Annotated in this window: 160 protein-coding genes, 10 pseudogenes and 1 other annotated feature (2 of these 171 only partly in view); of the genes and pseudogenes, 93 read left to right on the forward strand and 77 right to left on the reverse strand. The window is 69.4% G+C overall.

The annotated features are described in order from the left end of the window. Positions 1 to 1,472 carry the 5' portion of a HAMP domain-containing protein gene (locus ACQPYE_RS25815; RefSeq protein ID WP_498714982.1) on the reverse strand. Its footprint begins 718 nt before the window's first position, so 1,472 of the gene's 2,190 nt are visible here — the first part of the coding sequence; the start codon lies at positions 1,470 to 1,472; its stop codon lies off the left edge, out of view. A 265-nt stretch (positions 1,473 to 1,737) separates the two neighbouring features. Between ACQPYE_RS25815 and ACQPYE_RS25820 the strand changes: the two genes are divergently transcribed. The 3 genes from ACQPYE_RS25820 to wrbA all read left to right on the forward strand — a co-directional run bounded on the left by ACQPYE_RS25820 (position 1,738) and on the right by wrbA (position 5,996). Beyond that, positions 1,738 to 2,580: a hypothetical protein gene (locus tag ACQPYE_RS25820; RefSeq protein WP_498714984.1), complete on the forward strand. Its 843-nt coding sequence runs from the start codon at positions 1,738 to 1,740 to the stop codon at positions 2,578 to 2,580. 132 nt (positions 2,581 to 2,712) lie between these two features. Further along, positions 2,713 to 5,160 carry a CapA family protein gene (locus tag ACQPYE_RS25825; protein ID WP_498714986.1) on the forward strand — a complete coding sequence of 816 codons (2,448 nt, stop codon included), beginning with the start codon at positions 2,713 to 2,715 and terminating at the stop codon, positions 5,158 to 5,160. 221 nt (positions 5,161 to 5,381) lie between these two features. Further along, positions 5,382 to 5,996, forward strand: a complete 615-nt coding sequence (wrbA, locus tag ACQPYE_RS25830) for an NAD(P)H:quinone oxidoreductase (RefSeq protein ID WP_498714988.1) — start codon at positions 5,382 to 5,384, stop codon at positions 5,994 to 5,996. Positions 5,997 to 6,067: 71 nt separating this feature from the next. Here wrbA and ACQPYE_RS25835 read toward each other — a convergent pair whose 3' ends face one another. The 6 genes from ACQPYE_RS25835 to ACQPYE_RS25860 form a co-directional block, all read right to left on the reverse strand. After that, positions 6,068 to 7,999 (reverse strand): DUF6541 family protein, encoded by a 1,932-nt coding sequence (locus tag ACQPYE_RS25835; protein WP_498714990.1) that lies wholly within the window; start codon positions 7,997 to 7,999, stop codon positions 6,068 to 6,070. Positions 8,000 to 8,223: 224 nt separating this feature from the next. Next, entirely contained in the window at positions 8,224 to 9,492 is a 1,269-nt protein-coding gene (locus tag ACQPYE_RS25840; protein WP_498714992.1) for a lysyl oxidase family protein, read from the reverse strand. A gap of 255 nt (positions 9,493 to 9,747) precedes the next feature. Continuing rightward, the gene (locus ACQPYE_RS25845; RefSeq protein ID WP_498714995.1) at positions 9,748 to 10,365 is read right to left on the reverse strand and encodes a hypothetical protein; all 618 of its coding nucleotides are present in this window, start codon (positions 10,363 to 10,365) and stop codon (positions 9,748 to 9,750) included. 26 nt (positions 10,366 to 10,391) lie between these two features. Further along, positions 10,392 to 17,258 (reverse strand): RHS repeat-associated core domain-containing protein, encoded by a 6,867-nt coding sequence (locus tag ACQPYE_RS25850; RefSeq protein ID WP_498714997.1) that lies wholly within the window; start codon positions 17,256 to 17,258, stop codon positions 10,392 to 10,394. 61 nt (positions 17,259 to 17,319) lie between these two features. Then, a complete protein-coding gene (locus ACQPYE_RS25855) occupies positions 17,320 to 20,559 on the reverse strand; it encodes a LamG domain-containing protein (RefSeq protein WP_498714999.1) in 3,240 nt (1,079 codons plus the stop codon). Continuing rightward, complete coding sequence (locus ACQPYE_RS25860) at positions 20,556 to 20,801, reverse strand: hypothetical protein (RefSeq protein ID WP_498715001.1); 246 nt, start codon at positions 20,799 to 20,801, stop codon at positions 20,556 to 20,558. Before ACQPYE_RS25860 ends, ACQPYE_RS25855 begins: the two co-directional genes overlap by 4 nt. 268 nt (positions 20,802 to 21,069) lie before the next feature. Between ACQPYE_RS25860 and ACQPYE_RS25865 the strand changes: the two genes are divergently transcribed. Continuing rightward, positions 21,070 to 21,378 (forward strand): hypothetical protein, encoded by a 309-nt coding sequence (locus tag ACQPYE_RS25865; protein WP_498715003.1) that lies wholly within the window; start codon positions 21,070 to 21,072, stop codon positions 21,376 to 21,378. 86 nt (positions 21,379 to 21,464) lie between these two features. Here the strand turns inward: ACQPYE_RS25865 and ACQPYE_RS25870 are convergent, their stop codons facing one another. Further along, positions 21,465 to 21,995 carry a choice-of-anchor K domain-containing protein gene (locus ACQPYE_RS25870; RefSeq protein WP_498715005.1) on the reverse strand — a complete coding sequence of 177 codons (531 nt, stop codon included), beginning with the start codon at positions 21,993 to 21,995 and terminating at the stop codon, positions 21,465 to 21,467. A 96-nt stretch (positions 21,996 to 22,091) separates the two neighbouring features. After that, positions 22,092 to 22,625, reverse strand: coding sequence for a choice-of-anchor K domain-containing protein (locus ACQPYE_RS25875; RefSeq protein ID WP_498715007.1), 534 nt, complete (start codon positions 22,623 to 22,625; stop codon positions 22,092 to 22,094). 434 nt (positions 22,626 to 23,059) lie between these two features. On the opposite strand from ACQPYE_RS25875, the pseudogene ACQPYE_RS25880 reads away from it, so the two are divergent. Next, positions 23,060 to 23,856: pseudogene (locus ACQPYE_RS25880) on the forward strand (lantibiotic dehydratase); the annotation flags it as partial. A gap of 207 nt (positions 23,857 to 24,063) precedes the next feature. Here the strand turns inward: ACQPYE_RS25880 and ACQPYE_RS25885 are convergent. After that, positions 24,064 to 24,844 (reverse strand): annotated as a pseudogene (locus ACQPYE_RS25885) (transposase family protein). A gap of 492 nt (positions 24,845 to 25,336) precedes the next feature. Here ACQPYE_RS25885 and ACQPYE_RS25890 point away from each other — a divergent pair. The 9 genes from ACQPYE_RS25890 to ACQPYE_RS25930 all read left to right on the forward strand — a co-directional run bounded on the left by ACQPYE_RS25890 (position 25,337) and on the right by ACQPYE_RS25930 (position 42,717). Next, a complete protein-coding gene (locus ACQPYE_RS25890) occupies positions 25,337 to 26,044 on the forward strand; it encodes a hypothetical protein (RefSeq protein WP_498715008.1) in 708 nt (235 codons plus the stop codon). Positions 26,045 to 26,092: 48 nt separating this feature from the next. Continuing rightward, entirely contained in the window at positions 26,093 to 29,986 is a 3,894-nt protein-coding gene (locus ACQPYE_RS25895; protein ID WP_498715009.1) for an AfsR/SARP family transcriptional regulator, read from the forward strand. Positions 29,987 to 30,304: 318 nt separating this feature from the next. Then, positions 30,305 to 31,939 carry a protein kinase domain-containing protein gene (locus ACQPYE_RS25900; RefSeq protein ID WP_498715011.1) on the forward strand — a complete coding sequence of 545 codons (1,635 nt, stop codon included), beginning with the start codon at positions 30,305 to 30,307 and terminating at the stop codon, positions 31,937 to 31,939. Continuing rightward, positions 31,932 to 33,746, forward strand: coding sequence for an SPFH domain-containing protein (locus ACQPYE_RS25905; RefSeq protein ID WP_498715013.1), 1,815 nt, complete (start codon positions 31,932 to 31,934; stop codon positions 33,744 to 33,746). Before ACQPYE_RS25900 ends, ACQPYE_RS25905 begins: the two co-directional genes overlap by 8 nt. 10 nt (positions 33,747 to 33,756) lie before the next feature. Further along, positions 33,757 to 35,256, forward strand: coding sequence for an Hsp70 family protein (locus ACQPYE_RS25910; RefSeq protein ID WP_498715014.1), 1,500 nt, complete (start codon positions 33,757 to 33,759; stop codon positions 35,254 to 35,256). Position 35,257: 1 nt separating this feature from the next. After that, positions 35,258 to 37,807 (forward strand): hypothetical protein, encoded by a 2,550-nt coding sequence (locus tag ACQPYE_RS25915; protein ID WP_498715015.1) that lies wholly within the window; start codon positions 35,258 to 35,260, stop codon positions 37,805 to 37,807. A 365-nt stretch (positions 37,808 to 38,172) separates the two neighbouring features. Beyond that, the gene (locus ACQPYE_RS25920; RefSeq protein ID WP_498715016.1) at positions 38,173 to 38,832 is read left to right on the forward strand and encodes a hypothetical protein; all 660 of its coding nucleotides are present in this window, start codon (positions 38,173 to 38,175) and stop codon (positions 38,830 to 38,832) included. Beyond that, on the forward strand, positions 38,832 to 40,322 hold the full coding sequence (locus ACQPYE_RS25925; RefSeq protein WP_498715017.1) for a TRAFAC clade GTPase domain-containing protein: 1,491 nt from the start codon (positions 38,832 to 38,834) through the stop codon (positions 40,320 to 40,322). The genes ACQPYE_RS25920 and ACQPYE_RS25925 overlap by 1 nt, the downstream gene beginning before the upstream one ends. A 253-nt stretch (positions 40,323 to 40,575) precedes the next feature. Next, on the forward strand, positions 40,576 to 42,717 hold the full coding sequence (locus tag ACQPYE_RS25930) for an ATP-binding protein (RefSeq protein WP_498715019.1): 2,142 nt from the start codon (positions 40,576 to 40,578) through the stop codon (positions 42,715 to 42,717). A gap of 15 nt (positions 42,718 to 42,732) precedes the next feature. On the opposite strand, the gene ACQPYE_RS25935 is transcribed toward ACQPYE_RS25930, so the two are convergent. Both ACQPYE_RS25935 and ACQPYE_RS25940 read right to left on the reverse strand, forming a co-directional pair. Beyond that, a protein-coding gene (locus ACQPYE_RS25935; RefSeq protein WP_498715020.1) for an IS5 family transposase occupies positions 42,733 to 43,616 on the reverse strand; the annotation gives its coding sequence in 2 pieces (ribosomal slippage) (positions 42,733 to 43,266 and positions 43,269 to 43,616; 882 coding nt in all). A 47-nt stretch (positions 43,617 to 43,663) separates the two neighbouring features. After that, complete coding sequence (locus ACQPYE_RS25940) at positions 43,664 to 44,770, reverse strand: HesA/MoeB/ThiF family protein (RefSeq protein ID WP_498715021.1); 1,107 nt, start codon at positions 44,768 to 44,770, stop codon at positions 43,664 to 43,666. A 658-nt stretch (positions 44,771 to 45,428) separates the two neighbouring features. On the opposite strand from ACQPYE_RS25940, the gene ACQPYE_RS25945 reads away from it, so the two are divergent. After that, on the forward strand, positions 45,429 to 47,519 hold the full coding sequence (locus tag ACQPYE_RS25945; protein ID WP_498715022.1) for a tetratricopeptide repeat protein: 2,091 nt from the start codon (positions 45,429 to 45,431) through the stop codon (positions 47,517 to 47,519). Positions 47,520 to 47,916: 397 nt separating this feature from the next. After that, entirely contained in the window at positions 47,917 to 48,480 is a 564-nt protein-coding gene (locus tag ACQPYE_RS25950) for a dihydrofolate reductase family protein (RefSeq protein ID WP_498715024.1), read from the forward strand. Between the two features lie 338 nt (positions 48,481 to 48,818). Here ACQPYE_RS25950 and ACQPYE_RS25955 read toward each other — a convergent pair whose 3' ends face one another. Then, the gene (locus ACQPYE_RS25955) at positions 48,819 to 49,676 is read right to left on the reverse strand and encodes a type II toxin-antitoxin system PemK/MazF family toxin (RefSeq protein WP_498715025.1); all 858 of its coding nucleotides are present in this window, start codon (positions 49,674 to 49,676) and stop codon (positions 48,819 to 48,821) included. 645 nt (positions 49,677 to 50,321) lie between these two features. On the opposite strand from ACQPYE_RS25955, the gene ACQPYE_RS25960 reads away from it, so the two are divergent. The 8 genes from ACQPYE_RS25960 to ACQPYE_RS25995 all read left to right on the forward strand — a co-directional run bounded on the left by ACQPYE_RS25960 (position 50,322) and on the right by ACQPYE_RS25995 (position 57,570). Then, a complete protein-coding gene (locus ACQPYE_RS25960) occupies positions 50,322 to 51,071 on the forward strand; it encodes a YqcI/YcgG family protein (protein ID WP_498722987.1) in 750 nt (249 codons plus the stop codon). A 68-nt stretch (positions 51,072 to 51,139) separates the two neighbouring features. Then, complete coding sequence (locus ACQPYE_RS25965; RefSeq protein ID WP_498715027.1) at positions 51,140 to 51,931, forward strand: arginase family protein; 792 nt, start codon at positions 51,140 to 51,142, stop codon at positions 51,929 to 51,931. After that, positions 51,928 to 52,770, forward strand: a complete 843-nt coding sequence (dapF, locus tag ACQPYE_RS25970; protein WP_498715029.1) for a diaminopimelate epimerase — start codon at positions 51,928 to 51,930, stop codon at positions 52,768 to 52,770. The genes ACQPYE_RS25965 and dapF overlap by 4 nt, the downstream gene beginning before the upstream one ends. After that, a complete protein-coding gene (gene cysK / locus ACQPYE_RS25975; protein WP_498715030.1) occupies positions 52,757 to 53,734 on the forward strand; it encodes a cysteine synthase A in 978 nt (325 codons plus the stop codon). The genes dapF and cysK overlap by 14 nt, the downstream gene beginning before the upstream one ends. A 49-nt stretch (positions 53,735 to 53,783) precedes the next feature. Beyond that, positions 53,784 to 54,920: a homoserine O-acetyltransferase MetX gene (gene metX, locus ACQPYE_RS25980; protein WP_498715032.1), complete on the forward strand. Its 1,137-nt coding sequence runs from the start codon at positions 53,784 to 53,786 to the stop codon at positions 54,918 to 54,920. Beyond that, complete coding sequence (locus tag ACQPYE_RS25985) at positions 54,917 to 55,693, forward strand: SDR family oxidoreductase (RefSeq protein WP_498715034.1); 777 nt, start codon at positions 54,917 to 54,919, stop codon at positions 55,691 to 55,693. The genes metX and ACQPYE_RS25985 overlap by 4 nt, the downstream gene beginning before the upstream one ends. After that, a complete protein-coding gene (gene dcsG, locus ACQPYE_RS25990) occupies positions 55,690 to 56,589 on the forward strand; it encodes a D-cycloserine synthetase (RefSeq protein WP_498715036.1) in 900 nt (299 codons plus the stop codon). The genes ACQPYE_RS25985 and dcsG overlap by 4 nt, the downstream gene beginning before the upstream one ends. Positions 56,590 to 56,661: 72 nt before the next feature. Next, a complete protein-coding gene (locus tag ACQPYE_RS25995) occupies positions 56,662 to 57,570 on the forward strand; it encodes a DMT family transporter (protein WP_498715037.1) in 909 nt (302 codons plus the stop codon). Between the two features lie 224 nt (positions 57,571 to 57,794). Here ACQPYE_RS25995 and ACQPYE_RS26000 read toward each other — a convergent pair whose 3' ends face one another. Next, positions 57,795 to 58,100: a hypothetical protein gene (locus ACQPYE_RS26000; protein ID WP_498715039.1), complete on the reverse strand. Its 306-nt coding sequence runs from the start codon at positions 58,098 to 58,100 to the stop codon at positions 57,795 to 57,797. Between the two features lie 421 nt (positions 58,101 to 58,521). On the opposite strand from ACQPYE_RS26000, the gene ACQPYE_RS26005 reads away from it, so the two are divergent. Further along, a complete protein-coding gene (locus ACQPYE_RS26005; protein ID WP_498715040.1) occupies positions 58,522 to 58,935 on the forward strand; it encodes a sigma-70 family RNA polymerase sigma factor in 414 nt (137 codons plus the stop codon). Between the two features lie 161 nt (positions 58,936 to 59,096). Further along, on the forward strand, positions 59,097 to 60,101 hold the full coding sequence (locus ACQPYE_RS26010) for a TIGR02679 domain-containing protein (RefSeq protein ID WP_498715042.1): 1,005 nt from the start codon (positions 59,097 to 59,099) through the stop codon (positions 60,099 to 60,101). Positions 60,102 to 60,746: 645 nt separating this feature from the next. Here ACQPYE_RS26010 and ACQPYE_RS26015 read toward each other — a convergent pair. From ACQPYE_RS26015 to ACQPYE_RS26040, 6 genes are all read right to left on the reverse strand, one after another. Beyond that, positions 60,747 to 64,439, reverse strand: a complete 3,693-nt coding sequence (locus tag ACQPYE_RS26015; protein WP_498715043.1) for an nSTAND1 domain-containing NTPase — start codon at positions 64,437 to 64,439, stop codon at positions 60,747 to 60,749. A gap of 144 nt (positions 64,440 to 64,583) precedes the next feature. After that, positions 64,584 to 64,988, reverse strand: a complete 405-nt coding sequence (locus ACQPYE_RS26020; RefSeq protein ID WP_498715044.1) for a hypothetical protein — start codon at positions 64,986 to 64,988, stop codon at positions 64,584 to 64,586. A gap of 27 nt (positions 64,989 to 65,015) precedes the next feature. After that, entirely contained in the window at positions 65,016 to 65,483 is a 468-nt protein-coding gene (locus tag ACQPYE_RS26025; protein WP_498715046.1) for a hypothetical protein, read from the reverse strand. Next, positions 65,483 to 73,984 (reverse strand): DNRLRE domain-containing protein, encoded by an 8,502-nt coding sequence (locus tag ACQPYE_RS26030; protein ID WP_498715047.1) that lies wholly within the window; start codon positions 73,982 to 73,984, stop codon positions 65,483 to 65,485. The genes ACQPYE_RS26025 and ACQPYE_RS26030 overlap by 1 nt, the downstream gene beginning before the upstream one ends. 492 nt (positions 73,985 to 74,476) lie before the next feature. Continuing rightward, positions 74,477 to 74,833, reverse strand: a complete 357-nt coding sequence (locus tag ACQPYE_RS26035) for an SH3 domain-containing protein (protein ID WP_498715049.1) — start codon at positions 74,831 to 74,833, stop codon at positions 74,477 to 74,479. A gap of 320 nt (positions 74,834 to 75,153) precedes the next feature. Continuing rightward, positions 75,154 to 78,336, reverse strand: a complete 3,183-nt coding sequence (locus ACQPYE_RS26040; RefSeq protein WP_498715050.1) for a CHAT domain-containing protein — start codon at positions 78,334 to 78,336, stop codon at positions 75,154 to 75,156. Positions 78,337 to 78,457: 121 nt separating this feature from the next. Between ACQPYE_RS26040 and ACQPYE_RS26045 the strand changes: the two genes are divergently transcribed. Together ACQPYE_RS26045 and ACQPYE_RS26050 are read left to right on the forward strand one after the other, a co-directional pair. Further along, positions 78,458 to 78,739, forward strand: coding sequence for a CATRA system-associated protein (locus ACQPYE_RS26045; RefSeq protein ID WP_498715052.1), 282 nt, complete (start codon positions 78,458 to 78,460; stop codon positions 78,737 to 78,739). 7 nt (positions 78,740 to 78,746) lie between these two features. Further along, positions 78,747 to 80,366: a CATRA conflict system CASPASE/TPR repeat-associated protein gene (locus ACQPYE_RS26050; RefSeq protein WP_498715054.1), complete on the forward strand. Its 1,620-nt coding sequence runs from the start codon at positions 78,747 to 78,749 to the stop codon at positions 80,364 to 80,366. Positions 80,367 to 80,665: 299 nt separating this feature from the next. On the opposite strand, the gene ACQPYE_RS26055 is transcribed toward ACQPYE_RS26050, so the two are convergent. After that, a complete protein-coding gene (locus ACQPYE_RS26055; RefSeq protein ID WP_498715056.1) occupies positions 80,666 to 81,301 on the reverse strand; it encodes a TetR/AcrR family transcriptional regulator in 636 nt (211 codons plus the stop codon). A gap of 113 nt (positions 81,302 to 81,414) precedes the next feature. On the opposite strand from ACQPYE_RS26055, the gene ACQPYE_RS26060 reads away from it, so the two are divergent. The 8 genes from ACQPYE_RS26060 (at position 81,415) to ACQPYE_RS26095 (ending at position 88,176) form a co-directional block, all read left to right on the forward strand. Beyond that, positions 81,415 to 82,197: an SDR family NAD(P)-dependent oxidoreductase gene (locus ACQPYE_RS26060; RefSeq protein ID WP_498715057.1), complete on the forward strand. Its 783-nt coding sequence runs from the start codon at positions 81,415 to 81,417 to the stop codon at positions 82,195 to 82,197. 333 nt (positions 82,198 to 82,530) lie between these two features. Continuing rightward, positions 82,531 to 84,090, forward strand: coding sequence for an ABC transporter substrate-binding protein (locus ACQPYE_RS26065; RefSeq protein ID WP_498715059.1), 1,560 nt, complete (start codon positions 82,531 to 82,533; stop codon positions 84,088 to 84,090). Between the two features lie 6 nt (positions 84,091 to 84,096). Continuing rightward, entirely contained in the window at positions 84,097 to 85,041 is a 945-nt protein-coding gene (locus ACQPYE_RS26070) for an ABC transporter permease (protein WP_498715060.1), read from the forward strand. Continuing rightward, positions 85,038 to 85,901 (forward strand): ABC transporter permease, encoded by an 864-nt coding sequence (locus ACQPYE_RS26075; RefSeq protein ID WP_498715062.1) that lies wholly within the window; start codon positions 85,038 to 85,040, stop codon positions 85,899 to 85,901. The genes ACQPYE_RS26070 and ACQPYE_RS26075 overlap by 4 nt, the downstream gene beginning before the upstream one ends. Beyond that, a complete protein-coding gene (locus ACQPYE_RS26080) occupies positions 85,898 to 86,107 on the forward strand; it encodes a hypothetical protein (protein WP_498715064.1) in 210 nt (69 codons plus the stop codon). The genes ACQPYE_RS26075 and ACQPYE_RS26080 overlap by 4 nt, the downstream gene beginning before the upstream one ends. Positions 86,108 to 86,127: 20 nt before the next feature. Continuing rightward, on the forward strand, positions 86,128 to 86,850 hold the full coding sequence (locus ACQPYE_RS26085) for an ABC transporter ATP-binding protein (protein WP_498722988.1): 723 nt from the start codon (positions 86,128 to 86,130) through the stop codon (positions 86,848 to 86,850). Further along, on the forward strand, positions 86,847 to 87,641 hold the full coding sequence (locus ACQPYE_RS26090; protein ID WP_498715067.1) for an ATP-binding cassette domain-containing protein: 795 nt from the start codon (positions 86,847 to 86,849) through the stop codon (positions 87,639 to 87,641). The genes ACQPYE_RS26085 and ACQPYE_RS26090 overlap by 4 nt, the downstream gene beginning before the upstream one ends. Before the next feature lie 133 nt (positions 87,642 to 87,774). Then, a complete protein-coding gene (locus tag ACQPYE_RS26095; RefSeq protein WP_498715071.1) occupies positions 87,775 to 88,176 on the forward strand; it encodes a hypothetical protein in 402 nt (133 codons plus the stop codon). A 76-nt stretch (positions 88,177 to 88,252) separates the two neighbouring features. Here ACQPYE_RS26095 and ACQPYE_RS26100 read toward each other — a convergent pair whose 3' ends face one another. Then, complete coding sequence (locus tag ACQPYE_RS26100; protein ID WP_498715074.1) at positions 88,253 to 89,569, reverse strand: hypothetical protein; 1,317 nt, start codon at positions 89,567 to 89,569, stop codon at positions 88,253 to 88,255. Positions 89,570 to 89,719: 150 nt separating this feature from the next. Here ACQPYE_RS26100 and ACQPYE_RS26105 point away from each other — a divergent pair, with 150 nt between their 5' ends. Next, positions 89,720 to 92,164, forward strand: coding sequence for an AAA family ATPase (locus tag ACQPYE_RS26105; protein WP_498715075.1), 2,445 nt, complete (start codon positions 89,720 to 89,722; stop codon positions 92,162 to 92,164). 334 nt (positions 92,165 to 92,498) lie between these two features. Here ACQPYE_RS26105 and ACQPYE_RS26110 read toward each other — a convergent pair whose 3' ends face one another. Beyond that, complete coding sequence (locus ACQPYE_RS26110; protein WP_498715077.1) at positions 92,499 to 93,266, reverse strand: alpha/beta fold hydrolase; 768 nt, start codon at positions 93,264 to 93,266, stop codon at positions 92,499 to 92,501. A gap of 356 nt (positions 93,267 to 93,622) precedes the next feature. Here ACQPYE_RS26110 and ACQPYE_RS26115 point away from each other — a divergent pair, with 356 nt between their 5' ends. After that, the gene (locus ACQPYE_RS26115; RefSeq protein ID WP_498715078.1) at positions 93,623 to 94,282 is read left to right on the forward strand and encodes a hypothetical protein; all 660 of its coding nucleotides are present in this window, start codon (positions 93,623 to 93,625) and stop codon (positions 94,280 to 94,282) included. A gap of 506 nt (positions 94,283 to 94,788) precedes the next feature. Here the strand turns inward: ACQPYE_RS26115 and ACQPYE_RS26120 are convergent. Then, entirely contained in the window at positions 94,789 to 95,391 is a 603-nt protein-coding gene (locus ACQPYE_RS26120) for a TetR/AcrR family transcriptional regulator (protein WP_498715080.1), read from the reverse strand. Positions 95,392 to 95,558: 167 nt separating this feature from the next. Between ACQPYE_RS26120 and ACQPYE_RS26125 the strand changes: the two are divergent. From ACQPYE_RS26125 to ACQPYE_RS26140, 4 genes and pseudogenes are all read left to right on the forward strand, one after another. Next, positions 95,559 to 96,410, forward strand: a pseudogene (locus ACQPYE_RS26125) (NtaA/DmoA family FMN-dependent monooxygenase); the annotation flags it as partial. A 128-nt stretch (positions 96,411 to 96,538) separates the two neighbouring features. Continuing rightward, complete coding sequence (locus ACQPYE_RS26130) at positions 96,539 to 96,832, forward strand: hypothetical protein (RefSeq protein ID WP_498715082.1); 294 nt, start codon at positions 96,539 to 96,541, stop codon at positions 96,830 to 96,832. A gap of 38 nt (positions 96,833 to 96,870) precedes the next feature. After that, positions 96,871 to 98,376 (forward strand): DHA2 family efflux MFS transporter permease subunit, encoded by a 1,506-nt coding sequence (locus ACQPYE_RS26135; protein WP_498715083.1) that lies wholly within the window; start codon positions 96,871 to 96,873, stop codon positions 98,374 to 98,376. 1 nt (position 98,377) lies between these two features. Next, positions 98,378 to 99,151 (forward strand): NADPH-dependent F420 reductase, encoded by a 774-nt coding sequence (locus ACQPYE_RS26140; protein ID WP_498722989.1) that lies wholly within the window; start codon positions 98,378 to 98,380, stop codon positions 99,149 to 99,151. Here ACQPYE_RS26140 and ACQPYE_RS26145 read toward each other — a convergent pair. Next, positions 99,152 to 99,274 (reverse strand): annotated as a pseudogene (locus ACQPYE_RS26145) (IS5/IS1182 family transposase); the annotation flags it as partial. Between the two features lie 139 nt (positions 99,275 to 99,413). Between ACQPYE_RS26145 and ACQPYE_RS26150 the strand changes: the two are divergent. After that, a complete protein-coding gene (locus tag ACQPYE_RS26150; protein WP_498715085.1) occupies positions 99,414 to 100,541 on the forward strand; it encodes a hypothetical protein in 1,128 nt (375 codons plus the stop codon). 634 nt (positions 100,542 to 101,175) lie between these two features. Further along, positions 101,176 to 102,468 (forward strand): FAD-dependent oxidoreductase, encoded by a 1,293-nt coding sequence (locus ACQPYE_RS26155; protein WP_498715087.1) that lies wholly within the window; start codon positions 101,176 to 101,178, stop codon positions 102,466 to 102,468. Positions 102,469 to 102,729: 261 nt separating this feature from the next. Here ACQPYE_RS26155 and ACQPYE_RS26160 read toward each other — a convergent pair whose 3' ends face one another. Then, complete coding sequence (locus tag ACQPYE_RS26160) at positions 102,730 to 103,011, reverse strand: hypothetical protein (RefSeq protein ID WP_498723099.1); 282 nt, start codon at positions 103,009 to 103,011, stop codon at positions 102,730 to 102,732. On the opposite strand from ACQPYE_RS26160, the gene ACQPYE_RS26165 reads away from it, so the two are divergent. After that, a complete protein-coding gene (locus tag ACQPYE_RS26165) occupies positions 102,964 to 103,278 on the forward strand; it encodes a hypothetical protein (RefSeq protein ID WP_498722990.1) in 315 nt (104 codons plus the stop codon). The two genes, ACQPYE_RS26160 and ACQPYE_RS26165, sit on opposite strands and share 48 nt — an antisense overlap. 134 nt (positions 103,279 to 103,412) lie before the next feature. Here the strand turns inward: ACQPYE_RS26165 and ACQPYE_RS26170 are convergent, their stop codons facing one another. Continuing rightward, on the reverse strand, positions 103,413 to 104,468 hold the full coding sequence (locus ACQPYE_RS26170) for a hypothetical protein (RefSeq protein ID WP_498715089.1): 1,056 nt from the start codon (positions 104,466 to 104,468) through the stop codon (positions 103,413 to 103,415). 194 nt (positions 104,469 to 104,662) lie between these two features. Between ACQPYE_RS26170 and ACQPYE_RS26175 the strand changes: the two genes are divergently transcribed. Further along, the gene (locus ACQPYE_RS26175; protein ID WP_498715090.1) at positions 104,663 to 104,824 is read left to right on the forward strand and encodes a hypothetical protein; all 162 of its coding nucleotides are present in this window, start codon (positions 104,663 to 104,665) and stop codon (positions 104,822 to 104,824) included. A gap of 99 nt (positions 104,825 to 104,923) precedes the next feature. On the opposite strand, the gene ACQPYE_RS26180 is transcribed toward ACQPYE_RS26175, so the two are convergent. The 7 genes from ACQPYE_RS26180 to ACQPYE_RS26210 form a co-directional block, all read right to left on the reverse strand. After that, entirely contained in the window at positions 104,924 to 105,928 is a 1,005-nt protein-coding gene (locus tag ACQPYE_RS26180; RefSeq protein ID WP_498715091.1) for an XdhC family protein, read from the reverse strand. A gap of 5 nt (positions 105,929 to 105,933) precedes the next feature. Next, complete coding sequence (locus ACQPYE_RS26185; RefSeq protein WP_498715092.1) at positions 105,934 to 108,081, reverse strand: xanthine dehydrogenase family protein molybdopterin-binding subunit; 2,148 nt, start codon at positions 108,079 to 108,081, stop codon at positions 105,934 to 105,936. A 4-nt stretch (positions 108,082 to 108,085) separates the two neighbouring features. Then, a complete protein-coding gene (locus ACQPYE_RS26190; RefSeq protein WP_498715094.1) occupies positions 108,086 to 109,066 on the reverse strand; it encodes an FAD binding domain-containing protein in 981 nt (326 codons plus the stop codon). Then, positions 109,063 to 109,605, reverse strand: a complete 543-nt coding sequence (locus ACQPYE_RS26195) for a (2Fe-2S)-binding protein (RefSeq protein ID WP_498722991.1) — start codon at positions 109,603 to 109,605, stop codon at positions 109,063 to 109,065. Before ACQPYE_RS26195 ends, ACQPYE_RS26190 begins: the two co-directional genes overlap by 4 nt. A 498-nt stretch (positions 109,606 to 110,103) precedes the next feature. After that, positions 110,104 to 111,018 (reverse strand): AraC family transcriptional regulator, encoded by a 915-nt coding sequence (locus ACQPYE_RS26200; RefSeq protein WP_498715095.1) that lies wholly within the window; start codon positions 111,016 to 111,018, stop codon positions 110,104 to 110,106. 456 nt (positions 111,019 to 111,474) lie between these two features. Then, positions 111,475 to 112,434: a hypothetical protein gene (locus tag ACQPYE_RS26205; protein ID WP_498715097.1), complete on the reverse strand. Its 960-nt coding sequence runs from the start codon at positions 112,432 to 112,434 to the stop codon at positions 111,475 to 111,477. After that, complete coding sequence (locus tag ACQPYE_RS26210; RefSeq protein ID WP_498715098.1) at positions 112,431 to 112,937, reverse strand: SigE family RNA polymerase sigma factor; 507 nt, start codon at positions 112,935 to 112,937, stop codon at positions 112,431 to 112,433. Before ACQPYE_RS26210 ends, ACQPYE_RS26205 begins: the two co-directional genes overlap by 4 nt. A gap of 387 nt (positions 112,938 to 113,324) precedes the next feature. On the opposite strand from ACQPYE_RS26210, the gene ACQPYE_RS26215 reads away from it, so the two are divergent. Next, on the forward strand, positions 113,325 to 114,008 hold the full coding sequence (locus ACQPYE_RS26215; RefSeq protein WP_498715100.1) for a response regulator transcription factor: 684 nt from the start codon (positions 113,325 to 113,327) through the stop codon (positions 114,006 to 114,008). After that, positions 114,005 to 115,444: a HAMP domain-containing sensor histidine kinase gene (locus ACQPYE_RS26220; RefSeq protein ID WP_498715102.1), complete on the forward strand. Its 1,440-nt coding sequence runs from the start codon at positions 114,005 to 114,007 to the stop codon at positions 115,442 to 115,444. Before ACQPYE_RS26215 ends, ACQPYE_RS26220 begins: the two co-directional genes overlap by 4 nt. Before the next feature lie 121 nt (positions 115,445 to 115,565). On the opposite strand, the gene ACQPYE_RS26225 is transcribed toward ACQPYE_RS26220, so the two are convergent. The 3 genes from ACQPYE_RS26225 to ACQPYE_RS26235 form a co-directional block, all read right to left on the reverse strand. Further along, positions 115,566 to 117,713, reverse strand: coding sequence for an MMPL family transporter (locus ACQPYE_RS26225; RefSeq protein WP_498715103.1), 2,148 nt, complete (start codon positions 117,711 to 117,713; stop codon positions 115,566 to 115,568). 445 nt (positions 117,714 to 118,158) lie between these two features. Then, positions 118,159 to 119,163: a DUF2399 domain-containing protein gene (locus tag ACQPYE_RS26230; protein WP_498715104.1), complete on the reverse strand. Its 1,005-nt coding sequence runs from the start codon at positions 119,161 to 119,163 to the stop codon at positions 118,159 to 118,161. Between the two features lie 251 nt (positions 119,164 to 119,414). Beyond that, on the reverse strand, positions 119,415 to 119,570 hold the full coding sequence (locus ACQPYE_RS26235) for a hypothetical protein (RefSeq protein WP_498715106.1): 156 nt from the start codon (positions 119,568 to 119,570) through the stop codon (positions 119,415 to 119,417). Positions 119,571 to 119,674: 104 nt separating this feature from the next. On the opposite strand from ACQPYE_RS26235, the gene ACQPYE_RS26240 reads away from it, so the two are divergent. After that, entirely contained in the window at positions 119,675 to 119,911 is a 237-nt protein-coding gene (locus ACQPYE_RS26240) for a hypothetical protein (protein ID WP_498715108.1), read from the forward strand. A 617-nt stretch (positions 119,912 to 120,528) separates the two neighbouring features. Here the strand turns inward: ACQPYE_RS26240 and ACQPYE_RS26245 are convergent. The 5 genes from ACQPYE_RS26245 to ACQPYE_RS26265 form a co-directional block, all read right to left on the reverse strand. Then, positions 120,529 to 122,316: a condensation domain-containing protein gene (locus ACQPYE_RS26245; protein ID WP_498715109.1), complete on the reverse strand. Its 1,788-nt coding sequence runs from the start codon at positions 122,314 to 122,316 to the stop codon at positions 120,529 to 120,531. 5 nt (positions 122,317 to 122,321) lie between these two features. Then, positions 122,322 to 122,468 (reverse strand): hypothetical protein, encoded by a 147-nt coding sequence (locus tag ACQPYE_RS26250; protein WP_230571483.1) that lies wholly within the window; start codon positions 122,466 to 122,468, stop codon positions 122,322 to 122,324. Positions 122,469 to 122,812: 344 nt separating this feature from the next. Next, the gene (locus ACQPYE_RS26255) at positions 122,813 to 125,203 is read right to left on the reverse strand and encodes a VIT domain-containing protein (RefSeq protein ID WP_498715111.1); all 2,391 of its coding nucleotides are present in this window, start codon (positions 125,201 to 125,203) and stop codon (positions 122,813 to 122,815) included. Then, positions 125,200 to 125,874, reverse strand: coding sequence for a MerR family transcriptional regulator (locus ACQPYE_RS26260; RefSeq protein WP_498715113.1), 675 nt, complete (start codon positions 125,872 to 125,874; stop codon positions 125,200 to 125,202). Before ACQPYE_RS26260 ends, ACQPYE_RS26255 begins: the two co-directional genes overlap by 4 nt. Before the next feature lie 22 nt (positions 125,875 to 125,896). Beyond that, positions 125,897 to 126,214, reverse strand: a complete 318-nt coding sequence (locus ACQPYE_RS26265) for an IS3 family transposase (protein ID WP_498715115.1) — start codon at positions 126,212 to 126,214, stop codon at positions 125,897 to 125,899. An 83-nt stretch (positions 126,215 to 126,297) separates the two neighbouring features. Further along, positions 126,298 to 126,426 (reverse strand) — a sequence feature (AL1L pseudoknot). Positions 126,427 to 127,273: 847 nt separating this feature from the next. Between ACQPYE_RS26265 and ACQPYE_RS26270 the strand changes: the two genes are divergently transcribed. Next, positions 127,274 to 127,825: a hypothetical protein gene (locus ACQPYE_RS26270; protein ID WP_498715116.1), complete on the forward strand. Its 552-nt coding sequence runs from the start codon at positions 127,274 to 127,276 to the stop codon at positions 127,823 to 127,825. A gap of 205 nt (positions 127,826 to 128,030) precedes the next feature. Here the strand turns inward: ACQPYE_RS26270 and ACQPYE_RS26275 are convergent, their stop codons facing one another. Beyond that, a complete protein-coding gene (locus tag ACQPYE_RS26275; protein ID WP_498715117.1) occupies positions 128,031 to 128,516 on the reverse strand; it encodes a peptidoglycan-binding domain-containing protein in 486 nt (161 codons plus the stop codon). Between the two features lie 454 nt (positions 128,517 to 128,970). Here ACQPYE_RS26275 and ACQPYE_RS26280 point away from each other — a divergent pair, with 454 nt between their 5' ends. The 3 genes and pseudogenes from ACQPYE_RS26280 to ACQPYE_RS26290 all read left to right on the forward strand — a co-directional run. After that, on the forward strand, positions 128,971 to 130,431 hold the full coding sequence (locus ACQPYE_RS26280) for a helix-turn-helix domain-containing protein (RefSeq protein WP_498715118.1): 1,461 nt from the start codon (positions 128,971 to 128,973) through the stop codon (positions 130,429 to 130,431). Between the two features lie 114 nt (positions 130,432 to 130,545). Next, on the forward strand, positions 130,546 to 131,757 hold the full coding sequence (locus tag ACQPYE_RS26285; protein WP_498715120.1) for an ISAs1 family transposase: 1,212 nt from the start codon (positions 130,546 to 130,548) through the stop codon (positions 131,755 to 131,757). An 8-nt stretch (positions 131,758 to 131,765) separates the two neighbouring features. Continuing rightward, positions 131,766 to 131,912, forward strand: a pseudogene (locus tag ACQPYE_RS26290) (IS30 family transposase); the annotation flags it as partial. Positions 131,913 to 132,277: 365 nt separating this feature from the next. On the opposite strand, the gene ACQPYE_RS26295 reads toward ACQPYE_RS26290, so the two are convergent. The 3 genes from ACQPYE_RS26295 to ACQPYE_RS26305 all read right to left on the reverse strand — a co-directional run bounded on the left by ACQPYE_RS26295 (position 132,278) and on the right by ACQPYE_RS26305 (position 143,151). Continuing rightward, positions 132,278 to 132,805 carry a hypothetical protein gene (locus ACQPYE_RS26295; protein ID WP_498715121.1) on the reverse strand — a complete coding sequence of 176 codons (528 nt, stop codon included), beginning with the start codon at positions 132,803 to 132,805 and terminating at the stop codon, positions 132,278 to 132,280. Between the two features lie 137 nt (positions 132,806 to 132,942). Further along, entirely contained in the window at positions 132,943 to 139,812 is a 6,870-nt protein-coding gene (locus tag ACQPYE_RS26300) for an RHS repeat-associated core domain-containing protein (RefSeq protein ID WP_498715123.1), read from the reverse strand. Positions 139,813 to 139,863: 51 nt separating this feature from the next. Beyond that, positions 139,864 to 143,151, reverse strand: a complete 3,288-nt coding sequence (locus tag ACQPYE_RS26305) for a LamG-like jellyroll fold domain-containing protein (RefSeq protein WP_498715124.1) — start codon at positions 143,149 to 143,151, stop codon at positions 139,864 to 139,866. Between the two features lie 928 nt (positions 143,152 to 144,079). Here ACQPYE_RS26305 and ACQPYE_RS26310 point away from each other — a divergent pair. Further along, positions 144,080 to 144,616, forward strand: a complete 537-nt coding sequence (locus ACQPYE_RS26310; protein WP_498715125.1) for an integrase core domain-containing protein — start codon at positions 144,080 to 144,082, stop codon at positions 144,614 to 144,616. A gap of 57 nt (positions 144,617 to 144,673) precedes the next feature. Here ACQPYE_RS26310 and ACQPYE_RS26315 read toward each other — a convergent pair whose 3' ends face one another. From ACQPYE_RS26315 to ACQPYE_RS26330, 4 genes are all read right to left on the reverse strand, one after another. Continuing rightward, on the reverse strand, positions 144,674 to 145,012 hold the full coding sequence (locus tag ACQPYE_RS26315) for a tetratricopeptide repeat protein (protein ID WP_498715126.1): 339 nt from the start codon (positions 145,010 to 145,012) through the stop codon (positions 144,674 to 144,676). Between the two features lie 6 nt (positions 145,013 to 145,018). Then, positions 145,019 to 145,351 carry a DUF6247 family protein gene (locus ACQPYE_RS26320; RefSeq protein ID WP_498715127.1) on the reverse strand — a complete coding sequence of 111 codons (333 nt, stop codon included), beginning with the start codon at positions 145,349 to 145,351 and terminating at the stop codon, positions 145,019 to 145,021. Between the two features lie 450 nt (positions 145,352 to 145,801). After that, on the reverse strand, positions 145,802 to 146,539 hold the full coding sequence (locus ACQPYE_RS26325; RefSeq protein ID WP_498715128.1) for an SDR family NAD(P)-dependent oxidoreductase: 738 nt from the start codon (positions 146,537 to 146,539) through the stop codon (positions 145,802 to 145,804). 145 nt (positions 146,540 to 146,684) lie between these two features. After that, complete coding sequence (locus tag ACQPYE_RS26330) at positions 146,685 to 147,839, reverse strand: IS630 family transposase (RefSeq protein WP_498715129.1); 1,155 nt, start codon at positions 147,837 to 147,839, stop codon at positions 146,685 to 146,687. 61 nt (positions 147,840 to 147,900) lie between these two features. Between ACQPYE_RS26330 and ACQPYE_RS26335 the strand changes: the two genes are divergently transcribed. The 4 genes from ACQPYE_RS26335 (at position 147,901) to ACQPYE_RS26350 (ending at position 152,837) form a co-directional block, all read left to right on the forward strand. Further along, complete coding sequence (locus ACQPYE_RS26335; RefSeq protein ID WP_498715130.1) at positions 147,901 to 148,248, forward strand: hypothetical protein; 348 nt, start codon at positions 147,901 to 147,903, stop codon at positions 148,246 to 148,248. A gap of 103 nt (positions 148,249 to 148,351) precedes the next feature. After that, the gene (locus ACQPYE_RS26340) at positions 148,352 to 148,822 is read left to right on the forward strand and encodes a helix-turn-helix domain-containing protein (RefSeq protein WP_498715132.1); all 471 of its coding nucleotides are present in this window, start codon (positions 148,352 to 148,354) and stop codon (positions 148,820 to 148,822) included. After that, positions 148,711 to 149,493 (forward strand): IS630 family transposase, encoded by a 783-nt coding sequence (locus tag ACQPYE_RS26345; protein WP_498715133.1) that lies wholly within the window; start codon positions 148,711 to 148,713, stop codon positions 149,491 to 149,493. Before ACQPYE_RS26340 ends, ACQPYE_RS26345 begins: the two co-directional genes overlap by 112 nt. 134 nt (positions 149,494 to 149,627) lie before the next feature. Next, positions 149,628 to 152,837, forward strand: coding sequence for a P-loop domain-containing protein (locus ACQPYE_RS26350; protein WP_498715134.1), 3,210 nt, complete (start codon positions 149,628 to 149,630; stop codon positions 152,835 to 152,837). Positions 152,838 to 153,267: 430 nt separating this feature from the next. On the opposite strand, the gene ACQPYE_RS26355 is transcribed toward ACQPYE_RS26350, so the two are convergent. Beyond that, complete coding sequence (locus tag ACQPYE_RS26355) at positions 153,268 to 153,555, reverse strand: hypothetical protein (protein WP_498715136.1); 288 nt, start codon at positions 153,553 to 153,555, stop codon at positions 153,268 to 153,270. A 217-nt stretch (positions 153,556 to 153,772) separates the two neighbouring features. On the opposite strand from ACQPYE_RS26355, the gene ACQPYE_RS26360 reads away from it, so the two are divergent. From ACQPYE_RS26360 to ACQPYE_RS26380, 5 genes are all read left to right on the forward strand, one after another. Continuing rightward, complete coding sequence (locus tag ACQPYE_RS26360) at positions 153,773 to 154,459, forward strand: response regulator transcription factor (protein ID WP_498715137.1); 687 nt, start codon at positions 153,773 to 153,775, stop codon at positions 154,457 to 154,459. Then, positions 154,456 to 155,892, forward strand: a complete 1,437-nt coding sequence (locus tag ACQPYE_RS26365; RefSeq protein ID WP_498715139.1) for a sensor histidine kinase — start codon at positions 154,456 to 154,458, stop codon at positions 155,890 to 155,892. The genes ACQPYE_RS26360 and ACQPYE_RS26365 overlap by 4 nt, the downstream gene beginning before the upstream one ends. A 70-nt stretch (positions 155,893 to 155,962) precedes the next feature. Next, positions 155,963 to 156,265, forward strand: a complete 303-nt coding sequence (locus ACQPYE_RS26370) for a transposase (protein ID WP_498715140.1) — start codon at positions 155,963 to 155,965, stop codon at positions 156,263 to 156,265. A gap of 238 nt (positions 156,266 to 156,503) precedes the next feature. Next, positions 156,504 to 156,827, forward strand: a complete 324-nt coding sequence (locus ACQPYE_RS26375) for a DDE-type integrase/transposase/recombinase (RefSeq protein ID WP_498715141.1) — start codon at positions 156,504 to 156,506, stop codon at positions 156,825 to 156,827. A gap of 133 nt (positions 156,828 to 156,960) precedes the next feature. Next, the gene (locus ACQPYE_RS26380; RefSeq protein WP_498715143.1) at positions 156,961 to 158,211 is read left to right on the forward strand and encodes an IS4 family transposase; all 1,251 of its coding nucleotides are present in this window, start codon (positions 156,961 to 156,963) and stop codon (positions 158,209 to 158,211) included. A gap of 309 nt (positions 158,212 to 158,520) precedes the next feature. Here ACQPYE_RS26380 and ACQPYE_RS26385 read toward each other — a convergent pair whose 3' ends face one another. Further along, positions 158,521 to 159,219 (reverse strand): hypothetical protein, encoded by a 699-nt coding sequence (locus tag ACQPYE_RS26385; protein WP_498715144.1) that lies wholly within the window; start codon positions 159,217 to 159,219, stop codon positions 158,521 to 158,523. 934 nt (positions 159,220 to 160,153) lie between these two features. Between ACQPYE_RS26385 and ACQPYE_RS26390 the strand changes: the two genes are divergently transcribed. The 5 genes from ACQPYE_RS26390 (at position 160,154) to ACQPYE_RS26410 (ending at position 163,818) form a co-directional block, all read left to right on the forward strand. Then, on the forward strand, positions 160,154 to 160,840 hold the full coding sequence (locus tag ACQPYE_RS26390) for a response regulator transcription factor (protein ID WP_498715146.1): 687 nt from the start codon (positions 160,154 to 160,156) through the stop codon (positions 160,838 to 160,840). A gap of 422 nt (positions 160,841 to 161,262) precedes the next feature. Further along, positions 161,263 to 162,297, forward strand: coding sequence for a sensor histidine kinase (locus ACQPYE_RS26395; RefSeq protein WP_498715148.1), 1,035 nt, complete (start codon positions 161,263 to 161,265; stop codon positions 162,295 to 162,297). Between the two features lie 84 nt (positions 162,298 to 162,381). After that, on the forward strand, positions 162,382 to 162,600 hold the full coding sequence (locus ACQPYE_RS26400) for a hypothetical protein (protein WP_498715149.1): 219 nt from the start codon (positions 162,382 to 162,384) through the stop codon (positions 162,598 to 162,600). 24 nt (positions 162,601 to 162,624) lie between these two features. Then, on the forward strand, positions 162,625 to 162,936 hold the full coding sequence (locus ACQPYE_RS26405; RefSeq protein WP_498722992.1) for an amidase domain-containing protein: 312 nt from the start codon (positions 162,625 to 162,627) through the stop codon (positions 162,934 to 162,936). Positions 162,937 to 162,985: 49 nt separating this feature from the next. After that, a protein-coding gene (locus ACQPYE_RS26410; protein ID WP_498715151.1) for an IS5 family transposase occupies positions 162,986 to 163,818 on the forward strand; the annotation gives its coding sequence in 2 pieces (ribosomal slippage) (positions 162,986 to 163,334 and positions 163,334 to 163,818; 834 coding nt in all). Here ACQPYE_RS26410 and ACQPYE_RS26415 read toward each other — a convergent pair. After that, positions 163,767 to 164,851, reverse strand: a pseudogene (locus ACQPYE_RS26415) (IS630 family transposase). The gene ACQPYE_RS26410 and the pseudogene ACQPYE_RS26415 sit on opposite strands and share 52 nt — an antisense overlap. 258 nt (positions 164,852 to 165,109) lie before the next feature. Here ACQPYE_RS26415 and ACQPYE_RS26420 point away from each other — a divergent pair. Further along, positions 165,110 to 166,432 (forward strand): helix-turn-helix transcriptional regulator, encoded by a 1,323-nt coding sequence (locus ACQPYE_RS26420; RefSeq protein WP_498715154.1) that lies wholly within the window; start codon positions 165,110 to 165,112, stop codon positions 166,430 to 166,432. On the opposite strand, the gene cutA is transcribed toward ACQPYE_RS26420, so the two are convergent. Next, on the reverse strand, positions 166,429 to 166,755 hold the full coding sequence (gene cutA, locus ACQPYE_RS26425) for a divalent-cation tolerance protein CutA (RefSeq protein ID WP_498715156.1): 327 nt from the start codon (positions 166,753 to 166,755) through the stop codon (positions 166,429 to 166,431). The genes ACQPYE_RS26420 and cutA overlap by 4 nt on opposite strands. A gap of 243 nt (positions 166,756 to 166,998) precedes the next feature. On the opposite strand from cutA, the gene ACQPYE_RS26430 reads away from it, so the two are divergent. Together ACQPYE_RS26430 and ltrA are read left to right on the forward strand one after the other, a co-directional pair. Continuing rightward, on the forward strand, positions 166,999 to 167,304 hold the full coding sequence (locus ACQPYE_RS26430; RefSeq protein ID WP_498715158.1) for a transposase: 306 nt from the start codon (positions 166,999 to 167,001) through the stop codon (positions 167,302 to 167,304). 557 nt (positions 167,305 to 167,861) lie between these two features. Beyond that, complete coding sequence (gene ltrA, locus ACQPYE_RS26435) at positions 167,862 to 169,127, forward strand: group II intron reverse transcriptase/maturase (protein ID WP_498715160.1); 1,266 nt, start codon at positions 167,862 to 167,864, stop codon at positions 169,125 to 169,127. Between the two features lie 980 nt (positions 169,128 to 170,107). Here the strand turns inward: ltrA and ACQPYE_RS26440 are convergent. Further along, the gene (locus tag ACQPYE_RS26440) at positions 170,108 to 170,980 is read right to left on the reverse strand and encodes an IS5 family transposase (protein WP_498715164.1); all 873 of its coding nucleotides are present in this window, start codon (positions 170,978 to 170,980) and stop codon (positions 170,108 to 170,110) included. Positions 170,981 to 171,265: 285 nt separating this feature from the next. Here ACQPYE_RS26440 and ACQPYE_RS26445 point away from each other — a divergent pair, with 285 nt between their 5' ends. Then, a complete protein-coding gene (locus tag ACQPYE_RS26445; RefSeq protein WP_498715166.1) occupies positions 171,266 to 171,670 on the forward strand; it encodes an integrase core domain-containing protein in 405 nt (134 codons plus the stop codon). Here the strand turns inward: ACQPYE_RS26445 and ACQPYE_RS26450 are convergent. From ACQPYE_RS26450 to ACQPYE_RS26460, 3 genes are all read right to left on the reverse strand, one after another. Next, a complete protein-coding gene (locus tag ACQPYE_RS26450) occupies positions 171,655 to 172,854 on the reverse strand; it encodes a hypothetical protein (RefSeq protein WP_498715169.1) in 1,200 nt (399 codons plus the stop codon). The genes ACQPYE_RS26445 and ACQPYE_RS26450 overlap by 16 nt on opposite strands. Before the next feature lie 17 nt (positions 172,855 to 172,871). Then, positions 172,872 to 173,195 carry a hypothetical protein gene (locus ACQPYE_RS26455; RefSeq protein ID WP_498715172.1) on the reverse strand — a complete coding sequence of 108 codons (324 nt, stop codon included), beginning with the start codon at positions 173,193 to 173,195 and terminating at the stop codon, positions 172,872 to 172,874. A 479-nt stretch (positions 173,196 to 173,674) separates the two neighbouring features. Beyond that, positions 173,675 to 174,757 carry an integrase core domain-containing protein gene (locus tag ACQPYE_RS26460; protein ID WP_498715174.1) on the reverse strand — a complete coding sequence of 361 codons (1,083 nt, stop codon included), beginning with the start codon at positions 174,755 to 174,757 and terminating at the stop codon, positions 173,675 to 173,677. Positions 174,758 to 174,853: 96 nt separating this feature from the next. On the opposite strand from ACQPYE_RS26460, the gene ACQPYE_RS26465 reads away from it, so the two are divergent. Beyond that, positions 174,854 to 175,126 (forward strand): hypothetical protein, encoded by a 273-nt coding sequence (locus ACQPYE_RS26465; protein ID WP_498715176.1) that lies wholly within the window; start codon positions 174,854 to 174,856, stop codon positions 175,124 to 175,126. Between the two features lie 76 nt (positions 175,127 to 175,202). On the opposite strand, the gene ACQPYE_RS26470 is transcribed toward ACQPYE_RS26465, so the two are convergent. Together ACQPYE_RS26470 and ACQPYE_RS26475 are read right to left on the reverse strand one after the other, a co-directional pair. After that, complete coding sequence (locus tag ACQPYE_RS26470) at positions 175,203 to 175,478, reverse strand: hypothetical protein (RefSeq protein ID WP_498715178.1); 276 nt, start codon at positions 175,476 to 175,478, stop codon at positions 175,203 to 175,205. A gap of 34 nt (positions 175,479 to 175,512) precedes the next feature. Continuing rightward, the gene (locus tag ACQPYE_RS26475) at positions 175,513 to 175,908 is read right to left on the reverse strand and encodes a DUF6247 family protein (RefSeq protein WP_498715180.1); all 396 of its coding nucleotides are present in this window, start codon (positions 175,906 to 175,908) and stop codon (positions 175,513 to 175,515) included. 141 nt (positions 175,909 to 176,049) lie between these two features. On the opposite strand from ACQPYE_RS26475, the pseudogene ACQPYE_RS26480 reads away from it, so the two are divergent. From ACQPYE_RS26480 to ACQPYE_RS26490, 3 genes and pseudogenes are all read left to right on the forward strand, one after another. After that, positions 176,050 to 176,784 (forward strand): annotated as a pseudogene (locus ACQPYE_RS26480) (transposase); the annotation flags it as partial. Between the two features lie 145 nt (positions 176,785 to 176,929). Continuing rightward, positions 176,930 to 177,709, forward strand: coding sequence for a transposase family protein (locus ACQPYE_RS26485; protein WP_498722940.1), 780 nt, complete (start codon positions 176,930 to 176,932; stop codon positions 177,707 to 177,709). A gap of 10 nt (positions 177,710 to 177,719) precedes the next feature. Beyond that, positions 177,720 to 178,266 (forward strand): annotated as a pseudogene (locus ACQPYE_RS26490) (transposase); the annotation flags it as partial. A gap of 369 nt (positions 178,267 to 178,635) precedes the next feature. On the opposite strand, the gene ACQPYE_RS26495 reads toward ACQPYE_RS26490, so the two are convergent. Beyond that, entirely contained in the window at positions 178,636 to 179,778 is a 1,143-nt protein-coding gene (locus ACQPYE_RS26495; RefSeq protein ID WP_498715182.1) for a sigma factor, read from the reverse strand. Between the two features lie 508 nt (positions 179,779 to 180,286). On the opposite strand from ACQPYE_RS26495, the gene ACQPYE_RS26500 reads away from it, so the two are divergent. Continuing rightward, complete coding sequence (locus tag ACQPYE_RS26500; RefSeq protein ID WP_498715183.1) at positions 180,287 to 182,062, forward strand: GNAT family N-acetyltransferase; 1,776 nt, start codon at positions 180,287 to 180,289, stop codon at positions 182,060 to 182,062. Here the strand turns inward: ACQPYE_RS26500 and ACQPYE_RS26505 are convergent. Together ACQPYE_RS26505 and ACQPYE_RS26510 are read right to left on the reverse strand one after the other, a co-directional pair. Then, positions 181,998 to 182,729, reverse strand: coding sequence for an AMP-binding enzyme (locus tag ACQPYE_RS26505; protein WP_498715185.1), 732 nt, complete (start codon positions 182,727 to 182,729; stop codon positions 181,998 to 182,000). The genes ACQPYE_RS26500 and ACQPYE_RS26505 overlap by 65 nt on opposite strands. A 222-nt stretch (positions 182,730 to 182,951) precedes the next feature. Beyond that, on the reverse strand, positions 182,952 to 183,209 hold the full coding sequence (locus ACQPYE_RS26510; RefSeq protein ID WP_498715186.1) for a hypothetical protein: 258 nt from the start codon (positions 183,207 to 183,209) through the stop codon (positions 182,952 to 182,954). A gap of 416 nt (positions 183,210 to 183,625) precedes the next feature. Between ACQPYE_RS26510 and ACQPYE_RS26515 the strand changes: the two are divergent. The 3 genes and pseudogenes from ACQPYE_RS26515 to ACQPYE_RS26525 form a co-directional block, all read left to right on the forward strand. Further along, positions 183,626 to 184,281, forward strand: a pseudogene (locus ACQPYE_RS26515) (winged helix-turn-helix domain-containing protein); the annotation flags it as partial. A 180-nt stretch (positions 184,282 to 184,461) separates the two neighbouring features. Continuing rightward, positions 184,462 to 185,529 carry a transposase family protein gene (locus ACQPYE_RS26520; protein ID WP_498715187.1) on the forward strand — a complete coding sequence of 356 codons (1,068 nt, stop codon included), beginning with the start codon at positions 184,462 to 184,464 and terminating at the stop codon, positions 185,527 to 185,529. 183 nt (positions 185,530 to 185,712) lie between these two features. Beyond that, on the forward strand, positions 185,713 to 187,401 hold the full coding sequence (locus tag ACQPYE_RS26525; protein WP_498715188.1) for an ISAzo13 family transposase: 1,689 nt from the start codon (positions 185,713 to 185,715) through the stop codon (positions 187,399 to 187,401). Here ACQPYE_RS26525 and ACQPYE_RS26530 read toward each other — a convergent pair. After that, positions 187,398 to 188,315, reverse strand: coding sequence for an IS630 family transposase (locus tag ACQPYE_RS26530; RefSeq protein WP_498715190.1), 918 nt, complete (start codon positions 188,313 to 188,315; stop codon positions 187,398 to 187,400). The genes ACQPYE_RS26525 and ACQPYE_RS26530 overlap by 4 nt on opposite strands. Before the next feature lie 21 nt (positions 188,316 to 188,336). Here ACQPYE_RS26530 and ACQPYE_RS26535 point away from each other — a divergent pair, with 21 nt between their 5' ends. Next, positions 188,337 to 188,522 (forward strand): hypothetical protein, encoded by a 186-nt coding sequence (locus tag ACQPYE_RS26535; RefSeq protein ID WP_498715192.1) that lies wholly within the window; start codon positions 188,337 to 188,339, stop codon positions 188,520 to 188,522. A gap of 81 nt (positions 188,523 to 188,603) precedes the next feature. Here the strand turns inward: ACQPYE_RS26535 and ACQPYE_RS26540 are convergent, their stop codons facing one another. Next, the gene (locus ACQPYE_RS26540; protein ID WP_498715193.1) at positions 188,604 to 192,824 is read right to left on the reverse strand and encodes a tetratricopeptide repeat protein; all 4,221 of its coding nucleotides are present in this window, start codon (positions 192,822 to 192,824) and stop codon (positions 188,604 to 188,606) included. Between ACQPYE_RS26540 and ACQPYE_RS26545 the strand changes: the two genes are divergently transcribed. Further along, positions 192,823 to 193,011 carry a hypothetical protein gene (locus tag ACQPYE_RS26545; protein ID WP_498715195.1) on the forward strand — a complete coding sequence of 63 codons (189 nt, stop codon included), beginning with the start codon at positions 192,823 to 192,825 and terminating at the stop codon, positions 193,009 to 193,011. The two genes, ACQPYE_RS26540 and ACQPYE_RS26545, sit on opposite strands and share 2 nt — an antisense overlap. Before the next feature lie 595 nt (positions 193,012 to 193,606). On the opposite strand, the gene ACQPYE_RS26550 is transcribed toward ACQPYE_RS26545, so the two are convergent. Both ACQPYE_RS26550 and ACQPYE_RS26555 read right to left on the reverse strand, forming a co-directional pair. Beyond that, positions 193,607 to 197,065 carry a protein kinase domain-containing protein gene (locus tag ACQPYE_RS26550; protein ID WP_498715197.1) on the reverse strand — a complete coding sequence of 1,153 codons (3,459 nt, stop codon included), beginning with the start codon at positions 197,063 to 197,065 and terminating at the stop codon, positions 193,607 to 193,609. 603 nt (positions 197,066 to 197,668) lie between these two features. Then, entirely contained in the window at positions 197,669 to 198,415 is a 747-nt protein-coding gene (locus ACQPYE_RS26555; protein WP_498715198.1) for a transposase family protein, read from the reverse strand. A gap of 217 nt (positions 198,416 to 198,632) precedes the next feature. Between ACQPYE_RS26555 and ACQPYE_RS26560 the strand changes: the two genes are divergently transcribed. From ACQPYE_RS26560 to ACQPYE_RS26570, 3 genes are all read left to right on the forward strand, one after another. Next, positions 198,633 to 199,907, forward strand: coding sequence for an IS256 family transposase (locus tag ACQPYE_RS26560; protein ID WP_498715199.1), 1,275 nt, complete (start codon positions 198,633 to 198,635; stop codon positions 199,905 to 199,907). 272 nt (positions 199,908 to 200,179) lie between these two features. Continuing rightward, the gene (locus tag ACQPYE_RS26565; protein WP_498715201.1) at positions 200,180 to 200,428 is read left to right on the forward strand and encodes a hypothetical protein; all 249 of its coding nucleotides are present in this window, start codon (positions 200,180 to 200,182) and stop codon (positions 200,426 to 200,428) included. Positions 200,429 to 200,735: 307 nt separating this feature from the next. After that, the gene (locus tag ACQPYE_RS26570) at positions 200,736 to 202,367 is read left to right on the forward strand and encodes a hypothetical protein (protein ID WP_498715202.1); all 1,632 of its coding nucleotides are present in this window, start codon (positions 200,736 to 200,738) and stop codon (positions 202,365 to 202,367) included. A 36-nt stretch (positions 202,368 to 202,403) separates the two neighbouring features. Here the strand turns inward: ACQPYE_RS26570 and ACQPYE_RS26575 are convergent, their stop codons facing one another. After that, complete coding sequence (locus ACQPYE_RS26575; RefSeq protein ID WP_498715204.1) at positions 202,404 to 205,106, reverse strand: AfsR/SARP family transcriptional regulator; 2,703 nt, start codon at positions 205,104 to 205,106, stop codon at positions 202,404 to 202,406. A 584-nt stretch (positions 205,107 to 205,690) separates the two neighbouring features. Between ACQPYE_RS26575 and ACQPYE_RS26580 the strand changes: the two genes are divergently transcribed. The 3 genes from ACQPYE_RS26580 to ACQPYE_RS26590 all read left to right on the forward strand — a co-directional run bounded on the left by ACQPYE_RS26580 (position 205,691) and on the right by ACQPYE_RS26590 (position 209,757). After that, on the forward strand, positions 205,691 to 206,056 hold the full coding sequence (locus tag ACQPYE_RS26580; protein WP_498715205.1) for a hypothetical protein: 366 nt from the start codon (positions 205,691 to 205,693) through the stop codon (positions 206,054 to 206,056). Positions 206,057 to 206,602: 546 nt separating this feature from the next. After that, the gene (locus ACQPYE_RS26585) at positions 206,603 to 208,366 is read left to right on the forward strand and encodes a hypothetical protein (protein ID WP_498715206.1); all 1,764 of its coding nucleotides are present in this window, start codon (positions 206,603 to 206,605) and stop codon (positions 208,364 to 208,366) included. 320 nt (positions 208,367 to 208,686) lie between these two features. After that, positions 208,687 to 209,757, forward strand: coding sequence for an integrase core domain-containing protein (locus ACQPYE_RS26590; protein ID WP_498715208.1), 1,071 nt, complete (start codon positions 208,687 to 208,689; stop codon positions 209,755 to 209,757). A 44-nt stretch (positions 209,758 to 209,801) separates the two neighbouring features. On the opposite strand, the pseudogene ACQPYE_RS26595 reads toward ACQPYE_RS26590, so the two are convergent. From ACQPYE_RS26595 to ACQPYE_RS26615, 5 genes and pseudogenes are all read right to left on the reverse strand, one after another. Then, positions 209,802 to 210,632, reverse strand: a pseudogene (locus ACQPYE_RS26595) (IS701 family transposase); the annotation flags it as partial. A 69-nt stretch (positions 210,633 to 210,701) separates the two neighbouring features. Then, positions 210,702 to 211,534, reverse strand: a protein-coding gene (locus tag ACQPYE_RS26600) for an IS5 family transposase (RefSeq protein WP_498715210.1) whose coding sequence is annotated in 2 segments (ribosomal slippage) — positions 210,702 to 211,213 and positions 211,213 to 211,534 — 834 coding nt in all. Because the reading frame shifts where the segments join, the coding sequence is not laid out codon by codon here. A gap of 6 nt (positions 211,535 to 211,540) precedes the next feature. Next, entirely contained in the window at positions 211,541 to 212,602 is a 1,062-nt protein-coding gene (locus ACQPYE_RS26605; protein ID WP_498715211.1) for a hypothetical protein, read from the reverse strand. Positions 212,603 to 212,688: 86 nt separating this feature from the next. Continuing rightward, on the reverse strand, positions 212,689 to 213,963 hold the full coding sequence (locus ACQPYE_RS26610; protein WP_498715199.1) for an IS256 family transposase: 1,275 nt from the start codon (positions 213,961 to 213,963) through the stop codon (positions 212,689 to 212,691). Between the two features lie 229 nt (positions 213,964 to 214,192). After that, a complete protein-coding gene (locus tag ACQPYE_RS26615; protein ID WP_498715214.1) occupies positions 214,193 to 215,083 on the reverse strand; it encodes an IS5 family transposase in 891 nt (296 codons plus the stop codon). A 230-nt stretch (positions 215,084 to 215,313) separates the two neighbouring features. Here ACQPYE_RS26615 and ACQPYE_RS26620 point away from each other — a divergent pair, with 230 nt between their 5' ends. Both ACQPYE_RS26620 and ACQPYE_RS26625 read left to right on the forward strand, forming a co-directional pair. After that, on the forward strand, positions 215,314 to 216,729 hold the full coding sequence (locus ACQPYE_RS26620; RefSeq protein WP_498715215.1) for a lipase/acyltransferase domain-containing protein: 1,416 nt from the start codon (positions 215,314 to 215,316) through the stop codon (positions 216,727 to 216,729). Between the two features lie 830 nt (positions 216,730 to 217,559). Then, entirely contained in the window at positions 217,560 to 220,856 is a 3,297-nt protein-coding gene (locus ACQPYE_RS26625) for a hypothetical protein (RefSeq protein ID WP_498715219.1), read from the forward strand. Here ACQPYE_RS26625 and ACQPYE_RS26630 read toward each other — a convergent pair. The 3 genes from ACQPYE_RS26630 to ACQPYE_RS26640 form a co-directional block, all read right to left on the reverse strand. Next, positions 220,760 to 223,954, reverse strand: a complete 3,195-nt coding sequence (locus ACQPYE_RS26630) for a hypothetical protein (RefSeq protein WP_498715220.1) — start codon at positions 223,952 to 223,954, stop codon at positions 220,760 to 220,762. The genes ACQPYE_RS26625 and ACQPYE_RS26630 overlap by 97 nt on opposite strands. Positions 223,955 to 224,959: 1,005 nt before the next feature. Beyond that, complete coding sequence (locus ACQPYE_RS26635) at positions 224,960 to 225,184, reverse strand: hypothetical protein (protein ID WP_498715222.1); 225 nt, start codon at positions 225,182 to 225,184, stop codon at positions 224,960 to 224,962. A 50-nt stretch (positions 225,185 to 225,234) separates the two neighbouring features. Further along, entirely contained in the window at positions 225,235 to 226,761 is a 1,527-nt protein-coding gene (locus tag ACQPYE_RS26640) for a serine/threonine-protein kinase (RefSeq protein WP_498715224.1), read from the reverse strand. Between the two features lie 109 nt (positions 226,762 to 226,870). Between ACQPYE_RS26640 and ACQPYE_RS26645 the strand changes: the two genes are divergently transcribed. Both ACQPYE_RS26645 and ACQPYE_RS26650 read left to right on the forward strand, forming a co-directional pair. Beyond that, positions 226,871 to 227,872, forward strand: coding sequence for a hypothetical protein (locus tag ACQPYE_RS26645; protein WP_498715225.1), 1,002 nt, complete (start codon positions 226,871 to 226,873; stop codon positions 227,870 to 227,872). Positions 227,873 to 227,925: 53 nt separating this feature from the next. Next, a complete protein-coding gene (locus tag ACQPYE_RS26650) occupies positions 227,926 to 228,678 on the forward strand; it encodes a hypothetical protein (RefSeq protein WP_498715226.1) in 753 nt (250 codons plus the stop codon). A 625-nt stretch (positions 228,679 to 229,303) separates the two neighbouring features. On the opposite strand, the gene ACQPYE_RS26655 is transcribed toward ACQPYE_RS26650, so the two are convergent. Then, positions 229,304 to 229,909: a hypothetical protein gene (locus ACQPYE_RS26655; RefSeq protein ID WP_498715228.1), complete on the reverse strand. Its 606-nt coding sequence runs from the start codon at positions 229,907 to 229,909 to the stop codon at positions 229,304 to 229,306. 170 nt (positions 229,910 to 230,079) lie between these two features. On the opposite strand from ACQPYE_RS26655, the gene ACQPYE_RS26660 reads away from it, so the two are divergent. Continuing rightward, positions 230,080 to 230,686, forward strand: partial view of a hypothetical protein gene (locus ACQPYE_RS26660; RefSeq protein WP_498715230.1) — the 5' portion only. 263 nt of this gene lie beyond the right edge of the window; only the first 607 of its 870 coding nucleotides appear in the window; it begins with the start codon at positions 230,080 to 230,082; the stop codon falls past the right edge of the window.

Consider the following 230,686-nt stretch of genomic DNA (forward strand, 5'->3'; position numbering starts at 1 on the left):
CCCCCGGCCACGGGGACCTCGGCGAAGATCACCGGGACGCGGCCCTCCTGGTTCTGCTGGCGCAGGCCCGCCGCTGCCGCCGGGGGTTCGCCGATGCGCAGCGGGGGGCGGCCGACGGGCTCGCCGGCCCGACCGGAGCGGTCCACCACGTAGAGGCTGCGGTACCGGGTCTGGTCGACCATCATCTGCTCCAGCGCGGACCGCAGGGCGTCGGGCGACCCCGTGCCGGTGGCGACGGCGGAGAGGTCGGCCAGGCCGTCGTTCACGCTGCGGCGCAGGGCGTCCGTCGCCCTGGCGGTCTGGGCGCGGACCCCGGCGACGACGCCGGCGGGGATGTCGACCTCGGCCGGGCGGAAGGCCACGAGCACGCCCGCCGACCAGGCGAAGACCGAGAGCGCGAGGACGCAGCAGGTGGCGCGCGCGGTGACGCGGCGGCCGGTGACCGGCTCGACGTCGTCGCTCCCGCCGGTCAGGCGGTCCAGGCACAGCCGGGCCGCGGCGATGACGCGGGCCACCTCGGCGGTCCCGGCGGGGCGGACGGTGGTGTCCAGGTCCCCGGAGGCGAGGGAGAGCAGGTCGGCGCGGGCGGTGAGGACGGGACCGGTGACGACGCGGCGCACGACCACGAACCCGACGACGGCCAGCAGCGCCAGGAGCGCGGCGGGAACGATGCCCGAGGTGCCGGACGAGCCGCTGTGCAGCGGACCCGCGGCGACCGCGACCACGGCGAGGTCGAGGCCGGCGGGGCTGCCCGACGGCACGACCCGCACGTGGGCGTAGGTGCGCTGGACGCGGTCGGCCGGCGTCCCGAGCAGCACACCGGGGCCGGTGACGGCGGCGCGGGCGGCCTCGGTGAGGAAGCGCTCGACGTCGGGGGCGCGGTCGCGGGCCAGCGGCCCGGTGGCGGCGACGACCTGGCCGGACAGGGTGGTGAGCAGGTAGGACTGGTCGAGCACGTCGTCCGCGTCCGGCTCGGGCAGTCGCACGGCCGTCGTCGCGGTGAGCAGTCGGCCGTCGGGCAGCCTGGCGGTGACGAGCAGCACCGGTTCGCCGCCGGCGGCGACCGCCGAGGTGACCGCGGCGTCGGCGACGGCCGCCGGGATCGCCTCGATCGGGACCTGCTCACCGCGGGCGGCGAGCAGGGAGCGACCGGGTTCGGCGAGCACCGCGGCTCCGCGCCACTTGCGGTTGCGCGCCAGGTCGTCCAGCAGCCGGTCCGGTTCGCCGGTGGCGCCGGTGGAGGCGTTGCGCAACTCGCTCAAGCCCTGGTTCGCCGTCGCGCCGATGGAGCGGGCCACTCCGAGCGCGATCTCCTGCTGGGACTCGCGGAAGGCGGCGGGCACCTCTTCACCACCGCCGGCGCTCAGCAGCAAGCCCGTGGTCACGGCCAGGGTCAGGAGCAGCACGAGCAGTGCCGTGGGCAGTAGGCGCACCGTGGCCGGGAACGATGTTTCCGGTAATTGGTCCTGCAAGCGTCTCAGCCTGACGTCACGGACTGTAGCCGTTTTGTGGCGCACGAAATTTCTCCGACCCCGTCACCCATAAGGAGAGGGGCGCGCCCCCGAACGCGCTACCCCGGTTGATGCAACCCGTAGATTGTGCACCACAAAGTCGCCAACACCTAGCCAGAAGAGGACTACCGATGTGCCGAACGAGTGAATCCGATTTACATCGGTGACCTATATTCGTTTCCGGCGGACTTTTGCGTTGTTCCTCGCCGTGATCAGCATCTCATTCGTGGGGTGTTACGGAAAGGGCCCTTCCGACGATCCGCCACCGTCCTCCGACCCGGCGGCGGCCCTCGCGGAGCGGGTCGCCGCTTTCGTGGCGGCGCTGCGCGAGGACGCGCCCTACCGGCCGCCGACCGCCCAACAGCGCCGGGCGTTCACCGAGGCGTTCACCGCGCTGGGCCCCACCCCGGCGACGGGGGACGACGCGCTGCGCTCCCTCGGCTTCGCCGTGCGGCGCACCGTGGACGAGGAGACCGGCCGCCCCTACGCGCTCGCGGTCGCGGAGGCCGGCACCGAGCGCAGCTGGGGTCTGTACGTGGTGGACCTGTCCCGACCGGTGCGCGTCGCGGTGCAGGTCCCGCACCCCGCCAACGACCTGCGCACCGCGGAGATCGGGCTCGCCCTGTTCCGCCGGCTGCCCGGCGCCGTGCTCTCCGTGGCGGGCACGCACCGCCGCGTGGCCGCCGGCGCGGGTGACGCCGCGCACCGCACGGACTCGCTGTTCCACGCGGCGGCCGAGAGGCACTCGCGCGACCGCGTGCCGCAGGTCCAGCTGCACGGCTTCGACGACGACAGCCTCCCGGCCGCCGACCTGGTGCTCTCCCCCGGCGCGGTGCCGGAGGACCCCTCGATCACCCGGGTCGCCGACGAACTCGAAGGGTTGCTGCGCGTGTGCCGGGCGTGGGCGCGCGACTGCGGCGATCTGGAGGGCAGGCGGAATCGGCAGGGAGTCGTCGCGGCGGAACACGGCGCCTTCTTCGCGCACGTGGAACTCAACCGCACCACGCGGGATTCTCCCGAGGAGTGGGAACCCGTCGTCCGCGCGCTGGAAAAGGCGCTGGACGACTGAGCCGGCGGGCGGCTGGACCGGCGGGCGACCGGTCCGGCGGGCGACCGGTCCGGCGGGCGCCGGAAAACGGTCCCGGCACGTGAAGCGTCACCATCACCACGAAAGGGTTTTGTTGTGGGCATCATCAGCACGTTGAGACACCGGTGGCCGTGGGTAGCCATTCCCCTGGTCGTGGTGCTGGCGGTGGGAGCGGTGGTCTACGCGGTCGGCGGCGGCGACTGCGACAGCTGCCTGCGGCCGGCCGGCGGCGACAGCATCGCGGTGCGGCTCAAGGTCGCCGGCGAGTCCGGTGAACCGCTGGAGGGCGCCACCGTCACCGTGCACTCGCCGCTGGGCAGCCCGGTCCCGCTGACCTCCGACGACGACGGCGTGGTCGAGGTGCCCGAACTGCCCGGCCCGGCCATGACCGTCGTGACCGCGGACGGGTACCTCGCCGAACCCGTCCCGCTGGGCTGGTCGGACTCCGGCAAGCAGGTCGACGTGACGCTGTTCGCCCGCGGGGACGGCAGGTTCGCCGTCCACTCGGCGGGTGACGTGATGTTCGGCAGGCGCTACGCGACGCCCACCCAGGAGGAGTCCAGCGGGCGCTCGGAGCCCCTGATCCCCGCCGACGGCGCCGCGGCGGGCGCGCAGGACGTGGTGGCCGCCATCGCACCCGCGTTCGCCGCCGCCGACTTCCGCACCGTCAACGTGGAGACGGTCATCAGCGACAAGCCCGCGGACGCCGCCTACCCCGGCAAGCGCTACATCCTCCAGTCCGCCGGACCGACCGTGGCCGGCCTCCGCGCGCTGTCCGCGGACCTCGCGGTGCTCGCCAACAACCACTCCCGCGACCTCCTCGACGCCGGAGTGGCCGACACGCGCGCCGCGCTGTCCGGCGCGGGCATCGCGACCGTGGGAGCCGGCGCGAACGCCGCCGAGGCCTCGGAGCCGCACCTGCGCGAGGTCTCCGGCACGGGCGTCGGCGTGCTCGCGTACACCAGCGTGGACGGTTCGTTCGTCAACGAGAGCTTCCCCCCGGCGACCGCGCGGCAACCCGGCGACGTCGCCGAGCCCGACCGGTGGCAGTACGAGAACAGGACCTGGGGCTACCCGGCGGCGGGCGTGCCGTCCGCGCCGCGCCGCATCCGCGAGGCGTGGGAACGGTTCAGCGCCGCCGAGGAGAAGTCCTCCGACGACCAGGTGGCGGGCATGTGGGCGTCGCTGGCGGCCGTCTACCCGGAGGTGCAGGACTGGGTGGCACGACGCGGTCACGGCGGCGCGGCCCGGTGGGACGGCGAGACGTCCACCGCCCAGATCGAGCAGGTCGCGAAGTCGTCGCCGCTGGTGATGGTCCAGGTGCACGCCGGCTTCCAGTTCCAGGAGGCGGCGTCGGACAACATCCGCGACATCGCCCGCAAGGCGATCGACGCGGGCGCGGACATCGTGGTCGCCCACCACCCGCACGTGCTGCAAGGACTGGAGTGGTACAAGGGCAAGCTGATCGCCTACAGCCTGGGCAACTTCGTGTTCGAGCAGAACTTCCTGGCCACCTTCGCCAGCGCGTTCCTGCGCACCGTGTGGGAGGGCGACACCCTGCTGGAGGCCAGGCTCTACCCGCTGGAACTGGTGGACTACAAGCCCGTGCCCGTCACCGACACGGCGGCCGAGCGCGTCCTGGCGCGCGTGTGGGAGCGCAGCACGCTGCCGCTGGAGTCCTACCGGGACGACGAGGGCGACGTCCGCACCCGTCCCCGCGAGAAGGGAACGCCGGCGCACGTGGTCCTGGAGCGGCACACCGCCCGCCTGGTGCCCGAGCCCATCACCGGCCGCGCCCAGGACCAGGCGGTGGGGCCCGGCGCGGTGGTCGACCTCCCGGTGGCCGCGTCGGCGCTCGTCAAGCCGACCGGCGGCGACGGCGTGGACATCGGGCGCGACCTGTACGGCTGGGGGCACTTCGAGGACGAGACCGCCGACGCGTCGATCAGCGAGGCCGTGCACTGGAGCGTGAACAGCAGACGTGAGGGCGTCCGCTCCGGCGACGCCGCACAGGGCCTGCGCGCTCTCCGCCTGGAGGTGCGCGACGGCGACTCGGTGCAGAGCAGGCCGATCGCCCGCATCCCCCTGCCGCGCCACCGGGCCTACCGGGACGAGGACGGCCGAGCCGTCCCCACCGACCCCGCCCCGTCCTACTCGCTGGTCGCCCGGGTCCGCCGCTCCTCCACCGCCGCCGCGGAGGCCCGCTTCGACGTCTACCACTTCGACGACAGCAACCCGGCCGAGGACCCGACCTCGGAGGTCGTGGCGACCTACACCAAGCCGGTGGACGTCCCCGCGGACGGGCAGTGGCACCAGGTGGTCGTCGACCTGGCGGTGTCCGAACTGGACACCGGTCCGACGACGGGCAACATGGTGATGCCGTACCTCAAGGTCTCGGGCTCCTCCGCACAACCCGCGTGGGTGGACGTGGACGAGTTGCGCTTCGTCGAGTGGCGCGACGCGCGGGGCACGAACTCCCCCGGAGCCTTCACCCTGGCCCGCAACCGCGGCGGAACGGCCGTGACCCTGCCCTACGAAGTCCTGCTCCCGTCCTCTCCCTGACCCGGACCGGCGAGCGGGCCACCCGACCGGACCGCCCGCTCGCCGCCCCACCGCCGTCGGCGAACCCGCCGCTACCCGACGCGCGGGTCAGACCATGTGACCGACTTCTGGCACCCCACCCGCTCGGGCGGTGTCGCACCACCAAGGGGTGATGTCGCCGCACACACCGATGCCGGCTGGGTACACCACGGCGATAGTCGTCGACAGCACAGGAGAGCTCGATGTCCGACCTCAAGATCGCCGTCATCTACTACTCCGCCACCGGCAGCGTGCACGCGATGGCCCGAGCCGCGGCCGAGGCGGCAGAGGCGGCCGAGGGGGAAGTGCGGCTGCGGAAGGTGCGCGAGCTGGCGCCGGACGAGGCCATCGCCGGCAACGAGGGCTGGGCTGCCCACGTCAGGCAGACCCAGGACGTCCCCGAGGCGACCCTGGACGACCTGGAGTGGGCCGACCTGCTCATCTTCGGCACGCCCACCCGGTACGGCCTGCCGACGGCGCAGCTGAAGCAGTTCATCGACACCACGGGCCCGCTCTGGGCGCAGGGCAAGCTGGTCGACAAGGTGGCGACCTCGTTCACCTCGGCGGGCACCGCGCACGGCGGCCAGGAAACCACCATCACCGCGCTGAACAACACCTTCTACCACTGGGGCTGCGTCATCGTGCCCCCCGGCTACGCCGATCCCATCCAGTTCCAGGCCGGCAACCCCTACGGCACGAGCCACGTCTCCAACAACGGCCAAACCCCACCCGGCCAGGTGGAGCTGGACGCGGTGGCCTTCCAAACCCGCCGCGCCGTGCACATCGCCCGCGCCCTCAAGAAGGGCCTGACCGCCTAGCGCCGGCAGGAGCAGCGCCGCCCGGTTCCCGATCCGCGACCGGGACCTGCGCCCGTGACCGCCCGGGTGCTTCAGCCGCACGCCGTGATCCGGTAGAGCCTGGTCGACCCGGCCCGGTCGACCAGTTCGAACCCCCGCGCCCCGGGCACGCCCGCGACGCCTTCGTAGGGTTCGATCGCGGTGATCTCCGGATCGTCCCCGCCGATGAGCACGTACTCCGCCCGGTAACGCGTCAGGGCCGCGCAGACCCGCGGGTTGGTGCCGGCCTCGTCCAGGTGGCGTGCCAGGTATTCCTGCTCGGCGCTCTTCGGCTTGAGCAGGTGCGAGTACAGCACCTCGCGGTCGGCGAGCGCCCACAGGTAGACGCTGCCGTCGAACGGGTTGCCGAGCACCACCGAGTCCTCCGGGATCCTCGTGGCGATCCGCGTGTAGAAGTCCCGCATCCCGTCGGTGACGAGCTTGTGCTCCTCCGCCTTCGGGTAGGTCACGGCCACCCGCACCTCGCGGTCCGTCGAGTACAGGCCGACCGTCGCGACGGCGAGCACCGCGGTCAGCCCGATCGCCACGACCGGCAGGGACAGCTCGCGCGCACGGGGCAGGAGCTTCCGGGACAGGAGCAGGACGCCCGCGACCGCGAGCGGCACGCCGGTGATCGGCAGCATCGCGGCCAGGCGGTGGGAGTCGCTGTACCAGTAGCCGGTGAGCAGGTCGGTGTCCGGCCGGTTGAGGGCGGCGGCCAGCACGTACAGCAGCCCGGAGGCCAGGTGCCCGGCGAGCACCCAGCGGATCGCGGGCGTGCGGCGGGCGGTGACCATGCCGACGATCACCAACGCCGACAGCAGCCACAACGCCTCCCGCAGGTTGGTCGCGTTGAGCAGCACCTCGCCGGCCGCGGCGGCCGGTGTCTCGAACGACTTCCACGCGTTCCAGTTGCGCACGTCGGCGAGCATCGGCGTGGTGGCCGACCACAGCCAACCGCCGAAGACCACCGCGACGAACACGGCGCACTCGACGACACCGCGCCGCGCACGCCCCTCGACGTGCAGTCGCCGTGCCCGCACGAACACCGCCGCCCCGGCCGGGAAGATCGACAGCACGATCAGCGAGAACACCACGTTCGGGTGAGCGAACCCGGCGGCCACGAGCGTGATCGCCAGCAGCAACCACGCCCGACCCCGGCCGAGGCAGTCGTCCTTCACCCACCCGGTGATGGTCAGCACCACCGCGAAACCGGCCGGCGCCAAGGACATGGCCAGCAGGTTCGGCCACAGCACGCCCCACCCGAAGAAGTCCCACGGGAACGCGGGGAACGCGATCGACAGCACACCGGCGATCGACAACGCCGCCACGTCGCGGCCGAACAGCTGCCGCACCAGCAGGAGGCAGCCCACGGGCCACACCATGACCGTGATCACCGCGCAGACCACGTTGGCGGCGACCGGGATCGACGCCCCGGTCGACATCACCACCAGCGAGGTGAGGTCGTGCCACGCCGCCGGGTAGAAGCCACCGGGCGTCTCCGGGTCACCCAGCGCGTAGAGGGTCAGCGACGACGCGTCCCCGCTGTCGCCGATGTGCGCCAGCGCGTTGTAGTGGAACGGCGTGTCGAAGACCTGCGACACGCCGTCCGGGGCGCCCACCGCCCGCACGACGGCGAGCGCGGCGAGCGCGAACGCGGGCAGCAACCCGGCCGCCACGGCCAGCGTGACCTGCCTCGGGTCGGCCGTCGCGGACAGCAACTGCCTGCGCCGCAACAGGAAAGCGAGCAGTGCGGCCAACCCGGCGGCCACGAGCACCGCCGCCAACCCGACGGGCACCGACCACGCGAAGCCGGCCAACCCCGCCACCACCGCCGCCGTCGCGATCACCACGACGCCGATCACCGGTGCCATCGCGACCGCCGCGATCCCTCGTAACCCCAACAAGTAGACGACCGGCAACCCCGGCCCCCACAGCCACCCGACCGCGACGAGTGCCACGGGCACGACGCTGAACCACGACATGTGTCCCCCCACGAGACGCCTTCGACAGTGCGAGCCCGTCCCCGACTCGCCTTCATAAGGGCGCGCGGAACACCTGTCGGTTGCGCGCCGATCCCGCTCTGTCGAAGTCGCCCTGACGACGAATTCCCCGCGGTGGCCGGAGTCGGCGCGCCAGTGCGGCCAAGTCGCTCTGGTTCGCCTGCACCGCGCCCGCGTAACGTCGCCCGCTGTCCCGTCGACGCGGGTCAGGCGCAGGGCTCGGCCGGGCTGCCCAGTGCCGCCGTCGGGGCGCCGGTGGTGAGACCGGTCAGCCTGATCGGCACGCGCACGCAGTTGTCGTCCTCGTCCAACTCGTGCAGCCTGTTCCGGGGATCGACCTGGGTGACCAGTGCGTACGTGCCGTCCTCCAGCCCGCTGACTTCGATCATCTGGTCGGGTAGCGCCCACCAGTACTCGTCCGCCCAGCCCCTGGCGATGCCGTTCTTGAACGCGTCGACCCCGGGCGGCGAGTCCGGTTCGGGGTCGAGGCAGCGTGGCGCCGGGTAGCTCTGCGGCGCGTTGCCCTTCCGGTCCCACCACGCCAGCTCGGTGTCGGCCATGCAGAAGCCGTTCTTCTCGCCGGTGGCGACGGGTTCGGCCCCCGTCGGCCGTCCGGCGGCGTCCACCGCCCACAGCTCGGAGACGGAGAAGTCCTCGAAGTGGTAGTGGGAGTGGATCGGGTGGTAGTGCATCGCGCCCACGGACGGGACGTCGGTGAACGTCCCGTCGGAGCGGTGGATGCGCTGGGCGCCGGGCACCTCGTGCGGTCGCTCGCCGGCGGGCGTGCGGTAGCGGACGTCCACCGGGCCGTCACCGGTGTTGACCATCGCCTGGCCGAACCGCAGGCACAGCCGCGCGTCCCGCTCGTCGACCTCGCTGCGGAAGCACGACGAGCCCGGCTCGGCCGAGTCGCCGAAGAACGGTGGCGGCGTGCCGAAGGTCGCGAAGCGCTGCGGCAGCGCCTCCAGGTCGGGCAGCAGGTCGCGTGGCACGGGCTCGACCCGCGCGTCCTCGTTCTCCACCGTGCCCTCGTACCGGACGGTGGACGACGCCAGCTCTGGCACGAACGGGTTCTGGAAGACGTAGACCGTGTAGTGGGCGGTGAGCTTCGGCAGCCACACCGAGCGGGACGTGCCGATCTGCGCGTCGGCGAGACCGACCCGACGACCGGCCCGGTAGACGGCGAAGCCTAGGCTGTCGTCGGGAGTCGCGCCGACCGTGCGGATCGCCAGCTCGACCCCGCCGGCCCGGTCCCGCAGCCGCGCGGGCAGCCGCACCGCCACCTCGACCCGGTCGCACCCCGCCGACCGGCACTCGGGCACGTCCCGCACCCGAGGGTCGTCCCGGACCACCGAACCGCGCCAGGTCGCCGACCGGTCCGAGTCGACCACCACGCCACGGCCGCGCGCAACGGCCGGGGCCGCGGCGGTCAACAGCAGGACCAGCACCGGCACGACCACACCCGCAGTCCTCATGCCGACCAGCCTCCGCCGCGGCCACGCGGCTGTCAGCCCATGAGCCCCGATCGGGTGTGCCGCCGAACGGGGACACCCATCCGATCGACCACCGCAAGCACCGCGCTTCGGGTTCGCTGTTCACCGACTGCTGCCGCTGTCCGGCGCAACGGCCACGGCCGCAGCCACCGCCACGCAGCACATGGCGATGAACGTGCTGCGTGAAGCCTCCGATGCTGCCCTCGACCACTTCAGCGCGTCCTTGGCCAGGTCGCACTACTTCCCAAGCAGTCCTTCCGCTCGTTCCAAGTACGGCATCGCCTCCCTGCCGGCACGACCGTTGACCAGCTTGTAGACGGCGGTCGCGTTCTCCGATCGAGCTTCGGCGAGTTCTCGCAAGTCCCTGATCAGGTGCTGGAAGTGATCCTCCAACCCAGTCCACACGACGACTGGATCATCACGGTTCTCGGCCCAGACGGAGTCCACTTCCAGCACGCTGTTGGCTACCTGGAGACACAGCTCGCCGTCGATTTGCCTCCAGTTCTCGAACACGAGCAGGAGCGCCTCCAGCACTACTTGGAGCATCTCCTCAGCCACGCCGGACTCAGTGCGCCTTTCCAGCCAATCGACGTCCTTCAACAGAGAGGACAGCGCATAAGCGATCTTCTGCTCCGCCTTCTCCGGCGTGGCTCCCCGGCGCCCGAGAGGAATCGCCACCATCCCGCTCAGCGCGTCCCAAGCCGCCCCGTGACCCTGAACGCCCCGGTACCGCTCGTCGTAGACCTGGTATATCGGCAGAACACGATTCAACGCCGCCACGACGAACACCACGCGTCGCTCCACCGGAAGCGCTGCGCACAACTCCTTGACGACATCGCTTTCTTCAACCGACACCAATTGAAACTCCTGTCGCCTGCACGTCATGACGGCCACTCAGCCGTGTTGGGCGAGGTAATAGTCGCACCCCGTCCCGTCAGGAACGCACGACAGGCCGGGCAGAAAGGCCTGCTCGCAGCAACCCCACGCGGTGTGAGCCCCAGGTGGTCGGCTGCCAGCACGGCCTTGACCTCGGCGTGCACACCGCCGGCCATCGACACCGCGAGGTTGCCGTCATCCATCACAGCCGCACGCTGCACCCGGGTGAGGTTGCTCCTCGCGCCGCCCGTGACGATGTTCGTCACGCCGCCGGCGCCCTCCGCGTCAAGGACACTCGTCGTGCGGAATCTCTGCGCCACGGGGTGCAGCATGTCGTGGTACCCCGCTGCGCTATCGGACAACTCGTCCGTGTCCACGGCTCCGGGTCGGCCGCAGTTGTGGACCAAGAAGTCCAGCCCGCCGGCCACCACGTAGTAGGTGTGGACACCATCGACGGTCAGGTCGTAGACCGGCTCGGAATCCGCGTAACGGTCGACGTCGGTGACCTGCGGGGAGGTGCCGTCGGCAGAGGTGAGGCGTTGGCCGGGTTCGAGGTCGCCGATGTTGACGAAGCGGCCTTCGGCGTCGACCCAGACCGGGTGCCAGGAGGTGGCGTCCACGCTGCCGGTGGTGCCGTCCGTGTTGGTGACGGTGAGGCGGGTCATGTCGTCTTCGTCGGTGTGGACGATGGTGGCGACGACGGCGCGGTCGGTGGTGTGGCCGGTGGTGGGGTCGGTGGCTTTGACCTTGTCGCCGAGCTCGATGTCGGAGATCGGTTTGGTCGAGCCGTCGGCCATCAGGACCAGAGTGGCACCGACGAAGCTGTGCAGGGCACAACTCCCGCCGCTCTTGGAGGTCAGCTTCTGGAACTGTTCGGTGGCGGAGCGGGTGACGTTGTCGGCGATGGTCTGGACTCGGCGCAGGACACCCTTGGCCTTGTCGATGATGCCGCCGAGGCGGTTGACCGCTTTGACGGCGTTGTAGCCCGCTTCGAGGATCTTGCCGACCTTGCCCCACGGCACCAGACCGGCGACCAGGCCGCCGCAGGCCCAGATGTCGCCCTTGGAGAAGCAGTCGACGATGTCGTTCCAGCCCGAGATCTCCTTCAGGACCTCCCAGGCGACCTCCTTGATCACGTCCCACTTCGTCTTGTGCGCGTCGGCGAGCGCCTTCTGGTAGTCCTCCCAGCTGATGCCCTCGGAGGCCAGACCGTTCTTCAGCGCGTTCTGGTTGTTCCTGTTCGCCTGCTGCCACGCCCGCTCACGGCCGAGGTAGGTCTGCCGCTCCTGCTCGTAGCTCTCCCTGTTCTGGTGGAGGCTGGAGTTGTACCCGCACAGCACGCCGTCGGGGCCGCAGTCGCGGAGCAGGCCGGTCGGGTCGCTGAAGGTGACCGGGCTGTTGTTGGCGTAGGCGTAACCGTTGAGCTGCTGCGGGTCGTTGTTGTCGATCACCGGGTCGGCGGTGAGGAAACGGCCCGAGGACTGGTCGTAGAGACGGGCACCCACCTGGGTCAGACCCGACTCGTCGTTACGACCACCCACGAAACCCAGGCGGTCCGGCCACGCCGGGGGCGCGGTGCCGCGGGTGGCGCCGTAGGGGGTTTGGCGGCGTTGGGTTGCGGTCAGGGCATTGTCGTTGGCGATGGAGAGCTGGTTGGTGCCCTGATGATCCGGGACCAGCCACTTCAGGCCCGTGACGCTGTTGCGCACCGCCACGATCTGCCCGCCGTGGCCGTACCACCGGGTCCACGACGGGGTGGTGGTGCCTTTCTCCAGGCGGATCTCCTGACCGAACACGTGCAGCGTGGTGGCCGAGGGCTCACGACTGATCAGACGCTGACCGTCCGCGTCGTAGAGGTAGGTCGACTCGGTCTCGTCGGGCATGCCGTCGCGGTTGACGATGCGGGACACCCGACCCTCGACGTCGTACTCCAGGGTTTGGGTGTCACCTCCGACCACCCGGCTGGTGGTGCGGCCCGTGGCGTCGTAGGCGAAGGTGTCCTCCGCCTGACCGTTCGGGCCCACGGTGAGGACCGACGTCGCGGTATGCGGCTGAGGGTCGCCAAGGTTTGGGTAACGCGTGGTGCGGGTGGTGTCACCGGCGGCCGAGTGCTGGGTCTCGGTGCGACGGTTGCCGGTCTTGTCGAACTCCCACGAGTGCCAGTACGGCGCCGCGCCACCGAGAGCCGTGGCGGACTTGGTCGCGCCGCAGTCACCACTGGACGGGGTCCAGGCCTCGGTCATCCGACGCAGGTGGTCGTAGCCGAAGCACTGGGTGTCGGCGACACGGCCTTCCGGTGTGTCGGCGACCTTGGTGACGTTGCCCGCCGGGTCGTAGGTGTACGTGCGGTCGGCGAGCTCGGGTTCCGTCGTGGTCTCGCGTTCCACGACGGTGCGGTCCGGGCGTCGGGTGCCGACCTCGTAGAAGTTCGTGATCGCGACGTTCTTCGCGGTGTCCGCGCCGCTGCCGTACTGCAGTCGCAGCACCTCGCCGAAGCTGGAGTAGCCGGTGGCGGAGACGTAGACCTCTTGGCCGGACTGCGTGGACTGGAGCTCGCCGGTGGAGGTGTTGTAGTACGACCCGATCGACTCGGAGGGAACGATCACCTTCCCACCGGAGCTGACGGCGGAGTAGGTGGTGGACTTCGGCTTGCCGTTGAACGTGTAGTCCTGCTTCAGCTCGTACGTCGCCGGCAGCACGCCGGGGGAAGCGGGCACGACGAACTTCTGGCCGGTCGGACGTCCGGCGGCGTCGTAGCCGGTGATGTACTTGTGGTAGACGAGGTTGCCGTCGTACCGGCGTGACGACTTGAGCATGCCGAGCCCGCCCGCGACGGTGTCGTACTCCCACGAGGCGAGCTTGGTCCCGCTCAGCGAGCCCTGGTGCTTGGCGATCAGCCTGCCGAGCTTGTCGTAGGCGTTGGCGATGGTGCGGTCCTGCGCGTCGGTGGACGTGAGGACCTGGCCCGCGGTGTCGTAGGTGACGGTGCTGTGGCCGGTGTCGGGGTCGTCGGTGGCGACCAGGCGTCCGCGCAGGTCGTAGCCGTAGCCCCAGGTGTTGCCCACGGGGTCGGTGAGGGTGGTGAGCAGGCCGGCCGCGTTGTAGTCGTACGTGGTCGAGTCGTACTCGCTGTCCGGACCGGCCTTGTGCTGCCGCTTCTCGACGGTGCGGCCCTGGGCGTCGTTGATCAGCGTCGTCGTGGTGCCGCCGAGGGGCGGGGTGGTGGAGACGCGGTCGCCGCCGTAGGTCGTCGTGGTGTGCCACTGCGCCTGGGAGAACTTGCGGTAGGTCGCCTTGGTGGGCCGTCCCATGCCGTCGTACTCGGTGACGGTCTGGTTGGGCACGTCGTTGTCGTAGACACCCGCGAGCGTGGCGCCGGCCGGGGCGGTGTTGTTCCAGTAGACGCCGTTGGTCTTGTAGGGCAGGCCGCGGGAGTTGTAGAAGGTGTCGGTGAGCTGACGTCCACCGTCCGGGCCGGGCGCCTGCACCTGGGTCTGGCGCTCGCGCAGCAGCCCGTCGTAGAGGGAGTAGGCGGACAGGTACTTGCCGTCGTCCTGCAGCTGCTTGGACACCACGACGCTGGGCTTGTCGGTGTGGTACTGGTACTCGAACATCGCGTTGGCCTTGGCCGTCACCTTGCTGTGACCCGGTGTCCAGGCGGCGATCAGGCGGCCGAGCGCGTCGTAGGACAGGTCCGCGCGGCGGTTGTTGGCGTCGACCGAGGCCACGGACAGGCCACGGGCGGGGTCCAGGTACTCGTGGCTGACGTGGCCGAGCGGGTTGGTGCTCGTCAGCTGGGTCAACGGGCCCGTGGACGGGGTGTAGGCGGTGGTGGTCTTCTCACCGCGGGCGTCGTAGACGTCCAGCGGTCGGCCGTAGGCGTCGTAGGTGGCCCGCGAGGCGGTCACCCAGGTCTGGCCGGAGGCGTCCCACTTGTCGAGCACCTCGACCTCGGTGATCAGGCCGCGGGTGGGCGCCGCGCCGTGCGCCTGGCCGTCGTAGTGGGAACGGGCCAGCGACTGGATGGTGCTCGATGAGGCCGTCACCGCGCACGTGCCCACCACGGTCTCCACCTGGGAGGCGAGGCTGAGCAGCCACGCGTCCTCGTTGCGGGCGAACGTGCTGCGGGTGCAGGTCTCGTCACCGGTGACAGCCTCGTCACCGTGGTCTTCGGTGGCCTTGACGACACCTTCCGGGGTGAACTCCAGTTTGTCGACCCTCGTGCGCCGCCAGGACCCGTCCGCCAGCAGGGTGCGACCGCGCACCGAGGAGGTGCCGGTGACGAACGCCTTGTTGCCCGCCGAGTCGGTGGCGGTGGCGGTCTCGGGCAGGTACGGGTCGTTGGCCGACGCCGCGACCAGCACGCCGTCGTTGTACTGGCGCGTCTCGCGGACGAAACCGCGCAGCCGCTTCACGTCCCGGATCGGTTGACCCTCGGCGGCGGATATCCACGCTTCGCGGACGCCGTCCGGCACCCCGTCGCCGTTGGTGTCACCGGGCTGCTTGTCGCCGTCCATGCCGCGGCCGTAGACGACCTCGGTCACCGACCGCTTCTCCTGCGGGTTGCCCTTGGTGGTCCGCACCGTGGCGTAACCGCGCCACTGCGACCACGTCCGGCGGGCCGGCTCGGCGAACTCGGCCTCGTCGAAGTGCCACGCGGCCTCGTCGCCGTCTCTGTCGCCGTAGTGGTAGCTCGTCTGGACCGGAGGGGAGGCGCCGGTGCGGTCGTGGTCGAGGACGCTGACGACCACGTACTTGTGGAACCAGTGCAGTTGCGGCTCCACCGCGCCCTCGGGCGACCACCACGAGGGGTAGCAGCGCAGTGTGTTCGCCTCGGGCGAGACCGGCATCCGGGAGCCGAGTGCGCAGTCCTCACGGCTGTACGCGACGGACGTGTAGCCGCCCGCCTCGTTGGTGATCAGCGTGAGCCGGAACCGGGTGATCGGCGGCTGGTTGTCGGTGCCGGTGTTGACCCGGTTGGCCATCGCGGTGTGCCCGAACACCGTCGGCGGCAACGTCACGCTGCCGCCCACCAGACCGGTGCGGGTCACGGAGTTCAGGTTCAGCGCGGGAGCCAGACCGTCACCGGTCTTGAGGAACTGGTGCTCCAACGCCCACGAGTCGACGTCCTGGAACGTGGACGCGCCGTTCGCGACCCGGGTGACGACCTTCGTCAACCGCTTGCGCGTGAAGAACGACGGGGTCAGGCGATGCGTGCACTGCTCCCCCGCGTTGCAGATCTGGTCGAACGGCACGTCCGGCCAGTTCGCGGCGGTGGACGCGTTGAGCTGCGACGGGTCGCACGTCACCGCGCCGTTGGGCAGGCAGCGCTCGGCGGTCTCGAAACTCACCTTCGCACCAGGGTGCGCGAACACGTTGTCACTGCGCAAGCCGTACTCGACCCGGTCCAACCAGCCGCCCCGCACGTACTCCGTGCCCTTGGCGGCGTCGGCGTTGCGGCCGTAGCGGTTGAACTCCCGGTTGTAGTAGTAGGTAGTGACGTTGCCGTGCGGATCGACCGAGTAGTCCAGGTTCCACCGGTACGCCTGCTGACACCACGACGCGTCGAACGTCGCCTGGTTGCAGTCCTCACCGGTGTGATTGCCGAACACCGGCGTCGTCCACGCCGACTGCGTCTCCGGCTTCCCCTCCGTCCACCCCGGCAGACGGTTCATACCCAGGAAGTACCGCGTGCCATCCGGTGTGGTGACCTTCCAGTGCTCACCGTTGTTATCGCCGTTGGTCGCACCCGTCAACCGCTCGATCCGCGCGCCGTCATCGGACTCCGCCCGCCACAGACCCGACGCCTGATCCTTGATCAACTTCCCGGACACACCGACCAGGCTGATCGTCGCGTTGTCCGTGGACCAGCACTGATCACCCGTCTTCGTCTGACCGTTGTTGCCACCCAGATCCAGACCACACGGCTTGTACTGCCGCTCGATGAACCCCGCCGGCACCAAATCCCACCCGTCACCCGCCCACGACGCCTGGTTGTTCGTCGACGACGTCCGCCCGTCCAAGCTCTGCGACGAATACCCCAACGACACCTTCGGCGCCGCACCACCGACCGCCGGCGGCACCCGCATCGGATAGCCGTAGGTGAAGTCACCCGACGCACCACCCGCGGTCCACGAACCCGCCGGAGCCAACGACGTCGCCCCGTACGTACCCGCCGGGCTCGCGGTGGCGGCGACCGCCGCGAACACCGCGGGTTCGGACGACGTCAACGTCGTCGTGCCGGACAGCACGCCGGCCGACGTGTCGTTGGCCGCGCCGGCCACCGGCGAAGCCGTCTGGCACCCCGCCTTCGCCGGCGTCACCACGGCGCAGGCGGGTAGGCTGACCAGCCGCAACCGGGCCGCGTGGTCACCGCCGAACGCCGCCGCGAACGACGAGTAGTCGAACGTCACCGCCAGCGGCTTGTCCTTCGCCCCACCCGCGTCGGCGAGGGTGAACACCACCGCGCTCGACCCGGGCTCCCGGTCGCGCACCTGGACGCGCACCTTGCCGACGGAGGCCTGGCGCGCGTTCGCCTGCTGAGCCAGGCCGACGGCGACGGGGGTGTTCGCGGCGCGGATCGGCCTACCCGTGACTCGTGCGGCGGCCTGCGCCGGCGTGCCACCCTCGCCGGCGAAGTCCACCTCGCCACCGGCCGCGGTCGGCCACGAAGACCGCCCCGGTGCGGTCACGACCGAGCCCGCCGCCGGATCGGGCGGCAGCGGTGCGACGGCGACCTCACCGGTCGGGACGGACCTCTCCCGCTGCAACGCGATCACGTTCCACTGGAAGTCCGCGGCTGCCGCCACGGCCTGCCCGCTCGACGCGGTCAACACCAGCACGACACCGAACGCGACGGCCTTCCTGGCCAACTTCCGCACGGCAGCACTCACAACAGGGCCTCTCGTGACGTCTTCGGATCGAACCGGTGGCTCAGAAGTGCCTGGTGGACTCGTACACGCTGCGGATCTGCTCGGTCGTGAGCACGCCGGAGTAGACGCGGGCGTCATCCACACCGCCGTGCCACTCGTCCGCCTTCTGGGCACCCCACAGGCCGCGGCCGAGCCAGAGCGCTCCGGAGCCGTTCCACCCGGTCACGCCGCCACCGCCCGCCGTGGTGCCGCTGAAGTTGTGGAGTTGCCGGTCCCCGTTGACGTACAGGGCGATCCGACCGCTCACCGCGTCGTACGTGCCGGTCAGGTGCACCCACTGGCCGGGGCTCTCGACCGGGTTGTCCGAGAGCGCGACCCACCACTCCGAGGTCGCCGGGCCGCGGGTCATCGTGAAGGCCCACTGCCGGTTCGCCGGCCGGTACTGGAGCATGAACGGCGAGTACTGCGAGTCGCCGAGGCTGACGGCCGTTCGCGAGTAACCCCGGCTGTCCACGCGGACCCACGCCGACACCGTGTACGAGCGGTCCGTGCGCAGGTTCACCGGCCGGGGAGCGGTGACCTCGCCCGTGCCGGAGACGCTGAAGTCCAGCCACTCGTCCTCGCCGGTGCGCACCCGGTCCGGGTCGTCCGGATCCACCGGAGTGCCCGCCCACGTCGCGCCACCGGAGATGACGGCCGACTGGCCGGACACCGACTCCACGGTCGTCGTCCCCGTCCGCTCGTCCAACGCGAGCCGGGCCCGCAGCACCGCCTGGTTCGCCTGGTCCGCCGCGTCCTCGGCCGTCAGCACCCGGTCCCACACCCGCACGGCGTCGACCGCGCCGGGAAAGTGGTTCGACGCTTGCCCCCCGGACTTGGCCCGACCCACCACGAAGCTGCCGCCGCGGTCCCACACCACTGCCGTCGCCGTGCCCTGCGCCTTGCCGTCGACGTACAGCGTCAACGCCTGGCTGTTGGGTTCGTAGCTCGCGAGCAGGTGCGTCCACACGCCCTGCTGCGGCGCGGCGGTCGACAACACCCTCGCGTACGACTGCGGCGAATCGTCGTCGTGGCTCGGCGTGGTGATCGCCCACCGGTCGGCGTCGACGGCGTACTGGAGGTAGAACGAGCTGGCCCGGTTGCCGTCCGCGCTGACCAGCGTGGCGTAGCCGGCCTTGCTGTCCAGCTTCGCCCAGGCCGAGACGGAGAAGGCCCTCGACGTGTCCACCACCGGCGACGCCGACGCGGCGAACCCGCCGTTGAGCGTCAGGGCGTTGCCGTCGTAGCCGGGCGCGAACGAGGCGGCGCCGGACAACGTGAGCGGGCGGTTGCCGCCGCTGCTGTCGGCGGCGACGGCGCCCGACGTCTCGTCGAACGACCACGCGGCCTTGGGCGGGGCCTTCGCCGCGACGTGGAACGTGTAGGTCGCGTCCGGCGACGACGGGTTGTTCGCCCGGTCGAACGCGCGGACGTGCAGCACGTTGGTCCCGACCAGGGTCGGCGTGATCGGCACCGTCACCGACCCGTCGGCCGACGTCACGTCGACCGTGTGGGTGGTGGCGGTGTCGTTGTTCAACGACCACTTGTACCGGCGGACGTCCATCCTGTTGTCCGACCGGAGGGTGGGCGCGAAGGTGAACGTCCCGGTCCGGCCCACGCTGCCGTGGTTGAAGCCCGCGGTCGGGTAGTCGACGGACGACACCCGGGGCGTCAGCGGCGGGACGGTGTCCACCTCGAACTCGCAGTCCGCCGACAGCGAGCGGCTGGTCAGCTCACCGTCGTGCCCCAGCAGGTGCCACGTGTACAAGCCGTTCTCGGCGGTGAGGCCCTCCGGAACGGTCCACTCGCTGTAGGCGCCCGAGGCGATCTCCGTGCCGCCGAACAGCTGCCCCTCCCACACCGCGTGCGGCGCCACGCCCTTGAGCAACCGGAACTCGCCGTACACCCTGCTGTTGTCCGGGTCGGTCACCCGTGCCCGCAGGCGGGGCGTCCTGGTGGCCACCGACGGCCGATCGGCGCCCGTGCGGCACGGCAACGCGTACGACGCGTCCGGCCCCGACCCCTCCATGCCCATCCCGGTGGGCGTGTCCGGGTAGCTGTTGTACCTGACCTCCAGGTACGGGTTGAGGTCGAACCGGCGCCACGACGTGTCGAGGTCGTTCTCGTTCACCGCCTTGAGCACGAACGTCGTCCAGGACCACGAGCCCGACGCCGCGGCCCGGATGGCGCTGGTCGCCGCGAAGTCCGCGCCACCGTCGGTCGGGCAGTTCCCCGGGTTGTTCCGGACGTTGGTGCTCGACTGGTGCTCGCCCCAGCTGGTCTGGTTGTTCCAGGTCGTGTTGGCGTCGATCCACCCGGCCAACCGCAGCTCGGTCGCCGAGGGCGAGCACGAGTAGGTGCCGATCACCTTCATGCGCAGGGTGGCTTCGTGGATGAACTTGCCGATGATCGGCTCGGTGTTCAGCTGCAGGTACGAACGGGACCTCGCGTTGTGGGTGGCGCCGCCGCCCAGGGCCGCGGCGTTGAGGAAACCGGCCTTCAGATCGCCCAACCTGCCGCCGGTGACGTCGAAGTTCCTGGCGTCCGGCCACTCCTCCTGCACCACGGCGTGGTGCACCTTGCCGCAGTTCCCGCAGTAGTAGTTGGGGTCGAGCACCACGGGGAAGGTGGTCGTCGGATCGTCGAGGAACGCCTGGTCGGGCTTGATCTCCAGGGCGTCGGGCGTGATCTCGACGTCCATCGCGGCCTGCCGGTCGCCGGGGGCCGGCTCGCCCTCGCGGTCGCGGGGTCCCCTGCCCGACGAGTCCCACATCTGCGAGGCGTCACCGACGAACACCGGGGTGCCGGCGGCGTCCTTGACCACCAGGTCGCCGCCGCCGGCCGGCGAACCGCGCTCGACCCGCACCTGTTCGGCGTGGGTCGGGAACGTGAGGGTGTCCAGAGCCGGGTTCCGCGCCGCCTCGGGGGTCTTGACCACCAACTGCTCGCTGAAACCCTCGAAGTGGGCCTCGACCCGCAGGTCCACGTCGGGCAGCACGTCCGGGTAGGTCAACGTCGCGCCGTCCACGACCGGCTCGGGCAGCTCGCCGTCCCACCGCAGGCCCACCTCGTGGCCACCCTGGGCGACCTTGGCCAGCGGCCGGTCCGCGGCGGTCGAGCCGCCGGGCGAGAACGCGACCTCCACCGTGGACGCCTTCGGGGCGAACGAGCCGTCCGGCTTGCGCTCCAGCGTCAGGTCGACCGGCACCCAGCCGTCGCCGCGCCGCACCCGCACCGGCTGCACGTGCTGGGTGAACGTCATCGTGCCGTCGGGTTCGCCCGCACCTCGTCGGTCTCCGTGGTCGCCGACTCCACGACCACCGACGTCCCGCTCCGCGCCGCGTAGCGGGCAGCCGTCGCCTCGTCCGGCGCCGACCCCGGCACTTCCGGTTGTGCCACACCCGGCTGGGCCACCGCACCAGGCGGCACCACGACGACACCGGCCAGGACTGCGGCGACGAGCGCCACGGCGAAAGCGCGCAGGGACGAACCCCGCGCGTGCACGCGCGAACCCATTGAAAGAAAGCCCCCCGGCTCGCGCAGACCACGCGATTCGTGCTGAGTCCCCCGACCTGACGAGGAATCATCACCTTTCGGCCGACCCGGCACAGCGGCCGAACGGCCTAATGACCACCGCCTGGCCCTGTGATCAGCACCTCACCCGACCAGGCCGGCTACCAGCCACAACCGTCACCGCGATCCCGGGTGTAACAGGCGGTGGGGCAAGACCGAACACCACGACACGTACCGCCACCGTCCGTCGGAGTACCCCATGACCGAACAGCCGTCCGCGCCCGAAGCATGGGCCGTCGCCACCACGACCGAGACCTACGTGACCGGCCCCTCGTGGTCCCACGACGCTGCCGCCAACTCGTTGAAGCGCATCAAAGCCGCGGGAACGCCGGAGCAGGCAACCGCACAGGCCGCGGTGGAGGCGGTGATGGTGCTGCACTCCATCCGCCGCATCCTCATCTGGACCGCGGTGATCGTGCCGCTCGTCGTGGGCGCCCTGTGGGTGACGATGATCGTGGTGGCCGGCAACTCCGAGCCCGAGCGGTGCGTCTCGCTCTACTCCTGCTGATCCCGGACGCCGCGAAAGCCCTCCCGTGCACGACCTCCCCGCGGGCGGCGGAACCGACCTTCCGCGGCCCGTGCCTGACCGAGGCGTCAGCCCCCTCGCCGGCCCGTCGCCTCCATCCGGGCGAAGATCCCGGCACTGGCGGACTCGCCCTCAGGGCAGTCGAAGGCGTCCACCTTCTGCTTGTTCCACCAGAAACCGCTGATCGACATCCGGTACTCGACGTTCTCGACGTACAGGAGGTCGTGGTCCGCGACCGTCGGCAGGCCGACCAGGTCGTTCGGGTGCGGACCGGCGTTGGACGTCTCGTCGTGGTGGAACGCCAGCAGGGGAAGGGGGTGCTGGATGTTGCCGTCGTCGAAGTTCAGGATCACCGACAGGTACAGCGAGAACTGCGTGATCCCCATGGTGATCACCTGGTTGTGGTGCGTGAACGTGCCCAGCAGGAAATCGGAGCCGTCCAGTTTCAACTGGGTGACGTGCCCCTCGAAGGAGTAGCCGCTCTTTCCTCCCCCCACCGGGGTTCCCCAGCTGACCTCTCCGGTCCCCAGGCCGCTGAAGTGCGACACCTCGTCCGGGTCGACGCGCGTCCACGCGCCACTGGTGAGAACTTTCGCCATGACGGCAATACCCCTTTCGAGGCTTTCGGGTGGGCGATCCCCAGGCGTCCACGCCGGGCACCGGTGCTCTGGCCGACACGAGTGCAGCGCCGGCCCTCAGGCCCCTCGCCGGCCCGTCGGGTCCATCCGGGCGAAGATCCCGGCGCTGTTGGAGTCGTTCTCCTCGCTGTCGAACCGGGGCACCTTCCGCCCGTTCCACAGGAAGCCGGTGATCGACATCTTGTACTCGACGTTGTCGACGAACAGGACGTCGTAGTCGCTGACTTTCGGCATCTCCACCACGTCGTTCGAGTTCAGGGGCTCGTTGAGCGTCTCGTCGTGGTGGAAGGTCAGCACGGGAAGGGGGTGCTGGAGGTTGCCTTCCTCGAAGTTCAGGATGACCGCGAGATCCACCGCGAACAGCAGGTCGGCACTCAACGGGATCACCCTGTTGTGGTGCGTGAACGTGCCCAGCAGGAAATCGGAGCCGTCCAGTTTCAGATCGGTGACCTCACCCTGGAAGGAGTAACCGCTCTTTCGTTCGTAGGGAACGTCACCCCACCTGATCTCACCGGTCCCCAGGCCGGTCAACTGGATCACGTCGATCGGATCGACACGCGTCCACGAGCCATTGGTGACAACTCTTCCCATGGCAGCCATACCCCTTCCAGGGAAGTATCGAGTCAACCAGGCTACCGGGCCGCAACTTTATGTCACAATACTCTGTTCCGGTACGAAGAGGTCACCCGACGGAATTTCGTGAACAACTCTCGACAATGACGCTGCGTAAGGCCGGCCACGGCAAACGAACGAATCATCACCTGATCGCCTTATTGCCGCAACTCCCTGGGATCAGGCGAAGCCCACCGGCAATGGCCGCCGACGATGTGCGACCGGGACAAGGACACGGAAATCCGCGCGCCGCGGCACCAGATCACGGTCCTGGACGCCAACCGGGCAACGCCCGTCCACCGGTACCGGACCGCGCGGCGACCGCCGCCCTGATCACCACGTGGCTGCTCGGTTTCTTCTACGCGGCCCTGCCGGTGCTGCACCGGGACGCGGTGGCCGACCTGGCCGAGCTGCGCGGTGAGTTCGGCTTGGTGCTGGGCGAGCTGCACGTGGCCATGAACACCCTGGGCGCGTCGCTGTACCTCGACCAGCACCCGGACCGCTCGGAGCTCGTCGAGCTGACCACCCGTGACGTCCCGGGCCCGCGCCTGCTGCCCCTGCTGCCCAAGGAGCACAGGTCCCGACTGTCGACGCGGGTGCGCCAGAGCCTGGTGCGCCCCGAGGACTACTACGTGGCGCTGGTCGACGACACCGCGGACCCGCACCGCCCGCGCAGCCTGCGCAGCGCCGACGTCCGGGTGGAGCTGCGCGACGACGAGCTGGTGGCGGTGCTGCCCGACGGCGCGGTCTTCCCGGTGGCCGACGTGTTCGGCCACGTGCTCACGACGCTGGTGGTCGACGGGTTCCGGGTGCTCCCCGAGGCCGACCACACGCCCAGGGTGAGCGTGGGCAGGCTGGTGGTGTCGCGGGAGACGTGGCGGTTCCCGGTGGCGGAGCTGGGGTTCGCCGACGCCAAGACCGAGGCGCGGCGCTTCGTGGGCGCCAGGGCGTGGCGGGCGCGGCACGACCTGCCCCGGTTCGTGTTCTTCACCTCCCCCGCCGAGCCGCGCCCGGTGTTCGTCGACTTCGACAGCCCGGCCTCGGTGACGCTGCTGGCCAAGGCCGCGCGTCGGCTGGCCCGCGCCGACACCTCCGCCAGGCTCACCGTGACGGAGATGCTGCCACCCCGGAGCAGACCTGGCTGACCGACGACAAGGGGGAGGTCTACACGTCGGAGCTGCGCTTCGTCCTGCACGACACGACCACCTGACACCGTCCACCGGACCACACGGCCCCGCCTCCGGGCGGGGCCGCAGGTGCTCCGAGCGTGACAGCGGACCCGATCGTGCCAAGGACGTGGAGCTGCCGGTGCTACGACACGACGTCGCCGCGTCAGTACGCCGATAATGCCGAACCACCGCACGAACAGCGGTCGAGGACACCGGGGACATCCCGTGATCGAACAAGTGAGCCTTTTTCATCCTGTGGTGGTTTCGTGGTTTTGGAGGACGTGGATGGCTTTGGCCAGGCGTTCGGCGCGGTAGGGGGCAGCTGCGTAGTTTGCGCAGGACGCGCCAGGTCTTGAGTTGGGCGTTGGCGCGCTCGCCCGGTCCGCGGAGTCGGGCGTGGGCACTGTTGGCATCCTTCTGCGACTGTGGCTTGTTGCGGCCCTTGTACGGGGTGATCACGTGCTGGCCGGTCTGGTCGTAGCCGTGGTAGCCCTTGTCGCCCAGGGCGATGAGCCCGGCGTCGCGCAGCTTGGCCAGGATGTTCCATATCCGGGCGGCGGCGGTGTCGTGGATGCCGCCGGGCAGTTGGCCGGACACCCACAGGATCGTGCCGTCCGGCGAGGCGACGACCTGCAGGTTCACCCCGTGCATCCGGTGCTTGCCCGAATAGAAGGGCCGGTCGGCGGCGACGCGGTCGATCGGGATCAGCGTGCCGTCGACGATCACGTAGGCCAGGCCCCGACGTTTCGCCCTGCGCAGCGCCTGCCGCAGTTTCGGGGCTCGTCGGGCGAGCAGTTCGACGGTCTCGTTGACGTAGCGCCAGGCCGTCGTGGTGGAGACGCCGAACCCGGCGCCGATCTCGGCGAAGGTCTCACCCTTGCGCAGGTACACCAGCACGAGAAGGGCCTGCTGCCCCGGATTGAGCCTGCGCCACATCGAACCCGACCGTCGGCGGTGGGCGCGGACCAGGCCGGAGACGAAGGTCAGGGTCCGATGTGACAACGGCAGCGCGGCACGGTAAAACAGCACGTGAAGCCCCTGGGCAAGCTGGACGATCTTGGTCGAGAGTTCTGCTACCAGGGGCTTCGCCATGTCCGGACACCGACACGCCGACCATCGCTGGCTTGTGATCGACATCCCTTGCGCACCAACACATCCAGATCAGGATGAAAAAGGCTCAGTGCTTCGTCGCAGAGAAGTGGAGCTACCCGAGCTTTATCGGCCCTCTCGATCAACAACACCGTCGTGGGCACTGGCCGCACGGATCAAAGACGATGTCGGGCAGGCCGGCGACTGGTGGGCCACCTGCTGATCATGCTCGCACGGGCGTCTGCGAGGACGGGGTGTACCGACCGTCGACCAATCGGGTGGGCCGAGCGGCTGAACGGGCGACTTGTGCGTCATATGACTCGAAACGTGCGTGAGTTGATCCGTACAACTGCGTTCACCGGCTCTCACCGTGGGGTGAACGATCGCAGCAGGTAGCCGGATCTGGGTGCGGTTCGGCGGTGAGGAGTCGCGATGCAGGAGCGACCGGTCGGCGATGTGAGCGTGAAGATCGGTGGGGACGCCCACGGTCCGGTGGCGGCCGGTGTCGGCCATGTGATCCACGTGAATGCCTCGGAGCGCGACGCGGTGGTGGGGGCCGGATCGGGTCGGCGGCCCGATCTGCTGGCGGCGCATCGGGTTGTGGTGACCACGGACGTGCAGAGGTCGAGCTCGCGGAACAACGACGGGCAGCGACGCATGCGCCGGGCGCTGGAGGAGTGCGTCCACGCGGGGGCCGCGGCGATCGGAGTGGTCGGGGGCGGTTTCGAGGTGGTCGACCGCGGTGACGGTGCGCAGGTCGTGATGCCGGAGGCGGTCACGCTGATCGACGTCCTCGACACGTTCGTCGAAGCGGTCGCGAAGGCGTTGCGGGAGCACAACGCGGCAGCCAGTGACGCCTACCGGATCGACCTGCGGGCCGCGGTGCACGTGGGCAGCGTCGATCGGGTAGGTGGTGAGTGGTCGGGCACCCCGTTGGTGCACGCCGCACGCCTGGTGGACGCGCCCGAGGTGAAGCGCTCGCTCGAAGAGACCGGTGACGCGTGCCTCGCGCTGGTGGTGTCGGACGCGGTGAAGCACGTGGTGGACGAGGGCTACTGCCGGGTCGGGTCCGCCGGTTATCGCCATGTGGCGGTGGCCGTCAAGGAGACCTCGTGCGATGCCTGGTGGCGGTTGCTGTGACGGGACCTCCGACGCCGGGTTTCCCACGTCACGAGGAGGAAGCGGGCAGTGAGCCGGGCACAGGACGACCTCGGACGGCCAGACGAGCACGAAGGCGGCAGTCGCCACGCGGAAGTCGGCGGCAGCACCGACGGGCCGGTGGTCGCGGGCGACTACAACCTGGTGATCAACGCGCGTGACGGGTCCTCCGTCACGGTCGGCATGGTAGAGCGGGAACGACCCGAGCCGGCGCGCCGGGATCGGATCCCGGCGCTTCCCCGGCGCACGCGCCGGCCGCCGACCGACCGCCTGTCGCACTCCGGACAGGTCGGGCCCTCCAGTAGGACGTGGGTGGAGATCCGGCTTTTGGACGGTGTGGGGATTCGCAGTGACCAGGGCGAGCACAAGCTGACAACAAGAACGCAGGAGTGCATGCTGGCCGTGCTGGCCCTGTCCCCGAACGAACCGGTCAGCGTCGGGGCGCTGATCGAGTGCCTGTGGTCGCCGGACAACCCGGAACGCAGACAGGCCGAGAATCCCGAGTCCACCATCCGGAGGTATGCCAAGCGCATCCGGAGTGCCCTCACCCGCGCAGGTGGCAGTGGCTCCTGGCTGGACGGGAGTTCACGTCCCGGGTTCTTCGTGCTCGCGATCGACCCGATGCTGGTGGACTACCACCGGTTCCGGTTCTTGGCCGACGCTGCTCACCAGGCCCGTGACCCGGACAGGTTCGAGGAGGCGTTCGCCCTGTGGCGGGGCGCCCCGCTGGCCGGACTTGGCGGCGGCTGGGCCGACCGCCGCCGCGAGGACATGGTCACCCGGCACCGAACGGTCAAAGAGCACCACCTGCGAGCCTTGCTGGACAGCGGCCACGCCGACCGGGTGCTGCAGGAGTTGCACGTCCTGGTCGAGCACCACCCGACCGACGAGTTCTTGCTCCTCGGCGTCCACGCCCTGTCCGCGCTCGGACGCCACATCGATGTTCGCGCCTGGATCGACCGCCTCACCGCCCTGATGCGCCAGGTCTACGGCGCCGAGCCCTCCGCGGGCACGCTTGACCAAGCCCGCCACACGACCGCCGCAACCAGCCGGCTCTCACCACCCGCGCCCACCGTGCCGTCGGCGCCCACCAGCCTGCCCGGGCCGGCGGGCCCCGCCGCGGTGTCGGTGGAGAACGCGGTCCGGGAGCACCGGCAGGTGACGGACCGGGTGTTGAGCGAGGGGTTCACCGGGCGGACGTGGGTGCTCGCGGAGATCGACGAACGCCTGGCCGAGATGTCCGGCGGCTACGTCTGGGTCGAGGGGGACGCCGGGGTGGGGAAGACGGCGTTGGCGGCGTTCCTGGTGCTGGAGCGGGGATGGGTGGGGCACTTCGCCGGGGTGAGCAGGGGTGCGACGGTGCGGGTCGGGTTGCAGAACTTGGTCGGCCAGTTGGTGCGGCGGTGGACCCTGGCGGACATCGCGCCGAGCGCGATGGTGCCGGAGTGGGCGTTCACCCCGGAAGGGTTCGACGTGGTGCTCCACGCGGCGGCCAAGCGGGCGCGGGTCGCGGGTAGCCCGCTGGTGTTGGTCGTCGACGGGGCGGACGAGGCGGAGAGCTGCGGGCAGCCGTGGGGGCTGCCGTTCGTGCTGCCGGACGGGGTGTTCGTGGTGGGCACCTATCGGACCGGCCACCCGCCGCCGCGCACGGGCGGTGACCAGGCCGTGGTGCGATTGGCGGCCGATGATGCGCGTAACCGGCTCGACGTCGAGGCGCACCTGCGTGCGGTGCTGCCGCCGGAGCTCGCCGACGAGGACGTCATCGCCGCGCTGTCGGACCGGTGCCAGGGCGTCTGGGTGTACTTGCGTTACGCCGTCGAGGAACTGAGGAACGGGGTTCGCGACGTGCGAGACCTCGCCACCCTGCCCTCGGGTCTGTCCCGCTACTACACCGACACCGTGGACCGCTGGAGCCGGAGCCCGGACTGGGAAGTCGGGCTGCTCCGGCTCTTGGGCGTGGTCGCCGTCATCGGGGAGCCGCTCGGCGCCGCCGACCTCGCGTTGGCGGCCGACGCCGACGAGACCGCGGTCCGTCGCTGGTGCCACAGCACCCTTCGGCCCTTCCTCGCCGTGGAGCGCGCGGGGCCGACGGTCCGCAGGTTCGGCGTCCACCACACCAGCCTGCGGGAGTTCCTGAACGGCCGTCCTCTGGACGACCTCGGCTCCGAGGAGGACTGGCGCTGGAGTGAGACCCTGGGTGCCGCGGCGGCCGCCGCACGTCACCGGATCGTCGACCACCACCTCGGCAGGTTCGGTGGACTCGACGCCGGGTTGCCGCGACTGGCCGCCGACCCCGATCTGCTGACAGCGGGGTCGGGGTACGCGGTGCGGCACCTGGCGGGGCACCTGCTCGACGCCGGGCGGGCCGAGGACCTCCGCCGACTTCTCGTCACCGGGGGCCGGACGGACAACCTGTGGTTCGCCGCCCACGAGCACGCCGACGCCGTCGACGACTACCTCGCCGACGTCGCCGCCCTGTGGGCGCACCTCGCGCGCCGGACCGATGAGGCGCTGGCCGAGGGCAAGTCCGTGCCGACGCTGGTGGAGGAGGCACGGTGCGCGCTCGTGGTCTCCTCGATCACCAGCCTCACCGCGAACATCCCGGCGGACCTGGTGGTCGCCTTGGTGAAGGCCGGGATGTGGACGCCGTCGCGGGCCGTCGCGCACGCCCGCAGGCTGAACGCCCCGCCGGCCAGGGCCCTGGTGCTCGCCGCGCTGGTCCCGCTCCTGCCCGATGGTCTTCGCCCTCCGGCGGTCACGTGGGCGCTGGCCGCTGCCCGTGATCCCGTCACCCACATCACCGGCGACGTGCTGACCCGGATCGCGCCGTACCTGACGGACGTGACCGACGCGGTGTCGATCGCGTCCCGGGTACGGCACGGGGGGTGGCGTGCCGCCGCGCAGGCGGCGATCGCGCGACGCCTGGACGGGCAGCCCAGGCGGGGCCTGCTCCGGGACGCGCTGGACTCGGCGATGTCCGTCGCCGGTGAGCACGATCGCGCGGAGGCCGTCCGGCGGATCCTGCCGGAACTGCCCGATGACTTCGTCGATGACGCGGTGTCCGCCGCAGTCGGGACCGTCCCGCCGCGCGGGATTCCCCGGCCGCGGATCGGTGCGCCGCTGAAGCACGCGACAGCGGGAGGCGACGAACCCGCGCGGATCGACGAGCTCGCCGCCTTCATCCCGACCAGTTCCGACGGCGGGCTCACCGAGGTGCTCACCGCCGCGGCCGGGATCTCCGACCTCGACGCCCGGGCCGTCATGCTGACGGCGGTCGCCGCCCGGTTGCCCATCGGCGATCGGCCGCCGGTGCTCACCGCCGCGCTGACCGCGGCCCGCACCATCACCGCCGACCCCGACACCGCCGACGAGGCCGACGCCGACGAGGCGGTCAACCGCCGGACCCGCGCCGGGGTGCTGGCCGGGTACGCGGTGCCCGACGAGCGCACCACCGCTGTGGGGCACAGCCATCCTCCGCCCCCCACCCGCACGCTCCCCGAGATCCTGGCGATGGGCGACCCGTTCCGCAGAGCTCGTGCGCTGGCCTTGGCCGCGCCCGGCTTGGCCGTCGCCGAGGTGGACGTGGCGCTCTCCGCCGTGGAACTCCTTCCCGAGGAGGCCCGGACGCGGGCGCTCACCGGCCTGGTGCCCGTCCTCGGTTCCGCTGCTCACCTCGCACGGGCCGCGGCGGCGGCACCGAGCCGGGACCGCGGGCTGCTGGTCGCGGTGGTGACCCGCGCCGCTGTGGTCCTGCAAGGCCCGGACCTGGTCGTCCTGCTCCGCCGCACGGTGCGGTCGGTCAGTCGGACGACTTCTCTCGCGCTCTTGGACAGTGCCGCCCCGAGGCTGTCGGAGCTCGCCGGTCCCGGTTTTCCCGACAGTCTCGCTGCGGCGATCGACGACGTGCGGCGCTGGTGGCCGTGAGGGGAGTCGGGCCTCCTCGCGCTACGGGCGGCAAACAGGTGATCGAGCGCATTTCAAGATCGTTCCGTCAGGGATTCTAAATCCGCAGAATTGCGGCAGGGTAGCCGGTTTCAAGCCCGCGGACGCTTGAACAGAGAAAGTGATCTTGAGGGATTCGTTACCGGGGAAGGCAACGAACCGACTGCCGTAGAGCAAAAGCGTGATAACCAGACGATTTTGTTCCAACCCGGGCTAGAATCATCGTTGCGACGCACGGCGGGCAAACAGGGCTCGCGCGTGGCACGCGTCGGGGGACGTTCGTGTGCCGGAAGGTGACGAATGGTCATTGCACAGGTTTGGGGATTGAGGCCCGGCGATCCAGGACGCCTGGGGCCCTACCGGGTTCTGGGCAGACTGGGCTCGGGCGGCATGGGAACGGTGTACCTGGCGGAGTCGTCCGGAGAACACGTTGCCGTGAAGGTAATCCATTCATCGCACGCGTCGGATCCCGTGTACCGCATGCGGTTCACCCAAGAGATCGCGGCGGCGCGGGCCGTGCGTTCGGACTACACCGCCACGGTGGTCGACTCGCAAGTGGTGGGCGACCCGCTCTACGTGGCCACGGAAGTGGTCCAGGGACATGCGCTCGACCGTTTGACGGAACCCGGAAAGGGGCTACCCGCAGAACGCGTCGTCTCACTCGCCCGCGACACCGCGCGGGCGCTGCGCGACATCCACCGGGAAGGGCTGGTCCACCGCGATCTCAAGCCCTCCAACGTGATGGTCGGCGTGGACCGGGCCGTGCTGATCGATTTCGGCATCGCGACCACCGTCGCCGACATCGGCCGCCTGACGAGCACCGGAAAGGTGATGGGAACCCTGCCCTACCAGGCTCCGGAACTGGTCAGGGGAGGCAGTACCGCGTCGGTGAAGTCCGACATCTTCGCGTGGGGCTGTGTGGTCTTCTACGCCGCGACCGGGCGGGGGCCGTTCGGCGACGGCGCGGCGGGCGAGGTCATCCCGGCCATCCTCGGCGCGGATCCGGACCTGCGCGCGGTTCCGGGCGAGGTGCGCGAGATGGTGGGGCTGGCGCTGTCGAAGCGGGCACAGGACCGGCCGGACGCCGATGGGGTGGTCGCCGAACTGGAATCGGTGGCCGCGTTCGTGGTGATCTGCGGTGCGCGGCAGAACGGTTACGAGGTCCGACTTCGGAACCTCCTGATCGAGAACGGCTTCGCCGTACGGATCTCCTCCGTTCCGGAGACCCTCAACGGGGCGGGCGTGCTGCTGATCGTGGTCACCGATCGACCCGCTCCGGAGACCGTCGACATGCGACTCGCCGCGGAACGGCTCGACATCCCCGTTCGGCGGATCGCCCTGTCCGGTCTGCGGCAACCGGACGAATTCCTCGACGCGCGTGCCAGCGCGCTGCCCGGCCCTGCCCACCTCGCGCAGTTGCGCGCCCTGGTGCGCACGGAGCAGCGGCCGCACCACGCCACCAGCCCGGTGGACCGCACGGCCGCGCTCGTCGCGGCGGTGCGCACCGCGTTGCGGGCGGGCGATCTCGTCACGGCCGACCGGCTGACCACCGACATGCTGCTGGCGGCGGCCGGGAGGGCGGAAGAGGGCTGGATGATCCGGTCTCACGTCAACCTCATCGGCACGGCGTTCCTGCGCGAATTCACCGAGGTGTGGCATGAGGAAACCGGTGGCCGGCACGGTTTTCGCGCCCAGCGAGCACTGGTGCCGGAGAACTCGCGCAACAGGATGTTCGCCCTGGCCCGTGCCTTCGGGTGGAGTCGTGAGGGCCCCGTGCCGGACGACTACGAGACCTGGGTGGCCGACCGCGGGGACGTCCCCGGGTTCTTCCCGACGCTGCGCTCGCCCAAGCGGTCATACGGCTGGTACGACAGCTGGAGCATGACGGTCACCGCGGTGCACGACCGGATCAGCGAGGAGCGGCACAATGGATGACATCATCGGGTTCGTGCTGCCGTGGCTCGCCGTCCTGGCCGGGCTGGGTTTCCTCGTGCTGGTCGTGCAGCAGATCAAGCTGTCCATTGTCGACGTTCCGCTGGGCCGGTTCGTCATCGTGACCCGCAAGTACAGCTCGTTCCGGCACGCCGGTTCGCTCGCCAAGGCGGTGAACCGGCAGAGCAAGCTGCTGACCGGCGGTCGCATCTACTTCCGCCCACCCTGGCTCTACCAGAAGCACGTCCAGGACATGATCAGCATTCCGGTGGACTCGATCGGGATCGTGCACGCCAAGATGGGCAGCTCGCTCGAGCGCGGACAGCCCATCGCCCGGCACGTTCCGTGTGACCACTTCCAGGACTTCAGGACGTTCCTCGACAAGGACGGACAGCAAGGACCGCAGATCGAGGTCCTGAACAGCGGCGGCCAGTACGCCATCCATCCCACCGTCTTCGACGTGAAGATCGTCAAACGCACCTACGTCCCGCTGCGGACCATCGGTGTCGTGGTGGCCAAGGTGGGCGAGATCATGCCGTACGGCCACACCCTCGCCCGGCACGTCGAGTGCAACTACTTCCAGGACGGGGTGAAGTTCCTCGACGACGGCGGGCAGCAAGGCCCGCAGCAGGCGCTGCTCCCCGGCGGGGGCAACTACGCCATCAACACCGACATGTTCAACGTCCTCACCGAGAACCACTTGGACCTGGAGACGGTCCCGCTGTCCCACCACTACCTGGAGCCGGAGGACCTGCGACTGGTGTCGGTGGAGAGCGAGGAGACCGGGGTCGTCATCGTCACCGAAGGAGCGCACCCGGTCGACGCCGCTGAACCCGCGCCGAAGATCGAGGGCCACGAGAGCTTCCAGTTCCCCTGGATCTTCCTGGCCAACGAGGGGCAGTTCGGTCCGCAGTCGGAGGTGCTCCCGGGCGGTTCCACCTACGCGATCAACCCGTTCTTCGCGCGCGTGGTGCGGATCCCCTCGCGGGAGCTGATCCTCTCCTGGGGCCGCAAGGACGTCAGCGCCGACCGCTACGACTCCGAACTGGACCTGATCGAGGTGACCCTGGACGGGTTCCACGTCTCGGTCGAGCTGACCCAGACCTTCGCCATCCCGCCGGAGACCGCGCCGCACCTGGTCAAGCGGTTCGGCGAGGACGACGAGGAGCACGGCACCGCGGGCGTGCGCAAGTCGGCCGCGGTGCAGCGGCTGGTCACCCGCCTGCTCGGCGTGGTCGTCAAGGGCTACTTCAACGAGGTGTCCAACAGCCACCTCATCGAGGAGTTCATCAGCGACCAGAACCAGGTCCGCGCCGAGCTGAAGACCCTGGTCGAACAGGCGCTGCGGGAGCAGAACGTCTCGCCCCGGCTGACCACCATCGGCGCGATCAAGTTCCAGTCCGACGAGATGAACGAGGAGTTCCGGCACTTCGCGAAGCTGCGGCAGCAGAGCAAGCAGCTCGGCCAGCAGTTGACCAACGCGGCGGTGGAGACGGACCTGAAGAGGGAGAGCATCAAGCAGGAGAAGCTGAAGCGGTCGGCGGAGCTCGAGGAGGACGTCCGCATCCTGGGCCGTGACCAGGTCGCCGCGGAGCGGTTGGCCAAGATCGACGCGAGCCGCCCGGTTCCCCAGGTCTTCATCGCGCCGGGCGACCCCGGGGTGCTCGACCTCCCCAGACGGGTCCGTGGCGTCTCCCGGCGCGGCGAGCAGCCCCTGTGGGTGCTGGACACGGCGGACGTGCAGCCGCAGCCGGCGCAGATCACCGAGGCCTACGACCGGAAGGAGCAGGAGCATGACGACCAGCGCTGACCGTCCCCGCTTGGGAATCGATCTCGGCACGACCGCCACGTGCGTCTGCGTGGTGGACGGCAGCGGGGAGGCCAGGGTGCTGGCCAACCGGGAGGGCGGCGCGACCACTCCGTCGGCGGTGTACCTCGGTGAGGACGGCACAGCGGTGGTGGGTGCTCTCGCGCTCGACCAGCGCGCGTACGAGCCGGGGCGGGTGATCACGGAGATCAAGCGCGAGATCGGCAGCGACTACACCGTCGCGGTCCCCGGCGGGCACCTGCGGCCCGAACAGATCTCGGCCCTCATCCTGCGGCAGGCCGTCGAGGACGCGCTCGAAGTGCTCGGCGTCGCGGTGCCGGACACCGGTCCGTTGGCCGGTGCCGTCGTCACGGTTCCCGCGTACTTCGGGACGGCGGAGCGGGCGAGCACCCGCGAGGCGGCCCGCATCGCCGGGCTGGAGGTGCTCGACCTGGTCAACGAACCGACCGCGGCGGCGCTGGCCAGCGGTCTGCGCGGCACCCCGGCCGGTCGGGCGGTCCTCGTCTACGACCTCGGCGGTGGGACCTTCGACGTCACCGTCGTGCTCATGTTCCCCGACGAGGTCCGTGTCGTGGCGACCGGCGGGGACGCCCGTCTCGGCGGCGCCGACTGGGACCGGGTGCTCGTCGACCTCGTCCTCGACCAGATGGGTGACATCTCCGACGAGGAGAACCCTCGGACGTCTCCGCGCCTGATGGCGGGACTGCTCGGGCAGGCCCAGGTGGCGAAGGTCGCGCTGTCGACCTCTACCGAGCAGATGCTGACCATGCGGACCGCGCAAGGCCATGTGCATCGCATGGTCATCTCCCGCAGCGACTACGAGAAGGCCACATCCGACCTGCTCGACCGCACCATCGACTTCACCGGCGACCTCATCGAGCAGGCCCGCGCCGCCGGGGTGTCGACGATCGACGACGTCCTCCTGGTCGGCGGGATGTCGCGGACGCCCGCCGTGACGAGGAGGCTCTACGAGGCGTTCCCGCACCTGCCCGTGCCGCAGCTCGCGGCCGACGCGGAACTGGTGGTCGCCAAGGGCGCGGCCCAGGTCGCCGCCGGCGAGTCCCGGAAGGTCGTGGACGTGACGTCCAAGGGCTACGGCGTGCTGATCACGCGCGACGCCGATCGCCCCTCCCTCGGCAGCGCGGTGCACTGGATCATCGCTCCGAACACCCCGTTGCCCACCAGCGGGCAGCATACTTTGTGCATCGTGCGCGACGGTCAGACCACGATGCGGGTGGCCGTGTACGAGTCCATGACGGACGTGCTGTCCGACGACGAGGCCGACCACGTCCAGCTCGACGAGCGCACCATGGAAGGACTTCCTCGGGACAGCAGACGCGGTGACCCGGTCGAGCTCGACTTCTCCCTCGGCGTCGACGGGGTGCTGCGGATCGAAGCCCGCGCGGCCAACGGCGCGCAGCTGCGGATCGAGACCCAGGTCCGCGGCCGCGACACCGACGCCGTCGCGCCGCTGCCCGGCCTGCGGCGGTGACATGGCCGAGACCGACCTTCCCGGGCTCCGCGAGGCCGACGTCCACGCCTACCTCGACGTCGTCATCACGCCGGTCGAGACGGGGTGGTCGCCCCACCGGAACCTGTTCCGGGTGTACCGACTGCCCATCGACTGCACCGCCGACGAGATCGACTCGGCGCTGACCTCCACTCCGGAGCTGTGGGGCATCCCCGAGCTGCGCGAGCACAACTGGGCCGTGGAACGGTTGCGGCATGGGCACCCGACCGCCGCGCGGGTGCTGAGAGACCCCCGCGAGCGCTCGGTGCACCGGACCGCCGTAGCGGCGGAACGCACCGCCCTCGCCAATATGGTCAAGCAGTTCCTGCGATCCGCGCCAGGCATGCCCGCCGCCGCCGTCGCAGCCCTCGTCCGGCAGTCCGCGGGCCGCTGGAGCCGCCCGGACGTCCTGGCCGCGCTCGAACAGCACCGGGCGGTCGAGCGCGAGCCCGCCGGCCTCGACATCCCGCCGGATACGTCCCGGTCGCACCGGATCACCGCCGCGCTGGCCGACCTCGGGATCCCCAGCCTGTGGGAGTACCTGACCAGAAACCTGTCCTCCAGCGGCGCGAACGTCCACGTCGACGCACTTCGGCGCAGGCGCACACAGCTGCGGACCGGCCGAGGAGTCGGTGTCGCGGTTGAGGAGACGGTGCTCAGGGCCGTCGAAAGTGCGTTGGGCGAACCCGACGGACTGAGCTCTCTGCTGCGCCACGAGTTCCTCACCGAGCTGTCGGTGGCCGTGCTGCTGGGCTACCAGGAGGTCAGTTTCCTCGCGGCGGCCGACCCGCAGCGGAGCGTCGCGAGCGGTCTCCCCCGCGACCCCGACACGCTTGCCTACGCCGTTTGGTGCCGACGCACGCACCGATCCGATTGGGAGTCCGACTACAGGCAGGCAGTCGCCGACGGCAGGCTGCACGACGCGCTCAGGGTGCTGTCGAGAAGGCGGCTGACCGAGGACTGGGAGCGCGTCCGCGACGCGCTGGCCGCGACCGTGGACCGGTTGGCCGCCGATCTCGCCCTCGCCCGCGAGTTGGAGGGCACCGCGCCGGAGGACGCGGCTGCCCGCTACCTGGCGGCGGGCCGGGAGCTGACGGACCCCGAGATCACGTCGGGCCTGCGCCGCTGTCCGGCCGTGGCACCCGCCGAGGTGTCCGCGCGGGCGCACCACGACGCCATCGTCGTCACGTGGCAGGAGTCGACGTCGACCGCGGGTCGTCTGACCTACCGAGTCAGCCGGAGCGGGACGGTGATCGCCGACGACACCGACGCCTTGGCGTTGTCGGACGTGCCGCCCGCCGGTGTGCCGACGTCGTACGCGGTGCAGACCCTGCGCAACGGCGTCCCCGGCGGGATCGCGCACAGCAGGGAGGTCGTGCCGGCACCCGAGGTGCTCGACCTGGCGGTCGAGTCGACGATGCTGTCGGTGCGCGGCCGCTGGCGGTTGCCGCCCGGAGCGGTCGGGGCGTCGGTGACCAGGATCGCGCCGTCGGGCGACACCGCGGAGATCGCCACGCCCGACGGGACCGGGTTCGACGACACCGCTGTGGTCCCCGGTGTGCAGTACCGCTACCTCGTGCGCGCCCGCTATCCCGGCCGGGCCGGCAAGCCCGAGGACAGCGCGGGCTTGGCGGTCTGCGGCGAGTGCCCGGGGAACCCGCGCCAGGTCGACGACCTGCGGGCCAACCTCTCGGGCGACACCGTGGAGTTGACCTGGAGCAGGCAGAGCGGCACTCCGCTGGTCATCCGCGTCCCACACGACGGGGTCGCTCCCGCACCGCAGGTTCTCCGGGCCGCCGACGCGGTGGTCGCGGGTCGGGTGGTCGCGGTCAGCGACACGGGCCGGGCGTCGGTCCCGCTGGCGGACCTGGCCGGGCAGCGGGTGCTCGTGCCGGTCTCGGTGTCCGGGCCGCTCGCCGCCATCGGCCCGGCGACGCGGGTGGCTCCGCCACTGGAACCGGTCAGCGGCCTGCACGCCAGGCGATTCGGCCCGCAGGTGGTGCTGTCGTGGCAGTGGCCGATGTGGGCCACCGACGTGCGGGTGGTCTGGCGGGTGGACGGGCCGCCGACCGGACCGCTGGACCCGCAGGCCACCGTGGTCGAGTTCAGCAGGTCCGCGTACGCGGGCCGCGGCGCGAGGATCACCGCGACCCTGCCCGGCGAGCACTGGTTCGGGGTGTCGGTCGTGGATTCCGGCCGGTTCGGACCGATGGTCACGGTGTGCTCCATCCGGCTGCGCGAGGTGCGCTACAGCGTCCGGCGCGCGGCTTGGTGGCGCCGGGGCGAACTGCTGGTGGCCGTGCACGGTCCGGAGCCCGCCCCCGACATCGCGGTTGTCGCCAAGTCCGGGTCGCGTCCGCTGGCTCCCGAGGACGGCGTCGAGATCCTGCGGCTGCCCGCCCCCGGCCCGCCCGGGCCCGCCCGAATTCGGTTACCGCGCCAACTACGGCGGCCGGTCTTCCTCCGCGCGTTCTCCCTGGACGAGACCGTCGCGCTCGCCCACCCCGCTCCTCACCTCCTGGTCGTGCCCTGACCCGAGAGGAGACCACTGTGCCTGCTCCGATCTGGAGCGTCCCGACCCGGCGTGTCCCGGCCTGCCCCTACTGCCACACCCGGACACCGGGGAAGACGTATCTGAGGCAGTGCGCCTCGCGCTGCGGCGAGACCGCGACCCGATTCCCCGCCTCCGACGCGCGCAAGGGCAAGTGCCCGCACGGGCGTGCTCCGAATGCCCGCCGGGTCTGCCCGGTCTGTGAGCAGGCCGTGCCGCGCGAGTACGTCGAAGGCCGTCCCAGGGTGGTCGCCGTGGTCGGGGCGGCGGGGTCCGGTAAGAGCACCTGGTTGGCATCGGTCATCCGGCGGGTCGCGAAAGGGCATTTGGACGATCGCTTCCCCGGCATGTCCCTCGACGTGCTCGGCGAGAAGAGCAGGCTGCGGCACGAGCAGGACCGCGTGCTGGTCGCCGAAACCGTCCTGCGCCACGCCACGAGGACTGAGCCGCTGCTGGTCAGCCTGCGCGTCCGGCCGCGGGCACGGGCCGTGGTGATCGCGTTCTACGACAGCTCCGACGCGACCGCGGCGAACCTGGCGCACGCCGACGGCCTCGTCCTGGCCGTCGAGCCCGGAACCGCGCCCGGCGACGCGGGGATCGCCCGACTCGCCGAAGCCGTGCGCGCGGCGCGCGGCCTTCGACCTGACAGCAGGATCAGCCTTCCCCTGGCTGTCATCCTGACCAAATTGGACACTGTGTGGGACATGGTCGACCCCAGGTCGCCGCTGCTTCGACCCGTGCCCCGGACAGGCGGCTACGCGGTGTCCGACGGTATGGACGTCCACCACGAGACCACCGCCTGGCTCGGCCGCTGGGACAGGACCGACCTCATCCGAGGCGTCCACGCCACCTTCCGCCGCCACCGGTACTTCGCCGCGACCGCGCTCGGCGACCGCGCGGACGGCAGACGGGAACCGGTGCCCTACCGGGTGGAGGACCCGCTGCTCTGGCTGCTCGCCGGATTCGGCGCGATACCGGTCTTCCGGAGTGGGGAGAGGACGACCTGATGATCGTCCAACTCTTCCTCTACCTGCTGCTGGCCGTGTCTGTGCTCGTGATCACCGGGCCGGTCCTCGTCGCCGCGATCGCGCTCAGCCTGACGTTGGCGCTGGTCGCCGTCATCCGGGAGGCGCTCGTCTGCCTCGCCGCCCGGGCGGACACCGAGCACCTGGCGCTGGACACCTCGTCCGATCCCGCCGACCGGCGGTACCTGTCCGGCCCGGCGCTGCGGGATCACCGACGCCTCGGCGTGGCCTGCTTCGTGGCGCTGCACCAGCGCGGGTTGACCCAGTTCGACGAGGGCTTCGCGAGCAACGGCCTGCGGCGGGTGCGCCCGATCCGGGGATCCCACGTCATCACGAGGTCACCCGCGGTGCCGTTCCTCGCGTTCACCGCACGCATCGGGTTCGCCATCGGTTACACCGCCGCGCTCATCCTGCTGGCCGCCACCTGGGTGGTGCAGCTGGTGCTCCTCACCGCCGTGGTAGCGGGCTTCCGGCTCCTCGCCGGCACGCTGTGGTTGTTCGAGACGCTTTCCCTGACGCTGAGGGGAATCACGGCAGAGTGCCCCCGCTGCCACACCCGACTCGCCCGCCCGGTCTTCGTCTGCCCCTGCGGTCGCGAGCACCACGCGCTCATCCCGGGCCCGCAAGGCGTGTTCCTCCGCACCTGCCGCTGCGGTCAAGACCTGCCCGCACTGCTGCTCACCGGAAAACGCGGTCTCTCCCCGCGCTGCGGCGGCTGCCACGCCTCCCTTCCCTCCTCGACCCAGATGATGCCCACGCGGCACGTCCCGGTGGTCGGCGGCACCGGCGCCGGGAAGTCGGTGTTCCTGCACACCGCGGTCACCCGCCTGAGGTCCGATCACGACGCCGTCCCCGCGGACCCGTTCACCGACGACAGACTCGCCGAGACCGGCTCTCTCCTCGCCGACGGGCTGTTCCCGCCGCGCACGCCGGTGAGCCAACCGGTCTCGCACACCCTTCAGGTGCGCAACCGACTCCTGCACCTGTACGACGCGGCAGGAGAGATCGTCCAGGACGCCGACCGCATCGCCGACTCCGCCTTCCTGGCCCTCAGCGACGGCGTGGTCCTCGTCGTCGACCCGCTCGCCCTTCCCGCCGTCCGCGCCCGCGCCGACCCCGACGTCCTCGCCACCTCCCGCTCGTCCGGCACCGATCCCAAGACCGTCCTCGACCTGCTCACCGAAACCCTCACCGAGCACGACACCCCCGCACCCCGCCGTATCGCCGTCGTCGTCACCAAGGGTGACACCCTCCTCGGCCCCACCCATCCCTACGCCACTCGCCCACCAGACCGCACCGCCGCGGTCCGCGCGTGGCTCATCGCCCACGGCCATGCCGACCTCGTCCACTCCGCCGAACACCACTTCCCCCACGTCCGCTACTTCGTGGTCACCTACCTCACCGCCTCCGCCGACCCCCACGACGACCCGGCCGCCCCCATCCACTGGCTGCTGACAGGAACCACCCCATGACCTCGTCGACCGACCGCGGCCGCGTTGTGGCCCGCGTCCTCCTGCTCCTGTCCGCCCTTGTCGTGATCGGCTTGCTGGTCCTCGCCGGCGCGGCTTTCTTCTGACATCAAGGCCGTCGTCCGGGCATCGCTCGCCTCCTCACCGTAAGCATCTGTTCAAGAGGCTCGCCCATAGGGGGCGAGCTATCGCTGATTAGGGTGATAGATCGGATCACGGGCGCTCCTTGGCGGCATCACAGCCATACTCGGAACCCATGGCCGATGGTGGTGTCAGCAATGACATAGGCGGCACGGTCCAGGGCGTGGTGGTGCAGGCCGGCCGGATCGATCAGGTGGTGCTGCCTGCTCCGGAAACCGTGGTGGCGCCGCGACAGCTACCGGCTGCGGTCCCCGATTTTTGCGGACGTCTCGCCCACGTCGCCGCTCTCGACGCCCTGCTGGCGGAATCGGAGCGCAATGCCGTTGGCGGGTCGACGGTTGTGGCGTTGGACGGCTCGGCGGGAGCCGGGAAGTCGACGTTGGCGGTGTGGTGGGCGCACCGTGTTCAAGACAGTTTCCCGGGTGGCACGTTGTTCGTGAACCTGCGCGGCTACGGCCCGAGCGCCCCGTTGACCCCGCACGTGGTGCTGACGGACTTCCTCACCGCGCTCGGTGTCGCGGAGCGACGGGTTCCCGAGGGAGTGGAGGCGCAGGGCGCGTTGTTCCGGTCGCTGATGGCGGCGCGGCGGGTGTTGGTGGTGTTGGACAACGCCGGGTCCGCCGAGCAGGTGCGCCCGCTGTTGCCCGGTGCGGCGGGGTCGCTGGCGTTGGTGACCAGTCGGGGCGCCCTGTCGGAGTTGGTGGTGTCGGAGGCGGTCCGGCGAGTGGCGGTGGACGTGTTCGACGCCGTGGACGCCGTGCGTCTGGTGGAGGGGGTCGTGGGTGGGGTCAGGACCGCCGCGGAGCCCGATGCGGTCGAGGAGTTGGTGGAGGTGTGCGCGCGGTTGCCGTTGGCGGTGCGGATAGCGGCGACGCGCGTGGCGTCGCGGCCGTTCCTGTCGGTGGCCGACGTGGTGGAGGAGATCCGGGAGGAGCAGCGGGGCCTGATCGGGATGGACGGGTCGTGGCGGGGGTCGGGTGGGGTGCGGGCGGTGTTCGACTGGTCCTACGCCCGGCTCGACCCGGAGCACGCGCGGGTGTTCAGGTTGGTGGGGTTGCACCCGGTGCCGGAGTTCGAGGTGCACGCCGTCGCCGCCCTTGCCGCGCTCGACCTCCGTTCCACGGCGCGTGTGCTGGAGGAGTTGGCGGAGCAGCACCTGGTCGAGCCGGTGGCCCGTCGGCGGTATCGGATGCACGACCTGTTGCACGACTACGCCGCATACCGCGCAGATCTTGACGAGACATCTGCGGCTCGGGAGGAGGCGGTGGGACGCCTACTGGGTTGGTACGCCGCGGTGGCGGACTCGGCAGATCGTCTCGTCTACCCGGTGTCGGCCCGGCTACCCGTGGATCTTCCCGTCGTGCAGGCGCCGGTGCGGGACAGGGAGGAGGCGTTGGGCTGGTTGCGTTCGGAGCGGGCGGTGTTGTCGGCCGCACAACGCATGGCCGCGGATCACGACATGCACGCGGTGGTGATCGCGTTGGCGCTGTCGTCGCGTCACCTGGGGTTGGGACCGCGCGCGTGGTGGCGAGAGGAGTTGGAGGCGAAGTCGCGCGGGATCGAGGCGGCTCGGGTGTCGGAAGACCGGGCGGCCGAAGCGTTCCTGCGGGTTCTGCGTGGTCACAGTCACCGGAGTTCGGGTGACCAAGTGGCGGCGGAGGCCGATTTCCAGCACGTGGTGGAGTCGGCGGCACGGTCCGGCGATCAGGTCCTGCGGCGGCGGGCGTTGGCCGGGCTGGCGAGCCTGCGCGAGGCACAGGGGCGTTACGACGAAGCGGCGGAGTACCACCTGGCGATGTGGGAGGCGACGAAGCAGGAGGGCAACTCCGCGGCCGAGGCCATCGCATTGGGGAACCTGTGCCTGGTGAACGTGAAGCGGGGGCGGTTCGAGGAGGCGTTGGACTACGCGCAGCGGGCGTGGGAGTTGCGCAGCCGCACCGGCGATCCGTTGATCACCGCCTACGCCGAGGACGACTTGGCGCTCGTCCGGCAGGGGCTGGGTGAGCACGACACCGCGATCGGGTTGTGGGAGAAGGTCGTGGACGTCTACGCGCGGCACAGCGGCGCGGAATCGCACTTGGCCGCGGCGCTGGAAGCGATGGCCGTCTCGCTGGTCGCCACCGGCCGGGACGACCGGGCCGGGCACGACCTGCGGCGGGCCGCGGGGATCCTGACGGACCTGGAGGACCCGCGTGCCGAACTGGTTCAGCGGCGTGCCGAGGATCTCGCCTCGGCACGCGCCGACGGGTCGGGTTAGGGCGTGTCCGCCGGGTCATGATCGGGGTTTGTCTGGGGCGGCTCGGATCCAGTCGATGGTTTCGACGATGTCGTTGGTGGCCTGCCAGTGCAGGGCGAGCTTGTCGTAGCGGGTCGCGAGGGCGCGGAACTGCTTGCGGCGGTTGAATCCCCGTTCGACCTGGTTGCGCCGCTTGTAGGCATCGGCATCGAAGGACGGGGGCCGTCCGCCGGCCGATCCCTTGCGCAGCCGGTTGGCGACCTGATCCCGCCGCTGGGGAATCACCGCCTTGATCTTCCGGCGCCGCAGCGAGGCCCGGTTCGCCCTGCTGCCGTAGGCCTTGTCCGCGGTCAGCGAGTCCGGACGCTTGCGCGGCCTGCCCACGCCACCGGGCCGGGGCACGGAGATGCCCTCCAACAGCGCCTCCAACCGCTTCGTGTCCGCCGCCTGACCGGGAGTGACATGGGTCGACAGCGAGCGGCCCCGACCGTCCGCGATAGTGTGGATCTTGGACGTGAGCCCGCCCCGGGACCGGCCCAGCCCCTGGGCTGCCCGCGATTCCTCCGGACTCAGCCCCCTTTACGGGCACCGGCCGCGTGCTGGTGGGCGCGCACGATCGTGGAGTCGGCCTGCGCGTCCCAGTCGATGTCGCCCCCGGCCTCGGCACGACCCTGGACCTGCCGCTTCAACCTCGCCCACGTCCCGTCGACCGCCCACCGGCGATAACGCTCGTAACAGGTCTTCCACGGCCCGTACCGCTCCGGCACGTCCCGCCACGGCGCGCCCGTCCGCATCCGCCACAGGATCCCGTCGACCACCCGACGGCGGTCACCCCACCGGCCACCCCGCCCAGGCTTCGGACCGGGAAGCAACGGCTCCAAAATCGCCCACTCCGCATCCGTCAGATCACCACGCGCCACACGGCAATTTGATCAAACCCCACGATCAACGTTCCGGCGGACACGCCCTAGGCGGCGGACGGTCCGCAGGCGGGGCAGTCCGGCTCCGGTTCCGGCGATTCGTAGAACGTGCTGTGCTGCAACGTGATGAGGTTGTACCCGATCTGGCGGTTCGCCCGCAGCCGGGGGATCCCGGTGATCAGGCTCATCACGGCGTGACCGGCCAGGTGTCCCGCGATTCCGGCTGACACGGCGTTGACCGCGTGCGTCCCGGTCGTTCCGCTGGTGTCCGGCCACGGGGTCGGCGGTGGTGCTGCGAGCTGTTCGCGTGCGGCGGCGGTACGCGCGCAGTCGTAGCAGGGTCCATTGCCGGGCACGAACAGCCCGACGCTCGCCCTGGGCCCGTGATAACCGCCGTGGACCCAGGCGGTGCCGGTGTCCAGGCACGCCCGGTTGGCCCACGACCGGATCTCGTGCGGGGTGTCGGCGGCCATCAGCAGCACGTCGCACCGCGTTGCCAACCGCCGCAACATTCCCACGCCGTCAACGGTGCTCCGCTCGCCGGTGACCTCGACCTCGCCGTTGTGCCGGCGCAGCGCCTCGACCGCGACGTCGACCTTGGGGCGCCCGAGGTCGTGGTCGGTGTAGAGGACCTGCCGGTTGAGGTTGGACAGCTCCACCAGGTCCGGTTCGACCAGGTGCAACCGCCCCACCCCGGACTGGACCAGCGCGAGGGCCGCGGTGCTGCCGATCCCGCCGGCACCGACGACCGTGACCCGTGCCTGTCGCAGCGCCAACTGCGCGTGCCAACCGGTGGTGCGCGGGGCGGTGTCCATCCACTGCCACAACGCCCGACCACGCGCGAACCGCTCCCGCTGAGCCGCGGAGAGCGCCTCCGGCGGCGGTTCGTCGGCGTCCTCCAGATAGCCGGCGGCGGCCAGCGTGCCGATCGCGGTGCGGACCGTGTCGGGCGGCTCGTCGGGGTGGCGGTGGACCAGGTCGGCGACCACCTGGTCCACCGTGCGCGTCCCGTCGAGCAGTGTGAGCAGCGTCCACACCGTGCCGTTCGGGTCCGGGATCGTCGCGGCGACACCCGGCAGGGAGCCACCGATCCGCACCAGGGTTTCGCCGTGGCGGACGGGCAGGTGCTCGTACTTGATACGTGGGCGGTGCATCACACTTCTCCTGTCCACATCATGTCACGCCTCGTCCGACGTCTTCGGGTCACACGGGATCCGATCCACCGTGACCGCGATGAACGTGATGATCATGTCCTCACCCCCTCCCCCGCAGATCGAGGCGGAACAGGGTGGGGAAGGGCAGGCACGGACACGGTGACTGCGCCTCGTCCGGCTGTGGAACGTGGAACCTGAGCGGGCTCATCCCTGGTCCTCCTCTCCGGTAGCGGCCGGTGGGTGACCGGCTGAGAAGAGGATGCAGCGCACCCCGGGACAGGAGCGGGGACAGCTGGCGGGACAACTACTCACCCGAACGAGTGGTTTCGTGTCCCCCGTGCCTCAGACCGCTCCGGCACAGCGGGCATCATCCTCCGGCCAGACCGGGTCGACCTCGAACAGGCGATGACCGCTGCTCGGGTGCCGCAGCAAGCCTGCCCAACGCGTGCGGCACGACTTATGATCAGACGGGTGCCAGTCGTAGAGGCCGGTTCGCTCAGACCCGAGAAAGAGCAGGCCGAAAGCGTCGCCTTTACACGATTCTCGCCTACGAGTGAAAGCAAGACCTTCGGTTGACCGAAGTGCGACTTCGAATCCTTGCGATCGACGGAGGCCCTCGTTCCACCGGTTCGCGCAAGCGCACGAAGGGGGGTCGTGGATGACAACGGAGAACACGGCGAATGCCCAGTCGATAGCGGCGATGGTCCAAGCCGGGGTCATCAACGGCGGGGTCACCCTGCACACCGACCGCGCGCCCTCCTCGATCCCCTACAACCTGCCCTCCGGCACGCGCCGCTTCGTCGGCCGCGCGGCCGAGATCCGACGGCTGAACGAGCTGGTGGCGTCGTCGTCCGGCAGCCGGGTCTGCGTGCTCGACGGACCGCCCGGAATAGGCAAGACCGCCTTGGCCGTTCGCTGGGCGGACGTTCAACGCGAGTTGTTCCCGGACGGCCAGGTTCACGTCGACCTGCGCGGTTTCGACGAGACGCGAGCCGCGCTCGACTCCGGCACCGCGGCCTGGTTGGTCCTCAACGCGTTGCACGTGCCGCTGGCGTCCATCCCGCCCGACCCGGACGCCCGGACGGGGTTGCTGCGCGGCATGCTCCACCAGCGGCGGTTGCTGTTGATCCTGGACAACGTGCGCGACAGCGCGCAGGTCCGACCGCTGCTGCCCACCTCGTCCGAGTGCTTCACGCTGGTGACCGCGCGGCACCGTCTCGACGGCTTGGACGTGCACCACGACGCCGAACGCATCCCGTTGGGGCCGCTGACCACCGAGGAATCCGTCCAGTTGCTGGCGAGGCGGTTGGGCACCTCCCGCGTCGAGTCGGAGAGCAAGGCCGTGGCGCGCATCGTGGCGGCCTGCGGTGGGCACCCCTTGGCGCTGAACATCGTCGCCGCACGCGCCGCGGACGAACCGACCAGCCTGCTGACCCCCGTCGTCAACGCCCTGGAGAGCAAGGACGACGCCCTGGACACCCTCCAGATGCCGGACGTGGCCGACATGCGGACGGTCTTCGCCCTGTCCTACGACAACCTGGCACCCGCGGTGGCAGAGGGGTTCCGGACGTTGGCGCTGCACCCCGGCTCGGAGTTCAACGCCTCGGCGGCGGCGGCGATGACCGACGGCGACCTGTTCAGGGCTCGCGAGATCATCAGCGAACTGATCCGGTGCCACCTGCTGGACCGCACGTCGGCCGGCCGGTACGCGTTCCACGCGTTGACCCACGCCTTCGGCGCGGACACGGCGAAGCGGTACGACTCCGCGCAACGGCGCGCGTCGGTGCTCGTCGCGCTGCTCAACCACCAGTTGCACGCGGCGAGTCGCGCCGACCGGCTCATCAACGCCCACCGACGGCCCGTGCCGATGGAGCCCTGCCTGCGCCCGGACCTCCTGCCGAGCCTCGCGAACCGCACCGACGCGCTGGCGTGGTTCGACGCGGAGTACGACAACGTCCTCGCCGCGATCGGCGTCGCCGCCGAGAACGAGTTCCACCCGTACGTCTGGCAGCTCGCGTGGACCACGTCGAACTTCGCGTACCTGACCGCGCGCCGACAGGAGTGGATCGACACCCACGCGACCGCTCTGGCCGCGATCCGGCACCTCGGCGACGCCCAGATCGAGGTCCGGTTGCAGCAGCAGCTCGCCCGGGCACATCGGGAGAACGGCGACCACGAGCGATCCGCGGAGCTGTACCTGGCTGCGCTCGACAACCTGGACCGGCTCGGCGACGTGCCGGGACGTGCGAACGCCCTCAACGGCCTTGCCGCGGCACACCTGCACGCCCGCTCGTTCGGTCGAGCCCTCGACGCCGGGTTGCAAGCCCTCGAACTGTACGAACTCCTCGGCGACGACACCGGGACCGCCAGCACCGCCGGCCTGCTCGGCCAGGCGTACCGAGCCCTGCGCGAGCCGGTCGAGGCCAAGCGCCACCACCAGCGCGCCGAAGAGCTGTACACCCGGTCGGGCAACCTCTACGGGCTGGCGCACGTCGCCGACTCGATGGCGGACCTGGAGTCGGACGCCGGCCGAGCCGGTCCGGCCGGGACGCACCTCAAGCGGGCGATCGAACTGCACCACGAGGTGGGCAACCTGAACTACGCGGCCAAGTCGTGCCGGCGACTGCGCGCACTGCTGCCCGACTCGGACCCGCTGGCGCACCTGCTGTCCGCAGCGATCGCCGCGCTGGAGGACAACCGCACGACGGCCGCATCCGCGCTGGTGCACGCGATCGCACGGCCGGGTTGACCGACTCGGACACCGGATTTGCGCTACCAAGGAGTCATCGTCGCCGATACGGCGTGGGCTCAGCACGCCGCAGGCACCTCGGATCAACAGCCACCGTGCACGACCTCGACATCCACAGACCCCACCACACTCGCATCCCCGGCGGCCTCGTCAACGAGTGCAGACACGTCGCTTGACCAGCAGCGATGACTTTCGAGCGGACGAAGTCGCGCACGGCGTCGCGCGCACGCCTTTCGACGACGGTCCAGCCGACCCGGTCCGCTGAGCAGGCCGTCGACTGTCCGCGCGTTTCGGTGCGCGACTCGAAATCGAACATGACCAAGCGATCAGTAGGGTTGACAACGCCGGTACACCCGACTCCGCGCCGGCCCGGCGCGGACAACAACAGAAGGACCTCATGAGCAACCTGATCGTCGTCGAGTTCATCACGCTGGACGGCGTTGTCGAGGACCCGGACGGGTCCGAGGGGACGCCCAACGGCGGCTGGGCGTTCCGCCACGGCCCCGAACCGATCACCGGCGACAAGTTCGAACTCGGGTCGCTGCTCGACACCGGTGTCCTGCTGCTCGGCCGCACGACCTGGGAGCTGTTCGCGAAGCTCTGGCCGAGCCGGACCGACCCGTACTCGACCAAGATGAACAACATCCCCAAGCTCGTCGCGTCGCGCTCGCTGACCAGCACCGAGCAGTGGCAGAACTCGTCCTTAGTCGAGGACGACCTGGTCACGAGCGTGCGGCGGCACAAGGCCGAGCAGGACGTCATCGTCACCGGCAGCGTCAGCGTCGTGCAGACGCTGGCCCAGCACGACCTCATCGACGAGTACCGCCTCATGGTGCTCCCGACGGTGGTCGGCAAGGGGCTGCGGCTGTTCAGCGAAGACACCCCGCCCGTGGACCTGCGGCGCACCTCCATCCTGGAGAAGGGGGCTGCCGCACTCACGTACTACACCAAGGCAGGGTGACCTGACGCGGTCAACCCGCACCTGACCGAATGCCGGGGCACCGATCGTCGACGTACTTGTCGACGGCGTGCCACGGCATGAGGTGGTGCAGCTCCTGCCTGCTGGTGAACCACCCATGATCGGCTGGGGGCGTGGTCGGGTTCTTGTAGTCCACAATGGACCGATCACGGGATCGCCCGTCGACACGGGTGCGTCGGTCGCCGAACCCGGCACAGCCACCACGTCCAGTCGTCCCAGACCCGGACGCGGGTGCCGGGGTTCGGCGTCCGGTAGTGCTCGGTGCAGAGCTCCACGGCGAACAGGTCGCCGTGCGCGCCGACCGACGAGGCCGCACCGGCTCAGGTCCGGGTACCCCGCCGGGGGCGGGAGGTCTGCCGGGGCGCACGGCGCTTCACGGTCGGCGTGTGCCGTTGCGGCCTGGCGTCCGGTGGGTACCGCTCTTCGATCGCGGTCCACGCCCGGGCAGGCGCGTCGCAGACGTTCTGCCGGAAGTCCAGGTAGGAGACCTTGAGCAGCGGGTCGAGCTTGATCCAGCTCGCCTTGTCCGACCACGGGTGCCAGCCGGCGGGCAGCGCCAGGTAGCCGGGTCGGTCGCCCTGGTCGACGCTGGTGATCTTGAGGACGTAGGCGTGCCGGGCGAACGTGCTGATCACCACGCACGGCCGGTCCTTGGCCCGTTGCCCGCCTTCGTCGCGGCCCCCCTCCTCGAACGGCACCAGGGCGGACCACACCTCGCCGCGCGCCGGCCGGGCGGGTTCGCCCTGCCAGAGGACCCCGCCACCGCGCCGAACCGGGGCCTGTGCGCCCAGTGCCCGGTCCAGCAGCCGCGAGCCGGCGATCCACAGCCACAGCAGCACCACCACTGCGGCGATGCGGAGCGGGTCCACCTCGCGGACGCCCACGTGCAAGGGGTCCATCGCGAACCACGTCACCACGCCCGACAGCGCCAACAGCACGACCACCCGCGCGGCGGCCCACCAGAATCCCAGCCGGGCCCGCCGGTGCCGCAGCACCACCCACACCGCCGCTACCGGCGCGACGCACGCGTTGACCAGCAGGAAGGCGTTGTCCGCCAACCGCTCCGGGTCGTTCTGCCGCACCCACAGGTACACCGCCGGGAACGACAGGAACCCGGCGGCGAGCCACTGGGCGAGGAACTTCCCGATCAACCGCACCACGCGCTCCTCCTGCAGCAACCGTAGAACTCCACCCGTGCAGGTTGAAGCCGTGCGTAGCGTAAGGGGTCGAGCCGCTGCCAGGTGCGGCCGCAGATCCGCAGCACCCTCGGCTGACGCGGCATGACGACCGGCCGAGCCACCCCGAGTGGTCTACCTCGGTGTGACCAGACCTCCACGTCGTGTGGCGCTACGACCGGTTCCTCATCCGTGACCGGGACGGCCAGTTCACCGCCTCGTTCGACGTGGTCTTTTCGGCGCCGGCCTCAAGCCAGGTCGCCACCCACGCGAAAGGTCTGGTGTCAACCCAACCGCAGTAGCCCGGAACAGACATCAGAACGATAGTTGCATATCCGGATTCTAATAGTCCTGGAATTCGATCGCGTGCCATGAATCATACTCAATGATCTTGACTTGGGCAACACCGTTGACATCGCGCGGTAACCGGACGTAACTTCAAGGCGCTGTAGCGCAGGGTTTGCATCTCAAATGCCGGGGACCCCCAGCTGCGCGAATGCGTTCTGATCTGCCGACCGTGATCGTCTGATACATCTCGCCCGGGTGGCGCCAACCCTGTTCGTGCTGCGCATACCCGTTCTCTTTCATTGTCAGCTTTCTCGGAGGTAGTCCGCTCCGTGTCGATGGATGGATGTCGCGGTGATCAAGATGAGTGGGCACACCGGGTTGATCTCCCAGGCGCGTGTCGGCGACGACGCGGACGGCTGGTGCCGCACCGCTTTCAACGAGATCGCGGACAGGCTCGCCGACCCCGATTTTCCCTGTGTCTTCTCGAAGAACGCCTTCCGCAAGCAGATCATCCAGTTCTTGTTCGTGGAGGACGCCGGCGGCGACGGGGTCCGCCACCTGGCGGAAGGGCTGGCGGGATACGTCGAGCTGTCCCGGCGGTGGGACGGTCGGCTCGACACAGCCAGTCCGCTGGTCGTGGTGTTCTCGTCGAACGCGGTGGACGCGGTGGACGCGCGGTCCGTGGAGGGCTACCAGGCATTCGGCTGGAAGGTGCTCACCGCCCTGCACGAGGTCGACCCGGCCCCCTGGTCGGAGGGGGTCGGCACGGACCCCGACGTCGAGGGCTGGTCGATGTGCTTCAACGGCATGCCGTTGTTCTTCAACATGAGCAACCCCGCCCACCGGGTTCGCCGCAGCCGCAACCTCGGCGGGCACTTCGCCCTGGTGGTCAACCCGCGTGAGCGGTTCGACGTCTTCGCCGGCGACACGCCCAGCGGTCGGCGGGTGCGGGCGAACATCCGCAAGCGGATCGAGCGCTACGACGGCACGCCGCACTCGTGGCAGTTGGGCTCCTACGGGAACGGCGCGCTGGAGTGGCGGCAGTACGGGCTGATCGAGGAGAACGCCGAGCGCGCCGACAGGTGCCCGTTCGCGTTCCGCCAGGCCTGAAGTCGACTCGTCGGTGACACAGAGACGGAGTTTGGTCGATGATTGATCTCGTTGTTTCCCAAGGACGAGTGGCGGACCGGGCAGCGCGGATGATCGAGGGCGCGGCGCGCACCGCGCGGGCGCTGGAGGACCGCTACGGCGTCAAGGGCGACTTCATCGGGGAGCCCGCGCCCGCGGTCGTGGACGACTGGACCGAGAGCCTTCCCCAGGCAGAAACCACACTGGTCGGGTTGCGGCGGGCGGTGGAGGCCAGCTTCCGGGCGGGCAACGTGCCGGTGATGGTCGCCAACACCTGCTCCGCGAGCCTCGCCACGCTGCCGGTCGTGGCCCGGGAGCACCCGGAGGCCGTGGTGCTCTACATCGACGCGCACGGCGACTTCAACACCCCTCAGACGACGGACTCGGGCTACCTGGGCGGCATGGTGCTGTCGGCCGCGTGCGGGCTCTGGGACAGCGGGCACGGCTCCGGACTCCGACCCGAGCAGGCCGTCCTGGTCGGGACGCGCGACATCGACGCCCCCGAGCGCGAACTGCTGGACCGGGCCGGCGTCCGGGTCATCCCGCCCGCGGAGGCGACCGCGGAGAACGTGCTGGCGGCCGTCGGCGGCGCGCGGGTGTGGGTGCACATCGACTGGGACGTGCTCGACCCGGCGTACCTGCCCGCCGACTACGTCGTCCCGGACGGGATGTCGCCCGCCCAGATCCGGGCGATCTTCGAGGCCATCCCGGCGGAGCGGCTCCTCGGCGTCGAGGTCGCGGAGTTCAACGCGCCGCTGGACGACGAGGCCACCGCCGAAGGCGTCGCCACGATCCTCGGCATGCTCGCGCCCGTCTTCGAGGCCCGCGCGGGCGATCGGTGAACACCCTGCCGTTCACCAAGATGCACGGCGCCGGCAACGACTTCGTCGTGCTCGACCTGCGCGACGCGGCCGACCCCTCGCCGGAGTTGTGCCGCGCGCTGGCGGACCGGCACACCGGGGTCGGCTGCGACCTGGTCCTCGGCGTCGCGGCGCCCCGCACCGCCGGGGCCGTCGCGTCATACCGGATCTGGACCGCCGACGGTTCCCCCTCGCCGCAGTGCGGCAACGGGGCGCGCTGCGTCGCGGCGTGGGTCGTCCGCGCCGGGCCGGCCCCGGGGAACCGCTTCCTGCTCGACAGCCCGTCCGGCACCCACCAGGTCGACGTGCTGGCGGGAGGTCTCTTCCGCGTCGCGCTGGCGGTGCCGCGGTTCTCGCCCGAACACGTCCCGCTGTTCGGCTTCGACGACGAGCGGGACCTGTACGAGGCAGAGGTGGACGGGACGAAGCTGCGCTTCGCCGCCGTCTCGGTCGGCAACCCGCACGCGGTGATCGAGGTGGACGACGTCGACGCCGCGCCGGTCGCCGAGGTCGGCCCGGTCCTCCAAGGCTCGGGCATCTTCCCGCCGACCGTCAACGTCGGTTTCGTCGAGGTCGTCTCCCCCGAGCGCATCCGCCTGCGCGTGTTCGAGTACGGCGCGGGCGAGACCCTGTCCTGTGCCAGCGGCGCCTGCGCCGCGGCCGCCGTGCTGATGCGGCGGGGCCACGTCGGGCACGACCTGGCCGTCTCCGTCCTCGGCGGCGAACTGCACGTCGAGTGGCCTGACCCCTCCGCACCGATCGCCGTGGCCGGCCCGGCCGTCTTCTCGTTCGAAGGACAGTTCCCCCATGCCGCTCTATGACAGCATCCTCGACACCATCGGCCGCACGCCCATCGTCAGGCTCAACCGGCTGGCCCCCGAGCACACCACGATCTACGTCAAGGTCGAGTCGTTCAACCCGGGCGGCTCGGTGAAGGACCGGCTCGCGCTCGCCGTCATCCTCGACGCCGAGGAGAAGGGGCTGCTCAAGCCCGGCGACACGATCGCCGAGTGCACGTCCGGCAACGTCGGCATCGCGCTGGCGATGGTCGCCGCGGCCCGCGGCTACAACTTCGTGGCGCTCATGGGCGACACGTACTCGGTGGAGCGGCGCAAGCTGATCCGCGCCTACGGCGGCAAGGTCATCCTCTTCCCCGGCGCGGAGGGCAGCGCGGGCGGCAACCGCCGAGCGGACGAGCTGGCCGAGAAGTACGGCTGGTTCCGCGCCAACCAGTTCGACAACCAGGCGAACCCCGCCTACCACCGGGAGACCACCGCGGCGGAGATCCTCGCCGACTTCGCGGGCAAGCGGCTGGACTACTTCGTCACCGGCTTCGGCACCACCGGCACGCTCACCGGCGTCGGCCAGATGCTGAAGCTCGCGCGGCCCGGGGTGCGCGTCATCGCCACCGAACCGGAGAACGCCGCAGTGCTGTCCGGCAAGGAGTGGAGCGTCCACAAGGTCCAGGGCTGGTCGCCCAACTTCGTGCCCAGCCTGCTGGACCGGACCGTCATCGACGAGCTCCGGACCGTCAACGAGGACGAGGGGCGCGACGTCGCGCGCCGGCTCGCCGCCGAGGAGGGCATCTTCGCGGGCATCTCCGCCGGCGCCACGCTCGCCACGGCGCTGCGCGTCGCGGAGACGGCGCCGCAGGGATCGGTGCTGCTGGCGATGCTGCCGGACACCGGCGAGCGCTACCTGTCCACGTTCCTGTTCGACGGGGTGAGCGAGGGGTCCGACGACGAGTGGCTGGCGTCGCTGGAACCCGCCCCGCGCGAGACCTGACCGGAAACACCGATCCCAACCGGGTCCCGAGCGGAACAGGAGCGGGTGCGTGGCAGAGTTCGTCCCCCCGGCAACGCGCTTCGTCGACCTGCCGGCCGAGTTCCCGATGAGGCTCGGCGGCGTGCTGCACGGCGCGCGCGTCGGCTACGAGACCGTCGGCGAGCTGACCCCGGCCCGCGACAACGTCGTCCTGCTCCTCACCGGGCTGTCACCCAGCGCGCACGTCGCCACGCACCCGGACGACCCCACCCCCGGCTGGTGGGAGGCGATGGTGGGACCGGGCAAGCCGATCGACACCAACCGGTGGCACGTGGTCTGCGTCAACTCGCTGGGCAGCTGCATGGGCTCGACCGGGCCGCCGTCGCCGGACCCGGCCACGGGCGAACCCTACCGGCTGCGGTTTCCCGAGCTGTCCATCGAGGACATCGCGGACGCCGCGGCGTGGGTGGTGCACGCGCTGGGGTACGAGCACCTGGCCTGCGTCGTCGGCACGTCCATGGGCGGCATGAGCGCGCTGGCGCTGCTGAGCAGGCACCCCGACCTGGCGCGCAACCACGTCAACATCTCCTCGGCGGTCCACTCGCTGCCCTTCTCCATCGCCGTCCGCTCCCTCCAGCGGGAGGCGATCCGCACCGACCCGCGGTGGGACCTGGGCCGCTACCACGAGAAGAGCTACCCGGACCGGGGCATGCGCATGGCGCGCAAGCTGGGCATGATGACCTACCGGTCGGCGGAGGAGTGGAACGTCCGGTTCGGGCGGTCGCGCGTGGTCGCGGAGCCGGGCGCCACCGCCGCGCCGTTCGGCGTCGAGTTCGAGGTCGAGCGCTACCTGGAGCTCCACGCCCAGCGCTTCGCCCGCCGGTTCGACCCGAACAGCTACCTCTACCTCAGCCGCGGCATGGACTGGTTCGACCTCGGCAAGTCCTGCGAATGCGCTGCCAGGTCCTGCGAATGCACTGCGGAGGACGCGCTCGCCTCCCTGTGCCTGGACAACGCCCTGGTGATCGGCGTGCGGAGCGACCTGCTGTTCCCGCTGCGGCAGCAGCGGCAGATCGCCGAGGGCCTGAGCGCCGGCAGCGCCGACGTGGAGTTCCTGGCGCTGGAGTCCCCGCTGGGGCACGACGCCTTCCTGGTCGACACCACGCGCTTCGGACCGCCGGTGTCGAAGTTCCTGTCCGAGCTGTGACCACCTCCGAAGCGGAAGAGCCCGAATTGACCCCACACCAGCCGAGAACAGCACTCGTCACCGGCGCCAACCGCGGGATCGGCCGTGAGATCACGCGTCAGCTCGCCCAGCACGGGACCCACGTCCTGCTCTCCGGACGCGACCGCGAGGCCGTCGTCGCGGCGGCGGCGGCCCTGCGCGACGAAGGTCTCGACGTCGAGCCGCTCGTGCTCGACGTGACGAGCACCGAGAGCATCCGCGCCGCCGTCGAGGAGGTCGGGCTGCGGCACGACAGCCTGGACGTCCTCGTCAACAACGCCGCCGTCCGAGTGGAGCGGTACGGCAGGACGCCGTCCCAGCAGACCCTGCGGGAGTGGCGGGAGACCTTCGACACCAACCTGTTCGGCCTGGTCGAGGTGACCCTCGCCCTCCTACCGCTGATCCGCCGGTCGCCGGCCGGTCGCATCGTCAACGTCTCCAGCATGCTCGCTTCGCTGACCAGGCACAGCGACACCGAGTCGTACACCTACAGCGACACGTTCAAGGCGCTGCCCGCCTACAGCGCGTCCAAGAGCGGGGTCAACTCCTGGACCGTGCACCTCGCCTACGAGCTGCGCGACACGACCATCAAGGTGAACTCGGTGCACCCCGGCTACACCAAGACCGACATGAACGAGGGCGGGGGCGACCTCGACGTCGACGCCGGCGCCCGAACCGGCGTCGCCATGGCCCTGCTCGACGACGACGGGCCGACCGGCAGCTACGTGCACCTGGGTGAGGTGCTGCCCTGGTGAAGACCGTCGCGCTCGTCACCGACCAGGTCAGCCTGCCCATCGACCACGACATGCCCCCGCTGCTGGCCGCGTGCCGGGCGGCGGGCCTCGCGCCCGAGGTGTGCGACTGGTACGACACCTCGGTCGACTGGGCGAGGTTCGACGCCGTCGTGCCGCGGTCGCCGTGGACCTACGTGGACCGGCTGCCGGACTTCCTCGCCTGGTGCGAGGTCGTCGACGCCGCCTCGCTCCTGCTCAACCCCCTGGTCGTCGCCCGGTGGGTGCTCGACAAGCACTACGTCGCCGACCTCGCCGCCCGCGGCGTGCCGGTCGTGCCGACCAGGTTCGTCGAACCAGGCGCCGACCCGCTCCAGGCGGTGCGCGAGGTCCTCGCCGAGCACCCCGGGGTGAAGGGGCTCGTGGTCAAGCCGACCGTCGGCGCCTACTCCAAGGACGTCCAGCGGTTCGCCCGGACGCCGGCGGAGGAGACCGCCCGGTACGCGGGCAAGCTCCTGGACGCCGGCGCCCACGTGATGATCCAGCCGTACTTCGAGTCGGTCGACCGCCACGGGGAGACCGACCTGGTCTTCTTCGAGGAGGAGTTCAGCCACTCCATCCGCAAGGACGCGATGCTCAGCCCGGACGGCACGGTGGACGTGCCGACGCTGGACGCCCGCGCGCCGCGCGAGGCCGACGACGAGGAGCGGGCGGTCGCGCTGGCCGCCCTCGACGCCGCGGCGTCGCACCTGGGTGTCGAGCGGCCCCTGCTCTACGGGCGCGTGGACCTGATCCGCGACGACGACGGCCGGCCGGTGGTGCTGGAGCTCGACCTCTGCGAGCCGTCGCTCAACCTGTCCTTCACCGACACCGGGGCGACGTGGTTCGCCGAGGCGCTGGCGAGACGACTGGGCGCGTAGTGCGGTCGGTTCCCGCGATCGGACTACCCGAGCGAGGAACCGACCGCTCCCTCCTGACTGCTACGGTGGACCATGAACACGGATAGTGACACTGCTGCTCCTGTCGGTGTGCGGACGCCGTCGAGCCGCCACGGCACCCTCTACGCCGTGCTCGCCGTGTTCACCTTCTCCTTCAGCTTCCCCGGGACGGTGTGGGCGCTCGACGGCTTCGGCCCGTGGAGCGCCGCCGGCGTGCGCGGCGTGCTGGCCGCGATCATCGCGGTCACCGCGCTGCTGGCGACCCGGGCCCCGCTCCCGGCGCGGTCGGACTGGCCCGCGCTCGCCGTGGTGGCCGGTGGCTGCGTGATCGGCTTCCCGCTGCTGACGACGCTGGCCCTCCAGACGTCGTCCACGGCGCACTCCGCGGTGGTCATCGGCGCGCTGCCGATGGCCACCGCGGTGATCTCCGCACTGCTGACCAAGCGCTACCCGTCCGCGCTGTTCTGGGGGGCGGCGGGCACCGGGGCGGCGGCCGTCATCGGGTTCACCCTGGCGCAGAACCACGGCGTGCCCACGGTCGCCGACCTCTACCTGTTCGCCGCGCTGGTGGTCTGCGCGGCGGGCTACGCCGAGGGCGGCAGGCTGTCCGCGCACATGCCGGGGTGGCGGGTCATCGCGTGGGGCGTCGTGCTCGCGGCGCCGGTGAACCTCGCCGTGTCGGCCGTCGCGCTGGCGCACGAACCGGTGCACCTGACCGCGAAGGCCGTCGCCGGGATGGCCTACATCGCCGCGATCTCGCAGTTCGGCTCATTCGTGCTGTGGTACAAGGGGATGGGGACCATCGGGGTGGCCCGGGCGAGCCAGCTCCAGCTCGCCCAGCCACTGCTGACGCTGGTGTGGTCCGTCCTGCTGCTGGGCGAGCACCTGAGCCCAGCCGTCCCGCTCACCGCTGTCGTCGTGCTCGCGTGCATCGTGGTCACGCAGCGGGCCAGGGCGTCCTGACCGGGCTGCGCACCGACACACCCCAGGGCCCGCGGTCGCTTTCGGGCGCCGTGCCTGCCGGCAACCTCATCCATGCAGGTAGAAGCTCCTCGAACGCGCGGTCAGTTCCCGCCGACCCGGCCCCGTTCGTGGTTCGGGCTGCCGGCGACGCGTTCGCCGAAAACCCGACGTCGGGGCCGTCCGGTACGGCGACCCCGACGCCCGCGACGCAGGAGTCGGTCTCCTCAGCAGAGGTTGACGAGCACGCCACGGCTCGGCGGGACCCAGACCGTCTTGGTGCCGAATCGCGAACTCACGTACCAGGTGGCCGACTGGAGGTTCCAGTACTGGATGTCGCCGGCGAACGCGTAGCCCGTGCCGCCTCCGTTGTGGGGGTGAACCCGGTATTCGAGCTCTACGCCGCAGTTGTTGCGGACTGCCAGTTGGCCGTCCGCCGCCACCGCGCTGGTGGCGGACACGATCGCCATTCCGATGGTCAGAGCAGTGACGGCCAGACCGCCGAGGAGAGACCTGCGGGAGGGCTTGGTCATGAGCGTCCTTTCGGTTCGATGCTTCGACCTTAAGGACTTCTCACGCCGGGTCAACGATCGCCGCGCCACGGCTTCGTGCGCGATGGCGTTCTCAGATCACGATCCGTCACCGGAGCGCGGGGTAGGCGGCCGGGTGGTGAAAGCACCGGCCGCTCGATCGACCAACGCGTCGAGGGCCTCCTCGATGGCGGGTGGACCTCGATGGCGGGAACGGAAGCCCCGTCACCGACGCACCGGGCCTGAGACGCGTCTACTTCCGGGTGGAGCACGACCACCGGCCGGTCGTTCCCGGCATGAGCGCCGCCCAGACGCGTGCACGAGGGATACTGCCGGGCATCGCGTGGCCCAAAAATTTCGAGCGGGCGTGCAACCTTCCGCGTCTCTGCACGGCTATTGAGTGGCGAGAGGAAGGTGCTACCAAGTGGATCGTCGAGGTTTCTCGCCCGTCGTGCGTGAGCGCACGGTGCGCTGGCGTCGTGTGGCGTTCCTGATCTGCGGGGACTGGGCGCTGGCGGAGGATGTGGTGCAGACGGCGTTGCTGCGCTTGTACAAGCAGTGGCACCGCATCGACGAGGATGGCCTGGAGGCGTACGCGCGGACGGTGATCGCCAGACTGGCCGTGAGCGAGGCCAAGCGCCATCGTCGTCGTTCCGAGGTGCTCGGCGGGCCACCGGATCGGCCGATGCCCGGTTCGGTGACCGAGGACGTCCTCGACGTGCGTGCGGCGTTGAGCCGGGTTCCGGCCAGGCAGCGTGCGGTCCTGGTGCTGCGGTTCTACTGCGACATGACGGTGGAACAGACGGCGGGGTCCTGCGCGTCAGCGAGGGCACCGTGAAGTCGCAGAGTTCCCGAGGACTGGACGCACTGCGTTCGCTGGGAATGAACTGACCGGACTGCACTTCCGGAAGCCGCATAATCGCAGGTCAGGCCATGCGGCCGACTATCGACACCTCACAGGTGTGCGCGTGGTCCAAGTGGTGAAACTAAACTCAGGTAGTGCACTTGGACCAACCTGAACTTGCCGAGTTGTGGCGGTTGGCTCGCGAGACCCTGGAGGGTGGCGGCCGGTCTGCGTTCAGCATTCGCGTCGTGGACGAGAGGACCGCTGCGGCGCTCACCGAGCTGTTGCGCAAGCCGGTCGCGCACCCGGCCCGCCGGCAGATCTCCCTGGCGCGTCTGGACGAGCACGTCCGTGCGCACGGCAGCACGCTGACCGAGGTGCTGGAAGCGTTGCACGGCAGGCCGATCGGCATGTCCGCGACAGCGGAAGCGTCGACGGCGGAGGCCGTGCTGAAGTTCGCACTGCGTCAGCACAACCTGCTGCACGAACCGTGGGCCGCACCGTGGATCGCGCACGTGCGCCGGTACGGCAAGATCCCACAACCGGCGTTGCCGATGCTCGCCAACCAGGCCGCCGAGGTGCTGAGCAAGCTCGGGTCGACGACGACCCGGTACGCCCTGGCCGGCAACGACCTCGACGACGGACGGCCGCTCGCCCGCATCGTGGGCAAGGCGCTCGAACTCATGGGCACGACCTGGGAGCGGGCTGGAATCCTCACGGACGCCTACAGCGACCCGGTGCTGACCTCCCAGGGCTACTTGACGTTGAACGACACCCTCGAAAGCTCGGAGATCACCGTCGTCCGCAACCCGCGCCTGCTCGAGTCCGGCGTGCCCGGCCCGTTGATGGTGCTCCCGAACGGCCTCACCGCACAGGCCAAGCACCACCTCGTCGGCAAGGTGGTCCGCTGCCACAACGACTTCACACCGGACGGCATTCGCGCGACCAACGACATCCTCGCCTGGACCGGCGGCACGGCGTGGCGCATGTCGGCGAACGACTACCGCGAGGCCGTCACCACCCTGATCGCCCGCGGCGTCGAACTGCCGACGTTGAACAACGGCCCCGCTGAGGCCACCTGGGATCCCGACCTGGCCAAGACCATGACCACCACGGGCCTGATGGTCACCGAGGAGCACGTGCTGCCGTCACTGCTCTGACGGCGCGAACCGCTTGACCGGGACCGTTCTGGGGGATGGGTGGGACGGAGTGCTCGACAGCGAACGCTGAGACAGGTGACCGTGCCCCGCGGGTGGCGCGAGCGAAGACTGGTCGATGTCCGCCGAACCTCGGCGCGGAAGGGCGAGCCGGTTCGACCCCCTGGAACGAACCGGCTCGCCTGGCTGGATCAGGCGCGGTACTGCGTCGGGCTGGTCCAGCGGGAGGTCCCGTGCTGTCCACCCCAGTAGGCGCAGCGCACCTGCTGCTTCACCGGGCCCGCGCAATAGCGGTGGTCACCGTCGTCGATCCCCGATCCCAGGTACGCGGCCGGGTAGGTCGCCGTGCCGACGGACGCCGTCTTGGTGGTGACGGACGCACTTCCGGTTGCTCGACGCCTTCATCAGGTAGGTGGTCGCGCCGGAAGCCCGGCGTGGCGAGGACGGCGCCAGCCATCGCCAACGCGGCGCCGAGCACGGCCACACCACTGGACTTCACAAGTTTCCGCATGTACTGGAATCCTTCTCGTGACTGACGCGAACCGGTGTTCGCTGAGTCATGTCTACGAGGGGCGAGGTTGTCCCGGAGCTACCCAAACGTCCGGACAACCCGTGCCGGGACAACCGGGGCCTCGGACAAACCCGAGGTCAGGCGGGCGGGCACGGTGGCGCATAGGGGATATCGGGCAGGTAGGTGCGCCATTCCCGCTCGGTGATCGGGTCGCCTGCGCCGGCGCAGATCGCGGAGATCACCGCGTCCTCGTCAGTGCGCCACGAGCGCAGTCTCCCGTCGCTGCCACCGCTGACGAGGAGGTCGCCGGTCGGGCGGAACACGGCGGTGTTGAGCGGCGAGGTGGCGGCGGACAGCACCGCGGTGCGGACGGGGTGCGCGGGGTCCGACACGTCCCACAGCCAGGTCGAGCCGTCGATGACGCCAGCCGCCAGCAGGTCTCTCGTCGGGTGGAAGCCGAGATCGAGGATCCGTCCCGCCGGGCCGCTGACGGGTTGCCCGATCCGCAGTGGCGCGGCCGGGTCCGTGACGTCCCAGAGGATCACGACGCCATCGACGCCGGCGACGGCGAGCACCTTCCCCGACGGGCTGAACTCGGCGCTGTAGACGTAGCTGTCCAGGCCTTCGAGACGGGCGCGCCGGCTCGGTGTGCCGGCGACGTCGAACAGGTACACGTCGCTGTCGGCGCTCGCCGCGGCCAGCAGCGTGCCGGCGGGGCTCCAGTCGAGGTCGAGCACCACTTCGCGCGGGGCGTCGAACACGGTGATCAGCTGTGGCTCCTTGCCGGTCACGTCCCAGATCCGGACCGAGGAGTCCCTTCCCGCCGCCGCGAGCTTCGATCGGTCGGGGCTGAACGCCACCGCAGCCACCTCCTCCTGAGATCCGCCGAGCCGGGCGCGCAACCGGGGACGGCGCGGATCGGACACGTCGAGCAGGTGGACCTCACCTCCCGCGGTTCCCGCCGCGACCAGGTTGCCCGACAGGTCTCCCGAGCCGCTGAACACGGCATCCGTGCCGGTGATCGTGCTCGTCAGCGGTGCGGGGCGATCCGGGTCCGAGGTGTCCCACAAGGTGAAGCCGCCCTCGGCGAAGACGGCGAGCTGCGTGCCGCTCTCGTTGAACCGCGTGTCGAAGATCGGTGCGTCGGCGCGCGGGGGAAGCGCGGCCGCCAGCTTCCAGACGCGAGCGGCGCCGTCGGTCGTCACGGACACGATCGACTCACCGTTGTCGGTGAACACCGCCCAGGTGACGACGTCGGGGTGGTTGAGGACCTCCACCGTCGTCCAGGTGACGGCGTCCAGCACGCGCAGCGTGGAGTCGGCGCTGCCGACGATCAGGTGAGCGCCGTCCGGGCTGAACGCGGTCGTCGTGATCTTGTGGCCGAACGGGTCGGCGAGCGACCTGACCGTTCTGGGTTCGTGCGGTGCGGAGATGTCCCACGACCGCAGCGCGCGGTCGAGTGAACCCGCCACGAGCACCTTCCCGTCCGGGGAGAACGAGACCGCGGGAACGCCGCGGTCTCCGGCCTCCAGCACGGCCAGCTCCACGGGGTTCCCGTCGTCCTGCCACAGGTGCACGCGGCCTGCCTCGGTACCGAACGCCAGCAGGCCGGCACTGCCGTAGACGACGGTCTTGGTCTTCGCAGGGGCGGGCAACGGTGTGAGTGCCCGCAGGTTCGCGGGGTCCTCGATGTTCCACCGCAGAATCCCGTCGCCGCCCGCCGCGGCGAGCTGCCTGCCGCTCGGGTCGATGTCGAGCCGTTCGATCGGGCCCGCCCCCGCGTCGATCGGCACGGCCAGCCGCTGCGGGTCGGACGGGTCGGTGATGTCCCACATCGTGATGGCGGACTCCATGTCACCGATCACGAGCGTGCGTGAGTCGGGTGACAACGCCAGCGCGTAGATCATGGCGCCCTTCGCATCGCCGCCGTCCCGTTGCCGGGGCTTGATCACGCCCGCACGAGCAAGGCCGGCGCCGGTCCTGGTGAGCAGGCGAACCGAGCCGTCCGTCGCGTCGCTCACCACGACCAGGTTCCCGTCGGGGGAGGCGTCCAGGGCCGTCGGACCGGCGCCACCGAGATACCTGGCCGGCGCGGATGCGCTCGACCGTTCGAGCAGTTCCGATCGTGCCTCGCCGGTCCGCGCGATCCGGTAGCCCGCGATCGCCAGCTGTGCGGCGAGGCCCGGATCGGTGGCCCGCAGTTTCGCCGCGGTCAACGCGGTCTGGCGGGACAGGGCGTTGTCACGGGCGATCAACGCCTCGGTCCTGGCGTTGCCGGCGACGACGGCGAGCACGCCTGCGACCAGTGCGCACACGACCGCCACGGCGGTCACCACGCGCAGCCTGCCGGTCCGCCGCCTGGCCGCCGCCTCGGCACGCCGGGTCTGCGCGACGCTCTCCTCGATGAAGGCGCGTTCCACCTGGCTCAGGCGGAACGGCGCCGACCCCGAGACGGCGTACGAGCACATCGACCCCAACCTGGTGCCGGTCGCCAGTGCCGCGGGATCCCGTCCGCCGCCGGCCCAGGTCCTGGCCGCTTCGGTGATCGTCCGGTGTGCCCGCAGCGCGTCGTGGTGCTCGTCGATCCACGAGCGTATCCGCGGCCAGCCCGTGAGCACACAATCGTGCGCGATCTCGGCGGTGTCCTGATCGACGACGACGAGCCGTGCGCCGGCGAGACGGTCGATCACCTCCCCCACCTCGGGATCGACCTCGCGCAGCTCGGCCAGATCCAGGCGGCGACGGGTGACGGCCCCGGTCTTCTCGTCGACGGCGAGCAGCCTCAGCAGCAGCCCGGCGGCCAGCCGTTGCGACGTGGGGCCGAGCTCGCCGTAGGTCGCTTCCGCGGTCTGCTCCACCGCCGCGCCGATACCGCCCACCGCGGTGAAACCGGCCAGTGTCAGCACATCGCCACGACGCCGCCGCCATGTCTCCAGCAAGGCGTTCGACAGCAACGGCAGCGCACCGACCTGTCCGTCAGCCTCGTTCACCACCGTCACCAGCAGCGCCCGCTCGACCGACAGCCCCACCGCCAGCGCGGGTTTGGTCACCGCCGCGCTCAACTCCTGCTCGTCCATCGGGCCGACGAGCACCTGGTTGTCCCGCAACGCCTCGGACAACCCGGGGTGCTCGGCCAGCCGCGCGGAGAAGTCGGCGCGCACGCTCAGCAGCAGGCGGAATCGGCCGTCCGCGAGGATTCCGTCGATGAACTCCTCGCGTTCACCCGCATCGCACCGGGTGTACAGCTCCTCGAACTGGTCGACGATGAGAAGCGCGGCCGTGTCTGCGGGCGGAAGCCCGCCGAGCAGGTCACCAGGCGTTACGACGACCGGTCGCAGATTCTCGCGCAGCGCGGGCACGACGCCCGCCGCCAGCAACGAACTCTTCCCCACCCCGGACGGGCCGCACACAACCGTGACGGGATGAGCCCGCACCCGCTCGACGATGTCGGCCACCAGCCGTTCGCGGCCGAAGAAGAGGTCCTCGTCCTCGGTTCGAAAACCGTGCAATCCTCGATACGGCGACCTGCCCTTCCTTTGTGAGTATCGCTCATATCGTGACTCGGCGGTGGCGACCGCGGCGGCACGCCACTTCGCCGTCCACTCCTGCTCGTCACCACCACAAGCCATGGCATACGCGAGTGCGACGTCCAGCGTGGGCAGTCTTCGTCCGCCCGCCGCCTCGGAAAGTGTCGTCACCGCATAGCCGCTGCGATCCGCCAGCTGCCGGTAGGTCAGCCGGCCCGCCTTGCTCCTGAGCTCGCGCAACTCGGCGGCGAAGCGCTGCACGGCTCCGCCGTCCGGATCCAGTGGCCGTTCCGGTCGAGGCATGGTCATCCCCCCGCACACGAATCTGCTCCCCCTGCCGCGGACTCAATTCGTCCGCGGCACCCCAACCCGTCGGCCACCGTAGCCAATTGATCGACTCGACCACTACCCCTTGCGATTCCGAAAATTTGCCGTGCGGGGTGGAATTCACGGCCGGCGGAAGATCGTGATAGAACGACCGACCTCGTCGATCGGCGTGCTGCCGGCGATCAACGCCTCCAGCCGGTCGTCGGCCTTGGCGATGGCGGTGTCCGGCACGACGAGCAACCCGCGCACCTGATCCGGCGTGTGCCGCTCGAAAAGTCGTCTTTGCTGGTCAGCGGCATGTCTGCACTCGTTGACGAGGCCGCCGAGGATGCGGGTGCGGTGCAGTCTGCGGGTGTCGAGGGCTTCGCGTCGGAGGGTGCCGATGACCCGTTCGCAGCGGGCGTTCATCCGCGGTGCCTGTGGCGCGCTCTTGATCACGTGGAGATCGTCGGAGTGGAAGACGGCGTCGAACGCCTGGCCGTACTGGCCGTCGCGGTCGCGGAGCAGGAAGCGCAAGGACTCCATCCGGCGTCCGACACCCGCAGACCGCAACTACACGTCTTCCTCCTCATCCGGGACCGAAGCTCCGGTGATCCGCCCGTCGGGCAGACATTCCACCAGGTAGCGCTCGGCCGGCAGGTACAGCCAGAACTGCGGTCCCACTTCTACGATGTCCACCAGGTAGCGGTCCAGCGCAGCGACGGGCATCTTGACCGTGGGCATCCCCGAGGAGCCCCACAGGACCACCACTTCGGCGCTGTCGGATGCCCGTCGGGCGACGAGTTCACGCAGCCGGCGCACAGCGTCGGCCTCGTCGGTGTAGACAGCTGAGTCGAGGACCGGAACACCCCCCCAGTCCAGCACGTCACCTGAGAGGTGCCCGAACCGGTTGAGGCTCTTCGCGTCCACTTCCCGGCTCTGCGCACGGGTCAGCGTCCGGACACCCATGCTCTCGGCTTCTTGGCCGGCCAGGGCGGACGGCAGCGGTTGGAGCGGGACGACGTGGTCCTCTGGTCCCATCAAGAGTTCCTCTTCAGCAATCGCCCGAATTGCGCCTCAGTTCCCCGCCAGGAGTAGAACAGCTTCCGGGCCGACGCACCCTTGCCGATCATAATGTTGATGTGAGGTCCCTTCTCCGGGTCGAAGTCCATCCGGAATTGCTTGTAGACACCGTCCACGCGGGTTGTGAACCCGATCTTGCGGCCGAACGTGGTGGTGGCGGCTTCCAGTCTGCCGAACATCGACTTCCTTGTCGATTGGTCGATCGACCCCAGGTCGCGCAACGCGGCGTTGCGGGCCTGCTCGAAGGTCTCGAAGCTCCCGCCGGACACCTCCTTGCCGACCTTGCAGTTGTGGACCAACAACTGGGAGTCGGCGACGTAGTAGTTGTGGTCGCCCTCGACCTCGAAGTTGTGGACGGTGACCCGCTCGGCTCGGACGCTGAGCCCTTCGATCGACAGCCAGCGGCCATCACGGGTGAGCAGCTGCTCTCCGACCCTCAGGGCTCCGGCGTCCACCCATCCGCGCCCGACCACCCAGAAGGGGTGCTCCGGCGTGACCTCAACCGACTCGCCGCCGACCTCGACGGTTACCAGCCGCTCACTTTGCTTCTCGAACAGGGCGACTACGGTCCGCAGGTGGGACACGCCAGTGGTCAGGTCACGAGCCCAGACCCGATCCCCGACCTCCACGTCCTCGATCGGCTTCTCACCGTCTTCGGTAGCCACCTCGGTACCTGTCGGGAAGCAGTTGCAGGCCCGACCCGCCTGTGCGGCTGAAGGATCGGCCTTCGACGGTGCGACCTTTGCGGGTGCCGGTACAGGCTTGGGCGTGGGCCGTGGGTTAGCTGCCGCCGGGTCGCTCGTGCGGGTGCCGCCGGATGGTGTGGCACCGGTGCCCGTCTTGGCCCCGGCTCCGGATGCGTCGGCGCCGGTCTTGGCGGCTGCGGCAGCTACGTCATCGGAGGCCTTCACCGCGCCGGAGACTGCGTCGGCTCCCTTGATGGCGAGTTTGGCGCCGGTGGCGGCGTAACCGGCGAAGGGGATGGCGGAGGCTGCGGAGAGGGCGGCGTTGAGGTAGTCGCCTTCCGCGGCGTACCAGGCGGCGTTGGCCAGGTCCGCGACCTCGCCGACGACCGGGACCAAGCCCACCACGTCGAGCGCCAGGTGGCCGATGTCGGAGAAGCTCATGCCGAACAGGTGGCCGTCGATCTCGATGCCGGAGATCGGGTTGCCGCCCGCGAAGGCGTAGCGGTTCATGGTGAACGCGTCGGTGCCCAGTGAGAGGTCGGCCAGGGCGCCGTTGTACATGTCGCGGGTGAGGAAGCGGTTGAGTTGGGGGTCGTAGTCGCGGGCGCCCATGTCGTAGTCGCCGGTGGCGGCGTCCATGCGCTTGGCGTTGAAGCGGTAGGTGTTGTAGGGCTTCTTGTCGGGGTTGGCGGGGTCGGGCTTGTCGACGCCGGTGTAGAGCTGGGTGTCGTCCTTGCCGTAGGCGGTGTAGCCGTAGGTGGCCCTGGCCTTGCCGTCCTGCTTGGTGAGGACTTCGACGTCGGTGTGGGCGTTGTAGGAGTAGTAGGAGTACTCCTTGGTCGCATCGTGCTTGACCATGCCCAGCCGCTCGTTCCACGGGCCGAACGTGTAGGTCTTCTTCAGCGCCCCGTTGATCTCCTCGGCGGCCACCTCGTCGGACAGGCCGAGGAAGGAGAAGACGGTGGTCTCCTCGCCCGAGCCGCCCGCCTTCTCGGTGCGTGAGGTGGTGCGGTCGTAGGGGTCGTAGGTGAACTTGGTCGTCTCGGTGGAGTTGTCCGGCTTGAGCTGCCGGTGCGAAGCGACGCGGTCGAAGCCGTCGTAGGTGTACTTCTCCAGGGCCTTCCCGGCCGAGGTGACGGTGTCCAGGCGGCCCAGTGGGTCGTAGTTGTACGTCGACGTCGACCCGCCGCTGGTGCTGGAGGTCAGCCGGTTGCGGTCGTAGGTGGAGTCGGTGGTCTTGCCCTCGATCGTCTCCTGGGTGACGTTGCCGTTGGCGTCGTGGACGTAGGTCTCGGTTTCCTGGACCCCGCCGCCGGCCGCGGAGCGGGTGAGCTTGGCGATCCGGTCGCGCGGGTCGTAGGTGAAGTCGTAGACGTGGTCGAGGTAGCCGGAGTTGTCGTCGGCGTTCATCCGCTTCGCGGCGTCACGCGTGCGATGGCCGTTGGCGCTGTACTCCAAGTGGTGCTCGGCGACCAGGGTGCCGGCGGCGGTCTTTTCGACCTGGTCCTTGATCGCGCCGTCGAGGTAGTAGGTGTGGTCGACGACGTTGCCGTTGCCGCGGGTCTCCTTCAGGATCTCGCCGCGCTTGGTGTAGTCGAACGCGGTGACCTTGGGGGTGTCGCCGGACTCGGTGTTGGTGACCTTGCTGACCAGGTCGCGCGGGTCGTAGTCGAACGTGGCGTTCTGCCGGTCGTGGGTGCGGGTCAGCGGGTTGCCGATGAGGTCGTAGGTGAAGCCGGTGGTGCCGCGCACGGTTCCCGCCAGCTTCTCCTCCACCTTGGCCAGCCGGTCGAGGCCGTCGTAGGCCATCGCGTAGGTGTCGACCCGGGCCCCCGAGCCGCTGTCGGTCAGCGACGAGAGATTGCCGTTGGCGTCGTAGGCGTAGGCGAAGGTCTTCTGCTCGGTGTCGGTGTCGCCGCTGTTGTCGCGCACGAGTCGCACGGCGTCCGCGACCACGGTGCCGTTGGCGGCGTTGGTGAGCACGACCTTGTGGCTGCTGCCCTCGGTGAACGCGTAGCTGCCCAGGCTCACCCACTCGCCGACACGCGTCTTCTGGTCCACGGTGACGGTCGTGGTGCCGCCCGCGTGGTGCACGGTGTAGGGGGCGTTGGTGGCGGTGCCCCCGGCGTAGCGGACCGACACCTCGTAGGTGCCGTTCGCGGCGACGACCGGGGTCCAGGTGAACGCCGACGTGCCGGTGCCCGCTGTGGCGGTGCGGTAGTCGTAACCCTGGTAGCCGGTGCCAGAGCCGGTGGTGGCCCAGATGCCCGCGGTCGTGGTGTTGGCGGTGTCGGAGTTGTCCACCAGCGCGACGTGCTTGCCGACCGGCACGCCGTCGTCGGATTTGGTGCGCTGCTTGCCGTCCGGGAAGTAGGTGTTGACGATCGTACGGCTCACCGAGTCGCCCGCGCTGCTGAGCGTGGCCTTGGTCTGGCCGCCCAGCGCGTCGTACTCGTAGCGGGTGGTGATGTCCCAGGCGTCGGTGGAGGTTCGGATCAGGCCGTTGTCGTAGTGGGTGTACTTGGAGATGTTGCGGACCGTCTGCGTGCCCGACGGCGGGGCGCTGGTCTCCACCAGGTTGCCGACCGCGTCGTAGCTGCTGATGATCTTGTCGGGTGTGTTGTGCCGGGAGTCGTCCCGGTCGTAGGGGAGGATTTCCTCCTTCACCCGGTTGAGCTGGTCGTAGGTGGTCTGGCGGACGAAGTCGTCGGGGTCGTCGGCGGTCTCGACGCCGCGCGGGGTGATCTCGCGGGTGCGGTTGCCGACCTCGTCGTACTCGTAGCGGGTGATCCGGCTGATCAGGGTGGTGCCGTCGAGCTTGTGCGGCGCCTTGATCTCGACGGGCTTGGCCCGTTCGTCGAACCGGATCTCGACGCGGTTGCCGTCCTGGTCGGTGTTGGCCACGGCGTTGCCGTCGCGGTCGTATGCGTTGCGCAGGACGTGCCCGGCCGCGTCGGTTTCGGTGAGGACCTTGCCGTTGAGGTCGTAGGTGTACTTCGTGGTGAAGTCGGCGGGGTCCGCGGTCGCGTTCTTGCGCGGGTCCGTCACCGTGAGAGGGTTGCCGACGTTGTCGTAGGTGACGGTGGCGCGTCCACCAAGAGCGTCTACCGCCGCGACGACCTGGTAGATGTCGTCGACCTCGTACCTGGTGACGTAGTCGTCGGGGTTGGTCGGCGTCAGGTTGCCCAGCGGCGAGGTCTCGCTGAGGACGTTGCCGACCTTGTCGTAGGTGAACGAGGCGGTGCGGGCGGGCCCGGCCGGGTCGTCCTTGGGCATGGACGCGCTGGTCACCTGGTCGAGCGCGTCGTAGACGGCCGTGGTCACCGCGCCGTTGGGCGCGGTTTCGGTGGTCACGTTGTCGTTGGCGTCGTAGACCGGGGCCGGGGTGACGACGAAGTCCCCGACCGCGGCGTCCTTGGGCACGCGTGACTCCAGCGGTCTGCCGAAGACGTCGTAGGTCTGGGTGGTGGTCTTCCCGCGCGCGTCGGTGACCGAGGTGACGTTGCCCCGGACGTCGTACACGGTGGTGGTGATGTTGTTCAGCGCGTCCTTGGCCGTGCGGGGATAGCCGACGGGGTCGTAGTCGGAGTACGTCGTCGGGTTGCCGTTGGCGTCGGTGGCGACGAGCAGTTGCCCGTGCTGGTCGTAGGTGTACGTGGTCTCGTAGTCGCCCGCCGTCGTCGTCGACGTGCCCTTGGGGTCGGTGACCGAGGTCAGGTTGCCCTTGGCGTCGTAGCCGAAGCTCCATCGACGCCCCTCGGGGCTGGCCTTCGAAGTGAGGTCGGCGGTGTGGCCGTTCAGGCCGAACTGGTACCCGAGAGTGCCGGCCGGGGTGTTGTTCTTGTTCGCCTCCGGGTCGCGGACCGAGGTGGGGACGCCCGTCTTCTGGTCGTAGGTCCACGTCGTCAGTGCCCCGTTGGGCGCTTTGGCGGCCACGACGTTGTTGTCGGCGTCCCAGGTCAGTTCGGTGGTCTCGTTCTTGGCGTTGACGACCTTCGTCGGGCGGCCGTAGCCGTCCATCGTGTACTTGGTCGTCTTGTTCTGGGCGTCGACCGTGGTGGCCTCGATGGTCGAACCTGCCGTGCCGTCGGGGTCGGTGTAGGAGAAGGTGGACACGCCGCGGCCGCGGTCGGTGATCGTCCGGACCTTCCACTTGTCCTTGGGGTCGACCGGGGCGGTGTAGTAGGACAGGTCCGTGGCGTTGCCGCGCGGGTCGGTGACCTTGACGAGCTTGACGTTCTTGTTGCCCTGGGTGGCGTCGTAGGTGAAGCGGAAGGTCTTGGCCTTGGCATCGCCCGCGCCGTCGACCAGCTCCTCCAGCAAGCCCTTGTCGCTGTAGGTCAGCGCGAGGGTGCGGCCGGAGAGGTCCTTGATGGTCTCGACCTGGTCGATGATCTTCGGGTTGGTCAGGTTGGTCCCGGTCTTGCGGACGCCGTTCTCGTAGTAGGCGTAGGTCTGGCCCTTCTCGTAGTAGTCCAGGGCCAGGGTGCGTCGCGCGGCCGGGTCGGTGATGTAGGTCAGGAACTTGCGCGGCTGGTTGTTGGACTTGCGCTCGGTGTAGGTGAACTGGAGCTCGTTGGCGTTCTTGTCGCGGATGGCGGTGAGCCAGCCGCCCTCGTCGAACAGGAACTCGGTGCGGTCGGGGCGGGTCATCTTCCAGCGGCGCGACGGGTCGGCCGCGCCGTCGCGTTGCAGGAACAGGTGCACGCCGGCCGGGCGGTCGTAGGTCCAGCGCGTCGGGTCGGTGCTCCCGTTCTTGTTCAGCTCGAACGTGTGACTGGTGCCGTCACCGTCGGTGAGGGTCGTGGTGGTCGGGTAGTCCTGCCCCTTCGGGTGCAGGTCCAACGGTGTGCCCAGGCGCATGATGCTGGACGCCGCCAGCGACCACCCCTGACCCATCGACGTCGACGCGGTGTCGACGCTGTTGTAGGTCATCCGCACGAACGTCGCCAGGCCGCGGCCGGGGTTGCTGAACGGGTCGTGGTTCCACACCACGTTGCCCACGTACGGGTTGACCTTCAGCCCGGAGCCGTTGCCCGTGCCGGTGCCGATGTACTGGTAGAACTTCTCCAGGCCCAGCTGGTCGGAGGTCGGGTCCTCCACCGTCACGTTCTGCGGCATGGCGGGCAGGTTCCCGGTCTGGGACAGCCACTGGCCGGTGGTGCGGTCGAGCAGGTCCCAGTGCAGGACGTACTGCTCGCGCTTGTTGCCCGAGTCGCTCTGGATCGGTGTCTTCACCTTGGCCTGCACGGTGACCGACGCGCCGGGGGCGACGTCGGCGGGTAGTGCGGTCTCCAGGCGGTTGCCGCCGGTGGTGACGTCGGTGCCGTCGGGCAGGGTCCAGCGGTAGGACAGCACCTGGTCGGCCGCTCGCCACGGTGTGGTCGTGGTGTTGGCCAGGGTGACCGGGAACGCGTACTCGTCGCCGGGCACCATCCGCGTGGACGGGGTGTCGGCGGTGTAGTAGGTCAGCTCGGGCGTCGGCGCGGTGTAGGTGACCACCAGCTTGGGCCGCAACTGCGGTTCGACGGCTTCACCGGACAGGAAGATCGCGCGCTGCGTCGGGCCGGTCGACGTCTCGTTGCGCAGCTTGACGAGCACACCGTTGTTCGACGCCCGGTTGCCGATCCAGCCCTGCACGGTGCCGGTGGCGTCCCAGATGTGCCACTTCGGGTCGTTGGTGATCGTGGGGACGTTGTCGAACGCGGCTCCGATGTCACCGCCGGGTGTGGTCCAGGCGGTCGCGGTGGACGCGCGTTGCCACGTCGCCTGGCCCTCGACGAACGGTTTGGCCAACGGGTGCGCGTCGAAGACGGCGCTGGTGCCCACCGTGGTGGTGGTCCACATCTCGACCTCGGCGTCCAGGATCCTGGCCGTGTCCGGGATGTCGGTCAGGTCACCGAAGTCCATGACGGACCGGGTGGTGCCGAAGCTGCTGCTCTCCTTGCCCACGAGCTGCCACGCCTGCCCGTTGGGGCTGTTGAGGTTCGTGGTCGGCTGCGCGCTGGACAACGTGGTGTCCGGGTGGGCGTCGGCGGTGAGGTTCTGGTAGAGCTTGACGATCCGGCCCGCCTTGGGCAGCCGCACCAGCTCGGTGGTGGACGGCACGAGCTGCCCGTCCCGCGTCTTCACCACGATCATGTAGTAGTAGGCCGCGCCGAACGGGTCGGCCGAGTCCGCGGCCGTGGGTTTGGCCGTGGTGTCGGCGAACCTCGTCGTGCCCGGCGCCAGCGGGGCCACCAGCGTCGACGGTGACGGCGTGAACGTCTGGAACACGGTGCGGTGGACCTGGTACTCGACCAGGTCGTCCGCCGGGTTGGCCGGATCGGGGTCCACGTACGGGGACCAGGACAGCTCCGCGCCGGTGGCGTGGATCGTGGTCGGCGCGTCGAGGATCGCGCTCGGCCGACCGTAGACCAGCACGAGCTTCGGCGAGTTGGCGTTCTCGCCGTTGTAGGCGTACTCGGCGGCCTCGTAGCGCAGCCCGCCCAACTGCGGGGCCTCGGTCTTCGCCTTGAGCATGAAGCCGTGGTTGGTGGTGGCGCCGGTCAGCCACGACTGCACGATGTTGCGCACGTCGAACGAGTGCCAGGCGCTGGACACGGTCGCGGGCTTGGTCTGCGTTCCGGTCGCCGCCTCCGCGAAGGCGGTGTTCGTCGAGTTCCACGTAGCGGTGGCCTCGTTCCACGCAGCGGTGACCCGCCGAGCCTCGATCTCCACCGCCTTGCCGGTGGGGTCGAAGTCCTGGTCGTAGTACATCTTCAGCTGCGCCGAGCTGAGCGTCGCGCCGGACGGGACGCTGCCGAGCCCGAACCGGACCAGGCTGCGGTACGCGGTCGTCGTGGCGGCGTTGGTCGTACCGGTGGACAGCCGCCAGTTGCCGTCGAAGTTCGACGTCGGCAGGTCCTGGGCGATCATCACGTCCTGCGACTGCGTGACGGTCGGCTGGATCGTGATCGTCGGGTCGATGACCACCGGGTACTCGCGCTCCGGCGCGGCCAGCCAGTCGCGATCCGCGCGCACGGTGATGGTCGTCTTGGCGCCCTGCTGCTCCACGGTCTGGGTGACCTTGTCACTCCACGCCTTGCCGTACGGCGACGCGCCGTCGTCCCGGTTGTCGTGCATGAACGGCCTGGGCATCACGAACAGCGGCGTGCCCTCGGCGTCCGGACCGGGGTAGAAACCGATCGACCCGTCCGACTCGGCCTTCGCCGTGACGCCGCCCGCCTGGAGGGTGAAGCGGTAGACCGCCTCGGCCGGGGCCTGGTGCAGGACGATCTTCTCCTTCAGCGAGTCGCCGACCTGGTAGACCAGGTCCGCGCCGTCGAAGGCGTCCGGGTAGACAACGGTGTTGCGCCCCACCCTCGGCGTCAACGACTTCTGGTCGGCGTCAACGCCCAATGCGATGTGCTTGCCACCGTGCTCGAAGCGCACCAGCTTGTCGGACTTGTCACCGAAGGAGCTGCGGAAGGCGTTGCGGTCGTTGCCGAACCGGAAGCCGTCACGGGTGTCCGGACGAACCGCGGTGTCGACCGGCTGCCACCGTCCTTCGGCGTCGCGGTAGTGCTCCGGACGCGCGGACACCTCGGCCTCGAACTGGCCGTCCACCCGCTGGAAGACCTTTGCGGTCTCCGACCGCAACTCCGGGACCTCCCGGACGCGCTCGGCCGGATCACGTGGCGGCGCGGCCTCGACCTGGGGCTCCGACGCCTTCGCCTCGGCCGACGCCGACGGTGTGAACAGATCGTCGAGCCAGGCCAGCGCCGAACTCACCCCTGGCCACTCCCCCGGGAAATGCGGTGGACCGACCGGAAGCCCCACGAACACCAACGCAATCAGAACGATCACGATGGACAGTCGTCCGGGCATGCCAAAACGCCGCGATCCACGCATGTTCCCCCCACGGTTATCACGACCCGGTGTGGACCGCTCCCCCGATCAACACAAGCTCACCGGAGTCAACCTGAGTGATCTTGTGCCAACAACCTGCCGAACAGGTGACGCGATCCAATCAAGATCGACCGATACCCACTCACAGTTGACCGGTCGTGCACGGACAACATCAAAAGCGTCGTTATCGACATCCCGCGGCAGTCGGTTATTACAGGCAACAAAGAATAGATGAGCTCCGATCACCCCTGCCTGCGGCGAGCCCACCTGCGAACGGATTCCCCCGCGGACGTGCAGTGCCATCTCCGGCCGGGGGCGGTGGGCCGGCTCCGCGACAGACGCGACGCGGAGCCGACCCCTCGGGAACGTCCTTGGTCAGCAGGGCACGCCGCTGCCGTAGTCCTCCAGCAGATCGTCGCGGACCCAGCCGGCCACGCCGGTGCGGTCATTGCGCAGGTAGGTCCACGTGTAGCCGTCGTTGCCCACCGTGTAGCAGTGGTAGTCCAGCCGGTCGGAAGTCTGAGCGGTGCCCAGCGCGGTGCATGACGTGGACGACCCGCTGCGCTGCCTGGCCGCGGTTTCGGCAGTGGCCAGCCACGAGCTGTCGTCCTTGTCGGGTTTCGTGGTCCCGCACGCCGCATGCGCCGCGCCGACCTCGCCGCCGGGCTTGGCCGGAGCGGCCCCGGCCGGAAGCGCGAACACCGAGGCCAAGGCGATGGCGGTGCCGGTCACGGCAAACAAGCGTGTTCGAGTAGACATAGTTGTGCCCCCTTGATCACAGGCACCAGAAGCCGGTACAGCGACAGATGCGCACGCCAAAACAGGCGCTACATGGACTCCCCCGAGTCCCCCCTGGTGACAGGAGAAGATCTCCCGCACCGCAAGCATTACATGAAGACCTTTTACCGGTCGACCGATCCGGCCGAGCAAGAGCAGATACAGTCCGTTCAGGCTGTTCATCTTCGTATGTCCGGCGGCATTTCACCAAGCCCGCAACCTACTCACACCACCACGACCGGACCACCCGACCGCAGAGCCGGGCTGCACAGGGGTCAGGGCCCGCTGTGGATCAGCGGGGCCCAGGCGGCAGGTGCGTCGGGGTAGCGGTCCCGCAGCCCCAGGGTCACTTCGCGCAGCACCTGGGCGGCGGTGTCGGCCCGGTCGCCGATCGAGTGGTGGAACTGCCTGGCCGCTCTCTTGGCCACGCTGTGGTTGAGCGGCCACATGCCCGCCACCACGTGCCGGAACCCCGCGAGCTGGAACGCCGAGGCCGGGTTGATCGACTCGTTCACGTGCCGCACGCCGCGGTGACCGGTGGAGCACGCGGACAGGTAGGCCAACTCGGCGTGCTCCAGGTCGAGCTCGTGGATCGCCGACACGGGCAGGTCCGCCTCGTGCAGGTGCAGCGCGCTCAACGATGGCGCGCGCAGGTCCACGTCCGCGTGGCAGGCGAAGTAGGCCCAGGTGAACCGGGGCAGCTCGGCCAGCACCCGTTCCGGCACCGCCTCAGACGCGACCAGCGGCAAATCCGCGACCGCCCGTACCTCTGCGGCGGCGGGCAGCCCCGCGCCCACCGCGACCCCGAGCGTGCGGCGCTGCGGCGCGTGGCGGCGGTGGCGGGCCCACGCCAGGGTGCGCAGGGTCGACGCGTAGGAGGACACCACGGTGTCCAGCGCACCCGGCTGTCCCGGGACACCGGCCGCGTGCAGGGGGAACAAACCCAGCACGCCGACCGGGAGCCACCACACCCGGTGCAGCGGGACGGCCGCGAGCACCGGCCCGACCACCGCGTGCCACAGCCACTCCAGAACCTCCGCGACCACCGTGCCCGACCCGCCGCCCAGCTCACCCCGGTCGTAGGTCGCCCCCAGGAGCGCCTCCGCACGTTGGTCCGCGGCGGCCCGTCGCAACAGCGGCAGCTCCACCAGCAGCGGTGGTGCGTCGGCGGTCACGACGACCGCGTGACCGCCGTGCCACCCGGCGTTCACCAGGACGGCCGCACCACCCGCTACAGCCGCGCGCAGGTCCGCGAACCGAGGGCGGGCGGGGAACCCGGCCTCGCGGGCACGATCGAGCAAGTCGTCGTGCTCGGCGCGCAGCCGGGCCCGCTCCGCCCGGTCCCGGACGTGCCGCAGGAGGCTTCCGACCTCCCGCAACCGCGCCGCCGACGCCGGGTCGAGCTTTGTCGGCCCGGCGCGCGTGTCCAGTGCGGCGCTCAGCAGCACGCCGCGGCCCGCCTCGGCGATCTCGACCGCTCCCGCCGCGTCGCCCACCGCGCAGTGCGCCGCCACGGCGTCTCCGGGCAGGTCGCGGTGCTCGCCCAACCAGTACTCCTGGTCCACCCGCCGGGCACCGCCGACGACCAGTGAGGAGAGGAGGTCCACTGCCTCGTCCAGCAGTCGCACCGCCGGGCGGTCCTGCCCGGCCGCCAGCGCGAGCGCCCCCGCCCGGTGCCCGAGTCGTACCAGGTCGGTGGGTGGGCAGGTGTCCCGGACCCGGTCGACCCGGGCCAGTACTTCCGCCGCGTCCCAGGCCAAGTCCCGGACCGCGTGCCGCGTCGAACCCCGGGACGGCTCCTGCGCGGTCGCTCCGGCAGCAGGCGGTGTGGTGTCGTCCGCCGCTTCCCGCGCCTCACCCCGCCCACCGGTCGACCGGTGCCGCCTGAGCAGGGTGTTGGCCAGGTTCGCCAGCCGCACCGCGGCCCGCGGGTGCTCGTCCGGTGTCAGTTCGACCGCCCGCCACGCGTGGGACACCGCCTCGTCCACGTCGGCGGGCAGCCGCACCAGCGCGTTGCCCAGGTTCGACAGGTAGGTGGGCAGATCCGGGTGCCCCTCCGCGGTGTTCGACACGGCATCGCGGGCGAGGTGCACGGCGCGCTGCAGGTCCGTCTCGGACCCGGTGTCGTCGGCCCGGCTCACCAGCGCGAGCCCGAGGTTGGTCCGCATCGCCACCAGGTCGGAGTCGCCCGGGTCCGCGGTGGACACCGCCTGCTCCCCGGCCTCGACCGCACGATCCAGGTCGGCTCGGTCCTCCTCCCGCCGGTACCGCTGCCACCGGGCGAGCGCGACGTTCGACAGCGCCCTCGCCTCCCCCGCCGTCGCGGCCCGCTCACCCAGGTCGATGGCCAGGTTCAGGTCGGCCACCGCGCCGTCGCGGTCGTGGCGCAGGTGGTGGGCGGCTGCGAGGTCGGACAACCTGCGGGGCAGGGACGGGTCGTCGTCGGACGCCTCGACCGCGCGCCGGCCCCACGCCACCGCCTCGTCGAGGTCGGCGGATTGCCCTGTCCGCTCGTAGCGCTCCTGGTGGGCCACCCCCAGGTTGGCCGCGCGGGCGGCGAAGTGTGGCTGCCCTCCTCCGGTGCCCTCGATCGCGGCCCGCCCGGCGCCGATCGCCCGGTCGAGGTCCACCGGGTCGCCGTCACGCCGGAACCGGTGCACGTAGGAGACGCACAATGTGCCGGCGAGGGCCGGGACCCAGCTCCGGGGGCCCTCCGCGAAGACCTTTGCCGCAGCCTCCTCGTCCCGCGCCACGGCCTCGTCCAGATCGGTCGCCCGCCCGCCCAGGCGGTGGCGCTCGAAGTGCGCGTCGGCCAACCGGTGCAGGTACATCGCCAGTTCGGGGTCCTCGGCCCCGGCGGCGACCGCGGCGGCGGCGTGCTCGACGGCCCGCTCCGCGTCGGCCCGCCGGCCGGTCTGCCGCGCCGTGGCGGTACACGCCGAGGCCAGGTTGGACAGGTACCGCGCCCGGTACGGGTGCTGCCCGGGCAGCGCGGTCAACGCCTCCTGGGCGACCTCGACCGCGCGCGCCAGGTCCTCCGGCCGGTGCAGGCGGTCGTGGCGGGCGCGCAAGGCGATGCCGAGGTTCGCCAGCAGCACGGGGCGGTCCGGGTGGTCGACGACCTCCACCGCGCGCTCGCCCGCCGCCACCGCGTGGTCCAGGTCCGCCCGGTCACCGCCGCACCGGTGGGCCTCGTGGTGGGCGAGGCACAGGTTGGTCAGTTGGGCCGCGCGCTCCCACCGGTCCCCGGTCAGCTCCACCAGCCTGGCCAACAACACCGCCGCGGCCCGCGCGAAGACCGGGTCGTCCTCGTCCATGCCCAGCTCCAGCAGCGCCACGCCGCAGTGGTCGAGCACTCCGGGGTCGGGGGACGGGCCGAGCAGGGTGCTCAGCCCGTCTGGCACCCGACCGCACTCGGCGGCCTGGACGACGGCACGCGCGAACTCTGCGTCAATCACCACGCTTCCTGTGTCCTCGTCGGGGGAGCGCGGGTCAGCGACCGTTCGGGTGAAATCGTGATCAGCGAGCCGGGGATCGGTTCACCCGCGGCTCTACGGTGGTGGCGCGACGAAGGAGGGGGTGCCCGTGCTCGACCCGGCGAGGAACGACGCGCTGGAGGTGCTCGGCGACCTGGCGGGGTGGGAGTTGCCGCCCGACCGCTGGCCTGAGGTGTCGGCGCGCCTGACCGCGCTGGCCGCCGCCGTGCTCGCGGAAGACGACGCCGCGGTCGTCGCGGCCACCGCGGCGCTGGAGCTGCTGTCACCGCTCATGGGACCGGGCATGGGCAAGGAGCCGACCACACCTCCGCCCGACGAGGTCCTGGAGAAGCGGGTCGAGATCGTCGACAGCCTGCGCGACTAGGGCGGCGATGGCCACGCCCGGCACGACCGCGCCCGAACCGGTCGAGCAGGAACTGGTCCTGCACGTGTTCGCCCCGCTGCGCGGCGAGCACGCGGGCGCGGCCCGGGACGGCGTGCTCGCGATCTGGGACCGGTGTCGGGACCTGCTCGGCGCCACCGAAGCCGTCCCCAGGGTCGGACTGCCCACAGCGCCGGCCGCCGACCCGGCCGACGCGCCCGAAGGGCCGCTGGCCGCCGCGCAGAACGCGGAGGTGAGCACGCAGGTCGTCATCCGCCGTAGCGGCACCGTGCTCAACCTGTCGCTGATCCTCACGGCGCCGGCGGCGCCGGGTCTCGGCGCGGTGGCTCCGCCGGGATGGATCGAGTTCGACCGCTGGTGCGACGAGGTCGAGGGCGCCGACACCGCACCGGCCTACGGCGTGGTCCGGATCCACCAGGCCAAGCAGCCCGCCGACCGGGTGCGCGACCGGCTGCCCGAGCGCCTGCGCGACGTGGTGCGGTGGCAGCGGCGCGGACGGTTCCTGGTGTGGGAACCTCCGGCGGGTTCGCGCGTGGCCCGCGATCTGGTGGTGATCGCGCCCGAGGGGCGCGACGCCGAGCTGACCGCGTGGACCTGGAGCCGTGGTGGGGCGGAGATGCCGCCGCTGGGCCGCTACCTGCTCCACGCGTCCTTGCTGCGCCACCACGTCCGGGTGTGGCACCGTGACGAGCCGTGGCTGACCGACCTGCGCGACCGGGTGGAGGACGTGGTGCTGCGCCTGCGCGACGACCCCGGTGAGAGCGCGGCGGAGCTTCGCCGCGACGAGGTGGGATTGCGCGTCGCGGTCGAGCGGGTCGAGCGGATGCGCGCGTCGGTCGAGGCGACCAGGGCGAACATGGCGTCGTTGGAACCCCAGCCGCTGCCCGCCGACCGGGGGTTGGCCGACTGGTTCCTGGCCGAGCTCGCGGACCTGCGGCTCGGCCTGGACCGGGGGCGAGCCCTGGCCGGCGAGGCACGCGAGATGATCGTCCGCGCCGAGCCTCCCGCGTCGCGCGACCCCGCGCCTCCGGGCAAGCAGCTGCGGATGGGCTTCATGCTCGACGTCGTCGACTACAGCAGCCGCGACACGCCCGACCAGGAGCGGGTCCAACGGCGAGTGGTGGAACTGGTGAGGGAACTGCTGGCCGACCTCGGCGTGCGGCTGACCGATGCCGACCACCAGGGCACCGGCGACGGGCTGATGGTGTTCCTGCCCGCACGGGTCGACGTGCAGCGAGCCCTTCCGGCCCTGCTGGGTGGTGCGGCGGCGGGACTGGCCCGCGACAACGCCGCGCACCGCGACCGCGTCCGGCTGCGCATGGCGGTCGACGTCGGCCCGGTCGGTCTCGCGGCACTGGGATTCGGCGGGAAGGTCGCGACCAGCGTGGGCCGCCTGCTCGACAGCGCGCCGCTGCGGCAGGCGTTGACCGACCACCCGGCCGTGGACCTGGCCGCGCTGGTGTCCGACCGGCTGCACGGCTTCGTCGTCGCCGAGGGCGTGCCCGGCACCGATCCCGCTCGGTTCACCCCCACGGACGTGGCGGTGAAGACCTTCCGAGACCGCGCCTGGCTCTGGGTGGGCGAGCCTGGTGCGCCTGACCGGCGGTGATCGCCGGTCCGGGCTCGTCGGGTGACGCGCTGCGCTGCTCCAACAGCCGCGACCAGGACGGAAACCTGGCGTCACGGCACCAGCTCACCATCCTGAACGCCAACCGGGCAATGCCCGTCCACGGTTCTCCCCCGGCGGCCGAGCGTTCCTCGCGGCACTGCCGGTGCGCCCGACGACAGCGCTTCGGTGGCACCAGGACTCCATCACACGTGGCCACGCGATCGGATCCCGCCCCAAACCTCACGACCCGCAGTACGTGCCGGCCCGCTGACCGACCTTCACGCACGACGCCTGCCGCTTCAGGAGGTGGTGTTCGCGACGCCGTACCTGGCTTCCATCATCAGTACGGCCTCGTCCACGACGTGTGCCGTCGATGCGTCGTCGGGGGACCAGTCCAGGAGCAGCATCCGGGGCCAGAAGACGTAGTTGGAGATCATCCCGAGGAACTGGGTCGCTGCCAGCTCCGTGTCGTCGAGCTTGGCCGTTCCCAGGGCGTTCTCGGCGTCGAGGTAGCGGCGCACCGAGTCGAAGTAGGGCATCTTGCCGCGCTCGAAGTGGGCCTCACCCAGCTCGGGGAAGCGCGGCAGTTCGGCGATGACGATGCGGAAGAGGGCTGCCATGCCGGGGCGGGCGAGCAGGGCGACGTACCGGCGGCCGATCACCGTCAGGCCCGCCCGGAGATCGCCCGTCGGCGGGCGGAGGTCGCCTTCGTCCTCGACCTTCCAGGACTCCGTCACGATCGCGTCGAACAGCGCCGCCTTGGTCGGGAACTGCTTGAACAGGGTCGCCTTCGACACCCCGGCCGCCTCGGCGACCTTGGCCAGTGACGTGCCGGCGTACCCGGCGTCGAGGAACAGTCGGGTGGCCGCCTCGATGATGGCCGCCCGCTTCTGCTCGGCGACGCGCCGGTGGTAGGTCGAGGGCTCCGCCGTCATGGACGTCATCCTACGCGAGTGGCGAGTCACTTGACTCACCACCTGTCGCGGACGTAGCTTGACGGCGAGGTGAGTCACTCGACTCACCAATGTTCCGCAGGGAGGACCCCATCATGGGACGCTTCGACAGGCAGACCGTTCTCGTCACCGGCGGCACCGGTGGGCAGGGCGCCAGCCACGTCCGGGCCTACCACCACGAGGGGGCGAACGTCGTCATCGCCGCGCTCTCCGAAGGGCCGGGCGAGGAACTCGCCGCCGAACTCGGCGAGCGGGCTCTGTTCGTCCGCCTGGACGTCACCGATGAGGACGCCTGGGCCGAGACCGTCGCCGAGACCGAACGTCATTTCGGGCCGATCGCGGTGCTGGTGAACAACGCCGGCGTCCAGAACCCCGCGGTGCCGATCGAGGCCGTCGAACGGCGGGTCTGGGACCGCGTTCTCGACGTCAACCTCACCGGCACGTTCCTCGGCATCAAGGTCGTGACCCCGTCACTGCGCCGCAACGGCGGCGGAGTGATCGTCAACATCGCCTCCACGATGGCCCACGTCGGCACGTCGTTCTACGCGCCCTACGCCGCCAGCAAATGGGCGCTGCGCGGGCTCACCAGGACCGCGGCGCTGGAACTGGGCCGGGACGGCATCCGGGTCAACTCCATCCACCCCGGCGTCATCTCCACGCCGTTGATCAACGAGCCGATCGCGGGCCGGCCGCCCATCGCGGACTTCTACTCGCCCGAGCCGTACGCCATCCCGCGAATGGGCACCCCGGCCGACATCACCGCTCTGCTCCTCTACGTCACCTCGGCCGACGCCTCGTTCATCACGGGCTCGGAGTTCGTCGCGGACGGCGGACTCCTGCTCGGCCCCGCCCTGCGGCCCGACACGGCGGCGGCGTGACCGAACCGTCGGGGCTGATCTCGACCGAGATCCGGTCGACCTCGACGCTCACGTAGGTCGACCACGGGTCGGCCGTCGCCGCGACGGGCGCCGACGTGATCAGGCCGCGGTCGGCAGGACACCGATCACGGCTGATCCCCAGGTGGTTCCCCGGGTCGGCCCTGCATGGCGCACTATCCCCGTCCGTGGACGGACCGGGCCTGGCGACGCCGCCGCCTGCCGTCCGCCCAGGGGCACCGGCCGTCGACATCCGGTCCTGCCGACACCGGCTACGCTGACGCACGCCGCATGACCCCATGTCCGCCATTCGGGGAGTTCCGAGGGAGGTCGAGGGTGCGAGTGCTGCTCTGGGCCGCTGTCCTGGCAGCTGCGGCGTGCGCGCCACCGCAGGCACCTGGTGTGGTGGTCACCTATGCGGCCACCGCCAAACCGGTCCACCTCAGCCCCCTTGCGCCGTACCGGGCAGGCGACACCACCGTGCTCACCCTGCTGCAGGACACCTTGCTGGTGGCCGACCAGTCTGGCGGGTACCTCCCCCGGCTCGCCGAGTCGTGGGCCGTGTCGGACGACGGCACGACGTACACGTTCGCCCTGCGGCGGGGGCAGCGGTGGTCGGACGGCGAGCCGTTCACGGCCCAGGACGTGGTGTTCACGTTCAACCTGTTCGCCGACCCGGTCGTCCGCAGCCCACAGGCCTCCCGGTTGTCGGGCGTGCTGGGTTACCAGGAGTTCCGGCGCGGTACGGCCGACGCGCTGGCCGGGGTCACCGCCGTCGGCGCGGACCGGGTCGTGGTCGTGCTCGCCGAGCCCGACGCGGGTTTCCTCGCCGTCATCGGGGCGAGCATGCTCCTGTTCATCCTGCCGGAGCACGTCCTGGAGCGGATCGACCCGTCCGCCGTCGCGCACGACCCGTGGTGGCTGCGCCAGGACGTGGGCATGGGCCCGTTCGTCCTGGCGGAGTTCAAGGCCGACCAGCGGCTGGTGGCGCGGCGCAACCCGCACTTCCGGACCCCGGTGTCCTTCGACCGGATGCACCTCGCCTTCGTCACCCCCGAGGTCGCGGCCGGTCAGCTCGGCACCGGCGAGGTGGACATCGCCCCGCTGAGCCCGTTGGACGCCCGTTACGCCGAAGAGCTTCCGGGGGTCCGGGTGGAGCGGGCGGACGCGCCGGGGTTCAACCGGATCGCGGTGAACCTGCGCAAGCCCTACCTGACCGACGTCCGGGTGCGCCGCGCGATGATCCACGCCATGGACCGCGCGGGGATGCTCAAGGCGGCGCTCGACGGGCACGGGAGCGTCCGGAACAGCGCGTTCATGACCGACTGGGCCGTCCCCGACGGCTTGAACGCCTACCCTCACGACCCCGCCGAGGCACGGCGGCTGCTCGCGGAGGCGGGCTGGGACCCTTCCCGGGAACTGCTGGTCCCGTACGACCCCGCGCAGGCCGAACGCGTCGTCGTGCTCGACATCCTCGGCGAGAACCTCCGGCAGGTCGGGATCAGGACCAAGCGGGTGCCCGACCCGAAACCCGATGCGCTGCGCACCGGCGAGTGGGACCTGTTCCTCTTCGGCGGCGGCGCGTACTCGATCGACCCGGCGACCGCGGGCCCGATCCTGACCTGCGACCAGAGCTACCCCCGGGGCGGCAACATCGCGGGCTTCTGCGACCCGCGGTTCGACGCGTTGATGCGGCAGGGCGCCGCGACCGACGTGCGGGAGGAGCGGGCGGGGGCGTACCGGGCCGCCGCGCTGATCGAGAACGCCGAGGTGCCCTACCTGTGGACGGCGCGCCCGCGCGTCCTGGTGGGTGTGGGCGAACGCGTCCGCGGCTTCGTGCCGCGGGGCGATCCCTCGCTCAGCCTGCTCGACGTCGCCCAGTGGAACGTGTCCTGATCGGCGATGGTCGGCTACCTCGCGACCAGGCTCGGGTCGATGCTGCTCACCCTGGTGGCCGCAAGCATCGGCCTGTTCGCACTGATCCACGCCGCGCCGGGAGATCCGGTCACCGCCATGCTCTCGCCCGACGAGCTGGGCAACTCCGAGGCCTACGTCCGCGCCCGCGAGCGCGAACTCGGCCTCGACCGGTCGGTGGTCGACCAGTACTTGCTCTGGGCCGGTCGCGCGGTGCGCGGTGACCTGGGCACGTCGTTCCGCAACGGCACGCCGGTGGCGGACCTGCTCCTGGCCCGCCTCGGGCCGACGGTCGCCCTCGTGGGCACGGTCGTCGTCGGCAGTGCGGTGTTCGCGCTGGTGCTCGGTTTCCTCGCCGCGCCGCGCAAGGGCACCGCGGTCGACCACGTGATCGGCACGGCGTCGCTGGTGGTCATGAGCGTGCCCGCGTTCTTCGTGGGGATGCTCGCCATGCACGTGTTCGCGTTCGGGCTGCGCTGGCTGCCGTCGACCGGCACCGGCGACGACGGCGCGGTCGACCTGGTGCGCCACCTCATCATGCCCGCCGCCGTGCTCGGCCTCGCCGAGACCGCCCGGCTGACCAGGTTCGTCCGGGCGGGCCTGCTGGAGGAACTGGGCGCGGACTACGTGCGCACGGCGTTGGCCAAGGGCGCGTCGCCGACCAGGGCGCGGGTGCACGCGTTGCGCAACAGCCTGCTGCCCCTGATCACCCTGCTGGTGGTCGGTGTGCCGGAGCTGTTGGGCAGCACCGTGGTGGTCGAGATCCTCTTCTCCTGGCCGGGAGTGGGGCAGCTGACCGTCGACGCGATCACCTACCGCGACTACCCGGTGATCATCGGGTTCGGCGTGGTCGTCACCGTGGTCGTTCTGCTGGGCAACTTCCTGGGCGACTTCCTCTACCGGCTGGCCGACCCGCGGGTGCGGGTCCGGTGAGGGAGGCGGTCCGACGGGGCACGGGCGCGACGGCCTGGAGGCGGTTCCGGGGCAACGTCGGCGCGGTGGTCGGCCTGGTGCTGTTGGGCATCGTGGTGGCCGTCGTGCTGCTCGGCCCGCTGGTCCTCCCGCACGGGCCCACCGCCATCGACCTGGACCGCGTCCGCGAGCCACCGTCCGCCACGCACTGGCTCGGCACCGACGACACGGGCCGTGACCTGCTCGCCCGCCTGCTCTCCGGGGGCCGGGTGTCGCTGCTCGTCGGGTTCTCGGCCGCGTCCTCCGCGCTGCTGCTCGGCACCGTGCTCGGCGTCCTGTCGGGCTGGGCGGGCGGTCCGGTCGACCTGGCCGTCACCCGGGTCACCGAGCTGTTCATGGCCGTTCCCAGCGTGCTCGTGGTCATCGTGCTGGCGGGGGTGCTCGGTCCGAGCGTCGGCCTGCTGATCACGCTCATCGCGCTGCTCTCGTGGCCCCAGTGCTGCCGGATCGCCCGCAGCGTGGTGCTCAAGGTCCGCGAGCTGGAGTTCGTCCACGCGGCCCGCGCCTCGGGCGCCAGGTCGTGGCGGATCCTGCTCAGGCACGTGCTGCCCAACGTGCTGCCGCAGGTCGGGGTCGCCGGCACCACGCTGGTCGCGGTCTCGATCCTGTCCGAGGCGAGCCTGTCGTTCCTCGGTCTCGGTGTGACGCCACCACAGGCGAGCTGGGGGACTTTGCTGCTGGAGGTGCGATCGTTCGCCAAGCTGGCGGGCATGCCGTGGCTGTGGGTGCCGCCGGGCCTGGCGATCTCGCTGACCGGGCTGTCGGTCGTGCTCGTCGGTGACGGGTTGCGTGACGCCCTCGACCCGGAGGCTACCGGGTGAGCTTGTTGTCGGTCCGCGACCTCACGGTGTCGTTCGGCGCGGTGGACGCCGTCGCGGGCATCTCCTTCGACCTCGATCGGGGTCGCGTCCTGTGCGTCGTCGGGGAGAGCGGGTCGGGCAAGACGGTCGCGGCGTTGGCCGTGCCGCGGCTGCTGCCGGCGTCGGCGCGGATCACCGGCGGGTCCTGTTCGACGGCGAGGACCTGACCGCCGCGGCGGAACGGCGGCTGCGCGACCTCCGGGGCAGGCGGATCGGCGTGGTGTTCCAGGACCCCGCGTCCGCGCTGAACCCGGTGTTGCGGATCGGCGACCAGGTCGACGAGGCACTGCGGCTGCACCACCGCGGGACGACCCGGCGGCAGGCCCGGAGCCGGACGCTCGCGCTGCTGGAACTGGTGGGCGTGACGGATCCCCAGCGCCGTGCCGAGCAGTACCCGCACCAGTGGTCCGGCGGCATGCGGCAGCGCGCCCTGATCGCCATCGCGCTGGCCAACGACCCGGACCTGGTCATCGCGGACGAGCCGACGACGGCGCTGGACGCGACCGTGCAGGCGCAGGTGCTGCGGGTGCTCGCCGACGCCCGGGCCGACCGGGGCTGCGCCGTCCTGCTGATCACGCACGACCTGGGCGTCGTCGCGGACCTGGCCGACGACGTCGTGGTGATGTACGCGGGGCGGGTCGTCGAGGCGCGTCCGGCGAGCGCGCTGTTCACCGACCGGCAACACCCGTACACGCGCGCGTTGCTGGACAGCGGGCCGGTGTGGGCGGAGCGGGTCGAACGGCTGCGCTCCACCCCGGGCAGCCTCCCGGATCCGCGATACCCGCCGGCGGGGTGCGCGTTCCACCCGCGGTGCGTCGAGGCGGACGCCCGGTGCGCGGCCGAACGGCCCGTGCTGCTCGAAGTGGCCGCCGGGCACCGCACCGCCTGCCACCGCCGGGGTGACCGGTGACGCCGCTGCTGTCCGTGCGGGACCTCGTGGTGCGCTACCCGGTCCGGACGGGGTGGCGCACCGGGTGGACCCGCGCGGTGGACGGCGTGTCGTTCGACGTCGCCCGCGGCGAGATTCTCGGCTTGGTCGGCAGGTCCGGTTGCGGCAAGACCAGCACCGCGCGGGCCGTGACGCGCCTGCTCGAACCGGCTGCCGGCAGCGTGCGCCTCGACGGCGAGGACGTCACGCGCGCCAAGGGCCGCCGGCTGCGGGAGTTCCGCGCCAGGGTGCAGGTCGTGTTCCAGGACCCGTACGGGTCGCTCAACCCGCGGCTGACCGTCACCGAGATCATCGCCGAGCCGCTGATCGCGCACGGTCGGTGGCGGCACGGCGGACGTGCGCGGGTGACGGAACTGCTGGAGCTGGTCGGGCTGCGGGCCCGTGACGCCGACGCCCACCCGCACGAGTTCTCCGGTGGCCAGCGCCAGCGCATCGCGACCGCGCGGGCGCTGGCGCTGGACCCGGCGCTGCTGGTGCTGGACGAACCCCTGTCCGCGCTGGATGTCTCGGTGCGGGCGCAGATCGTCAACCTCTTCACCGACCTGCGGTCCACTTCGGGCATGAGCATGCTGTTCATCAGCCACGACCTACCGGTGGTCCGGCACATCAGCGACCGCGTGCTGGTGATGGACCGCGGCCGGATCGTCGAGCACGGCCCGACGGGCGCGGTGCTCGACTCGCCCGCGCACCCCACCACCCGCGCGCTGGTGTCCGCCGTGCCGGGACGCCGCAGTGCGCCGACCTCCAACTGACCTCCAGCTCACCTCCGGCGCGGCTCCGGACTACTGGCCCACCGCGCTCCCCGCGGACAAGCTGATGAGGCCGCGGCAGGAACGCGGCGGATCACCGACAAGGGGAGAAGACGTGCTACGGAAGAAAGCCGCGATGCTCGTCGCAGTTCTGGGGGTCATGGGTTCGCTGATGGTCGGCGGATCCGCGACGGCCGCGCCGGCCGATGGGACGACCAAGATCATCAGTTCGTGGCCCGACCTCGTGCACCAGCTGGGCACCACGGGGAACGCGCCGCCCGAGAACTGCCGTGAGCTGACGTCGACGGGTGGTGCCCGGATGTCCTTGTGCTCGGCGTTCTCACCTGATTGGACCGGCCCCACCGTGTCGGGCTACTACCGGGGCACGGTCTATGGGGAGACCTTCGCCCAGATCCGGGTGAACGGCGGAACCGGCCAGAACGTCACGACCAGGCCCGACACCCGAGGGGTCTTCGCCGGGGTCACGAGCGTGCAGTTCCGGGCGTGCAACAGCGTCAACTGCGGCGCGTGGGGCTGAGTCCGTCGCGGGGGTAGCGACGCGGTTCGGGTGGGGACCGTCGATCCGGTCCCCGCCCGACCACCCGCGGGTGTCCTCAAGCGAGCGTGACGATCCTGATCCAGAGCTTGCTCTCGGTGCCTCGGGGGTAGCTGTACCGGGTCGGGCCGTCCACACCCTCCCACTCGTCGCAGCCCCAGTTCGTGTGGCAGTTGTCCCCCATGACGTAGGCGGACGTCGGACTGGTCACGGCCACGCCCATGTAGCCGCTGGACCCGAACGACGAGCACGGCATGTGGTACTCGGAGGGGCACCCGTCGGTCGGGAGGTTGTCATAGGCGTTGAAGGACGTGGCCCAGGTCTTGCCGCCGTCGTGGCTGAACGTGATCTTGTTGCGCGGCCTGCCGAAGTTGAGCATGAGCACGCCCTGGTCCATCGTGTGCAGGACCGGCCCGACGCCCTGCACCGGGTTCGGGTAGTCGGCGGCGCCCGGCACGACGACGTCCGTCCAGGCGCCCCACGTGGTGCCCCTCAGGTCGGCGGCCGTGGCGACCGGGAGGTCGGTCGTCCGAGAAGCGAGCTTGGCGTAGCGCAGACCGCCGCTGGTGTAGTCGTACCTCGCGATCATGAACAGCCGGCCGTCGGCCAATCGGGTCACGGTGGCCTCGGTGTAGGAGTTGCGGTCGGACTTGAACGGTGTGGCCACGCGCTTCCACTGCGCCCCCTCCTGCGCGGTGGACCCGGCCGGCGGCTTCTCGCTGACCAGCAGGTGCGACGCCCACCGGTAGACGTTCTCCGTGCCCTCGACCTTCTGGTGCGCCGCGTAGAACGGCATCACCAGCGCCCCGTCGCCGGGCAGCCGGATCACGCCCTGGAAGGCCCGCGCGTTCGGGCTGACGACGGCGCCGCCCGCCATGTCGACGGTCGCCGGTGTCGACTGCCAGGTGACGCCGCCGTCGGCGGACTCCCGCCTGGTGAACCCGAGGTCGGTGACCCTCTCGTCCAGCACGACGGTGGCGCCGCCGGTTTCCCGGAAGACGTTGTTGACCTTGGCCGACCCGGTGGTCTCGCGCAGCTCCCGGTCCGAGCCCGCGACCTTCGCCTGCCGCCAGTTCGCGGTGTCGACGAGGCTCGCGCCGTCACCGACGTGGTACTGGATCTGCGTCAGCAGGCTGCCGTTGTCACCGCTGACCTGGTAGCTGCGGATGAACCGCTGCCTGGTCTGCCCGCCCTCGGTCCAGGTGACGCGGTGCAACGCGGGCATCGCCCGGTACTGGAAGTTCAGGTCCTCCGGCTCCTCCAACAAGGCGCTGTACTGCGGTGTGAGCGCCGCGGTGCCCGCACTCGCGGGTACCGCGGTCGCCGTGAAGGCGATCACCACGGCGGCCATCGCCATCGACTTCTTGCTCGACATCTGCTCCCCCTGAAGACTCGCCCACATCGACGCGGGCCCGCCCAGCTTCGGGCCTGGCGCCGCCCGCGGGCCAATAGGTCGGAGCTGAGCTGGAGCTGAGCTGGAACGGATTACCAGCCGCTGACGCAGGAGCAGGTGGAGGGGTGGCCGGTGCACGGGGACAGGGACGCACGCGAGCGCTTCGCACAGGTGTTCAACGAGCTGCTGGACCGGTCGTCGCTGTCATCCGGTGAGATCACCGCCGCGGCCAAGCGGCACCGGATCGGCTACTCCACCGTCCAGAGCTGGCGGACCGGCGAGCACCTGCCCAGGGTCCCCGACGACAACCCCGGCTTCACCGCGTTCCTGCGCGAGGTGGCAGGGTCCGGCACCGACCTGGCGGCTGCCGGGGCGGCGGCGAACGAGGCGTGGCGCGAGTCCGTCAAGGCGAAGAAGCACAGGTCCGGTCGGCCGGAGTTCGTCGGTCGCACCGGCCACCTGGCCGTGCTCGCCACCCACGTCAGGTCACCCGACAAGCTGGTCGTGATCTCCGGGCCCGCGGGCATGGGCAAGACGGCGCTCGCACACCGGCTCGTGCGGGAAGCGGGCGGCCGGGCGGCGGACAACGTCCTCTCGGTCAACCTGCGCGGCTCCGACGCCGAACCGCTCACCGTCGACCAGGCGCTCACCCACCTGCTCGCGTCGATCGCGTCCGGGATCAGCGGAAGCGCCGACGTGCTGCGGACCACCTACCACCACCTGCTGTCGTCTCGACGGATGTTCCTCGTGCTCGACGACGCCGTGGACGTCGACCAGGTGGTGCCGCTGCTGCCCGTGTCACGCGACTGCGTCGCGGTCGTCACCAGCCGGGCGCCGCTGGAGCGGTTGGAGACCCGGCATCGCGCGTTGCGGCTCCGCCTCGGCCCGCTGCGCCCGGAGGAGTCGGTGGAACTGCTCGGCCGCGCGGTGCGAGCGGATGCCGACCGGCTGGCCGAACTGGCCGAGTTGTGCGGGCACGTGCCGCTCGCGCTGCGCGTCGCGGTGGGACAGCTCACCACGCCCGGCGCACCCACGCTCGACGGTTACCTCGCCACCGTGCGCGAGCAACGACGCGGGCTCGACGCCCAGGTCGGCCTGGCCTACCGGGAACTGGCCCCGGACGCGCGGGAGCTGTTCCGCCGGATCGGGCAGAGCCCTTGCCAGGACGTCACCGCCGACGCCGCGCGCGCGTTGCTCGGCAAGCCGCACGCGGACTGCGCCGCACTGCTCGAAGGCTTGGCGGACGCGAACCTCGTGGAACGGCGGGCGCCGGGCCGGTTCGGGCTGCACGACACGTTGCGGCTGCTCGCCACCGACCACGCCGCGGCGGAGGACACCGAATCGGTCCGCACGAACGCGGTGCTCCAGCTGGCCCGGTTCTACGGCGCGGGCACGAACGCCGCGGCCCGCTGGATCTTCCCCGAGGCGCCCCGGCTGGTGGACCCGCCCGACGCGCCACCGGTGGAGTTCACCTCCGACCACCAGGCGTCCGCCTGGCTGTCCGCCGAGCAGTTCGACATCATCGCCTCGGTGTCGGCCGTGGCCGGCCGCGACCCGGTCCTGGACTGGGCGTTGGCGGACGCGTTGCGCACCTACCAGCAGGTGCGGCCACACGGCATGGACTGGACGCCGGTCGCCGAGAGCGCGTTGCGGTCCGCCGAGCACGAGGGCGACCGGAAGGCCACGGCCGCCATGCACCTGGCGGTGGGCATGGCGAACTGGGGCATCGGCAAGCTCGACGTCACCACCACCCACCTCACCTCCGCGGTGCTGCTGTTCCGCGAGCTGAGGATGCCGCGGGAACGGGCGTTCGCGTTGAACGCGCTGGGCGCCGCCGAGCACGCGCTCGGCCGGCTGCAGGACGCACAGGCGCACTGCGCGGAGTCGCTGCGGCTGCGACGCCGGTTCGACGAGCGACGCGGCCAGTCGAGCACGCTCATCGTGCTCAGCGGGATCTGCGCCGACCTCGGCCTGCTCCCCAGGTCGGCGAAGTACGCGTCCGAAGCGCTCGCGCTGGCCACCGACACCGGTTACGCGGCGGGCGTCGTCGGCGCGCTCGGCACGTTGGGACACGTCTCGGTCCAGCTCGGGCAGCACGACGAGGCCCGCGGCCACTTCGAGCGCCAGCTGACCATGACCGAGGACCTGGCCTTCCGGTCCCGCAAGGCGATCGCACTCGTCGGCCTCGCCACGGTCGCCCTCGCCAACCGCTGGTACGAGGAGGCCATCGACACCGCGAACCGCGCCGCGACCACCGCCCGCGACGGCGGCAACCTGACCGCGGAGGTCGACGCGCTGACCGTCGCCGGGTCAGCCCACCTGGGTCGCGACCGGTTCACCGAAGCGTTCTCGCACTTCCGCCAGGCCCACGAGACAGCGGCCCTGGCGGGCTACCTGCGAGGCCGGGTGCAGGCGCTCATCGGCCTGTCCGCCGCCACCCGCGAACACGCGCCCGACCAGTCCCGGACCCACGCCCGGCACGCCGTCGACCTCGCCCGGCAGTCGGACCTCCGCCTCGTCCGAGCCTCGGCCGAGCAGGCCCTGCACAGCCTCGGTGATGCCGTCCCGGGTCCGTGATCGACGAGGCCATCACCGCCTGCGGCACGCCCTGACGGCCCTCTCCCGGGGGCGAACACCTGCGACTCGTGCACGCGGGCCATTGCGCAACCGGATTCGGCGAGTGCGACCAACGGCGTGTCCCTTCGCAGGTCACCGCTCGTCTGACCCCAGTTCCGCCTTGCGACTGCTGTACCTGATCTTCGTCCGACTCGGTGACCGGCTGGTCCTGCTCGGCCGGTCCTCCAGCCAAGGACGTGGAGTTGCCGATACCGCGGCACGAGATCGCCGTGCCGCACCGGACCAACCCCCGCCCTCGGTTGGACTGGGCCGACCGCGTTGTGCTCGTCGCCGGTCATCGCCCCCCTGGCTCGGAGAGGAACTCCTCGACCGTCGAGACGAGCGCGATCGGGGTCTCGTCGACCGCGTAGTGGCCCGCCTGCTCGAACACCACCACCTCGCAGTTCGGGTAGCACTTGCCGAAGGTCGCACGCACGGTGTCCGGGCCGAGCGCCGGGTCGTGCGCGCCGGCCACGACCCGGATCGGCACGAGGTTGCCGTCCACCTCGGCTTGGAAGTCGGTTCGCGCCCACGCCCGGAGGTACGCCCCGAAGGCGACCGGGTCGGCCGTCTCCACCGAGTGCCGGACCATCGCGTCGAGCCAGGTGCCGCTGAGCCGGTTGCCGGTGGTGAAGTCGATGATCGCGCGGCGGTTGCCCGCCTCCCGCTCGGCGCCGGCGAACAGCTCCCAGGTCTGCTCGTCGAACGGGACGCCGCTCGCCGGCACCGGGGAGATCCCGACCAGCGCGCGCACCCGCGAGGGCGCGTCGGCCAACACGCGCTGCATCACGCTGCCGCCCATCGAGTGGCCGATCAACGAGAACGCCTCAAGTCCCAGGTCGTCGGCGAGGGCCAGGACGTCCGCGGCGGCCTCGGCGATCGAGTACTCCCCCGGCACGTCCTTGCGCGCGCCGTATCCGCGGTAGTCGGGGAAGAAGTAGCTGAACGCAGCGCCGTCCAGGTAGGGGGTGATCGGCTGCCACGCGGTCGCCGACCCGAACCAGCCGTGCAGTGCGATGACCGCGTGGTCACCCTCACCGACCTTGTAGACGTCGTTGTCCATGTCTTCTCCAGGCGCCGAACTCGCTCGTGCGTGCGGGAGTCGCACGTCGCCACATGGTACAAGCGGGGTGAACCGCTTCGGGTCGCGGTTTCACGGCCGATCAATTCGCTGAAGTGCATTCTCGCCTTTCCCGGCCACCTTCGACGGGGAGACGAGTGACTACGAGCGGGTCCGGTTCAACTGTCCACTTAGGCCTGGTCGCGGGTGTGATCGCGTTCCTGACCAGTGGGTGCGCCGACAACGCGCCGACGGTTTCGGAGCACCCCGCGACCACGACGACGAGAACGACCGGGACAACGGGCAGTGATCGGCCCCGGCCCGTCGCCGATCCACCGGAGGCCTTCGCCGTCGACGGTGTGCGTGTCGGGCCCGACAACGTCCACGTCGGCTACCAGGCGGCCTTCGCGCCGGCGGACAGCGACACCGACGCGGTCGTCGCGACCGACCTCGCCACCGGGGACGAGGTGTGGCGGTGGGCAGCCGACGCGGCGGCCCGTTACGGGAGCTCGTCCGACGAGCCGCTGGCCGTTCTCGCGCTGTCACGGGAGAACGGCACCGAACGACTGCACTACACCGGCGTGCAGCGCACCGAGGGCAGCGGCACCCAGCGCGCGACGGCGGTGCTGCGCACGACGGTGTTGGACGCCGCGACCGGTGCGGTGCTCGGCAGGGGCGAGGCCCCGCTACCCAAGGAACTGGCCGTCATCGACGACACCACCGACTGCGAGTTCGACCAGGTCGACGTGGTCGTCTGCTCGGGCATGAGGAGCACGGTGGGCCTGGATGCCACGACCGCGCGTCAGTTGTGGCGCCTCCCCGACGACGCCGCAGGCCGCGTCGACCCGGGTCTCGACGCCGCGTTCCACGGCCGCGTCTACGCCCTCGACGTCATCCTCGACGCCCGTACCGGCGAGGACGTCGTGCCCAGCCTGTCCGTCACCGCGGACACCGTCGTCCCCGGCTACGCGATCACCCGCTCCGGCGGCGAAGCCGTCGCACACCGCGCGACGAGCTGAGAACCGCGAGCACGTGATCCAGCCCGGCGTGAAGCGCTGAGATCCCGGACCGTTCGATCCGGGAACAGGCACCGGGGGTCGGGGGGCGTGCCCCCGGTGCCTGACCGTCTATCGCCGCGTGCCCGTGACGCGAAACAGGATCACCTTTTGTTCACCCGTTCGAGTTCTCGGTGCTGCTGCGCGGCGAGGCGGCGAAGGACGCCGAACTGCTCGTGCTGCGGCACGAGAACGCGGTCCTGAGCCGGCAACTCGCGGGTCCGGTCCGGTCCGCTACGAGCCCGCAGACCGGTTCTGGTTCGCCGCCCTGTCCGGACTGGTGGATCGCCACCGGTGGCGAGAGGTCTTCCCGGTCACGCCGGGCACCCTGCTCACCCGGCACCGCACACTCATAGCCCGCAAGTAGGACCACTCCGCGCGTCGACGCACCGGACGCCCCCAATCCGAGCGGCGATCAAGACGCTCGTCCTGCGGCTCGCCCGGGAGAACCCTCGGTGAGGTCATTGCCTTCAGGTGGAGGAGGGCCGGGGCGCCTCCCAGCCGGCCCTCATAAGGGCGTTGAGGGCCGCGGTCGAGGATTCGTCGGCCATGGCAGCTCCGGCCACCCAGCCCGTGGCGAGCACGGCGAGGAAGAGGTCCCGGCCGCGCACGTCCGGTCGGGCGCCACCGTCGCGCTGCGCGGCGGCGAGAAACTCGTCGGTGGTCGTGATGAATCCTTGGCAGGTGAGGGCCAGCGGAGACGGGACCTCGTCGGTCAACGCGACGCGCAGCGGCTCGGGCAGGCCGTCGAACGCGGTCGTCCACCTACCCAGTGCGTCGAGCCACTGGGCGAGTGCCTCGGTGGGGTCGCGTACCTCGGCGCGGATGGTGTCCTGTCGGGACACCAGCTCCGCATCGCGGGCCTCGAGCAGGGCGGCGAGCAGGGCCTCCCGGTTCGGGAAGTGCCGGTAGAGGGTGCCCGGCCCGACGCCCGCCCGCTTGGCGATGGCGTCCAGTGACCCGGTGATGCCGTGCTCGGTGAAGTACTGCTCGGCGACCTCGAGGATGTGCGTCCGGTTCCGCCGGGCGTCCGTCCGGGGTCTGCGCTCGCGGGCTGCTGTCGTCTCGGACACGTCCGGCCACCCCTCGTTGACAATGCGGAGACTGTCTCCGTATCTTCGGTGGAGTCAAGCGGAGACGCTCTCCACCTTAGTGCAGAGGACCGATCGTGCCCAGCCCGCAGATGCTCCTGGCCATCCAGATCGCCAACGGCTACGGCTCACAGCCCGGGTGGTGGCGCATGCCCGGGGTCGACCTGTCCAGCTACACCGACATGGACGTCTTCGCGCGGCACGCGCAGGCGGCCGAGCGCGGCAAGATCCAGCTGGTCTTCCTCGCCGACACCCCGGCGCTCGAGAACGACATCGAGCACGCGGTCCCGAACCACTCCATCGACCCGCTCGTCGTCCTGACGACGATGGCACGGGCCACCCAGCGGATCGGGCTCGTCGCCACCGCCTCGACGACCCTCGGCGAGCCGTACACGATCGCCCGCCAGTTCAAGGCCCTCGACGAGGCCAGCCACGGCCGCGCCGGTTGGAACGCGGTCCCGACCTCCAACCAGGCCGCGGCCGCCAACTACGGCATCGCGCTTCCTTCCCGCGCCGAGAAGTACGAGCGCCTCCATGAGGTCGTCCAGGTCGTCCAGGCGCTGTGGGGGAGCTGGGCGGAGGACGCCTGGGTGCGCGACGTCGCCGGACGGCAGTTCGCCGACACGAGCCGGATCCAGCCGATCAACATGCGGGGGCGCCACGTCGCTTCGCGCGGGCCGCTGCCCATCCCGCCGTCGGAGCAGGGGCAGCCCGTGGTCTTCCAGGCCGGCGGCGGCGGGAACGGCCTGGCGGTGGCCGCTCGCTACGCCGACGGCGTCTACGCCAACCCGTTCGGCATCGAGGAGGGCCGAGCTCAGCGGACGGCGCTCCGGGCTGCCGCCGAGAGCGTCGGCCGCGACCCCGACGAGGTGAAGCTGTTCGCGGGCTTCATGCCCAGCGTGGCGCCCTCCCGGCGGGCCGCCCTGGACCGCCGCCGGCAGCTGGACGAGGTCATCGACCTCCACCAGCGGGTGGGCCACCTCGGCGCGATGCTCGGCCTGCGCCTGACGCCCGACCAGCTCGACGAGCCCCTGACCCCGCAGCAGCTGACCGCCGCGCGGCCCAGCCCGGGCGACCCGCGCTCACCCACGCGCTCACGGTCGCCCGCGAGGGCTGGTCGCTGCGCGACGTGCTCGCCCACGGCGTCATCGACTACCACCCGGTCGTGCCCGGCACCGCCGCCGACGTCGCCGACCACATGCAGGAGTGGTTCGAGGCCGGCGCGTGCGACGGCTTCTCGCTCGCCATCGACGTCTACGCCGACGGCATCGACGCCTTCGTCGACCAGGTCGTCCCGCTGCTGCAGGAGCGGGGCCTGTTCCACCGCGACTACGAGGGCACCACCCTCCGCGATCACCTCGGCGCCCCCGCCCAGTACGGACTCGACCCGCGCCTCGCCGGAGCGGCGCGCACGTCGAACTGACCCGACCCCCACTCACCCCCGGACAGAGAGCACATCTCGTGGCCATCCAGAACACTCCGGCACCGGGCCTCATCGCCCCCGACACCCCCGCACCGCAGACGACCGCCGGCGACCGGCTCCCCCCGGGGAGCGTCCTGATCATCGGGCTGCTCATGGCCTCGACGTTCACGGTCCTGCTCAACGAGATGATGCTGGGCGTCGCGCTGCCCACCCTGATCGTCGACCTCGGCATCACCCCGACGACCGGTCAGTGGCTCACCACCGGCTATCTGCTGACCCTGGCGGTGCTCATCCCCGCCACCGGCTTCGTGATGCGGCGCTTCCACCTGCGCACGATCTTCCTGGGCGCGATGTCGCTGTTCGCCGTCGGTACGGCGATCGCCGCCCTCGCGCCGGGCTTCGGCGTCCTGTTCGCCGGCCGGATCATCCAGGCCGCCGGTACTGCGGTCGTCCTGCCGCTGTTGACGACCACCGCCATGCGGCTGGTCCCCGCTGCCCGGCGCGGCGCCGTGATGGCGATCGTCACGGCGGTGCCCGCCGTGGCGCCGGCGGTCGGCCCCGCGCTGTCCGGTGTCGTGCTGTCGGCCTTCAGCTGGCGCTGGCTGTTCATCCTCATGCTGCCGATCGCCGCCCTCGCCCTGGTGCTCGGAGTGCTGAAGCTCCGCAACACCACCACGCCCGAGCCGGTGACCCTGGACGTGCTCTCCCTGGTGCTGTCCGCGGTCGGATTCGGCGCGCTGGTCTACGGGCTGGCGTCGATCGGTGAGTCGGTGTCGGGCCACGCGCCCATCGCCCCGTACGTGCCGATCCTGGTCGGCGTGGCCGGCGTCGCGGCCTTCGTCCTGCGCCAGATCGCTCTGCAGCGGTCGGGCAACGCCCTGCTGGACATGCGGGTCTTCCGGTCCCGGACGTTCACGCTCTCGCTGCTGGTGATGCTCGTGATCGCGATGATCGGCTTCGGCAGCCTGATCGTGCTGCCGCTGATCCTGACCGACGTTCTCGGCCTGAGCACGCTGTCCCTGGGCCTGTTCCTGGTGCCGGGCGGTGCGGCCATCTCCCTGGTCTCGGCGCTGGGTGGGCGGGTGTACGACCGCGTCGGCCCCCGACCGCTGGCGATCCCCGGCGCGCTCGTGTGGACGGCATCGCTGTGGTTCCTCGGCACCGTGGACCAGGACACCGCGGTCGGGACGGCGCTGGCGGCGTACCTCGTCATGTCGGCGTCGCAGGCCCTGATGTGGGCACCGATGACGACGACGGCGCTGGCGGGCCTGCGTGCCGATCTCTACCCGCACGGCACCGCGGCCTTCACCACGGTCCAGCAACTCGCCGGCGCCGCGGGCGGGGCCGTGCTCATCTCCGCCTACACCATCGGCTCCGACGCCGGGGATGCCGGCGCGCTCACCCTCGCCCAGGCCGAGTCCGCCGGACAGGCCGCCTTCGTGACCGCGGCAGCCATCGGCCTCGGCGCGGTCGTCGGCACCCTCTTCGTCGGCCGGTCACCGGTGCCCGCCGGGGCGACCGCGCCCGCTCCCGACCGCACCTGACCTGACCACCACACAGAGGAGCAGCACCATGCAGATCGGCATCCTCGGCGTCGGGAACATCGGCGCCACCCTGACCCAGCGCCTCAGCGCGGCCGGGCACGAGGTGAAGGTGGCCAACTCCCGCGGCCCGGAGACCATCCCGGCCGAGGTGACCGCCTCCGGCGGGCGGGCGGTCGAGGCCTCCGACGTCGTCACCGACGTCGAGGCCCTTGTCGTGTCCGTCCCGCTCATCCGGATCCCGGACATCCGGCCGCTCATCGACGGCCTCCCGGCCGGCGCCGTCCTGCTGGACACGTCGAACTACTACCCGTTCCGCGACGGCCGCATCACCGCCCTCGACGAGGGACAGGTCGAAAGCCTGTGGGTCGCGGAGCAGCTTGGCCGCCCCGTCGTCAAGGCGTGGAACGCCATCCTCTCGGGCTCGTTCGCCACCAAGCACGCGGCTGCCGGCACCCCCGGTCGGATCGCGATCCCGGTCGCCGCGGATGCGGAGGCCGACCGGGCGCTGGGCATGGCACTGGTCGAGGACACCGGCTTCGACGGCTTCGACGCCGGCAGCCTGGCGGACTCGTGGCGTCAGCAACCCGGTGCGCCGGCCTACTGCACCGACCTCCCGCGCGACGAGCTGTCCGCCGCACTGGCGGTAGCCGTTCCCGGCCGCGCGCCGACGCGGCGGGACCTGGCCATGACCGTGATCTCCGAGCTCAGCGCCGACGACCCGACCGGCCGGGGGAACGACTTCCTCCTGCGGGTCGCCCGGTTGATCTACCCCTGAACCGCCCAGGATCGCGTCACCACCGCGCTCGGCCACCACCCGCACCAGCTTGCGGAACTGCCCTGGCCGCGATCCCGTGAACGGTGCGATCCGCTCCAACCGGGACGCCGAGATCACCTGCACCCGAACATGATCACCCACCCACTCGAACCTGTATGTCGTTACGACATTCCCGACGGGCGCGTGGGTAGCCGATCTTGACGGCACAGGGTTGGTCCGGCTGGTTGTCGCTTCGGTGTGGGGCACGGGGCAGGCTGTACCGATGGACGTGTCACCGGCGATGCCCGGGATCGTGTCGGCGGAGCCTGACGGGTGGCGGCTGGTGTTCCTGCCGAGTCTGGCCCGTCATCTGGGCGGCAGCGTGGCGGCCTGGCTCGTCATACCGGCGGTGATGACGGCTCCGTTCACGATGGTGCTGCTGCTTGCCGTGTGGGGATTGTTCGGGGGTGCGGCCGCCTGGAACACGGTGCTCGTGCTGGCGGGCATACTGGTCGTGCTCGGGTTGGCGCTGTCGGTGTTCATGATCGTCCGGGAGTTCGCCGCGGTCCGCTGGGTCGCGCTGCGTCCACGGGAGGCTCCGGAGTTCCTTCTGGCCAAGCGGATCATCGGGGAAACCCGGATGCCGGTGGGGGACGTGCGACGGGTCACCGTGCTCCACCGCATGAAGATGGGAAAACCGAACGGGGTCGACGTCGTCTTCCACACCGCGACCGGGAAGATCGACTGCCCGAGGGTGGGTGAGACGGCGACTCTCGCACAGTGGCTCCGGGACGTTCTCGTGGGCGTCGAGGTCGAACGCACCCGGATCATCGACCGGCTCAACATGCCGGGTGACCAGTGGTGGACGTACGCCAGGGTCGCTGCCGAGTGGGGTGTGCCGGTCGAGGCCGTGGGCGCGCTCATCGGCCATCTCGGCATCCGCAGTTACTTTCTCACACCCCGTGTCGGGGCCATGCACGGGACCAACCACGGCATGAGCCTGTACAACCCGGACGACGTCCAGGAGATCACCGGTCAGCTCGCGGAACCCTCGGCGCAACGCAAGGTCGCCGCGTTGATGCTCCAACTGCTGACCAGCACCGCGGAGAGCACCGCGGAGAGCACCGCGGAGAACGTTGCGGAGGACGAGCCGGCGGAGAACACGTCACCCGAGGTGCTCGGCGAGATGATGCCGGACGCCGAACTCGCCCGCCGGTACCGAGCCGCGCTGGCCTTGACCTCGCACGAGGAACCCGACCCTTACGTGGCTCATGCACAGTATTCGCTCTGCCAGGCCGTGCGCGGGGAGCCACTGCCGCCGGAGGGCACCGAGGTGCCCTCCGACTTCGCGACGATCCTCGCCGAGACGCTGGCGACAGCACCCGTCCTGAAGCTCACGAGATCCGGCTGAACCCCCGGATGAAGCCCGCTTTGTCGCGGTACCGATTGAGCCGCGCGACGGGCGCGTTCAAGCCCGCCTCGGACACCCTCACCACCGCCGACCTCACGCACGTGCCCTGCCCGTCCTCGCGACGGCGATGCGCGACGCCGTGGCAGTGCTGTGGCGGATGCGGCGATCGGCATGTCACCGGTTGGTTCGACGTCGGCACCCGGTCCCCGCTGGTGGACATCACCCGAGCACAGGTCGAGCCGGCCTGGTCGCCCCGGGCCGGCAGCGTGGACTGCGCCCGGGAACAGATCTCCGGACTGGGGTGGAAAGCGGCGGGGCCCGCCCGAGGTCGACGAACCGGGGCAGCGGGCGCGGTGGGGATGGCGGCTGTTCGGCCGGCGGGTGCAGTTGCGCTTCTACCGACGTGCCGGGCAGAGGCTGCGGCGGTTGGCCGCGGCACGCGCAGCCCGGTCGCGGTGGCGCCCGCCGTCGTCGGACGCACCGGCCACTGGTCGCTCAGCCTGCCGGACCCGATCCGCTGAGTCGCCCGCAACCGGGCCGCGGGGTCCACCCCGACGGGACACGCGCCATCATGCCGTCTCGTGGCCGCTGCGCTTGACTGATCCCGACACGTCGCGAGGCAGGGAGAGGCACCGTGGTGGAACCGGACGTCGACGTCGTGGTCGTGGGGGCGGGACTCGCCGGACTCGCGGCGGCACGCCGGCTGCACCTCGCCGGCCTGGCCGTCACGGTGTGCGAAGCCGGCGCCGAGGTCGGTGGCCGGGTCCGCACCGACCTGGTCGACGGGTTCCGGCTGGACCGCGGGTTCCAGGTGCTGCTGCCCTCCTACCCCGAGGTGCAGCGGGTGTTCGACCTCCCGGCCCTGGACCTGCGCCCCTTCGTGCGCGGCACGGTCGCGGTCACCGCCACCGGGCGTTACCACCTGGTCCCACCGTGGCGACGGCCGTCCACGACGACGGGCACGGCGGTCGGCCGGGTGGCCGACGCGGTGCGGTTCGCCGCGCACCGCCCACGGGACGTCGCGGCCGTGGGGGCGCTCTCGGCGCGCACCCTCCTCAGCTCGGACGCGTCGGTGCGGGGGCGCCCGGCCGACGACCGGTCGATCCGGGCCGAACTGTCCCGGTGGGGCATCACGGACCGCACGGTCGGGGACGTTCTCCGGCCGTTCCTCGCCGGGGTGTTCCTCGACCCGGCCCTGGCAGGCTCGGCCCGGGCCTTCCGCCTGATCTGGCGGTGCTTCCTCAGGGGCGGCGGCGCGGTGCCGAACGCCGGGATGCAAGAACTCCCCCGCCAACTGGCGCTCTCCTTGCCGAGTCGATCGATCCGCACCGGGTGCGCGGTCGGACAGGTGCGCAAGACCTCTGTCCACCTCGCCGACGGCACTGTGATCCGAGCGCGGGCGGTCGTGGTCGCCACCGACGGCGCGACCGCGCACCGGCTCCTACCGGACGTCCCGGAACCCGCCTGGCACGGGGTCACCACGTGGTACTTCACCGCGCCGGCCTCGGCCGACGACCAGCCCGTGCTGGTGCTCGACGGCGACTCGGACCTGCTGGTCAACACAGCGGTGATCAGCGCCGTGGCCGAGGGCTACGCACCCGCGGGCACCGCGTTGATCACCGTGTCGATACCCGATCGGGTGATAGGCGAGGACGCGGCTCGGGACGTCGAGTCCCAGGTCCGCGCACGCCTGGGCGTGCTGCACGGCCGTGGCACGGGCGGCTGGGACCTCGTGGCCCGGTACGCGATCCCGCACGCGTTGCCCGTGACGCCACCAGGTCGGTCGATGCGGCAACCGGTGCGGTTCGGCGAAGGCCGGTACGTGTGCGGCGACCACCGGGACACAGCCTCCATCCAGGGCGCGCTGGTGTCCGGTCGCCGTACCGCCGACGCCGTCCTGCGAGACCTGTCCGACGGTGTCCGATGACCGCGAGGTACTGGTGCGGCACCCGGCTGAGGGCGCGGATCGGCGGTCGACCCACTGCGACCCACTCGCGGCGGGGCAACAGCTCCGCGCGGGCACCCGGTACCCGCACCACCGATGCACGATGACGCAGTCCGGCCACCCGCCGCGGTACACGACCTCGACACCCGCGGACCGCACCGATGAGTTCTGCGACGAACCGGTGACGGCACGACCGAGGCCTCCCCGGCTCGCGCCGGGGACGCCTGTCCCAGTGGTGGTCGATCAGAGGTGGACCTGCCAGTGCACCCTCACCCGGTAGTCGCCGCCGTGGCCGACGAACTGCATCTCGGTGGGTGGCAGCCGGAAGTCGATCCAGCCGAGATCCGAGGAGTCCCGGTAGAGGAAGCCGCACCGGTGCGGCAGCGCCACCAGCGCGGCCCGCGCCTCGAACAGGTCATCCTCGCCGAACGGTTCGTCGGGACCGTCAGACGCGAGGCCACCGACCCACTGCTCATCATCAACGAACGCCACCTGCGAGCGGTGCCGGACCGCTGCGCGGACCACTACAACCACCGCAGAGCACACCAAGCCCTACAACTCACACCGCCACGACCAGACCCGCCGGTCGCTGAACCGGGCCGCACCTCGATACGCCGTCGACCGGTCCTCGGCGGCCTGATCAACGAGCACGAACCCTCAGCAGCACAACCGCGCAGCTCAGCCCGTACGGCCGACTTCTGGCACCCCACAGGACCGAAATCCGAGGCTCAAGACGGCAATCCACGTGGAGTCGCGGTTGTGGAGGGTTCTCACCGGCCACGCAGGTGGTGAGCAGGGATTCGCGCATGTGTGCAAGACCTGTCGCGGAACCACCAGGTCCGAGGCGCACGGTCATCGTGGTCTGCCCGCGCAAGCCCGACCGGTGAACCACTCGCCGAGACGGGACGCCCCGCGTCCCGGACGGCTCAGTCCCCGGAGTCGCCGCCGGAATCGCCGTGGTCACCGCCGGAGGAGCCACCACCGCCCCCCTGATCAGCCCGCTCCGGCACGCCGTCGGATTCGGGCGGGTCGAACTCCGGCGCATCCGGGTCGTCCGCCGTCGGTTCCCGCCGGAGTCCGGGACCCCGCGCGCCCGCCGGCGCCGCGAACGGCAGGCGGGAGCCGGTGAGGCGATAGCGGCGCAGGTCCCGGCGCATGCGCAACCCGGTGATCAGGAACATCACGCCGAACCCGGTGCCGGCGAACAGGTAGGTCAATTTGCGCGTCGCGGGAGACATCCCCGGGCCCTCCGTCGGCAGCCAGCCCCGCGGATCGACCAGGACCTCCAGCCGATCGCCGACCCGCAGGTCCCGGTCGGCGTGGTAGGCGAGCTCGCCGAGGTCCGCGCCGGTGCCGGCGTCCGCGACCCGAATCTTCTGGTCGGTGTCCGGAGCGGAGTCGCCGTCGACGTCGTCGACGACCACGACGGCCACCCGATCCGCAGCCGTGTGCAGATAGGCGAGCGACAGACCGGTCGGGGCGTAGAAGAACAGACAGACCGAGGCGACCACTACCGGCAGGATCCACTCCGGTTCGACATCCACCGGATGCTCGCCGATGAACCACACCATCACGCTGGCGAACGCGCCGGCCAGCAGAGGCAACGAGACCAGGACGGTGAGCCAGGTGAAGCCGAAGCTGTAGCTGTAGGCCACTCCACCGGTGGTCACCACGATGGCGAGCAGGAATCCGAGGGTCAGCAGAACCTGTCGTACGCAGATCCATGTCCGGTGCACGACGCCATCGTGCCTGCCCCGGGCAACGGCCGGGACCCGTTCGACGGCGTGAGCCCAACAACGCCTGGTACAGCGGCCGCACTCACCCTCCTGGCGACCACGGCCCAGCAGACCACGATCGAGCCGACCGTCACCGAGACCCGTCGGCACAACCGCGAACTCCAGCCGGAACCTCGAACAGCGGCTGCCGTACTCGTGGGGTGCCAGAACTCCGCACTGCGACGCTGAGCTGCGGCGATCGTGCACCTGGGTCTTCAGGGCATGATCGTGCGGTGTGGCGTGACGACTGCTGTACCTGGTCTTCGTCCGACTCGGTGGTTGGCTGGTGCTTCTCGACCGCTCCTCCGCGGCCAAGGACGTCGGACTGTCATCGCGTTGACACGGCGCCTGCCACGACTGCTACGCGAGCACCGATTGGTGACACCGGGCACCGTCCTGCGATGACACCGACGCCTGGTCGCGAAGAAGTGACCGCTACGCGGCCCACTACGACCACCACCGACCACACCGAGCACTTCAACTCGCACCACCACGGTCGGGCCAGCCGACCGCAGAGCAACGCCGCACCTCCATACGTCGCCGACCAGTCCTCGGCGGCCTGATCGACGAGTACGAACCCACGGCTGCCGAGACGAGTGATCATCCAGTAACCCCACTCCGCACAACCAGGTGAGGATCGGACCTGCGGTTGCCCTTCGTGCTCAGGACACGGCAGGTCCTGAACACGTCGCGGGCACCATCGCCCTGATCTGCGTGTCGACCTCGCGCAGCCGCTGCCCGGATCGCGCGTTGCCCACCGCCACCACCTCGGCGAGGATCGACAGGGCGGTCTCGGCAAGTGATGCCCCACCGAGGTCGAGGCCCGCCGGGCCGCTCAGGCGGTTCAGACCGGGGGTTCCGGCCAATCGTCGCAGCCGTTGAGCATGGGTGGTCCGACTGCCCAGCGCGGCGACGTGTCCCGCTTCGCTCCCCAGCGCCGCGCGAATGGCTCGGTCGTCGATGCGAGGGTCGTGCGTCAAGGTGACGACAGCGTCCTCGGCCCGGAGCCGGTTGCCGACGATCCACTTGTCCGGCCACGCGCGAACGACCTCGCAGGTGGCGGGAAGTGCTCCGGACGTCACGTGTTCGGGGCGCGGATCCAGGATGACCACTCTGCGGTGCAGGGATTCCGCCATCCTCGCCGTGGTCGCGGCGAGGTCGGTGGCGCCGACCAAGACGAGCGTGCTGCGCGGCCTCAACTCCTCCACGAACACGGAACTGCCATCACCGGACGGCGGCCACGCGGCGGTGGTCGTCACCGACCACGAGTACGGCGGTTCGAGCTCGATGCGCACCGCCAGCAGCCGGTCATCCGCCAGTGCGGAGGTGATCGCGGCCCGCACCGGGGCGTCGGGGGCGCGGGTGAGCAGCACCCGGAGTTCACCCGCGCACGCCGGGGTTTCCTCCCACGGCATCAGGTGCGCGGTTGGGGAGACGGTCGCCACCTGGGGCGCGGCGCCGTCGAGCACGGCGCGCGCCGCGTCGAGGACGATGCCCTCGACACAACCGCCTGATACCGAGCCGCGCCACGTGCCGTCCTCGGCGATCGCCATCGTGGCGCCCAGCGGCCGGGCACCCGGGCCGTCGCGATCCACCAGGCGGGCCAGCACGACCTCCTGACCCGAGTCGCACTTGACCTGCACAAATGGCCAGATCTCCCGCAGCACGGCCGTCAGTCCTCGATGACGCGGTCGAGCCGGATCGGCAGCTCCCGGTGGCGTTTGCCGGTGGCGTGCCAGACGGCGTTCGCGATGGCCGCGGCGACGGCCACCGTGCCGATCTCGCCCGGCCCCTTCATCCCGAGCGGGTCATCGGGCTCGTGGTCCTCGACGAAGTCGGCGTCGATGAACGGCACGTCCGCGTTCGCCGCGAAGTGGTAGCCGGCGAAGTCCGCGTTCACCTGCCTGCCGCTGACCTCGTCGCGCACGACCTCCTCCTGAAGCGCGATGGACAAACCCATGATCATGCCGCCGGTGAGCTGGCTGCGGACCATCAGCGGGTTGACCACGCGCCCGACCGCGAACCGTCCGACCAGCCTGCGCACCCGCACCTCTCCGGTGGCGGGGTCGACGGCCACCTCGGCGAACACGGCGCTGTAGGAGTGCCGTTCGCGGTGTGGCCGCGACATGATCTCCTCGGTGGTGTCGGAAGTGACGGACACCGGCAGCGCGGGCCCCGACTCGAGCTGCTCACGCAGCTCCCTCGCCGCCGCGACGATCGCCCAGCCCCACGAAGTCGTGCCCAGCGATCCACCGGCCTGCCACGCCGGGCCGATGGCGCTGTCGCCGATCCTCAGCCGAATCCTGTCCCAGCCGACGCGGAGCGCGTCGGCGGCGATCGCGTGCAACGCCGTCCGCGCGCCCGTGCCGATGTCGATCGCCGCGATGGCCACGCTGAACGTGCCGTCCTGCTCGGCGGTGATCGTCGCTGACGACGGGAAAGCGGTGGTGAAGAACGACGTGCCGGCCATGCCGGTGCCGATCAGCAGGTGGCCTTCCCCGCGACGGCGCGGCCGGTGATCTCGGCCGGTCCACCCGAACCGGCGCGCACCCTCGGACAGGCAGAGCTGGAAGTTCCGACTGGTGAACGGCAGACCGGACACCGGCCCGACCTCCGGTTCGTTGCGTCGCCGCAGTTCCAGCGGGTCCAGGTCCAGCCGTTCGGCCAGCTCGTCCATCGCGGACTCCAGCGCGAAGGACCCCGGCGCAGTCCCCGGCGCGCGCACCGAGGCGACCGGCAGGATGTTCAGCGGCACGACGTTGAGCCTGGTGCGGATCGCGTTGGCGGCATAGAGGGTCTTGGCGATCTCCACGCAGTTCTCGATGAACTCGGACTTGCCGGAGATCTCGAAGGCGGCCTCGTGGCCGATCGCCCGCAGCCTGCCGTCGCGGTCGGCGCCCAGCCGCACGCGCTGGTCGGTGCGCGGGCGCGCGGACGTCGCCAGGAACACCTCCTCCCTCGTCAAGGCGACGCGCACCGGGCGGTGGAAGAGCATCGTGGCCATTGTCGCGAGGATCAGTTGCGGGCCGAGTCCCGTCTTCGACCCGAAACCGCCGCCGACCTGCTCAACCTGGACGCGAACGTCGGACAGCGGCTTGCCGAACAGCGCCGCGAGTTGCGCCGCGATGCCGTACGGCGCCTGGTTCGAGTCGATCGCGCGCAGCACAGCGCCTTCCAGCCAGGCCGTCGCCACGTGCGGTTCCATCGCACAGGCGTGCTGGGCGGGCGTGGTGTAGCTCTCGTCCACCACCACTGCGGACGCAGCCAACTCAGCGTCCAGGTCGCCCTTGTCCGCATCCGGGCCGAACGCGGACAGTGCGGGCCGCGCCGCCGGGTGACCCGCGGAGAACGCGATGTCGTGCGGCTGTTCCAGATAGGACACGCGCAGCCGCTCGGCCCCGGCACGGGCCTGCTCGTGAGTCTCCGCCACGACGAGCGCGACCGGCCAACCACCGTGGGTGATCCGGTCGTCCTGCAGCAGCTGCAACTGGCCGTCCGGACCGAAGAAGGGCGAGCCGGCCTTCGGGTCGACCCGCGGCGCGTTGCGGTGGTCGATCACACCGATCACACCAGGTGACGCGAGTGTCGCACTGCTGTCGACGGCTGTGATACGACCGCCGGCGATCGTCGCGGTGACAACCGCGCCGTGAGCGAGCCGATCGATCGGGACATCGCCGGCGTAGCGTGCCTTGCCGCTCACCTTGTCGCGGCCTTCAACCCTGGTGCGCGGCGTGCCGATCGCGGGCGCGGGCAACTCGGGAATCTCGGCATCCGTGCTGTTGAGCACCTGTTGGTGTGGGTTCACCTTGTTCACGCCCATCCGGTCAGTGGGAGATCTCGGTCAGTACGGACTGGATGAGGTTGCGTGCCAGTCTGAGCTTGTACTCGTTGTGCGGTAGCGGTTTTGCGGTACTGAGCTCCGCCTCGGCCGCGGCGCGGAACCGCTCAGGGGTGGCTGGGCCGCCGTGCAGTTCCTCTTCGGCGATCCGCGCTCGCCACGGGTGCGAGGCGACGCCGCCCAGGGCGATGCGCACCTCACGCACCTGGCCCGAGCGCACGACGAGATCGGCGGCGACAGACAGGGTGGCGAAGGCGTAGGACGAGCGTTCGCGCACCTTGCGATACCGCGACCGTTCTCCTGCGGCGCTGCGGGGAAGCACCACGGAGGTGATCAGGGCGCCGTCGGGAAGCGTCGTCTCCAGGTGCGGCGTGTCGCCGACCGGGCGGTAGAACTGCGAGATCGGAACCTCCCCTTTGCCGTCCAGCGTCTCGTAGTGCACGACCGCGTCGAACAACATCATCGCCACCGCCATGTCCGACGGGCTCGTGGCGACGCAGGCCGGTGACGCGCCGAGGATGGCGTGGTTGTGGTGCACGCCGGCCAGTGCGGCGCAGCCACTGCCGGGCACCCGCTTGTTGCACGCAGACGACAGATCGGCGAAGTACGCACACCTGGTGCGCTGCAACAGGTTTCCCGCTACCGTCGCCATGTTGCGCAGCTGCCCGGACGCGCCGGCCAGCACCGCCTGGGACAGTGCCGGGTAGCGGCGCCGGATCTCGGGATGAGCAGCGACATCGCTGTTCGTCGTCGTCGCACCGATCACCAGATCACCGTTGGGTGCCTCGTGGACCCCGGCGAGCGGCAGAGCGCGCACGTCGACCAGACGATCAGGTGTCTCGACACCGCGCTTCATCAGGTCGACGAGATTCGTGCCGCCCGCCAGGAACCGGGTGTTCTCCCGTCCCACCACGGAGGCCAGCGCATCGTGGACCGTGGTCGCGCGGCTGTAGGCGAACTCCTTCACCCGTTCACCTCTTCACGTTCGGCGGCCTCGAGAACGGCGCGCACGATCGACGGGTAAGCGCCGCAGCGGCACAGGTTTCCGCTCATCCGCTCGCGCACCTCATCGGCGTCGAGGGGGCGGTGTGGCTGGTCAGGTGAGAGGTCGGGGGTAACGGCGCTCGGCCATCCCGCCGCGTGCTCGGCCAGCACTCCGACGGCCGAGCACAACTGCCCGGAGGTGCAGAATCCGCACTGGAGTCCGTCGAGCCGCACGAACGCCTCCTGGATCGGCCGCAGCTCGTCGTTCACGGCGAGCCCTTCGACCGTGGTGATCTCAGCACCCTCCGCGGCGACCGCGAGCGTCAGGCACGACACCACGCGCCTGCCGTCCACCAGTACCGTGCACGCACCGCACTGGCCGAAGTCACACCCCTTCTTCGCACCGATGTGCCGCGTGTCCTCCCGCAACGCGTCGAGCAGCGTTCGGCGGTTGTCCACAGTGAACCGATGCGATTTTCCGTTGACATGTAGCGATATCTCACTTCGAGCGTCGTTCGTCATCGCGCTCTTCCCTTCGTCTGACCCGATCAACAATCCGGCCGCGTCGAGATCGCCGCAGCCGCGGCATCTGTTCGGCCTGACGAGCAGCAGCGCGGCGTTACAGATCAAGAGGACGTCCGGAGGGCGCACCGGCGCCGAAGCCGAGCGTCACCGACAGCGCCTCGCGCGGGACGGGCCGGAAGCTGGCCGGAGCCGCGCGCACAGGCAGCGGCAACTGGTTGGTACTGGAGCAGCTGACCTCGGCCTCGAATCCCTACCCGGACGCCGCCCTGTCGCCCAAGGTCGAGGAACTCGGAAATCCGTGCCAGCTCATCGTGACGCCCGAACAGTTCGACACCGGCCCCTCATCACCTCACGCGCGTCCTTGCCTGCCGGTCACCAGCCGGCCGCGGACCGCCTTCAGGTGCCTCTGTCCGGGGAGGCTATAGCGAGTCCCCCGCGGCAGGGCCCGTCAGCAGGGCAAGCGGGCAGGATCGAGCAAGAAGTCGCGAGTTCTGGTCAACCGTCGCGAGAAGTGCCGGATGTGTCGGTTCGAACGTTCACGCCCAGGCGGACCGCGTCCCGGCGTGGCGGGTCACCGAACTGCCGGCGGTACTCGCGGCTGAACTGGGCAGGGCTCTCGTAGCCGACCTGACGGCTGATCCCGGCGATGTCGCCGGGATTCGCGGCGAGCAGCAGCCTGGCGTGCTGCAGGCGGATCTGCTTCTGGTACTGGATGGGGCTCATCGAGGTGACGGCCTGGAAGTTGCGGTGGAACGCGGAGACGCTCATGCCCGCCCTCTGCGCCACCTCCTCGACGCGGAAGGTCTGCGCGTAGTTGTCGCGGATCCACTGGACGGCCCTGGCGATGTGGCTGAGACTGCTGTCGGGCAGGCCGAACTGCCGCAGGATGTTGCGCTGCTCACCGGTGAGCAGCCGCCAGATGATCTCCCGCTTGATCAGGGGCGCGAGCACGGGGATGTCCCGGGGCTGGTCGAGCAGCCGCAGAAGGCGGACGACGGCATCGAGCAGTTCGGCGGAGGCGGTGCTGACTGCCAGACCGGCCGGCGCGCCGGCCGGGAGTTCCGGCAGTTCCTCGACGTCCGCGGCCAGCAGCACCTCGGCGACGGCGGTCGGCCGCAGGTCCAGGCCGAAGCCGAGCGCGGGTTCCCCCGGGCTGGCGCCGATGAACTGCGCGGTCACCGGCAGGTCGACCGAGGCGATGACGTACTCCCCGGCGCGGTACTCGTACAGGCGGGTGCCCAGCGCGAACCGCTTGGTGCCCTGGGCGACGAGGGCCAGCACCTTGCCATAGGTGGTCGGCGTTGGCGGGCTGGGCCGATCGGCGCGGAAGATGCGCACGGCATCGATGTCCGTGCTCAGATCGGGGCGGGCATGCCGGGTCAGCAAGGCACGCAACTCGTCGAAGGGCATGGTCATCATTGAAGCAGCACACAACCCCACGAACCCGCGGAGCGACAGAGGCGAGGTTCAGCGGAGACGGGCTGAATCCCGCAGCACTGCCACACCGACTTCCGGTCGATGCGCTTCGTCGGCTCCGGCTGCCGGCGCGCCCGAAGACAGTGCTCCGGTGGCACCAGGACTTCATCACACCCCGCCACGCGATCAGATCCCGCCCCAAGCGGCCTGACCGTCCACGGCCCATCCGCCCGATCCGATTCCTCGTGCTGCTCCTGGCGCGGGAGAACCCCGCCTGGGGCTACCGCCACCCGAACGCACCACGCGGCAATCGAGCTCGCCGGCCGCCAGATCCACGTCCTCGGCGCCACCGCACACCCGACCGCCTTCTCGGCCACCCAAGCCGCCAGGAACCACGGACGACCTCGCCGGCGAGCACAACGTCCAGACCGGCGCTGTCCGGGCCGCCGCTCAACCCTCCATTTCCACCATCACCGCCCACTCGCCGTGCTGCGCCTCGGGAATGACGCTGATGTCGACGGGATCTCCGGGCACGAGATCGGGTGAGTCGTAGCCGCCGCCTCTGATGCTGCCGGCCACTCCGTAGGAGTAGCTCGTGCTGTCGTCGACGGTGACGCCGTTGATCAGGACGCTGATGCGTCCGGGTGAGCCGTATACGACTTCCAGCGCGGTCACGCGTCGCCAGGGGACGACGGCCGTTCGCGGCAGGTTCGGGTCGGCGGGGTCGGAGCGCAGCACGATGTCGGCGTCCCACACGTGACCATCCACCTCGATCGGCTTCTCCGGTGCCGGTGGCATCGGGTACCGGGCGAGCGGCACCTTCCGGCCGACTCCGACCCGCAGCTCGATCCCGTCCTCCGCCGGTTCGACCTCGGCGTCCTCGGCGATCACGTCCATGCCGCTGGTGATGCGCCCGAGCACGGTCAACCGCACCACCGCCGGCCTGCCCTCTTTCAAGCTGTCGCGCATCTTGTCATCGGAGAAGCCGAAGTCACCGTCGTAACAGGCCCACTGTCGAATCTCCCGGTCGTCGATGGCGACCGCCACCTTCAAGCTCCGATCGCTGCTGGCGTCGCAGCCGATCAACAAGGTCAGCTCGGCCGGATCCGAGGGCGTGAAAGCGAGCGTGAGCGGGTCCGGGGTGCGGCCGGACGTCTGGGCGACGACGCGGCTGCCGCTCAGGTATTCGGGGAACGGTGGCGGCGTGGCGGGCTGGGAGTCAGGTCGTGACGGGGTCGCCGCGAGCCCTCCTCCGACCAGGGCCAGCACGACGCACGTCACCGCGACGAAGGCCCGCCGGCGGCGAACCTTGCGGACCCGCGATCGAAGCGCCGCCATGCGGACGTCGTGAGTGGTCTCGGGCAGTTCGGCGCGGTCGCGGAGGACTTCGCCCAGGTCGTTCGGCTTCACCCGCGCACCCCTTCTCCGTCGAACTGCCCGAGCAGCGCGGGCTCGACCCGCAGCCGGGCGAGGGCCTTGCTGGTCTGCGACTTCACCGTGCCGACCGAGACACCGAGCACGTGCGCGGCCTGCGCCTCGGTCATGTCCTCGTAGAACCGGAGCACCAGCACGGCCCGCTGGCGACGCGGAAGGACGCCGAGCAGGCGCCAGAGCCGGTCGTGCTCGTCCACCGCCGCCTGCGGATCCAGACCGAGGTGCTCGGGCAGCACGTCGGTCGGCTCCTCGGCGCGCCAGCGGCGTCTCCACCAGGTGGCGTAGGTGTTGACGATGATCCGGCGCACGTAAGGCTCCGGGTCTCCGTGCACGCGCCGCCACGCCAACCACGCCTTGGTCAGCGAAGCCTGCAACAGGTCCTCGGCGTGCCCGGCGTCGCGCGTGAGCAGGTACGCGGTGCGCAGCAGGCGCGGCGAAGCACCCACGACGAACTCCTCGAACCCCTCGGGTACTTCCACCGCTCCCCCAACCGCCCGACATCCTCGCTCGTACTACCAGTCGGGGCCGGCGGATGGTTGCCATCGGTCGAGAACGGATCGCGGTTCCACTTGGCCGGTGATCGGCGATCAGGGACCCAGACGCCCGCACATCACCGACGTCACCGCCCACCCTGCCCAGCGGCCTACCCGCCGGCAGCCCCGAAGAAGCCCTCGACTGCGTCTGCGGCCTTCACCTCAACGTCCCACCGGCTGGCCCCTACCCCCGATGAATTAGCGGCGCGGGCCACTCAAGCGTCCGCAAGAACACGACCCGCGGGCACCACAGCGGTGACGCTCTAATCCTGGCCTCAGGTTGATCGGGGACAGTGAGCGGCAAAGCATCGACTGGAGAGGGGGCGGGCCTGCGTGCTGATCATGATCGCGGATGACGAGGCGGCCATCCGCGAGTCGCTGGAGCGGGTGCTCCAGGTCGAGGGTTACGACACCAGCACCGTCGCCAACGGTCTCGCCGTGCTCGACGGGGTCGGTGGCGACGCGCCGGATCTGCTGATCCTCGACGTGATGATGCCCCGCCTCGGCGGGTTGGAGACCTGCCGGCGGTTGCGGGCGGCGGGTCGGGATCTGCCGGTGCTGATGCTGACCGCCCGTGATCAGGTCTTCGACCGGGTCGCGGGGCTGGACGCGGGCGCCGACGACTACCTGCCCAAGCCGTTCGCCATCGAGGAGTTGCTGGCACGGGTCCGGGCCCTGCTGCGTCGCCGCACGCCGGGCGACGACGAGCCGCAGATCCTGTCGTTCGCCGACGTCCGGGTCGATCCCGACAGGTTCCAGGCGTGGCGGGGCGAGCGGCCGCTCCGCCTGACCCGGACCGAGTTCTCCCTGCTGGAGGTCCTCGTGTGCAACGCCACCCGTGTGTTGACCCGAGGTGCGCTGTTCGAGGCGATCTGGGGATTCGACATGAGCGTCACCTCCAACAACCTCCAGGTGTACGTGAGCTACCTGCGCCGCAAGATGGAGGCCGAGGGTGAGCCGCGATTGATCTACACGCTGCGCGGCTTGGGGTACACGTTGCGGGAGACTCCTCCGTGAGCAGGCCCGCAGGCCGGGGGTCGCGCCGGCTGACCCGTTGGTGGCGCCGGCGGTCGCTGAGGACCAGGCTGACGGTGATCGCGGCGACGGCCATCGCGGTCAGCGTGTTCATGGCCTTTCAGGTGGCCAGCGAGCTACTGGACTGGGAGCTGCGGAACACCGCGGAGGATCAGCTGCGCGCCGACTCCCGCGTCCTGGCGACGAACGCGGAGCGCGCCGGTCTGGCGCAGGTCGAGCTACCGCCGTACCCCGGATCCGGTCGGCTGGTGCGGGTCGTCCTGCCCGACGGCTCGATCCGGACGCCGGACGGCCAACCCGCGCTGCCCCCGGTCAGCGAGCACGCCGGGCGCGTGGCGCAGGGCGCGTCGGCCGACCTGATGGAGTCGGGCGACAGCGACGACGACGGCTACCTCGTCTACACGCTGCGGGCGGGCGACGGCGCGGTTCAGGTGGCCCGCGTCGCCGACGACAGCCCGATCAACCGGTTTGGGTTGGGCATGCTGCTGATCGGGCTGCTCTGCGTGGCCGGCGGCGCCCTTGTCGGGCGGGCCGTGGCGCGGACCGGGCTGGCACCGATCGACCGGCTGACCGCCGCCGCGGTCCGCGTCGCGCACACCCGTGATCTCGACGCCGACATCCCGGATGAGGGCGGTGGGGAGATCCGGCGGCTGATCCAGTCGATCAACGACATGCTCGCCGCGCTCCGGGACTCCCGGCGGGCCCAGCGGCTGCTCGCCGAGGACGCCGCCCACGAGCTCAAGACCCCGCTCACCAGCCTGCGCCTCAACGTCGAGCTGCTGATCCGGCTCGACAGGCGCGGCAACCTGGACAGCGCACTGCCCGCGGAGAGCCGGACCCGGCTGCTCAACGACCTCGGCGCCCAGGTGGCCGAGTTGAGCACCCTCGCCGCCGAGTTGACCGACCTGGCGCGCGGTGACGTCAGCGACGAGAGCACCGAGGTGATCGACCTCGCCGACGTGGTGGTGGCCGCCGCGACACGGGCGCGTTCCCGTGTGCCCGACATCGAGGTCGCGCTCGACGTGACCTCCGTGTGGGTGAGCGGGCGTCCCGCCGCGCTCCAACGGGCGGTGCTCAACCTCGTCGACAACGCGGGCAAGTGGTCCCCCGCGGACCAGCCGGTCCAGGTCCGGCTCCGTGCCGAGGGCGCGTCGGCGGTGATCGAGGTCGACGACGCCGGTCCGGGCATCGCCGCCGCGGACGCACCGCGGGTGTTCGACCGGTTCTACCGCGCCGACAGCGCACGGGCGTTGCCGGGATCCGGTCTGGGGCTGTCGATCGTGAAGCGGGTCGTCGACGCCCACGGCGGCCGGGCCACCGTCGCCCGCTCCCCACGCGGTGGCGCGCTGCTTCGGGTCGACCTTCCGGCCGCCCCGGTCGCCCGGCTCACCGCCGGTGAGGACACCGCGGCGCGCTGACCCCAGCCCAGCCCCAGCCCCGGCCGCACGGCGCAGGGCCAAAGGGGCGGCGACCGTCGGGCCCAGGAAAGATCCAGGACGGGCCTGGGGCCCGTCCTGGATCTCGTCCGTGCCGCCGCGCTCACCGTTGCAGCGCGGAATCCTCATCGTCGGTGAGCGGCCGTTGACCGTCCGGCGGCTCCACCGGTCGGGACAGCCGGCTCGGCCACCACATCCGCCTGCCGATCAGCAGGGTGAGCGCGGGCACCAGGACCGACCGCACCAACAGGGCGTCGAGCAGCACGCCGAAGGCGACCAGGAACCCGACCTCGATCAGCATCACCAGCGGAAGCGTGGCGAGGACCGCGAACGTGGCCGCCAGTACCAGGCCTGCCGAGGTGATGACGCCACCGGTGGCGGAGAGGGCTTTGAGCATTCCCTCTCTGGTGCCCAGACGCACGGTCTCCTCCCTGGCCCGGCTGGCGAGGAAGATGTTGTAGTCGACGCCGAGCGCCACCAGGAACAGGAACGCCAGCAGCGGTACCGAGTAGTCGACGCCCTTGAACCCGAACATCGTGTCGAAGACGAACACGCTGCCGCCGAAGGCCGCCGCGAATGAGACGATCACGGTGGCCATCAGGACCAGCGGGGCCACGATCGATCGGAGCAGCAGCCCGAGGACGAGCAGGACGACGACGAGCACCAGCGGGATCACCAGCTTCTCGTCGCGGCTGGTGGTCACCTCGGTGTCGAGGTTCTCCGCGCTCGGCCCGCCGACGATCGCCTCCGCCCCGTTCACCGCGTGCACGGCGGCGCGCACCCGCTTGATCGTGTCGTACTCCGCGACGGTGTCCGGCGCGTCCGTCGGGAACACCGAGATGTCGGCCCAGCCGCCGCTGGTCCGACCCGGGACGGCCACTGCCACACCGGGAGTGCCCTTGACGATGTCGAGCACCCGCTCCTGGTGCGCAGGCCGCGTGAAGATCGTCATCGGCTGGCCGCCGAGCTCCGGGAAGTGCTGGCGGAGAACGGTGAAGCCGGTGACCGACTCCGGCGCGGACAGGAACTGGTCCTGCTCCCGCAGGGCGCCGGTGTTGCCCGCCAAGCCGAGGGTGAGCACGCCCAGGATTCCGAGCGAGCTGAGCGCCGCCACCCACCGGCGGCGGCTGATGGCGGCGCCGAGCCGTCCCCACAGCCCCGGCTTCTCCTCCACGGCCGTGCTGAACCGCGGGATGGCCGGCCAGAAGATCCGCCTGCCGAGCACCACCAGCATCGCCGGGAACAGCGTCAGCATGGCCACCAGCGCGCACAGGATGCCGGCCGCGCCGACCGGGCCCAACCCGCTGGTGCTGTTCAGGTCCGCGAAGAGCAGGCAGAGCAGGCCGGCGACCACGGTGGCCGCGGACGCGGCGATGGCAGGCGCCGCGCCGCGCAGCGCGTGGACCATCGCGACCCGGACGTTCTCGTGGTGGTGCAGCGCTTCCCGATATCGGGCGATGAGCAACAGCGCGTAGTCCGTGCCGACGCCGAACACCAGGATCGTCAGCAACGCCGAGTTCTGGTCGTTGATCACGATGCCGAAGCCCTTGACGAGCAGGTAGACGGTCGCCATCGCGGTCAGTGCGGCCGCGCCCACGGCCACGAGCGGGATGAGCCACAACACCGGGCTGCGGTAGGTGAGGATCAGCAGGAGTGTGACGACGAGGACGGTGGTGAGGAGGACCTGCAGGTCGATGCCGTCGAAGACGGCGTCCATGTCGCCGTCGACCGCGGCCGGGCCGGTCACGTCGAGTTCAAGGCCGGCGGGGCGGTCCTTCGCGGCGTCGCGCAACGGGCCGACGATGGCCTCCGGTGCGCCGTAGGTCGTGCTCACGTCGAGGGTGAACATCATCGCCTTGCCATCAGTGGAGGGCTCCGTCCGCGGGCCCTCGTCGTCCTCTCCTGCCGGGGCCACCACCTTCGGTGGGTACCGCTTGGCGAGGGTGTCGTAGTGGCGCTCGACCGTCGCGCGGTCGGCGTCGGTCATGCCGCCGGCTCTGTGGTACACGAAGACGAACGTGTTGTCGTCCCCGCCGGGGAGGCTGTCCTCCAGCACCGCGACCTTGGTGGACTCGGCGTTGGCCGGCAGGGTGTCCACGGCGCTGTCGGTGGTGACCGAGCTCAACTGTCCGCTCAGCGGCACCATGACCACCGCCAACGCCACCCACAAGCCGATCACCAACCACGGCACCCACCGGCCTGCCAACCGACCGGGGGGTGCTTCCCCGGACGGCGCTGCGCTGACTGTCATCACTAGCCTCCTGCACACGGGTTGCATCGCTTGTCCGACGCCGACTTCCTACCGAGCGAATCTGAGACGAACGTTAAAACGGCGCTCAGGCCGGTTGGTCGGACCAGGGGACGGTTCAGTCGTGACAGCTGCATCGCCGGCACCACTTGATCCGTGCCAGGAAGTCACGGCGGTTCAACTCGCAGGTCAGAGACTCGACGCCGGCTTCTGCCACCCAAGGTTCGACATCGACCGGCGCCGGCTCGCACGCTGCGGAAGCGTTGCCTCGTGGCAGGCGCACCGTCGGTCGGTCGAACGCCTGCAACGGCCCGATTATTCGGATCCCTCGTGAAAAGCGCTGCTGCGCAGCGAGGCCGCGAAGGACGCCGAACCTCGCTGACCTGCGGAGCATCGTGCGTAAATCATCCAGGGGCGCAGGTGGCGGGACGTGAAGCGGTTCGCGCCGTCAGAGCAGTGACGGCAGCACGTGCTCCTCGGTGACCATCAGGCCCGTGGTGGTCATGGTCTTGGCCAGGTCGGGATCCCAGGTTGCCTCTGTTGGACGGCTGTTCAACGTCGGCAGTTCGACACCGCGGGCGATCAGGGTGGCGACGGCCTCGCGGTAGTCGTTCGCCGACATGCGCCACGCCGTGCCGCCGGTCCAGGCGAGGATGTCGTTGGTCGCGCGAATGCCGTCCGGTGTGAAGTCGTTGTGGCAGCGAACCTTCTTGCCCTTCAGGTGGTGCCTGGCCTGTGCGGTGAGGCCGTTCGGGAGCACCATCAACGGGCCGGGCACGCCGGACTCGAGCAGGCGCGGGTTGCGGACAACGGTGATCTCCGAGCTTTCGAGGGTGTCGTTCAACGTCAAGTAGCCCTGGGAGGTCAGCACCGGGTCGCTGTAGGCGTCCCTGAGGACACCAGCCCGCTCCCAGGTCGTGCCCATGAGTTCGAGCGCCTTGCCCACGATCCGGGCGAGCGGCCGTCCGTCGTCGAGGTCGTTGCCGGCCAGGGCGAACCGGGTCGTCGTCGACCCGAGCTTGCTCAGCACCTCGGCGGCCTGGTTGGCGAGCATCGGCAACGCCGGTTGTGGGATCTTGCCGTACCGGCGCACGTGCGCGATCCACGGTGCGGCCCACGGTTCGTGCAGCAGGTCGTGCTGACGCAGTGCGAACTTCAGCACGGCGTCGGCTGTCGAGGCCTCCTCGGTCGTGGACATGCCGATCGGCCTGCCGTGCAACGCTTCCAGCACCTCGGTCAGCGTGCTGCCGTGCGCACGGACGTGCTCGTCCAGACGCGCCAGGGAGATCTGCCGGCGGGCCGGGTGCGCGACCGGCTTGCGCAACAGCTCGGTGAGCGCCGCGGCGGTCTTCTCGTCCTCGACGCGGATGCTGAACGCAGACCGGCCGCCACCCTCCAGGGTCTCGCGGGCCAGCCGCCACAGCTCGGCGAGTTCAGGTTGGTCCCAGTGCACCGTCAGAGCCTAGTTTCGCGATCCAGAGCACGCGCATGCCGGCCCTGAACACCCTTCGCAGCCGAGAGGGTGGGCACGGCCCATGCGTTGAACCTGTGCAGTCGCGATCCTGCCGAGGTGGAACGCGGTCTGGACGACCGGGTAGCGGACTTCGAGCGCAGAGCCGCACGATGCCAGGAGCTCCAGCACCGGGCCGAATAGCCTACTACCAGAGAAGACCGGTTACACATCACGTCTCGCTGGTAGGCGTGCTACCCGGCTTCCGATGAGCGTTCTGACACCCCGAACACCTCCGCCGCCTCCCGATAGCCCTCGACCTGCCCGGCTTCCAGCGCGGCCACCACCCGCAGCCGCAGGACCCCACGCTCTGCGGGCGCCAACCTGTGCACGCCCTCGACCTCGTTCACGGTGGTCAACCTGCAGGCGAGTGATCACTTCCGATTCGATGTCCGCCCTACGGTCAATCGAACAGCCGAGTGCGCGCGGCGTTCCGATCCGGTGAGATCGGGGTATGCGCCGAACACTGATCGCTGCGGGCTTCGCCACGATGCTCGCCTTCTTCGGGACGCCCGCCGCCACCGCCGTGCCCGACTGCTGCTGGAACGGACCGTTCACCAGTGTGGAGGAGTGCCAGGCAGACGCCGCCGCGTGGCGCGAGACAGGAGGGGGCGCCGGCCCGTGCTCCTACAAGACGGACTGGGTCAACGGCTGGGACGGCTGGTTCTACCGGGCGACGCCCCAGCCCTGACCGGGACGACAGTCGGCCGGATCGGATCGCGGCGGGCGCGAATGCGTGTCCGTGGGTGTAGAGCGCCGGAACTCTCCACCTGGGCGTTGAGCTGCGGTGATCGCGCACCACGAGCCACAGAAGCATGATCGTGAGGCGTGGCGCTACGACGGCTTTACCCGATCTTCGCCCGGCTCGTCGGCTGGTCGGCTCTGCTCAGCCGGTCATCGACGGTCAGGGACGTGGAGCGCTACCCGCCGACCACACCAAGCCCGACAACTCACACCACCACGACCAGACCAGCCGATCGCTGAACCGGGCCGCGCCTCGATACGCCGTCGACCAGTCCTCGGCGGCCTGATCAACGAGTACGAACCCACAGCAGCACAACCGCAGCTCAGCGCGTACGACCGACTTCTGGCACCCCACAGCCACCACGCGAGGTCCGGTGACCCGGTCGCGTCCGAAGGGCGTCGTCCCGGTCAAGCGGCAGCAGATCGGCCCCGATGGCGCGCGTCAGCCGATCGCAGCCGCCTCCAGCTCCCAGCACTCGGCCGACCCGCAGGTGACGACGAGCGGGACCGGCGGACCCGGGCAGTTGACCGCCGCGATCGCCTGCGGCCACCCGAGCCCAGCGTTCAGAGCTCGACCGTCGGTGCGGGTGCGCGTCCCGTGCCGGTGTGGCGGGGGGCGGGCCAGGAGGCGAGGTCCGCCGGGTCGGTCGGGGCGGTGGGGCACAGGACGTAGTGGCGTGGGGTGAGGACGGCCGGGTGGTCGGGAAGTGCGGCCATGCAGCGGGCGTGGGCCTGTTCAGGGGTGCTGACGTGGTCCGTGATGGTCACGTAGGCCACCAAGGGGTGACCGTTGGCTTCGGCGAAGACCCGGGTGACGGCCGGGGCCAGGGCGTCGTCCAAGAGGGACTGGACCTGGCGCAGGTCGACCCGGCACGAGTCGAGCAGCAGCCAGTTCGCCGAGCGCTCGGCCGTCGGCAGCCCGATGAGGTCGTGCATCCGCGCGGTGGTCAGGTCTTCGTGTGCCGCGGCCACCAGGACGCGTTCGAACGCCAGCAGCAGTGACTCCGCTTCCTGACGCGTGACCACGCCGTCGTCCTCGACCCACAGGTCGAGCACCAGCCGCCCGTCGAGTCGGTTGAGGTTGAAGCGGACCGGTTTCGCGTTGCGCTGCACCGGACGCCAGCGCAGCTCGGTGTGGGCGAGTGCGGCCCGGAGCTCGTCGGTGCCGGGCAGGGCGCCGGGCGGGGTACCGGGACCGGGCTCGGGGGCGAGGTTGTTGAACAGCGGTTCGTAGCGGAACAGCAGGCCGCGTTCGTGGGCTATCCGCTCGTCCAGCCGGGCTCGTTCGGCCGCGTCGTACCGGGCGTGCCTGCTGGCCTCCAGGACCGTGGTCCACGTGTGCGCGACCAGCGCGTCGAAGTCGCGCCCGGCGACGCCGACGGAGGCGATCGTGCCCTGGGCCAGCGAGCCGACGTAGTCGAGCAGGTGGCGGTCGAAGCGGTTGCCCGACATCAGGGGCAGCACGATCTCCTCGTCGCCGGTGCGGTGGGCCAGCACAGCGCAGATCGCGGCCAGCACGACGCTCTGCCGACTGGCGCGGGTGCGGGCCGCCACCCGGCGCACCGCCGTGGCGGCGGCCGGTGAGGACAGCTCCACGGCCAGCGGATCGCCGCCGGGGCTGGTGTCGGGCATGTGGTAGAGCAGGCGGGGGATCTTCGAGGTCTGGCGCTGGAGGTAGACCTGCGCCGCCCGCGCCCGGCGCCGCTCGGCGGGGGTCGCCTCCAGTCGCGCCTGGTCCAGTGGCTGGTGGCGGGGTGTGCCGACGTGCCGGCGGGAGGTGTCGCCGACCAGTTCGGCGAACTCGCGCCGCAGGACCTCGATCGCGCCGTGGTCGACCGCCATGTGCGAGAACGCGCCCGCGCACGCGATGACCCTGCCGTCCTCGTCGGGAGAGACCGCGACCACGACCCGCATCGCGGGCCGGTCCGGGTCGGGGTTGTCGCGCAGCAGGCGGAGGAGCGTCCCGGCCACCGACGTGCGGTCGCGCGGACCCCACCGGCCCTGACCGAGCACGCAGACCTCGAGCGGGAGCGTGCCGGACGCCGCGACCAGCTGTCGCTTCTCCTCGCCGAGGTCGTAGGAGGTGCGCAGCGCCTCGTGCCGCGCGCCCAGCACGGCGATGGTCTCGACCACGTCGTCCACCGAGGCGACGGCCGGCACCGGGAGCTCGACGCAGAGCACCGAGTAGAAGTGGTCGGAGACCTGGCTCAGCCACTGCGCGATGTTGACCTGACCGAGGGTGAGCGGCCCCTCGGCCTCCCGCGAGCCGGTGACGGGTACCTGGATCGTGCGCTGCGGTGTCAGCCGCACCCGCTGCCGGCGGTGCTGCCCCGGGTCCGCCACGACGGTCACGGTTCTCACCCCACCCGGTCGCGGAAGGCGGCGGCGAGGCGCGTGACCGATCCGACCCGGGAGGACGGGAGGGCGTGATCACCCGAGTGGACGGCGAGGTGGTGCCACGACGCTTCGTCGTGCACCACGAGGTCGGGCGTCGGCGGTGGCATGCGCCCATTCTCCGTGCCGCCCTCGGCCGCAGTCCATAGGGCGTGGCGAAGGAGCGCGCCGGCCGGGAGCAACTCCGACCGCGCCCATGGGTGCGGTCACCTCGGCGTTCTGGCAGGCGTCGGTGAAGGCCCGGTAGCTGTGCTGCCGCACTTGGACGAGGGGCGTTCGCCGGTTCGGGTGATCGGCTGGTGTCCCCGACCTGCGGCGCGACTTCGCAGCCGATGCCCTCGGGTGCCTGACCGCGATGACGGGTCGGTACCGCGCCGCGACAACAGGCAGCGTCGTCGTCTCCGGCGGACCGTTCCCGGGGCGGGGAGGCGGGCTCCGCCCCGGGAACGGGAGGTCACCGCTTCCAGAACGGCTTGCGCCGGTGGGGTTCAGCCGGCCGGGATTGGCTTGACCGGGGTTCGGCCAGGGCCTCCAGCGTCGCGATCGCGTGCCGCAGGCGGCGGTCGACCTCGGTGGGATCGGTGATGGGCACGGCGAGTTCCGCGGCCAGGTCCGACAGCGTCCGCAGCGCCTCGGCGGGCGCGCCCGCCGCCCGCCACGACGGGAGGTGGCGGCCGATGGCCTGGTGCAGGCGCTCGAGCAGGGCAGCGGCCGGCTCTCGTGCTTCGCGCAGCCCGGTCAACGCCTCCGCGGCGAACTCCGCCGGCGCGGGGACGGGCGGCGCGGGTGCGGCGGGCTTCGGTGCTGCCAGGTCCGCGCTGCTCGCCACGGCCGCTTCGAGACCGGCACGGGCACGCGTCTTCCGCGCGCGGGGGGCGGCCGGGGCGGGGGCGAACGGCATGGCCGCCATCGGCGCCCCGGCCACCGGCATCCCGGCCGGAGCCGCGCCGTAGCCGCCTCCGCCGGCGAAAGCGGGGACGGATGACCAGCCGTCGGGCAGTTCGACCGGCTGCGTCACCCGCCGCACCCGACCGCCCTCGTTGACGACCCGTTCGTCCACCGCGACGAACGCGGTGAACCGGGACAGCACGCCGTGCTCCAGCGATGTTCCCACGATCTGCCGCTCCAGGGCGTCGAGGTCGCCCACGCCCACGACGTAACGGTCCTCCAGGTCGCGCACCCGAGCCCTGGCCCACAGCGCGGCCAGCCCGGCGTTGTCGCTCGCCACCGCCGCCACCCGCTGCCGCCACCCACCCGAGCCGGTGACCTCCACCGCGCCCGACGGCTCGCCCGCGTACCTGCCGGTGACCACGACCGGGACGCCGGGGAACAGGTCGGGCAGCGGCGCGGGGGCCAGCGAGCCCTCCTCCACGGCCAGGCCGTCGGCCCGCACCGCCAGGCCGGTCAGCACGGGCGCGCCGATGCGGTGGTGGATGTCGCGCATGGCCTCGTCCAGCCGGTCCTCCGACTCGACCAGCTCGCAGCGGCCGGTCGAGCCCGCGAGTCGTTGCAGGAACGCCGCGTTGACCGCGCGGTCGATGCCGACGGTGTGCACCCGCACGCCCGCCAGGCTCGTGGCGACCTCGCGCAGCAACCGGTCCTCGTCGCCCACCTGGCCGTCGGTCACCAGCACCAGCACGCGTTCCCGATCGCCCTCCGCGCCGAGCAGCCCGGCCGCGCGCTGGAGGGGGTTCAGCATCTCGGTGCCGCCCCGGGCCTCCAGGCCGGCCAGGAACTCCACCGCGCGGTAGCGGTTGCGGTCGGTCGCCGCGACCAGACCGGCGGGCAGCTCGTCCGGGCTGTCCAGCCGGTCGTCGAACGCCAGCACGGCGAACCGGTCGTCCGCGCGCAGCGAGTCGACCACGCGGCTCGCGGCCCGGCGCGCCGCGACCACCTTCCAACCGTGCATCGAGCCCGACCGGTCCAGCACGAGCACCACGTCCCGGCTCGGCAGCCGTCCGCCGGCGGCCGGGGGCAGCACGGTCAGCGCGAACGTGCCGCCCTCGCCGCCCTCGTCCGGGCGCACGGCCAACGATGTGCGGACCACGTCGGCGTCGGCGAAGCGCAAGCGCAGCAGGAAGTCGCGGTCTACGCGCGCGCCCGGCTCGACCCGGACGCGGAACCCGCCGGCGGTCTCCTCGGTGACGGTGGCGTGCAGGCTGGCCGAGGGTTCGGCGGGTGGCAGCCCGGCCAGGTCGACGTCCACCACCAGGGACAGGCGGACCGGGTTGGGGAAACCGGGCAGCAGCACCGGCGGGCTGATGCGGGAGGCGTCGGGCACCGCGTCGGTGTCGCGAGCCACGCCGTCGCCGACCTGATCGCCGGGCAGCGGGGCGCCCGGGACGTAGCGGGGTGCGACGACCAGCGGCAGGCGGTACTCGGCGGTGTCGTCCTCGTAGGCGAGCACCCCCACGAGCGTGAGGCGCACGGTGATCCGCTCGCCGGGCACGATGTTGCCGACGCGCGTGGTGAACACGCCCGGCCGCTCCTCCTCGGCGATGGCGGCGCGCTTGCCGTCGGAGACGGCCTGGTCGTAGTCGGCCCGCGCGGTCGCGCGTTCCTTGAGCACGCCCTCCACCACGCGGCCGTCGGCCTCCACGCGCAGCGCGGTCACCGCGGCACGGGCGGGCAGCGGGAAGACGTAGGTCGCTTCGAGGGGGTCGGGGTGCGGGTTGTGGAAGGTCTGCGTGATGGTGGTGCGCGAGGCCAGCCCGGTGATGGTCGCGTGGACGTCGACGGCTTCCAGCGGGAGGTTGCCACGCTCGGTGCGCAGGCAGCCCAGGCCGTCGTCCTCGGTGGGCCGGGTGGCCCCGACGTCTCCCACGACCGCGATGCGGGTGCTCATCCGTTGTCCTCTCCAGTGGTCGGGGCCAGACGCGTGCGGGCGAGCAGGTCGAGCAGGGGTGCCGCGGCGGTTTCGATGGCGGCGAGTTCGGCCGCGTCGGGGACGCGGTCGGCGGCGTGGAGCACGAGGGTGACGCCGGGTCCCAGGCGCAGACCGGGCACGACCCGGGTGACGCCGGCGGCCGGGGGTACGGAGGCCACCGGTGGTGCGGGAGCGGCCGGCGGCACCGCTGCGGGTGGCACGGGTGGCGACGACGCGGGCCGGTCGCGCCAGAAGACCCCGCTGCGGGACGCCGCGGCACCGTCGTCCGACCGTCCCCCGGGTTCGGCTCGTCCAGCCGGCTCGACCTGCCGGGTCACCCCGGCCAGCTCGGCGAGCCTGCCGTCATCCGCGCCCACCACCACCGCCTGGATCTCCGCCAGCGCGTGCCCCGCCGCCTGCAACTTCTTGACCGCGACCACCTGGAGCAGGTGCCGCCACCCGTACAGCGCGGTGCGTCCCCGGTACGCCACCGGCCGATCCACCAACCCGATGGTCGTGTACCACCGTATGGCACGCCCGTTCGGCAACTCCCGCACCCGACCGCTCCGCTGGCCCCCGTAGTCGTCGGCGAGCAGCGCGGCGACCCGGTCCGGCAGCTGCCCGATCGTCCACAGCTCCTCGTCGCTCACGCCACGACTATAGCTGACACTGTCAATATGACAGTGTCAGCTTCACCTCCCTGTTGGGTAACGCGACGTGGACGGTGCCCGACCGGGTAGGCACGTAGGTGGAATCCGCCACCCACAACGCGTCCGGCCGTCCCGCGGTGAAGTCCCGGTCGACCAGGTCGCGGGCGCGGCGCCCGTCCCTGGCCGGGATCGTGGTGCGGCGGGGACGGCCGCGCATCACACCGCTGAGGCCCAGCTCGCGCATCAACCGCTCGACCGTGCACCGGGCGACCGTGACCCCCTGTGGCGCAACGCGATCCAGATCTTCCGTGCTCCGCAGACCTGGCGGTTCTCCCGCCACACGGACAGGATCTCCTCGCGCGTCTCCTCGTCGCGGACGGTACGCGCTGAGGCGGTACGGGCCTTGGCGGCGTAGTAGGTGGACGGGGCGATCGCCACGCCCGCCCGACGCAGGACACGACAGATCAGCTCGACCCCGAGCCGGTCCCTACGCTCGTCGACATAGGTGATCACCGCCGGGAGGGGCGGTCGAGCTCCGCCGCGAAGAAGGTCGCCGATCGCAGGATCTCGTTGCCACGCTTCAGTTCCGCCATCTCACGGTTGAGGCGCTTGAGTTCCGCGGACTCCTCCGTCGTGGTCCCGGGACCACAACGGGTATTCCTCCCGGTGCTCCTCGACCAGCCGCACCTGTGCCTGCCGATAACTCCATCCATGCAGGTTGAGGCCATGCGTAGCTTGAAGGGCCGAGGTGCTTGTGGGTGCGGCCGCAGGTCCACAGCGCCGGCCGCAGACGCGGCGTGATGACCGATTGTGCTGCTCCGACCGGCCTATTTGAGTGTGACCAACGCGTTCGCGCTGTTACTCCTGTTACCGATGAGCGATCGGGACAAGGACGTGGAAATCCTGGCGCTGCGGCATCAAATAACGATCTTGGAGCGCCAACCGGGTAAGGACCGTCCGCGGTTCTCCCCCGGCGACCGGACGTTCCTCGCGGCACTGCCGCACCGACTTCCGGTCGATGCTCTTCGTCGGCTCCGACTGCCGGTCCGCCCGGAGACGGTGCTGCGGTGGCACCGGGACCTCCTCGCGCGCCGCCGCGCTGCCGGATCCCGCCCCAAGCGGCCCTGCCGACCACGAACCGTCCGCCCGATCCGAATCCTGGTGCTGCGCCTGGCACGAGAACCCCACCCGGGGCTACCGCCGCATCCACGGCGAACTCCTCGTACTCGGCATCAAGAGCGCCGCATCCACGGTATGGCAGATTCTCAAGGACGCCGGAATCGACCGGCACCCGAACGCACCACGACGACCTGGTCAACCTTCCTCCGCTCACAGACCGACGCACTCCTGGCCTGCGACTTCTTCGAGACCACCACCCTGAACGGCACCCCGCCTGCACGTGCTCGCGGCCATCGAACACGCCAGCCGCCGGATCCGCGTCCTGGGCGCCACCACGCACCCCACCGCCTCCTGGGTCACCCAAGCCGCCAGGAACCCCGTCATGGACCTCGAAGACGAAGGCCGACACATGCGCTTCCTGATCCGCGACCGCGACGGAAAGTATCCCGCCCTGTTCGACGACATCCTCGCCGACGCCGGCATTCAGGTCGTCCTCACCGGTGTCCGCATCCCGCGCATGAACGCGATCATGGAACGCCGGCTCCGCAGCTGCCGCCGCGAACCACTCGACCGCACCCCCCATCCGGAACCAACAGCACCTGCTCCACGCCCTGCACGAGTACGAGCAGTCCTGCAACAACCACCGCCCCCCACCAAGGCATCGCCAACGCCAGACCGCTACAACCGCTGCCACCAGCCGTCACTGATCAAGCAGCCGTCACCCGACTCGACATCCGCCAACGGCAACGACTGGGCGGCATCCTCAACGAGTACTATCACGCCACCTGACCTGCACGGACGATATTTTCGGCAAGCACAACCTTGTCGTTGAAAGTGGACGGCTTACCTGAACTCGCTGAGATCACGTCAGTGTCCGCGCGGGCCTGCGGTTGCCGGGAAGCGGTGCGGAATCAGCGGATCGTCTGGTTGCGCTTCGTGCCTATGCGAAAGCGCTACGACGGCGGTCCTAGACCGATGAGACCTGTGCTCGGGAGAGCACGGGAACGGTCCAAAACCGCCGTCGTCACCTGGTGGGATCAGCAGTTGCCGCTGCAGGCGTTGGCGAATCTTCCGAACGCCGCCTTGGTGCCGTCGCCGGCGACCCCGTCGATGGCACCGGTGTAACCCCAGTGGGCGCGCAGCAGGCGTTGCAGCGCCGACACCGTGCCGGAGCCCACGATGCCGTCGATCGCGCCGGTGTAGCCCCAGTGCGTCCGGAGGTTGCGCTGGAACGCCTTCCAGCTGTTGGTGCCCAGCTCGCCGTCGATCCCACCCGTGTAGCCCCAGTAGTCCTGCAACCAGCACTGGACGTACTTGGCCTGTGTGGTGCTCAGCCCGAGGTTGACCACCGCCAGCGGGATGACGTTGTCAGCGGCCACCGCGTGCTCCGTCGTGGCCGGCGCGTGAGCACTTCCCGCGGCCGGCGCGCCCGCTGCCGTCAGGCCGCCCGCCACCACCGGGTCCGCGTGCGCCACTATCGACGTGATCGCGGTCGAGCCGATCATCACCGCTGTTGCTGCCACTACCTTCATCCACGTTCTCATGTCGATCAACTCCGATGATTCGTCGTCAGGTGAACTGCGGTCATTGACCGCGCGGTCGATCCGGTCGACAACTCCGATTGCCGCAAGAGCTCGAAAACGCATACGTGCCTGGCGCACGGCCGTTATAAAGGCCGTCGGCAAACCGGGCGTGTGATGGGGGGATGACTGGTGCGATGGAATGTTCGAGCCAGGACCGGCAGAGGCGCACGAGATTCCGGCACCCTTCTCCTGTTCCTGCAACCTCTCCGTCCCCGACGTCCTGCCGCCGATCTCCTGGCGACCCGGAGCACGACGTGTCCACGGTCGCGCGTTGCGTCGGCGACTCCCAGGGCTTTCACCGGCACTTCGCCGGCACCTGGCCGGCCGGTGCGATCACGCCCGCAGTCGGGACGCGGGGAACAGCACCTCCGCCCTGACCCGAGCGGAGGCCCCCGTGTTCGCTGACCTCGTGCGCGAGCACCGACGGCGGATGTCGTTGACCCAGGAGGACCTGGCCGCCAAGTCCGGTCTGGGCCTGCGGACCATCGGAAAGATCGAGAACGGTCGGATCACCACGCCGAGAACGACCACGGTGCGCCTGCTCGGCACCGCCTTCGGCCTCGTCGGCGGAGACCTCGACCGCTTCCTCCGGACCGCTTCGGCGGTCGGCGACCCGCCACCGCCACCGCCACCGCCACCGCCGACCGTGCCCGCTCAACTACCCGCGGACGTCTACGGGTTCACCGGTCGCGACCACGAGCTCGCCCGGCTCGACGCCCTCCTGCGTGCAGCCGACGACCAGACCACCGCCGCGGTCGTCGGCGTCGTGTCCGGCACCGCCGGAGTCGGCAAGACCGCCCTGGCGGTGCACTGGGCCCACCGCGTCCGCGAGTGGTTCCCCGACGGCCAGCTGTACGTCGACCTGCGCGGCTTTGACTCCACCGGCACCGCCGTGCACCCCGCCGACGTCCTGCGCGGATTCCTCGACGCCCTCGACGTCCCGGCCGAGCGCGTCCCGCCCGACCTCGACCGCCGCGCCGCGCTGTACCGCGGCCTGCTGGACGGCAAGCGGATGCTGGTCCTGCTCGACAACGCCCGCGACACGGCCCACGTCCGCCCGCTGCTGTCCGCGACACCCGGTTGCCTGACCCTCGTCACCAGTCGCAATCACCTCACGGGCCTCATCGCCGGTGTCGGCGCCCACCCGCTGACGGTCGACGTGCTCTCGCCCGCCGCGGCCCGCGACCTGCTGACGGCCCGGCTCGGGCCCGACCGGACGGCGGCCGAACCCGACGCGGTCAACCGGATCGTCACCGCCACCGCCCGGCTGCCCCTCGCCCTCGCCGTCGTCGCCGCCCGCGCCGGCACCCGCAGCCACCTCCCGCTGGCCGCTCTCGCGACCGAGCTCACCGGCGCCCGCCTCGACGCCCTCGGCGACACCGACGACCCGACCACCGATGTCCGGGCGGTGTTCTCGTGGTCCTACCGAACCCTGAGCGAGGCGGCGGCACGGCTGTTCCGGCTCCTCGGCAGGCATGCCGTGTCCGACATCAGCGCGCCCGCGGCCGCCCGCCTCGCCGACCGCCCGCTGGCACGGGTGCAACCGGTGCTGGCCGAACTCGCCCGCGGCCACCTCGTCGAGGAGCGCACTCCCGGCCACTTCACCCTGCACGACCTCCTGCGCGCCTACGCCGGCGAACAGGCCCGCCAGCTCGACACCGACGACCGGCGGGCCGCCACGCGGGGCACGGTGGCGCCCCATCCGCACAACGGCGCACCCCTGGGACCGGGGCAGGTGTGCCGCCCGAAAGGCCATCGTTGCTGCTCAAGCGACATATGCGCACTCGTTGACGCGGCTGTCGAGGTCAGGGGTGCGGTGCCAGGGCGATTGCGTAGTCAGACAGCAAGGCCCTGAGCTGAGAGTTTGGGGAGTGAAGGGCCTTCGTGGAGGCGATGGCGGCGGGTGAGACCGCATCGGTGATCATGGAGTTGCGACGCTTCACGACTCCGAGGAAGACCCCACCCGCCGATGACATCATCTCTCATCACCGCACTGACCGTCACGACACCCTCCGCCGACGGCTCACCGGCGCCTGTCACCGATGGTGAGCACGGTGATCTGCTGGACGCCCTGGCGAAGGTCCCGGACCCGCGTGACCCGCGCGGAATCCGATACCCACTGTCGGCACTGCTCACGGTCGCGGTCTGCGCGGTCCTGGCCGGGGCGTCGTCATTCGCGGCCATCACCGACTGGCTGCAGGATCTCGACCATCACGCCCGCGATCGGCTCGGTTTCGATCGCATCCCCTCCGCCACAACGATGTGGAGGTTGCCGACCCGCCTCGACGCCGATCTGTTGGCCACCGTCCTCGCCGGTTGGCTCACCACCCGCGCCCGGCGATCACCACCGGTTCGACAACGCCGACACCGCCACGTCATCGCCGTGGACGGCAAGACCCTGCGCGGCGCCCGCCTCGACGACGGCCGCCAGGTCCACCTGCTCTCCGCGCTGGACACCGACACCGGCATCGTCCTGGCCCAGGTCACCGTGGACGCGAAATCGAACGAGATTCCCGCGTTCACACCGCTTCTCGACGCCGTCCACAAGGTCGTGGGCACTCTGGAGGGCGTGGTGTTCGTCGCCGACGCACTGCACACCCAAACCGACCACGCCCGGCAGACCGCCGCCCCCGGAGCCCACCTGATGACCGCGGTCAAAGGCAACCAACCGACGCTGCTCACCCAACTCACATCCCTGCCCTGGCCCAAAATCCCCGTCGGGGACCGCACCCGAAACCGTGGTCACGGACGCCGCGAGACCCGCACCGTCAAAGCCGTCACCCCGCACATCCCCGGGGGCATCGCGTTCCCGCACGCCGAGCAGGCCGTCCGAATCACCCACAGCCGCACCACCGGCGCGAAGACCACTCGCGAAACGGTCTACTTCACCGTGTCCCTGCCCGCCGGCGACGCCCTGCCGGCCGATCTGCAGGACTGGACCCGCCGCGAATGGCTCATCGAGAACCAGGTCCACCACGTCCGCGACGTGACGTTCCGTGAAGACTCCCACCAGGCCCGGACCGGCACCGGGCCCGCCGTCATCGCGACCCTGCGCAACACCGCGATCGGCTGGCACCGCACCAACGGCGACACCAACATCGCCCGCGCCCTCCGACGCGCCAACCGCCGATCACACGACCTCATCACCGCCGTGACCAGCAGCTACCCCACAACGCAATGACCCTGCTGCCCAAGGGCGTCGAGATCACCAGCGACCCACACTACCTGGCCGCCATCGCCGCCGAGATCAACGACCGACCCCGTAAGATCCACGACTGGCGCAAACCCAGCGAGGTATTCACCGGACTGCTCGAACTGGATGCTTCCACCGCCTGAACTCGCCCCCACGTCATGCTGTTGAGGGCCTTGGCCCGCTCGAACAGGTTCTCCACGTTGAAGGTCGCAAGCCGGACGGCCATGTCGACGTCCTCGATTCACAGCGGCGGTGACGCGGTGCGTCACCGCTGGGCAAGGCCAACGCACCACGGTGTCCTGCACATCCAGTCGCCGACAACGCCAGCGGGGTTACACCATATCCATCCGAACGAGCGAACATCCGCAATCCGAAGTTCACTGCCTCCACCGAGCAGGAATGTAGACAACTGGTGCCACCACGAGGACAGGAGCACAGCGGGTCGGCGGTGGCGAGGGCACGGTGGACGGCGCCGTGAGCGGCGGGTGAGCCGCGCCATCGTCCACCATCAGATGAGGTTCGGAATATTCCCAAGTTTGTGGTAGTCGACCTGCTGGTCGACCACCCTCGCCAATTCATCGACTTGCCGGGCACGGTCCGAGATTCCATCCAACCACGCCCTCCCGCTCACCCAATCCAGCGGAAGCCGAGCACTTGGCCAAACCTCGACAAGGGAAGCAGCCACAGCAATTCCTTCATCGACCAGCTCCTCTTCTGCGCAGACTGCCGCCACCAGGATACTTTGCTCGACTTCATGGACTGCTGGCGGATGACCACCGTCATGCCGGTTCTTCGCATACTCGTGGAGCGCACGAACCACATCCACAATCCCAGGCGGTTCGTCCAGCGACAGACCGGACTGTCGACGCATGCCCTCAGCTGCTACCTGAAACTCTTCCGCATGCCGCGAGAATGTGATCTGCTTCTGGACACCCGAATGATCATTCATCAACCTCTGACTTAGAGTAAGGGAGATGACGGGGAAAGGCACTGCGAGTACATGGATGTGCGCCGTCGGAAAGTAAGCGTCACCCACGGTGTTGCGATCGAGGGCTATCCCTTGAATCACAGGCCCCAGTCGCCTCAACAACCGCAGAGGGCGCCACACCTCGAACTGATCGAAAGTTCGACCCCAGTCAGATGTAACCTTCCGGGGCGTAACTACTGGAGTCTTCATGGATTAATCTCCACGGTCAACGTTGCACCGGGCACGTGCAAAGCATTCTTGTCCGCCTGCCATTTCGGAATCCCTCCGCCCGGCTTCGCTACGAACTTGTAGTCGTAGACGATACCAGCCGCCGAGTCGTACACATCGGGGCGCGCACTACCAGCAGTACCCCGCGACACCGGAAGACCATTCAAATAACTTTGCTCGGTCACCAACCCGCGATTTCCGTAGACACCTTGATAGCGCTGCAAAAGCCTATCCGCGTAGGCATGCTTCCGAGTACCTGCTACCGAGCCACTTCCCCCGATTCGACGCTCCGCCCGCGTCGCGATCGCTTGGATCAGATCCTCGTTCGACGGACCCGTTGATCCATTGCATGAGCACGGGTTGCCATTGGATGCCACTCCCCCACCGCAGTTGTGCACCAGAGCCGACAGGCCGCCAGTCACTACGTAGTAGGTGTGGACACCGTCGATCGTCAGGTCGTAGACCGGCTCGTAATGGGTATAGCCCTTGGAATCGACGACCTGCGGCGAGCTACCGTCGGCCGAAGTAAGGCGCTGGCCGGGTTTGAGGTCGCCGATGTTGACGAATCGGCCTTCGGCGTCGACCCAGACGGGGTGCCAGGAGGTGGCGTCCACGCTGCCGGTGGTGCCGTCCGTGTTGGTGACGGTGAGGCGGGTCATGTCGCCTTCGTCATCGTGGACGATGGTGGCGACGACATTGCGGTCGGTGGTGTGGCCGGTGGTGGGGTCGGTGGCTTTGACCTTGTCGCCGAGCTCGATGTCGGAGATCGGTTTGGTCGAGCCGTCGGCCATCAGGACCAGGGTCGTGGCGACGAAGCTGTGCAGGGCACAGCTCCCGCCGCTCTTGGAGGTCAGCTTCTGGAACTGTTCGGTGGCGGAGCGGGTGACGTTGTCGGCGATGGTCTGGACTCGGCGCAGGACACCCTTGGCCTTGTCGATGATGCCGCCGAGGCGGTTGACGGCCTTGACGGCGTTGTAGCCCGCTTCGAGGATCTTGCCGACCTTGCCCCACGGCACCAGACCGGCGACCAGGCCGCCGCAGGCCCAGATGTCGCCCTTGGAGAAGCAGTCGACGATGTCGTTCCAGCCCGAGATCTCCTTCAGGACCTCCCAGGCGACCTCCTTGATCACGTCCCACTTCGTCTTGTGCGCGTCCGCGAGCGCCCGCTGGTAGTCCTCCCAGCTGATGCCCTCGGAGGCCAACCCTTGCTTGAGCGCCTCCTGGTTGTTCTTGTTCGTCTGCTGCCACGCCCGCTCACGGCCTTGGAAGACCCGCTTCTCTTCTTCCCAGTTGGGTCCTTGGATGCTCTTTTCCTTGCCGCCGCACAGCACGCCGTCGGGGCCGCAGTTGTTGACGATCAGGCCGGTCGGGTCGCTGAAGGTGACCGGGCTGTTGTTGGCGTAGGCGTAACCGTTGAGCTGCTGCGGGTCGTTGTTGTCGATCACCGGGTCGGCGGTGAGGAACCTTCCCGAGGACTGGTCGTAGAGACGGGCACCCACCTGGGTCAGACCCGACTCGTCGTTACGACCACCGACGAAACCCAAACGGTCCGGCCACGCCGGGGGTGCGGCGCCGCGGGTGGCGCCGTAGGGGGTTTGGCGGCGTTGGGTGGCGGTCAGGGCCGTGTCGTTGGCGATGGAGAGTTGGTTGGTGCCCTGGTGATCCGGGACCAGCCACTTCAGGCCGGTGACGCTGTTGCGCACCGCCACGATCTGCCCGCCGTGGCTGTACCACCGGGTCCACGACGGGGTGGTGGTGCCTTTCTCCAGGCGGATTTCCTGACCGAACACGTGCAGCGTGGTGGCCGAGGGCTCACGACTGATCAGGCGTTGGCCGTCTGCGTCGTAGAGGTAGGTCGACTCGGTCTCGTCGGGCATGCCGTCGCGGTTGACGATGCGGGAGACCCGGCCCTCGGCGTCGTACTCCAGGGTTTGGGTGTCACCTCCGACGACGCGGCTGGTGGTGCGGCCCGTGGCGTCGTAGGCGAAGGTGTCCTCCGCCTGACCGTTCGGGCCCGCGGTGAGGACCGACCGGGCGGTGTGCGGCTGAGGATCGCCAAGGTCCGGGTAGCCGGTGGTGCGGGTGGTGTCACCGGCGGCCGAGTGCTGGGTCTCGGTGCGACGGTTGCCGGTCTTGTCGAACTCCCAGGAGTGCCAGTACGGCGCCGCCCCACCGAGAGCCGTGGTCGATTTCGTGACGCCGCAGTCACCGCTGGACGGGGTCCAGGCCTCGGTCATCCGACGTAGGTGGTCGTAGCCGAAGCACTGGGTGTCGGCGACACGTCCTTCCGGGGTGTCGGCGACCTTGGTGATGTTGCCAGCCGGGTCGTAGGTGTACGTGCGGTCGGCCAGGCGGTTGCCGGTGGTCGTCTCGCGGCTGGCGATGGTGCGTTCGAGGCGACGGGTGCCGATCTCGTAGGTGTTGGTCACCTCGACGTTCTTCGCCGCGTTCGGGGTCGGGTCGTTGTAGGTGAGCTGGAGGACTTCACCGAAGCTGGAGTAGCCGGTCGCGCCGACATAGACGCCGAGGTTTGAAGCGGTCGACTCCAGCACGCCGTTGGCCGTGTTGTACTTGGCCGTCACCACTTCCTGCGAGTAGATCTGGTGAGTGCCGGAGGTGACGGGGCGGTAGACGGTCGACTTGGGCAGACCGGTGACGTTCTCGTAGGTCTGCCGCAGTTCGTAGGTCGCGCCGAGCACGCCTTCGCTGGCCGGGATGGTCACCAACTGGCCGGTCGGTCGGCCCGCCAGGTCGTAGCCGTAGACGGCTCGCTTGTAGTCCTTCCCGTCCACGTGCCGGGTCGAGGACGTCAGGAGGCCGATACCACCGGGCAGGGTGTCGTACTCCCACGACGCGAGTTTGGTGCCGGCGAGGGAGTCCTTGTGCTTGGCGGTCAGACGCCCGAGCTTGTCGTAGGCGTTGGCGATCGTGCGGCCTTGCGCGTCGGCGGCGGACAGGACCTGGCCCGCGGCGTCGTAGGTGATGGTGCTGTGGCCGGTGTCGGGGTCGTCGGTGGCGACCACCCGGCCACGCAGGTCGTAGGTGTAGCGCCACTGGTTGCCCGCAGGGTCCGTCAGCACGCTGAGCATGCCTGCGGCGTTGTAGGCGTATGTGGTCGTGTCGAACGGGCTGTCGACGCCCGCGGTGTGCTGACGCTTCTCGACCGTGCGGCCTTGGGCGTCGTTGATCAGCGTGGTCGCGGTGCCGCCCTTGGGCGGGGTGTTCTTGACGCGGTCGCCGCCGTAGGAGGTGGTGGTGCGCCACTGCTCGATTCCGAGCTTGCGCTGGATCGCCACGGTCGGGCGGCCCATGCCGTCGTACTCGGTGACGGTCTGGCCTGGGACCTCGTTGTCGTAGATACCGGCCAGGGTGCCGCTGGGCACCTGACTGTTCCACCACACGCCGTTGGTCTTGTAGGGCAGGCCGCGGGAGTCGTAGAAGATGTCGGAGATCTGCCGCCCGCCGGTGGGACCCGGGGAAGGGGCCTGCGACTGGCGCTCGCGCAGCAGCCCGTCGTAGAGCGTGTACGCCGTCAAGTAGCTGTTGTTCTCCTGCAGCTGCTTGGTGACGACGACGCTGGGGCGGTCGGTGTTGTACTGGTACTCGAACACCGCGTTGGCGTTGCGCCCCTCGGCCTTGCTCCACCCCGGCGTCCACGCGGCGGTCAGGCGTCCGAGTGGGTCGTAGGTCAGGTCGGCTCGGCGGTTGTTGGCGTCCACCGACGCGGTCGAGAGGCCCCACGCGGGGTCGAGGTATTCCCTGCTGACGGGGCCGAGCGGGTTGGTGCTGGAGATCTCGGTCAGCGGTCCGGTGTCGGGGGTGTAGTCGGTGGTGGTCTTCTCACCACGCGCGTCCCACACCTCCAGCGGACGGCCGACGACGTCGTAGGTCGCGCGTGACGCGGTCACCCACGTCTGCCCCGCGGCATCCCACTTGTCCAGCACCTCGGCCTTGGTGATCAGGCCGCGGGTGGGTGCGACGCCGTGCGCCTGGCCGTCGTAGTACGAGCGGACCAGTGACTGGATCGTGGTCGGCGACGCGGTCACCGCGCACGCCCCCACGACGGTCTCCACCTGCGAAGCCAACGTGAGCAGCCAGGCGGTCTCGTTGCGGGCGAACGTCGAACGGGTGCAGGTCTCGTCACCGGCCACCGCGGTGTCACCGAGGTCTTCGGTGCGCGTGGCCACGCCCTCGGGCGTGAAGTCGGCCTTGTCCACACGGGTACGTCGCCACGTGCCGCCCTCCAGCAACGTCCGCCCGCGCACCGAGGCGATACCGGTCACGTACGCCTTGTTCCCCGCCTCATCCGTCGCGGTCGCGGTCTCGGGCAGGTACGGGTCGTTGACCGACGCGGACACCAGCTGCCCGGCGTTGAACTGGCGGGTCTCGCGGACAAACCCCCGCAGCCGCTTCACGTCACGGATCGACACGTTCTCCGCGTCGGTGATCCACTCCTCGCGCGTGCCGGACGGGAGCTTGTCCCCGTCCATACCCCGCCCGTAGACGACCTCGCTGACCGATTGCGTGCCGGCCGGGTCACCCTTGGTGGTGCGCACGGTGCCGTACCCACGCCACTGCGACCACGTGCGCCGCTCGGGCTCGGCGAACTCGGCCTCGTCGAAGTGCCAGGCCGGATTGCCCACGTAGGTGTAGTTGGTCTTGACCAGGCTCGATGCGCCGGTGCGGTCGTCGTCGACAACGGTGTTGACCACGTACTTGTGGAACCAGTGCAGCTCGGGCGCGTACCCGCCGTCCGGCGTCCACCACGACGGGTAGCAGCGCATCGCGTTCGACTCAGGCGCAGTCGGCATCGTTGTGCCCGCCACGCAGTGCTTGTCGCTGTACTCGACCTGGGTGTGGCTGCCCGCTTCACCGGTGATCCCCACGATCCGGTACCGGGTGATCGGCGGCCGGTTGTCGCCGCCGGTGTCGACCCGGTTGGGCAACGCCTTGTGCGCGAACACCGTCGCCGGCAGCTGCACGCTGCCCCCGACCAGACCGGTGTGCCTGACCGACTTCAGGTTCATCGCCGGCGCGAGACCGTCACCGGTGCCGAGGAACTCGTGCTCCAACGCCCACGAGTCCACGTCGCGGAACCCGGTGCCGCCGTCCGAGACCCGGGTGACGACCTTGGTGAGCTTCTTGCGCGTGAAGAACGACGGGGTCAGGCGATGCGTGCACTGCTCCCCCGCGTTGCAGATCTGGTCGAACGGCACGTCCGGCCAGTTCGCCGCCGTGGAGGTGTTGAGCTGCGACGGGTCGCACGTCACCGCACCGCCGGGCGTGCAGCGCTCGGCGGTCTCGAAGTTGACCCTCGCTCCGGGGTGCGCGAACACGTTGTCACTGCGCAATCCGTACTCGACCCGGTCCAGCCAGCCGCCGCGCACGTACTCGGTGCCCTTGGCGGCGTCGGCGTTGCGGCCGTAGCGGTTGAACTCCCGGTTGTAGTAGTACGTGGTGACGTTGCCGTGCGGGTCGACCGAGTAGTCCAGGTTCCACCGGTACGCCTGCTGACACCACGACGCGTCGAACGACCCCGGCTGGTGGCAGTCCTCACCGGCGTGGTTGCCGTACACCGGCGTCGTCCACGCCGACTGCGTCTCCGGCTTGCCGGCCGTCCAGCCGGGCAGGCGGTTGAGGCCCAGAAAGTACTGGGTGCCGTCCGGCGTGGTGACCTTCCAGTGCTCACCGTTGTCGTCACCGTTGGCCGCACCCGTCAGCCGCTCGATCCGCGCGCCGTCGTCCGACTCGGCCCGCCACAGACCCGACGTCTGGTCCTTGATCAGCTTGCCGGACACGCCCACCAGGCTGATCGTGGCGTTGTCCGTGGCCCAGCACTGGTCGCCGGTCTTCGTCTGACCGTTGTTGCCGCCCAGGTCCAGGCCACAGGGCTTGTACTGCCGCTCGATGAACCCCGCCGGCACCAGGTCCCACCCGTCACCGGCCCACGACGCCTGGTTGTTCGTCGAGGACGTCCGGCCGTCCAAACTCTGCGACGAGTACCCCAACGACACCTTCGGCGCCGTACCACCGACCGCAGGCGGCACCCGCATCGGATAGCCGTAGGTGAAATCACCCGACGCACCACCCGCGGTCCACGAACCCGCCGGAGCCAACGACGTCGCGCCATAACTGCCCGCCGGGCTCGCCGTGGCGGCGACCGCCGCGAACACCACCGGCTCCGACTCCACCGTCACCGGAGCCGACAACACCGACGCGGCCGTGTCGTTTGCCGCGCCCTCCACGGGCGTCGCGACCTGGCACTCCGCCTTCTCCGGCGCGGATACCGCACACGACGGCACCCTCGCCAGGCGCAGCCGGGAGGCGTAGTCGCCGCCGAACGCCGACTTGAACGACGAGTAGTCGAACGTCACGTCCAACGGCTTGCCCCGCACACCACCGGCATCCGACACGCTGAACAGCACCGCGTCGGACTTCCGCTCGTGCACCTGGACGCGGACCTTGCCCGACTTCGCCTGCCGCGCCCCGGCTTGGTCCTTCAAGCCCACCGCGACCGGCGTCCCCGCTGCCCGCACCGGACGCCCGGTCGCACGTGCCGCCGCCTGCGCGGGCGTACCACCCGACGCCGCGAAGTCCACCTCACCGGCCGCAGCCTTGGGCCACACCGCACTCGCCACCGGAGCCGACACCACAACGGCGCTCGCGGGATCCGCAGGCAGCGGCTCGACCTCGACGGGATGAGTCGCGACGGACTTCTCGCGCTGAAGATCGGTGACGTTCCATGTCGTCGGCCCGACCGGTGCTGCGACGGCCTGACCGGTCGACGCGGTCAACACCACCACCACACCGAACGCGACGGCCTTCCGGGCCCAGACACGTGGGGACACGCTCACAACACGGCCTTTCATCCTGCGAGTGGGATCGATCGGTGTGGTCACTCAGAAGTGGAACGTCGCGTCGTACAGAGCCTCGACCTCACGGGTCGGCACGACCCCGGAGCTGACTCGGACGTCGTCCAGGTCACCCAACCACGGTGCGGCGCGGACGCCCGCTGTGGTCGCGCGACCCAGCCAGAGGTTCGACGTAGTCGGACGCCCGACGACCCCGCTGCCGTCGGGTGTTGTGCCCGCGTAGTGCTCTTGCGGATTCCTGTCCACGTCCAGGGTGATCCGCCCCGTCACCGCGTCGTACCTGCCGACGAGGAAGACCCAGCTGTCCGGCATCGACGCCGTGTCCGACAACGCGCTCCACGTGCGCCCTCCGGAACCCGAGATCGTGAACTCCCACAGCGAGCCGTTGTATCCCAACGTGAACGGTGAGTTCTGGCTGTCGTGGCCGCTCACCGCCACCCGACGCGTGCCGGGCGCACCGGAGAGCTTGGCCCACGCGCTGACGGTGAACGAGCGGTCGGTGCGCAGGTTCACCGGGCGCGGAGCCTGGACCTGGCCCGTGCCGGCCGAGGTGAGGTTGAGCCACTTGTCCTCGCTCGCCGCCGACGCGACCGGTTGACCGCCCCACGCGTACCCACCGGTGAGCGCCGCGTTCTGGCCCGAGACCTGGTCCACGGTGGTGGCGCCGGATCGCTCGTCGAGCGCGTACCGGGCGCGCGGCACCGCGAGGTTGGCTTGATCCGCGACCTCGTCCGAGCCCAGCACCCGGTCCCAGACCAGGGTGTGGTCGACAGAGCCGGGGAAGTGGTTGACGCGGGTGCCGTCCCACTTCGCCGCGCCGACCACGAACGCGCCGTTCGCCCCCCAGGTCTCCACCGTGGCGGTGGCCTGGTACTTGCCGTCGACGTACAGCTTCATGGCGTCTTGGTCGGGGTCGTAGGTGCCGGCCAGGTGGGTCCACACACCGGTCACCGGCGGGCTGGTCGACGCCGCCCTCGCGAAGAAGGAGGTCTTCGAGTCCGCGTACGGCGCGGCCATGGTCCAACCGTTGAGGTCCTCGCTGTAGCCCAGGAAGAACGAGCTCGCGCTGCCGCCGTCCTGGCTGACCGCGGTGAAGTAGCCGTCCGTGCGGTCCAGCTTCGCCCACGTCGACACCGAGAACGCGCGCGAGGTGTCCACGACCGGGCCGGACGACACCGCAGTGCCGCTGGCGAAAGACAGGCCGTTGTTTGCGTAGCCCACGGTGAACGAGCCGCCCGTCACCGTCAACGGCTTATTGCCCGCGCTGTCCTCCGCGACCGTGCCGCTCACCTCGTCGAAGTGCCACCCCGCCGTGAGATCGTCCGGTTCCGCGACGTCGAAGACGTAGACCGCATTGGTCGCAGACCGGTTGCCGGCACGGTCGAAGGCCGTCACGTACAACACGTTCGTCCCGGCCTTCGTCGGGGTGACCGGTGCCGTCACGGTGCCGCCGGCCGACTGCACGGTGACCGAGTGGGTGATGGCGGTGTCGTCGTTGAGCGACCAGCCGTAACGACGGACGTCCATCGTGTTGTTCAGCCCGGTCAAGGCGCCGACGTCGAAGGTGAAGGTGCCCGTCCGGCCGACGCTGCCGTGCGGACCCCCGGTAGCCGGGTAGTCGGTCGAGGAGACGACAGGCGTGCCCGGTGCCCTGCTGTCCACCTCGAACTCGCAGTCGACGTAGCCCGTGAACAGGCCGTGGTCACTGCCCCACACCCGCCACGTGTACAGGTCGTCGCGCGTGATCCGGTTCGGCGGAATGGCCACCTCCGCGTACGAACCGGCGGGAATCCCGTTCACGTAGATGTTGGTGCCGGTGTCGACCGAGACCGGTGCGATGCCGTCGAACACCCGGAACATCGCGTCCATGATGCCGCCGTCCGGGTCGTTCATCCGCGCCCGCAACCGCGGCGTGCGCGTGAACACCGCGGGCCGGCCCGTACCCATGACGCACGGAATCGCGTCCGACGGGTTCGGCCCCCACCCCTCCATGCCCAACGCCGTCGGCATGTACGGCCAGCTGTTGTACGCCACCTCCAGGTACGGGTTCAGGTCGAACCGCCGCCACGAGTTGTCCAGGTCGCCCTCGTATCTGGCCTGCAACAGGAACGTCGTCCAACCCCAGCCCTCGTTCACCGCCTGCCGCACCGCCGCCGTGGCCTCGAACTCCGCCTGACCGGCGTTCGGGCAGTACGCCGCGTTGTTCGCGACATTGGTCTCCGACAGCCGGTAGAACCAGCCCGGCTGGTTGGCCCACGTCGTGTTCCCGTCCACGTACGGACTCACGTACAACTCCGTCGGAGACGGCGAGCAGCTGAACGTGTGGACCACCCGCGTCTGCAACGTCGCCCTGATGATGTGCTTGCCGAGGATCGGGGCCGTGTGCATCTGCAGGTACGACCGCGACCGACCCGCGCGTTCGGCGTTCAAGGACGCCGCGTTGAGGTATCCGGCCTTCAGATCGCCGAACACACCACTGGTCTTGTCGAAGTTGCGCGCGTCGGGCCACGGGTCCTGCACCACCACGTGGTGCACCTTCCCGCAGTTGCCGCAGTAGTACTCCGGGTCGATCACCACCGGGTATGTCGTGCCGGGATCGGCCAGGAACTCCTGGTCCGGCACCACCGCCACCGTGTCCGCGCCGACCTCGACACCCATCTCCGCCCTGCGGTCCCCCTCCGCCGGCCCCTCGGTGTGGTTGTCCCCGTCACCACCGGAGGAATCCCACATCGACGAAGCGGCACCGGAGAACACCGGCGTCCCCGACTCGTCCCTGACCATGAGGTCGCCACCCGGTCCCGGGCCGTCGTACACCCGCACGCCCTCGGCGTGCGTGCGGAACGCGATCCGCTCCAACTCGGCGCTCGCCCCCGCCTGCGCCGTCTTCACCACCAGGACCTCGCTGAACCCGCCGATCGTCACCTCGACCTTCAGGTCCACTCCCGGCAACACCTCCGGGTAGGTCAACGACGCCCCGTCCACCACCGCGGGCGGCAGATCACTCCCCCAACCGAGCCCGACCTCGTCCTCACCCCGCACCACCCGGGCCACCGCGTCATCCGCCGACCCCGGACCACCGGGCGAGAACACCACGTCCACCGGGGCCGCCTTCGGCCCGAACGAACCATCCGCGCGGCGCTCCAACTCCAGGTCCACCGGCACCCAACCGTCACCACGCCGCACCCGCACCGGCTGAACGTGCTGCCTGAACGTGAACGACCCGTCCGGGTTCGCCGTCAGCTCATCGGTCTCCGTGGTCGCCGACTCCACCACCACCGGCTCACCACGCGCCTCCGCGAACCGCGACGCCGTCAACTCATCCGTAGCCGAACCAGGAACCTCCGCCACCGCCGACGGCGCCGTCAACACACCCCCGAAGACAGCGACCGCCACCCCGGCACCGAAAACGCGCAGGCCGAACCCACGCGCACGAACGCGCGACCACACGAAGAGCCCCCCGAACCGTATGACCCACGCGGCGTTGTGCTGAGTCCCCCGACCCGACGAGGAATCATCACCTTTCCACCAACCACGCCACAGCGACCGAACGGCCCAATGATCACCGGCCAACCCGTGATCAGCGCCTCACCCGAACGGTCGCGCCCACCAGCGACAATCGTCACTGCGCGTGCTGTTGCCGTCCTATGTCGCTTGAAAGTCATCGTCGCTGGTAGGTCGAGGGCTTCACCGTCTTGAGAGTATGTCCGGGTGATCGTGTCCCCTGCTGTACAAGGTCACCCGGAAGCTGCTGTCCGTGCTGTCCGTGCCGTCGATGCTTCTGCGCAGCGAGATGGTGAAGGACGCCGAACTGCTCGTGCTGCGGCACGAGAACGCGGTCCTGCGCCGGCAGCTTGCAGGTCCGGTCCGCTACGAGTCCGCCGATCGGCTCTGGTTCGCCGCCCTCGCCGGGCTGGTTGATCGTCGGCGGTGGCGGGAGGTCTTCCCGGTCATGCCGGCACCCTGCTCGCCTGGCACCGCAGACTCGTGGCCCGCAAGTGGGATCACTCCGCGCGTCGACACACCGGACGCCCACCGACACGAACCGCCACCAAGTCGCTCGTGCTGCGCCTCGCCAAGAACAACCCCCGCTGAGGCCACCGCCGGATACAGGGCGAACTGGCCCTGTGCCTGCCGACAACCTCATCCATGCAGGTAGAAGATGCACGAAGCCCAAGACCACCAAGCGCTCGCGGCACGGTTGCCATCCGCTGCGACGTCGCCCAGCACGGCGTGATGAGCGGCTGTGCTGCTCCGACTGGCCTACCTCGGTGTAACCAACGCCTTGGCGTTGCTGCGCCTGCTGCCTGTGAGCGACCGGGACAAGGACATAGAGATCCTGGCGCTACGGCATCAGATCATGGTCCTGGAACGCCAGCTGGGTAACGTCCGTCCGCGGTTCTCCCCCGGCGACCGGGCGTTCCTCCCGGCCATGCTGCACCGACTCCCCGCCGCCACGCAGCCAGATCCCGACCCAAACGGCCCGGCAGACCACGAAAGCTGCCGACGGGAACTGCTCGACCGAACGTTGATCTGGAACCAGCAGCACCTGCTCCACGCGCTGCACGAGTACGAGCGGTTCTACAACACCCACCGGCCCCACCAAGGCGTCGACAACGCCCGACCACTACAACCACTGCCACAGCCAGTCACCGATCAGGCGACCCTCACCCGTCTCGACATCCGCCGACGGCAACGACTGGGCGGCATCCTCAACGAGTCCACCACGCCCCTGACCTGCACAGCCGTTATTTCGGCAAGCACAGGGTCGCACAAATGGTGATTCATCGGACGTCATTATTCCGATTCTGGTTCGGACGGCTGGCGAGCAGCAGCCGAGCTACTGACTGGCAGGCAACCGCGCGAGTGCTTCCGCCACGGTGCTCCCATCGGCAGACCCCGATGCGCGGTACAACTCCAGTGCGGCGATCCACCGGCGCCTCGCTTCGTCGAGATCACCGGCCGACGCGGCGAGCACACCGAGTTCTTGAAGTGCGCGTGCCTCCTCGTGCTTGCTGCCGCAAGACCTCGCGTGCAGAGCAGCCTGACGGAACGCGATCTCCGCCAGGAGGTGGTCACCTGCGCGGTGCCGGATCCGACCGAGCCTGCTGAACCCTTCAGCCGCATCCAGTCGAGGGTGTACACCATGATCGTCGTCGTCGACCGCCGCCTGGACCACTGGCGACTACAGACCCAACTCCGCCCGCAACTCGTCCCACGACACACTGCCCGGCCGGGAGGCACCCGCACGACGGACCTCGACGGTGGTGTCCACCAGCCGACGGGCCGCCTCCCGGTTTTCGCGGGTCAGTAGCGCGACCCGCCGCCACACCTGCAGGGTCGACCTCAACTGGTCCAGACATAGAGTCCGCCGGGCCGCGCTCAACGCAGCATCGAAAGCCGCATCGAACTCGCTGGCATGCTCCGGCAGCAACGCGGCACGGATCAACTCAGGCGAGCCGAACAGTGCGGCCGCCCTGCCATCACCCGCCCCACTCGGGCACCGACTCCAGACCATCCACGTCCGCCGCCCGGCCGACAGGCCGGTCAGGATCGGACGAACGGGCAGCCGGAGAGCTCACACAACGGATAGTAGACCCAACCGCCGACACCGAACGTCAGAACACCACCGCAACCCAGATGCCGTACACCGAGGGCCCTCGCAGGCGAACACGCCAACCTCGGTGCCGGTGCGCCGGACCGCTGTGCACAGCAAGTCGTCCTCCAGGCCGCACACTCAACTGAGGCGCGACGTCGATCGCCGCCAGGCGCGGCTTGCGCTTGCCGTCCGACAACAGGCCACGTAGGTACAGGCTCGCCCCCGGCCTGCTGGTCACGCCGGGTGAACCGGCCGAACATGCCCGCGGCGAAGTCCCCGATCACCAGGCGAACCAACGCCATCTCCTCCGGCCTCACCGCAATGGAAGATCACATCACCGCCACACCCATCACTCGACCTGACGAAGTCCTACTTGACGATGGTGTACCCGCCGTCGGCCAACAGGAGCGCACCCGTGACGTAGCTGGACCGCGGCGAGGCGAGGAAGAGGATCACCTCGGCGATTTCCCTCGGCTCGCTCATGCGCCGCAGTGCCGTGGTGGTGGCGGCGTTGTCGTGGACCGCGTCCCCGAACAGGTTCATCACGGTCTCGGTCGTTACCCCACCAGGCACGACGGAGTTGACCCGCACACCGCTCATGCCGAACTCGACGGCCCAGTTGCGGGTCAGGGACTCCAGGGCGGCTTTCGTCGCGCCGTAGGCGGCGGCGTTGTAGACCGGTGACACGGCGGCCACAGTCGAGACGTTCACGATCGCACCTGCGCCCTTGGCGACCATGGAGGGCGCCAGCGCCGCGGTGAGGTGGAACGGCGCGAGGACGTTGACCGCGAGTAACTCCTCGAAGCCCTCGCGGGTCTGGTCGGCGGTCGACGCGAACGGGTAGATGCCCGCGTTGTTCACCAGCACGTCCACCTGGCCCGCTGCCGAGGCGAGCTCCCGCACGCCCTCCGCATTGGACAGGTCAGCTCGGACGAACCGCGCCGTCCCGCCGTCCGCCTCGATCTCGGCGACGACGTCCGCGCCGCGAGCGGCGTCCCGGCCGTGGACGATCACGCTCGCGCCCTCGCGGGCGAACAACTTCGCGGTCTCGTGACCGATCCCGGCGGTAGCGCCGGTGACGAGCGCGACCTGGTTGCGCAGTTCCACGGGTGTGCTCCTCGCAGTTCGGTAAAAGGCGAAGAACGTATGCCGCACCGAGCCCCGTTCGCAAGCCCGGGCGGCGGATCAGTGCGGCGACCGACCTGACACTGTCGAACAAACCTAGTGGTTACGCCCGTTAGTTCGTCGGGGGTTATGCCACCAGTGGCAGGGGTGCGTGGTGGTCGTGACGGCCGAGTCGGATCAGTAACCGGTTCAGGTCGTCGCGCGTGAAGGTCCAGTCGAAGGGTCGGGCGGTCTGGTTGTAGTGGTCCTGGAAAGACAGAAGTCGATCGGTCACGTCGTCGAGGTCGAGAAAGTCGTCGGGTGCGAGTGCTTTGCGTTGGACGACTGAGAAGTAGATCTCTACTTGGTTGAGCCAGGAGGCGTGCACTGGCAGGTGCACCATGTAGGCATTGGGCCAAGCCTTGGCCATGCGGTCCGCGGCGGCCCAGTTCTTGTGGGAGGCACCTTGGTCCACTACCCAGAACACCCGTCGGGCCGAGGCGTAGGGCTCGGTGGTCATGACCTGTTCGACGAGCCGGGAGAACGGGGCGATGCCGGTAGTGGGTTCGCAGCGCCCGAACACCCGAGCGTGATGCACGTCGTAGGCGGCGAAGTAGGCCAGAGTTCCCCGGCGGGCGTACTCGTGCTCCACCCGCATCGCCCGGCCGGGCCCGGCCGGCAGGCTGGGATGGACACGAAAACGCGCCTGGACACCCGGCTTCTCGTCCGCGCTGATCACGAAATCGTTGTCGCCCAAGGGCTCGTCCTCCCAACGCCGGTCGTACAGGTCGAGCACTCTGGCGGCCTTGACCGCGAAGTACGGGTCGCGAGGGAAGATCCATGACCGGTGCTGCCAGGGTTTGATCGCGTCCGTGGCCAACCAGCGACGCACGGTCGAGGCCGACACCCGCTCGCACACGCCGCGACCAACGGCCTCACGGGCCAGTTCCGGACAGCTCCACCGGGTCAGCGCGGCACCGGCCCGGGCGGGCGGCTCACAGGCCAGCGCCTTGACCTCGGCCACCACCGCGGCGGGAAACACCCGTGGCCGTCCGCTGCGCGGCCGGTCGACCAGACCTGGCAGGCCATCGCGGCAGAACCGCTTGCGCCACTTACGGACGGTGTCGTCGGTAGTGGCCAGCCGCCGCGCGATCACCGCGTTCGGATCACCATCGGCGGCGGCCAGCACGATCCGTGCCCTCAGCACCTGACGATGCTCGGCACAGCCCCGCCGCGCGCGGGCTTCCAGCGCCCGCCGATCGGCCTCGCCGAGAACGACCGCATACGGGCTAAACGGCCCCACACGACACCCCACAAGGAAGATCGACTATGGAGGTGTGACGGTATCGGGCACCATGAACGACATGGCTGCCCCGCCCGAATCGACCAAGACCTCCCTGCGCCAGCGTCTGCAGGCACGAGCGCGGGAACGCTGGCCCCAGCTGGGTGACATCACCGTCCGCCACCGCGGCACGTTCGCCTACGTCACCGGCCACCTTCCCGACGGCACGGCCATGCCGCTGTTCCGGCTGCGCTACCACGGATCCGCCACCACCTGGGGCTTCGCCGTCTACCGCGCCAGCCACGACGACTACGAAGACTCGTACCTGCCCAGCGGTTCCCCCTCAGGCACCCCGCAAGAAGCACTCGACTGCGCCTGCGGGCTCTACCTCACCGACTACACCGCCTGGCTACAACCCCCGACGAACTAACGGGCGCGACCACTAGTAGCGTGTCGCTGCTTAGTTATGGTGCTTGCGGCTGAGATGCTGTCGTCCGGCAGGACCTTCTCCCTGCCGGATAAGGACTGTTGAGATGGTGTCCCAGTTGAAGCGGCCGGTCAGGTTGTCGGCACGGGATCGTGAAGCGTTGATCCGGCTGACCACTACCGGTGTGCATCCGGCGTCGTCGATCAGGCGGGCCCAGGTGCTGCTGGAGCTGGATGTCTCGGTGGGCGAGCCGGATCCGAAGGAGGTGATCGCGGCCCGGCTCGGGGTGTCGGGCGAGATGCTGCGACTGGTCGCCAGGCGGTTCGCCGAGACCGGCGGCGATGCGCTGGCCACGGTGTCGCGGAAGAAACGGGATCTTCCGCCGGTGCCATCCCCCGTGACCGGAGAGGTCGAGGCCCGACTGATCGCCCTGGCGTGCTCGCAGCCGCCGGCCGGACACGCCCGATGGTCGTTGCGGTTGCTGGAGAAACACGTCGAACTCACCGAGGACATCCCGAACCTGGACCATTCCACCATCGGCCGGGTCTTAAAAAAACGGAACTGCGCCCTCATCTGAGGAAGTGCTGGAACATCCCGCCGCGGGCCAACGCGGAGTTCGCCGCCCGCATGGAGGACGTGCTCGCCGTCTACGCCCGGCCGCACGACCCCGCCCGTCCGGTCGTGTGCATGGACGAGAAACCCTTCCAGCTCCTCGGCCACGTCCGCGAACCGCTGCCGGCACGACCAGGCCGAGACGCCCGCGAGGACAGCGAGTACGTCCGGTGCGGCACCTGCTCGATCTTCGTGTTCACCGAGCCCCTGCGAGGGTGGCGCCGTGTCCACGCCCTCGAACGGCGAACCAAGATCGACTGGGCCGGCCAGGTCAAGGAACTCCTGACCGTGGACTATCCCGACGCCGAGACCGTGGTGCTGGTCATGGACAACCTCAACACCCACGGCATCGCCTCGCTCTACGAGGCCTTCGAACCCGGCGAGGCCTTCGCCCTCGCCCAGCGCCTGGAGATCCACCACACACCCAAGCACGGCTCCTGGCTCAACATCGCCGAGATCGAACTGTCCGCACTGTCACGGCAATGCCTCGACCGCCGCATCGGCGACCTCGACACCCTCAACACCGAACTCGCCGCCTGGCAACACGCCATCAACACCGAACAACGCCAAGTCCGCTGGCAGTTCACCACCGACGACGCACGCGTCAAACTCCGCCACCTCTACCCCAAGAATTAGTAGCGACAATCTACTAGATACAGCTGAACGAGCGTTGACCCACGCGCTGTCAAAGATCAGGTCGTGGTGCGGTCGGATCGGAGCTCACCCGTACGTCTCTGTCACGGGTCGGGTGACGGCGGGATGATCCGTGGGTGGGGTGGATCAACGAGGTATCCGGCCGGGTCGATGGTCCCGTGGTGCAGGTCGGTGTGCTGGTGGGCGACGTCCGTGTGGATGCGGCGCGATCGATACGTTCTGCCTACTTAGCGCAGGTCCAAGCACTCGCACCGAACAGCATCGAAGGCAGGAACGACGAGTTGAACGCTTTGGCTGCGTTCTGCTCCTCGGAGTCGACCGCTGAGAACTACCTGTGGTGGCAGGCCGAGGCATGGTCGGGCAAGTCCGCATTGTTGTCGTGGTTCGTGTTGCACCCACCTGCGGGCGTACATGTGGTGTCGTTCTTCATCACCTCCCGGCTGCCGGGCCAGAACGACCGCCGCGGCTTTGTGGACAACGTGCTGGACCAACTGCACGACCTCGCCCAACGTCCTCCCCGCATCGATCTCACCGACGCCACCCGCGAGCCATACCTGCGGCGACTGCTCGTAGACGTGGCGCGACAGGTTCGCGACCAGGGCGAACACCTCGTGTTGGTGGTCGACGGACTCGATGAGGACCGCGGCGTGGACGGGTCGCCCGACGCTCACAGCATCGCCGCGCTGCTCCCCCACCACGGGGTGCGAGTGATAGTCGCTGGGCGACCGGATCCCACCCTGCCCGACGACGTGTCGATGGACCATCCGCTGCGCATCTCTGCGCGTGTCGAACAATTGTCCCCATCACCGGAGGCCAGCGCCGTGCGCGATGTGATGATCAGGGATCTGAAACTACTGCTGCACGGCAGTCAGGTACAGCAAGACCTCCTCGGCTTCGTAACTGCCGCGGGTGGCGGGCTGTCCGTACGAGACCTGGCCGAACTGACGGGCGCATCCCCGTGGCAGGTGGAAGACCACCTACGCACCACCGCTGGACGCAGCTTCACGCGCCGACCTGGCGACCCGCCGATATACCTCCTGGCACACGAACAGCTGACTACCTTGGCGTCGGAGATGTTAGGCCCCCGGTTGCATGCGTATCACGAGCAGCTCGACGCGTGGGCGATCACATATCGCGCCCGTGGCTGGCCACCCGATACACCGCGGTACCTTTTACAGGGGTACACCGCGATGTTGGCCGCGACTGGCGACAGACAACGTCTCCTCGACCATGTGATCGACCCTCGCCGACACGAGGCCGCGTACACAGTGTTCGGCCACCACCAAATCTCCATAAGCGAGATTGAGATCGCACAGGCGACGTTTCTCGATGATGACGAGTCAGACCTCGTCGTCTTGGCCCGGCTCGCCGTGCACCGGACCAACCTTCAGCGGAGCGGAGGTTGGGTCCCTGTGTTATTGCCGCAGTTCTGGGCCATGTTAGGACGAGTCGAGCACGCCCAGGCGCTGCTGCCATTGATCGTCGACCCCGTTGCTCGTACCCGCGCGCTGATGGGTACTTCGTTGGAGCTGCACTTTGCGGGCCACCCGGACCAGGCGGCTCGGATGCTCGATACGGCCGAGCAGTTGACATCGACGTTCAACCAGTATTGGGGCACGTGGTTGCATCGAGAGCTAGTCGATGCGGCCGTGCGAATCGGCGACCACGAAAGAGCACGGCGGGTAATCGACGGTATCCAAAGCGCCGTTGGTAAAGCTGATGCTTGTGCCTCGGCAGCTCGTGCATCTTTGGCAAGCTTCGATCGTGAACGCGCCGTGCAGTGGCACCTCGAAGCCGAGGAAACATTCGAGTCGCGACCTCCACGTGACAAACTTTTCGGTAGAATTGATACGAAAGAGGATGCTAGCGTTTTCGCTAGGATGGCAGCCGCGGCAGCGGCTCTGGGGCATCAACGAAAGGCGGCGAAACTCGTCGCTACTGCCATCGATCCGAAGTCGACCTACGAACTGCGGTCGCGGGGAGATGTCGGCGAGATAGTGAGGATTTTGGTGCGAGGCGGTTTTGTCGATGCGGCTCTGACGGTCGCTGAGGCTCGAACCGAAATCGAGGATCGCGAAGACGCGCTGCTATGCATCGTGCAGGCGATGTCGAATAACGGCGATCTCGACGAGGCAGAAGCGCTTGCCCGAACCGCAGAGTCGGCGCAACACCGATGCGCGCGACTCGCGGCTGTCGCAGTCGCCGCTGGCAGGGACGGTGAGCCTGTGAGGGCCGATCGCCTTCGGGTTGACGCCGAAGCAATACTCGAAGGCTTCGGTGCGGACGATTCTCGGCGTTTCGCGGTTGTCGCGACTGCGGTGGCCGCTGCGGACACTGGGCATTACGACCGGGCTGAAGAGAGAGTCTCCGCGCATTTGCTTCCCGGCGGCGACTTCGACGGAGTGCTGTCAGTGGCCGCCGCGTTTCTGCGCCGTGGGGAATCCAAACGAGCCGAGCGACTCATCGAAGCGACCGAGCAGGCCGCCCGCTCAATACCTTCGGATACAGATGAACACAAAATGCTGAAATGGGTCGATGTCATGATTGACTTCGGAGATGTGGATCGCGCGGAGCCGATAGTGCGTTCGCTTCAAAACGTTGAAATCCGTGCGGCGGCCTGGCAGCGGCTCACTGAAGCGATTGCAGCGACTGGTGACGTCCGTCGATTCGAAGCAGCCTTGAATCAGATAATGCGACCGTCGCGTCAACGACGACCACGTATGGAAATGATCCGAGTACTGCTTGCTCGTGGTGACAAACGAGAAGCTGTCAGGCTTGCCAGGGCGGCTAGTTCCACAGTCCAGTGTGCAACGGCGCTCGACTTCATAGCGAGGTTCACATATGACAAGAAAATGCTTGACGAGGTAATCGATCTGGCGGACTATGTAGCGCATCCAGAAGAGCGGGCGGTTATACTTCGTTCCGCACTCCGTACCGCAGCCGACATGGGCGATCGAACCTTAGCGGGCCACCTGCTGAAAAGAGTGCACGCCATTCAAGATGAATTGTCCGAAAAAGTGCGTCAAGTTGGTGGTTACACGCGTAACGTGGTGCTCCCGAAACGGATAAAAACTCTCACTGAGCTCGCCGAAAAAGTGGATTCGCGCCATGATATCGAGGCGATGGATAGAGAAGCGCCGGCAGTACGCTTCGGGGCGCCACCATTGTGGGCAGGTTCGTCCCCTCCGTCGTTTCGGACACAACTCGCGAGAGCGCTCGCAATCGGCAGTTGGATCGATGTCGTCGACCGAATCGTAGAAGAGGACAGCAGCGTTTATGCTGCTATTGTCTCTGAGTTGGAAAGGCTTCAGCCTGATAGCATCTGACGTGTTGTCCGCAGATGTTCTCAACGTACTTTTCAGCTCTTCTGCTGGTTTGCCTGGCGAGGGCGCGGCGCGCCACGATGCGTGGTCCGGCCACGCTGTGCCTGCCGATATTGATAACTCCATCCACACGGGTCGAAGCCGTGCGTAGCGTGAGGGCGGAGGTGCTCGTGAGTGCGACTGCAGGTCCGCAGCGTCCTCGGCTGACGCGGCATGATGACCGACTGTGCTGGTCCGACTGGCCTACTTGAGTGTGACCAACGCGTTCGCGCTGCTACGCCTGTTACCGATGAGCGATCGGTACAAGGACGTGAGTTTCGACGTGATCTGGTGGTGCGGTCAAAGGCGAAACCACACCACCAGACCGACCCGGTTCCGGTCACATCAGGATCCAAGGGCCTCCAGGTTGAGCCGCCCTCTGGCGCCGGGTGGATCAGATCACGTAGATCCACAGGCGGTAGGTCTTGGTGGAACTGCTCCACCGGCAGTCCCAGTCGTAGACGTCGGCGTAGTTGGCGTAGTACCAGTAGCCCCGGCTGTCGCACGGGGCCAGTCGGTTGAACGTCTCGCCGGTGTTGACCCACCCCGCCTCGGCGAGACTGCCGACCGCGATCTGCTGGTTCGCGACGACGGACTGGGCGGCCGGGGCGGCCGTCGCGGTCCCCGCAACCGCACCCAGCGCCGCGACCGCCATGCCCGCGGCGACCAACATACTCTTCAAACGTGACACGATGTCACTCCTCTTTGCCGAGCCGTCCGTTGAATCGGCCCGGGGCTGAGGTCGGTAGGCAATCGGCCGACCGAACCCTCCCCGCGAGCCTTTCGGAAGAATCCGGGTGGATTCACGATTGCCACTGTGCAGCATCACCCTTAGCGCTCCCTGAACCAGGCTGAAGTGTTCTTCAGGTTCCGGTTCCGGGATGCGGCATAGTGGCGGCATGCGGGTACTGGTGATAGAGGACGACCGTCGGTTGGCCGGACTGCTCGTGCGCGGCCTCGCGGCGGAGAATTTCGTTGCCGATGTGGAATATGACGGCCTAGACGGGCTGTGGCGTGCGACTGAACATGCCTGCGACGCCATCGTGCTGGACGTGATGCTGCCCGGCCTCAACGACTACCGCGTATGCGCGCGATTGCGGGCTGCCGAGGTGTGGACACCGATCCTGATGCTCACTGCCAAGGACGGCGGACTCGACGAAACCGAAGGGCTGGACACAGGCGCGGACGACTACCTGACCAAGCCGTTCTCCTACCTTGTACTGGTCGCCCGCCTGCGGGCGCTGGCACGCCGGGGCGCTACGCCGCGACCAGCTGTGCTGCGCGCTGGTGACCTTGAGTTCGACCCGGCCGCGCGGACCTGCCGTCGCAGTCGCACACCGATCAGCTTGACCACCAAGGAATCCGCGATTCTGGAGTTCCTCCTACGCCGCCGGGACCGGGTGGTATCCAAGACCGAGATTCTCGACGGAGTATGGGACGAAGCTCAGGGACACGACTCCAACCTGGTCGAAGTCCATATCAGCACTCTGCGCCGCAAAATTGGCATACCTTTCCAGCGGTGCACCATAACCACCATCCGAGGAGTCGGCTACCGGCTGTGTTCCGACGGTGGAGTCGGCGCATGAACTACAGATGGCGAAAGTCGCAGTCGATGCGCGTCCGGGTGACTTTCTTGGCTGCCGTGGCGATCGGTGCGCCGCTGCTCGCCTTGGCGGCTGGTGCGGCGGTGTTCCTCCACAGCCAAGCAACTCAGCTCGACACCGCGCCCGGGATGTACAGCATCTGCCTCGAAGTGGGCGTGCTCGCCCAACCACCCCGACCGCAGCAGCCGCCCGATCCGCATACATCGGGCCTCGTTCGGTTGGCATCCCGGTGCGAGGGTGGCTCGAGCGAGATCGAGGTAACGTCCGCGAGGATGGGCGACGTCGTCGTAGCCGGAGTCACCGACGCCGACAAGGTGGTGTCGGCCAACGCCCATTACATATCTCAGGCATGGGTTGCGGAACTGTCACTGTGGCCGTTCACCGACCCTGCCAGCATCGACTACCACCCAGTATCGGACAACGGCAGGATCGGACCGAGTCGACCAGTCTCGCAACTTCTTCATCTGGGGAGCGATCTGGTCGACGCCCAACGGACGATCAACAGACAGGTGCTCATTCTGGCTGTCGGATGGCTAGTGCTGATCGGCACCGTCGCCTACGTGGTCTGGTTTGCCATGGGGCGAGTGCTACGGCCAGTCGAGGTGATCAGACGGGAGATGGCCGACATCACCGAGCACGACCTGGCCCGCAGAGTCCCGGTACCCCCCGTCCGCAGCGAGATCGCGCGCCTGGCGTCCACGGTCAACGCCACCCTGGACCGGTTAGAGGCCGCAGTGCAGGACAACCGGAGGTTCGTGGCCGACGCCTCCCACGAATTGCGCAGCCCCATCGCCGCATTGCGCACCGAGCTGGAGATCGCCACCGCACACCCGGAACAGGCCGACTGGCCAGCGGTCGTCGACGCCGCCCTGACCGACACGCAACGCCTCCAACACCTGGCCGGCGACCTGCTCCTGCTCGCCCGCCTCGACCACTCCCCCGTCGGTCACACAGACACCGTCGACCTCACCGGCCTGGTCCACGACCACACCGCCCGCCACCGCACCCGGCACGCCCTGACCATCGCACTGCCCGACCGACCGGTGCCGGTGCGCGGCAGCCGTACCCTGCTCGACCGACTGCTGGGCAACCTGCTCGACAACGCCGAACGCCACACCACCACCAGCATCACCGTCCGCCTGCGCAGCACCGATTACAAGGCGGTCCTGGAAGTCCTCGACGACGGACCCGGCATCCCGCCCGAGGACCGCGAGCGCGTCTTCGACCGCTTCACCCGAATCGACGACGCCCGCACCCGCGACACCGGCGGCACCGGCCTGGGTTTGGCCATCGCCCGCCGCATCGCCACCACCCACCACGGCACCCTCCATGCCACCGATCACCCCACCGAAGGAGCACGATTCGTCGCCATACTTCCCCTGGCTGGGGTCAACGGGACCGTAAACGAGCGGTGATCCTCCCCTGGTACCCGGAGTCGGGTTACTGGATGATTGTTCATCTCAGTAGCCCTGAGGACAGCTCACGATGCCCAAGCGGTACCCGCACGAGTTCCGGCGTAAGGTGCTCGGCCTGGTCGCGTCCGGTCGTCGCGTGGTCCAGGTCGCGGCGGATCTCGACATCAGTGACCAGACGATCTATGCCTGGCGGCGCCAGGAGCTCATCGACACTGGGCAACTGCCCGGGACGACCAGCGTCGACAATGCCGAGCTAGTGGCGGCGTGTCGTCGGATCGCAGAACTCGAGGCCGAGATCGCTGTCCACCGGCGCGCCGCCGAACTGCTCAAGGAGGGCAGCACCCCAAAAGACGGTACGAGGCGGTCACAGTGATCGTCTCCGAAGGCCGGTCGATCCAGCTCGCCTGCCGCGTACTCGGAGTGTCGGAGTCCGGCTACTACGACTGGCGAGGCCGCGCTCCCTCGCCGCGGGCGATCCACCAGGCCTGGCTCGTCGATCTGATCCGCGAAATCCATGTCGAGTCGTTCCAGGTCTACGGATCCCCACAAGTGCACGCCGAACTCACCCTCGCCCGCGCGATCACCGTCGGACACAACACCATCGTGCTCTCATGCACCGCAACGGAATCAAGGGGCTGCCCAACCGGCGCAGACCACGGCCGAAACACGACATGCCCACCGCGGTGGACCTGGTCGACCGTGACTTCACCAGACCTGCGCCGAACCAGTTGTGGGTCACCGAGACCACCGAACATCCCACCCGCGAAGGCAAGGTGTACTGCGCGGTCGTGCTCGACGTGCACTCCTGCCGCGTCGTCGGCTGGTCGATCGACTCCAGCCAGACCGCAGCCCTGGCCGCCAAGGGACTGCAAAACGAGCGGCTCTGGCGCACTTCGGTGGTGACGGTAAGTAATCGATCGGTCGTGATCTTGTGACGGGTGCCGATCCCCCTGCAGGGACAGTATTTAACTTTTCGAGCGACACCGGCTCATGAGGCAATGCCGTTCAGATAGGCCGTTTGTGCTGGATGGCATGGTGGATTGACGCGGGCCGGTACGGTGTCGGGCCGTGACGTCGTCTGGGGTGCAGCCGCCGCCGTGGCCGCAGGGCCGGTTGACCGACCACATCGCACTGGGTGTGGTGTCGGCCCGGTTCGACCGTGACCTGATCGAAGAGGTCCTCAACCGCACCGGGCGGCGGGAGAAGCGCAGCCGGCGGTTGCCCGCGCACGTGATGGTCCGCTACGTGATCGCGATGGGGTTGTTCTTCTCCGAGTCCTACGACGAGGTGATGGGCCGCCTGGTCGGCAACCTGCGCCGGCTCGGCTCGTGGGTCGACGACTGGCAGGTGCCCACCAAATCGGCGATCACCCAGGCCCGTGGGCGACTCGGGCCGCAGCCGGTGAAGGCGTTATTCGAGCGTGCGTGCGTGCCGTTGGCCGGTTCGGGCACGAAGGGCGCCTGGCTTGCCGGGCGCAGGCTGATGGCGGTCGACGCGACGAGTTTCGACGTGGCCGACACCCCCGACAACGCCGAGAGGTTCGGGAAGACCGGCTCGGGGCCCAAGGCGTCGGCCTATCCGAAACTGCACGTCGCGGCTCTGGCCGAGTGCGGCAGTCACGCCATCGTGGGCGCGGTCCCGGGCTCGGTCCGCACCGGGGAGCGCACCCTGGCCGTCGACCTGACCGCCTCCGTCGGCCCCGGGATGCTGGTGTTGGCCGACGCCGGTCTGTACTCCTACGAGCTGTTCGGCCGCTTCGCCGACACCGGTGCCGATCTGGCGTGGCGGGTCGGGGCGTCGGTGTCGGTGGGGCTGGTGCGGTGGCTGCCCGACGGCTCCTACCTGGCTCTGATCCACCGCCCCGGGCTGAGTGCGGACCGGCGTGCCAGCCTGGCCGCCCAGGCCGGGGAAGGCCGGGACATCCCGGCCGAGTCGGCGCGGCTGGTGCGCGTGGTGGAGTACACCGTCCCCGACCGCAACCCCGACGGCGAGCTCATCGTCGTGATCACCACCGTGACCGATCTGCACGAGCTGCCCGCACCGGACCTGGCCCATGCCTATCACCAACGGTGGGAAACCGAATCAGCCCTGGACGAACTGAAAACCGACCTGCGCGGCCGGGGCGAGATCCTGCGCTCCAGGACACCCGACCTGGTCGAGCAGCAGATGTGGGGACTGCTGTTGGCCCACTACGCCGTCCGCGGCCTGCTGCTCGACGCCGCAGACCCCGCCGGCTACGACCCCGACCGCATGTCCTTCCTCAAGGGCCTCCGCGTCGTCCGCCGCCAGGTCACCGACCAGGCGGCCATTACCCCCTGAGCACCTCGACAACGCCCTCGCCGACGCGATCACCGAAATCCTGCGGCAACCCAACCCGCCCCGCCGACACCGCACCTGCCCCCGCGTGCTCAAACGCGCCCGACACAACTCCTACCGCGTCAAACGCGCCACCGACCGGATCACCCGCCACCCCGGCCCACCGACACCACTTCTGGCCAGCCCAAATACCCAAACTTAACGGCATTGGCTCATGAGGCATGCTGGCGCAGGACGGCACGGGCCCGCTTACGAATCGGTTGGGCGCAGCTCGGAACACCAGAAACAGGTGAAGCAGGAGGTATTCCGGTTTCAGTGCCCCGCAGGCGACGGGCGTCGCGGCGCGCGTGCCGTAACCACTACATCTCCCTGTCGGTGCGTCCTCGCAGGTGTAATGGGGCTCGAACCGGCCCTGTGCAGCCAGGCACGGGTGTTCACCTCCTTCGCCACCACCCTGAACGGGGAGTACTCGGTGGGTGTGACGCCCTGATAGCTGTGCCGTACGACCGCCCCGTGGATCGCGTCCGACACGACCAGTGCCATGTCGAGGGCGGGGTCATCACGCAGCAGGCCGCGAACGGCCTGGTCGTCAACGAGCCGGCACGCCAGGTTGATGTCGGTACCGGCCCACCCCGTCGCGTCGCGGTGCACCTCGCCGGCGTGCACTGCTACTCGCAGCCGGATGCGTTCCGCCGTACGGGCCGACCTGTTGCGGTCGGCGATCAGCCGAGCCAGACGCGGCAGCACCGGGTTCAGGAGGTGCAACTTCGACACGGACGGAGGTACGAGCACGATCATGCCGTCGCCTCGGTCCTCGACCGCCATCCGCCACCACGCGATCCGCGCCGAGCGGAATGCCGTTCGCACGACCTCGTTCAACGCCGACCGGGCCTGTAACTGCATCGGATCGCTCCATCGCCCGGAACCGGCCATATCGACCACGACGATCGACCGGTGCTGCGGTACCGGTGGTCGGATGAGGCCCCGCGTTCTGCCCGCCGTCACGGCCACGCCTAGGACCGCCGCGCCGACAGCGACTCTTTCCTGACCCTGCTCACGTCGCCACCTCATTCGCTGTCCGTTCTCCTTAACCCACACGAGGATGCAGGCCGCCGAAGGGATATCGCAGTGATTGAAGGACGGGACGCGGCGATGCAGAGGTCGCCTACCGGCGGAGGCACGATGGCCGACACCGGAGGACGACCGGGAGCTCGATCCTAACCTGAAGGAGGGGCATATCAACGCCCTTCGCCGCACGACCGATGTGACCTCGTCGGTCAAGTGACCTCGTCCACGCCGCCTCGACCCGTTACGGTCTGGGCTACTTGCTCAGCTACAACCCCACCACCATGGCTACACCACCATCGCCTGCACAGCGCTCGTCGACTACGCCCGACATCGACACGGCGCCACTGACATCTTCGCCGGTGTCACCTACGGCAACCATCAAAGCGCAGCTCTACTCCAACTCCTCGACTTCCAACCCATCACCGACTTCGACACCTCACCCGATTCCACTTGTAGCACCTCGACGACATCGTCCATCTACAGACTTTGACAATTTCTCGAGCCAGTGGGCACTCCTACCACATGGTCGCAGCATCGCGACCCACTTCGGAGACGCCACCGCAGAGCCCGTGAACCGTTAACCGAACCGCCGGGCAAGTGACGACACCACCTGCAAGATCGACTCGGGTCTCTACACCACCACGACATGGTCGCCAGATCTCTTTACGAACAAGAAAGCGCTGCCTATCCGACCTCGAGTGAAGGCCCACCACCGTTTCGCATCATGCCGGAACCTGCCGTCAACCCACTACGAGAAGGCTATTAGGGAAACGCGGACACGTTGACGGCGCCATCGTGTCTCATCGTCCTTGAAGCTTCCTGTGCCCAGCTGAAGTGTTCTTCAGGTTTCGAATCCTGTGTGCGGCATGATGAAGGTATGCGAGTGCTTGTGGTGGAGGATGACCGTCGACTGGCAGGACTGCTCGTCCGCGGACTTGCAGCAGAGGGTTTCGTCGCCGATGTGGAATATGATGGTCTGGACGGACTATGGCGGGCGAGTGAGCATACCTACGATGTGATCGTCCTGGACGTGATGCTGCCTGGGCTAAACGGCTACAAGGTCTGCGCGCGGCTGCGTGCAGCGCAGGTGTGGACACCCATACTGATGCTGACCGCGAAGGACGGTGAACTGGACGAGACCGAAGGATTGGACACCGGCGCCGACGACTACTTGACCAAGCCGTTCTCCTACCTGGTACTGGTCGCTCGTCTACGGGCACTGGCGCGCAGAGGGGCTACGCCGCGACCGGCAGTACTGCAAGCCGGGGACCTGCAGTTGGATCCGACCTCACGGACGTGCCGGCGCGGTCGCACACCGATCAGGCTGACCGCCAAGGAGTTTGTGGTGTTGGAGTTCCTGCTGCGCCACCGGGGTCGAGTGGTGTCCAAGACCGAGATCATCGCCGGGGTATGGGATGAGGCACGCGAGCCAGACCCGAATCTGGTCGAGGTCTACATCAGCACCCTACGACGCAAGATCGACATACCGTTTCAACGGCGCACTATAACCACCGTCCGAGGGTTCGGCTACCGACTCGTCGAGGACAAAGAGGAGGTCGGATGACCGGACACAGGCCACCACGACGCTCGTTGCGCCTGCCGGTTCTGATAGCGGCGGTAACGGCGATCTCCATACCTATCGCTGCCATAGTGGCACTGGCGGCCACCTCTCTGCGCGACGAGGCGATCCGGATCGAAGCCACATTGGAAGGGGATCGCGCACTTTGTAGCTCCGGAGGGTGGGAGTTACCACCTGAAAAACGTAGCCCCAACATGATACCCTGGGTCGTCTCACCACCTTCGCAAGTCTGCATATTTGGCAGTACGGACTTCCCGGATACCGATTCCCCTACAGTCGGAGTCCTATCCAAATCCATAGACCTGGGCGACATTTCACCTGAATACATCGCGGGTCACGACACAAGGATAAATTGTGTCGCTGAGTATTATTCCACTACATTTGTCCCCGAATTTTCGTCATGGCCTTTGACCAATCCTCAGCAGATTGACTTCAAAGGGATCGACGCAAAGGGACAGACTGGGCTCGGCAGTCTTTCCCAGGACTGGGTGCCAGCCGAGCTTCGTGCCCGCCTGTCGGAGAGTCAACGGACGCTCAATAATCAGATTCTGCTTTTGACACTCGGAGCGATAGCGTTGATTAGCCTGTTCGGCGGTGTCGTGTGGCTGGCGATGGGATGGGTACTCCGGCCCGTGGAGGCGATCCGACGCGAGATGGCTGATATTACCGAGCATGACCTGACTCGACGGGTCCCAGTGCCCCTTGCCCGCAACGAGATTGCCGATCTCGCCGCCACAGTAAACGCCACCCTGGACCGGCTGGAAGCCGCAGCGGAGGACAACCGACGGTTCGTCGCCGACGCTTCCCACGAGCTCCGCAGCCCGATCGCCGCGTTACGCGCCGAACTGGAGATCGCCACCATCCACCCAGACCTTGCCGATTGGCCCGCAGTCGTCGACGCCGCCCTGGCCGACACAGAACGCCTGCAACACTTGGCCACCGATCTGCTCCTCCTCGCGCGCCTCGACCACACCCCCGTCACGACGGGCCACGAAGCCATCGTTGATTTCACCAACCTGGTAAGCGAGCACACCTCCCGCCGTCGCAGCCAGCACACTCTGACCACCGACCTACCCCGCCACCCGGCACTCGTGCGCGGCAGCCTGCCGCTACTCGACCGACTGCTGGGCAACCTGCTCGACAACGCCGAACGCCACGCCACCAGCACCATCACCGTCCGCCTGACCACCATCGACGACGAAGCAGTGCTGGAAGTGACAGACGATGGTCCTGGCATCCCAACCGACGATCACGAACATATCTTCGACCGCTTCACCCGCCTCGACCACGCCCGCACCCGCGACACTGGCGGCACCGGACTCGGCTTGCCCATCGCCCGCCGCATCGCCACCACCCACCACGGCACACTCCACGCGTCAGATCACCCCACCGGTGCCCGCCTTACAACCGCAATCCCACTCGACACCAAGTCGCTCCGATAACCCTGTGAGGCTCCAGAACTCTGCACTCCAGCGCTGAGCTGCGGCGATCGCGCATCATGAGCCGTAGGAGCATGATCGCGGGGCGTGGCGCTACGACTGCTGGACCTGCTCTACGTCCGGATCGTCGGCTGGCTGGGCCTGCTCGACCGGTCATCGGCGGCCAACGACGTGGAGCTGCTGGTGCTGCGGCACGAGGTCGCCGTACTACGCCGCACTAACCGCTGCCCACGGCTGGAGTGGGTCGATCGTGCCGTACTCACCGCGCTTGCGCTGGTGCGCCAACTACCCCAGATGCTGCGCTAGCACCGCTCGCAGAACGACAAGAGTATCTGGACCTTTAATTCCAATGGGTTAGGTGATTCGTTCAGCCGGATCTGGAGCAGGGCGCACGACCTGCGGGAGTTTGCCACTGAGCGGACTGACCGCGCATGGGTCGCCGAACGGGCCCCCGCCGCCGACGCGGCCCAGATCTGGAACCTACTGATCGCCGACCTGTTGTTTATCGACTGGCAATCCGACGGTGGCATCGACCACGTGGTGATCGTCGTCGACTTCTACAGCGACCCGCCTAGTGTCCTGCGCCAGGAATTCGATCAAGATATGAGGCGAGGCGGTCGAGGATCTCGTCCGCGTCCTTAGACCGCATCTCATTTGGAGTGTTGCCACGCGGGCGTTATCTTGATCGACGATGAACGACGTGGAGAAGTGGTGCCCGGAGCCGTTGTGGCTGTTGGCGAAGCCGTTGTTGCCCGGCGCGCCGCAACGCCACCAGGGCGGTGGGCGTCGTCGGCTGGACGACCGGACCGTGTTGGCGGCCATCGTGTACGTGTTGCGGACGGGGTGTGCCTGGTCGGCGTTGTCCGCCTCGTTCGGGATCAGTTCCCCCACCGCGCATCGCCGGTTCTCGGAGTGGGTCGAGGCGGACGTGTTCGCCCGGCTGCACGACACGACCCTGGACCTGCTCGGCGTCGCCGGGGCGATCGACTGGTCGCGGGCGTCGGTGGACAGCATGCACGTCCGCGCGGTCAAAGGGGGGATCTGACCGGCCCCAGCCCGGTCGACAGGGGCAAACCCGGCTCGAAGATCCACGCGATGGGCGACCGCGGCGGCATCCCGCTGACGGTCGTGGTCTCCGCGGCCAACCGCAACGACCACCTGCTGCTGGAGACCGTGGTCGACGCCGTCGCCCCGGTCAAGGGACCCGTCGGCCGTCCTCGTCGTCGGCCGCGCAAGCTGCACGCCGACAAGGGCTACGACTACCCGACCTGCCGCGCCACACTGCGCAGGCGGGGCATCATCGCCCGGATCGCCCGCCGCGGCATCGAGTCCGCCAAGCGACTGGGACGCCACCGGTACGTCATCGAACGGACCCTGGAGTGGGTTTCCCGGTTCCGACGACTGGCCCGCCGCTACGAACGCAAGGCCGCCCACTTCACGGCATTCACCCAACTGGCCTGCGCGGTGATCTGCTACCGCCGAGCCGACAAGCTGGACCTGCTGACCCACAACAACCCCAAATGAGATGCGGTCTTAGTGCAGACGAAAGGCTTGGGTCCTCGTTCCAGGTCTTGAGCCAGTCGCGGATGTCGTTCTCCAGGGCGCGCGGGGACTTGTGGGCGGCGCGGCGTAGTCGTTTGTCGGTGAGCAGGCCGAACCATCGCTCGACCTGGTTGAGCCAGGAGGAGTAGGTGGGGGTGAAGTGCATGTGGAAGCGCGGGTGCGCTTCCAGCCACTTCCGGACGGTGGGGTGTTTGTGGATGCCGTAGTTGTCGCAGACCAGGTGCACGTCCAGATCGGCCGGGACTTCCCTGTCCAGCTTGGCGAGGAACTTCTTGAACTCCACGGCCCGGTGGCGGCGGTGGATCGAACCGATGACCTCGCCGGTGGCGATGTCGAGCGCGGCGAACAGGGTGGTGATGCCGTGCCGGATGTAGTCGTGGGTGCGACGTTCGGGCAGGCCCGGCATCATCGGCAGCACCGGCGCGGACCGGTCCAGCGCCTGGATCTGCGACTTCTCGTCCACGCACAGCACCAACGCCTTCTCCGGCGGGTCCAGGTAGAGCCCGACCACGTCGCGGACCTTGTCCACGAACTGCGGATCGGTGGACAGCGTGAACGTGTCGACCTGGTGCGGCTTGAGGTTGAACGCCTTCCAGATCCGCCCGACCGTCGAGCGCGACAGTCCGCTCTCGGCCGCCATCGAGGTCCGCGACCAGTGCGTGGCGTCGGCCGGCGTCCGTTCCAGCGTGGCCACCACGACCTGCTCAACCCGCTCGTCAGTGATCTTCCGCGGGGCACCGGGACGCGGCTCGTCCACCAAACCGTCCAGGCGCTTGTCCAGGAACCGGCGCCGCCACTTGCCCACCGTCTGCGGCCAGATCCCCAACTCCGCCGCCACATCCTGATTGGACCTGCCATCGGCGCAGCCCAGCACGATCCGGCACCGCTGCGCCAACGCCTGCGACGACTTCGCCCGCCGCGCCCAACGTGCCAGCGTCTCGCGTTCCTCGTCCGTCAACACCACCACGGCCACCGGCCGACCCCTACGAGCCACCCGACAACCCTACAATTCGTCAACGAACTTCAGGCGCAGGACACTAGACTGCCGGTGCAGATCCCCTGGTCAGCCTTGTCCCCATCCTTTGGTGCTCCCGCCAGGGATTCGAACCTGCGCGCACTGCGGCTACAGGTCGCCGTCAACGGACTCTGCTCATCGTTCGGCGGACAGCGCTCGGCACGGATGTACCTGCCGAATGTTGTGGAGCTACGATCTGTGACCAACTGCACCGCTCTAGTAATCATGGGGGCGCACGTGTCCGACGACGCCGACAGCAAGGCCAGAGGTGTGGACGCGTCAGCGGGCGTGGCACGTCCAGACGGCGGTGATGTAGGTGGGGCGGCTGCTTCCCTGGCCTCGGAGATCAAGCGTCGTCGGGGCGAGGCGGGGTTGAGCCAGCCGCAGCTGGCGAGAAGGATCGGCTATACGCGTCAGTACGTCTCCTACGCCGAGCGGTTGCAGGCGAATCTGCCGTCGCTGGAGATCGTGCGTGCCATCGACTCGGCGTTGGAGGCGGGCGGGGCGCTCGTCGCGCTCCGGGGCAGGGCGAAAGAGGAGCAGAACCTCGTTCGTCGCGCGGTGTGGCGGCGCGGGCAGGACGGGACCGATGTGGGAGGCGACGTGGACCGGCGTCAATTCCTCGGGGCCGCAGCGGGTGTCGCGCTGGGCGCGTCCGACGTCTTCGGGTCGTCCTCGGGTGTCGGTGGTGGCGATGTCGATCGGCTGGTCGCGCGGACGGCGCGGCTGCGGCGGTTGGACAACTACCTCGGCGGCCGTGACACCTACCGTCTCTACGCCTCTGAGCTGGAGGGGACGATTTCGTTCATCCGCCAGGCGCGGTGCACCGGGGCGACCCGCAAGCGCCTGGTCGGGGTGGTGGCCGAGCAGGCACAGCTGACCGGCTGGGCGGCGTTCGACGCCGGCATGCACTCCGAGGCGAGGCAGCGCTACCAGACGAGCCTGACCATGGCACGTGAAGCCGAGGATCCGGCGCTGGCGGGCAATGCCCTGGCGTTTCTGGCCTACCAGGAGGTGACGGTGGCGCGGCCGAACGTCGGCCTGGCCGAGTCCTCCTGCGCGGCGGCGGACGGGGTGACGCCGCGGGTGGGGGCGCTGCTGTCCGAGCGCAGGGCCTGGACCTACGCGGTGGCGGGCGACGCGGCCAACGCGGACCGGTCACTGGCCCTCGCGCGCGAGCAGTTGGCCCGCTCGGATGACCGGCCCGAGCCGGACTGGGTCTACTGGGTCGACCAGACCGAGATCGACATCATGACGGGACGGTGCTGGGCGGAACTGCACCGGCCGTTGCGCGCCGTGCCGGTGCTGGAATCGGCGTTGTCACGGTTCGACGACACCCAGGCACGGGACAAGGCGCTGTACCTGACCTGGCTGGCCCACGCCCTGCTCGACGGGCACGAGATCGAACGCGCCGCCCTGGTGGTCACCGAGTCCTTCCGACTTGCCGACGGTGTCGGGTCTGTGCGTCCGCTGAGCCGCATCCGACAGGTCGCACGCCGACTGGAACAGCACCGCTCCCTGCCCGCGGTGGCCCGGATGTTCGACGCCGTGGGCGCCTAGGCTTCCGGATCGACCGTCCGCCTCAACCACGCGAAGTACGCGGGAGAACCGTCGACCAGCGCCGTCGCGGTCACCTCTGGATTGCTCCAGGGATGCTCGGCGACCAAATGGTCGCGCAGTCGGGCGAAGCGGTCGGCGGTGGTCTTGAACAGGACCTGCCACTCCTCGCCCTCACCGAGCTCGCCCAGATGCCAGAACACCGAACCGACCGGGCCGACCACCTGCGCACCGGCGGCCAGACGCGCCCCGACTGCGGACCGCGCCAGCCGAAAGGCGGCCTCCCTGCTCTCGGCCGCGGTGGACACCTGAACGAACCCGGTCACGCCAGGCAGCATAACCCCGCATGATCACCTTGTTCGACAGGGTCGACACACGACGGGATACATCCCCGCACACCACCGACCCACTCCGACAGCGGATCGACTGCAGCGGCGGACACCGTCGCCATCCTCGCCCTCGTGGCATGAAATCCGGTGTCCGGTCATCGGGGACAACTTCAAGGTGAGGTTGTCCCCTTGAACCGGACACCCTGATCCCAGACAGCGGTCTGGGGAAGGATGTTCCCCGTGTCAGGCAAGTCGAAGTACCCCGAGCGGTTCCGCAGGGACGCCGTCGAGCTGGCCCGCTCCTCGGACCGGCCGTTGCGGCAGGTCGCCCGCGAGTTGGGCGTGAACCACGAGACCCTGCGCAACTGGGTCCGCACCGCCGAACAGGCTCAGGCCGGTCCCGTGGACTCGGCGACTGCGGTGGACCAGGAGGAGCTGCCGGCGCTGCGCAAGCGGGTGGCGGAACTGGAGTTGGAGAAGGACATCCTGCGCAAGGCGGCCGCGTATTTTGCCAGGGATTGTGTCCTGAACACGAAAGGGAGCTGATCGTAGGGCAGCTTTCGGAAGTGATGCTGTGCGGAAGATGAAGGTATGGCCCTTCGGAGCCGCCCTACGGGGGGAGGCTTCAAACCGCCTCATGCCGCGTTGGCTGAAGACCGTCGTGGTGAGCGATGAGGAAAAGGCGTCGCACGAGGCGTCAGGTGGGGATCGGGAAGACGAACGCAAGTGAATCGCTGCTGAAGTGTCGAAACAAAACCAGACGACATCAAAACCGGGGCGTTCCTCAAGCTCCGGGATGAGCCTGACGGGTGCCCGTCTATTGGTCAGGCGGTGTCCGGCATGCAGGCGACGTGAGCCCGATCTGCGGCTTTCGCATGGAACAGGAGAAGGCAGGTCTCGGCACTACCTACCGCTTCTGGCGGTTGGCGAGAGGGAGCTCTCCAAGCAGCTGACTCTGCAAGGGGCTGAGTACCGATACGGGACCTGCCGGCGGACCGGCTCGTAGTAGCGGTGAAGCCCTTGTAATGAGGGTGGAGCGAAGGGGTCGGGTCGTTCGTGACTGAGTTGATCGCATCAACCGGACATGGTCCGGGAGGAGTTCGGTGGACCAGTTGAAGTCATCGACCAAGCCGTTTGACATCTCGAAGTGGGACGTCAGGAAAGCCTGGGAGGAAGTCAAGGCGAACAAGGGTGCGCCCGGGGTTGACGGTCAGAGCGTCTACGAGTTCGAGAAGGACCTGAAGGGCAACCTCTACAAGGTCTGGAATCGCATGTCGTCGGGCTCCTACTTTCCGCCTCCGGTGCGTGCGGTGGAGATTCCCAAGCCGCATGGCGGTGGCATGAGGATGCTCGGCATCCCCGGTGTCGCCGATCGTGTGGCCCAGACCGTGGTGGCCCGGCATCTGATGCGAAGGGTGGAACCGATTTTCCACCCGGATTCCTTCGGATACCGGCCCGGGCGGTCGGCCTTGGACGCGGTGGGGAAATGTCGGGAACGCTGCTGGAAACGGGACTGGGTGGTGGAGTTCGATATCGCCGGGTTCTTTGACAGCGTGCCCTGGAACCTGCTGGTCAAGGCCGTGGAAGCCCACACCGACGCCGTCTGGGTGAAGCTGTATGTGAGACGGTGGCTCGAAGCGCCGCTCGCGATGCCAGACGGCAGCCTGCTGAAGCGGGAACGCGGGACTCCGCAAGGAGCCCCGGTGTCTCCTGTACTGGCGAATCTGTTCCTGCACTATGCGTTCGATGCCTGGATGGCCCGGGAGTTCCCGACCGTCTGGTTCGAACGCTACGCGGACGATGCGGTGTTGCACTGCGTCACCGAGCCCCAGGCCCGTCAAGTGCTGGCCGCGCTCACGGACAGGATGGCCGAGGTCGGACTGGTCCTACATCCGACCAAGACCCGGATCGTCTACTGCGCGGACGGGAACCGTCGACGCTCCTTCGAGCACACGACCTTCACGTTCCTCGGGTACACGTTCCGCGCCAGGAAGAACCGGAGCCGACAGGGGAACCTGTTCCTGGCGTTCGACCCGGGCATCAGCAGACATGCGTTGACGAGGATCGGACGGGAAGTGCGGAGTTGGCATCTGCACCGTCGAACCGATCTGCCCTTCCGGGAGCTCGCCCGCAGGGTCAATCCGAAGGTGGCGGGCTGGATCAACTACTACGGCCGTTTCCGGCCTTGGGAGTTGATTCCTTTCGTGATGCGCATCAACGCCTACTTGGTGCGTTGGATCCGCAAGAAGTACAAACGGCTCTCAGGCAAACGGAAGGCGCTTGCGAAGTTGCAGGAGATCGCCCAGCGGTATCCCCGCATGTTCGCGCACTGGCGCCTCACGCCAACCGTGACCGCCGTACTGGTTTGATGATCAGGACGACAAGAGCCGTGTAACGGGAGACTGTTACGCACGGTTCTGTGAGGGCCGGGAGGTGAAACTCCTCCCGGCTACTCGGCGATGGGTCGTTGACCCGCAGCTACCGGTTCATCTCCGAACACCGCGCCGTCTTCGGCGTCACCCGGCTGTGCAGGGTCCTGGGCGTACGGCGTCCGGGCTCTACGAATGGTTGGCCGCGGCCCCGGCCAGGGCGGAGCGGGCCGCGGACGACAAGCGCCTGGCCGCCGAGATCGGGGAGGTCCACGCCGGTCACCGGGGTGCCTACGGGCGTCCGCGGATCGTCGCCGCTGTGCCTGCCGAAAACCTCATCCATGCAGGTAGGGGACGTATAAGTCCAAGAGGCGTCAAGCGCTCACGGGAGGGCTGCCATCCGCAGTGCCGTTGGCTGACGCGGCATGATGACCGGCTGTGCTGCTCCGAATGGCCTACCTGGGCGTGACCAACACGTTCGCGTTGCTGCGCCTGCTGCCCATGAGCGATCGGGACAAGGACGTGGAGATCCTGGGGCTGCGCCACCAGATCATGGTCCTGCAACGCCAACTCGGAGACACCCGCCCACGGTTCTCCCCCGCCGACCGGGCATTCCTCGCGGCACTGCTGCACCGACTCCCGACGCAAGCACTTCGTCGACTCCGACTACTGGTACGCCGGAGACAGTCCTGCGATGGCACCGCGACCTCCTCGCCCGCCGCCACGCAGCCAGATCCCGCCCCAAGCGGCCCAGCCGACCACGAACCATCCGCTCGATCCGACTCCTGGTACTACGCCTAACGCACGAGAACCCCACCTGGGGCTACCGCCACATCCACGGCGAACTCCTCGTCCTCGGCATCACAGTCGCCGCCTCCACCGTCTGGCAGATCCTCAAAGACGCCGGAGTCGACCCGGCACCAGAACGCGTCTCCACGACCTGGTCGGCCTTCCTCCGCTCCTAAGTAGCTGTTTCCGAGCTACCGGGGTCTGGTGAGTCGGCGGCTGGTGATGTGGATCATGGACCAGCGGACCATGGCCTCGTGGTGGTGGGGTAGGCGTTCGTAGTCGCGGACGCAGCGGCGGTGCCCGGTGATCCACGCCAACGTCCGCTCCACCACCCACCTGCGGGGCAGCACGGTGAAGTACGGCACTTGCGGGCGTTGGACGATCTCGATCACCAGACGAAGTGTCTTTCGTGCCCAGTCGATCAGAGGGCCGGTGTAGGCGCCGTCGGCCCACACCAGACGGACCCGCCCGCCGGCGGTGTCGCGCATCCGGCGCAGCAGGCTGCGGGCGGCGACCCGGTCCTGCGTCGAGGCGGGCGTCACCAACACGGCCAACAGCAAGCCCAGGGTGTCCACGACGATGTGCCGCTTGCGGCCGGCGACCTTCTTCCCTCCGTCCCAGCCACGCGTGGCCCGGCCCACGGTGGCGGCGGCGCGCACCGACTGCGAGTCGACCACCGCCGCCGAGGGTGCCGCCTCCCGGCCCTCCGCCAGGCGGACGCGGTCACGCAACGCGTCGAGCAACCGCTGCGACGCACCGGCCTTCTCCCAGGCGGCGAAGCGCTTGTAGACCGTCTGCCAGGGCGGGAAGTCGACGGGAAGTGCCCGCCACTTGATGCCGTTGTCGACCACGTACAGGATCGCGTCCACGATCACCCGGCGGCAGTGCTTCTCCCACCGTCCGCCCCGACCGGCCAGGCACGCCGGATCCGGCAACAACGGGTCCAGCTCGGCCCACTGCGCGTCGGTGACGTCGGTGGGATACCGCGCCGTCCGTCGCGCGGGCTGGTGGGAGGCGGACAGACGACAGCACGGGGCACCCGCGGTGGACCCGCCCGCGGGCATCGGGCACGATAACAACGGAACTCCTGGTGGAACGGCGCATAGACACCGTCCGATCTACCAGGAGTTCCTTGTGTCCGCACCAAAGGCCCTTCACCAGCCCAAGCTCGGAAACGGACACTAAGCCCACGCGATCCTGGCCTGCGACTTCTCCGAGACCACCACCCTGAGCGGCACCCGTCTTCACGTACTCGCGGTGATCGAGCACGCCAGCCGCCGAATCAGAGTCCTCGGCGCCACCGCACACCCGACCACCTCCCGGGCACCCAAGCCGCCAGGAACCTCGTCATGGATCTCGAGGAGGCGGGTGGTTCCGCGCGATTCCTGATCCGCGACCGGGATGGAAAGTTCCCCACCCTGTTCGACGCCGTCCTCGCCGACGCCGGTGTCCAGGTCCTCCTCACCGGTGTCCGGATACCGCGCATGAACGCGATCACGGAACGCTGGATCCACAGCTGCCGCCGAGAACTCCTCGACCGGACCCTCATCCGGAACCAACAACACCTACTCCACGCACTACGCGAGTACGAGAAGTTCTACAACACCCACCGCCCCCACCAAGGCATCCACAACGCACGACCGCTACGCGCCCTGCCACATCCCGTCACCGACCAAGTCGCAGTCACCCACCTGGATATCCGCCGGCGGCAGCGGTTGGGCGGCATCCTCAACGAGTACTACCAGGCTGCCTGACCTGCACGGACGACATTTTCGGCAGGTACACGGTCGACCTCGCGGCGTTTCTGCCCCGGCACGTGCGGCTGGTCGCACTGGTCGGCGTAAACCAGGTCGAACGCCGACCGCAGGTGCTGGTATGCCTGCCGCCACTGGCCGCGGGAGGAGAGCAGCGCGGCTATCGACTCGTGCAGCTCCACCAGCGGCTGATCCAATGCCGCCTCTGTCATGTGTGCATCGCTCGACCTCCGCGCGGTTTGCTGGTGATGCAGTCGCGCCCAGATCTGCATGACCTGTTCGGTCTGCTCGTCCAGCAGGCCGCACGTGGTCACGAACGCGCGCACGCTGTCGGGCTTGGTCGGCAGTACCCCACGGGCCGGATCCAGCATTCGGTGCACGCTGCCGTGCGGCACCTTCGCCATGCGGGCCAGGCGACGCGCCGGAAAACCGGAGTTCGCACGGATCCGTTCCAGCATCTCGGCGAACTGCCGAGGAGTGTCTGCCCGCAGGTCCTCCGCCGCGGTGGGCACGCACGGCCTCACGACGTCGACTTCTGCCCTGGCGACGGCCGCGACAGCCCCCGGCTCTCCTACCTGCTCGCTAACCCGGTGGTTGATGAGGATCCGACCATCAGCAGACTCCACCGGGTCGTCGGCCTCCCAGTCGGGCTCGGTGGGCAGCGTCATCGCCGCCGCTGTCCTACGCATCAGGGCCTGAATTAAGGGCCGGAGGACCGTGCGGACGGATTTGACCAGCACGTCCTCGACTAGGGTTTGGTCGTAGAGCCTGTTCAGGCCCGCCGCATCGAGTTCGTCGCGTATCAAGCTATGCACGTCGATCACGCCGCTGCGGTTCTTGTCAGACTCGGTGCCAGCTGTGCTGGTTGGCGGGGTCCAGACCTCCAAGCCCTCGAAGCCATCCCGGCCGTCGATTCCCTCCTGGCCGCACCGCGCCGTACGCCAGAGCTCTTCCATCCGTTGGCGCTGTTCCAGCGTGGCGTCCAGATGGAACACCACCAGCGTGTAGTGCGCCAACGGCAACAGCCAGCCGCACTTCACCGCGAAGTCGAACCACGTCGGCAGCCGCCGGGCTCCGGGCTGCCCCCGATGCAGTCGGAGGATGGCCTCGTGCAGTTCCCGCAGGGCTGGGTTGCCGCGCTCACGCGCGGCAACCCAGGTCGACTTCACCGCTCGCGCCGTCATCGGCCCCACGACGCCCCCTAGACTCCGGTGGGCCCGTCAGGCCCACCGGACAGGCGGTCGAACAGTCGGCGCAGCCACGCGCCCAGCATCTTGGGCTCCGCGCGGGAGGCCAGCAGCACCCCGAACAGCAGCGCCAGCACCAGCAACACCGCGTAGAGCGGCGTGGTTGCGTACAGCGACGCCACCACCATCACCGCAATGCCCGCGAGCACGAACAACACCAGTTCCAGCGCGTGCACCACACGGGGACCGCGGCTACCCAGGCCGTTGCCGCGGGGCGACTGCCCGTGTGGCTCGTTTCCGAGCGGCTCGCCCTGGGTGCCACCAGACTTGTTCGCCATGGCGGACCACTTCCCTTCCACAAGATCACGAAGTGCCCCGCCCGGCGCAGTGACGTCTTCGGACGGACCCTCGTAGTGAACATGACCAGCCAGCCTTCGAGCCGACACCCTGTGCGAGCGGCCCCCGCAGGAACCCCATCGCACCTCCGGCGCGCAGTCGCGTTGCGCTCCGAACGACCTGCCTCACCAACATTGACCCGCCGGTGGGCTGGAGTGCGTACCAGTCTGCCCGTGCCTGATCCACACAGTCACATTCCCGCTGCGCGTGCTGTCCCACGCTGTCCCAGCGGACCCGCGCGGCACGCCGTGTACACGGGCTACCCTCGACTCAGCCCCGTTTAGGGGGCACCCCTGAGCAAGCGATATGACCAGCCAGCCCAGGGTCGACGGGCCTCCCGGTCGCGCGGGAGGCCCGTCAACCAGCCACCACAAGCTCCGACCGGCATGCCCTGTGCCGCTCGGAAAGTCATCGCTCCTGGTCAGGCGGCATGTCTGTATTCGTTGATGAGGCCGCCGAGGATGCGGGTGCGAAGCACTCTGTGGGTGTCGAGGTCGTGCACCGCGGCGGGGTGTCGCTGGCTCTCGGGTGGTAGTTGGTCGCGGGCTTGGTGGGGTCTGTGTCTGTTGTAGTGGTCTTCGTAGGTCTTGAGGACCTGTCGTGCGTGGGTTTCGCCGGTGATGAGGATGTGGTCGAGGAGTTCGCGTCTGATGGTGCCGATGACCCGTTCACAGTGGGCGTTCATCCGCGGTGCCTGCGGTGCGCTCGTGATCACGTACAGGTCGTCGGTCTGGAAGACGGTGTCGAACGTCTGGCTGTACTTGCCGTCGCGGTCGCGGAGTAGGAAGCGCAGGGATTCCATGCGTGTTCCGAGGTCGGCGGCGAGGTTCCTGGCTTGCTGCGTTGTCCAGGCCTGGGTCGGGTGGGCGGTGACGCCGGTGATGTGCAGGCGCCTGGTGCCGTGTTCGAGGAACGCCAGGGCGTAGAGCCTTCGACCGAGCACGGTGTCGAGGTGGAGGAAGTCGGCCGCGATGATGCCCTGGGCCTGGGCGGTGAGGAATTCTCGCCAAGTCGGGCCATCACGGCGTGGTGCCGGGTCGATGCCCGCGTAGCGCAGGATCCGCCAGACCGTCGAGGCGGCGATGCGGTGGCCGAGTCGGGCCAGTTCGCCCTGGATCCGCCGATGACCCCACCGTGGATTTTCCCTGGCAAGCCGCAGTACGAGCGACTTGATCGCCGCTCGAGTCGGTGGACGCCCGGTGCGTCGACGTGCAGAGTAGTCCCATTTGCGGACCACGAACCTGCGGTGCCAGGCGAGCAGGGTGCCCGGCGTGACCGGGAAGACCTCCCGCCACCGCCGCCGGTCCACCAACCCGGACAGGGCGGCGAACCAGAACCGGTCCACGGGCTCGTAGCGGACCGGACCGGCGAGTTGCCGACGGAGTACGGCGTTCTCGTGGCGCAGCACGAGCAGCTCGGCGTCCTTCGCCGCTTGACCGCGCAGCAACACCGCCGGGACGGACAGCAGCTTCCGGGTCACCTTGTACAGCAGGGACACGATCACCCGGCCATGCTCCCAAAGACGACGGCGCCCTCGTTCTACCAGCGGCGATGACTTTTCGAGCGGCACAGGATCGTCGACCGGCTCGGGAAGCGGCGGGTGCTGCTGGCCCGCGCGGCGCGGGCGCTGGACGTCGCGGGCGAGCGGGTCGACCTGGTCTCCGACCACCACCCGGTCGCTTCGGTGCTCTGCGGCTGCGCCCGCGAGCTGCACGAGTTCCTGGGCCGGGCGGACTCGTTGGGCCGTGACTACCCGCCGGAGGTGGTCGCGCTGCTGAACGAAGCCAGAACAAAGCCCCTACCAGGGAAAATAGAATTAGCGCAGGAAGAATGCGACTATTGGGTGCCGTTGAATTCGGTTCGACGCTGTTGAACCCGTCCAACGGCTCCCATTTTGCTCCCACTGCCTGCTCCTACATGCTGCTCAAGACCCCGAACCGCCAATCGGATCAGGAACCGTGGTCGCAGTCGAAGGACACCCAGGTCACCAGCAGCACATCCACCCGGTCCTGGGAGGTCAAGAGCAGATAGGTAATCAATCCGAGCCCTTGGCCGAACGTGAGGTGGAACAGCCCGCCATCCGGATTGTCCGGGTTGAGCGGGCTGCCCCGCTCGGGCACCAGGGTCAGGACTTCGAACGCCTCACCCAGCGCGACAAGCGCCTCAGGCGGAAGCGCACGGATCTGCTCCTGCGCATCAGGATCGATGTCGAGGGTGTACGCCATGATCGTGGTCGACCGCCGCCTGGGTTACCGGCGACTACAGACCCAACTCCGCTCGCAACTCGTCCCACGACACACTGCCCGGCCGGGAGACACCCGCACGACGGACTTCGACGGTGGTGTCCACCAGCCGACGGGCCGCCTCCGGGTCCTCGCGGGCCAGCAGTGCGACCCGCCGCCACACCTGCAAGGTCGACCGCAATTGGTCCAGACGCAGAGTCCGCCGGGCCGCGCTCAACGCGGCATCGAAAGCCGCATCGAACTCGCCGGCATGCTCCGGCAGCAAGGCTGCACGGATCAACTCCGGCGAACCGAACAACTCAGCCGCCCTGCCGTCACCCACCCACTCGGGCGCCGACTCCAGACCATCCACGTCCGCCGCCCGGCCGACAGGCCGGTCAGGCTCGGACGAACGGGCAGCCGGAGAGCTCACACACTGGATAGTAGACCCAACCGCTGAACGAGCAATGCTTGAGACCTGTGGATCGGCCGGTGAAGGGGCGTACCTTCCCGGTGATCGAGTAGCTGGTCCCAAACAAGCCGACGTTGGCGCGTCGGTTGGGAAGGCACGCCCATGCTTACCGTAGTCCCCGACCCCGCTTCCGGTGACGACCGCCCGGTCGCCGGCGAGGAGTCGTTGATCGACCGGATCGTCCGCGAGGGCGCCCGCCGGATGCTGGCCGAGGCGTTGCGGGCCGAGGTCGACGCCTACATCGCCGCGTTCGCCGACGAGCGTGACGAGCACGGCCGCCGTCTGGTGGTGCGCAACGGCCACCACCAGCCGCGCGAGGTGCTCACCAGCGCGGGCGCGGTGGAGGTGACCGCGCCGCGGGTCAACGACAGGCGCACTGACCCCGACACCGGTGAGCGGAAGCGGTTCTCCTCGGCGATCCTGCCCGCCTGGGCGCGCAAGACCCCGAAGATCACCGAGGTGTTGCCGCTGCTGTACCTGCACGGCCTGTCATCCGGGGACTTCGTGCCCGCGCTGGGGCAGTTCCTCGGCAGTGGGAAGGGCCTGTCCGCGCCTGTGATCACCAGGCTGACCGAGCAGTGGAAGGCCGAGCAACGCGCCTTCGCCGAACGTGACCTGTCCGGTGTGGACTACGTCTACCTGTGGGCGGACGGCATCCACGTCAACATCCGCCTGGAAGAACACAGACTCTGCCCGCTGGTCGTGATCGGGGTCCGTGCCGACGGCCGCAAGGAGCTCGTCGCCCTGGCCGACGGCTACCGCGAGTCGACCGAGTCCTGGGCGGACCTGCTGCGTGACTGCGCCCGACGCGGTATGACCGCGCCGGTACTGAACGTTTTTCATCCTGGTAGGGATGCGGTGGCAGGCAAGGGATGTGGGCCACAAACCGGCGATCGTCGGCGTGTCGGTGCCGCAACGGGATGAAGCCCTCGGTAGGAGGACTGTCGACCAAGATCAGTCCTGTTGTTACCGAAGGCTTCACATGCTGTTCTACCGTGCCGCGCTGCCGTTGTCACATCGGACCCTGACCTTCGTCTCCGGCGTGGTCCGCGCCCACCGCCGACAGTCCGGATCGGTATGGCGCAGGCTCGACCCGGGTCAGCAGGCCCTGCTGGTGCTGGTGTACCTGCGCAAGGGCGAGACCTTCGCCGAGATCGGCGCCGGGTTCGGCGTCTCCACCACGACGGCCTGGCGCTACGTCAACGAGACCGTCGAACTCCTGGCGGCGCGGGCCCCGAAACTGCGCGAGGCGCTGCGCACGGCGAAGCGTCGGGGCATGGCCTACGTGATCGTCGACGGCACGCTCATCCCGATCGACCGCGTCGCCGCCGACCGGCCCTTCTATTCGGGCAAACACCGCATGCACGGGGTGAACCTGCAGGTCATCGCCTCACCGGACGGCACGATCCTGTGGGTGTCGGGCCAACTGCCCGGCAGCACGCACGACACCGCCGCCGCCCGGATATGGCAGATTCTCGCCGCGCTGCGCGAGGCAGGGTTGATCGCCCTGGGCGACAAGGGCTACCACGGCTACGACGAGACCGGCCACCATGTGATCACCCCGTACAAGGGCCGCAACAAGCCACAGTCGCAGAAGGACGCCAACCGCGCCCACGCCCGCCTGCGCGGCCCGGGCGAACGCGCCAACGCCCAACTCAAGACCTGGCGCGTCCTGCGCAAACTACGCAGCTGCCCCTACCGCGCCGGCCGCCTGGCCAAAGCCATCCACGTCCTACAGAACTACGAGACCACCGCAGGATGAAAAAGGCTCACTGGCGGTCGGCGACGGCGCCCTGGGGTTCTGGGGCGCGCTGCGAGAGGTCTTCCCCGGCACCCGCGCTCAACGCTGCTGGTTCCACAAAATCGGCAACACGCTCGCGGCACTGCCGAAAACCGCCCACCCCGGTGCGAAGAAGGCCTTGGCCGACATCTGGAACGCCGAGGACAAGCGGCACGCCATCGAGGCGGTCACCGCGTTCCAGACCGCCTACGGCGCGAAGTTCCCCAAAGCGGTCGCCAAGATCACCGGCGACCTCGACGAGCTACTGACCTTCTACGACTACCCGGCCGAGCACTGGATCCACCTGCGCACCACCAACCCGATCGAGTCCACCTTCGCCACCGTGCGGCATCGCACCAAGGTCACCAAGGGACCCGGGCTCGCGAGCCGCCGGCCTGGCGATGGCGTTCACACTGATCGAGTCCGCCCAGGCCCGCTGGCGGGCGGTGAACGCACCACACCTCGTCGCACTCGTACGAGCCGGCGCCACCTTCGTCAACGGCGTCCTGGTCGAACGACCCGACGAGGAAGCCGCCTAAAGAACTTGATCCACAGGTCTTGACGATAGCTCCCACTGAACGTCGGGACACCACTGCAATCCAGGTGCCGTACACGAGGTCCTCGCAGGCGAACAGGCCAGCCGCAGCGCTGGCGCGCAGGACCGCTGTGCACAGCAAGTCGTCCTCCAGGCCGCACACTCGACTGAGGCGCGGCATCGACCGCCGCCAGGCGCGACTGCAGGATGCCGACTCCGCGCCAGGAGGCCGAACCGCATGACAAGCATCTGACCTGTATGGGTGGAATTTTCGGCAAGCACAGGGTTGGATCAAGCCCCTTTTCAAGGTCTTGGGCTTCGTACGCTTTCGAACATGGATGAGGTTGTCGGCAGGCGCACAGTTCAGCGCTGCTCATCGCATCAGCAGCAACGCCCAGTCGCCGTGGTGGTTCTCCGGCCGTACAGTGACCGTGATCTCGCCGCCGGCCAACGGCACGGTGTGCGCCGACACGTAGCCGTCGTAGGTCCACGATCCCACGGTACGGGCCACACCTCCGAAGTCGATCAACACCCGGCCTGGGGCATTGGTGACGAAGCGGTAAGTGCCCCGCTCCGGCAGCACTGCCGTCACCTGCTGGACGCGGCTGGGTCCGGTCGGGTCCGACCGCAGCAGGACCTCGCCATCCTCCAGCGCGACCTGCCCCTCGACCGACCAGAGCTGCGGAGGGGGCGGCGGCAGCGGGTAGTCGTCGACCGGAACCGGCTCCCCGATCGACACCCGCACTTCCAGGCCCGGTGGCATGGACGGTGGGGCGACACCCGGGACCTGAGGCTCCGGGAACACCGTTACGGTCACCAAGGCTTCCCCGCCGGCCACCAGACCGCGCCAGTCGGCGGTCTCCGAGGGCAGACCACCACAGGGCGTCTCGAACGCAGGGACACCGTTGACCGCAACGGCCGCACGGTAACCGGGCGGATGGCCCTTGCCGAGCACACATTCGGTGAACACCTCGGGCAAACCAAAGCGCGGCCGGTAACGAATGGTCACCGGGCCGGGCGCCGAAGCCACTCCTTTCGCCACGATACGGGTGCCATCGCGATATTCCCCTTCACGGTTCGGCGCAGAAGGAACGACGGGGACCCCGACACCGGGTTCACCTCCCCGGTACAACTTCATCGTGGTTACAGCCGCGCCTACCAGTAGCAGACACGCCACCACGGTCAACACCCGGCGCTGACGACCGGCCCGCGCCTCGTCTCCGACCGCCACCATCCGCAGCACGTGCACGTGCACGTCCTCGGTCTCGTGCGGGGCGGCCTCCGGCCCAGAGCGCCGCTCCCGCCGCCACCACGCGGCGTAAGCTCTGATCAGGATCCGATGCGCGTACGGCTCGGGAGCGCGACGGACACGCCACCAGGCCCGCAACACCCGTGCCAGCACGGTTCGTAGCAGATCCTCGGCACGCACGGCATCACCCGTCAACAGGTATGCCGTACGCGACAACCACGGCGACGTCCTTCTCGCGAACTCCTCAAAACCCTTCGGTAATCGCATCGTTCTCTCACACCTTCCCTCGCCACGCCACTACTAACCACGACAGGTCCATCCGTGATCGGTGTCCGGCGTTGTCGATCAGCAGTTCCGGCTTCCGACTGGCGGTCATCGAACACGATGGAGAATACGCGGAGCACGGGCCTCCAGCACATCGTCCACCAGATGCGGCCCGTTCCGGTGGAGTCGAGGCTGCGGTGGCAAGGTACAGGAGTTACGCACGCTTTATACCGGATATCGCCGTCCACTATCGGTCCGCGATGTCGCCGACACCCGCAACGACTGGGCGGCATCCTCATCGAGTATCGCCACGCTGCCTGAACTGCACGGACAACATTCTCGGCAAGCACAGCGCCAAATGCGTGAACACCAGGACCAAACCGATCAAGCGCCGGACGTACGGAAGAGCCAGCTTCGACCTCCTACGACACCGCATCCTCTTCGACTAACTTCACCATCGAAAGTGCGCCAGAGCCACTCGTTTTACAGTCCTCCGTGGGAAGGTCGAGGCATGGACGAGCTGACGGGAGCGGTGGCGCTGAGGGTGGCGCGACCGGAGGAAGCGGAGGCGTTGAGCGGGCTGGTGATGCGTTCCAAGGCGCATTGGGGCTACGACGAGGCGTTTCTGGCCGACTGCGAGGAGGCGCTTCGGCTCCGGCCCGCTGAAGTCGTCGAACGGCGCGCGGTGGTCGCCGAACGGGGTGGCGTGGTCCTGGGTGTGGCCACGTTGGAGGGGGACCCGCCGGACGGTGAACTCGGCCTGCTGTTCGTGGAGCCGGACGCGATCGGCAGTGGTATCGGACGGGTGCTGTACCGACACGTGATGGACGAGGCGGCGCGGCTGGGGTTCGACCGGGTGACGATCGAGTCCGACCCGCACGCCGAGCCGTTCCACTTGGCGATGGGAGCGGAGCGAACGGGCCAGGGCCGGGGACTGCCCGTGTTGGTCGCGTGGCCGGTTCGTCCGGAGCCGTTGTGGTCGGTGGTGTGGCGTGAGGGCGGACCCACGGTGCACGTCGGCAACGTCGCCGAGTTCAACGGCCAGTTCAGCGGTGAGGTGAGAGGGCCGGACCACTACTCCTGTCTGGCCGCCTTGTGCGGGCCGCGGCCCTCGTTGGTCGTTCTTCCGCAGCCGGTCGACGAGTGGTGGGTCCGGGACGTCAGTGCCGTGCTCGGTTGGGGCGAGGTGGAGGTGCACAGCGGGATCGCGGGGGACGGCCGCGTGTCCGACGCGATCCTGGCCCGGCCGGAGCTGCTGGAACGCCTCACCTCCCGTGGAGCACTGGTGCTGCCGTGGGGCCGCACGACGGCGTTCGACCGTATTTCCCCGTCACCAGACGGGGTGGTGCAGGCCGTCAGGCGGTACGAGTCCAAGAGGCAGGCTAACGCGCTGTTCCGCGCGCTGGCTCCGGAACACCCGAGAATCGTCGTCCCCGAACAACGGTTGGTCGGTTCACGTCGCGCGCTGGCCCGGGAACTGGCCGCAGGGAAGCGGGTGGTGTTGAAGGAGGAGTACGGCGTCGGCGGTTCCGGCACCGTCGTCGTGTCCCGCGAGGGGCGCCGGGCGCCGGCACGGCGATGGGCGGCAGGTGGCCTGCTGGTGGAGGAGTACGTGGAGGGATCAGGCCCGTACCGCGATCCCACCTTCGACGCCGTCATCGACGCCGACGGCGAGGTTCACCCGGTCGGCGTCGGGCTGATGGACGTCGACGGCACCAGTTACCGAGGCGTCACCGTCGGCCCGGGTGCCCTGCCCAGTCCGCTCAGCGACACAGCCGTCGGCTTCGGGGTCGCGGTGGGCCGGACGTTGTCCGAGGAGGGCTACCGGGGTTGGTACGACGTCGACTTCGTGACCGCCGGGTCGGGCCGCCTCGCTCCCATCGAGATCAACCTGCGACTCACCGGGCCGGCCGTCGCGTTCCACCTCCAAGCCGCCCTCGACCGCCGGCGTGGAGGACGCCACCTCGTCCGCACCCTCGATCGGCTACCCCTGGGCGCACGGCTGCCCTCGGGGGCGCTGCGCGACCACGTCGCCCGCACCGCACGACGATGCCGGGAGCTCGGAGCGACCCTGCTGGTCACCATCCCGACAGCCGCGTTCGACCCGGTTCCCTACCTGGGCGTGGCGCTCGCGGCACGGGACGGGCAGTCCCTCGTGGACGCCGAAGCCGCCGTCCGCGACGCGAACGCGGCCCTGGGCGGGATGTTCGCCGATCTGGAGGTCAGGCCACGCGACGGTCGCGGGCCGCGAACACGACGAGTACGGCCGCGGCGATCATCAAGGTGATGTTGAACCCGTAGACGAGGGCGGCCTGACGACCCCAGTCGTTCTTGGCGACGAGCCGGTAGAAGTTGTCCTGAGGCCACCAGGCGACCAGCAGCCAGACGATCGACAGGTGGGCCGACGTGGTCAGCCAGGGCGAGCGCCCCAGACCGGTCACCCGTCCCCGGCCCGCTGACAGGAACCCGATGCCCGCGCCGAAGGACAGGCACTCGGCCACGTAGAGCCCGGTGAACAACCCCGCCCACGGCTGGGGCACCGCCGACAGGTCGGTGGAGCCCGGCCAGATCAGGTCGGTGAGCAGGAACGCCAACACGGCGACGATCCCACCCAGGTACAGCCCGCCCCTGGGTGTCACATCGCCGTCGGACCAGGCACCCTTGCCACCCATCGCCCGCCCCGGCAGCACCGGGAGCGGAAGACCTTCGAGGTCCACCTCGCCGGAACTCGTGCGTGGCAGGGAGTCCAGCGGGATCACGGCCCGTGGAATGCGGCTGTACCGCAGACGAGGTGCCGAGAGGAACGCCCGGACCCTCTCCAGATCGATATAACCGGTGGCGACGACGTACGCGACGAGCACGTCCTTCCGCCGCCCGACCGGGATCGTGGTGACCACGCACTCGACCACCCGTGGATGCGCGAGGATCTCCGCTTCTACATCGTCATAGGCCATAACGGTTCTTCCTCCGGGTCGTCGGGAGAGTCGGGTTCCTACCGTGGATCGTCTCGGACGATCCGTGGGAGCGGATCAAGCCGTTGCTGCCGTGCAGGCGATCGCGAATCCGGACGAACCGCCCGACGCAAGATCAGATGCCCTTTGGGCCACGACGGACCGGCCTCGGTCGTGAGCAGGGGTGAACCGGATACGTCCGGGCCGCTCCTGCTCACCGGGATGTCAGGCGATGTCAAGGCCGGACGTGGTGGCGGGGCTGACCGCCGTCGCCGTGTTGATCACCTCGTTGTCCTGGGGCAAGGCGTCCGAAGGGCCGGACAGTTCGGCCACGGCCCGGAACGTCACGTTGCCGTGCGTGGCGTCCTCTTGCGTGGCGGTGAAGGGTATGACGACCTCGATCGCCTGGTCGGAGTCGTCGTTGGTCGGCGGAGAGGCGTGCGCGACGCCGGTCGCGAGCAGGCTGGTCAACGCGGCTGTCAACAAGGCCGACCACGGTCTTCGTGATGTGCGCATGCTGGATGAACCCCCTAAATCTCCGATCCCGGAACCCCTATCCGCCCCCGATCGGGTGGTCGACCAGTCAACCCGATCGTCAGCACGCTGCTCAGGCGATCGTCACCTGAGCGACACGATCGGCCCAACAACGCCACTCGAACAGGCGCATCGAACCCGGTCGTGCCAGGACTCGCCCCGATCGGCCAAACGAAGTCGCCGTGCTCGCCGCACTGACGCGCAGACTCGAGCCACCGGGAGTACTTCGTCGTCAGGGGCGACTTCGATACAGCGGAACCGGAGCGCAACCGGCAGGTGTTCGGTGCACCGTTACAGAGGTTGAATTCGTGATGGCGGTGGAGCTGGCCCGTGACGTTTCTTGATCGTCGGGGTATGCCGGGTGGGTGAGGTATGCGCAGGGTGGTGGCCTGACGCCCTGCGGGCAGCGGGCGCGGGAGCGGATCCGACTTCAGGCCGGTGAGTGGTTCGCCCGTGGCGAGAAGACCGCCGTGGTCGCCGCGGAGCTGCGGGTGGGTGTGCGGCAGGTGGAGAAGTGGCGCCGGTCCTGGCGTGAGGGCGGCCTGGACGCGCTGCGGTCGGCGGGTCCGATGTCGGTGGAACGGCTCTCCCCGGCCCAGGGGGAGCGGCTGGTGCGGGAGTTGGGCAGGGGGCCGCTGGTCCACGGTTGGGACGAGGGCGGAGGCTGGACCCTGGGCCGGGTCAGGACGATGATCTGCCGGTTGTTCCGCATCGGCTACACCGTGCAGGGCGTGTGGCGGTTGCTGCGCTGGCACGGCTGGTCGCTGCAGGTCCCCGCGCACCGGGCGATCGAACGCGACGAGGACGCGATCGGGGTCTGGCACGAGGAGGTGTGGCCCTGGGTAAAAGGCTCGCGGCGGACCTGGGCGCCGTCATCTGCTTCGAGGACGAAGCGGGCCAGGGACTGAGACCACCGAAGGGGCGCAGCTGGGCACCACGCGGACGGACCCCGGTGTTCATTGTGCGTGGCCGCCGTGCGGGCTGGGTGTCCATCGCCGGGGTGCTGTGCTTCGCACCCGACACCTGTGGGGTTCCACAACTCTGCACCTGAGCGCTGAGCTGCGGTGATCGCGCATCATGAGCCGTAGAGGGCATGATCGCGAGGCATGGTGCTACGACTGCTGTATCTGGTCTTCGTTGGATCGTTGGCTGGTTGGTTCTGCTCGGTCGGCCATCGGCGGCCAAAGACGTGGAGCTGCTGATGCTGCAGTACGAAGTCGCCGTACTACGCCGCGCCAACCCTGTGCCGCTCGAAAAGTCATCGCCGCTGGTAGAGCGGAGTTTCGCCGCGTTGGGACCATGTCCGGGTGATCGTGTCGCTGCTGTACAAGGTGACCCGGAGAGTGTTGTCCGTCCCGGCGGTGCTGCTGTGCGGCGAGGCGGCGAAGGACGCCGAGCTGCTCGTGCCGCGGCACGAGAACGCGGTCCTTCGTCGGCAACTCGCGGTCCGGTCCGCTACGAGCCCGTCGATCGGTTCTGGTTCGCCGTCCTGTCCGGGCTGGTGGATCGCCGTCGGTGGCGGGAGGTCTTCCCGGTCACGCCGGGCACCCTGCTCGCCTGGCATCGCAGCTTCGTTGCCCGCACGTGGGACCATTCCGCGCGTCGACGCACCGAACGCCCACCGACAAGAGCCGCGGTCAAGGCCCTCGTGCTGCGACTCGCCCGGGAGAACCCGCGATGGGGTCATCGGCGGATCCTGGGCGAGTTGGCCCGACTTGGCCACCGCATCGCCTGCTCGACGGTCTGGCGGATTCTGCACGACGCGGGCATCGACCCGGCACCACGCCGTTGCGGCCCGACCTGGCGGCAGATCCTCACCGCCCAGGCCCAGGGCGTCATCGCGGCGGACTTCCTCCACCTCGACACCGTGCTCGGCAGACGCCTGCACGCACTGGCCTTCCTCGAACACCACACCCGGCGCCTGCACATCACCGGGGGTCACCGCCCACCCGACCCAGGCATGGACCACTTAGCAGGCGCGGAACCTCGCGTGGACCTCGGGCACCGGATGGAGTCCCTGCGATTCCTGCTCCGTAACCGCGACGGCAGGTACAGCCAGACGTTCGACGCTGTCTTCCAGGGCGACGACCTGAGCGTGATCAAAAGCGCGCCGCAGGCGCCCCGGATGAACGCCTACTGCGAACGGGTCATCGGCACCATCAGACGCGAACTCCTCGACCACATCCTGATCACCGGCGAAGGCTACGCACGACAAATCCTCACGACCTATTTGAGCCGAAAGTATTCGATTGCCTACATGATGACGTAGCGGACGTGGGGAGCCCCGAAGTAGCCGCGGATGATGTGTGGCTGGCGTTGGCGGCGGCGCAGGAAGCGTCGGGTCTCGTGCGCGAGGCGGTCGACGTTGGGGGCGCGTGAGGCGTTGACGTTGCGTTTGGACTCGCAGAGAAATAACCCGTAGATTTCGATCTTGGGCTGTCATGCTTGTGGTATGAGCCTGGTCGAGGATGCGGGGGCTGCGCTGGCGGCGAAGTTCGAGGTGCTGTTGCCACATCTGGACGAGCGTCAGCGGCGGCTGCTGCTGGCCGCGGAGGCCAGGGTGTTGGGGCACGGTGGGATCAGGCTCGTCGCCCGCGCCGCGGGGGTGCGTGAGGCCACGGTGTCCCTGGGGGTCAGGGAGCTGGAGTCCGGCGAGGCCCCGCTCGGACGGGTGCGCCGTCCCGGCGGGGGCCGCAAACGAGTCGCCGACCTCGACGCGGGGCTGCGTCCGGCGTTGCTGGCCCTGGTGGAACCGGACGTCCGGGGTGATCCGATGTCGCCGCTGCGGTGGACGACGAAGTCCACCCGCAAACTTGCCGCCGAACTCACCGCCCGGGGCCACCGGATCTCCGCCGACACCGTCGCGGACCTGCTGCGGGAAGAGGGCTTCAGCCTGCAGAGCAACGCGAAAAGCCTGGAGGGCAAGCAGAATCCCGACCGGGACGCGCAGTTCCTTTACCTCAACGAACAGGTCAAGGACCACCAGGCCGCCGGGCAGCCGGTGGTCAGCGTGGACACCAAGAAGAAGGAACTGGTCGGGCAGTATGAGAACGCGGGCCGCGAGTGGCGCCCCGGCGGCGACCCGGTCAAGGTCGACACCCACGACTTTCCCGACAAGACCCTGGGCAAGGCCGTGCCCTACGGGATCTACGACCTGGCCGCCAACACCGGCTGGGTCAACGTCGGCACCGATCACGACACCGCCGCGTTCGCCGTCGAATCGATCCGCCGTTGGTGGAAGACGACCGGCCGCAACATCCACCCGCAGGCCGGACGCCTGCTGATCACCGCCGACGCGGGCGGCTCCAACAGCTACCGCACCCGCGCGTGGAAAGCCGAACTGGCCGCCCTGGCAGTGGAAACCGGTCTGGCCATCACCGTGTGCCACTTCCCTCCCGGAACATCCAAGTGGAACACGATCGAGCACCGGCTGTTCTCCCACATCACCATGAACTGGCGCGGCCGGCCTCTGACCAGCCATGAGGTCATCGTCAACACCATCGCCGCGACCACCACCCGAACCGGGCTGACCGTCCACGCCGAACTCGACACCGACACCTACGACACCGGAGTCCGCGTCAGCGACGGACAGATGGACGCACTGCCACTGCACCGCCACGAATGGCACGGCGACTGGAACTACACCCTGCGACCCGAGACATACCCACGGATCCCCGTCACCACCCCCGACCCGTTCGACCGACCCAGCCCCGACCTGGCCTGGCTGTGCCACCCCACCATCACCGGCCTGCCCACCCGCGACTGGCACGCCCTCATCACCGCGCTCACCGCCCCGCACGAGGATCAACGCGAAGCCCGGCTGGCCACACGCCGCGGCCACCGCCCCCGCCACAAAGGCGGCCCCGACACCGGCCGACGCCCGGTCCTGACCCTGGCCGACCGACTCCTCGCCACCATTCTGCACTACCGATCGGGCCTGCCCCAGGTCACCGTCGCCGTCCTGTTCGGCGTGCGCCCCGAAACCATCAACAAACGCATCCGCGACATCCGAAACCTGCTCGAACAGACAGGCCGCAGTATCCACCCCGCCGAACACCGCCTCACCAGCCTGGACGACCTCTACAACCTCGCCCACACCTCAGGCATCACCATCCCGGACAGCACCACACCAGCGAGTTAATGATCTGCAAGCCCTTTGAGGTCGGCGTTGAGCAACTCGTCCGGGTTGAGCTCGGGGCTGTAGCCGGGCATCAGATGCAACTCGACCCGATCGGCGTTGGCCCGCAGCCAGGCGCGGACCGCCCTGCTCCGGTGGATTGGGTGCCGGTCGGCGATGACGTGCACCTTCCGGCCCGCCTGGCGGGCCACACGGTCGAGGAACGCGGTGAACACCGTGGCGGTAAAGCGTTCGGTGAACACGGTGAACCACAGCGCGCCCCGTGAGGCGACCGCGGACATGACGTTGACCCGCAGGCGTTTCCCGGTCACCCGCACGATCGGCGTGCGTCCTTTCGGCGCCCAGGACCGGCCGGGCGGCGTGGCATCCGAGCGCAGCCCGCACTGGTCGATCCAGGCGACCGCCGCACCCTCGGCCTTCGCCCGTGCCTCGATCGCCGGATACTCCTCGTCCAGCCACGCGCGCACCGCGGCGGGCTGCTGCTGGTAGGCGCGGCGGGCCGGGCGCTGCGGGGTGAAGCCGTGGCGGCGCAGCCACAACCCCACGCCCTGCTCGGTCATGTCGACCCCGACGACCAGCCGGATTAGCTCGACCACCGCCTGGCGGGTCCACAGCGGGCCGCCGAGCAGCAGTTCCTCGGGCGTGTAGTCGGCCATCGCCGCGAACAGGGTGGACCGGTCCTCCGGGGTGATCAGTTCGGCGGGGCCGGGACGCCCCTTGCGGGTCGCCAGGCCCCCGCGACCGTCCCTCCGGTAGGCGCGCCACCAGGTGCCCACCGAACGTTCGGAGACCCCGAACACCTCCGCGGCCTGCCGATAGCCCACGACCCGACCGGCCTCCAACGCGGCCACCACCCGCAACCGCAGCACCTCACGCTCAGCAGGCGACAACCGGTGCGCACCCTCAACCTCGATCACGAGCGATCAACCTACCGGAAGATGATCACTTTCGACTCAATAACACCCACTGGTCTCATTCACCTTGACAAATTCCGGGAGCGGACGTCCGACACCCTCAGCACCGAAGGGCGAGGGCTCCGGCAGTTCTCGAAACGCGGCTTCGTCTACGGCTTCGAACAACACCACGCGACCAAGCAGACCGAAGTGCCGCCGAGCCGCTGGTGAAGGAAACGGGCTGGTAGGACCGGCCCTGCCTGGGACTTTCGAAGCCACACGCCAAGTGCCTCGCGCCCCCGGTTGCGGCGATCATCGCATCTGGTCCAAGAGCTCCTGCGCGTCGGCGATCCCTCTCTCATAACCGACTCGGGCCCAGTGATGCTGTGCCTGTTGCAATGCGTCCCGGGCCGCGTCGGTGTCGCCGCTTGTCCGGTAGAGCTGCGCCATGTTGAACAGCGTGCCACCGATGTGCTGGTCGTCGCCGAGTTCTAGTGACGCCTCCAGCGCCCGCCTGTAGTAGTTCGCGGCGTTGTCCAAGTCTTTGCGTACCAAGGCGAAGGTGCCGAGTTGGCCACAGGTCAAGGCGATCCCGCGCAGGTCGCCGAATTGGGTGTAGTAGCGCAACGCGTGGTGGCCGTGCGCCTCGCCGGTCGGGAAGTTGTGGTGCACCAGCGCGGCTGTCGCGAGGTTGTAGTAGGCCGAGGCGATGCCACGCACGTCGTTCGTGGTGTTGTACAGGGTCAGCGCCTGCTGGTACCAGGAAGCGGCGTCCTCGGCGTCCCTGCGGCTCACCGCCAGCTCCCCCAGGTCTTCCGCAATGTGCGCGGCGTCCGCGATTTCGCCAGCCTGTTGGAGGACGGCAAAGGCGTTCCGGTAGTCCTCGGCGGCCTGCTCCGGGTCGCCGTTGCGCGCCGTCATGCCACCGCGTTGCGCGCGCAGTCGGGCCGCGTCCGAGTGGGCTCCGATCTCGTCGAGGAGCGCGAGTGCCACCTCGTAATGGGCACGCGCGATGGGCCGCCTGCCTTGTTCGTCGGCGAGCTGCGCGAGCAGTTGGTAGCACGTCGCCTGGTTGTGCCGGTCGTCGAGGGCCCGGAACGCAGCCAGCGCCGTGTTGCAATGCGCCTCCGCCGAGGACCGGTCACCGCACGCCCGGGCGTTCTGCCCGAAAAGGTAGTGCGTGGTGGCGATGCCCGACTCGTCAGCGAGTCTGCTGTAGATGTCGAGGGCCTCGCGGTATCGCTTGTCGGCCTCGTCGTACTGCTCGTGATCGTGCTGGAACTCGCCGATGCGGATATGTGCTGCGGCCGTGGCGAGTTGGTCACCGAGCCCTTCGGCAGTGTGCAACGCCTCGTGCAAGAAATGCAGGGCGCCGGTGAGATCACCACGATGGCCGCTCATCTCGCCGAGCCGGTTCAACAGGGTGACGACGGACGATTCGCCCGGCCCCAGGGCGTGCACGGTGCCCAAGAGGAGAGAGCGTTCCTGCTCCCACGCGCCGCGTCGGCGCAGCGTCTCGCAGGCTTGTTTGGTCCGCTCGCCTGCTTCGGCGGTGTCTCCGGCAGCCAGGTGGTGGTAGCGGGCCTCCAGCAGCTTGTCCACGTCGTCGGTCTCCGGCAGTGCGTCGGCGGAGTCCGAGAGCCAGTAGGCGGCGGCGTGCTGATGGGCGCTGCGCAACGCGGCGGCGTGGTCGTCATCGGCGGCCCAGCGGCGGGCCAGCTCGGACGCGGTCCAGCGATGGACGAACCGACGTTCGGTGGCCGCGTCGGTGGCCAGGAGGCTGGACCGAGTGAGGAGGTCCACCTGCTTCGCCAGTTCCGCGGGATCGGCGGTGACGACGATCGGCCGGGGCGTCGACGGCATCGCCTGCAAGGCGGCGTGGGGGTCGCCAGTGGCAAGCAGGTCCCTCATCGCAGCCTCGCTCAACACCCAGGTCGGCCATTCCTCGATCCTGCTGATCTGGAACAGCAACGCCTCGTCGCCGACCGGGACGCGGTACACCGAGGCGCGCCGCAGCAAGCTGTACGCGTCCGAGGTCAGACCGGCGAGCAATTGGTCGAGCAGCACGTCGTCGGCTGCCTCGGTCACCGCGTCAGCGATGGCCGTGTCGAGATCGCGGTCCTGCGTGAACCATGCGTCCGCCCGGTCCCCTAGGCGCCTGCGGACATGCTCGTGCAGGCGGCCCGTGATGTCCGCGGCGTGGCCGTGGCTGCGCGCCAACAGCGCGGCCACATACTCCAGTGCCCTGGGGTGACCGCCGACGGACTGCCAGATCCGGTGCAGTTCATCGGTGGCGAGTTCGTCCAGGGGAGGCAACGACCAGGCCAGCTTCATGGTCTCGGCGAAGCTGAGCGGTCCGACGTGGTGCCGGTGCAGCCGGCCCTCCGCCCCGTCGGGAAGCGAGAACGGGTGGCGGCTGGTGACGAGCAGGCTCCCGTTCGCCGTCGCCCGAACCCACTCCACCAGGAACGCCCGAAGGCCTTCGTCTCGCACCTCGTAGTGCTCGCCGTGGGTGAGGTTGTCCTCGAAGTTGTCGAGAACCAGAAGGGCCGGGACCGCGCCGAGGGCTTCCTCGCGCAGCATGTCCAAACGCTCGCGCCACGGCGCATTCCGGTTGTCGGCGAACAGGGTCGCCCGCCAGGCGCGACCGGCCTGCTGGTCGGCCGCGATGAGTTGCTTGCGCAACGCCCATGCGATCTTCCGCAGCACCGAGTCGACGTTGGCGACACCGGTCACCGTCGCCAATGCGAGATGGGGGTCGCGTTCCAGCGTGCGGCGGATCAGCTCGGACGCCAAGGCGGTCTTGCCGACACCGCCGATGCCGTGCAGGAGGACACCGCCTCGCCGGCCCCGCGACAACAGCTTGGGCAGAGACCGCTGGTCGGCGCGGCGGCCGACGAACTCACCGGCGTCGACGGCGTCGAGGTCGGGCAGTCCCCGACGAGCGGTCACCGCCCGGCCGGGAACCGTGGGCTGGCTGCGCTCGGGCCCGAACACCACCGACGACCCGCTGCCCGCGAACACCGTGACCGCGGCCCAGTGGTCCCTGGCGGCCAGATCGCGGTCCCGGCGCTCGGTCGAAGCGGCGAGCTGGTCGTGGACCGTTCGGCGGGAGTGGGCGAGCGCGGCGACCACATCGGGCCGGTCGTCGTGTGCGAGGTCGGCGTAGAACGACGCGAACGCGCGGGTCGTGAACTGGTCGCCGACCGGTTGCTCCGTGTTGATGACCGCGGCAGCCCCGTGACCCGCCAGGTGGGCGGCGAACCCTTGGACGGCCGGTGAGTCCGCGGATCTTCGCACCGCCAGCGCCAAAACGGGTGGCACGGCGCCGGCGGGCAGCGCCTCGCGCAGGAACTCCTCCGCAGTCACTCTGCGAACGCCGCCCTCGTCGTCCTCCAAGTCGAGGCTGTTGCCGTCACCGCGGGCGCAGATGTGGAGCACGTGCGGATCTTCGGCGCGGACGGCGTTGCGGATCGCCGTGGTCGTCGCGAACGGCACGATCTCGACGCGCGCCGTACCCGCTCGCGCGCCGTGCACCGATGTGAGCACGGCTCGTAGCTCCATCTCGTAGTCGAGCACTTCGCCGCCGTCGCCGGTCGGGGCCGAGATGGCCACGACGACTCGCAAAGGACCCGGGACGACCCGAATCGGCGACTCGGGCACCTTGCGGTAGACCACCACCAAGCGGTGCAACGCCAACGGCTGCCCGGACACCGGGTCCGGCAACGCCTCCCATGGCAGCCGGGACAGTGCCGAATCATCGGCGACCTCGATCCCGATGCGCACGACCGTCGAGTTCTTCTCGGCCTTGCGCAGCACCTTCGCCAACACCTCGGGCACCCGCCCGGGCAGGAACGACGCGGCCAACAGGTAGCCCACAGACCACAGCGGCGGCTGCTCGCCTGGGGCCACCGGTTCGCCCACTGCCTGTGTGCGCCACAGGTCTTCCAGCGCCTCGGCGAGCTGCGGGCGCACACCGGCGTGCGGTGCGAAGACGTCCAGGCCAGGGCCCGTTAATCGGGTCTGCACGGAATCTACGTGGAGCACCAGGTCCGTCGAACCCGGCGCCACCGGATTGTTGTCGCGTGCGGCGACGGCGGCGGCGTCACGCCAGGTCCACCACGGCCCGGTCGCACTGTCGTCCAGCACCAGCGAGTGTTCGGGAGGGACTGGCACGCGCTTGACCTCGATCTCGCGGATCATGGCTCTGAGCACGTCCTTGAGGTTCTCGCGAGTCGGGACGTTGCTGCCGTTGAACCAGTCACTGATCCGCTGCTGACTCACGCCAGCCTTTTCCGCGACCCGACTCTTGCTCAGTTTCGTGAGCCGTCTGAGGGTCTCAAGCCCTTCCGCCAACTCACTTTTTGGAGTACCACTCACTTTTTGCCTCGCAGAGAACATCCGGTACCGGACCGGTACACCGGTAACCCGCCGTTGACCTGGGCATCTTCGCACGTCGAACGCTGCGGGCAGACCCAATCCAAAAGGCTTGGGCCATCGTTTCGACAACTCGCCAAAAGGAGGCCGCCACATGGCTCAGACAGCGTTGACGATTGCCGCAATGCTGGTCCTGGTCATCTCGACCGCAACCCGCATTCCCCCAGCACTGACCAGGTTCATCAACTCGTTGCGGCCGTTGATCCGAGCCGCATTCGCGTTGAGGCACGAGATCCGCACAGCGAGGGCCGAACTCGGCCGCAATGCGACGGATGCCGGCTAGCGCATCGGCCACGAAGTTTCGCTGAATTGGTCCGGCTGCAGAGCGTCGACCTCAGCAGGGGTGTTGTGCGCTGTCGACGTGCTCGTTCAGCGGCGTCAAGCCGCGACGATGCCGGAGTCGTCCGGCATCGGCCTCGCCCCGCGCGGCCACCGGGCCAGCATCGTGTAGTTGAAGTGGGCGGAGTCGACCTGGGAGGCGTGATGGAGACGACATCCGTGCGTCGTTGGCCTTGGCCGTGCGGACGCGCTCCGTGATCGATGCGGGCAGTGCCGAACGGTGGCGGCGTGGGTCTGGCGGTCAACAACTTCTCGGCCTCGGTCAGCGGATGACCCGCACGCCCTCATCGCCCGAGCCGGTCCGGGCCGGTCCGGGCCGGGCCGACACCCGGACCGGCTCCGCGTCGGCCATGCCGGCGCATCGTCGTTGGCAAGCGGCCGGAAAGCAACTTCGGAGACTGCGGAGTTCACCGTTCACGGGGATCATCCGCGCGAGATCCGGCTGTCCTTCCGGCCGAGGACAACGTCGCTCAGGCCCTGACATCCCGCCGGATGAGGCGGGCTCACCGATACCCCGCAATGACGCGATCGTTGCACCATCACGGGATAGTGGGCAGCGTCTCCATGCCGGTGAACCAGGCCGACCGGTCCTGCACGCCCCGAACGGTGATGGACTCCAGGATCTTCCTGATCTCGGCCTCGGGATACCTGGACTCGTGACTGGGTGTGACGTTGACGATCAGGACGAACTCGACGCAGTCGACCGTGGCCCCTTGATTCCAGGTGTCGACGATCCTTCCGGCGATGCGGTCGCTCCCTCGAGGCCGAGGATACGACGGATCGGCGACCATGCCGATCCTGATCGCCACACCCGTCTCGGTGCTGCCATTGTCGTACCTGCCGAACGTGTCGTCGCAGAGTTCGACACTGCCTTCCCACGGTTGGACGCCGACCCGGGCAGGGTCCAGGCCGTCCGCACCACCACAGGCGCGCAGCCCGGTTGGCAGGTAGTCGAACCGAACGGGGAAGCGCATCGTCCGGTTCACACCCAGTCGGACGGCGGCGGCCACCTTCAGCAGGGTCTCGCGCGCCTTGGGCAAGGGATCGTCGGATTGCGCGAGGTACCAGGAGTCGTTCGCGTACTCGACGGCGATCGTCGGTTTGCCCACCCGGTTGGCTCCGTAGTACCCCGGTTCGGCCACAGCCGGGAGGTAGTAGCCGGTCCGGCCGGCGACCGACACGGCCTCACCGGTTCTCAGCCGACTCGGATCGACGGCGCCGGCTTGGTAGAGCGACACCCACGCCGCCAGGCTGGAAGCCGTCGCCGACTCCGGATCGGTGATCACTTCGCGAACGTTCACGCGCTGCCGTGATTGACCGATCATGCTGTCGCCTATGCGGTAGCCGGCGATGTCGTCGACGGTGAAGGTGAGGGTGAGGTCCGTCGCCGCCGGGATCCGGGGACCGGAGGCGGACGGGCTCGTCGTCGGAGCCCGCGGTGTGGAACTCGCCGTGGACGAGGTGGTCGGTCCCGGAGCTGCTTGGTTCGTCGATGCCGGCCGATCAGCGACCAGAGCCGCAGCGAGGACGGCGCCGGTCACCGCGAGAGCGGTCAGCATCCACACGCGACGGCGGTCAACGGCCGACCGAATTGGACGCGCGGCCGTCCGGATGGCGGTCTGCACACGCCTGGGGCGGGCGGGCGGCTTGCGGCGTCGAGACCGGGTGGGGCCGAACACGGTGCGCCAGGCTTCCTCGATCTCCGCGAGATCCCGGAAGCGCTGTTCGACATCACGGTGGAGGGCACGGTTGAAGAACTCCGCGAGCCGCTTGGCCAGCGACGGGTCGAACTCCGCGGTCGCGATGGTGGGGAGCCGGTCGTCGGTCATCCGGGGGTCGGTGCCGTCACCCCACAGCGGGCGTACCCCCGATGCCATCTCATGCAAGGTGACTGCGGCCGAGTACAGCTCCGCGTGATCGTCGAACAGCGGACGATCCGCCGTGCCGAGGAAGGGGTCCCGGTAGCCCCATGTGCCGACCTTGATGTCACCTGGCCCTGCGTCGGCGAGCGAGAAGTCGAAGAGCATCAGCTGTCTGGCCCCATCGGCGCGCTGGAGGACGCCGAGGTTGTCGGGCTTGATGTCGCGATGGCGCACGTTCCGGGCCGCCAACTGGTCGAGCGCGCTGAACAGGTCACCACCGAACCTCGCGAGTTCGCGTCGGCCGAGCCTGCCACCGGTCCGCAGTCGTGCCGCTAGCGACTCCTCTCCCGCGTGTTCCAGCTCGAGGATTGTGCGTCCTGAGACGAGCCGCGGGCCGTTCAGCAGGCGCACAACCACTCCCCCGCCGACCTGGGCGAGCACCCGCGCCTCGGCCCGCAGTCGAGCGGCTTTCTCCTCGTCGAGCGCGATCTTGAAGACACGCCGTTCGGTTCGGGTTCGATCGTCATCGACAATCTCTCGGACGACCTGCAGGACCCGCGCGGTCGCCCCTGTGCCCAGCACTCGCTCGACCAGCCATCTGTCGACCCGGTCGCCTGGCACAGCGGTGAGCGGATCGACCGGGTCCCGGTCCTCGTCACCGATGGAGTTGCGTTCGACCCGGTCCAGTTCGACGAGCAGCGAATCGACGGAGTCGAAGCGTTGCGCCACGTCGACGCGGGTGGCCTTGAAGATCAGCTCGCCCAGCGGGCCGGACGTCCGCAGCCCCCGCTCCGCGGTCAGTCGGTCGATCAGGTCGCTCCGCCGTTCGGCAGGCGGTTCGTCCGTGATGATCAGATGGGCCAGTGCTCCGAGCCCGAACACGTCCAGCCGCACTGCATCGGCGCGCGGCGCGTCGACCTCCGGAGCCAGGTAGACGTCGGTGATGTCCGCGAGGTGCTCACCGTTCACGGACGACTTGCCGATCGAGGACAGCCGGCTGACGTCGTCGCCGCGGAACGCGGTCTGCCAGTCGGCGATCCGCAGCACTGGCGAGGTCCCGTCGGTCTTCGCCGACACGAACACGGATCGGGCTGCCAGCGCCCGATGGCACAGCGAGTGGCTGTGCGCGTACCGGACCGCCTCGGCGAGCTGCCGCACCATCTCACGACGCTGTCGGGCCGTCAGCGACTTCCCGTACAACGCGAGGTAGGCATCGAGCCGCAGGTCGGACGTCTGGTGGCGGAACAGGATCGCCGGGTTGTCTCGGTGGTGCCCGAACTGCACCGCTTGTGCGATGCCCCGGTGCGTGATGTCCCGCAGGAGCTCGTACTCACGACGTGCCAGCCGCTCGACCGATGCTCGAGCGTCACCGGTTGCCTGTTGCGCGGTCAGGTAGACCCGGAGCCGTCCTTCCTCCCGGACCCCGCTGTTCCGGGTGGCCAGCCGGTCCTCCCACGTGCTCCCGAAGTCCAACGGCTCCGGGGCCAGCTCCCAGTCACCGAACCACCGATACGCGTCGGCCGCAGCAATCCCGAGGTGCCGCAGCAACTCTGGCAGCACGGCCGAGAACTCCTCCGTCACCAGCTGCTCGTCCGGCACCTGGCCGAGCAGGTCGCGCCAGATCCAGTCCAGCCCGGTGGATTCCCCGTCCCGGCCGTACACGCGGACACGGTGGATGTCGTCCAACTCCGACCGCAGACCGGGTGTGGTCAGGAAGATCGCCGGTTCGACCCTGGGCACCCGCAGCCCCGGCCGCTCCCTGCTGGCGACCCGGCGGAGTTGCGCCCTGAGGTCCTTGCTCTTCTGGTCGACCACCTGCAACGGGTTGTGAAGCACCCTCGGTCGCTTGGCGCCCGATCGGCGGAACACGAAGCGGCCGCCGTCGTTGGTCACGTGCTCGCCCAGGTCCTTGAGTTCCACCAGGAACAACCCGGCGGGCGTCGCCATCAGCAGATCACACTCCGGAAGATGCCCAGACGGCGTGGGAAAGCTGAACGTCGCCCAAGCCCGGTACGGCTCCCGATCAGGCATCAACCGACGCACGTGATCAAGACCGCTCTGCTCGTGCTGGTACCGCGACCTCCCCGCCTCGAACCACCGAGGGGCCGCCGACCGGTCGTCCGCTAACAACACCACTCCTCAACCGGATCCGCACGCACTGGGCCGCGAATCGTACAGACCACCGGAACGTGAACGTGACTCAACCGAAAGACCGATTGAGATGGAGAGCCGGCCTCGCCGATCGCGGCCGGCGGAGTACACCGATCCCCTGATCCGGGGGCCGCAAAAGTGCGGGCGAAAGGCGAGGAATACCGCGAAAGAAATTCACAACTGCTTGAGATTAGCAGGGTCCGGCCAGCTCCTCGCTCCCCTTACCCTGGCCGCGTGGACCCGGATGTGGCCGTCGGCACGGCTGGCGCCCTGATCGGTGGGGTGGCGGCCGTGATCGCCTACCTCCAGCTGCGACGCACCCCCGGATGTGCTGCGCTCACCACGAGGCGAGACCCGCGGAAGCTCGTCATCGGCGACATCCCGTGCGAGCCGCTGTCGTTCCGCCGTCGCGAGGCGCTGCTCTCGCACGTCGAGCGGACACTCGAGGCGCAAGCGACAGCTGTGCCTTGTGATCACCTCGTGCAAGAGCCGCCACAAGCCCGAGTCCCAGAAGGACGCCGCCCGTGCCCCCTGACCGCCTCCACGACCGGGGAACGCTGTGCTTGCCGAAAATACCGTCCGTGCAGGTCAGGCTGCGTAGTGGTACTCGTTGAGGATGCCGCCCAGTCGGTGCCGTCTGTGGATGTCGAGCTGGGTGACGGGTGCTTGGTCGGCCGCTGATTGTGGCAGTGGTTGTAGCGGTCGGGCGTTGGCGATGCCTTGGTGGGCGGTGGTTGTTTTGTAGAAGCGCTCGTACTCGCGTAGGGCGTGCAGCAGGTGCTGCTGGTTCCAGATGAGTGTGCGGTCGAGGAGTTCGCGTCGGCAGCTTTGGATCCAGCGTTCCATGATCGCGTTCATGCGCGGGATGCGGACGCCGCTGAGGATGACCTGGATGCCCGCGTCGGCGAGGACGGCGTCGAACAGTGCCGGGTACTTCCCGTCCCGGTCGCGGATCATGAACCGTGCGTGTTTGCCCGCGTCGTCGAGGTCCATGACGAGGTTCCTGGCGGCTTGGGTGACCCAGGAGGCGGTCGGGTGTGCGGTGGTGCCCAGGACTCTGATTCGGCGGCTGGTGTGCTCGATGACCGCGAGTACGTACTGGCGGGTGCCGCTCAACGTAGAGGTCTCGAAGAAATCGCAGGCCAGTAGAGCCTCGGCCTGGGAGCGGAGGAGGGCCGGCCATGTCGTCGAGGTGCGCTCGAGAGTGGGGTCGATCCCTGTGTCCTTGAGGATTTGCCTGACGGTGGATGCTGCGACCTTGACGCCGAGCACGAGGAGTTCGCCGTGGATGCGGCGATAGCCCCAGGTGGGATTCTCCCGCGCCAGGCGCAGCACCAGGAGCCGGACCGAGCGGACGGTCCGTGAACGGCCGAGCCGCCTGGGACGGGATCTGGCTGCATGGCGGCGTGCGAGGAGGTCGCGGTGCCACCGAAGCACTGTCGAGCAATGCTTGAGACCTGTGGATCGGCCGGTGAAGGGGCGTACCTTCCCGGTGATCGAGTAGAGGTCTCAAACAAGCCGACGTTGGCGCGTCGGTTGGGAAGGCACGCCCATGCTTACCGTAGTCCCCGACTCCGCTTCCGGTGATGACGACCGTCCGGTCGGGGGCGAGGAGTCGTTGATCGACCGGATCGTCCGTGAGGGTGCCCGCCGGATGCTGGCCGAGGCGTTGCGGGCCGAGGTCGACGCCTATCTGGCCGCGTTCGCCGACGAGCGTGACGAGCAGGGCCGCCGCCTGGTGGTGCGTAACGGCCACCACCAGCCGCGTGAGGTGCTGACCAGCGCGGGCGCGGTGGAGGTGACCGCGCCGCGGGTCAACGACAAGCGCGTCGACCCCGTGACGGGCGAACGGAAGCGGTTCTCCTCGGCGATCCTGCCGCCGTGGGCGCGCAAGACCCCGAAGATCACCGAGGTGTTGCCGCTGCTGTACCTGCACGGCCTGTCCTCCGGCGACTTCGTTCCTGCGCTGGGCCAGTTCCTCGGCAGCGACAAGGGTCTGTCCGCTCCGGTGATCACCAGACTGACCGAACAGTGGAAGGCCGAACAGCGCGCCTTCGCCGAACGCGACCTGTCCGATGTGGACTACGTCTACCTGTGGGCCGACGGCATCCACGTCAACATCCGCCTGGAGGAACACCGACTCTGCCTGCTCGTCATGATCGGCGTGCGTGCCGACGGCCGCAAGGAACTGGTCGCCCTGGCCGACGGATACCGCGAGTCGACCGAGTCGTGGGCCGATCTGCTGCGCGACTGCGCCCGGCGCGGTATGACCGCCCCGGTACTGGCGATCGGCGACGGCGCCCTGGGCTTCTGGGGCGCGTTGCGTGAGGTCTTCCCCACCACCCGCGAGCAGAGATGTTGGTTCCACAAAATCGGCAACGTAGTGGCCGCGCTACCGAAATCCGCGCACCCCGGGGCGAAGAAGGCACTGGCCGAGATCTGGAACGCCGAGAACCGTCGGCACGCCCAGGACGCGGCCACCGCGTTCCAGGCCACCTACGGCGCGAAGTTCCCCAAGGCCACCGCGAAGATCACCGACGACCTCGACGAGCTGCTGGCGTTCTACGACCACCCGGCCGAGCACTGGATCCACCTGCGCACCACCAACCCGATCGAGTCCACCTTCGCCACCGTGCGCCACCGCACCAAGGTCACGAAGGGACCGGGCTCACGGGCGGCCGGACTGGCGATGGCGTTCAAGCTGATCGAGTCGGCCCAGGCCCGCTGGCGCGCGGTCAACGCGCCACATCTCGTCGCACTGGTCAGAAACGGTGCGGTGTTCGTCAACGGAATCCTGGTCGAACGACCCGACGAGGAAGCCGCCTAAGAAACTTGATCCACAGGTCTTGACGATAGCTCAGCACTGTCTCCGGGCGTACCAGTAGTCGGAGCCGACGAAGCGCATCGGCCGGGAGTCGGTGCAGCAGTGCCGCGAGGAATGCCCGGTCGCCGGGGGAGAACCGCGGACGGGCGTCACCGAGTTGGCGTTCCAGGAGGGTGATCTGGTGCCGTAGCGCCTGTGGGGTTCCAGAACTCTGCGCTGAGACGCTGAGCTGCGGTGATCGCGCACCATGAGCCGTAGGAGCATGATCGTGAGGCGTGGCGCTACGACTGCTATACCTGATCTTCGTCCGGGTCGTCGATTGGCTGGTCCTACTCAGCCGGTCATCGGCGGGCAAGGACGCCGAACTGCTGGTGCTGCGGCACCAAGTCGCCGTACTGCGCCGCACCCACCCCCGCCCGCGGCTGGAGTGGGCCGACCGCGCGGTGCTCGCCGCACTGGTTCGCCGAATCCCTCCGCTGTTGCGCGAGCACCGATTGCTGACGCCGGCCACCGTCCTTCGATAGCACCGACGCCTGGTCACGAAGAAGTGGACCTACCCGAACCGGATCGGGCACCCACAGCTCGACGACACCATCGTGGCGTTGATCGAACGGATGGCCCGGGAAAACTCCGGGTGGGGCTACCACCGGATCCAGGGCGAACTGCTCGAACTCGGCCACCGGGCAGCCGCTCCAACGGTTCGCCACGTGCTCAAGCGCCTACGCATACCGCCCGCACCCCGACGCGACAGCGACACCTCATGGCGGCGGTTCCTGCGCGCCCAGGCGGCGAGCCTGTTGGCCCGCGACTTTCTTCCACGTCGACTGCGCCGTGACGCTCAAGCGGGTCTACGTGTTCTTCGTGCTGGAGATCGCCACCCGCTACGTCCACATCCTCGGCACCACCACCAACCCAGACGGAGCATGGACCGCCCAACAAGCCCGCACGCCACCTCATCGGCCCTGGTCGACGCACGCACCACGATCACATCACCCCGTGTCCTCGACGCACTCGACCGACAACGCCGAAAGCCCAGAGAACACCGCACCGACCACTTTCGCCACTCGAGCCATGAATGATCATGACAACCCGCGCCCCCGTCACGGCCTGGAGTCCACCGCACCACCACCGGAAGTGCGCCAGAGCCGCTCGTTTGACACACCCCCATCAGTCGGGCGACTGTGGCTGCACTCCCGTCGACGACATCTTCTTCAGGTGAGCCAGCATGTCTGCCGCGACTGGGACGAATCTGGGGGCGCCGATGGTGGACGCGGCCGGGAATTCAAGATTTCCCCCAGTTCTCCCTGCGACGGTGGTGGCCGACAGAAAGGGGAAGTCATGAGGAGCACGACACTGTGCGGGCTGGTCGCCTCACTGGTGGTCGCGTCGGTCTTCACCGGCACGGCCTCCGCCGCGCCGCTCGCCGCACCGGAGAAGGTCGACCGCATCAACCTCACCGTCGACCTGACGAGCCTTGCGGGCAAGGTCGCCGCGTTCGAGAACCGGCTCAGGGGCCACCACGTCCCGTTCAAAGACATCACCACGCCGCGCGAAACGCAAAAATGCCCCGATAATGAACCCGCCGGGGCCAAACTGCCGCGCGACACCGTGAAACGCTGCTGGGACAAGCGCGACGCGGCTGATAAGCGGTGGATGCCACAGGGGATAACGAGCACGGCTGACGCGTCACACACCAACTTCTACGAAGGCCGGCAGGCGCTGGCCGTCACGGCCTATCGCGAGAATGGCGAGTCGGAGGTGGCACGGGTCACTCTGCTCCCCAACTTCGCGAAGGAGGGCTACCGGCACATCTCGCTGCGGATGGCAGACGGGCCCCTGGGCAAGAACGTGGACTGCCACGCGGGCGGCGTGGTCTGGTACGGCCACCACCTGCTGGTCGCGTGCACCGGGACCATCATGGTCTTCGACTGGCGGAAAGTCTACAAGACCAACAAGAACGCGCCCAACGCCACTGCCCAACTGTTCATGATCCAGGTCGGCACGATCAAGAACGAAATCGAGAATAATAAGTCCATGAGGTTCTCCTCGATCGCGCTCGACCGGTCGGTCACCCCGAACCTGCTCGTGACCTCCGAGTTCACCAAAAGGACGTGCGGGGACACGACCTGCCGGGTGTTTCGCAACAGGCTGACCGACGGGCTGACGTCCACCACCCTGCACGCGTACGACGCCTACCGGATGCCGTTCAAGATGCAGGGCGCGGTCAGCCGGGGCGACCAGTTCTGGCTGTCCCGCAGCAACGGCAAAAAAGACTCGGGATGGCTGTACTCGTGGCAGATCGGCGGTTCGGCGCCGAAGCAACACCAGCACTGGACGATCGGTTCGGAGAGCGTCGCCTACTGGAATCGAGGCAACGGCACCGGTGTACTGCTCACCGTGACCGAGTACCACGACAGGCGGATCATCGCGGCGGTCGAATCCACCCACTACCCGTACCGGTAGGCACGTCGGGGTGCCGCAGACCGGGCGGCACCCCGATCACCGGTCGGTCCCGTCCACCGCTGCCAGCAACGCGGTGACCGTCTCCTCATCGCCGCGCCTGCCCTGTTCCCGGTAGAGCGCCATCGCCCGCTGCCACGCGGCGCCTGCCTCGCCGGGCTGCCCGAGTTCCCGGTGGACGCGCCCGAGGGACACCAGCGCGTCGGCTTCCTCGTAGGGGTCGCCGAGGATCCGGCGCAGGTGGAGGGTGCGGCGGTAGTGACCCACGGCCCGGTGCAGCGCGCCGGTCGTGTGCGCGATGTGGGCGAGGCTGTCGCGGGCGGCGGCCTCGCCGTCCTGGTAGCCCAGCGCCCGGCACAGTACGACCGCCTGCGCGCAGTGCCGCCGGCCCTGCTCGAGCCGGCCGGTCTTGGCCAGCAACCAGCCCAACGTGTTGAGCGCGTTCGCCTCCCACACCTCCGCCCCGGCACGGCGGTACAGCGCCAGCGCGTGCTCGGCGTACTCGACGGCCTGCGCGTGCTCGCCCCGAAAACTGAACCCGGCGGCGATGGAGTGGGTGACGTGCCCCTGGTCGACCAGAAAGTCGGTTCGCCGCAGCACGGCCAGGGCCGCGTGCAGGTGCCGCATCGCCCCTTCGTGGTCGCCGGCGCGCATCAGGACCTGGCTGGTGCTGCGGTGCCCCTGGGCCAGATACCACGGGCCCAGGTGCTCGGCTGCGGCGATCCCGGCGCGCCAGGTCTCCAGGTGGGTGTCGAGCAGCCCGCGTCGCCAGTGCAGCCGGTCCAGCGCCCACGCCAGGTGCCACACGGCGGAGTGCGCGCCGTGCCGCACGGCCCACTCCTGTGCGGCGATGAGGCAGCTGTGCTCGGCGTCCAACCAGGCGGTCGCCTCGTCGAAGCCGCCGAACTCCAGCGGGGCGGTGGTGCCGGGCGCGGGGACGATGCCGGTGAGCGAATTGGACAGTTCGCCCGCCGCGTGGGCGGTCGCGACGTAGAAGTCGAGCAGTCCGGCCAGTGCCCCTTCCTCGCCCTCTGCGTGCTGTTCGGTGGTGTAGAGGCGCACGAGGTCGTGCATCCGGTAGCGGTGCGCCCCGCGCCGGTCCACCATGTGGGAGTTCTCCAAGCGCCGCAACGCGGCCCGGATGGTGGGCACCGGCAGCCCGGTCAGCGCGGCGGCCGACCGCACCTCGACGTCAGGTCCGGGCGCTGCGGCCACGAGCCGCAGGACGCGGGCGGCTTCGGCGTCCAGCGCCTGGTAGGAGGCGGCGAACACGGCGCGCAGCGAGTCCAGCCGGTCGTCGCGCAGTTCGTCGGCGACGACGGAGAGCGGCAGGTCAGGGTGGACGGCGGCTCGGGCGGCGGCGATGCTCAGCGCCAACGGCAGTCCCGCGCAGTGCTCGATGATGGACCGCTGGGCGCCGGGGTGCGCCGCCAGCCGGTCGTGCCCTAGGTGGCGAGCGAGGACGTCGGCGGCGTCGGCGGCCGTCATCGGCTCCAGGGTGAGGTGCTGCGCGCCGTGCGCGGTGGCCAGCGTGGTCAGCCGCTGCCTGCTGGTGACCAGCACCGCACACGTCGGACTGCCCGGCAGCAGGGGCGTGACCTGGGCTTCGTCGTGGGCGTTGTCCAGCACGACCAGCATGCGCCGGCCCGCGACGAGCGTGCGGAAGTGGGCGGCGAGCGCATCGAGGTCCCGGTCGTGGTCCGGCTCGGCCCCCAGCGCCACGAGTATTGCTCGCAGGGCGGCGGCTGGCGGGGTCGGCCGTCCGAGGGGATCGAACCCGTGCAGGTCCAGGTGCAGTTGCCCGTCGGGAAACCGGTCTGCGGCGCGGTGTGCCCAGTGCAGCGCGAGCCACGTCTTGCCCGCGCCACCGGCTCCGACGATCGCGAGGACCGCCGGTGGGTCGAGCAGCTTGTCCATCCGTGCCAGCTCGTTCGCGCGGCCGACGTACAGCCGGGGTGCGGCGGGTAATTGGCGCGGCGTCGGCGCGATGACGCGCGCCGACGGTGCGGGCAGTTCGCCGGCCAGCACGTGCTGGTGCAGTTCACGCAGCCCCGGACCCGGGTCGACGCCCAGCTCCTCGGCGAGCCGGCGGCGGACGACCTGGTAGTGGCGCAAGGCGTCGGATTGCCGGCCGCTGCGGTAGAGCGCCAAGACGAACTGCCCAGCCAGGCGCTCGTCCAAAGGGTTCTCGTCGGTCGAGGCGGCCAGGTCGGCGAGCAGCGCTTCGTGGTGGCCCAGGCGCAGAGCGACGTCGTTGCGGTGCAGCAGCGCGGTCCAACGCTCCTGCTCCAGCGAGCGCCGGACCGCTGTCGCCCAGTCACCGTCCACACCACCGAGCGCCAGACCGCGCCACAGGCCCAACGCCTCGTCCGCCAGCGCCAACGCCCTCCCGTCGTCCTCCGCGGCGTAGGACCGCTTGACCAGCGACCGGAACCGGTGCAAGTCGACCGCGTCCTCCTCGACCGGCAGCAGGTAGCCACCAGCCCTCCGGTCGATGCTCACCCCCGGCACTGCGGCGAACGCCTGCCGCAGTCGGTAGAGATACCCGTAGAGGGTGCTGCGGGCCTGCCGGGGCGCACGCACGCCCCACACCCGCTCGATCAGCAGGTCGAGCGACAGCGGCCGGTTGGCGTCCACCAGCAACGCCGCGAGTACACACCGCTGACGGGCGTGCCCGAGGTCAAGGGGTTCGCCCGCCGCGTGCGCTCGGATGTCCCCGAGCAGCCCGAAAGTAACCGACACCGATCCCCCCTTTGGTCTTCCCCGGCTACCGGGTTACCGGGCGACCGCGTGCGGCACAAGACCGATCCCAGAACTTCCCCAGATCGGCAGCCGACAATGCGCCGGATGCCGGGAACGGGACGGGACTTGACCGCCGAGTAGCCCGGGGGACAACCGCATTGACCGCCTTGAACCTGTCGAGGTCCACGAGCGAGAGGACGATGTCCTGCCAGTGTCGCCGGGCTCGTCGAAACGCGGCGGGTGCCGCGTCGTCCCATCCCCAACGATCCAGCAGGCCGGTGAGCCGATCCGTCGCCCAGCGACCAATGGGCTGACCACATCCTCGGCAACGCGGCGCTTCGACATCCGCCGCCTCGGCGGAGACCTCGGCCCGCCTGCTGTGCCCGCCTCGGGGGGAGTCGTCGATCCGGGTGATTGTCGAAGTCCGGGCTACCGGGGGGAAGCTCAGTTCTCGCCAGCAGACTTGGTGGGCAAGGTACGTCCCAGATTCATCCCAGGTTCGGTTGTCATCGTGGGAGTCGCTTGTCAGTCCGACGCGATCAACTAAGGGGGAAGCATGATGAGTCGATTGACGGCCTTGATCGGTGTGGCAGCCCATGCTGCTGGTGCCCGCGCAGGCTCAGGCGAGTGAGGTCGACGCCGCGGCGTGCGGGTACGACAAGTGCCTGAGCACGACCAACGGCTCGGCCACGCTGTACCTGGAGCGGCTGGCCGGGAGCCAATGGCAGGTCTGCGACGACGCCAAGGACGGCATGCGTGCGAGGGCGCCGGTGCAGTACTCGCTCGACAGCCTCACGTTGGAGGCCGTGGGCGGGTGGGGTAGTTGCAGCAGCCCTCAGTCGCTATACCCGACGCCAGCGCCGGGGACGGTAATCTCCTTGAAGGTCTGGGTGCAGGACGGGGTGAGCGGGACGCCGCGATACGCGGGCTACGGCACGTACACCTGGTAAGAACCCGGGCTCGCCTGCTGGTCCGTGCCGTCGACGGAACGGCACGGGCCAGCCGGAAAGGCTGCGGATCAGTTCGATGAGGCGATGTATCAACCGATCTCGAGTGCCTGCGGGTCGCCGAGCTTGAGCAGGATTTCGTGCGCCTTTCGCCACAATCCCGTGGCGGTATCCAGCTGTCCGTCGGCGTCGTCGGCTGCACTGGGTCAGCAACTGCAGCTCTGGGACTCAATGACGGTGCAGCGCAGCTGTGGAACATCTGGTCCTCATAGTCACGCGGAACGAGCCGGAATCGTGGTATCGCGCGACACCGGGCCGTGTCTCTTGAATCTTTCCCACTCGGGCACGATAACAACTGAAGTCCTGGCAGAACGGCGCTTCGGCAACGTCCGATCTACCAGAAGTTCTCTCGCCTGCGCGCCAAAAGGCCTTCGCCGGTCCAAGCTCGAAAACGGGCACTTGCATGTAAACGGCCGCCTGGCCTTACTCGATTATTCTACCGCGAATGATGAGGGGTAACGAGTCGTGTTGAATCTATTACATGGGTACATGCTGTCCCTGGTGCTGCTCGCTGCGGTGGTCACGATGGCTGACACACCTGTGGCAGCGGCGGAGACTGTCGCTCGCGGATCGTGGGCGCACACCGACTTGCGTGAACCGGCCAGGACGTTCACTGATGGCACGGGGCCCCCCGTCGGCGCGTGGCTGGACGAGAAAGGGAAATACCACAGCGCCAAGTCGTACTTCACGTTCGACCTGACGTCGTTGCAGGGCAAGCGCGTGCTCGACGCCGGCGCGGTGACCTCCGTGACCTGGGTCGCGGACTGCGCCGTTGACTCCGCTACCGAACTGTGGCGCACCGACCTCTCCGAACGGCCGACCTGGTACGACCAACCCGCCGAGCGGGCACTTCAAGCGGGCAGTGCGCCAACCGAGCCGTGCGTCGCGCCCTATGTGGAGTGGGACGTACGGGAGGCCGTCACCACGGCACTCGCCTCCGGCGCGACGAAGCTGACACTCGCCCTGCGCATGGCGGGCGGTAAGCAGTACGACCCCAAGTACGGCCGGCGGTTCGCCGACGACCTGCGGCTATTCGTGAGCACCAACATCCCGCCGGCTGTGCCGAACCCGTTGTCGGTCGGCGTCGTCCGGTGCGCCGACCCGTTCTTCAACCCTGTCCGGACACCGACGCTTCGCACTGGCCTGTTCGACCAGGACGGCGACACGCTGACCGGTCGCTTCACCCTGCGTGACATCGCCGACCTGGCACAGCCCCGCGTGTTCGAGCAGCACGGCGTTCCCAGCGGCACGACCGCGTTGCTCAACCTGCCGGCCGATGTCCTGCTCGACGGCCACACCTACGAGCTGACCGCACAGGCGGTGGACAGGCACGACGCGTCACCGCCGACCCCGATCTGCCGATTCACCAACGACTTCACACTTCCGAACGCTCCTGCCGTCCGCTCCGTCGAATACCCGCCGAGCGCAGAACCGGGCACCGGGGGCACTAATGTGCCCGGCCGGTTCACCTTCGACCCGGCCGGATCCGACGACGTGGTCGGTTACCGGTACTACGTCGGCAACAACCGCAACACCTGGCCGAACCGATTCGTCACTGCAAACCCGGATGGCAGAACCATGGTCGACTTCACGCCGACCGAGCCCGGGTACCACGTGTTGAAGGTGATGGCGGTGGACCGCGCAGGCAATAGCTCTTCTCTGGTACAGCAAGACCTCTACGTCTACGACAACTCGCCCCACATCGCCGCACCCGAGACCGGTGATCTCGACGTGCCGGTCGAGGTGGTCTTCACACCGGGGATGCCCGATGTCGTCGAGTACTCCTACCAGGTCAACGACGGCGTGACACACACCGTAGCGGCCGACCTCGACGGTCGGGCGACCGCGTTCGTAGTGCCAGACGCGCCGGGTGCCAACGTCATCCTGGTGCGCGGACGGACGGGCACCGGCATGGTCTCGGGCGACGCCTGGGCGGCCGTCGAGGTTCCCTGGTACGAGCCGGTGGTCGCCAGCGCCGACTACCCGGACGACGGCGCGGCGCACGGCGGCGTCGGCACGCCCGGTATCTTCGAGTTCGTCTCCTCCCTCCCGGGCACCACCGCATTCATGTACACGATGACCGCGGGCGGCACACAGACAGATCCGGTGGTTGTGCCGGCGGACGGCACCGGTCGGGCCACCACGACCATCACCCCGATCATCTCCGGCTCCCACTACCTGTACGTGCAGGCGCGTCGCGCGAACGGCGCGCTGTCCGGCGGAACATTCTTCGACTTCAACATTCAGCACTGAACCCGCCGCGAACCGCCCACCGCCCACCGCGACGACGGCAGCTCCCGGCAGCGGGCGGCAGACCACCGATTTACGTGAGTCCACACTCACTACGCGCATGATGCGCCGGCATGTGAGGTGATCGGCAAGCACAACGTGACGCTTGCCGATCATGCTCATGCCCTGTGCTTGCCGAGAATGTTGTCCGTGCAGGGTCTGGCGGCGCGGTGGTAATCGTTGAGGACGGCGGGCCCTGACCCTGTGGGGTTTCAGAACTCTGCACTGAGGCGCTGAGCTGCGGTGATCGCGCACCATGGGCTGCAGGAGCATGATCGTGAGGCGTGGTGCTACGACTGCTGTACCTGATCTTCGTCTGGGTCGTCGACTGGTTGGTTCTGCTCGGCCGGTCATCAGCGGCCAAGGACGTGGAGTTGCTGGTGCTACGGCACGAAGTCGCCGTGCTGCGCCGAACCAACCCTCGCCCACGGTTGGACTGGGCCGACCGCGCGATGCTCGCCGGGTTGGTGCGACGCCTACCCAGCTGGTTACGGGAACACCGATTGGTGACACCGGGGACCCTCCTACGATGGCACCGGCGCCTGGTCGCGAAGAAGTGGACCCACCCCCACCGCACCGGTCGGCCGCCGGTCGACGACACCATCGTGGCGTTGATCGCGCGTATGGCCCGGGAGAACGCCGGGTGGGGCTACCGCCGGATCCAGGGCGAACTGCACAAGCTCGGCCACCGCATAGCCGCGTCAACGGTTCGCCGCGTGCTCAAGCGCCTGCGGGTACCGCCCGCGCCCCAGCGCGACACCGACACCTCGTGGCGACGATTCCTGCGCGCTCAGGCCGCGAGCACGTTGGCCTGCGACTTCTTCCATGTCGACTGCGCGGTCACCCTCAAACGCGTGTACGTGCTCTTCGTGATCGAGGTCGCCACCCGCTACGTCCACATCCTCGGTACCACCACTAACCCAGACGGGGCATGGACCACCCAACAAGCCCGCAACCTACTGATGGACCTCGGCGACCGGGCAGACGACTTCCGATTCCTCATCCGCGACCGGGCCGGCCAGTTCACCACCTCGTTCGACGCCGTCCTCTCCGGCGCAGGCGTCCACGCCGTGAAGATCCCACCACAGTGCCCACGAGCCAACGCCCACGCCGAACGATTCGTCGGAACCGTCCGACGCGAAGCCACCGACCGACTACTCATCATCAACGAACACCACCTGCGAACGGTACTCGACCGCTACGCGACCCACTACAACCACCGCCGACCACATCAAGCCCTACAACTCGCACCACCACGACCGGATCACCCGATCGCGGAGCCTGACTACACCTCAATACGCCGTCGACCAGTCCTCGGCGGCCTGATCAACGAGTACGAACCCGTCGCAGCATAACCGCAGGTCAGACCAGGTGGCCGACTATTGGCACCTCACAGCCTGCGCAGCGGGCGGATGTCGACCGCGGCCCAGTCCGCCATCCGCGGACCCTTCGAACCCGCGCCGGAGGAAAGCCGTTCCCACGCCGTGTCCGGCAGCTCGGAGATCAGACGATGGACACGGACCTTGAGCAACCCGAACGACACCGCCATCGCGTTCTTCTGCACCGCCACCACATGCGGGATGTCCAGGTTCTCCAGCCACAGGCGGAACACCGTGTCGTTGCCGTAGACCTCGTCCGCGGTCACCCACCCGAACGGCACCCCGGCCTCCACCGCCCGCTCGATCATCCGCCGGGCAAGTACCTGCTTGGTCGCGAAACCGACCTCGTCACCGATCCCCGCCGCCCGACACCGTTCCCGATCGTCGGTCCAGTCCTTCGGCAGGTACAGTTCCCGGTCGATCAACGCCCGCCCGTGCGGCGAGGCATAGGCCAGGAACACGCCGATCTGCGAGTTCTCGATCCGCCCCGCCGTCCCGGAATACTGACGGCCCACTCCGGCGGACTTGGTGCCCTTCTTCAGGAATCCCGTCTCGTCCACGATCAGCACGCCGTCCTCGGGATCGCCGATCGCCTCCACCACCGCCGCCCGCACGTCGTCACGCAGCCCGTCGGTGTCCCAAGCGTAGAAGTTGAGCAGCCGTTGCATGCCCTCCGGACCCGCGTCACCGGCCGCCTCGGCGAGCGTCCAGCCGTTCTTCCTCTCCACCTCGGAAAGCAGACCTCTGACATACCAACGCATGCGCCGCCGCGACTCGACACGTGGGAACCGGCCCGCGAACCGCCCCAGGAACGCATCGAACCCCGCCGACCAACCCGCCACCAACTCCATCGACACAGAGATCAACTACCAGATTCCAGCCTTCGACAACAACCTGTCGTTGTCGTATTAGACCGCATCTCATTTGGGGTTGTTGTGGGTCAGCAGGTCCAGCTTGTCGGCTCGGCGGTAGCAGATCACCGCGCAGGCCAGTTGGGTGAATGCCGTGAAGTGGGCGGCCTTGCGTTCGTAGCGGCGGGCCAGTCGTCGGAACCGGGAAACCCACTCCAGGGTCCGTTCGATGACGTACCGGTGGCGTCCCAGTCGCTTGGCGGACTCGATGCCGCGGCGGGCGATCCGGGCGATGATGCCCCGCCTGCGCAGTGTGGCGCGGCAGGTCGGGTAGTCGTAGCCCTTGTCGGCGTGCAGCTTGCGCGGCCGACGACGAGGACGGCCGACGGGTCCCTTGACCGGGGCGACGGCGTCGACCACGGTCTCCAGCAGCAGGTGGTCGTTGCGGTTGGCCGCGGAGACCACGACCGTCAGCGGGATGCCGCCGCGGTCGCCCATCGCGTGGATCTTCGAGCCGGGTTTGCCCCTGTCGACCGGGCTGGGGCCGGTCAGATCCCCCCTTTGACCGCGCGGACGTGCATGCTGTCCACCGACGCCCGCGACCAGTCGATCGCCCCGGCGACGCCGAGCAGGTCCAGGGTCGTGTCGTGCAGCCGGGCGAACACGTCCGCCTCGACCCACTCCGAGAACCGGCGATGCGCGGTGGGGGAACTGATCCCGAACGAGGCGGACAACGCCGACCAGGCACACCCCGTCCGCAACACGTACACGATGGCCGCCAACACGGTCCGGTCGTCCAGCCGACGACGCCCACCGCCCTGGTGGCGTTGCGGCGCGCCGGGCAACAACGGCTTCGCCAACAGCCACAACGGCTCCGGGCACCACTTCTCCACGTCGTTCATCGTCGATCAAGATAACGCCCGCGTGGCAACACTCCAAATGAGATGCGGTCTAAGGTCGATGGCGGCGGCGCGGCGTGCTGTCGCGCTCCGGTGCGCTCGGGCCTGAGTGAGATCGGCGTTCAGGTCGGCGCCCTCGGCGTCGAGCAGGTGTGCGACGGCATCGAGCAGCCGCCCGGTGATGACGACACCGCCGTGGGTCGCGGTCCCGGTGGATCTCCCGCCGCGCTGAAGGGTGGTCGCTAGGTCACGCATTCGCTGCGCGCGTGCTTTGAACTGTTCGGCCGGGTCAGTTGTTTCCACAACGTCGGCCATCGCTTGGTCGGGCGGGGTGTCCGCGAGCCCGGCGGTGACCTCCACCGGGCTCGGAAGGTCGAGCAATGCGCAGACGATCGCTGCCCGGACCGCGGCGGCCTTCACGAACGGCCGCAGCCACCGAAGGTCGTCCTCGGAGTGACCTAGGCAGATGCCGATCGCGGCCCCGACCTCCTCTACCGCCTCTCGGACGTTCGCGTTGTTTGGCAAGTCGGGCTCTAGGGTCACCTGCAGACGTCCGACCGCGCCCGCGAGCATGGCCAGAGCGCGTTGTGAGCTGCGTGCCGGCTCATCTGGGATACGACTCAGCGCACTCTCGAGCAGCGCCAGGGCATCGGACCTGCGCTCTGCTCGCGCGAGAACCTCGGCGTACTCCATCGATCCGTAGTGCGACTCCGGAGAGTGCGCCGCGCCGACCTTGATGATCTCGGCCGCTTGGAGACCGAGGAGGCCGACGCCGCAGTCGAGAAGCCCGTTCAACGCCTCCTCGGCCTCGTCGTGCTGCCGGAGCCCGTAAGTCCTCTGCGGTGCTAGCGCCAACCACACCACCGCGAGCTCCGGCGCAACTCGTGCATCCGGTTGCCACGGCTGCTCGGTCACCTCGATCGCCTGATGCCACTCGAGTTCTGGGACCCGCGCCAGGGCCTTCTTCTCCAGCTCAGCGAGCGCAGCTGGGTCCGGCACGTGGTGCCGCAGCGCCGCGAGCGAGGCCAGGAACGTCTCCAGGTGCTTCGAGACGTTGATGCCCTCCATCACAGCCGCAGCGTGAAGCGCCAACCGAACCCGGGACTCCTCGTCGGGCCACGGAAGGAGCTATCGTCAAGACCTGTGGATCAAGTTTCTTAGGCGGCTTCCTCGTCGGGTCGTTCGACCAGGATTCCGTTGACGAACACCGCACCGTTTCTGACCAGTGCGACGAGATGTGGCGCGTTGACCGCGCGCCAGCGGGCCTGGGCCGACTCGATCAGCTTGAACGCCATCGCCAGTCCGGCCGCCCGTGAGCCCGGTCCCTTCGTGACCTTGGTGCGGTGGCGCACGGTGGCGAAGGTGGACTCGATCGGGTTGGTGGTGCGCAGGTGGATCCAGTGCTCGGCCGGGTGGTCGTAGAACGCCAGCAGCTCGTCGAGGTCGTCGGTGATCTTCGCGGTGGCCTTGGGGAACTTCGCGCCGTAGGTGGCCTGGAACGCGGTGGCCGCGTCCTGGGCGTGCCGACGGTTCTCGGCGTTCCAGATCTCGGCCAGTGCCTTCTTCGCCCCGGGGTGCGCGGATTTCGGTAGCGCGGCCACTACGTTGCCGATTTTGTGGAACCAACATCTCTGCTCGCGGGTGGTGGGGAAGACCTCACGCAACGCGCCCCAGAAGCCCAGGGCGCCGTCGCCGATCGCCAGTACCGGGGCGGTCATACCGCGCCGGGCGCAGTCGCGCAGCAGATCGGCCCACGACTCGGTCGACTCGCGGTATCCGTCGGCCAGGGCGACCAGTTCCTTGCGGCCGTCGGCACGCACGCCGATCATGACGAGCAGGCAGAGTCGGTGTTCCTCCAGGCGGATGTTGACGTGGATGCCGTCGGCCCACAGGTAGACGTAGTCCACATCGGACAGGTCGCGTTCGGCGAAGGCGCGCTGTTCGGCCTTCCACTGTTCGGTCAGTCTGGTGATCACCGGAGCGGACAGACCCTTGTCGCTGCCGAGGAACTGGCCCAGCGCAGGAACGAAGTCGCCGGAGGACAGGCCGTGCAGGTACAGCAGCGGCAACACCTCGGTGATCTTCGGGGTCTTGCGCGCCCACGGCGGCAGGATCGCCGAGGAGAACCGCTTCCGTTCGCCCGTCACGGGGTCGACGCGCTTGTCGTTGACCCGCGGCGCGGTCACCTCCACCGCGCCCGCGCTGGTCAGCACCTCACGCGGCTGGTGGTGGCCGTTACGCACCACCAGGCGGCGGCCCTGCTCGTCACGCTCGTCGGCGAACGCGGCCAGATAGGCGTCGACCTCGGCCCGCAACGCCTCGGCCAGCATCCGGCGGGCACCCTCACGGACGATCCGGTCGATCAACGACTCCTCGCCCCCGACCGGACGGTCGTCATCACCGGAAGCGGAGTCGGGGACTACGGTAAGCATGGGCGTGCCTTCCCAACCGACGCGCCAACGTCGGCTTGTTTGAGACCTCTACTCGATCACCGGGAAGGTACGCCCCTTCACCGGCCGATCCACAGGTCTCAAGCATTGCTCGCCAAGTGGTCGCGGACCAGCGTCCGGAACGCCCACTCGAAGCCTTGGCGCACCAACTGAACGATGAGACGGACGGTGATCGCCAACCATCCATTCCCCGTTAGTAGCCGTTTCCGAGCTACGGGCGTTGGGCGAGTCGACGGCTGGTGATGCGGATCATGGACCAGCGGACCATGGCCTCGTGGTGGTGGGGTAGGCGTTCGTAGTCGCGGGCGCAGCGGCGGTGTCCGGTAATCCAGGCAAGGCTTCGCTCGACCACCCATCTCCTCGGCAGCACGGTGAAATACGGCACCTGCGGACGTTGGACGATCTCCACCATCAGGCCGAGGGTCTTGCGGGCCCAGTCGAGGAGCGGGCCGGTGTAGCCGCCGTCGGCCCACACCAGTGCGGCCCGTTTCCCGGCGGTGTCGCGCAGGCGGCGCAGCAGGCTGCGGGCGGCGACCCGGTCCTGCGTCGAGGCGGGCGTGACCAACACGGCCACCAGCAAACCCAGGGTGTCCACGACGATGTGCCGCTTGCGGCCTTGGACCTTCTTCCCACCGTCCCAACCCCGCGTGGCCCGGCTCACGGTCTCCGCTGCGCGCACCGACTGCGAGTCCATCACCGCCGCCGACGGCGCCGCCACCCGGCCCTCGGCCAGCCGGACCCGGTCACGCAACGCGTCGAGCAGCCGCTGCGACGCACCCGCCTTCTCCCACGCGGCGAAACGCTTATAGACCGTCTGCCACGGAGGGAAGTCCGCGGGCAGGGCCCGCCACTTGATGCCATTGTCGACCACGTACAGGATGGCGTCCACGATGACCCGTCGGCAGTGCTTCTCCCACCGCCCGCCCCGACCGGCCAGGCACGCCGGATCGGGCAACAGCGGATCCAGCTCGGCCCACTGGGCGTCGGTGACGTCGGTGGGATAACGACCCGTCCGTCGTCGGGTGGGCTGGTGGGACGCGGCCAGACGACAGCAGGGAGTACCCGCGGTGGAACCGCCCGCGGGGATCGGGCACGATAACAACGGAACTCCTGGTGGAACGGCGCATAGACACCGTCCGATCTACCAGGAGTTCCTTGTGTCCGCACCAAAGGCCCTCCACCAGCCCAAGCTCGGAAACAGCTACTTACAAACCACTCGCAACGCATCAACCTCTGCCCCAACGGGTGAATATACGATGAGAAGCTGAAACGTTCTCCCCTGCACCAACGATAGCCAACCGAAGCAGGACAGGGCCTGGAAGGAATAACGCAGTGAACCACTCGGACGAGCAGATTTGGCCGCAGCCCTTGCGGGTCGGCCGTCGGTCTACGCACGACGCGGTCGTCGTCGTACCGGGTATCATGGGCAGTGCACTCGTCGACTCGGCTACCGGCAAGCAGTTGTGGGGGCTGAAGCAACTGCGGTGGTACGTCCGCGCGTGGTCACGCGGTGACGGCCTCGCGGATCTCGCGGTGTCCGACGACGAACTCGCGGGCGACACGCGACGAGTGCGCCCTGACGGCCTGCTGGCATTTCCCGCGTTCGCGCCGTTCTTGGCCGGCCTCGAGCCCTACACCGAGCTGGTGAACGCGATCCGGCGCGTCGTGTCGACCCGACAGGCGGTGCTGGAGTTCGCCTACGACTGGCGGTTGTCGGTGGCGCACAACGCGAAGCTTCTCGCCGCCGCCGCGGGCGACCACCTCGAACAGTGGCGCAAGGCATCAGGGCGGGCGGACGCGCGCCTCGTGTTCGTCGCGCATTCGATGGGCGGCCTCCTGTGCCGGGCACTGCCCACCGGTCTCGCGGACGAGATCAGGGCGACGATCACCCTCGGTACGCCCTTCGACGGGGCGGCGAAGGCGGCGTTGATCATCAATTCCGGGGTTGGCGCCCCGGTTCCGCTGCCGGAGCGGAAGCTGCAGGCCGTGGCGAGCACGATGCCGGGCGTCCACGACCTCCTGCCCGCCTACCGCTGTGTCGACGAAGGCGACTCGGCGCGGAGGCTGACACCGAGCGACGTGGCGGCCCTCGGAGGATCGGCCGAACTCGCGCGGCAGTCGTTCGCTCTGCACGCGGCCGCGCGGCCGTTGATCGGGCATCGGGCCCTCGTCGGCATCAACCAGCCTACGGTCTGCAGCCTGGACGTCGACGCCGGCATCGCGACGGGGCTCGAGCACTCGTTCGAGGTCACGCCCGACGGAGAGCTCAGCCGGCGGCCCAGCGGGGTGCTGGTCCGCGTTCCCGGCCTCGGGGACGCCACCGTTCCGCGCAACTCCGCTCGGCCCGCGCGGGCCGATCCGCTCACCCTCGCGCAGCAGCACGGGCCGCTCGCGAGTTCGATCGAGGCACGCGACTTCGTGTGCGACGCGCTGATCGACGTCCTCGACAAACTCGGCCCGCGGCTCGGTGAAGAGGACGGTGTGGGCCTGCGGTTGCCCGGCACGGTGGACCCGAACGTCGAATGGACCGCGACCCTCACCGGCGTCGTCCCGACCGACACCACGTGCGTTCTCGAGGACCTGGAGACCGGCGCGCAAACACATCTGGACGCGTCCTGGAGGGACGGCGACGTCGCGGTGGCGGTCACCCTCCCCGCTCCCGGCCTCTACCGGTTGTCCGTCACGAGCAACGCCGGCGGGCACGTGAGCCAGCTCGTCCTGGCGACCGAGCCTCTGGACGCCTCATGACGGAACCACTGCGGTTCGAGGTGTTCCCCGTCGCGATCGGCAGCTACAAGGACCCGCGGAACGCGGAACTGGAGGTCGACGACCAGGTACGCGTGATCGCGGAACTCCTGAGCGACTTCGGTGCGATCGAGGTGCCGTGGAACGCCGAAGCGGACGAACGCGACGGCGATGAGGTGATGGCGCGACTGAAATCCTGGGCCGCTTCCGCCACACCGCACTCGCTGCTCTACTGGGTGGGACACGGCTGGTCGGACAACAACCTCCACTCCGCGCTGGCGCACGCCGACAGCTCTCACGGTGAGTACCTGGACATCATCGGGCCCGAAGCCCTCGCTGCCGCGCTCCGCAAGCGGGACGGCGCCGGCGGCCCCGACGATTGGACGATCGTCGTGGTGGACGCGTGCTGGTCCGCGGTCTTCGTGCGACACCTGGGCGCCCTTGTCGACCAGAACCGCGGTCCACGCCGGCTCCTGCTGATCGGCACCTCCGGCGACGGCACGACCAACCTCGGCAGGTTCACCGACAACCTGCGCTTCGTCCTGCGCGATACGTTCAAGTCCCACCCGCACATCAGGCTCTACCAGCTCGCCGAAGAGCTCGGCTCCGTGATGCCGGAGGCGGAGGTGGTTCCCAAGCGCATCCACGACGGAGTGCTGAGCCGCCGGAGCCCGGTGGTGACGGGAACGACCTTGGACGTCGCTGAGGAGGTGACGTCCGCGCTCGCGTCACTCGACGACGACGAGCGGAGCCACTTCGTGTCGAGGGCGCGAGGTGGCGAGCCGGACGACCACTCGTGGTTCTTCCAGGGACGCGGTGCCGAAATACGTGCCGTGGTCGAGTGGCTCGCGACCACGGACACCGGAATGCTCGTGGTCACCGGCCCGCCGGGCACCGGCAAGTCGGCCCTGCTCGGGCAACTTCTCGTGCGCAGCAAGGCTTCACTGCACGACGTGCTGCGACGGCACGGACTCGTTGAGGCTTGCCCCGCTGAAGAACGCCCTGATGACAACGTGTTCGACCGCGCCGTCCACCTCACCGGGATGAGCACGTTCGACCTGGTGGGTGAGCTCGCCGAGAGCCTGGGCGTCGAGCCACCGGACGTGACCGACACCGGGCACCGGGTCGACTGGCTACTCGCCCGAACCTCCGAACGCGCGACACGCACGTTCCTGCTGGACGCGCTCGACGAGGCCGTGGACCCGATCACGATGGCGGAGGTCCTGATCCGCCCACTGGCGGCGGTGCCCGGGGTACGGGTGGTGATCGGCACCCGTCGGTCCACGCACGAGGGACCGGACCTGCCGGCCACCGAGGACCAGAACCTCGTCGACGCGTTGCACGACGGTTCGGCTCGCACGGTCACCGTCGCACGCGATACCCGCGCGATCACCAGGTACGTCGCCAGACGGCTCTCCGCCGCAGCGCGGGACGGCAGGCTGGCCGCGGACCCGGTGGCGATCACCGAGGCCAGTGCGCTGATCGGTGCCGGCGATCACGAATTCCTGTTCGCCCGACTCGCGGTCGCCGAGGTGGTGGCCGATCCCGGTCTGCTCGTCCCCGACCGGCTCGACGAACTGCTGGCAGGCGACCACCGAACGCTCTTCGCCACCGCGTTGCGGCGGCTCACCGGACAGTCGTCGAGCGCATTTCCGCTGCTCTGCGCGCTCGCGATGGCTCGGGGGCGAGGACTTCCCATCCGCGCGGGGGTCTGGAGGGCGGTGACGACGGCGTTGCGCCCCGAAGTCGAGGCGGGGGTTCCCGAGATTGCACGACTGCTCCGCAACGCCGCGCCCTACGTGATGGTCGACCGGGAGCACGGAGAAACCGTCTATCGCTTGGCGCACAGGACATTCGAGGAGCATTTCGAGCGCATTGACGACATGCGCGCGGGACACGAACGCATCGCACAGCGCTTGATCGACCTCGTGCGGGTCGGGAGCACACCAAGCCCTTATGTGGTCCACCACCTTCCCGGCCACGTCGCGGCGGGCGGACAGGCGAGCTGGAATGCGCTCGCGGAACATCCGGACGTCCTGCTGCGGTTGGACCTCCGCACGGTCACCGCCAACGCGACGCGGACGGCGTTCGGCAGGTTTCCGCTTCCCCCCATGATCGCGGCCGTCATCGCCGCGGCGCACCACCTGGCCGTCGCCGACGCCGCCGAGCACCGCGGCCTGCTCGAACTGGCCTCGGCTCGCGGTACGGGGCTGCGGGCGCTGCCCGAGGTGGCGGGTTCCTGGCACGTGCTGTGGGCCGACCTGGCGACCGAACCGGTGCACCTGACCCTCGACGTCGGTGGCGGTGCGATACCCGACGTCGCCGCGTTTTCCGCTCCCGATGGCCGGATGCTGCTGGCGACGGCAGGGCGCAGGACCCAGGTGTGGGATCCGATGACAGGTCAGCCGGTCGGCGCACCGCTGCCGGAGGAATGCGGCCGCGGCCGCGCGATCACCTCGTACACCGATCACCACGGCAGGGTGCGGCTGGCGGTGGCGACCCACGACAACACGGTCTGCCGCTGGATTCCGCTCACCGGCAAGGCGGAGGGCGCGCCGCTGTCCTGGGTGGACAGTGAAATCCACGCGATCGCCACGATTCCCCTTCCGTCGGGCGACCTACTGGTCACGGGGCACGAGGACGGCGGTGTCCTCGTGTGGGACCCGGCCGACGACGCCGTCATCCGTGACCTGGAAAGCCCCACGAGGTCCCGCGTGCGGACACTCCTGTCCCTGCCCTCTGCCAACCGGGTGGTGGCAGGGTACGACAACGGCGAGGTTGTCATGTGGGACATCGCCGCCTGGACGCCGATCGCTCCGGCGCAACGCGGCCACACCGGTGGTGTGCGCGGGATGGCCGTGATTCCCGGCGAAACCTCGCCTGAGTCCGTGATCACCTGTGCCGGCGACGGTGTCGTGCGGCGCTGGGATCCGAACACCGGCATGCCCGACGATAACCCGCTGACCACACAGGACGTCGGTATTCGCTCACTCGCCGTGTTCTCCGACCGCCTCGGCCGGCGGTTCGTGGCCACGGGGGACAACACCGGCATGGTTCGCTTGTGGGACGCGGATTCCGGTCGTCCAACCGGTGGGCCGATGAAAGGTCATCGGTCGCGGATCCACTCGATCACCCCGGTGCCGATGGAGGACCACGGAGTCCTGCTGGCGACGGGAGGTTCGGACGGGACCCTGCGCCTGTGGGACCCGGCCGCGAGCGCCGGCGCCTCCGCGGCGCGGCAGGGAGTACGCGCGCTCGCCACGTTCGCCGGGGCGACCGGCCGGCCGCTCCTGGTCTCCGGGCACGACGACGGTGGTGTCCGAGTCCGGGACGCGAGAACCGGCGAGAGCGTGAGGTCTCCCCTGTGGGGTCACGCGGGTGGCGTGCTCGCGGTCACCGCGTTCACCACCGCCGACGGGCGGCCACGGATCGCCACCGGCAGCGTCGACCGCACCATGCGGATCTGGGACTGCGACACCGGGGAGTCGACGGTGCTCCAGCACCCGGCGCGGGTCACCGCGATCGCCGTTGCCCGCCGCGCGGACGGGAAGCAGTTCGTGGTCTCCGGCAGCGATGACGGCGTCGTGCGCTTGTGGGACGCGGACTCCGGCGCGGCCGCCGGCGAGATGCCCTACCACGACAGCGGTGTCCGGGCGGTCGCCGCACTGACGGATCCGGACGGGCGCGGGGGCCTGGTGACCGGTGCCAACGACGGTTCTGTGCGCGTGTGGCACTCGTCAGGAGACGTGTCCACCGGGCCGCACCTGGGTTCGGGCAGGGTGACCGGCATCGCCGCGTTCACCGCCCAGGACGGGGCACGGATGGTCGCGATCGCGACGAACGACCAGGCGGTCCATCTGTGGGACACCGCGAATCCGCATCGGGCTGGCGCACCGCTCAGCGGGCACAGCGGTCCGGTGCGCACAGTCGCGACCACTCGTGGGGACGACGGCACACCTAAGGTGATCACGGGCGGCAAGGATCGCACCGTGCGCGTATGGACGCCTACGACCGACGAGCCGCCACGCGTGCTTCACGTGGGCATGGAACCGCTCGCCGTCACGGCGGTCGATGAACGCACGTTCGTGTTCGGAGGGGAGGAGGGCATCGCCGTCATCGTGCTCGGCTGACGCAGCACCGCCAGACCGGGTACGAGGGAGATGGCCCAGGACAGGACCTCTCGTGCGTGGTCGAGCCGCACTCGCCGGGTTTCGGCCAACCGCACCTCGGCCTGGGCTTCGGGTTCCAGCCGGAACATCTTGAGCAACTGGACCGCGCGTCGGGCAGCGAAGCACGCGTACGCCACCCGCCACTGCTCTGAGTCCGCGGCGGGGAGGCTCGGCGCGACGTCCGGGAAGCGCACCGCGAGCTCGTCGAGGTACAACTGGGACAGCTCCCAGCGCGCTGCGATGCCTGCGGCACTCGTCGAGAGCAACGGCCGGTCCTCGATGAGCTGGACGACCTCCAACCCGACCGGGAGGAAGGCGTTCGAGACGAGGTCGAGGGCGACGACACCACCGGATTCCGTCACCAGCCAGTTCTCGGCGTGCGCGTCCCGCTTCCCCACCGCGGGCAAGCCTTCCGGCACAAGGGAACGCCATCGCATGGCACGCCGTTCGGCGTCGTGGTGGCCGAGTTTGCGCAGATCCGCTCCGAGGCCGATCGTCGCGTAGTGCAATCGGTCGGCAGGTCCGGGCGGTGGCGCGCCGCGCCACGCGTGGACGAGCGCGAGAAGGACCAAGGATCGCTCCACTGCCTCCCGGGCGAACACCTGATCGCTTTCGCCACCGTCGATGAGGTCGGACAACAGGCGCCCCGTCGCCCGATTGCTCGCCGCGGCGACCCGTGTGGTCCTGGGAATGTCCACGACGGTGAGCGGGCGTACCACCTCCACCCAATGCGGGGTGTTCCTCTTGGTCACGAACTCGGCGAAGGAAGCGAGGCGCTCGATCTCCTTCTGCGCGGCAGCCCGGTCCGGTAGCGGCTTGAGCACCAACGTCGACGACAGCAGGCCGTGCGGGTCGTCGAGCACGTACGTCTTGCCGTCCTGTTTGCCGCCCAGCTCGCGGGCCACGAACTCCTCGTTCTCCACCGCGCGCTGGCAAGCCTGCTTCCAGAGGAGCTGGAAATCCCCTGCACGCGTGGCAGTCCAGAGGTCGGCGGGCGCTCGCACACCCGCGTCCTCAGGAGGATGGACGGGCAGGAGCTCCCGCGTCCTCACCTCCGCGAACTCCGCGAACTCCGCGAGCTGCAGCACCGGCCACGGCCACGACGGATCGGCCTTGGCGGCGAACGCGGCCATCGTCGCCGCTGTGATGAAGGCGTTGTCGTCACGGGTGATCCGCCAGATCGCGTACCCCGCGGCGGCACTGGCGGAGTACGCCTCCCTAGCCGGCGTAGTGCCTTCGGCGGCCGCCAGCCGCATCGCCTGCTGCTTCAAGTCCAGCGCGCGTTCGAGCATGAGCCGCGAACGGGTGCGGCGCCCGAGCCTCAGCAGGGCTTCCCCGAGCAGGCTCACGTTCTGCGGGCTCTGGTTACCGGCATCGGCGCTGCGCTGGAGCATGTCGACCGCCGCGTGCAGGTCAGCGACGTCCCGGCGCAGCGAGTACCGCCGCAGGTGGGTGTCCCCCAGCTGGCTCGCGATCGCCCGCTCCTCGAGCACGAACCCCGCCTGTTCGGTCGCCACCTCGTCGTCACGGTCGGGTTCGACGGCGTCTGCGGAGGGCGGGAGCGCCGGGCTCTCGTCCCACTCCGACCGCATGGCGAGGTTGACGAGCTCGTACTGCTCCACCGCTTCGTCGAACAGTGCCAACGCGAGCGCGCGATCGTGATCGCTCCCGCCCAACAGGACACTTCTAGCCCGGCGGTACGCCGCCCGCGCGAGGCCATACGACTCGGCGGCGTCGACGGCGCCGTCGTGGAGCTCGACCGCGCGCCGCATGAGAAGGTGTATCCGTTCCAGCACGGCAGGACTCACCTCAGACACAGGTCCCGTGCCCTCGCTCTTGATGAGCAGCCCGGCCGCGTGCCGAGCGGCGAACTCGGCGTGTCCGGCCGATCCCCGGTACGCGATGCGTTCAAGCCGATCCACCACGCGCCTCACCAGATCAGCGTCGTCGGCGCTCGCAGGCGGGCAGAGCAATCGGGCGCCGTAGAAGAGGGTGGCCTGGGCGATCTTCGCTGAGTCGTCGTCGGTGGCGAGAGCCGCCAGCAGACACGCGCGAACGGCCGCGAGGTCGGCTTCCGCGGTCGCCAGCCGGAGGTTCAGTTCGATCTCCAGGGCGACCAGTCGTTTGACCAGCACGGAATCCTGGTCGAGGTGCTGCCACGCGTACGCGAGCGCCTTCCCCACGTTCTCTCGCGCCTCGCCCCAGGCATCGACGCCGCCCTTGTCGACGAGCAACCGCGCGTTCTCGAGCAGCACCCACGGCCAGTACGGGCCGTTGATCGGCGCGGGTCCGTCCTCGTACAACCGAAGATCGTCCATCGCCGCCAACACCTGCGAGGTCCGCGGGAGCTTCAGCAGCCGCCTGGCGTGCGCTTCACGCAGTCTCGCCTGACCGCGTTTGATGACGGCCACCAGCGGATCGCGCCCGCCGAGGGCCGGCGCCGCGATGGACCGGGTCCACCAGAAGCCGGTCGCCTTGAACGCGCCCACGGCGGCACGCAGTCCGTTGCGCCCCAGCGGACCGCTCGCGTCCACCTCCGAGATGTCCTCGTCCTCGTCCTCGCCCTTGCCGGACACCGACGGCCGCACACCTGCCGCCGTCATGGCCAGCAGCCCGCGAGCGAACAGCAACCCGGCTCGCTCCGCCAGCAGTTCGGCGGTCTCGTGGCCGAGGTCCCTCGCTCGGTCGAGACAGGCCGCGGCCAACTGGAGTTCTGCGACGTCACCGCCGGCCATGTGCAGCCGGGCGTGGGTCTCAGCCCGCATCTGGTGGTGTTGCGGGCTTTGGTCACCATTGGCCTCGGCGATCTCGAAGTCCGTCGCCGCACGGCGCAGCAGACTTGATGGCTCCTCCGCGCGCCGCGCCAGGAACAACAGCGCCACCGCTCGCATCCCGCGCCAGATCCGCCGAGCGTCGGCCGTGGCACGCGAGTCCAGTAGCTCGACCACGTCCCAGCACTCGAGCGCGGCCATGAACGCCGTCGTCGCTCGGTCGTCATCATCCTCGCGGGTCACCGTGAGGGCGTGCTGGTACAGCGCTCCGGCCAGTCGCAGGTTCACCTCTCGCCACGTCCCGAGCCATCCGAGACCCATAGAACGTAACGATCCCGTCAGGTGTGTCGAAGAATTCCCCACAGCAGTGAAAGCCATGCGCACAAGCAACTGAACCACCAGCAAAGCACGGCTCTCGACCGGGTCACCGGTTCGGCGCGGCATGTGGTTGAGGAGGGACAACCATGCAGGTCCCACAGGGCTAGAACCGGGCAATGATTCGTGCAAGGCGACCAGCACCTCCACGCCGCCGACCACTTCAGCGGCGACGCGCAAATCTTCATCAGTAACGACAAGCCCAATGCCGTCCAACACGCCCTTCAACGACTGGCCCAGCAGTGGCCGATCCGCTTTAAGATCCTCCGCCGACGGTCTTCGGCCGCCGCGATGGCTGTACTCCTGCATCGGACACTCCCGAACCGTTGAATCCAGGCACGCACTAGCCGCAGCGTCAGCGATGAAGTGCCGACACACAAACTTCGTGCGCGCAGCCTCGGCAGTTACAGAGCCGAAGCGTTATCACCCGTTCAGCCCATCAGCAGGGAGCTGGTTGCCAGCCATGCCACCTGCGGGGTGATCCTCACCCTGTTTGGCGGAGTCGGGTTGCTGGAGTTCAGGCTACTGGAGCGATCCTGGCGTGTCGGAGTTTGAGCTTCCCCCGGTAGCCCGGTGGCTTTCCAGACATGGTCCGATAGGGCCTGAAGGGAGTCGTCCGTGGCACCACCGAAGAAGTACCCGACGAGTTGCGGGCTCGGGCTGTCCGGTTGTACCGGAGTCGGACCCCAAGCCGGTGATCCGGCGCCTGTGGGGTTCCAGAACTCTGCACTGAGGCACTGAGCTGCGGTGATCGCACAGAATCAGCCGTAGGAGCATGATCGTGGGGAGCAGCGCTACGACTGCTGTACCTGATCTTCGTGCGGCTCGTCGGCTGGCTGGTTCTGCTCGGCCGGTCATCGGCGGCCAAGGACGTGGAGCTGCTGGTGCTGCGGCACGAAGTCGCCGTACTACGCCGCATCAACCCCCGCCCATGGCTGAAGTGGGCAGATCGAGCCGAGATCGCAGCAGCCGCACCAGCTCGACCCCATCCAGGTGGGACAGCATCACCTCGAGCAGGACCAGGCTGGCGACCACGACCGCGTCGAGGCACGTCCGCCCGAACCAGGCCACCGCCACGTCGAACCCGGCGAACAGCAGTGTGCTCTCCAGCAGTTCACGGATCCGCGCGTCGTCGTCCACCATCAGGACCGCGCACGCCCACTTACGTCGCGAGCCTGCGAGAGCCGCCGCGCTCAGCAGGTGAGCAGCTGAGACGGCGGGGTCGTGTGGTCGAGCCGTTTCACGTAGGCGTCCCCGCCGACGGCGGCGCGCTGCGCGCACGCGTCGTCCTGGGTGGCGAAGGTCCCGTAGTACACCGCGTAGATGTCGGCCCCGTCGAGTTGCTTGCGCAGCGAGCCGCACCCGGTCGTCGGCGTGTGCAGGTACCGCGCGCCGGAGTGGCCGGACAGGAGCCCCTGGACGTCGGTGCGGTATCGCGCCGGTTCGACGGCCGCCCCGACGAACGTGACGTAGGCGCCGTCACAGGCGGGCACGCTCATCGGCTCGGCCAGCCCGAGGTCCGCACCGGGTGCCACCACGACGGCTGGCGGCACGCTGACCGGCGGTGGTGAGGTCGTCACCGGTGCCGGTGTTGTCGCCGACGAGGACGTCGGCGTCGACGACGTGGTGTTCTCGTCGGCGCTCGCCGGGGTGGACAGCTCCGCTCGCGCCCCGTCGGCGCTGGTCGCGGTCCCCGGCGTCGACCGTCCGGCGAGGCTGACCGTCACACTCACCGCGACCGTCGCCAGCACGACTGCCACGGCCGCGACCAGCCACGGTGTCCGCCGAGGCCGTGCGACCGCGTGCACCGACGTCGGCCGGGGCGCGACCGGCGGCGGGGCGGGCAGCGCACGTCCGGCGAGCGCCGCCCGCGCGGCGGCGGCCAGTTCGCCCGCGCCCGCGAAGCGGTCGGCCGGGTTCTTCGCCATTCCCCTCGCGATGACCGCGTCCAGGGCGGGCGGCAGCCCGGGTCGCACCGCGTCGAGCGAGGGTGGCGGCTGGTTCAGGTGCGCGCCGATCAGCGACGCGGCGGTGGTGCCGGGGAACGGCTTGCTGCCGGTCAGGCACTCGTGGAGCAGGCACGCCAGCGAGTAGACGTCCACCCGGTAATCGGTGGGGCCATCGCCGAACCGCTCCGGCGCCATGTAGTCCAGCGTGCCGATCGCGGCACCGGTCGCGGTCAGCCCCGTCGTCGCGTCCAGCGCCCGCGCGATCCCGAAGTCCACGAGATACGCGAACCCCGCATCGGTGATGAGGACGTTGGACGGCTTCACGTCCCGGTGCACCAGGTTCTGCGCGTGGGCGGCGCCGAGCGCCTGCGCGACCTGTTCGACGATCCCCACCGCCTCCCCGGGGTCGAGCGGGCCGCCGCCGCGCAACCGCGCGGCCAAGTCCTGCCCGTCGACAAGCCGCATGTCGAGGTACAGCCGCCCGTCCAGCTCACCGTAGGAGTGGATCGGGATGATGTGCGGCTCCTGCAACCGCGCCACCGCGTGCGCCTCCCGCCGAAACCGCTCCCGGTACTCCCGGTCCTCCGCGAACCGCGCGGCGAGCAACTTCAGCGCGACCATCCGGTCGTGCCGGGTGTCGTAGGCACGCACCACCTCACCCATCCCACCCCGCGCGATGAGCGACTCCACCCGATAAGGCCCATACTCCCAGACCACCGAACAACCCCTCCGGCCCTCGTACCGCGCCTGACCACCCCCACGTCGGGCCACCCCACCCGTTCGTTACAAAGGGACCAGCGCCAGACCGATGGCTAATGGTCCACCGATCCGGAACGACTCAGATCGTGTGGCGAATACGTGCTCGTGGTGGTCCAAGGCGGTGTGGACGTCGGTGGCCGCCGAACTGCGGGGTCATCTGGATGGTGGGCTCGGTGGGTTGCTCACCGAGGACGTGGTGCGGTTCGCCACCGCGCGGGCCTTGGTGGCAGCCGGTGTGGACGCGGCGGTGTTGCGGGTCGAGGCGCCGCACCCGGTGTTGAAGGGTTCGCGGGTCGATCTGGTGGTCGGGCGGCCTTCACCGGTGGCGTTGATCGAGTTGAAGTTCCCGCGGGAGCCGAACGAGGTGAACGCGGCGTGGACGATGGCCTTGGGCGAGGTCCTGAAGGACTTCTACCGGCTGGCCGCCTATCCCGGCGAGGTCGACCGGGTCTTCGTCTATGTCGAGAGCGACCGTCTGCGTAGGTACATGGCCGGTGCCGCGCGGCGCTACGGCGTCGACCTGGACACCGACACGGTCGCGCTCACCCCTGCCGGCGTCGCCGGCCTGCCCGCCACGGCTCTGGGGATCATCGGCCCCGACCTGGTCCGGCACCACGTCACGGCGACCCGCCTCGTGGTCGTCCCCGTCGACGACACCCTGCGCCTGACCGTCTACCACGTCGACCCGCTCGCCACCCCGCAAACTACGGACTTGTCCGCAGGCGGTCCCGAGGCGACGCGGCCGCTGCCTCCGGTGGCGGCCGCGCGACAAGCGGTCGGGACGGGCACCGACACCGACGCGCCACCGACTGCCCCCGCCGTCCGGGACGGTGCGCGCCGGGAGATCCTCGACGCGGTGCGGGCCGTGTTGACCCGGTCCGGCGAGTCGACCTCACGCTGGCCGAGGTCGTCGGCGAGACGACCCGCCGGGGTACCGGCTACGCCGAGAGCACGATCCGCACCATGGTCACCTCGCACCTGTGCCGCAACGCCCCGACCACGTCGCCACCACCTACGACGACCTGGAACGAGTCGATCGAGGCCTCTACCGGCTGGTCTCGGACTGAGCTGCACCCGCGGTTGGGGACGATTCGTGCACACCACGCGACCCCTGAGTGCCTGAGTGCCTGAGTGCTTGACAGTGTGTCGACGATCCCTCACGCCCCTGGAGGACTGATGGAGTTACAGGCCCACGGCAACACCTCGGTGCTGGGCCGTCTGCTCGACGAGATCTCCTGGGAGGGTGCCAACGTGCGCGGCTACCGCGACGGCGGACGCGGGCGTGAGAACGTCCTGACCGCCGAGGTCCTCACCGCCCTGGACTTCCTCCCCCGCCGCGCGTTCCTCGGCGCCGTGCTGGAGCACGCCCACGGAGCCGACCACACCCGCCACGTCTTGTCCCGGGAGATCGAGGACGCCGAGGTCGTGTTCCTGCCCGACGAGGTCGTCCTCAACCCCAACGGACGCTCCCGCGGCGACCGACTCATCGTCCAGCCCGACGCCGCCATCACCACCCCCACCGTCCATGCCCTGGTCGAGGCCAAGAAGATCGGACGCAGTTCCTTCCAGCCCCAGCAGCTCGCCCGCGAATACCTCGCCGTCACCCAAGAAGCCGGCGACCGGGCACCGCTGCTGCTGCTCATCCTCGGCACCCCACCACCCGTGGCCATCGCCGGACACGGCCGCCTGCCTATCCATGACGCGATCGCACACCACCTGCCCACCGTCCACGCCCTCATACACCACCCCGACCCGCTCGACGAGCTGACCGGCCGCATCCCAGACGTGTGTGCCTGGACCACCTGGCACGACCTCGCCTATACCGTCGCCGATCAACACGCCCGCACGACGGACACCGACCCGTCGACCACCGCGACCATCACCCGACTGGTCACCTCCATCACCCACGCCGTCGCCCGCCACGCCTGATACAACCGCTCGGCCAAAAGCGACCGCCTTCGCTCAGCACGAGGAGCGCTCCGCGACCCTGTGGAAGGTGGACCAGCTCGTGAACTTGGGTATCCCGGAGGTGGTGAGCGTGGACGGGAACAGAACCCTGTTCTTGATCCCCGCGGAGCGGCAAAGCTCACCCGGCCGAGCCTCTACATCGGGGCGATGTTTCGGTACGGCCTCGCCGTGGTGAAGGAGGAAGCCGAGCTGGCTGGCGTCGCAGGCCGCAGTGTGGCGGGGTGGCTGCTGTCGGCGCGCACGGTCTGCTCGACCTGGACAGACACGCTGCTTGACCAGCAGCGATGACTTTTCGAGCGGCACAGGCTTTCTCGGAGTCGTGAGCGTCGCAACTCCATGATCACCGATGCGATCTCACCCGCCGCCGTCACCTCCACACAGGCCCTCCACTTCGCAAACCCCAGTTCAGCGCCTTGGTGTCTGACTACGCAACCGCCCTGACCGGAATATTCTTCTCGCGCTGATCCGCCACTTCACCACTCGCCCGCTTTGATGTATACAACAAATCGAAACAAGCGAGGCGGTGAATGTACAGCTCATCGCAGAGTGCGACGTTAAGAGCGGCACACGTTCCCCAGGCGATAATTCAACGTCGACAGCGGGACCGCTCAGTCGGAACGGATTGCTGGACCAGTTCGAGAATGAGCGGCACCTGGCGGCGGCCCAGCTTGACGCGCGGCGGGAGCGGGACCGTCAGCGGCGGGTCCGGCCAGACGCGCGTCAGCGCACCCGCCAGCGGGCCTGTCAGACCGACGTATCCCGTTCCGGGCTGACCGGCGACGGCCACCATGATCAGTCGCCCCACGATGATCGTGAAGATCCAGCCGAGCCCACCCCGGCCGCCCACGCGGACGTCGAGTGCGCGCCCGGCCGTCGCGGTTCCCGAGAGCTGCCGCGCCGAGCCGACCCACAGCGCCACGTCAGGCGGCAGGTGCCCGCTCCGGACCCAGTCCTCGTGCTCGGGTAGGGCCTCGCGCTGGGTGCGGTCGCCCGACAGCTCCAGCATCAGCATGGTCTTGAGGAACCAGCGCGTGATCAGGCGGCAGTCGGGCCCGGTGAGCAACCATGAGCGACCGTGGATGAGTGGCAGGAGCACGAGCTTGACGGCGGACCAGTCCTCGGCGGCCTGATCAACGAGTACGAACCCACAGCAGCATAAACGCAGGTCAAACCGTGTGGCCGACTTTGGCACCCCACAGGAGTTCCCCTTTCGAGCGGCACAGGGACGATTAGGTGGAGCACCAGGGGCCGCGAGACTCCGCCTCTTCCCGTTTAATGCGGACAGGACGCGTCGGCTGTGGGTGATGATCGTGTGTTCGTGTCGGTGAGCATGGGTGGAGTGCTGTGGCGTCGGTGGTGTGTGTGCACGGGATCGGTCAGCAGGTCCTGGGTGAGCGGTCCTTATTGAAGGAGTGGGAGCCCGCGTTGCTGGACGGTCTGTCCCGTCACGCCGACACGAGCGGGTCCGTAGGGTCCGCGCGCGCCGTCGTCGGGATGGCGGCGGTGGATCCGGTGATGGCGTTCTACGGCGACGTGTTTCGTCCGGCGGGGTCGTTCCTGGCGGTGGGCGATCCGATTCTGGGCGCGGCCGACGTGCAGGCCGGTGTGGAGCGCGAGTTGTTGGCGGCATGGTGGGCTGAGGCGGCGAGGGTTGACGAGCGGGTGGTGCCGCCGGGCGGTGGCACGCTGGCCGCGACGCCGCAGTGGGTGCAGCGCGGCCTGGTGCAGCTGTCGAACTCGAGTTTCTTCGCCGGGGTGGCGCTGCGGACGATGGTGCGGGATCTTAAGCAAGTAGCCCGGTATCTGACTGAGCCGGACGTGCGGGGCGCGGCGCGGGAGCGGGTGACCCGCATGTTGGAGGCGGACACGCGGGTGGTGGTGGCGCACTCGCTGGGGTCGGTGGTGGCCTATGAGGCGCTGTGCGCTTCACCTGGGCACGGGGTGAGGGCGTTGGTGACGCTGGGTTCGC

The sequence above is a fragment of the Actinosynnema sp. CA-299493 genome, assembly GCF_050946825.1.
Taxonomy (GTDB): Bacteria; Actinomycetota; Actinomycetes; order Mycobacteriales; family Pseudonocardiaceae; genus Actinosynnema.

Excerpts from the sequence above, each read along its gene's own strand:
- ACQPYE_RS26195 (WP_498722991.1), bottom strand. The coding sequence starts at position 109,605 with ATGACGAACGACGCTCGAAGTGAGATATCGCTACATGTCAACGGAAAA.
- ACQPYE_RS26375 (WP_498715141.1), top strand. The coding sequence starts at position 156,504 with ATGCACCGCAACGGAATCAAGGGGCTGCCCAACCGGCGCAGACCACGG.
- ACQPYE_RS26055 (WP_498715056.1), bottom strand. The coding sequence starts at position 81,301 with ATGACGGCGGAGCCCTCGACCTACCACCGGCGCGTCGCCGAGCAGAAG.
- ACQPYE_RS25865 (WP_498715003.1), top strand. The coding sequence starts at position 21,070 with ATGACCGAACAGCCGTCCGCGCCCGAAGCATGGGCCGTCGCCACCACG.
- ACQPYE_RS25930 (WP_498715019.1), top strand. The coding sequence starts at position 40,576 with ATGGCCGATGGTGGTGTCAGCAATGACATAGGCGGCACGGTCCAGGGC.
- ACQPYE_RS26110 (WP_498715077.1), bottom strand. The coding sequence starts at position 93,266 with ATGGACAACGACGTCTACAAGGTCGGTGAGGGTGACCACGCGGTCATC.
- ACQPYE_RS26440 (WP_498715164.1), bottom strand. The coding sequence starts at position 170,980 with ATGCCCGCGGGCGGGTCCACCGCGGGTGCCCCGTGCTGTCGTCTGTCC.
- ACQPYE_RS26095 (WP_498715071.1), top strand. The coding sequence starts at position 87,775 with ATGCTCGTCGCAGTTCTGGGGGTCATGGGTTCGCTGATGGTCGGCGGA.
- ACQPYE_RS26025 (WP_498715046.1), bottom strand. The coding sequence starts at position 65,483 with ATGGGACCAGAGGACCACGTCGTCCCGCTCCAACCGCTGCCGTCCGCC.
- ACQPYE_RS26535 (WP_498715192.1), top strand. The coding sequence starts at position 188,337 with ATGATCACTTTCGACTCAATAACACCCACTGGTCTCATTCACCTTGAC.
- ACQPYE_RS26455 (WP_498715172.1), bottom strand. The coding sequence starts at position 173,195 with ATGGCGAACAAGTCTGGTGGCACCCAGGGCGAGCCGCTCGGAAACGAG.
- ACQPYE_RS25915 (WP_498715015.1), top strand. The coding sequence starts at position 35,258 with ATGGCCGAGACCGACCTTCCCGGGCTCCGCGAGGCCGACGTCCACGCC.
- ACQPYE_RS25875 (WP_498715007.1), bottom strand. The coding sequence starts at position 22,625 with ATGGGAAGAGTTGTCACCAATGGCTCGTGGACGCGTGTCGATCCGATC.
- ACQPYE_RS26175 (WP_498715090.1), top strand. The coding sequence starts at position 104,663 with ATGACACCGACGCCTGGTCGCGAAGAAGTGACCGCTACGCGGCCCACT.
- ACQPYE_RS26240 (WP_498715108.1), top strand. The coding sequence starts at position 119,675 with ATGCGCCGAACACTGATCGCTGCGGGCTTCGCCACGATGCTCGCCTTC.
- wrbA (WP_498714988.1), top strand. The coding sequence starts at position 5,382 with ATGTCCGACCTCAAGATCGCCGTCATCTACTACTCCGCCACCGGCAGC.
- ACQPYE_RS26390 (WP_498715146.1), top strand. The coding sequence starts at position 160,154 with ATGCGAGTGCTTGTGGTGGAGGATGACCGTCGACTGGCAGGACTGCTC.
- ACQPYE_RS26185 (WP_498715092.1), bottom strand. The coding sequence starts at position 108,081 with ATGGGCGTGAACAAGGTGAACCCACACCAACAGGTGCTCAACAGCACG.
- ACQPYE_RS26585 (WP_498715206.1), top strand. The coding sequence starts at position 206,603 with ATGCTGTCCCTGGTGCTGCTCGCTGCGGTGGTCACGATGGCTGACACA.
- ACQPYE_RS26485 (WP_498722940.1), top strand. The coding sequence starts at position 176,930 with ATGCTGTTCTACCGTGCCGCGCTGCCGTTGTCACATCGGACCCTGACC.
- ACQPYE_RS26650 (WP_498715226.1), top strand. The coding sequence starts at position 227,926 with ATGGAGTTACAGGCCCACGGCAACACCTCGGTGCTGGGCCGTCTGCTC.
- ACQPYE_RS26335 (WP_498715130.1), top strand. The coding sequence starts at position 147,901 with ATGGCTGCCCCGCCCGAATCGACCAAGACCTCCCTGCGCCAGCGTCTG.
- ACQPYE_RS26635 (WP_498715222.1), bottom strand. The coding sequence starts at position 225,184 with ATGGTGGACGACGACGCGCGGATCCGTGAACTGCTGGAGAGCACACTG.
- ACQPYE_RS25940 (WP_498715021.1), bottom strand. The coding sequence starts at position 44,770 with ATGCACCGCCCACGTATCAAGTACGAGCACCTGCCCGTCCGCCACGGC.
- ACQPYE_RS25855 (WP_498714999.1), bottom strand. The coding sequence starts at position 20,559 with ATGACGTTCACCCAGCACGTGCAGCCGGTGCGGGTGCGGCGCGGCGAC.
- ACQPYE_RS25925 (WP_498715017.1), top strand. The coding sequence starts at position 38,832 with ATGATCGTCCAACTCTTCCTCTACCTGCTGCTGGCCGTGTCTGTGCTC.
- ACQPYE_RS26225 (WP_498715103.1), bottom strand. The coding sequence starts at position 117,713 with ATGACAGTCAGCGCAGCGCCGTCCGGGGAAGCACCCCCCGGTCGGTTG.
- ACQPYE_RS26505 (WP_498715185.1), bottom strand. The coding sequence starts at position 182,729 with ATGGCCTATGACGATGTAGAAGCGGAGATCCTCGCGCATCCACGGGTG.
- ACQPYE_RS26285 (WP_498715120.1), top strand. The coding sequence starts at position 130,546 with ATGACATCATCTCTCATCACCGCACTGACCGTCACGACACCCTCCGCC.
- ACQPYE_RS25840 (WP_498714992.1), bottom strand. The coding sequence starts at position 9,492 with ATGAGGACTGCGGGTGTGGTCGTGCCGGTGCTGGTCCTGCTGTTGACC.
- ACQPYE_RS25945 (WP_498715022.1), top strand. The coding sequence starts at position 45,429 with ATGACAACGGAGAACACGGCGAATGCCCAGTCGATAGCGGCGATGGTC.
- ACQPYE_RS26360 (WP_498715137.1), top strand. The coding sequence starts at position 153,773 with ATGCGGGTACTGGTGATAGAGGACGACCGTCGGTTGGCCGGACTGCTC.
- ACQPYE_RS26500 (WP_498715183.1), top strand. The coding sequence starts at position 180,287 with ATGGACGAGCTGACGGGAGCGGTGGCGCTGAGGGTGGCGCGACCGGAG.
- ACQPYE_RS26540 (WP_498715193.1), bottom strand. The coding sequence starts at position 192,824 with ATGTGGCGGCCTCCTTTTGGCGAGTTGTCGAAACGATGGCCCAAGCCT.
- cysK (WP_498715030.1), top strand. The coding sequence starts at position 52,757 with ATGCCGCTCTATGACAGCATCCTCGACACCATCGGCCGCACGCCCATC.
- ACQPYE_RS26495 (WP_498715182.1), bottom strand. The coding sequence starts at position 179,778 with ATGCGATTACCGAAGGGTTTTGAGGAGTTCGCGAGAAGGACGTCGCCG.
- ACQPYE_RS26255 (WP_498715111.1), bottom strand. The coding sequence starts at position 125,203 with ATGAGCACCCGCATCGCGGTCGTGGGAGACGTCGGGGCCACCCGGCCC.
- ACQPYE_RS25995 (WP_498715037.1), top strand. The coding sequence starts at position 56,662 with ATGAACACGGATAGTGACACTGCTGCTCCTGTCGGTGTGCGGACGCCG.
- ACQPYE_RS26470 (WP_498715178.1), bottom strand. The coding sequence starts at position 175,478 with ATGGCGTACACCCTCGACATCGATCCTGATGCGCAGGAGCAGATCCGT.
- ACQPYE_RS25950 (WP_498715024.1), top strand. The coding sequence starts at position 47,917 with ATGAGCAACCTGATCGTCGTCGAGTTCATCACGCTGGACGGCGTTGTC.
- ACQPYE_RS26445 (WP_498715166.1), top strand. The coding sequence starts at position 171,266 with ATGGATCTCGAGGAGGCGGGTGGTTCCGCGCGATTCCTGATCCGCGAC.
- ACQPYE_RS26610 (WP_498715199.1), bottom strand. The coding sequence starts at position 213,963 with ATGCTTACCGTAGTCCCCGACTCCGCTTCCGGTGATGACGACCGTCCG.
- ACQPYE_RS26320 (WP_498715127.1), bottom strand. The coding sequence starts at position 145,351 with ATGGTCTGGAGTCGGTGCCCGAGTGGGGCGGGTGATGGCAGGGCGGCC.
- ACQPYE_RS26070 (WP_498715060.1), top strand. The coding sequence starts at position 84,097 with ATGGTCGGCTACCTCGCGACCAGGCTCGGGTCGATGCTGCTCACCCTG.
- ACQPYE_RS25890 (WP_498715008.1), top strand. The coding sequence starts at position 25,337 with ATGCAGGAGCGACCGGTCGGCGATGTGAGCGTGAAGATCGGTGGGGAC.
- ACQPYE_RS26520 (WP_498715187.1), top strand. The coding sequence starts at position 184,462 with ATGCTGCAGTACGAAGTCGCCGTACTACGCCGCGCCAACCCTGTGCCG.
- ACQPYE_RS25960 (WP_498722987.1), top strand. The coding sequence starts at position 50,322 with ATGAGTGGGCACACCGGGTTGATCTCCCAGGCGCGTGTCGGCGACGAC.
- ACQPYE_RS26250 (WP_230571483.1), bottom strand. The coding sequence starts at position 122,468 with ATGCCACCGCCGACGCCCGACCTCGTGGTGCACGACGAAGCGTCGTGG.
- ACQPYE_RS26150 (WP_498715085.1), top strand. The coding sequence starts at position 99,414 with ATGGACGTGTCACCGGCGATGCCCGGGATCGTGTCGGCGGAGCCTGAC.
- ACQPYE_RS26365 (WP_498715139.1), top strand. The coding sequence starts at position 154,456 with ATGAACTACAGATGGCGAAAGTCGCAGTCGATGCGCGTCCGGGTGACT.
- ACQPYE_RS26545 (WP_498715195.1), top strand. The coding sequence starts at position 192,823 with ATGGCTCAGACAGCGTTGACGATTGCCGCAATGCTGGTCCTGGTCATC.
- ACQPYE_RS26560 (WP_498715199.1), top strand. The coding sequence starts at position 198,633 with ATGCTTACCGTAGTCCCCGACTCCGCTTCCGGTGATGACGACCGTCCG.
- ACQPYE_RS25835 (WP_498714990.1), bottom strand. The coding sequence starts at position 7,999 with ATGTCGTGGTTCAGCGTCGTGCCCGTGGCACTCGTCGCGGTCGGGTGG.
- ACQPYE_RS26450 (WP_498715169.1), bottom strand. The coding sequence starts at position 172,854 with ATGACGGCGCGAGCGGTGAAGTCGACCTGGGTTGCCGCGCGTGAGCGC.
- ACQPYE_RS26050 (WP_498715054.1), top strand. The coding sequence starts at position 78,747 with ATGGCCACGCCCGGCACGACCGCGCCCGAACCGGTCGAGCAGGAACTG.
- ACQPYE_RS25900 (WP_498715011.1), top strand. The coding sequence starts at position 30,305 with ATGGTCATTGCACAGGTTTGGGGATTGAGGCCCGGCGATCCAGGACGC.
- ACQPYE_RS26370 (WP_498715140.1), top strand. The coding sequence starts at position 155,963 with ATGCCCAAGCGGTACCCGCACGAGTTCCGGCGTAAGGTGCTCGGCCTG.
- ACQPYE_RS26200 (WP_498715095.1), bottom strand. The coding sequence starts at position 111,018 with ATGCCCTTCGACGAGTTGCGTGCCTTGCTGACCCGGCATGCCCGCCCC.
- ACQPYE_RS25905 (WP_498715013.1), top strand. The coding sequence starts at position 31,932 with ATGGATGACATCATCGGGTTCGTGCTGCCGTGGCTCGCCGTCCTGGCC.
- ACQPYE_RS26020 (WP_498715044.1), bottom strand. The coding sequence starts at position 64,988 with ATGGAGTCCTTGCGCTTCCTGCTCCGCGACCGCGACGGCCAGTACGGC.
- ACQPYE_RS25870 (WP_498715005.1), bottom strand. The coding sequence starts at position 21,995 with ATGGCGAAAGTTCTCACCAGTGGCGCGTGGACGCGCGTCGACCCGGAC.
- ACQPYE_RS25920 (WP_498715016.1), top strand. The coding sequence starts at position 38,173 with ATGTCCCTCGACGTGCTCGGCGAGAAGAGCAGGCTGCGGCACGAGCAG.
- ACQPYE_RS26100 (WP_498715074.1), bottom strand. The coding sequence starts at position 89,569 with ATGTCGAGCAAGAAGTCGATGGCGATGGCCGCCGTGGTGATCGCCTTC.
- ACQPYE_RS26340 (WP_498715132.1), top strand. The coding sequence starts at position 148,352 with ATGGTGTCCCAGTTGAAGCGGCCGGTCAGGTTGTCGGCACGGGATCGT.
- ACQPYE_RS26525 (WP_498715188.1), top strand. The coding sequence starts at position 185,713 with ATGAGCCTGGTCGAGGATGCGGGGGCTGCGCTGGCGGCGAAGTTCGAG.
- ACQPYE_RS26060 (WP_498715057.1), top strand. The coding sequence starts at position 81,415 with ATGGGACGCTTCGACAGGCAGACCGTTCTCGTCACCGGCGGCACCGGT.
- ACQPYE_RS26000 (WP_498715039.1), bottom strand. The coding sequence starts at position 58,100 with ATGACCAAGCCCTCCCGCAGGTCTCTCCTCGGCGGTCTGGCCGTCACT.
- ACQPYE_RS26345 (WP_498715133.1), top strand. The coding sequence starts at position 148,711 with ATGGTCGTTGCGGTTGCTGGAGAAACACGTCGAACTCACCGAGGACAT.
- ACQPYE_RS26015 (WP_498715043.1), bottom strand. The coding sequence starts at position 64,439 with ATGCCTCGACCGGAACGGCCACTGGATCCGGACGGCGGAGCCGTGCAG.